Annotated in this window: 198 protein-coding genes, 12 pseudogenes and 2 other annotated features (2 of these 212 only partly in view); of the genes and pseudogenes, 135 read left to right on the forward strand and 75 right to left on the reverse strand. The window is 61.8% G+C overall.

The features are described from left to right. Both istA (EI171_RS12165) and EI171_RS12170 read right to left on the reverse strand, forming a co-directional pair. A pseudogene (gene istA / locus EI171_RS12165) lies at positions 1-1235 on the reverse strand (IS21 family transposase); its annotated part reaches 256 nt to the left of the window's first position; the annotation flags it as partial. Positions 1236-1357: 122 nt separating this feature from the next. Next, positions 1358-2566, reverse strand: a complete 1209-nt coding sequence (locus EI171_RS12170) for an MFS transporter (protein WP_161533443.1) — start codon at positions 2564-2566, stop codon at positions 1358-1360. A 372-nt stretch (positions 2567-2938) separates the two neighbouring features. Between EI171_RS12170 and EI171_RS12175 the strand changes: the two genes are divergently transcribed. Genes EI171_RS12175 through EI171_RS12185 form a run of 3 tightly spaced genes read left to right on the forward strand, consistent with a single transcriptional unit; the run spans position 2939 to position 6994 of the window. Next, positions 2939-4243 (forward strand): cytochrome c, encoded by a 1305-nt coding sequence (locus EI171_RS12175; RefSeq protein ID WP_161533444.1) that lies wholly within the window; start codon positions 2939-2941, stop codon positions 4241-4243. Between the two features lie 40 nt (positions 4244-4283). Next, positions 4284-4775, forward strand: a complete 492-nt coding sequence (locus EI171_RS12180) for a (2Fe-2S)-binding protein (protein ID WP_202633138.1) — start codon at positions 4284-4286, stop codon at positions 4773-4775. Then, entirely contained in the window at positions 4772-6994 is a 2223-nt protein-coding gene (locus tag EI171_RS12185) for a molybdopterin cofactor-binding domain-containing protein (protein ID WP_161533446.1), read from the forward strand. The genes EI171_RS12180 and EI171_RS12185 overlap by 4 nt, the downstream gene beginning before the upstream one ends. Before the next feature lie 181 nt (positions 6995-7175). Here the strand turns inward: EI171_RS12185 and EI171_RS12190 are convergent, their stop codons facing one another. After that, positions 7176-7880, reverse strand: a complete 705-nt coding sequence (locus tag EI171_RS12190; RefSeq protein WP_249163486.1) for a TetR/AcrR family transcriptional regulator — start codon at positions 7878-7880, stop codon at positions 7176-7178. Positions 7881-8098: 218 nt separating this feature from the next. On the opposite strand from EI171_RS12190, the gene EI171_RS12195 reads away from it, so the two are divergent. Continuing rightward, positions 8099-8524, forward strand: coding sequence for a hypothetical protein (locus EI171_RS12195; RefSeq protein ID WP_246740630.1), 426 nt, complete (start codon positions 8099-8101; stop codon positions 8522-8524). Here EI171_RS12195 and EI171_RS12200 read toward each other — a convergent pair. Beyond that, positions 8428-8709 carry a LexA family transcriptional regulator gene (locus tag EI171_RS12200; RefSeq protein ID WP_126262178.1) on the reverse strand — a complete coding sequence of 94 codons (282 nt, stop codon included), beginning with the start codon at positions 8707-8709 and terminating at the stop codon, positions 8428-8430. The genes EI171_RS12195 and EI171_RS12200 overlap by 97 nt on opposite strands. 38 nt (positions 8710-8747) lie before the next feature. On the opposite strand from EI171_RS12200, the gene EI171_RS12205 reads away from it, so the two are divergent. From EI171_RS12205 to EI171_RS12225, 5 genes are read left to right on the forward strand one after another with little or no spacing between them, the layout of a single operon-like run. Next, positions 8748-9869, forward strand: coding sequence for an IS630 family transposase (locus EI171_RS12205; protein ID WP_161532241.1), 1122 nt, complete (start codon positions 8748-8750; stop codon positions 9867-9869). Between the two features lie 19 nt (positions 9870-9888). Continuing rightward, positions 9889-10758, forward strand: a complete 870-nt coding sequence (locus tag EI171_RS12210; protein ID WP_246740520.1) for an FAD-dependent oxidoreductase — start codon at positions 9889-9891, stop codon at positions 10756-10758. Further along, positions 10755-11096, forward strand: a complete 342-nt coding sequence (locus tag EI171_RS12215) for a DUF485 domain-containing protein (protein WP_246740521.1) — start codon at positions 10755-10757, stop codon at positions 11094-11096. The genes EI171_RS12210 and EI171_RS12215 overlap by 4 nt, the downstream gene beginning before the upstream one ends. Continuing rightward, complete coding sequence (gene actP / locus EI171_RS12220; RefSeq protein WP_161533447.1) at positions 11093-12751, forward strand: cation/acetate symporter ActP; 1659 nt, start codon at positions 11093-11095, stop codon at positions 12749-12751. The genes EI171_RS12215 and actP overlap by 4 nt, the downstream gene beginning before the upstream one ends. Positions 12752-12782: 31 nt before the next feature. After that, the gene (locus tag EI171_RS12225) at positions 12783-13196 is read left to right on the forward strand and encodes a hypothetical protein (RefSeq protein ID WP_161533448.1); all 414 of its coding nucleotides are present in this window, start codon (positions 12783-12785) and stop codon (positions 13194-13196) included. An 854-nt stretch (positions 13197-14050) separates the two neighbouring features. Here EI171_RS12225 and EI171_RS12230 read toward each other — a convergent pair. Both EI171_RS12230 and EI171_RS46525 read right to left on the reverse strand, forming a co-directional pair. Beyond that, positions 14051-14668 carry an NAD(P)H-dependent oxidoreductase gene (locus EI171_RS12230; protein WP_161533449.1) on the reverse strand — a complete coding sequence of 206 codons (618 nt, stop codon included), beginning with the start codon at positions 14666-14668 and terminating at the stop codon, positions 14051-14053. 182 nt (positions 14669-14850) lie between these two features. Then, a pseudogene (locus EI171_RS46525) lies at positions 14851-15522 on the reverse strand (FAD-dependent monooxygenase); the annotation flags it as partial. Between the two features lie 426 nt (positions 15523-15948). Between EI171_RS46525 and EI171_RS12240 the strand changes: the two are divergent. Both EI171_RS12240 and EI171_RS12245 read left to right on the forward strand, forming a co-directional pair. Then, entirely contained in the window at positions 15949-16437 is a 489-nt protein-coding gene (locus EI171_RS12240) for a response regulator (RefSeq protein ID WP_371740509.1), read from the forward strand. Next, complete coding sequence (locus EI171_RS12245; RefSeq protein ID WP_202633245.1) at positions 16434-16787, forward strand: response regulator; 354 nt, start codon at positions 16434-16436, stop codon at positions 16785-16787. Before EI171_RS12240 ends, EI171_RS12245 begins: the two co-directional genes overlap by 4 nt. A 227-nt stretch (positions 16788-17014) precedes the next feature. On the opposite strand, the gene EI171_RS44715 is transcribed toward EI171_RS12245, so the two are convergent. Continuing rightward, positions 17015-17395: a hypothetical protein gene (locus EI171_RS44715; RefSeq protein WP_202633139.1), complete on the reverse strand. Its 381-nt coding sequence runs from the start codon at positions 17393-17395 to the stop codon at positions 17015-17017. A 23-nt stretch (positions 17396-17418) separates the two neighbouring features. Between EI171_RS44715 and EI171_RS44720 the strand changes: the two genes are divergently transcribed. The 4 genes from EI171_RS44720 to EI171_RS12255 all read left to right on the forward strand — a co-directional run bounded on the left by EI171_RS44720 (position 17419) and on the right by EI171_RS12255 (position 18723). Further along, entirely contained in the window at positions 17419-17580 is a 162-nt protein-coding gene (locus EI171_RS44720; RefSeq protein ID WP_202633140.1) for a hypothetical protein, read from the forward strand. Beyond that, complete coding sequence (locus tag EI171_RS44725; protein WP_202633141.1) at positions 17577-17801, forward strand: hypothetical protein; 225 nt, start codon at positions 17577-17579, stop codon at positions 17799-17801. The genes EI171_RS44720 and EI171_RS44725 overlap by 4 nt, the downstream gene beginning before the upstream one ends. A gap of 269 nt (positions 17802-18070) precedes the next feature. Then, entirely contained in the window at positions 18071-18292 is a 222-nt protein-coding gene (locus EI171_RS12250; protein ID WP_161533452.1) for a hypothetical protein, read from the forward strand. Between the two features lie 11 nt (positions 18293-18303). Next, positions 18304-18723 (forward strand): hypothetical protein, encoded by a 420-nt coding sequence (locus EI171_RS12255; protein ID WP_161533453.1) that lies wholly within the window; start codon positions 18304-18306, stop codon positions 18721-18723. A gap of 657 nt (positions 18724-19380) precedes the next feature. Here the strand turns inward: EI171_RS12255 and EI171_RS12260 are convergent. Then, positions 19381-20019 (reverse strand): NYN domain-containing protein, encoded by a 639-nt coding sequence (locus tag EI171_RS12260; RefSeq protein ID WP_161536983.1) that lies wholly within the window; start codon positions 20017-20019, stop codon positions 19381-19383. 630 nt (positions 20020-20649) lie between these two features. Beyond that, complete coding sequence (locus EI171_RS12265; RefSeq protein ID WP_161533454.1) at positions 20650-20841, reverse strand: CsbD family protein; 192 nt, start codon at positions 20839-20841, stop codon at positions 20650-20652. A gap of 412 nt (positions 20842-21253) precedes the next feature. Here EI171_RS12265 and EI171_RS12270 point away from each other — a divergent pair, with 412 nt between their 5' ends. After that, positions 21254-21490 (forward strand): hypothetical protein, encoded by a 237-nt coding sequence (locus tag EI171_RS12270; protein ID WP_161533455.1) that lies wholly within the window; start codon positions 21254-21256, stop codon positions 21488-21490. A 286-nt stretch (positions 21491-21776) separates the two neighbouring features. Here EI171_RS12270 and EI171_RS46715 read toward each other — a convergent pair whose 3' ends face one another. The 3 genes from EI171_RS46715 to EI171_RS12285 all read right to left on the reverse strand — a co-directional run bounded on the left by EI171_RS46715 (position 21777) and on the right by EI171_RS12285 (position 23688). Beyond that, positions 21777-22157, reverse strand: coding sequence for a hypothetical protein (locus EI171_RS46715; protein WP_135173112.1), 381 nt, complete (start codon positions 22155-22157; stop codon positions 21777-21779). A gap of 913 nt (positions 22158-23070) precedes the next feature. Continuing rightward, a complete protein-coding gene (locus EI171_RS12280; protein ID WP_161533456.1) occupies positions 23071-23313 on the reverse strand; it encodes a hypothetical protein in 243 nt (80 codons plus the stop codon). A gap of 111 nt (positions 23314-23424) precedes the next feature. Beyond that, positions 23425-23688 carry a hypothetical protein gene (locus EI171_RS12285; RefSeq protein ID WP_161533457.1) on the reverse strand — a complete coding sequence of 88 codons (264 nt, stop codon included), beginning with the start codon at positions 23686-23688 and terminating at the stop codon, positions 23425-23427. A 1234-nt stretch (positions 23689-24922) separates the two neighbouring features. Between EI171_RS12285 and EI171_RS12290 the strand changes: the two genes are divergently transcribed. Next, positions 24923-25408: a hypothetical protein gene (locus tag EI171_RS12290; protein WP_161533458.1), complete on the forward strand. Its 486-nt coding sequence runs from the start codon at positions 24923-24925 to the stop codon at positions 25406-25408. A 448-nt stretch (positions 25409-25856) separates the two neighbouring features. Here the strand turns inward: EI171_RS12290 and EI171_RS12295 are convergent, their stop codons facing one another. Both EI171_RS12295 and EI171_RS12300 read right to left on the reverse strand, forming a co-directional pair. Continuing rightward, positions 25857-26618, reverse strand: coding sequence for an IS5 family transposase (locus EI171_RS12295; protein ID WP_161533459.1), 762 nt, complete (start codon positions 26616-26618; stop codon positions 25857-25859). 235 nt (positions 26619-26853) lie between these two features. Further along, positions 26854-27750 carry a LysR family transcriptional regulator gene (locus EI171_RS12300; RefSeq protein WP_161533460.1) on the reverse strand — a complete coding sequence of 299 codons (897 nt, stop codon included), beginning with the start codon at positions 27748-27750 and terminating at the stop codon, positions 26854-26856. A gap of 277 nt (positions 27751-28027) precedes the next feature. On the opposite strand from EI171_RS12300, the pseudogene EI171_RS12305 reads away from it, so the two are divergent. The 5 genes and pseudogenes from EI171_RS12305 (at position 28028) to EI171_RS46420 (ending at position 30806) form a co-directional block, all read left to right on the forward strand. Next, positions 28028-28761, forward strand: a pseudogene (locus tag EI171_RS12305) (SDR family NAD(P)-dependent oxidoreductase). 30 nt (positions 28762-28791) lie between these two features. Further along, positions 28792-29202, forward strand: a complete 411-nt coding sequence (locus EI171_RS12310) for a nuclear transport factor 2 family protein (protein WP_161533461.1) — start codon at positions 28792-28794, stop codon at positions 29200-29202. Positions 29203-29282: 80 nt separating this feature from the next. After that, positions 29283-29876: a malonic semialdehyde reductase gene (locus EI171_RS12315; RefSeq protein ID WP_161536984.1), complete on the forward strand. Its 594-nt coding sequence runs from the start codon at positions 29283-29285 to the stop codon at positions 29874-29876. 136 nt (positions 29877-30012) lie between these two features. Continuing rightward, positions 30013-30645: a class I SAM-dependent methyltransferase gene (locus EI171_RS12320; RefSeq protein WP_161533462.1), complete on the forward strand. Its 633-nt coding sequence runs from the start codon at positions 30013-30015 to the stop codon at positions 30643-30645. A 35-nt stretch (positions 30646-30680) separates the two neighbouring features. Further along, complete coding sequence (locus EI171_RS46420) at positions 30681-30806, forward strand: hypothetical protein (RefSeq protein WP_256380421.1); 126 nt, start codon at positions 30681-30683, stop codon at positions 30804-30806. 197 nt (positions 30807-31003) lie between these two features. On the opposite strand, the gene EI171_RS12325 is transcribed toward EI171_RS46420, so the two are convergent. Then, positions 31004-31477: a phasin family protein gene (locus EI171_RS12325; RefSeq protein WP_161533463.1), complete on the reverse strand. Its 474-nt coding sequence runs from the start codon at positions 31475-31477 to the stop codon at positions 31004-31006. Between the two features lie 910 nt (positions 31478-32387). On the opposite strand from EI171_RS12325, the gene EI171_RS12330 reads away from it, so the two are divergent. Then, on the forward strand, positions 32388-32702 hold the full coding sequence (locus EI171_RS12330; RefSeq protein ID WP_161533464.1) for a hypothetical protein: 315 nt from the start codon (positions 32388-32390) through the stop codon (positions 32700-32702). A gap of 590 nt (positions 32703-33292) precedes the next feature. On the opposite strand, the pseudogene EI171_RS12335 reads toward EI171_RS12330, so the two are convergent. Then, positions 33293-33489, reverse strand: a pseudogene (locus tag EI171_RS12335) (GlsB/YeaQ/YmgE family stress response membrane protein); the annotation flags it as partial. A gap of 280 nt (positions 33490-33769) precedes the next feature. Then, positions 33770-34033: a hypothetical protein gene (locus EI171_RS12340; protein WP_161533465.1), complete on the reverse strand. Its 264-nt coding sequence runs from the start codon at positions 34031-34033 to the stop codon at positions 33770-33772. Between the two features lie 231 nt (positions 34034-34264). Between EI171_RS12340 and EI171_RS12345 the strand changes: the two genes are divergently transcribed. From EI171_RS12345 to EI171_RS12360, 4 genes are all read left to right on the forward strand, one after another. After that, positions 34265-34783 (forward strand): hypothetical protein, encoded by a 519-nt coding sequence (locus tag EI171_RS12345; protein ID WP_202633142.1) that lies wholly within the window; start codon positions 34265-34267, stop codon positions 34781-34783. A 1117-nt stretch (positions 34784-35900) separates the two neighbouring features. Beyond that, the gene (locus EI171_RS12350) at positions 35901-36266 is read left to right on the forward strand and encodes a CsbD family protein (RefSeq protein WP_161533466.1); all 366 of its coding nucleotides are present in this window, start codon (positions 35901-35903) and stop codon (positions 36264-36266) included. Positions 36267-36353: 87 nt separating this feature from the next. Then, positions 36354-36602: a hypothetical protein gene (locus tag EI171_RS12355; protein WP_161533467.1), complete on the forward strand. Its 249-nt coding sequence runs from the start codon at positions 36354-36356 to the stop codon at positions 36600-36602. 522 nt (positions 36603-37124) lie between these two features. Beyond that, entirely contained in the window at positions 37125-38906 is a 1782-nt protein-coding gene (locus tag EI171_RS12360) for a Spy/CpxP family protein refolding chaperone (protein ID WP_161533468.1), read from the forward strand. A gap of 213 nt (positions 38907-39119) precedes the next feature. Here EI171_RS12360 and EI171_RS12365 read toward each other — a convergent pair whose 3' ends face one another. Beyond that, positions 39120-41057, reverse strand: coding sequence for an ABC transporter ATP-binding protein/permease (locus tag EI171_RS12365; RefSeq protein ID WP_161533469.1), 1938 nt, complete (start codon positions 41055-41057; stop codon positions 39120-39122). Between the two features lie 115 nt (positions 41058-41172). On the opposite strand from EI171_RS12365, the pseudogene EI171_RS12370 reads away from it, so the two are divergent. Then, positions 41173-41631, forward strand: a pseudogene (locus EI171_RS12370) (helix-turn-helix domain-containing protein); the annotation flags it as partial. 155 nt (positions 41632-41786) lie between these two features. Here the strand turns inward: EI171_RS12370 and EI171_RS12375 are convergent. After that, positions 41787-42317 (reverse strand): PRC-barrel domain-containing protein, encoded by a 531-nt coding sequence (locus tag EI171_RS12375; RefSeq protein WP_161533470.1) that lies wholly within the window; start codon positions 42315-42317, stop codon positions 41787-41789. A gap of 300 nt (positions 42318-42617) precedes the next feature. Next, a protein-coding gene (locus EI171_RS12380; RefSeq protein ID WP_246740238.1) for an IS3 family transposase occupies positions 42618-43849 on the reverse strand; the annotation gives its coding sequence in 2 pieces (ribosomal slippage) (positions 42618-43558 and positions 43558-43849; 1233 coding nt in all). Next, positions 43449-43565: a sequence feature (AL1L pseudoknot), on the reverse strand. Its footprint overlaps the gene before it by 117 nt. Positions 43850-44073: 224 nt before the next feature. On the opposite strand from EI171_RS12380, the gene EI171_RS12385 reads away from it, so the two are divergent. From EI171_RS12385 to EI171_RS12410, 6 genes and pseudogenes are all read left to right on the forward strand, one after another. After that, positions 44074-44424, forward strand: a complete 351-nt coding sequence (locus EI171_RS12385) for a phasin family protein (protein ID WP_038954963.1) — start codon at positions 44074-44076, stop codon at positions 44422-44424. A gap of 125 nt (positions 44425-44549) precedes the next feature. Then, positions 44550-44795, forward strand: a complete 246-nt coding sequence (locus tag EI171_RS12390; RefSeq protein ID WP_041955327.1) for a hypothetical protein — start codon at positions 44550-44552, stop codon at positions 44793-44795. 280 nt (positions 44796-45075) lie between these two features. After that, positions 45076-45162: pseudogene (locus EI171_RS46720) on the forward strand (hypothetical protein); the annotation flags it as partial. Positions 45163-45253: 91 nt separating this feature from the next. Then, positions 45254-45481, forward strand: coding sequence for an exopolysaccharide biosynthesis protein (locus tag EI171_RS46725; RefSeq protein ID WP_161533471.1), 228 nt, complete (start codon positions 45254-45256; stop codon positions 45479-45481). A gap of 286 nt (positions 45482-45767) precedes the next feature. After that, the gene (locus EI171_RS12405; RefSeq protein ID WP_060912692.1) at positions 45768-45947 is read left to right on the forward strand and encodes a hypothetical protein; all 180 of its coding nucleotides are present in this window, start codon (positions 45768-45770) and stop codon (positions 45945-45947) included. A 553-nt stretch (positions 45948-46500) separates the two neighbouring features. Next, complete coding sequence (locus tag EI171_RS12410) at positions 46501-47259, forward strand: DUF1236 domain-containing protein (protein WP_246740523.1); 759 nt, start codon at positions 46501-46503, stop codon at positions 47257-47259. A gap of 665 nt (positions 47260-47924) precedes the next feature. On the opposite strand, the gene EI171_RS12415 is transcribed toward EI171_RS12410, so the two are convergent. Then, positions 47925-48167 carry a hypothetical protein gene (locus tag EI171_RS12415; protein ID WP_129557372.1) on the reverse strand — a complete coding sequence of 81 codons (243 nt, stop codon included), beginning with the start codon at positions 48165-48167 and terminating at the stop codon, positions 47925-47927. Between the two features lie 235 nt (positions 48168-48402). Here EI171_RS12415 and EI171_RS12420 point away from each other — a divergent pair, with 235 nt between their 5' ends. From EI171_RS12420 to EI171_RS12455, 8 genes are all read left to right on the forward strand, one after another. Then, on the forward strand, positions 48403-49557 hold the full coding sequence (locus EI171_RS12420) for an AI-2E family transporter (protein WP_060908804.1): 1155 nt from the start codon (positions 48403-48405) through the stop codon (positions 49555-49557). Positions 49558-49764: 207 nt separating this feature from the next. Further along, positions 49765-50343 carry a transglutaminase N-terminal domain-containing protein gene (locus tag EI171_RS45650; protein WP_246740524.1) on the forward strand — a complete coding sequence of 193 codons (579 nt, stop codon included), beginning with the start codon at positions 49765-49767 and terminating at the stop codon, positions 50341-50343. Next, a complete protein-coding gene (locus EI171_RS45655; protein WP_246740525.1) occupies positions 50294-50590 on the forward strand; it encodes a transglutaminase family protein in 297 nt (98 codons plus the stop codon). Before EI171_RS45650 ends, EI171_RS45655 begins: the two co-directional genes overlap by 50 nt. Positions 50591-51553: 963 nt before the next feature. Further along, a complete protein-coding gene (locus EI171_RS12435; RefSeq protein ID WP_246740526.1) occupies positions 51554-51943 on the forward strand; it encodes an EAL domain-containing protein in 390 nt (129 codons plus the stop codon). Positions 51944-52107: 164 nt separating this feature from the next. Beyond that, positions 52108-53490, forward strand: coding sequence for an HlyD family efflux transporter periplasmic adaptor subunit (locus EI171_RS12440; protein ID WP_161533472.1), 1383 nt, complete (start codon positions 52108-52110; stop codon positions 53488-53490). After that, on the forward strand, positions 53487-55430 hold the full coding sequence (locus EI171_RS12445) for a glycosyltransferase (protein ID WP_161533473.1): 1944 nt from the start codon (positions 53487-53489) through the stop codon (positions 55428-55430). The genes EI171_RS12440 and EI171_RS12445 overlap by 4 nt, the downstream gene beginning before the upstream one ends. Positions 55431-57320: 1890 nt before the next feature. After that, positions 57321-57728 carry a hypothetical protein gene (locus EI171_RS12450; protein WP_246740527.1) on the forward strand — a complete coding sequence of 136 codons (408 nt, stop codon included), beginning with the start codon at positions 57321-57323 and terminating at the stop codon, positions 57726-57728. A 123-nt stretch (positions 57729-57851) separates the two neighbouring features. Then, a complete protein-coding gene (locus EI171_RS12455; RefSeq protein ID WP_060908802.1) occupies positions 57852-58223 on the forward strand; it encodes a hypothetical protein in 372 nt (123 codons plus the stop codon). Positions 58224-59200: 977 nt separating this feature from the next. On the opposite strand, the gene EI171_RS12460 is transcribed toward EI171_RS12455, so the two are convergent. The 3 genes from EI171_RS12460 to EI171_RS12470 form a co-directional block, all read right to left on the reverse strand. Continuing rightward, positions 59201-59731, reverse strand: a complete 531-nt coding sequence (locus tag EI171_RS12460; RefSeq protein WP_060908801.1) for a DUF1003 domain-containing protein — start codon at positions 59729-59731, stop codon at positions 59201-59203. 296 nt (positions 59732-60027) lie between these two features. Further along, on the reverse strand, positions 60028-61392 hold the full coding sequence (locus EI171_RS12465; RefSeq protein WP_161533474.1) for a trehalose-6-phosphate synthase: 1365 nt from the start codon (positions 61390-61392) through the stop codon (positions 60028-60030). A gap of 307 nt (positions 61393-61699) precedes the next feature. Further along, a complete protein-coding gene (locus EI171_RS12470; protein WP_060908798.1) occupies positions 61700-61948 on the reverse strand; it encodes a hypothetical protein in 249 nt (82 codons plus the stop codon). Positions 61949-62148: 200 nt separating this feature from the next. Here EI171_RS12470 and EI171_RS12475 point away from each other — a divergent pair, with 200 nt between their 5' ends. Together EI171_RS12475 and EI171_RS12480 are read left to right on the forward strand one after the other, a co-directional pair. Further along, on the forward strand, positions 62149-62424 hold the full coding sequence (locus EI171_RS12475) for a hypothetical protein (protein ID WP_161533475.1): 276 nt from the start codon (positions 62149-62151) through the stop codon (positions 62422-62424). A 192-nt stretch (positions 62425-62616) separates the two neighbouring features. Continuing rightward, positions 62617-63306 (forward strand): annotated as a pseudogene (locus EI171_RS12480) (TCP-1/cpn60 chaperonin family protein); the annotation flags it as partial. A 610-nt stretch (positions 63307-63916) separates the two neighbouring features. Here the strand turns inward: EI171_RS12480 and EI171_RS12490 are convergent. Together EI171_RS12490 and EI171_RS12495 are read right to left on the reverse strand one after the other, a co-directional pair. Next, positions 63917-64081, reverse strand: a complete 165-nt coding sequence (locus tag EI171_RS12490; RefSeq protein WP_082755440.1) for a DUF3309 family protein — start codon at positions 64079-64081, stop codon at positions 63917-63919. 236 nt (positions 64082-64317) lie between these two features. After that, positions 64318-65598: an IS110 family transposase gene (locus tag EI171_RS12495; RefSeq protein WP_161533476.1), complete on the reverse strand. Its 1281-nt coding sequence runs from the start codon at positions 65596-65598 to the stop codon at positions 64318-64320. A 158-nt stretch (positions 65599-65756) separates the two neighbouring features. Between EI171_RS12495 and EI171_RS12500 the strand changes: the two genes are divergently transcribed. The 3 genes from EI171_RS12500 to EI171_RS44730 all read left to right on the forward strand — a co-directional run bounded on the left by EI171_RS12500 (position 65757) and on the right by EI171_RS44730 (position 71576). Continuing rightward, positions 65757-67196, forward strand: coding sequence for an IS1182 family transposase (locus EI171_RS12500; protein WP_161536988.1), 1440 nt, complete (start codon positions 65757-65759; stop codon positions 67194-67196). A 995-nt stretch (positions 67197-68191) separates the two neighbouring features. Beyond that, on the forward strand, positions 68192-69967 hold the full coding sequence (locus EI171_RS12505) for an adenylate/guanylate cyclase domain-containing protein (RefSeq protein ID WP_161533477.1): 1776 nt from the start codon (positions 68192-68194) through the stop codon (positions 69965-69967). Between the two features lie 262 nt (positions 69968-70229). After that, the gene (locus tag EI171_RS44730) at positions 70230-71576 is read left to right on the forward strand and encodes a hypothetical protein (RefSeq protein WP_202633143.1); all 1347 of its coding nucleotides are present in this window, start codon (positions 70230-70232) and stop codon (positions 71574-71576) included. A gap of 16 nt (positions 71577-71592) precedes the next feature. On the opposite strand, the gene EI171_RS12515 is transcribed toward EI171_RS44730, so the two are convergent. Further along, the gene (locus EI171_RS12515; protein ID WP_129557368.1) at positions 71593-74520 is read right to left on the reverse strand and encodes a hypothetical protein; all 2928 of its coding nucleotides are present in this window, start codon (positions 74518-74520) and stop codon (positions 71593-71595) included. A 399-nt stretch (positions 74521-74919) separates the two neighbouring features. Here EI171_RS12515 and EI171_RS12520 point away from each other — a divergent pair, with 399 nt between their 5' ends. Beyond that, positions 74920-75132, forward strand: coding sequence for a hypothetical protein (locus EI171_RS12520; protein ID WP_161533478.1), 213 nt, complete (start codon positions 74920-74922; stop codon positions 75130-75132). 245 nt (positions 75133-75377) lie between these two features. Beyond that, entirely contained in the window at positions 75378-76391 is a 1014-nt protein-coding gene (locus EI171_RS12525; RefSeq protein ID WP_060908789.1) for a methyltransferase, read from the forward strand. Positions 76392-76905: 514 nt separating this feature from the next. On the opposite strand, the pseudogene EI171_RS12530 reads toward EI171_RS12525, so the two are convergent. After that, positions 76906-77941: pseudogene (locus tag EI171_RS12530) on the reverse strand (IS110 family transposase). 138 nt (positions 77942-78079) lie between these two features. After that, entirely contained in the window at positions 78080-78997 is a 918-nt protein-coding gene (locus tag EI171_RS12535) for a LysR substrate-binding domain-containing protein (protein ID WP_161533479.1), read from the reverse strand. Between the two features lie 111 nt (positions 78998-79108). Between EI171_RS12535 and EI171_RS12540 the strand changes: the two genes are divergently transcribed. Further along, the gene (locus tag EI171_RS12540; protein WP_161533480.1) at positions 79109-80266 is read left to right on the forward strand and encodes an acyl-CoA dehydrogenase family protein; all 1158 of its coding nucleotides are present in this window, start codon (positions 79109-79111) and stop codon (positions 80264-80266) included. A gap of 242 nt (positions 80267-80508) precedes the next feature. Here the strand turns inward: EI171_RS12540 and EI171_RS12545 are convergent, their stop codons facing one another. Continuing rightward, positions 80509-80814: a hypothetical protein gene (locus EI171_RS12545; protein WP_161533481.1), complete on the reverse strand. Its 306-nt coding sequence runs from the start codon at positions 80812-80814 to the stop codon at positions 80509-80511. A 732-nt stretch (positions 80815-81546) separates the two neighbouring features. Here EI171_RS12545 and EI171_RS12550 point away from each other — a divergent pair. Both EI171_RS12550 and EI171_RS12555 read left to right on the forward strand, forming a co-directional pair. Further along, positions 81547-81747, forward strand: coding sequence for a hypothetical protein (locus EI171_RS12550; protein ID WP_135179499.1), 201 nt, complete (start codon positions 81547-81549; stop codon positions 81745-81747). 18 nt (positions 81748-81765) lie between these two features. After that, complete coding sequence (locus EI171_RS12555) at positions 81766-82182, forward strand: hypothetical protein (protein WP_161533482.1); 417 nt, start codon at positions 81766-81768, stop codon at positions 82180-82182. Between the two features lie 464 nt (positions 82183-82646). Here EI171_RS12555 and EI171_RS12560 read toward each other — a convergent pair whose 3' ends face one another. Beyond that, positions 82647-82808, reverse strand: a complete 162-nt coding sequence (locus EI171_RS12560; protein WP_161533483.1) for a hypothetical protein — start codon at positions 82806-82808, stop codon at positions 82647-82649. Positions 82809-83039: 231 nt separating this feature from the next. Here EI171_RS12560 and EI171_RS12565 point away from each other — a divergent pair, with 231 nt between their 5' ends. Next, positions 83040-83282: a helix-turn-helix domain-containing protein gene (locus tag EI171_RS12565; protein ID WP_161533484.1), complete on the forward strand. Its 243-nt coding sequence runs from the start codon at positions 83040-83042 to the stop codon at positions 83280-83282. 824 nt (positions 83283-84106) lie between these two features. Here the strand turns inward: EI171_RS12565 and EI171_RS12575 are convergent. The 6 genes from EI171_RS12575 to EI171_RS12600 all read right to left on the reverse strand — a co-directional run bounded on the left by EI171_RS12575 (position 84107) and on the right by EI171_RS12600 (position 94947). Next, complete coding sequence (locus tag EI171_RS12575; protein WP_161533486.1) at positions 84107-85693, reverse strand: TraM recognition domain-containing protein; 1587 nt, start codon at positions 85691-85693, stop codon at positions 84107-84109. Between the two features lie 528 nt (positions 85694-86221). Further along, positions 86222-88693 carry a hypothetical protein gene (locus EI171_RS12580; protein WP_161533487.1) on the reverse strand — a complete coding sequence of 824 codons (2472 nt, stop codon included), beginning with the start codon at positions 88691-88693 and terminating at the stop codon, positions 86222-86224. 665 nt (positions 88694-89358) lie between these two features. Continuing rightward, positions 89359-89931: a hypothetical protein gene (locus EI171_RS12585; protein ID WP_161533488.1), complete on the reverse strand. Its 573-nt coding sequence runs from the start codon at positions 89929-89931 to the stop codon at positions 89359-89361. A 757-nt stretch (positions 89932-90688) separates the two neighbouring features. Further along, complete coding sequence (locus EI171_RS12590; RefSeq protein ID WP_202633144.1) at positions 90689-92788, reverse strand: AAA family ATPase; 2100 nt, start codon at positions 92786-92788, stop codon at positions 90689-90691. A 322-nt stretch (positions 92789-93110) separates the two neighbouring features. Next, complete coding sequence (locus EI171_RS12595) at positions 93111-93701, reverse strand: hypothetical protein (protein ID WP_161533490.1); 591 nt, start codon at positions 93699-93701, stop codon at positions 93111-93113. A gap of 970 nt (positions 93702-94671) precedes the next feature. Next, positions 94672-94947, reverse strand: coding sequence for a helix-turn-helix domain-containing protein (locus EI171_RS12600; RefSeq protein WP_246740528.1), 276 nt, complete (start codon positions 94945-94947; stop codon positions 94672-94674). 307 nt (positions 94948-95254) lie between these two features. On the opposite strand from EI171_RS12600, the gene EI171_RS12605 reads away from it, so the two are divergent. After that, the gene (locus EI171_RS12605) at positions 95255-95545 is read left to right on the forward strand and encodes a hypothetical protein (RefSeq protein ID WP_246740529.1); all 291 of its coding nucleotides are present in this window, start codon (positions 95255-95257) and stop codon (positions 95543-95545) included. Between the two features lie 245 nt (positions 95546-95790). Here the strand turns inward: EI171_RS12605 and EI171_RS12610 are convergent, their stop codons facing one another. The 4 genes and pseudogenes from EI171_RS12610 to istA (EI171_RS12625) all read right to left on the reverse strand — a co-directional run bounded on the left by EI171_RS12610 (position 95791) and on the right by istA (EI171_RS12625) (position 101900). Beyond that, positions 95791-97491: a hypothetical protein gene (locus EI171_RS12610; protein WP_161533492.1), complete on the reverse strand. Its 1701-nt coding sequence runs from the start codon at positions 97489-97491 to the stop codon at positions 95791-95793. Positions 97492-98115: 624 nt separating this feature from the next. After that, complete coding sequence (locus EI171_RS12615; protein WP_246740530.1) at positions 98116-99192, reverse strand: recombinase family protein; 1077 nt, start codon at positions 99190-99192, stop codon at positions 98116-98118. Between the two features lie 182 nt (positions 99193-99374). Next, positions 99375-100141 (reverse strand): annotated as a pseudogene (istB, locus tag EI171_RS12620) (IS21-like element IS1631 family helper ATPase IstB). 4 nt (positions 100142-100145) lie between these two features. Beyond that, positions 100146-101900 (reverse strand): annotated as a pseudogene (gene istA, locus EI171_RS12625) (IS21 family transposase). A 976-nt stretch (positions 101901-102876) separates the two neighbouring features. On the opposite strand from istA (EI171_RS12625), the gene EI171_RS12630 reads away from it, so the two are divergent. Beyond that, on the forward strand, positions 102877-103986 hold the full coding sequence (locus EI171_RS12630) for an IS630 family transposase (RefSeq protein WP_161533493.1): 1110 nt from the start codon (positions 102877-102879) through the stop codon (positions 103984-103986). 331 nt (positions 103987-104317) lie between these two features. Here EI171_RS12630 and EI171_RS12635 read toward each other — a convergent pair whose 3' ends face one another. Continuing rightward, positions 104318-105061 (reverse strand): Crp/Fnr family transcriptional regulator, encoded by a 744-nt coding sequence (locus EI171_RS12635; protein ID WP_161533494.1) that lies wholly within the window; start codon positions 105059-105061, stop codon positions 104318-104320. Between the two features lie 647 nt (positions 105062-105708). Between EI171_RS12635 and EI171_RS12640 the strand changes: the two genes are divergently transcribed. Both EI171_RS12640 and EI171_RS12645 read left to right on the forward strand, forming a co-directional pair. Further along, positions 105709-106914, forward strand: coding sequence for a sensor histidine kinase (locus EI171_RS12640; protein WP_011089726.1), 1206 nt, complete (start codon positions 105709-105711; stop codon positions 106912-106914). Positions 106915-107228: 314 nt separating this feature from the next. Continuing rightward, positions 107229-107687: a cupin domain-containing protein gene (locus tag EI171_RS12645; RefSeq protein ID WP_011089725.1), complete on the forward strand. Its 459-nt coding sequence runs from the start codon at positions 107229-107231 to the stop codon at positions 107685-107687. Positions 107688-107972: 285 nt separating this feature from the next. Here EI171_RS12645 and EI171_RS12650 read toward each other — a convergent pair whose 3' ends face one another. Then, a complete protein-coding gene (locus tag EI171_RS12650) occupies positions 107973-109925 on the reverse strand; it encodes an adenylate/guanylate cyclase domain-containing protein (RefSeq protein WP_161533495.1) in 1953 nt (650 codons plus the stop codon). 545 nt (positions 109926-110470) lie between these two features. Here EI171_RS12650 and EI171_RS12655 point away from each other — a divergent pair. After that, positions 110471-110806 carry a hypothetical protein gene (locus tag EI171_RS12655; protein ID WP_161533496.1) on the forward strand — a complete coding sequence of 112 codons (336 nt, stop codon included), beginning with the start codon at positions 110471-110473 and terminating at the stop codon, positions 110804-110806. A gap of 120 nt (positions 110807-110926) precedes the next feature. Here EI171_RS12655 and EI171_RS12660 read toward each other — a convergent pair whose 3' ends face one another. The 3 genes from EI171_RS12660 to EI171_RS12670 all read right to left on the reverse strand — a co-directional run bounded on the left by EI171_RS12660 (position 110927) and on the right by EI171_RS12670 (position 115136). Beyond that, complete coding sequence (locus tag EI171_RS12660; RefSeq protein ID WP_028174157.1) at positions 110927-111385, reverse strand: hypothetical protein; 459 nt, start codon at positions 111383-111385, stop codon at positions 110927-110929. Positions 111386-112111: 726 nt separating this feature from the next. Continuing rightward, positions 112112-113794: an NAD(P)/FAD-dependent oxidoreductase gene (locus EI171_RS12665; protein ID WP_161536990.1), complete on the reverse strand. Its 1683-nt coding sequence runs from the start codon at positions 113792-113794 to the stop codon at positions 112112-112114. A gap of 142 nt (positions 113795-113936) precedes the next feature. Next, positions 113937-115136, reverse strand: coding sequence for a serine hydrolase (locus EI171_RS12670; RefSeq protein WP_011089721.1), 1200 nt, complete (start codon positions 115134-115136; stop codon positions 113937-113939). A gap of 862 nt (positions 115137-115998) precedes the next feature. Here EI171_RS12670 and EI171_RS12675 point away from each other — a divergent pair. The 8 genes from EI171_RS12675 (at position 115999) to EI171_RS12710 (ending at position 122671) form a co-directional block, all read left to right on the forward strand. Beyond that, complete coding sequence (locus tag EI171_RS12675; RefSeq protein WP_143279716.1) at positions 115999-116346, forward strand: hypothetical protein; 348 nt, start codon at positions 115999-116001, stop codon at positions 116344-116346. Positions 116347-116539: 193 nt separating this feature from the next. Beyond that, positions 116540-117712 (forward strand): efflux RND transporter periplasmic adaptor subunit, encoded by a 1173-nt coding sequence (locus EI171_RS12680; protein WP_049832513.1) that lies wholly within the window; start codon positions 116540-116542, stop codon positions 117710-117712. A gap of 26 nt (positions 117713-117738) precedes the next feature. After that, the gene (locus tag EI171_RS12685) at positions 117739-118434 is read left to right on the forward strand and encodes an ABC transporter ATP-binding protein (protein ID WP_011089719.1); all 696 of its coding nucleotides are present in this window, start codon (positions 117739-117741) and stop codon (positions 118432-118434) included. A 24-nt stretch (positions 118435-118458) separates the two neighbouring features. After that, complete coding sequence (locus EI171_RS12690) at positions 118459-119691, forward strand: ABC transporter permease (protein WP_161533497.1); 1233 nt, start codon at positions 118459-118461, stop codon at positions 119689-119691. Positions 119692-119906: 215 nt separating this feature from the next. Next, entirely contained in the window at positions 119907-120278 is a 372-nt protein-coding gene (locus EI171_RS12695; protein WP_039187448.1) for a transposase, read from the forward strand. Further along, positions 120275-120625, forward strand: a complete 351-nt coding sequence (tnpB, locus tag EI171_RS12700; RefSeq protein ID WP_075969263.1) for an IS66 family insertion sequence element accessory protein TnpB — start codon at positions 120275-120277, stop codon at positions 120623-120625. The genes EI171_RS12695 and tnpB overlap by 4 nt, the downstream gene beginning before the upstream one ends. Positions 120626-120684: 59 nt before the next feature. Further along, positions 120685-122295 (forward strand): IS66 family transposase, encoded by a 1611-nt coding sequence (locus EI171_RS12705; RefSeq protein ID WP_075969262.1) that lies wholly within the window; start codon positions 120685-120687, stop codon positions 122293-122295. A 4-nt stretch (positions 122296-122299) separates the two neighbouring features. Beyond that, positions 122300-122671 (forward strand): Imm1 family immunity protein, encoded by a 372-nt coding sequence (locus EI171_RS12710; protein ID WP_075969264.1) that lies wholly within the window; start codon positions 122300-122302, stop codon positions 122669-122671. Positions 122672-122837: 166 nt separating this feature from the next. Here EI171_RS12710 and EI171_RS12715 read toward each other — a convergent pair whose 3' ends face one another. From EI171_RS12715 to groES, 3 genes are all read right to left on the reverse strand, one after another. Beyond that, positions 122838-123143 carry a hypothetical protein gene (locus EI171_RS12715; RefSeq protein ID WP_133415035.1) on the reverse strand — a complete coding sequence of 102 codons (306 nt, stop codon included), beginning with the start codon at positions 123141-123143 and terminating at the stop codon, positions 122838-122840. A gap of 597 nt (positions 123144-123740) precedes the next feature. Further along, positions 123741-125393, reverse strand: coding sequence for a chaperonin GroEL (gene groL, locus EI171_RS12720; protein ID WP_161533498.1), 1653 nt, complete (start codon positions 125391-125393; stop codon positions 123741-123743). Positions 125394-125464: 71 nt separating this feature from the next. Continuing rightward, complete coding sequence (gene groES, locus EI171_RS12725; protein ID WP_028174163.1) at positions 125465-125779, reverse strand: co-chaperone GroES; 315 nt, start codon at positions 125777-125779, stop codon at positions 125465-125467. Positions 125780-126264: 485 nt separating this feature from the next. Between groES and EI171_RS12730 the strand changes: the two genes are divergently transcribed. Continuing rightward, positions 126265-127496 (forward strand): IS3 family transposase gene (locus tag EI171_RS12730; RefSeq protein ID WP_246740227.1). Its coding sequence is split into 2 segments (ribosomal slippage): positions 126265-126556 and positions 126556-127496, totalling 1233 coding nucleotides; the frame shifts between segments, so codons are not numbered across the junction. Next, positions 126549-126665 (forward strand) — a sequence feature (AL1L pseudoknot). It overlaps the preceding gene by 117 nt. 159 nt (positions 127497-127655) lie before the next feature. Here EI171_RS12730 and EI171_RS12735 read toward each other — a convergent pair. Further along, positions 127656-129062 carry a PLP-dependent aminotransferase family protein gene (locus EI171_RS12735; RefSeq protein ID WP_161533499.1) on the reverse strand — a complete coding sequence of 469 codons (1407 nt, stop codon included), beginning with the start codon at positions 129060-129062 and terminating at the stop codon, positions 127656-127658. Between the two features lie 90 nt (positions 129063-129152). Between EI171_RS12735 and EI171_RS12740 the strand changes: the two genes are divergently transcribed. The 5 genes from EI171_RS12740 (at position 129153) to EI171_RS12760 (ending at position 133308) form a co-directional block, all read left to right on the forward strand. Beyond that, positions 129153-129569: a cupin domain-containing protein gene (locus EI171_RS12740; RefSeq protein WP_161536991.1), complete on the forward strand. Its 417-nt coding sequence runs from the start codon at positions 129153-129155 to the stop codon at positions 129567-129569. Positions 129570-129592: 23 nt separating this feature from the next. Beyond that, complete coding sequence (locus tag EI171_RS12745) at positions 129593-130048, forward strand: carboxymuconolactone decarboxylase family protein (RefSeq protein ID WP_011089713.1); 456 nt, start codon at positions 129593-129595, stop codon at positions 130046-130048. 101 nt (positions 130049-130149) lie between these two features. Further along, positions 130150-131025 (forward strand): alpha/beta fold hydrolase, encoded by an 876-nt coding sequence (locus EI171_RS12750; RefSeq protein WP_161533500.1) that lies wholly within the window; start codon positions 130150-130152, stop codon positions 131023-131025. A gap of 1005 nt (positions 131026-132030) precedes the next feature. Next, positions 132031-132309: a hypothetical protein gene (locus EI171_RS12755; protein WP_231166644.1), complete on the forward strand. Its 279-nt coding sequence runs from the start codon at positions 132031-132033 to the stop codon at positions 132307-132309. Positions 132310-132522: 213 nt separating this feature from the next. Then, on the forward strand, positions 132523-133308 hold the full coding sequence (locus EI171_RS12760; protein ID WP_039183898.1) for a response regulator transcription factor: 786 nt from the start codon (positions 132523-132525) through the stop codon (positions 133306-133308). 145 nt (positions 133309-133453) lie between these two features. On the opposite strand, the gene EI171_RS12765 is transcribed toward EI171_RS12760, so the two are convergent. From EI171_RS12765 to EI171_RS12795, 7 genes are all read right to left on the reverse strand, one after another. Further along, positions 133454-134872: an HlyD family type I secretion periplasmic adaptor subunit gene (locus tag EI171_RS12765; RefSeq protein ID WP_246740531.1), complete on the reverse strand. Its 1419-nt coding sequence runs from the start codon at positions 134870-134872 to the stop codon at positions 133454-133456. Positions 134873-134922: 50 nt separating this feature from the next. After that, positions 134923-136659, reverse strand: a complete 1737-nt coding sequence (locus EI171_RS12770; protein WP_161536992.1) for a type I secretion system permease/ATPase — start codon at positions 136657-136659, stop codon at positions 134923-134925. Positions 136660-136805: 146 nt separating this feature from the next. After that, the gene (locus EI171_RS12775; protein WP_011089707.1) at positions 136806-137267 is read right to left on the reverse strand and encodes a hypothetical protein; all 462 of its coding nucleotides are present in this window, start codon (positions 137265-137267) and stop codon (positions 136806-136808) included. A 265-nt stretch (positions 137268-137532) separates the two neighbouring features. Next, positions 137533-138960 (reverse strand): hypothetical protein, encoded by a 1428-nt coding sequence (locus EI171_RS12780; protein WP_246740532.1) that lies wholly within the window; start codon positions 138958-138960, stop codon positions 137533-137535. A 619-nt stretch (positions 138961-139579) separates the two neighbouring features. Further along, positions 139580-141238, reverse strand: a complete 1659-nt coding sequence (locus EI171_RS12785) for an MFS transporter (protein ID WP_161533503.1) — start codon at positions 141236-141238, stop codon at positions 139580-139582. A 75-nt stretch (positions 141239-141313) separates the two neighbouring features. Further along, positions 141314-142330: an MBL fold metallo-hydrolase gene (locus tag EI171_RS12790; RefSeq protein ID WP_161533504.1), complete on the reverse strand. Its 1017-nt coding sequence runs from the start codon at positions 142328-142330 to the stop codon at positions 141314-141316. Between the two features lie 65 nt (positions 142331-142395). Beyond that, a complete protein-coding gene (locus tag EI171_RS12795) occupies positions 142396-143268 on the reverse strand; it encodes an alpha/beta fold hydrolase (protein ID WP_161536993.1) in 873 nt (290 codons plus the stop codon). 293 nt (positions 143269-143561) lie between these two features. Between EI171_RS12795 and EI171_RS12800 the strand changes: the two genes are divergently transcribed. Next, positions 143562-144485, forward strand: coding sequence for a ring-cleaving dioxygenase (locus EI171_RS12800; RefSeq protein ID WP_038965611.1), 924 nt, complete (start codon positions 143562-143564; stop codon positions 144483-144485). Here EI171_RS12800 and EI171_RS12805 read toward each other — a convergent pair. After that, positions 144419-145408, reverse strand: coding sequence for a LysR substrate-binding domain-containing protein (locus EI171_RS12805; protein WP_161533505.1), 990 nt, complete (start codon positions 145406-145408; stop codon positions 144419-144421). The genes EI171_RS12800 and EI171_RS12805 overlap by 67 nt on opposite strands. Positions 145409-145668: 260 nt before the next feature. On the opposite strand from EI171_RS12805, the gene EI171_RS12810 reads away from it, so the two are divergent. Then, entirely contained in the window at positions 145669-146595 is a 927-nt protein-coding gene (locus EI171_RS12810) for a helix-turn-helix domain-containing protein (RefSeq protein ID WP_161533506.1), read from the forward strand. A gap of 18 nt (positions 146596-146613) precedes the next feature. Here EI171_RS12810 and EI171_RS12815 read toward each other — a convergent pair whose 3' ends face one another. Both EI171_RS12815 and EI171_RS12820 read right to left on the reverse strand, forming a co-directional pair. Further along, positions 146614-147246: a hydrolase gene (locus EI171_RS12815; RefSeq protein ID WP_028174177.1), complete on the reverse strand. Its 633-nt coding sequence runs from the start codon at positions 147244-147246 to the stop codon at positions 146614-146616. Positions 147247-147259: 13 nt separating this feature from the next. Then, a complete protein-coding gene (locus EI171_RS12820) occupies positions 147260-148075 on the reverse strand; it encodes an alpha/beta fold hydrolase (RefSeq protein ID WP_161533507.1) in 816 nt (271 codons plus the stop codon). Between the two features lie 314 nt (positions 148076-148389). Between EI171_RS12820 and EI171_RS12825 the strand changes: the two genes are divergently transcribed. The 8 genes from EI171_RS12825 to EI171_RS12860 all read left to right on the forward strand — a co-directional run bounded on the left by EI171_RS12825 (position 148390) and on the right by EI171_RS12860 (position 156222). Further along, positions 148390-149040: a hydrolase gene (locus EI171_RS12825; protein WP_161533508.1), complete on the forward strand. Its 651-nt coding sequence runs from the start codon at positions 148390-148392 to the stop codon at positions 149038-149040. Positions 149041-149066: 26 nt separating this feature from the next. Then, the gene (locus tag EI171_RS12830) at positions 149067-149357 is read left to right on the forward strand and encodes a XapX domain-containing protein (protein WP_038965613.1); all 291 of its coding nucleotides are present in this window, start codon (positions 149067-149069) and stop codon (positions 149355-149357) included. Next, entirely contained in the window at positions 149354-151240 is a 1887-nt protein-coding gene (locus EI171_RS12835; RefSeq protein ID WP_161533509.1) for an amidohydrolase, read from the forward strand. Before EI171_RS12830 ends, EI171_RS12835 begins: the two co-directional genes overlap by 4 nt. Before the next feature lies 1 nt (position 151241). Then, a complete protein-coding gene (locus EI171_RS12840) occupies positions 151242-151706 on the forward strand; it encodes a DoxX family protein (protein WP_161533510.1) in 465 nt (154 codons plus the stop codon). After that, entirely contained in the window at positions 151706-152638 is a 933-nt protein-coding gene (locus EI171_RS12845) for a glyoxalase (RefSeq protein WP_161533511.1), read from the forward strand. Before EI171_RS12840 ends, EI171_RS12845 begins: the two co-directional genes overlap by 1 nt. Before the next feature lie 14 nt (positions 152639-152652). Continuing rightward, positions 152653-154068, forward strand: a complete 1416-nt coding sequence (locus tag EI171_RS12850) for an alginate export family protein (protein ID WP_161533512.1) — start codon at positions 152653-152655, stop codon at positions 154066-154068. Position 154069: 1 nt separating this feature from the next. Then, on the forward strand, positions 154070-154750 hold the full coding sequence (locus EI171_RS12855) for a YoaK family protein (protein WP_110117239.1): 681 nt from the start codon (positions 154070-154072) through the stop codon (positions 154748-154750). A gap of 203 nt (positions 154751-154953) precedes the next feature. Then, positions 154954-156222: an adenylate/guanylate cyclase domain-containing protein gene (locus EI171_RS12860; RefSeq protein ID WP_246740533.1), complete on the forward strand. Its 1269-nt coding sequence runs from the start codon at positions 154954-154956 to the stop codon at positions 156220-156222. 885 nt (positions 156223-157107) lie between these two features. Here the strand turns inward: EI171_RS12860 and EI171_RS12865 are convergent. Next, entirely contained in the window at positions 157108-157944 is an 837-nt protein-coding gene (locus tag EI171_RS12865; protein WP_161533513.1) for a xanthine dehydrogenase, read from the reverse strand. 316 nt (positions 157945-158260) lie between these two features. On the opposite strand from EI171_RS12865, the gene EI171_RS12870 reads away from it, so the two are divergent. Both EI171_RS12870 and EI171_RS12875 read left to right on the forward strand, forming a co-directional pair. Next, complete coding sequence (locus EI171_RS12870; protein WP_161533514.1) at positions 158261-159100, forward strand: SDR family NAD(P)-dependent oxidoreductase; 840 nt, start codon at positions 158261-158263, stop codon at positions 159098-159100. Next, complete coding sequence (locus tag EI171_RS12875; RefSeq protein WP_161533515.1) at positions 159093-159296, forward strand: hypothetical protein; 204 nt, start codon at positions 159093-159095, stop codon at positions 159294-159296. The genes EI171_RS12870 and EI171_RS12875 overlap by 8 nt, the downstream gene beginning before the upstream one ends. On the opposite strand, the pseudogene EI171_RS45665 reads toward EI171_RS12875, so the two are convergent. After that, positions 159274-159426: pseudogene (locus EI171_RS45665) on the reverse strand (molybdate ABC transporter substrate-binding protein); the annotation flags it as partial. The gene EI171_RS12875 and the pseudogene EI171_RS45665 sit on opposite strands and share 23 nt — an antisense overlap. Positions 159427-159661: 235 nt before the next feature. Between EI171_RS45665 and modD the strand changes: the two are divergent. From modD to EI171_RS12890, 3 genes are all read left to right on the forward strand, one after another. Continuing rightward, positions 159662-160591 (forward strand): ModD protein, encoded by a 930-nt coding sequence (gene modD / locus EI171_RS12880; RefSeq protein ID WP_161533516.1) that lies wholly within the window; start codon positions 159662-159664, stop codon positions 160589-160591. A gap of 286 nt (positions 160592-160877) precedes the next feature. Next, positions 160878-162023 (forward strand): HoxN/HupN/NixA family nickel/cobalt transporter, encoded by a 1146-nt coding sequence (locus EI171_RS12885; RefSeq protein WP_246740534.1) that lies wholly within the window; start codon positions 160878-160880, stop codon positions 162021-162023. Continuing rightward, positions 162004-164319, forward strand: a complete 2316-nt coding sequence (locus EI171_RS12890; RefSeq protein WP_161533518.1) for a TonB-dependent receptor — start codon at positions 162004-162006, stop codon at positions 164317-164319. Before EI171_RS12885 ends, EI171_RS12890 begins: the two co-directional genes overlap by 20 nt. On the opposite strand, the gene cybH (EI171_RS12895) is transcribed toward EI171_RS12890, so the two are convergent. Then, the gene (gene cybH / locus EI171_RS12895; RefSeq protein ID WP_161536994.1) at positions 164320-165045 is read right to left on the reverse strand and encodes a Ni/Fe-hydrogenase, b-type cytochrome subunit; all 726 of its coding nucleotides are present in this window, start codon (positions 165043-165045) and stop codon (positions 164320-164322) included. 428 nt (positions 165046-165473) lie between these two features. Between cybH (EI171_RS12895) and EI171_RS12900 the strand changes: the two genes are divergently transcribed. The 23 genes from EI171_RS12900 to EI171_RS13010 all read left to right on the forward strand — a co-directional run bounded on the left by EI171_RS12900 (position 165474) and on the right by EI171_RS13010 (position 190051). Then, positions 165474-167522, forward strand: coding sequence for a methyl-accepting chemotaxis protein (locus tag EI171_RS12900; protein ID WP_246740535.1), 2049 nt, complete (start codon positions 165474-165476; stop codon positions 167520-167522). 112 nt (positions 167523-167634) lie between these two features. Next, positions 167635-168957 (forward strand): DUF3422 domain-containing protein, encoded by a 1323-nt coding sequence (locus tag EI171_RS12905; protein ID WP_011089683.1) that lies wholly within the window; start codon positions 167635-167637, stop codon positions 168955-168957. A gap of 67 nt (positions 168958-169024) precedes the next feature. Further along, the gene (locus tag EI171_RS12910; RefSeq protein ID WP_011089682.1) at positions 169025-170041 is read left to right on the forward strand and encodes a HupU protein; all 1017 of its coding nucleotides are present in this window, start codon (positions 169025-169027) and stop codon (positions 170039-170041) included. Beyond that, entirely contained in the window at positions 170038-171477 is a 1440-nt protein-coding gene (locus tag EI171_RS12915) for a nickel-dependent hydrogenase large subunit (protein ID WP_161533519.1), read from the forward strand. The genes EI171_RS12910 and EI171_RS12915 overlap by 4 nt, the downstream gene beginning before the upstream one ends. Positions 171478-171674: 197 nt before the next feature. Beyond that, positions 171675-172766, forward strand: a complete 1092-nt coding sequence (locus EI171_RS12920; RefSeq protein ID WP_011089680.1) for a hydrogenase small subunit — start codon at positions 171675-171677, stop codon at positions 172764-172766. Positions 172767-172795: 29 nt separating this feature from the next. Then, positions 172796-174586: a nickel-dependent hydrogenase large subunit gene (locus EI171_RS12925; RefSeq protein WP_011089679.1), complete on the forward strand. Its 1791-nt coding sequence runs from the start codon at positions 172796-172798 to the stop codon at positions 174584-174586. 9 nt (positions 174587-174595) lie between these two features. Then, the gene (gene cybH, locus EI171_RS12930) at positions 174596-175339 is read left to right on the forward strand and encodes a Ni/Fe-hydrogenase, b-type cytochrome subunit (RefSeq protein ID WP_161533520.1); all 744 of its coding nucleotides are present in this window, start codon (positions 174596-174598) and stop codon (positions 175337-175339) included. Between the two features lie 16 nt (positions 175340-175355). Then, a complete protein-coding gene (locus EI171_RS12935) occupies positions 175356-175934 on the forward strand; it encodes a HyaD/HybD family hydrogenase maturation endopeptidase (protein WP_161533521.1) in 579 nt (192 codons plus the stop codon). 26 nt (positions 175935-175960) lie between these two features. Further along, positions 175961-176257: a HypC/HybG/HupF family hydrogenase formation chaperone gene (locus EI171_RS12940; RefSeq protein ID WP_011089676.1), complete on the forward strand. Its 297-nt coding sequence runs from the start codon at positions 175961-175963 to the stop codon at positions 176255-176257. A gap of 272 nt (positions 176258-176529) precedes the next feature. Beyond that, positions 176530-176976, forward strand: coding sequence for a hydrogenase expression/formation protein HupG (locus EI171_RS12945; RefSeq protein WP_011089675.1), 447 nt, complete (start codon positions 176530-176532; stop codon positions 176974-176976). Next, positions 176973-177836 (forward strand): hydrogenase expression/formation protein, encoded by an 864-nt coding sequence (locus EI171_RS12950; protein ID WP_011089674.1) that lies wholly within the window; start codon positions 176973-176975, stop codon positions 177834-177836. The genes EI171_RS12945 and EI171_RS12950 overlap by 4 nt, the downstream gene beginning before the upstream one ends. Continuing rightward, the gene (locus tag EI171_RS12955; RefSeq protein WP_011089673.1) at positions 177833-178042 is read left to right on the forward strand and encodes a rubredoxin; all 210 of its coding nucleotides are present in this window, start codon (positions 177833-177835) and stop codon (positions 178040-178042) included. Before EI171_RS12950 ends, EI171_RS12955 begins: the two co-directional genes overlap by 4 nt. After that, positions 178039-178548: a [NiFe]-hydrogenase assembly chaperone HybE gene (gene hybE / locus EI171_RS12960; RefSeq protein WP_011089672.1), complete on the forward strand. Its 510-nt coding sequence runs from the start codon at positions 178039-178041 to the stop codon at positions 178546-178548. The genes EI171_RS12955 and hybE overlap by 4 nt, the downstream gene beginning before the upstream one ends. Then, entirely contained in the window at positions 178545-179633 is a 1089-nt protein-coding gene (locus EI171_RS12965) for a nickel-dependent hydrogenase large subunit (protein WP_161533522.1), read from the forward strand. Before hybE ends, EI171_RS12965 begins: the two co-directional genes overlap by 4 nt. After that, positions 179626-179967, forward strand: coding sequence for a hydrogenase maturation nickel metallochaperone HypA (gene hypA, locus EI171_RS12970; protein WP_028174200.1), 342 nt, complete (start codon positions 179626-179628; stop codon positions 179965-179967). The genes EI171_RS12965 and hypA overlap by 8 nt, the downstream gene beginning before the upstream one ends. Then, a complete protein-coding gene (gene hypB / locus EI171_RS12975) occupies positions 179967-180875 on the forward strand; it encodes a hydrogenase nickel incorporation protein HypB (protein WP_161533523.1) in 909 nt (302 codons plus the stop codon). The genes hypA and hypB overlap by 1 nt, the downstream gene beginning before the upstream one ends. Beyond that, positions 180872-183133, forward strand: coding sequence for a carbamoyltransferase HypF (gene hypF / locus EI171_RS12980; protein ID WP_161533524.1), 2262 nt, complete (start codon positions 180872-180874; stop codon positions 183131-183133). The genes hypB and hypF overlap by 4 nt, the downstream gene beginning before the upstream one ends. Next, positions 183133-183369: a HypC/HybG/HupF family hydrogenase formation chaperone gene (locus EI171_RS12985; protein WP_161533525.1), complete on the forward strand. Its 237-nt coding sequence runs from the start codon at positions 183133-183135 to the stop codon at positions 183367-183369. The genes hypF and EI171_RS12985 overlap by 1 nt, the downstream gene beginning before the upstream one ends. Beyond that, the gene (gene hypD / locus EI171_RS12990) at positions 183366-184508 is read left to right on the forward strand and encodes a hydrogenase formation protein HypD (protein WP_161533526.1); all 1143 of its coding nucleotides are present in this window, start codon (positions 183366-183368) and stop codon (positions 184506-184508) included. Before EI171_RS12985 ends, hypD begins: the two co-directional genes overlap by 4 nt. Beyond that, positions 184505-185545 (forward strand): hydrogenase expression/formation protein HypE, encoded by a 1041-nt coding sequence (hypE, locus tag EI171_RS12995; protein WP_161533527.1) that lies wholly within the window; start codon positions 184505-184507, stop codon positions 185543-185545. Before hypD ends, hypE begins: the two co-directional genes overlap by 4 nt. Positions 185546-185554: 9 nt before the next feature. Next, positions 185555-187255 (forward strand): hydrogenase maturation protein, encoded by a 1701-nt coding sequence (locus EI171_RS13000; RefSeq protein ID WP_161533528.1) that lies wholly within the window; start codon positions 185555-185557, stop codon positions 187253-187255. Next, a complete protein-coding gene (locus EI171_RS13005) occupies positions 187252-188709 on the forward strand; it encodes a sigma-54 dependent transcriptional regulator (RefSeq protein WP_161533529.1) in 1458 nt (485 codons plus the stop codon). Before EI171_RS13000 ends, EI171_RS13005 begins: the two co-directional genes overlap by 4 nt. Beyond that, on the forward strand, positions 188684-190051 hold the full coding sequence (locus EI171_RS13010; RefSeq protein WP_011089662.1) for a sensor histidine kinase: 1368 nt from the start codon (positions 188684-188686) through the stop codon (positions 190049-190051). The genes EI171_RS13005 and EI171_RS13010 overlap by 26 nt, the downstream gene beginning before the upstream one ends. A gap of 116 nt (positions 190052-190167) precedes the next feature. Here EI171_RS13010 and EI171_RS46730 read toward each other — a convergent pair whose 3' ends face one another. The 4 genes from EI171_RS46730 to EI171_RS13025 all read right to left on the reverse strand — a co-directional run bounded on the left by EI171_RS46730 (position 190168) and on the right by EI171_RS13025 (position 197466). Continuing rightward, positions 190168-190386 carry a DUF6538 domain-containing protein gene (locus EI171_RS46730; RefSeq protein ID WP_371740510.1) on the reverse strand — a complete coding sequence of 73 codons (219 nt, stop codon included), beginning with the start codon at positions 190384-190386 and terminating at the stop codon, positions 190168-190170. 190 nt (positions 190387-190576) lie between these two features. Further along, positions 190577-192172: a hypothetical protein gene (locus EI171_RS13015; protein ID WP_161533530.1), complete on the reverse strand. Its 1596-nt coding sequence runs from the start codon at positions 192170-192172 to the stop codon at positions 190577-190579. Next, entirely contained in the window at positions 192163-195021 is a 2859-nt protein-coding gene (locus EI171_RS13020; protein ID WP_161533531.1) for an AAA family ATPase, read from the reverse strand. The genes EI171_RS13015 and EI171_RS13020 overlap by 10 nt, the downstream gene beginning before the upstream one ends. Positions 195022-196059: 1038 nt before the next feature. After that, positions 196060-197466, reverse strand: coding sequence for a DHA2 family efflux MFS transporter permease subunit (locus EI171_RS13025; RefSeq protein ID WP_161533532.1), 1407 nt, complete (start codon positions 197464-197466; stop codon positions 196060-196062). A 182-nt stretch (positions 197467-197648) separates the two neighbouring features. Between EI171_RS13025 and EI171_RS13030 the strand changes: the two genes are divergently transcribed. After that, entirely contained in the window at positions 197649-197957 is a 309-nt protein-coding gene (locus tag EI171_RS13030) for a hypothetical protein (protein ID WP_011089658.1), read from the forward strand. 20 nt (positions 197958-197977) lie between these two features. Beyond that, the gene (locus tag EI171_RS13035) at positions 197978-198868 is read left to right on the forward strand and encodes a sigma-70 family RNA polymerase sigma factor (protein ID WP_161533533.1); all 891 of its coding nucleotides are present in this window, start codon (positions 197978-197980) and stop codon (positions 198866-198868) included. Positions 198869-198988: 120 nt separating this feature from the next. On the opposite strand, the gene EI171_RS13040 is transcribed toward EI171_RS13035, so the two are convergent. Together EI171_RS13040 and EI171_RS13045 are read right to left on the reverse strand one after the other, a co-directional pair. Continuing rightward, positions 198989-200776, reverse strand: a complete 1788-nt coding sequence (locus EI171_RS13040; RefSeq protein ID WP_161533534.1) for a peptide ABC transporter substrate-binding protein — start codon at positions 200774-200776, stop codon at positions 198989-198991. Positions 200777-200964: 188 nt separating this feature from the next. Further along, positions 200965-201633, reverse strand: coding sequence for a TetR/AcrR family transcriptional regulator (locus EI171_RS13045; RefSeq protein WP_060908761.1), 669 nt, complete (start codon positions 201631-201633; stop codon positions 200965-200967). Between the two features lie 123 nt (positions 201634-201756). On the opposite strand from EI171_RS13045, the gene EI171_RS13050 reads away from it, so the two are divergent. From EI171_RS13050 to EI171_RS13090, 9 genes and pseudogenes are all read left to right on the forward strand, one after another. Beyond that, entirely contained in the window at positions 201757-202617 is an 861-nt protein-coding gene (locus EI171_RS13050) for a sugar phosphate isomerase/epimerase (RefSeq protein WP_011089654.1), read from the forward strand. Position 202618: 1 nt separating this feature from the next. Then, the gene (locus EI171_RS13055) at positions 202619-203719 is read left to right on the forward strand and encodes a Gfo/Idh/MocA family protein (RefSeq protein ID WP_011089653.1); all 1101 of its coding nucleotides are present in this window, start codon (positions 202619-202621) and stop codon (positions 203717-203719) included. A 102-nt stretch (positions 203720-203821) separates the two neighbouring features. Beyond that, positions 203822-204490, forward strand: coding sequence for an amino acid ABC transporter permease (locus tag EI171_RS13060; RefSeq protein ID WP_161533536.1), 669 nt, complete (start codon positions 203822-203824; stop codon positions 204488-204490). A gap of 6 nt (positions 204491-204496) precedes the next feature. After that, complete coding sequence (locus EI171_RS13065) at positions 204497-205138, forward strand: amino acid ABC transporter permease (protein WP_161533537.1); 642 nt, start codon at positions 204497-204499, stop codon at positions 205136-205138. Positions 205139-205182: 44 nt separating this feature from the next. After that, entirely contained in the window at positions 205183-206025 is an 843-nt protein-coding gene (locus tag EI171_RS13070) for a transporter substrate-binding domain-containing protein (RefSeq protein ID WP_161533538.1), read from the forward strand. A gap of 16 nt (positions 206026-206041) precedes the next feature. Continuing rightward, positions 206042-206810: pseudogene (locus EI171_RS13075) on the forward strand (amino acid ABC transporter ATP-binding protein). 188 nt (positions 206811-206998) lie between these two features. After that, positions 206999-208069: a HoxN/HupN/NixA family nickel/cobalt transporter gene (locus EI171_RS13080; protein ID WP_161533539.1), complete on the forward strand. Its 1071-nt coding sequence runs from the start codon at positions 206999-207001 to the stop codon at positions 208067-208069. Between the two features lie 172 nt (positions 208070-208241). Then, complete coding sequence (locus EI171_RS13085) at positions 208242-208604, forward strand: copper resistance CopC family protein (RefSeq protein ID WP_161533540.1); 363 nt, start codon at positions 208242-208244, stop codon at positions 208602-208604. Between the two features lie 10 nt (positions 208605-208614). Further along, complete coding sequence (locus EI171_RS13090) at positions 208615-210270, forward strand: copper resistance D family protein (protein WP_161533541.1); 1656 nt, start codon at positions 208615-208617, stop codon at positions 210268-210270. Positions 210271-210275: 5 nt separating this feature from the next. Here EI171_RS13090 and EI171_RS13095 read toward each other — a convergent pair whose 3' ends face one another. Further along, entirely contained in the window at positions 210276-211163 is an 888-nt protein-coding gene (locus tag EI171_RS13095) for a VOC family protein (RefSeq protein WP_161533542.1), read from the reverse strand. 162 nt (positions 211164-211325) lie between these two features. On the opposite strand from EI171_RS13095, the gene EI171_RS13100 reads away from it, so the two are divergent. Then, positions 211326-212513 (forward strand): CaiB/BaiF CoA-transferase family protein, encoded by a 1188-nt coding sequence (locus EI171_RS13100; RefSeq protein WP_161533543.1) that lies wholly within the window; start codon positions 211326-211328, stop codon positions 212511-212513. A gap of 48 nt (positions 212514-212561) precedes the next feature. On the opposite strand, the gene EI171_RS13105 is transcribed toward EI171_RS13100, so the two are convergent. Beyond that, entirely contained in the window at positions 212562-213140 is a 579-nt protein-coding gene (locus EI171_RS13105; protein WP_028174221.1) for a TetR family transcriptional regulator, read from the reverse strand. Between the two features lie 148 nt (positions 213141-213288). On the opposite strand from EI171_RS13105, the gene EI171_RS13110 reads away from it, so the two are divergent. The 9 genes from EI171_RS13110 (at position 213289) to EI171_RS13150 (ending at position 222943) form a co-directional block, all read left to right on the forward strand. Beyond that, positions 213289-214746 (forward strand): MATE family efflux transporter, encoded by a 1458-nt coding sequence (locus EI171_RS13110; RefSeq protein WP_161533544.1) that lies wholly within the window; start codon positions 213289-213291, stop codon positions 214744-214746. 228 nt (positions 214747-214974) lie between these two features. After that, positions 214975-215757 carry a MetQ/NlpA family ABC transporter substrate-binding protein gene (locus tag EI171_RS13115; protein ID WP_028174223.1) on the forward strand — a complete coding sequence of 261 codons (783 nt, stop codon included), beginning with the start codon at positions 214975-214977 and terminating at the stop codon, positions 215755-215757. A 126-nt stretch (positions 215758-215883) separates the two neighbouring features. Further along, a complete protein-coding gene (locus tag EI171_RS13120; RefSeq protein ID WP_161533545.1) occupies positions 215884-216921 on the forward strand; it encodes a putative FMN-dependent luciferase-like monooxygenase in 1038 nt (345 codons plus the stop codon). 114 nt (positions 216922-217035) lie between these two features. Further along, complete coding sequence (locus EI171_RS13125; RefSeq protein ID WP_038965667.1) at positions 217036-217662, forward strand: CMD domain protein; 627 nt, start codon at positions 217036-217038, stop codon at positions 217660-217662. A 13-nt stretch (positions 217663-217675) separates the two neighbouring features. Then, on the forward strand, positions 217676-218260 hold the full coding sequence (locus tag EI171_RS13130) for an alkylhydroperoxidase domain protein (protein ID WP_011089638.1): 585 nt from the start codon (positions 217676-217678) through the stop codon (positions 218258-218260). A gap of 59 nt (positions 218261-218319) precedes the next feature. Further along, the gene (locus EI171_RS13135; protein ID WP_028174227.1) at positions 218320-219477 is read left to right on the forward strand and encodes an ABC transporter substrate-binding protein; all 1158 of its coding nucleotides are present in this window, start codon (positions 218320-218322) and stop codon (positions 219475-219477) included. Between the two features lie 57 nt (positions 219478-219534). Continuing rightward, positions 219535-221358: an ABC transporter permease gene (locus EI171_RS13140; protein WP_060908748.1), complete on the forward strand. Its 1824-nt coding sequence runs from the start codon at positions 219535-219537 to the stop codon at positions 221356-221358. After that, a complete protein-coding gene (locus EI171_RS13145; RefSeq protein WP_161533546.1) occupies positions 221358-222206 on the forward strand; it encodes an ABC transporter ATP-binding protein in 849 nt (282 codons plus the stop codon). The genes EI171_RS13140 and EI171_RS13145 overlap by 1 nt, the downstream gene beginning before the upstream one ends. Beyond that, entirely contained in the window at positions 222203-222943 is a 741-nt protein-coding gene (locus EI171_RS13150) for an ABC transporter ATP-binding protein (protein WP_011089634.1), read from the forward strand. Before EI171_RS13145 ends, EI171_RS13150 begins: the two co-directional genes overlap by 4 nt. Positions 222944-222946: 3 nt before the next feature. On the opposite strand, the gene EI171_RS13155 is transcribed toward EI171_RS13150, so the two are convergent. Continuing rightward, positions 222947-224461 (reverse strand): ATP-binding protein, encoded by a 1515-nt coding sequence (locus EI171_RS13155; RefSeq protein WP_161533547.1) that lies wholly within the window; start codon positions 224459-224461, stop codon positions 222947-222949. A 104-nt stretch (positions 224462-224565) separates the two neighbouring features. Beyond that, positions 224566-225384 (reverse strand): YkgJ family cysteine cluster protein, encoded by an 819-nt coding sequence (locus tag EI171_RS13160; RefSeq protein WP_038965652.1) that lies wholly within the window; start codon positions 225382-225384, stop codon positions 224566-224568. A gap of 262 nt (positions 225385-225646) precedes the next feature. Between EI171_RS13160 and EI171_RS13165 the strand changes: the two genes are divergently transcribed. Then, complete coding sequence (locus tag EI171_RS13165; protein WP_246740536.1) at positions 225647-226249, forward strand: LysE family translocator; 603 nt, start codon at positions 225647-225649, stop codon at positions 226247-226249. A gap of 39 nt (positions 226250-226288) precedes the next feature. Here the strand turns inward: EI171_RS13165 and EI171_RS13170 are convergent, their stop codons facing one another. Then, positions 226289-227353: a ketopantoate reductase family protein gene (locus EI171_RS13170; RefSeq protein ID WP_161533548.1), complete on the reverse strand. Its 1065-nt coding sequence runs from the start codon at positions 227351-227353 to the stop codon at positions 226289-226291. A 243-nt stretch (positions 227354-227596) separates the two neighbouring features. On the opposite strand from EI171_RS13170, the gene EI171_RS13175 reads away from it, so the two are divergent. Together EI171_RS13175 and EI171_RS13180 are read left to right on the forward strand one after the other, a co-directional pair. Then, positions 227597-227920: a hypothetical protein gene (locus EI171_RS13175; RefSeq protein WP_210253964.1), complete on the forward strand. Its 324-nt coding sequence runs from the start codon at positions 227597-227599 to the stop codon at positions 227918-227920. 411 nt (positions 227921-228331) lie between these two features. Continuing rightward, the gene (locus tag EI171_RS13180; RefSeq protein ID WP_161533550.1) at positions 228332-229417 is read left to right on the forward strand and encodes a S9 family peptidase; all 1086 of its coding nucleotides are present in this window, start codon (positions 228332-228334) and stop codon (positions 229415-229417) included. Positions 229418-229552: 135 nt separating this feature from the next. On the opposite strand, the gene EI171_RS13185 is transcribed toward EI171_RS13180, so the two are convergent. Next, positions 229553-230032: a MarR family winged helix-turn-helix transcriptional regulator gene (locus tag EI171_RS13185; RefSeq protein ID WP_011089627.1), complete on the reverse strand. Its 480-nt coding sequence runs from the start codon at positions 230030-230032 to the stop codon at positions 229553-229555. Positions 230033-230540: 508 nt separating this feature from the next. Here EI171_RS13185 and EI171_RS13190 point away from each other — a divergent pair. Beyond that, on the forward strand, positions 230541-230686 hold the beginning of the coding sequence (locus EI171_RS13190) for a porin (protein ID WP_161533551.1). 1438 nt of this gene lie beyond the right edge of the window; 146 of the gene's 1584 nt are visible here — the first part of the coding sequence; it begins with the start codon at positions 230541-230543; its stop codon lies off the right edge, out of view.

Here is a 230686-nt window from a genome sequence, read left to right on the forward strand (position 1 = left end):
CGCCGGATCCGCTCGATCGCGGCTGGCAGCACCCAGTCTTTGAAGGGAGCACCGTTGCGCAAGGCGCCGGGTTTGCGGGCGAGCACCGGCACATAATGCCAGGGGTCGTAGACGGTATCGCCGCGGCCAAAGGATCGCGGGTGCTCGGCAACGATGCGTCCATCCTGACGGATCACGATGCGATCGGCATAGGCTTGAACCTCGACCGGTCGCCCGACTGCGCTGGCTGCGACCGAGTACTTGTTGTTGTCGAAGCGCACCAGGCAGGTCTTCGAGACCGATGCCGTCACCGCATGGAAGCCGTCGAAGCGGCCGGCATAGGGAACGAGTTTGGGGCGTTCGGCTTCGAACACTTCCCAGATCGTCTGATCGACCAGCTCCGGATGGCGATGAACCTTGGCGTAGGCGATGCATTTGTCGAGCAGCCAGGCGTTTAACTCGTCGAGGTTTTTGAACCGCAGCCGCGGCGTGAAGAAGCGTTCCCTGACCAGCCCGACCTGGTTCTCGACCTGCCCCTTCTCCCAGCCCGACGCTGGCGTGCAGGCGACCGGATCGACCAGATAGTGGCTGCACATCTGCAGGAAGCGGCGATTGTAGAGACGCCCTTTACCGACGAAGATCGTCTCTACGGCGGTCTTCATGTTGTCGTAGATGCCGCGGGTGCAGGTGCCTTTGAACAGGGCGAACGCCCGGTCGTGGGCGTCGAACACCATCTCCTGCGTCTCCCGCGGATAGGCCCGCACGAACAGCATGCGGCTGTGACAGAGCCGGACATGGGCGGCCTTCACCATCACCGTGGTGCCGCTCAGCAAGACCACCTCGTGGCTCCAGTCGAACTGGTAGGCTTCGCCTGGGGCAAAGCTTAGCGGGACATAAGCAGCCGCGGTCGATTGCCCGCGTTCCTTGCTCCACCGCCTGGCGTAACGCCGCACCGCATCGTAGCCGCCGTCATAGCCACGGCTGCGCAGCTCTTCGAAGATCCGGATTAACGTCAGCTGTTCACGAGCCGGTTTGGCCGCGTTCGCCGCCAGCAGTCCGTCGAGCTCTACTGCCCATCGTCCCAGCTTTGGCCGCGGCTGCACTTGCCGCTCGTACTCGAAGGAGGTCTCTCCTGACCTCAGCACCTTCCGGACCGTGTTCCGCGACACCTTCAGGTCACGGGCAATCTCCTTGATCGTCTTGCCCTTGATGAAGTGCTCGCGCCGAATCCGCGCAATCGTCTCCACGATCAGCATCCTCGACCACCTGCTTCATTCCAAAGCAGGCAGCGCAACAGACCAACCTATAGGGGGTCAATTTTGGACGCCGATCCCCCGGCTTAGGGGGTCAATATTGCAGGCCGAATGACACCGTGGCCCTAGTGGTTCGACGCCTGGCAGGCGCGGCTCGCAAGCGTCGGCAGTTGCAGGAGCAGACCCACTGCCGCAAGAGCGGCCCCATAGGCACAGACGCCGAGCCAGGACAGGTGCGTGTACGCCCAGCTCGCCCCGAGGGAACCGAGCGAGCCGCCGATGAACATTGCCGTCATGAACACGGTATTCAACCTGCTCCGGGCCTCCGGACGAAGCGCGAAGATCAGATGTTGGTTCGATACAAGCGCAGCGTTCACGCCGATATCGAGGAGCACCACTCCTACGACCAATCCCGCGATCGCGTTCCAGCCCGCGAAAACAGCCCATGAGGAAAGCGAGATGGCGGCTGCGATCGCGACCACCACGTGTGGGCCACGTCTGTCGGCGACGCGTCCTGCGAGAGGAGCGGCGAAGATGCCGGACGCGCCGATGACGCCGAACAGACCTGCGATCTCGGGTCCAAGCCCGAAGGCGGGTTCCTGGAGATGAAGCGAAAGTATGGTCCAGAAGGCAATGAAGGAGGCGAACAGCATAGCTTGCGTCGCGGCGGCGAGACGAAGCTGTGGCTCCTCGACGAGCAAGTGGACGAGGGAGCGCAGCGCGGCGAGATATCCGATGTCTTGCGTCGCATGGTGCTGAGGCAGGATCGAACGGACCAACGCGGCAGCGCCAAGCGCCAAAGGAACGCCCAGCCAGAACATCTCGCGCCATCCGAAGTGCGATCCGACGAAGCCGGCGATCGTACGGCTGAGGAGAATGCCTCCCAGAATTCCGCTGACCACGGTGCCTACGGCGCTGCCCCTAGTCCGGTCGTCGGCGAGCGTCGCGGCGAAGGGGACGATCTGTTGGGCCACGGTCGCTGCCACGCCCAGTGTTAGCGACGCCGAGATCAGAGCAAGCGTAGACGGAGCGATTGCGGCAAACGCGAGAGCAGCAGACAGAACGAGGAATTGCGCCGCGATTAGGCGCCTTCTCTCCACAATGTCGCCTAATGGCACCAGAAAGAGAAGGCCGACGGCGTAACCGAATTGCGTGGCGGTGGGAATGAGGCCGATTGCGGTCGAGTCCGGATAGCTCGCTTCGATCAGGCCGAGGAGGGGCTGGTTGTAGTAGATATTTGCGACTGCGATCCCGGCGCAAACCGCCATCGCGAAGATGCGAGCGCGGGTGAGGCTGGGTGCCTGGCGGTCCGTCGTGACCGTTGAAGTCGACATGGCGGCAAAATCCTCTTTGCGCCGGCAACTTCTTTTTTCCGCGCCGGCTCATGACCTCGAACAGGATTGACAGTTAATTATCAATTGATAAATAACAAGGCGTGGCGGCGACTCCAATCTGCATATGGTTTTGGGCACGTGAGCACTAAGATCCTACGGAGCGATGTCATCCGCAGCCTCGCATTCGTCCTGAAGCGAGGCCCTTACCCACGCCTCTTACTCCGTGAACGAGCGGTCGTATTGGATTCCGTGAGCGTGGTTTGGACTGGCTCGTCGAGCAGCGATCTGGAAATCGTGCAAGCCGCGCATGAAACTCAAAAGAAGTCGCGCGGCGTCCCCTGATATGTCCTGGGTCTCGATGAAGGAACGGTGATGAAGTTCAGGTTTGTCTTCTTCGCGCTACTTGCGATCAGTGCGTTGGGCGGAACGGCGGCGCTTCTATATGCGTGGGAATCGCCTATTGCTCCGATCGATCCTCGATCGCATGTAACGCCAGATCGCGCATTGGCTCGTCGTGGCGCAAGTCTCGCTCTTCTCGGAGACTGCGCCACATGCCATACCGCGGCGGGCGGACTCCCATACGCCGGAGGGCTCGCGATGCCGACGCCCTTTGGAACGATCTACTCCACGAACATCACGCCGGATCCGGAGACGGGCATAGGTAGCTGGTCGGAGCAGGCTTTCATTCGCGCTCTACGGTCTGGCGTTGATCGCGAAGGGCGCCATCTCTATCCGGCGTTTCCCTACGAGCACTTCGCGCGCGTGACCGACGATGATGCCAAGGCGTTGTACGCCTTCTTCATGTCGATCGATCCGGTTAAGTCGCCGGCGCCGTCCAACGAACTTCCATTTCCTCTCAACGTCCGTCTCACTCTGGCCGGCTGGAAGCTTCTCTTTCTGCATCCAGCGCGTCTCGTCGCCGACCCGTCGAAGGACGAGAAATGGAATAGGGGAAAATATCTGGTTGACGGACTGGGCCATTGCGGAGCCTGCCATTCCCCTCGAAATCTCCTCGGAGCCGAGATGACATCCTCCGGCTTTTCCGGAGGCGAGGCCGAAGGCTGGCGCGCCTATGCGCTTGGCGGAACTTCGCCGGCACCGGCCGCGTGGGATGAAGCCGCCCTTGTGGATTATCTCGCGCATGGTTTCCATCCGCAACATGGCACCGCCCAGGGCCCCATGGCGAACGTGGTCGACAATCTGTCCCAGGTAGATCCGTCGGACGTGGGAGCGATGGCCTATTATCTCGCCTCTCTCGGAAAGGGGAAGGGGCGGGACGACGTCAAGAAGGTTGCTTCCGGGCCGGGCCGCCTGCCGCAGGCGGCCGGCATGCAGGCGGCTACACCTGCCATCCCGCCCGAGGCTGGCGGCGCGATCTACATCACCGTCTGCGCTTCGTGTCACGAAGGCGACAGACCAGTGCCGTTGGGGGGCTTGAGACTCGATCTCTCCACCGCGCTCGCCGATGCGACGCCAGCCAACCTGGTTAACCTCGTGATACGGGGAATCCCGGCGGCCGCCGGCGCTTCCGCGCGCCCAATCATGCCCGGTTTCGGTGAAGTTCTCGACGACCGACAGATCTCGGATCTTGCGAATTATCTGCGCACCCGACTTGCGGGAAGGCAGCGGTGGGACGGGCTGGAAAAAGCGGTCGCGGAAGCAAGAGGCGGACAATGAGGGCTATCGGTCAAGGATTAAGGAGGCTCGGCGCAACATTATGACAACTCTGATAGTCAACGGTGAGAGCAGAACGATCAAAGCAAGCGCCGATACGCCGCTGCTCTACGTCCTCAGGGACGAACTCGGTCTTAACGCCGCAAAGTTCGGTTGCGGATTAGGCCAGTGCGGTGCCTGCACCGTCATCGTCGACGGCAAGGCGATATTCTCTTGCGTGACGCCGGTGATGGTTCTGGAGGGACGTAAGGTGACAACGCTTGAGGGGATCGGGAGCCAGGACGCACCTGGTCCGATGCAACGCGTTTTCATCGAGGAACAGGCCGCACAATGCGGCTACTGCATCCCGGGCATGATGATGCGAGCCCAAGCGCTACTCGATCGCGATCCGCATGCCTCCGACGAGTCGATCAAGGCGGAACTGCAGCCCCATCTCTGCCGATGCGGGACGCACATGCGCATTCTGCGAGCGGTGCGAAGAGCCGCGGATGAATTGCGATCGAAAACTACTGTCGAAGTAAGGACAAGGCGATGACGAGAACGGTTTCGCGTCGCAGTGTCCTGGCCGGCGCCCTCGTCGTCGCCTTCCAAATATCCCGGTCGCATGCACAGACCGAAACCGGTACGGGGGGAGGTCCCTCGAAGCTTGGTTTACCGGGAAGCCTGGACGATACTCCGAGAATCGACGCCTGGATCCGCATCGACGCTTCAGGCGCGGCCACGATTCTTACCGGAAAGGCCGAACTCGGCCAGGGTCTCAAGACGGCGCTCTTGCAGATCGCTGCCGAAGAACTCAAGCTCCCGTTGAGCAGGCTTTCTCTGATCACGGCCGACACGGGGCGAACGCCGAACGAAGGCTACACGGCCGCCAGCCACTCGATGCAGGATTCCGGCACCGCGATCCGGCATGCGGCAGCCCAGGCGCGCGAACTGCTCCGCGAAGAGGCGGCCCGAAGGCTCGATGTACCTGCCGCCTCGCTGCGGGTGCATGGCGGCGAGGTGTCGGGCGAGGACGGTAGGCGCCTCGGCTTCGGCGAATTGGTGCGCGATCAGCTGCTGGCTGTCGACGCCGGTCAGATATCGCATCTGACCCCTCCCTCAGACTTCACCGTCATGAACCGGCCGGTTCCGCGAATCGACCTTCCGGCCAAGGTGACGGGGGGAGCGGCCTACGTCCAGGATCTTCGCCCGGAGGGGATGCTGCACGGTCGCGTCGTTCGCCCGCCGAGCTATGGCGCAACGCTCCGGGACTGCGATGTGGCGCGTATCGAGCGGATGAGCGGGATCGTCAAGGTCGTGCGAGACGGAAACTTCCTTGGTGTCGTCGCGGAGAGCGAATGGACCGCGGTCCAGGCGATGCGAAACTTGGCGGCCTCCACGACGTGGATCGAGCAACAGGAACTGCCCGACGAGAAAGATCTGCCGACCGCGCTGATGAATCTCCCGTCGCGCGACACGACGATTCGTGACAGCGGAAATCCAGGTAAGCCGGGCATCACGGTCGATGGCACCTTCAGCAGGCCCTATCTCACCCACGGATCGATCGGACCTGCGTGCGCTCTTGCGACGTTCGAGGAGGGAAAGCTCACGGTTTGGACCCATACCCAAGGCGTGTTCTTCCTCCGCGATGCGATCGCCGGCATGTTGAAAATGCGGACCGAAGATGTGCGCTGCGTGCACGCCGAAGGCGCGGGGTGCTACGGCCAGAACGGCGCAGATGACGTCGCGGCCGACGCCGCTATGCTTGCTCTCACTGTCCCAGGCCGACCGGTCAGGATCCAACTGATGCGCGAGCAGGAGCACGCGTGGGATCCGTTCGGGCCCGGCATGGTGGTCAAGCTCAAGGCCACGGTCGGAGCCGACGGCGCGATCGCCGATTGGCACCACGAAGTTTGGAGCCAGTCGCACATGATGCGGCCAGGTCCGCCCGGGACATTGATCGCTGCGCGTCTGAAGGCAAACGCCTTCCCGCCGGCGCCTCCTGTCGCCCTCGCGCAGCCCGAGGGAGGCGGCGACCGGAACGCGATTCCGCTCTACGCGATCGAGAACTGCAAGGTGATCAGCCACTTTCTTCCCGACATGCCCTTGCGCGGCTCGTCGATGCGTTCATTGGGCGGCTATCTGAATGTGTTCTCGATCGAGAGCGTGCTCGACGAATTGGCAGTCCGTTCGGGGCAGGATCCCGTTGCGTTTCGACTCCGGCACATGGAAGATCCGCGCGCACGGTCCGTCATCGAAACGGCAGCTTCGCGCTTCGGGTGGAGCGGACGGAAAAAACTTTCCGGAAGCACCGGATTCGGGTTCGGCTTCGCCAGGTACAAGAATCTCGAAGCCTGGTGCGCGGTGGCGGTCGAGGTCGAACTCATCCGCTCGAGCGGCGCGGTTCGCGTTCGTCGGGTCGTGGCAGCCGTGGACACCGGGCAGATCGTGAATCCGGACGGCGTCCGCAATCAGATCGAAGGCGGCATCCTGCAGGCGACAAGCTGGACGCTCTTCGAGCAGGTCAGATTCGATCGCACCCGTATCACATCCGTGGATTGGTCGTCCTATCCGATCATGCGATTCGACAGCGTCCCAGAGAGCGTCGAAGTCCATCTGGTGGATCGCCCGGGCGACGGCTTCTACGGCGTCGCCGAGGCCGCGCAAGGTCCGACGGGGGCTGCGCTGACGAATGCCATCAGGGATGCTTCGGGCGTCAGGTTCTCTCAACTTCCGATCACGTCGGCGCGGATAAGAAAAGCGATTGGTGCGTGATTGGAACGCGAGGCCAGCTCGACACGACCGGAGGTGACCCGCTTGGCACCAGCCGCGCGGGCCGAATTAAGCGCGCCAGGTCGGGCCATGTCTAGGATCTATTCATCTTTCGCGTCGCGATCTCACGGCGGCGCTATGGAGATCTGGAACGCCCAGCGACTGCGAGTTTGCAGTGTCGAGTTCACAATTTCGCCGGCAGAACGGAGCGGATGCCGCCAAGGAACGTCGTCACCTTCGCGTCAATGATCGAATTGACGTCGGCTTCCAGCGGCATGGAATAGATGAACTGACGCACTCCAAGATAGAAGATCGCCGCATGAAGTCCCCATACCATCTCGATCTCGAGGACGGTGGTCGGCACCTCTCGGGTGGACGGACGTCCGTATTCGAACCGGATTTCCTCTATCACCCTTTCGAATGCGCGTTCGCGGAGCATCTTCAGGTAGCGGGCGTTCAATCCGAGATCCTTCAGTCCCGCGAACATGAACAGGCGGATCCATTCGTACGTGAGAATGACTTCGGCATACTCGCGGTAAAACCGGGTCAGCCTCATCTTGAGGGGAACGGAACGGTCGGCAATGACCTTTTCCCATGACGGCTTCCAGCGCCCGACAAAGACCTCCTGGTAGACTCGTTCGATGAGGGCTTCCTTGCTGGGGAAGTATCGGTAGAGCAGGGGCTGTGTGATCCGCAGTCGCTTGGCGAGCTCGCGGGTCTGCCCCTCGAACCCATGCTCGGCGAAGAAGGAGACCGCCTCGCGTGCGATGATCGCCTCGCGCTCGGACGGGTCTAGCCGCTGCTGCTCTCGGACGGGTGTTTTGGGACGAGCACCGATGGATTTCTTCACATTTGCTTCTTCGGCTGGAGTGCCATTTTCCATAGTCATACACCGTACTCCCAATTCGCCCGGGCCGCCAAAACCGATCACCTTATATTTATCAAACGATAAATAATCGTTGACTCCCGTCAATGCCGCCGCAATAATTGATCAAACGATAAATAACGATCTGACGACCGTCCGATTGCATTGAAGGGAGGCCGCCTATGACCAACGATCGCAGCACAAGCAAAGCGCAGCCGAGAGCGCTTGTGATCGGTGGCTCCATGGCTGGATTGTTCGCGGCGTTGCTCCTGCGACGGGAAGGCTGGAGTGTCGACATATACGAACGCATCGGTGCCGAACTCGCCGGCCGAGGCGCGGGGATCGTTACGCACCGCGAATTGTTCGACGTGTTGGGACGGACCGGCATAGACACCGAAGCGGCCGCCGTTGGAGTAGCCGTCCCGGGCCGGCGGGTGCTCGACCGCAGCGGACGCATCGAGGGCGAACTCGGGCTGCGTCAGGTACTTACGTCGTGGGGTCATCTCTACGGGCTTTTGAGGGCGGCCTTTCCGACTGAGAACTACCATCACGGCAGGAACCTAGTGGTTCATCACAGTGATTTTGACGTTTTGATACCGAGCCATTCGAGGATCGGCAAGCTTTCCGGTGGCACGAGGATTTCGATGCTTCTGGGGACGCCGGGTTGACGTCGGATGAAGCCGTTTCGTTCGAGGGTGACGATCATCTGATGGACCGAAGGCGGGCTGACGCGGAAGTGGCGCTGGATGTCGGCTTCGGCGGGGGGACGTCCGAACATATGGGCGTAGGTATGGATGAAGGCCAGGTAATAACCCTGCTTCTCGGTGAAGCGCGCGCCTGATTTTTGACTCATCGTTGGATTCGTCCCGGCCTCCGACAAGGAGGCAAAGCATGAATGTACGTTATCGGGTCGAATTGAGCCAAGCCGAGCGCGACGAACTGACGGCGATGCTCGGCGGCGGCAAGCACGCCGCCCGCAAGCTTAAGCGGGCGCAGATTTTGCTGGCGGCCGATGGAGGCTGCCGCGACGAGGAGATTGCCCGGACCGTGAGTGTCAGCCTCTCCACCGTCGGCCGGACCAGGCGCCGCTTCGTGGAAGGCAATATGGAGCGGGCCCTGAGCGAGGAGCCGCGTCCGGGCGCTGAGCGCAAGCTGACCGGCAAGGAGGAAGCCCTGCTGGTGGCGACCGCATGCGCCAAGCCGCCCGCTGGCTGCAAACGCTGGACGCTGACGCTGCTGGCCGACACGATGGTCAAGCTCACCGATCACAACAGCCTGTCGGGCGAGACCGTGCGTCGCCGGCTGGCCGAGAACGACCTCAAGCCGTGGCGCAGGGACATGTGGTGCATTCCCCATGTCGACGGCGAATACGTTGCCCGCATGGAGGACGTGCTCGACCTCTACGCCGAGACGCAGAATCCCGCCCGGCCGCTGGTCTGCTTCGACGAGACCCCCATCCAGCTGATCGGCGAGGTGCGCCAGCCGGTCCCGGCCCAACCGGGACAGCGCGAGCGCTACGATTACGAGTATCGCCGCAACGGCACCGCCAATCTCTTCGTCACCTTCGATCCACATCGGGGCTGGCGCAACGTCAAGGTCACCGACCGCCGCGCCGCCGTGGACTACGCCCACTGCATGCGTGATCTCGTCGACGTCCATTATCCCGACGCCGCCTGCATCCGTGTCGTGCAGGACAATTTGTCGATCCACAAGCCTGGGGCGCTGTATGAGGCCTTCGCGCCCGCCGAGGCCCGGCGCATCCTGCGCCGCCTCGAATTCCACTTCACCCCGAAGCACGCCAGTTGGCTCAATATGGTCGAGTGCGAGATCAGCGTGCTACAGCGTCAGTGTCTCGGCCGCCGCATCGACGATCCCAAAAGGCTCCGAAACGAGATCGCAGCATGGCAAAAGAGGCGGAATAAAACCCGAGCCCGCATCAAATGGATGTTCACAACAGAAAAAGCCCGCACCAAACTCGGCCGCGCCTATCCAGCCACCGCCAAAGAGTCATAATCACTGTGATGAACCACTAGTGGCAGTGACCGAAGTGGGGGATCGGGTAACGGCGCGCTTCTCCGACGGCTCCGAGGCTTCCGGGGATCTGTTGATCGGCGCCGACGGCATTTTTTCGTCCGTCAGGTCCCAGCTCGCTGCGGAAGTCCGCCCCGGATACGCAGGCTACATCGCCTGGCGAGGCCTGGTCGATGAACGGGAATTGTCCCCGAGGACCCGCGCGGAATTGTGCGACTGGTTCGGTTTCAGCCTCCCGCCGGGGGAGCAGATGCTCGGCTATCCCGTAGCCGGGGTGAACGAAGAGATGGGCGTCGGCGAGCGGCGCTACAACTTCGTTTGGTACCGCCCGGCCGATGCTGATCTCGGACTGGCCGATCTCCTGACAGACATCGACGGCGTTCGCCACGAACTATCCATTCCGCCGACCCGGATTCGTCCGGAGGTGATCGCCTCGATGCGGCGAGACGCCGAGCGATTGCTGGCGCCGCAATTCGCCGAGGTCGTTCGCCTCACGCGTCAGCCGTTCATACAGGCGATCCTGGACCTCGAGACGCCGCGAATGGCGCTCGGACCCCGAACGGTGATCCTGGGCGATGCCGCCTTCGTGGCCCGACCGCACGTCGGAATGGGGGTGACGAAAGCTGCGGGAGACGCAGCCGCCCTCGTCGACGCGCTGCGGGACCATCCAGGAAATCTCTCAGCCGCGCTGGCGAAATTCGAATCGGTGCGGCTCCCGTTCGGCTCGGCGGTCGTTCGTCGGGCGCGCGATCTCGGCGCCTACATGCAGGCCCAGATCGCGACCGCAGAAGAGCGGAGGATGGCGGAACGTCATCGCAGTCCCGAGGCGGTGATGGCTGAGACCGCCGTCACCACAGGAATCGCCGCGTGACAAAGTTCAAGAATTCAGAAAGGGAGGACGACCAACCAATGGATCTGCAAGCCATCCAGAACAATCCGGCGTTCCGACAGCTCGCCAGCGAGCGGGCACGCCTCGGCGTCGGTATGTCGGTCGTCATGGCGGCCACATACTTCGCCTACATCCTGACCATAGCGTTCCGGCCGGGCCTGTTAGGCCATCCGCTCTGGAACGGCACTGTCATCACCTGGGGGGTGCTGATCGGAGTCGGTCTGATCGCCTTGGGCTTCTTGCTCACGGCCCTCTACGTCCGACGGGCCAATTCCCGCTTTGATCGCCTCAATCAACTTCTGCGGGAGAATATCCGATGATTGTACGCCCTGTTTACGCGGCTTTCGTCGCTGTCGCATCCGTGGTCATTTCAAGTCCCGCCGCGGCCGATGCGCTGGCATCCACGACGGGCGCGCGTCAATCGCTGAATGCGACCGCGATCGCCATGTTTCTCGGCTTCGTCGCCGTCAGTCTAGGCATCACGTGGTGGGCCGCCAGACGAGGTACGAACACCGCAAGGGACTTCTACGCCGCCGGTGCCGGCCTGAAGGGGGTCCATAACGGACTCGCGATCGCAGGCGACTACACGTCTGCGGCGACCTTCCTGGGTGTTACGGCGCTCGTTTATACGTCGGGCTATGACGGCATGATCTACGCCATAGGCTTTCTCGTCGGCTTTCCCATGATCTTGTTCCTGATCGCGGAGCCGCTGCGTAACCTCGGCCGCTATACGTTCGCCGACGTCGCGGCGTATCGCCTTTCCGAGGTGCCGGTGAGGGCGGTCGCCGGCGTCAACACCCTTGTCATCGTGGTCTTCTACCTGATCGCTCAGTTGGTCGGAGCCGGGAAGCTCATCCAGCTACTGTTCGGGCTCCCTTACATCTACGCAGTCGGCATCGTGGGCGTACTGATGATGGTCTACGTGACCTTCGGAGGAATGCTCGCGACGACCTGGGTGCAGATCATCAAAGCTGTCCTGTTGATGTCGGGATCGGTATTGATGTCAATTCTGATTCTCAGTCACTTTGGTTTCAGCCTAGAGGCGCTCTTCCGGGAGGCCGTAGCACTGCACCCGAAGGCCAGCGGGATCATGGCTCCTGGCGGTCTCGTCAAGGATCCGGTGTCTGCAATTTCCCTCGGATTGGCCCTGATCTTCGGCACGGCCGGTCTACCGCATATCCTTATGCGCTTCTTCACGGTGAGCGACGCCCGTCAAGCTCGAACTTCGGTTCTAGTTGCGACCGGATTTATCTCCGTCTTCTACAGTCTGCTTTTCGTGCTCGGCTTCGGCGCCATCGCGATCGTTTCGACGGATCCGCAGTTCCGTGATCCGTCGGGTGGCTTGTTGGGTGGCGTCAACATGGTGGCCCTCCATCTGGCGGACGCCGTCGGCGGGTCGCTGCTGCTCGGGTTCATCTCCGCAGTGGCATTCGCGACCATCCTAGCGGTCGTGTCGGGATTGACGCTCGCGGGCGCTTCAGCCGTCAGCCATGATCTCTATGCACGCGTCATCCGCAGAGGGCGCGCGAAGGAGCGCGAGGAAGTGCTCGTCTCAAAGGCCGCCGCGGTCGCTATCAGCGTTCTTTCGATGGCACTGGGCGTCCTGTTCGAGAACCAGAACATTGCGTTCATGGTGGGGCTGGTCTTCGCGATCGCCGCGAGCGCCAACTTCCCGGTTATCCTTCTTTCGATCGTCTGGCCAAACCTCACGACACGGGGAGCGGTGACCGGTTCGCTCGCCGGTCTGTTGGCATCGGTCGGGCTGGTCGCTCTCAGCCCCGGCGTGTGGACCGCCACATTCAAGCTCGGTGCGGCACCGTTCCCCTATGACAACCCGGCGCTCGTTTCTGTTCCGCTGGCCTTCGTGGTGTCTTGGGTCGTGTCGATGCTGGACCGCAGCGCAGCTGCGGCATCGGTCCGCGCATCGTATGGAGCGCAGCACGTTCGGGCCCAGACGGGCCTGGCCGTCGAATGACGGTTCATCGCTAAACAACGGAGGTGCGATAATGGAAACCACTTTGGCCAAAACGGGCAGGGTCGCTTGGTCCGATGCGATTCAGAAGGAATTCGACACCAATCAGTTCAACGGGCGGGTAGGGACCCGCCTCCTATCGGAAACCGAGCGCGTGCGTGTCTGGGAAATACGACTTGCGCCGGGCGAACGCATCGGCTTTCACCGTCATGTGCTTGATTATTTCTGGACTGCAGTCACGCCGGGGCGGGCGCGGTCATATGCGGAGGACGGAACGATCGTCGAAGCAGTTTACTCGGCCGGTGAGACGCGTCACTTCGTCTACGGAAAGGGCGAGTACAAGATCCACGACCTCAAGAACGTCGGAGATGCGGACTTGTGGTTCACCACCGTCGAATTTCTTGACAGCGCGAACGTGCCGCTGGAAATCGGGACGAAGAATTCGTGAAATGACAGCGGACGGCAGCGAGAGGCGTTCGGTCCGTAAGCCCGCTACGGGTTGCCAAACTGTCGGCGCCGTTGGCCATGTGCGTCGACATAAACCGCGTCTAGAAAGACAGGCGAGCTTTAAGGTGTATCTTCTTCCCAGCCTTGGAGCCGTCCGGTGTCCGAGGCGTCGTTTCTGCCGACGACAGTGCGTACGGGCCTCACTAACGCGCCGAAAGCACATGCCCGCGGCGCATTCCGCTATGTGAGTACAGGAGTGGGTCCAGCACCAAGCCGTCGGTTTAGCATTGCGCGCTCAGTCGGCGGGGGATCGCTTTGGATCGACGGACACGTCCGCCAGTTCGGCCCGCGCAAGCCTAACGGCGCCAGGGAGCGAATCCGGAGACGCGTTACGGTGTTTATGTAGGTGCCAACAAGGCGACCGTCGTGATCGAGGTCGTCGACCACCTTGTTGCTGTCGGTCAACGACAGAGTGATGCTTCCATCCCTTGCCGCAAACGGTGCGAGCCCGTGCGAATAGCTCCTGAATCTCCTCATACCTGATCCGATGCCGCACGCCGGTGATACAGGTTGGATCTAGATGCCATGAAGCGCGCGTGGTCGACGGCCTCCAGACGGAGCTGGTCGCTCCCGGAGCAGGTCGACGGCAGGCGCTGGAGCGCTGGACGACGGTGTCGTTAGTCTAGCGACTGGTCGCCACGGAGCGTGGCCTGCAAGTTCCCGATCGGAATCATCGCGCATGGGTGGGCGGGCGAATTTGCCTCTGGGAAACTAACCGACCTAGACGCCAAGCTTATGGCCCAAGAACGCCCCAGATCAAGGACTCTACCATGAGCCGGATGGGTCAGTGCTGTATCAAGACAGGCGTCGCATCCGGCTCTCGATCTTAGCCAGCCATTTCTGTCTTTGCTCACGCGAGCGCGATTTGACACTTGTCAGATTGATCCACTTCCTGTTGCGCACGCCGATTTTCCAAAAAGTGCCGGTTAGCAATGCGTGCTTCACTGCGTTGCCGAACAATAGTCGGTAGATCAGCGATGGAGTGTTCATCGTCGTGACAACTGTCACACCACGGAGGGCCTCGAGCCGGCTGACCATCCCCCCGTTCTTTCCATCGGTTTGATTGTAAGCGATACCCGGGAAGATCACCTTGTCGAGAAACCCTTTCATCATGGCAGGCATAAGCTCCCACCAGATCGGAAAAATAAACACAATGTGCTCCGCCTGCTCGATGCGCTCTTTGTAGTCGCCGACCTGCGGATCAAGCAGCTTTGCAGCGTCGTCGGGTCTCGTCCGGGCCATTCCAAAGGCTTTGAGGTCCTTGGGCCGCATAACCGGATCAAATTTGTCCTGATCGAGGTTGATGACATCGCAGCCGTGACCGCCAGCGAGGAGGCCCCTCTGAACGGCGTCCAGGATAGCGACGCAGAAACTGCCCTCATAAGGATGATTGAATATTATGATTACTCTCACAGCTTTCTTTCGTATGCTCGGACGTTCTTCGACATCCGAGGCGACGGCAGTGCTAGAGCCGGCTTGCCCCCATTTTGGGAATACAGCTTCCCCGGATTTGTAGTGCTCGAGCCTGGGACAGACGAACCGCACGCACGTCATGCGCTAATGTTACCCCGATGATCGACGGCCGTAGCGGCCGGCTAGCGGTTCGCGGTAATGCCGATGTTTGTCAGATAAGTTTCCAGCGCCCCGGCATCGCGGGAGGCTACCACGGCGCCGATGTAGCCATCGGGACGCACCAGCAACCAATCACCTGCCGCCAGTGCGTAAGTCTCGCGGAAATGGCCACCCTGGTCGCGAAGATCTCCACGCGGGCCGATCGTGTGAATATGCAAGCCCTGCCGAGATGGTATGGCTGGATCATCGACTTCATAACCCAGCAACGTAAAATGCGTGCCCTTGAAAAGATCGAACAGACGTGTGGGCCGGCCGGCGGCACCGGTGATCGGCGCGTCCGGCGCGCGGTCACCAGCGATCACGATTGCATCTGTCCTAGCCGCATCCAGCGACATCGGCGAATCCCGATAGCTGAGCTCGAGTTGATGTACCTCGCGCCCGCGGCGCATGTCGCCCTGCTTGGCCCTTTCCAGCAGATTGGTGGCAAGACCCAGCATCCCAGCGGCGATCGGTCGGCGTTCTGCCTCGTAGCTTTCGAGCAGCGAGTCAGGTGCGCCGGACAAGACGCCATCCAGCTTCCATCCGAGATTATGGGCGTCCTGTACGCTGGTGTTCAGCCCCTGTCCGCCGGTCGGTGGATGAATGTGGGCAGCGTCGCCGACGAGGAGGACGCGGCCGACGCGGTAGCGGTCTGCGCCGGGCGTCCGCCCGATCGACGTCGTCATGCATGCTCGGGTATAGCGTCCACGCGGTATCGACTGCCCGCCTCTCCGACATCGACAAATCTCCAGCACGGCCGGATTCTCCGGAGGCAACTCTTCCTCGTCGCCGATGTCTCCATGTTTTCCTGGTGGCCGCCGCGTTGGGAACGTCCCGCCCTCGTACAGGATTGGCTTGCGCTGGAGCACGAACATGAACAGCCCCGATCATGATGCCCTGTTTCGCGCGATCGTCGACGCGCGACGAATTCGATGACCGGCCCGGCCCACCGGATCCCGGAGAGACCTTGCGCCGGCTCCGGGCTGTCCTTGACGGCGACGAATTAGTGCATGCGCTCGACCGCCTGAATCGTCAGCCGGTGTCGCGGCTCGGACGCTAGAGGCGGCGCCGGTCGATGACGGATGTCCTCCGGCTATATCTTCTGTTTTGCGGAACAAAGTTCCTCTGTCCAGATTTGTACCGAGTTCAGGATCCCGGGCATCCGTGCTGACGCGCAAGGGGGAAGTTTGGACCAGCCGTCCATCTTGGTCGTCGAGGACGACTATCAGTTGCAGGGGATCGCCTCGGCGAGGGGGATTCCTCGTCAACACCGTGGCGACGCGGAGGAGGCCTTGACGCTGTTCACCGGCAATCCCGGCGCGCACCGCGCCCTGGTCGCCGACATCAATCTTCGCGGCCGGCTGAGCGGATGGGATGCGGCGCGGCGGCTCAGGGAGATCGTCCCCTACCTCCCAGTTCCCTACATGACCGGAGCGGCCGGCGAGCAATGGCCCTCGCAGCGTGTACCAGGCTCGATTCTGGCGAAACCGTTCGCGCCGGCGCAACAGGTCGCCGCGGTATCGCAATTGCTGATCGTACGCGATACCCACCACGCGGGAGGGCCGAGGTGACGTCCGCATCGGTCCTGCTCGTCGACGATGAGGCCCTCATCCGGATGATGGTCGCCGACATGGTTGAGGAGCTCGGCCACCGTGTGGCGGCCGAAGCAGGGACGCTGGAGGCGGCCATTGCAGCGGCCCGCGACAGCACGTTCGACGTCGCGCTGCTCGACGTCAATTTGGAAGGGCTCGCCGTGACGCCCGTTGCACGGATCGTCCACGAACGCGGGCTGCCTTTCATCTTCGCGAGCGGGTATGGAGTCGCCGGCATCCCGGAAGAATTCCGGGAGCGGCCGGTGCTTCAGAAGCCTTTCGCCACCGATGCGCTGAAGCGGCAACTGGATGCCATCCTCGATCGATGAGCGAGGCGCGCCGAGTGTCGGCTCGATGTTTCCGGACGGACATTCCTCTTCAGAAGGCTCCGAGATGCGGCGAGAGGCGAGAGCAGCAAACCCAGGCCGCGGAAGAGCGATGGTCCTGAACCCGTCGCCGCCGCGTCGTTGCCTCTGCGTCCATGTTTTCGATCCCTTCGGTAGATGTGGAAGCGGGCATTGTGGCGGACGGCGCGGTATGATGTGCGAACTGGCTCTCACGTCTTGCGCGGACTAGTAGATCCGCGGGACCGCGACGATTGCGGACGCTGGGGGACGCCTCGCAGCGTCTCCCGCTGGCGGCAGAGTTCGTCGAGCTTCGCCCGCATGCGCTGCAGCAACCGGATTTCGCGCTCCTGCGCGCGGATCTGCCCGCGCAGGCGGGTGATCTCGTTTCGGATCAGGTCGAGTTCCATAGCGAGCTGAGATCGTCCGGCACCGCGCGTCAAGATCATGCGGCACAGGTCCTTCCGCCAAGCATTCTGATCGTTGAAATCGCCGACTACACCATCCGATGTGGCGCAGATTGCGCCGCACGGATCGTTCAACTCTGCAAAAAGGAAGCCGCCAGGAATCGAGCCTATAAGGCGGAACAACACTGTGGCCTCGAAATTAAGCCCCCATGGGAGCTGTAAAGGACATCCGCAAGCAGGCTGAGGTGGCCGAAAAGGCAGCCGCACGCGCTGCTGATGCCTTTGTGGCAAATCAGATGAAGACCTTGGCCGAAGCATTCCGGGCCCAGGCCGAGACCATGAAAAAGAACAAAAAGAAGAAGAAGAAATGAGTTTCACCGTCAAAGCCATGTGCAGGCACGGCGAGCTGGCGCACCGGAGGAAGACCGTCGAAGCGGCCCTTACGAAAGCCAAGGAGCTTGCCAAGATAGGCTGTTACGACGTCCATATCATCACCCCAGAAGGCCGGGACTACGCCTCGTCCGAGTTCGGAGACCTTCCACGATCGGCCGTCGCATGGCTACCTATTCAGAAAACCAACACCCACCCGTGAGCTGGGCCTCGACAGAAGCAACGACATGTGTCGATGGATTTTTCCTGAACGTCCGCCGGCTACTTGATGCACTGCCACTTGTCGAAAGGCTGGGCGAGGGTATCCTGGCGACGGCGCCGCTTAGGCTTGGGGATCATTGATTGCGCTGACGCCGTGGGGGCAGAGGCTCGCTCGCGGTAGGCCGCCGTTGAAGAAGTCTTGCAAGTTCGTGACTTCGGCCAGATACTTGGTTGAGATCCTTGGCCACCAGCAATCCGAGGAGGACGATCATGGTAATCCAGATCGTGATGGATCGCAGCGGCGACAGCCGACATCATTTCAATGCCGACGACGCACAAGATCTGGCAAGAGCGGAGCAGCGGTTCTACGAGCTCACCAATGCCGGCTTTGCCGCGTCGGTCCGTTCGGGTCCAGGTCAGGTCTCGCAGATCCGATCGTTCGACCCAACTGTGAAGGAAACCGTCTTCTTCCCCAGATTGGACGGTGGATAACCGAGACGGTCATGTTCGGATTTCGACCTTCGCGGGGCGGCCGCTCCCGAATGAAGGCGGCGAGAGCGCTCTTCATCCGGCACGGCGCCGAGGGCACGCCGGAGGGCCGGTCGCTGCAACTCTTGCGGGAATGGATGTCGCCAGCCCAGCGTGAACAGTTCGCCAGGAAGGGCTACTTTGAGGTGATCGGGAGCGACAGCGGCATTCGATACAGGATCCACGCCGGGGCCTCGGTCAACGTGTGCGAGATCGACGAGAGAGGTCGCATACAGGTGGGGTTGTGTTTCATGCCGATCGGCGCTCTGCCGATCGGAGACGTCATACTCGCCCAAAAGATCGCGCTGGAAACATGCGAGGGTGAGGTTCGCGCTGTGGCCCGGAAGTTCGCACCTAACGGTTTCCATTTCAGGCAAGCACGGCCTCTCGGGTAAGCCTAACCTCGCCTAGACCGCAACGGAGCCGTTCTAGCTAGGCTCCTTTCTGCGGCGCCTTGGCCGCTAGCTTCTTGCCGCCGCTTGGCCGTGACGAGGGTCGCTATGCGGCCTAAATTCAGCCGACGCGGTGGATTCATTTTGATCCGGCCCGAATTCAGAGCCGCCGATAGAAGCACGATTTAATTCTGGCCGGCATGCGGTGGCAAGGGCGGATGGGGTCGAGCCAAACCTATCGTGCCCGGCGGCGCTTCCGTGCTGGCGCTGCGAGGGTCGACATTGTGCAAGATCGTCAAAAACGCTGTGACAACTGCAATAACGAAAGCTGCAGCAAAGATAGCTAATACTGTACGGTGAGTATTCATCGCTGACCCTTCTGCACCCCTAACTGATGAGCTGCCGCGGCAACTGAATTGTTCTCGCCCCTTTATGCTTAAGGCGATATTCGCTGTGTAGGGCGAACGCGCCTTCGGTGTGCTCATCCTTGAACAGGGCGTCCGCCATATCATCAAAGCCGATGCAGCAAGCAGACGGTCGAACGTGCTTGCGCCGACAATAAGCACCATGCCTGCGAGGTGCATGTGAGCAGACATTTCGCTGGTCAATTGGGTGGCGGCTAAGGGCCACCGCCTGCCGCTGCTCACTGGCACTTCGAGATCATTCCTCAAGAACGCTATCATTTCCCTTGGGTGGCACAGCCGTCACGCGCTGCAAAGATTGCGGCGCGGATTGACGCACCTCACGCTCGCGCGGGGCAGCTCGTTCAGAGGCGGGCCGCTCGATCTTGGATCGCAGCTCGACGAGGTCGGTGAACAAGTCGGCCTGGCGGCGCAACTCATCGGCGATCATCGGCGGCTGGCTCGCAATTGTTGATACAACGGTGACCCGCACACCACGCCGCTGCACGGCTTCAACCAGAGAGCGGAAATCGCCATCACCGGAGAACAGCACCATCTGGTCGATGTGCTCGGCGAGCTCCATGGCGTCCACCGCGAGCTCGATGTCCATGTTGCCCTTGACCTTGCGGCGGCCGCTGCCGTCGATGAATTCCTTCGTGGCCTTGGTGACCACGGTGTACCCGTTGTAGTCGAGCCAGTCGATCAGGGGACGGATCGAAGAGTATTCCTGGTCCTCGATGATAGCGGTGTAGTAGAACGCGCGGAGAACCGACCCGCGGCTATGAAATTCAGTCAGCAGGCGCCTGTAATCGATGTCGAAACCCAGCGTTTTCGCCGTGGCATAGAGATTGGCTCCATCGATGAAGAGCACAATCTTGCTGGTGGATGACATTTTGATCTCTGAAGCTTGAAGTGCCAAGCTGCGGGATGTGCACGTCAACCCGCCAATGAGGCGGCACTTCCAAAGTCCTCATCAGAGCCCTAAGCCCCGATGCTATACTCGGGTCCTTCAACCTTCAAACAGTTTTGCTGTAGCCATAATTAATTCGTAACACCCGAAGGCTCCGAAAGCTCCCAGCGGTATTTAGGGGATTTTCTGTCGCTGTGGACGGGGTCAGCGCTGTCGATTATTCTTGGCCTATCCACAATCTTTTGCAGTGCAATGACTGGCCAGTTCAAGCTCTTTGATATCGCTCTCGCGCCGCGGGGCCGAAGATGGAGCTGGTGCGTATGCACCAGCGACGGAACGACCATAGTCTCAGGTCGGGAGGGCAGCCGCGCCGCCGCCAGATACAAAGCGGCCAGGGCGCTTTTTCTGCTGCTGCTTTCGGCATCCTATCAGTCCACCGGATTGAAGCACTCCAACAAGAGGTCCTGCTCATAGGGCGCGACGCCCGATGCAACGACGCATCCTCTTAGAGCGGCGGTATCAGGTCGCCTTCCGCCACGATCCGGCGAGCTATCAGACCGCCCAGTAGAAAAAGAAAAGACCGCCCGGAGGTGGCTGGTTTTTTGGTCCTCTCTTTGCTTATTTCTTGAGGGCGTCAGCGGCGTCCCGCGCTGCATCCTTCACATCTCCCACGGCGTTGTGGGCGGATCCCTTGGCCTTATCGATCTTGCCTTCGGTTTCGATGTGCTTGTCGCCACTGAGCTTGCCGGCACCTTCTTTGATGGCGCCTTTTACCTTGTCGGCGGCGTCCTTCACATGTTCGCGGTCCATTATCGTCTTCCTTTGTCCGGAAGACCAGCACAACGAAAGCCTTTCGAAGTAGTTCCTCGGAGAACTAGCAGTCTTGCACACGAAGGCTTCTGAATTTGGCCGTTCTCAGACCTCGGCAATGTCAGCTTGTGCGCCATTTTAAGGGATAAGCCGACAGCCGGGGATTTGGATCGCCACTCGGAAGGCATTTGATGCGCGGTTGAAAGGACACAATGCATGGACGAAAAGGCGAACGCGCAAGCGTTTTACAAGTCCCATCGGTGAGTGGGCGCTGCAAGTTTTCCCGGGCGAGCGGCAGACCCGCTTTATTGGCCCAGTGTACGATAAGACGGCATGGCTGACTTTTTCGCATTTTAGGAACGAGGCAAGAACGCGGCGTGTTGATTGAGAGGTGGGCGCGCGGAGCCTCGCAATGGCCAGTATGTCAAGGAAAGACCTGGAGTTAATTGCCCTGCAGGAGATCCGGAGCTTTCCGGGCGGCGAATTGGTTATCGCGGTTGAAGTTGAATGCGATGAGGACGACCCGAACACTATGAATTGGCATTTGAACGTTACTGCGGCCGATGGCGCCGACATTGACCGCATCAATTATGCTGCTCGGACGACAACCGAAAGATTAAAACGTCGATACGCTCTCCAGCGACACTGAATATCAACCGCGAGAGCGTCTGGAGCCAAGGTTTGCACCAGTGGGTAGGAACAACCGACGCCCAACTTAGGTCAGGAGGACATTCGTATTCGTGCCTGCGAGGTTTGGCGTGCTGCGGGCAAGCCAAGCGGAGACGTGGATCGCTTCTGATATGCAGCCGAGAAGCAGCTTCTGACGGGGCGGTCGCAGCCAGATGATCTGCCGCCCGGCATCACAGACAATTTGCCGGTCTAGGACCGATCAAGACGCGTGGCGACTATGCCACGCGCCTTCGAGCAACGAACCGTCAACGTTTAGCGGGCGGGCCGCTCTTGTTTCCCGGCAGACCTTTGATATTCGATGAGTCCTGTTGCTGGGTCGACGTGTTCTGACCGACAGTACCTTTTGGAGAGGGGCCGCTTTTGCCACCCGGTGCTCCGGCAATTCCTGTTCCGGAATTTTGAGCGCTAGGTGTTGTCGTCGTGGAATCGGCGCGACCCGAGCTACTGCCAGGCATTTGCGCTGCGGAACCTGGTCTGTCCTGTTCACCGACGTAACCCGACGCACCGGAGTTTTGAGTCTTGATGCCTTTATCGGCTTCGTTTTGCATGTTTGGCGAGGTCTGTTGAGCCACCACTGGCGTCAGGCCAGCGGCAAGAACGATTGCTGCAAGTGCGATTCGACGCATGCTTTCCTCCTCAGGTGGTTTGCTCAACAACGTGAGAAGGACCCGCTGTTTCCTAGTTTCTGTAATTCTTTGAAGATCGATCGCACCCAAGTTTCACGAGGGTGAGGGCGCACTTGGCGGCCTCTGTGCGGAGCTTTTCCAACTGAGCCTTCATTGCAGCTATTCCGTTCCCTGAGGGGAACCGTACTGTCAAAGTGTGAAGGCGAACAGAGCTGAATGCCGAATTTTCCTAGGCTTGGGTCGCTGGACCGACGCAGTTCAGCACCTCGAGCGGCCCCCGCCTTCACACCTCAAAAGCCCCCCGCGGCCGGGGCCGTCTTTCGAGTGGCTATCAATTAGTCCAAGCCACCTTGGGCCTCGGAACGCGCGCGAGCTACTGCGGATCGAGAGGTGTGGAAAAGCCGTTGACCCGCCGCAAGATCCTGACAGGGGCGGGGAGAGCCCTACTCAAGAAACAGCTGCAGAGATAGTGGGCCGCAGCTGGGACATGAAGCCCCGTCACGATCCCGCATCGACTCAAGCGCGCTCTTCCACAGCGCAATTCTGCGCTGTCTGGAGACGAGCATGGGAGCGACGCTTTGCGGCTTTCGCTTTGGCTAATTTCCAATCAGCTACCGATCTAGATCGACCAAATATATTGGCAGACCAGCATCTGCAGATCGCGCTGAAGTCTGCTCTCGGTAGCGGTTCTTTTCTCCGGGATTGGCAAGTCGAACGCGCAATGTAGCCAATTCGTCGCAGAGAGGCTTTCCGCCCGACCGCGCCGCGTTGAGTTTGGTGCGTATTCTTTGGTCGGCACAGATCGCCTCAGCATCCGAATATTTTCGAGCAGCGAAGGCAACAACCGGCCTTCGATCGACCTCGATTGTGAACACCGATAGCGAAAGCCTATCATCGCGCATGACTTTCCTTTCTAGATCGCGCCGATTTTCACGCAGATTACATGAATGATCACAAATATTGGGAGCGCGCCCAAAAACCATGCGACCGCATCGCCCTCGCGATCCGACGCAAACTCGCGGTTTGCATCGGTCTCGGTGCCGTGACGGACGATGACCGAATAGGCTCTGCTTGGGCGGTGGCGCTTGACCGCTTGCCTCAAGAGATGCTTCACGGCGGTTTCTTGCTCGCTTAGGAGACCGGAACGAGTGTCCATTATCGTTGATCCTCTATCCAGGCCTGCAGGAGCAGCTTCGAGAGCAGTTTGCCTACAGGCACTTCCCAAATCCCCTAACGGGCGCTGCAAACACTTCCGAGGACCGGCGGTTCACGCTGGCGGGCCTTTCAGTTTTGGCGCAACTGCCGCACGAGCGGCCCTTTTCAGCGCCGCATCGATGGTCTTGAAACGCGTGCCGCGAGGAGATAGTCCGCTCTGCCGCTTGGGCGATAATTTGGAAACTCTGGTAGCTAGCCGCAGATTGCCGCCGCAGCTGGTGCATTCATAGAGCTTCAGCTCGTAACCTTTGCCGGGAAAAAGGACCTTGAGCACTCGAGGTTGGTTACAAACCATGCATCCGGCTTCGCCGTTCACGATAGATCCCCCGGAAAAGCAATTTGGTCGAAATGAACGGAACGAGATCTGAGTCTGGATCCAGAGGCAATAGGTCTGCCATGCCGCGATGAAAGTGGCCCGGTGAGCATTCTGCAAATTGTCGATCGATGATGGCCCGGACGTCGCGCGCTATTGCCTCCCGTAGACGCCGCCATTCCTCCGCGCGCGAGAGTGCCAATGTAAACAAGCCCCTGCCGGTGCACGCGACAGGGGCCGTGCAGATGGATGCCGCGAGGCTCTTGCGAGGTGTCGTGCCAAGGACCCGCTTTGATAGAACGTTGGATTGAAGCTTTCGGAGGGCGGGAATGTTGGGCATCTCGCGCAAATAAGAGGCACCGTTCCCGCGGGCTCAGTGGGACAGTTCGAACTTCCGGATCTCCTGCACCCGCGTCAGGCAATAGTCTCGATACAATTCTTCAATGAATGCCCACATGATCGAATCCCCGTTGGCCAATGTACGCGAGCTTGATCAGGCTTTGTTTCGGGAGTGCTTCGCGGAGCTGGCAAAATGGTTTCAGGATCCCGCCGTGGCATATTCGGGGGGGCGGCCTTGCCCCTTTTTTGGCCCCCGGCCTGGCAAACCAAAAGCCCGGCACGAAGGCCGGGCTTCATCGGGAATATGCTCTGGTACGCCGCAATGGGCCTACTTTACAAAAGCTCACGCTGCCGTCTGTCTGTTCTCGAACATTAGCATTCTGGAATTTGGCGCATTAGGGGTACTCCTCTTGTCGTTGAAACGGCGGCAAGCGCCGCATTTGAGCGGCGCCTGCGGCCTGCGCTGCTACCGTTGCGCACGATCGGTGCAGCGATCTCCGTTCCGTCGCAAGACGAGCGCCTACGGCTTGCATTCCAGCCCCGATGCTTTCAGTGCGACTTCCACAAGCCATGGAAACGCTTCGTCCAGTCATAACCACCCTTGGTGACCCGCCGCACGCAGTCGCCATCCCGCTAAAGCCGCAGGCGATATCCATCGTGTTTTATTTCATGAAACCACTCGGCGCCGGCGGGAACCGCCTCGCCGAGCGTCGGTAGGCAAAACTCGAAACGCATAGGCCGAACATAGGCATCCACCTTCGAATTGCGACCGGCGGGGACATTTCCCCTTGTCTCGCCGGTCAGGAACCAGCCAGGCGAAACGCGATGCCGATCCCTGCTTCTCTGCGGGGAGCGTGCTAAGAGATGGGGCAATGAGCAGCATACGAGCCGACGAGATATGATTTTAAGCACTCACGCAGTTGTCGGCGGCGCCATCGCTAGCCTGTTCCCGTCGCACCCAGTCCTCGTTACGGTCACGGCCTTTGCAAGCCACTTTGCGATCGATGCGATCCCGCACTGGGACTATCCACTTCGAGCGATCAAATTAAAGCGTGATGCCAACAATCGCGGCCTGCTAGTGGATCCAAGGCTTTTTTACGATTTGGCGCTTATCGGCTTCGATGCTTGCGTGGGTCTATTGATGACAATTTGGCTTTTCGCGACCCCCGCGACGACTGGGGTGATCGTGCTCGGCGCCATTGCAGGAATGTCGCCCGATCCCTTACGGGTCGCGCATAGAATGTTTCCGAAACAGCCCCTGACGACCTTGCAACGTTTCCATAGATGGGCCCACACGAAGCGGACGCTTAGCTGGCCGCTCGGCATCAGCTCGCAAGCATTCTTTGCCGCATCCGTATCCTGGATAGTTTTGACAGTCGGCTGAGGACGCTCGCAAGGCGATTGCTGAGTACAGCGCACGACATGAATGAGTTGGTGCACATCGCCTGTCTCGCCTGTGTCTTCACGCTGGCGGGCTTTTCATGCGTTTGTGAACTGCTTCACAAACGTGCGAGCGTTGGCGATTTTCTATTTCCCTCGGCCTGCGCGGTCGCGATCGAACATAAGAGGAGATATTAATGAAGCTTATTCTTTCAATCTTCATGATTTTTCCGGCGAGCGCTTTCGCCAACGATTGTCCGGGATTTCTAAACTACGTGAAGGCCAATTCGCAGCTAAAACAGCACAATAACAGTCAGATTCAATGCTTTATGACTAGGCCGCCCAAGCAGCACACTAAAGTATTCACTTTTTCATACCGTCTCGGGATCTTATCCCGACCGACAACTGTCCTGCTCTGGCGGTGGCCAAAGCTTCGGGAAGGCGCTCAAAAACTAGGGCGTGGACTCGTTAGCACGCAACCAAATTCGGATTGATGCGAGCTTGACGAACGCCAGATAGTTGGCCGCTAGTTTGTCATATCGGGTTGCGACACGCCGACATTGCTTGATTTTGTTGAAGAACCGTTCGATCAAGTTCCGCGCGCGATACAGATAAGGGCTGAAGCAGATCGGGTCTTTGCGATTTCGTTTCGGCGGAATGTTCGCCCATGCTCCTTGCTGGCGGGCAAGCTCCCTGATCCAGTCCGCGTCGTATCCACGATCCGCGAGTAACATCGTTTGTGGGAGCAAGGCGCTGAGGAGAACCGAACACAGCCGATTGTCATGCGCTTCACCGGGCGTGAGCGCGAGGTGGACCGGCAGACCATTGGTGTCGACCACCGCGTGAATCTTGCTCGTGAGGCCGCCTCGCGAGCGACCCATAGCTTGGTGATTGTTGTCCGAGATACACGCGCCGTGCTGGTGCACGCGCACAGCGGAGGTATCGATCATCTGCACTGCCGCATCATGACCGGCGGCCAGCGCATCCATGATCCGGTCCCAGACGCCAGCCCGTCGCCACCGCACGAAGCGATTGTAACAAGTGGTGCGGGGACCATAGGTCTCTGGCAGGTCGCGCCACGGAGCACCTGAGCGGAGGACCCAGAAAATGCCACTGAGCACGCGACGGTCGTTTACGCGCCGAACCCCACGCGGTTTGTTCGGCAGCATCGGTTTGATTGCGGTCCATTCGTAGTCGCTGAGTTCGTAGCGCATGATTCGAGGCTCCGGTTTCGGAGCTTGAATTACGCTTAGAGCAGCGCCACCAACCCCCGGTGGCCGGTCGCGGTCCTGCTAATGCTTTGATTTCTGCCGCTTCATGCAGGCATAAGGGACATTGCCGGCTTTCTGGTGGTCCGGCCCCGTCGCGAATGCCCGCATGTCGGACGTTGGGGATGTCCGCTTGCAGGCACTTGTCCACCGCGAAGCGTCGCCGGCGACCTGCCGGGCGTCAGTCGCGCAATATGGACTGCCCCGCGAGAAGCGGAGCGTACGCGGCGAGCCTGCGGGATACGAATTCAGTGAAGAGCCGCACGCGCTTCGTCTTGCGTGTCTCCCCCTGCGTGAGAAGCCAGAGCGTTCCATGCATGTGCAGGCCGGTGCCCGGCACCCTCTCCAGCAGAGGGTCGGCACCTCCAACGAAGCACGGCAGTATCGTCATCCCGAGCCCTTGTCGTACTGCAACGATCTGCGCCTCGCCGTCCGTGGTCCTGAACGGAACCCCTGTGGTGCGAACTTCACTCTCGCGGGCCCAGTCCGGGATGCCATGGCTGCTTATGACGATCCAACGGATGGGATCCGGCGCACCCGCTTGCCACGCGGCTAGTCGGTCGCGGGAGATGTAGACGCCGCCGAACAGATCCGGTCCCTTCAAGCCGTGAAGATTGTGCGGCAGGGTTTTGCGGTCGTAGACGACGCGGATCGCGACGTCGGCCTCTCGGTTAGTAAGATTTGCCAGCTCGCCGGACGACAAGATTTCCATCTCGATGTCCGGATGCAGACGCGCGAAATCCGCGAAATCAGGCATGAGCAGGTGTGTCGCGAGCGGCGGCGCCAGCGTCACCCGCAGACGCCCACGCACACTCTGGTCGCGCCCGAAGACGCGCGTCTCCAACTGGTGCGACGACGCTTCCATCTGGTCCGCGAACTCGAGGACTTCCTCGCCCGCAGCCGTCAGGCGGTAGCCCGCGGGCAGCTTTTCGAACATGAGCGCCCCGAGGCGTTCCTCAAGCTGGGCGATGCGTCGCAGTACGGTCGCGTGGTTCACACCAAGGCTCTTGGCGGCAGCCCGCACCGAGCCTCCGCGCGAGACGGCAAGAAAGTAGCGAATGTCATCCCAGTCGATCATGGTGCAATCCAGCACCACGCGGTGCGCCTTCCCAAAAGCCCGTATCTAACGGATCGTATGCCAGTATTGGCTGAAATCATAGCTTGCGGTGACGAGTCCGGCCTAATTCACCGGCAACCACCGATCATCGCGGCCGACATCAATCGTCGACCCGGATCGTTTTCGCACCACCGATGTGCGCTTTTCCGCACTCAACGCCTGACCCCGGCGGACCTATGTCGAGGTTCTCGGGGGCGTCCCCAAACGATCAGAGGCGGAAGCCTCGAAGGAAGCAGTCATGGGAAAGCTTGAAGGTAAGGTTGCAGTCATCACGGGTGGATCGAGCGGCATGGCGCTGGCGAGCGCCCAGCGGTTCGTTGAAGAAGGCGCCTATGTTTTCATCACGGGCCGGAAACAGGAGGCGCTGGACCAGGCCGTAAAGCTGATCGGCCGGAACGTGACCGGCGTGCGCGGCGACGCGGCCAATCTCGACGACCTCGACCGTCTGTTCGACACGGTCAAGCGGGAAAAGGGCAGGATCGACATCCTGTACGCGAGCGCTGGCACGGGCGAAGCCGTCCCACTGGGCGAGATTACCGAGCAGCATTTCGACGCGACCTTCGGCCTGAATACGCGCGGCACGCTGTTTACGGTCCAGAAAGCGTTGCCGCTGTTCAACGACGGCGGATCGATCTTCATGACCGGGTCAGTTGCTTCGATCAAAGGTTTTCCTGGCTACAGCGTGTATGCGGCGAGCAAGGCGGCGCTGCACGCATTCGCACGCGGGTGGCTCAACGAACTCAAGGGCAGGAATATCCGGGTGAACGTGCTGCACCCAGGGCGATCGCCACACCGATGCAGGACCAGGTTCTCACCGAGGAAGCGAAGCGGATGTTCGAATCCCTGATCCCGCGGGGAAAGATGGGGCGTCCCGAGGAAATTGCGGCAGCCGCGCTGTTTCTTGCTTCAGACGATTCGAGCTTCGTGAACGGGGTGGAGTTGTCCGTCGACGGCGGCTTCTCGGCCATCTGAATTCGCGCCGAGCGAAAACGGAGAGATACGATGAGCACCGAAGAGAATGTCCAGCTTGTGAAGAATTTCTTTGCAGCCATGGGCAGCAGCAACGCGTACGATCTGCTGGCGTTGGCTGCCGAAGATATCGAGTGGATCATTCCGGGCGAAGGCTGGCCGCTGGCAGGGACGCACCGCGGGCACGCGGAGTTGGCGGCTGTGCTCAAGAAGGCGTCCGAAGAGGTGGAAACGCAGTACCCCAAGCCCCCCGAATTCGTGGCGCAGGTAGACCGGGTTATGGTCGTCGGCGTCGCAACGGGAAAAATCAAAGCCACGAATAGGCCGTTCAAGGACGAGTGGGTCTTCGACATTACCGTTCGAGACGGCAAAGTCGCCCGCATCCAGGAGTACATCGACACGCAAGCACTGGCGCGGGCCTCGCAGATCGACGCAAGGACCTAGTCAAGTTCGACGTGTGAGTCGTGATGGCATGACACGATGTTGTGCCGACCAACATCCATTTCCTGAAAGGGCTCCCATCTATGACTTCCACTTTAAACGATCAGTCGCTTGATCAGATCTTCCGCTCCGCTCGCACCCCCAACGGATGGGCAGATCGTCCTGTAGGGAACGATCTGGTACGCGAAATCTATGACCTCCTGAAATGGGGCCCGACATCTGCGAACAGTAGCCCCGCGCGGTTTGTCTGGGTGCGTAGCCCCGATGGAAAGGCGACGCTCGCCGGGCTTGCTGCGGAAACGAACAAGCCGAAGATTCTGAAGGCTCCTGTCACGGTCATTATCGGCCACGATTTGGATTTCGCCGGCGAGCTGCCAAAGCTTTTGCCTCACGCTGCCGAGGTCATGCAGAAATACTTTGCGGCACCAGACGTGGCCGAAGTGACGGCAATGCGAAACGGAACGCTGCAGGGCGCTTACCTCATCGTCGCTGCGCGGGCGTTGGGACTGGACTGCGGGCCCATGTCCGGCTTCGACAACGCCGGCGTGGATAAGGCGTTCTTCTCAGGCACGCGGGTTCGGTCGAACTTCATCTGCAGCATTGGGCACGGCGATCCAGCTACCGTGTTCCCGCGCAATCCTCGCCTTGGCTTTGAGGAGGCCGGCCGCTGGGCCTAAGTCCATGGCTTCGGAGCGAACAGCGAAACCGCTGGCCGTCTGCGGCCACCGGTTCGGGGTCGACGGTGAATGAGCCGTAGATCGCCGCCTCGCAGGCCGCGCGCTCGTCGAATGCCCAACCGTAATGGAGATCCCGATGTACGACCAATCCAAGCTATCCGAGTTGATCCGGTTCGCTCGCGTAAATGCGGGTTCCACTGTCATCGACGTTTACCCAGGCGACGGCGACTGGACCCGTCTCTTCTCCGACATCGTGGGACCCGAAGGACGGGTCTACAGCTTCGTGCCGGCCGAAGTCGCCCACTTCAAGAACGATCCGGTCGGCCGCATGCGGACGCTTGGGAAGGAGCCGGGCCGAGAGAACGTCGAAGCCGTCTCGACGGACTTGGTCGCGATGCCGGAGGCCACGCAACCAGCCGATGTCCTGTGGCTGCACCTGTTCTACCACGATCTCCACACTGAACTGATCCAGGCCAGGGGCGCGACGGCGGCCCAGTTCAATCGAGCTGTCTACGAGCGGCTGAAGCCCGGTGGGTCCTACGTCATCGTCGACCACGCCGCCGCCGTCGGAGTGGGCACGAGCGACGCCCAGTCGCTGCATCGGATCGACCCTGCATCCGTTCGCGCGGAGGTGGAGGCGGCCGGCTTCGTACTGGACGCGGAAAGCACCATGCTCGCGAACAAAGACGATCCGCACTCGGTCAAGGTTTTCGATCCCTCGATCAAGGGCGAGACCGATCGCTTCGCCTATCGGTTCGTGAAACCCTGACAGGTCCCGGCGCCGACTTCATGTCGACCTCCCCAATGGGTGCAAACGAGCCCATCGAAGACATCGAGGCAACCCTGCTTGCCGCCAAGAAGTCGGCTTTGGATGAGCTCGTCCGGTGGCCCCACGCGACGATGGCAGCGAAGGCCGCTGAAGCGCTGTGAGGCGCGTATCGAAAGAATTGAGCGCAAGATGACGGGGCGGCGCAGACATGGCTTGATTTCTGGTAGTGGCCCATCGCATCATTACGCTGCGATGCGGAAGTTGATCGCTACCGGGGCATAGCGAACCCTCGCGAGTTGTCGGCTCGGCCGATTTATGGGTTCACGGCCTAGCTAGGTGGTCTTGGTCTTAGGCTGTTTCACCGCTTGGTACCTAATTCGGCCATTTCTATCGAATACTTCTGAAACATGGCGATCCGCTTGCTTGTGAATTCTGCAATGACGCTGAGAATTTCAACGGGCGACCTGATCGTCGCAAGCCTCTGGGCGAATTCAAAAGCCAATTGCATGTTGGCTTGTGCCATTTCCAGCAGCTTTGTTTGATAAGCCCGCAAGTTTGACGTGGCTGAAGAAGAATCAGTTCCTTTCTTTGAATCGTTATCCGTCATCGTCTGTTTGCGGTGATCTTGTAAGGTTGTCGCCGGTGTCTCAACAAGGAGGGGCTCTTGTTTTGAGTCGTTTTGACGTTCATGGGACGATTCAGTCGAGCCTGCCGCAACCGAGCGCAGGGGGCTTATTTTCGGGCTTCTAGTAATAGCATGATTGGCCCTTTGGGCAGCTATTTTCGTGCTGTGGGCGTGCTTTGACGCCGTTGCCGGCTTACGTTTGCTCATCTGACACTCCAAGGGATGATTGGGCGACCACAACGGTCATCCGCGCCGAGGCAACATGCTGTGTAGTTTAACGTTCCAAACGCGGAATTTAACTTTCGCAATGTGAGCGGTATTGACCAGTATACCGGCTGCCGGACATGCCAGATTGTCGCTATCACCGCCTGGGCATCGGCTTCTATCGGTGACGAGAACGCCCGATTGCGCTCCCTCCTTCCTCTATGGAACGGAGCATCCCTATGCAGCAGCGACGCCGCTATGCACCACCTGAAACCACCCTGGAGCAACGCCTTGCCGACGAGGCCTGCCGCCTGTGCGAGCAAGCCAGATTGCTCCCGCCCGGCGCGGTTCGGGATGCCACAATGCGCAAGGCCCGACAAGCCGAAACCGGGTCGCGCCTGAGCGAGTGGCTGCGATCTCCCGGCCTGAAGGCTCCGAGCTAAATGCACAGGTTCAGCGATAGCTACACCTTTGGGCAAGTTCAACCCTCCCTCATACGCGAACTGGCTATACGCGAACTGGCTCGCTGAACTTCGCACCCTATTTCCTGTCCCGGATGAATTCCTTCTAGCGGATGCGATCTTCAGTTTCCCAAACGCATTCAAGGAAGGGAATTCACATTAAGCCGAGCTTGGAATGTTAAGCTCGATCGCATGTCCACTTCAGACGAGGAATCGTTGTGGTCGCCAATCATCGCGTGACAGCGGTGAACCGTCGCTCATAGCGGCCATCCTTGAGCCGTCACTGGTTCAAGCGCAGATGGCAAAGCGCGCAATATGCCATGACATAATGACTCTCAATCTCTGCTCCCCGGTTTGCATCCTGCATTTGAGAATATTCACTGCTGGGCTCCCGGAACCATTCTGCCGCGAGCCGATTGGCTCACTGACACAATCACTTTTGGGGAAATGCTATGAAGGCTCTCGCAATCACTCTGGCAGCCGCGGCAAGTACGCTTCTTGTGACCGCTGCTTCAGCTGCCCCGCTTTCCGCCAATGTATCAGTTGCACCGGAGAGCAACATTCAAAACGTTCGCATGGTCTGCAATGAAGACGGTCGCTGCTGGCGCGAACGGGGTGAACGCCATGTTATCATCCGCGACGGGCGCGATGCTTACGGATATGCTCCTCGCGAGCGTTACATCGAGCGGCGCGGCTATGAAGATCGTGGCGGTATCGGCTTCAGCGCTCCTGGCGTGAGCGTCGGAATCGGGACCGACCGCTACTGAGAAACGACGAAATATCCTATGAAATCGGCCGCGGAGCAGTCCGCGGCCTTTTCTTTGGGGTGCATCCTAGAATGGAATACATCGATGCTTCAGTCGGCGTCTGATGTGATCTATCCCGACTTTCCCAAGCGAGGGGCGTTCGTCCCTCGCAACCGTTCCGCAAGCCAAAACGCCCCGATCGCGACAAACGCGAGAAGGAAAATTCCTCCACACGACAGGAAGGTAAGCGTAAAATTTGTGTTCATGACATTCTCCCAAGAGAGATGATCGGGTGCAGTCTCGGTTCGACTCCGCCGCTATCCTGGTGTCAGCTCAGCCGCGATTTTTCAGGTGGTCAGATCAAAGGGCCGACGTTTCGCCATTCGTCGAGCAGTTTCGCTGATAAGGCGAAGCTTGCAGGAGCAGGATCGGTTCAAAAATTTGCGGCGAATCCTGAGAGCCGGCGCATTGGCGATTATGCAGCGTGCTGCATCACTCAGAGCGGGTCCACAGTCGCGTGGTGGGCGGCAATTGGGGTCGGCGATAGTAACGCATTCCCGCAGAGTGACTCGCGACCGTCCGCTGTGATCTGGCTTACCTCCCCATCCGCTGCCACCTCGAAGCAGCCGCACGATGAGCAGCAGCAATATCGCTCCGATGGTGGCGTTGACGATCGCGCTGATCATCCCGGTACCGAGATGGATGCCTAGCTGAGGTAACAACCAGCTTCCGATAAGGCGCCCAAAATCCCGACAATGAGGTCACCGATGATTCCAAAACCGGTCCCCTGGACGATTTGACCAGCCAACTAGCCCGCAACGAGGCCGACAAACAGTATGACCAGCAGGCCTTCGCTCGACATATTCATTGTGACACCTCGGCATCCTGGTTTGGACGCAGTATTGCAAGCTGATCCGCCTGGTGTCTGTGCAAATTTGATCAGCTTGTTGGAATATTGGCTTTGGCGCTAGGTATAGCCTCACGCCATCGACCTCGTGGCAATTGGTTGAGCTCGCCTGTCGGGGTAACAGGCAGTCCATCGCCCCTTTGGTCGCTGGTAGAGGCACGCACACGGTCGATTTGAAGTCTCACTTCGACCCGCTTTCTGACCCGCGACCTGCACTGACAAGGCGCGCCTCGAGTTTCGCGCCATTCCCGTGCAGGCACGAGCCGCTGAAGTCAGGCCAAGTCTGCTTTGCGCAGCCCGTGTCGGCAACATGAATATCACGCCGGTTGCTCTTCTGGAGGGCGGCCGACTGCCCAACTTCGACCTCCGGGGCATATCCAGACAATACGAACAAGGCGGCAGCAATGAAGGCGTAAATTGCGACGGCTGAGAGCGTTTTGATCATTTGATCCCAAATTCAAAGGGACAATGGCACCTGCCGTTAATGGTTCCAGTCTTGGCAGTGCTATTTCCACCGGCACGCCAGCACCGCTTTGCGTGAATGGAAGCGGCGCATACGTTGAATCTCCGCGCAATAGGGAGAGCCGAACTGAGGTTCCATTGTGGTCTTGCAATTCGCCGCTTTAACTTGTGAACTTAATGATGGGTTCGTGCTTTGGTTCGTTGGAGGACCAGCTTGGGCCGCATATTCAAACCCTTTGTGTTTCTGATCGCCGCCATCTACTTCTTGGTGGACGCCATCTTTTTCACTCTCTTCAAACCTGTCCTTCGCCGGCTGGCGAACTGCTGGGTTTTCGAAAGCTTGCGAGCGTGGATTGTGTCGCTTCGCCCATATCCTACTCTGGCGCTGTTCATCGTGCCGGTCATTTTGCTTGAACCTGTTAAGCCTGTTGCGGCTTACCTGACGGCGACAGGCCACATCGTTGTCGGGCTTATGGTCCTCATCGTCGGCGAGCTTCTCAAACTCCTGCTTATTGAACGTCTCTTCTGCGTTAGCCGCGATAAGCTTATGTCAATTCCTGTTTTCGCTTCGTGCTACGACAGGTTTTGTCAAGGCCAGGACTGGGTCGTAGCTCTGCAGGCGTGGCAACTCATGCGCCGTTGGAGCTTCATTGCGCAGCACGCTGTTCAAAGATATGTCCTCGAATTTAAGGCTGCGCAGAAGCGAAAGAGGCTTTCTTGGCGATCGCGCTGAGCGTCGAGTTCGCAAGCCAACTAGCCGTCATCGGTTTAAATGTTACCATTCGGTCGTGGATGCAAGTGGTCCAACTTGACGCGAGAGCGCGTCCCAGGGCCACACACCGCACGGCTGAGAAAATGGCGCCACCAGATGTTTGTCGAGAACCTATTCTCTGCTGACAGGCTGTGTCGTCGCCCAGATCCCCATCCCGGGATCTAAACCGGCGCTCGCAGCCCGGAAGAAATCCACTTCATCGAATGGGCTTCGCAGACGACTTTATCGACGTGATCGCAATTGACGCCCCGAAACGTGCGCATCTCGAATCCGATCCGAGAGGGCTTAATGTGCGTCAGGATCATTGGACCCAAGCATTGGGGGCAGGTATGGGGCTGAATTGCTATGCGGCTTGCGTCGAACAAGACTGCTAAGGAAGGCATGATGCTCACCTAAACTCAGGCGGGAGCGCTACAGAACTCTCAGCCACCGAAGATGCCGTGATGGGACGGTGATGGAGTGACCATGGGATCATCGCTATCCCCCGCGCCGTTCTATTTTGCTCACTTTCGAAAAGTTAACGATTTAGGACACCTGGGAAAGCACAACGCCACCAAGCCCAATAAATGCTTGGTGGCGTTGGATTAGGTCCCGGACAGTGCAATCCCCCGGTGATTACCAAAACAGCAGATATGCACTGCGATCGTCTGTTCAAAATTGCTCACTTTCAAACTTGAGCATTGCTATTTTTAGAATTAGGCCACTGTTGTCGGAAGCAGGCCAGCCCACCGTTCGGTCCGTCGTAGTCTAATCAGGACCACTCGCAATTTGAAATTTTGACAGTGAGCAAAAGTGAGCAACGCGCCGCTGCTGGATTTGGTCGGCTGCAAACGGAAGCCGCAGCCATTCTGTGATTTCTCTCAAGATCCAAGACGGCGCCGAGCCGTGCGAGGATCGGTAACCCGCACATCGCAATAGTTTTCTGATACCTGATCATCTCGTCAGTGCAGTCGAGCAGCGAGTGTGGAAGGGTAAGAACCTAAGACCTACATTTGCGAGCGGGCTTTCTGTGCGCGCAGGAACATAGATTGACCTTGTCGGTTAGCTCGCCGGGACTTCATCTTAGGGAGTGTGCGCCGTGGAGAACGATCGAATTGCCGGCTCGGCGAAGGATTTCGCCGGTAAGGTCGAGGGCACCGTCGGCGATATCGCCGGCGACGCAAAGACCCAGGCAGCAGGCCGCATCCGGGAGGCGACAGGCACCGCGCAGAACCTGTACGGCCAGGCCAAGGATGCAACGCGCGAAGCTACGGATGCCGCCGTCAACTACGCCAAGAACGCTTATGAGAACAGCGGCGATACTTTCCATGACGGCTCGCAAGCGATCGCGAAGAGAGTGCAGGACAATCCGCTCGGTTCGATGTTGATCGCGGGCGCAATCGGCTTTGTGTTGGCGCTATTGATGACGCGCCCGCCGCGCCATCCGCGGAAGCGTGGGCGATAACGGCTACGACCGCCATATCGGAACAATTCACGCTTTTTGATTGATTGGCTGTTTGTCGACTTGGAGATTAGATTTGGAGATTAGATTGTGAGTGATGACATCCCGCTGGCCCCTTTCGCCCATGAAAGTTTGGATTCCGTTCCAGAACCGAAATCCACCATCGCGGAAGTCTCCGAAGCTGTGAAAGGGACAGTCCATCGGGTTGCCGGCGCGATAGAAGCAGGTCGAAGGCCAGGGATGCCGCTGAGTATCTTGAGCAACATCGCGCGCGAAGCGCCTCTTGCTTCGCTGTTAGTCGCTTTCCTGTTGGGAGTTGCCATCGCCCGTCGCCGATGATGGTTTGGGGGCGCGCTAGCCGTCCTATACAGATCTGCTGACCGCTCGGAGGCTGCTTAGAGCAGGTGCCCGATACCCGCCCGCAATGGCCGAGAAGGGTCCTGTGCCATGGTCACCTCCTTGGTGAGGGCGGTAGGCTAAATGCGCTTAGAGCACGCCGCCGGTCAAAATTGACCACACTGTCCGGCTTTAGTTTTCAGACCCCCTGGATTTAGACTGGGGGCGGGGGGCAGCATCCGCACCCGATAATCACCTCCGAAAGAAGTTGGCACTCTTCCTGATTGCCGGTCGTGTTCGATAACATCAGAATTGGGTCCAATCGCTACCTTAATGCGGATCAATCTGCGCGACCTTATATCGCGCGGTAGGGCGGGAACTTTTGCTGGCTGACCCTATTTGTCCCGATGTCGGACGCACAACGATTGGTGAATATCAACGCGCCGCGTGGCAAAAACCCCCGCACAATGCGAGTGCCAGTTTGTTTGCGCTGCGATCAGCATAGTCGTAGCGGAGAATTCTTTCATGAAAAGCGGTTTGAAGCTGACTGCAATGCTCGGGCTCGCAGTGTTGATGATCCCGTTGAGCGCAAATGCTCAGGAGCAGAAGCACGAAAACAACAAAGGCGCGCCGGCGGCGCGTTCAGCCCCAGCCGTCGCGCCGCCGCCACAGCGGCAGGCCGCACCGCAAAATCAGGCCGCGCCGCAACGCGAGGCCGTGCCGCAACGCCAGGCCGCTCCGCAACGTGAAGTCGCACCGCAACGCCAGGCAGCTCCGCAACGCGAGGCCGCGCCGCAACGGCAGGCCGTACCGCAACGTGAAGCCGCGCCGCAACGCCAGGCCGTACCGCGACGCGAGGCCGCTCCACAAGGCCAGGCGCCGCAAAGGGCCGCAGCTCCAACCCGTCAAGCAACGCCACGCATTATCAACAGTCCGCGGGACAATGCACCCACCCGAACAGCAACTCCGCCGACCGCCCGCAACGCCGCGTCCAAGGCCGCCGTATCCGCTGCGCCAACGCGCGAGCAGCCGCGCAGCCAGCTACGCGAGGAGCGCACGCTGCGCCAACAGGAGACCCGTGAACTGCGAAAGCTCCCGGCTACGCATCGCGCGCAGAAGCAGCAGGAAATCAATCAGCAGCGTGAGCAGCGCGCGCAGCAGCGGCTACAACCTAACGGCCATGCTCAGCCGAATGCATTGGTTCAACCCAATGAGCAAGCGCAGCGCGGCGAGCGTCGTAACGGTGTCGCGCGTGTTACACCGCAGGCAGCACAGCAAGGCCGCTTCGCCGCGCGCTTCGAGGCACGGGCGCAAGGTGCCAATTTCCGCGCGGACACGGCTGCGCTCGCCCCACGCCGGGCCTGGAGCCTCGGCCTGCGCGCGGCCTTCGTGCCGTGGCACGGGCCCGTGTTCTGGCCCTATGCCTATTCGGACGTATTCGATTACGCATTCTGGCCCTCTGGCTATGATGACGGTTACTTTGCCTATGCCTATGATGATTTCTTCGACGGCGTGTTCTGGGGCCAAGCCGGTATGCCGCCTGAGTACAGCTATGCCTATGCACCGCCAAACGCACGCCAAGCCCGATCGACTTCTTCCACCGTGGAAGAGCCGTGCACGGAGCCCGGCACCGGCATCACTGCTTGGCCGCTCGCAGAAATCAATAGCAAGGTCGGCTTGAATACCGAGCAGAAGCGGCTTCTCGACCAGGTGCGAAGCTCGGGCCAGAGAGCCGCCAGCGTGTTCACAGCCTCATGCCCCGCGAAAAACGCCTTCGCGATGACGCCACCCGGTCGCCTACAGGCGATGACGTTGCGGCTTGCAGCCACGCTCGAAGCAGTGCAGACGGTCCGGCCGGCGATGGAGACGTTCTATAACTCGTTGAGCGATGAGCAGAAGGAGCGCCTAAACGAAATTGGGCCGAAGCAGCCCAAGAACAACGCCGAGGCCAACCAGACATCGGCGCGGGATGGCAAGAGCTGCAGCGAACCGAAAGCCGGGCTTGCTAATCTGCCGATTGAGCGGATCGAGGACGCGGTCAAGCCGACCAATGCGCAGGAAGGTGGTTTGAAGCACCTTGAGAAAGCCACCGCAAACGCTGTCTCGATCATGCAAGCCGCCTGCCCCGAGGACACGCCAATCACTCCGCCCGGCCGGTTGGAGGCTATGGAGAAGCGCCTGCAGGCCATGATCGATGCAGCTAATACGGTGAAGCCTGCGCTCAACGACTTTTATGGGGTACTGAGCAGTGAGCAAAAGGCGCGCTTCAACCGCATCGGCGGCGAACTCGCGCAATCCGGCAATTAGTTGGACCTTACGTTGAGTGGAAAATAGATAGGCGGCCCGTGTGGCCGTCTCTTTGTTTGCCGGTGGTGCCGAGCGGATTTAGAAACTCCGGACATTGGTCCCAGGCGCATATCCGAGATGGTCGTGACTGACCTGACACAATCCTCGTCCAGAGTCCGTTTAGCCTTCGACACCATTGCAAAAGTCGAAAATCGAATGCGCTTCGAGCCGCTTTCACCTTTGCAGCGGCGGCTTGCGATGACGGAGGAAGCGACCGAGCAGCCGGCGCCTGCCCTTGCGCGGGATGAGATCGACGTCGCTGACGAGTTTCGCGCCACCCTTGCGCCGTTCCAGCACTATCTTGCGGCTGTGGAAGGCTTCAAGCTCGGTGCGATGAGCGACGCTGACCACGGTGGCCATGGGCAGCTCCTTGGTCATCAGCTCCATCATCTTGTCCTGGCTCTTTTCATCGAGTGCAGAGGTCGCTTCGTCCAGCACGATGATATCTGGCTTGTGCAGAAACAGCCGCGCGAAGGCAAGCCGCTGCTTTTCACCTCCTGATAGCGTCTGGTCCCACGGCGCCTCTTCCTCGATCTTGTCCTTGAGATGACTGAGGCCGACCTTGTCGAGCGCTTCGCCGATCTGGTCCACCGTCCAGTCCTCGGCGGCGGCTGGGTAGGCAGCGGCGCGCCGCAGCGTGCCCAACGGCACGTAGGGTTTTTGCGGCAGCATGAACAGGCGGCGATCTGGATGGAAATTGACGCTGCCGCCGCCCCACGGCCACAGCCCCGCGATCGCACGCACCAATGTGCTTTTGCCGGTGCCGGTCTCACCGGCCACCAGCAGGCGTTCGCCGGCTTCGATCACGACTTCCGCCTCGCCGACCACAGCGGTGCCGTCATCGAGGGTCACCGAAAGATCGTTGAGACTGAGAATAGCGTCGCCTTCGGTCTCGCCGCGCTTGATGCGGCCGATGCCGTCGCCACGTTCGGCGCGTTCAAGGCCGTCCAGGGACATCATCAGCGAGGCGATACGCCGCGCGCAGGCGTTCCAGTCCGAAAGCCGCGGATAATTGTCGACCAGCCAACCAAACGCGCTCTGCACGATGGTGAAGGCGGAGGCCGCCTGCATCACCTGTCCCAGCGTCATGCTGCCGTCGAGAAATTTCGGCGCGCACAGTAGCAGCGGCACCACCGGTGCGATCAGGCTCGATCCCTGCGACACCAGCGTGGTGCGCATGTGCTGGCCGGCGAGCCGCGCCCATTGCCTCAGCACCTTGATAAAGGTCTTGTCAATGCCGTCGCGCTCTTCCTCCTCACCGCCGAGCAGCGCTATGCTCTCGCCGTTCTCGCGCACGCGGGTCAGCGTGTAGCGATACTCGGCCTCGGCCTGATTCTTGTCTTCGGAGACTTGCACGAAGCCGCGCCCGATCGTCATGATCGAACCTGAGGCAATCGCCGCGTACAACACCGCCGCAATCACGAGGAAGCCAGGAATGGTGATGGTCGATCCCGCGATCGTGACCGTCAGCGCGCCGCCGATGGTCCAGAGCACCACGATGAAGGTGGTCGCCGACAGGAATGCCGAGGTGACGCCGGCGGCGAAATCCACCGGCGCATCAGTGGCCACGCGCAGATCCTCGCCGATGCGGTATTCTGGATTCTGATGGTCGCCGCTGACGAGATTGAGCTGATAATAGCGGCCATTGGTCAGCCAGCGCGACACCACGGAATTGGCTAACCAGGCCCGCCAGCGGCGCTGGATGCCCATACGCGTGAATACTTGCGCAACGCCGAGCAGGACGCTGCCGATCGCGAGCGGAAAGAACACCGCGGTCAAATAAAACACAGCGGTGGAATCGCGCTTCTCGATCGCGTCGAAGATCGCCCGATTCCAGACATTGATGCCGTATTGGAAGCCGACATTGGTGACAATCAGGATCACCAGGACGATGGAAAATATCCACGCCACCCGGTCACCGTTTTTCCCCCAAAATCCCTTGGCGCTGATCCAGAAGCGCGTGAGCAGATAATCCCGGCGGATTTGCTCCGCATCTTCGGCAGACAAATCCGGATCGGTTTCAACGACTTCGGGCGGGGGTGGCTCGACGTAGGCACCGGTTTCAGCAACAACCTTGACGATGGGTGAATCACTGATGGCGGGCCTGCGCATATCCCAATAACGCAAGGAAAAACAGATGGTTCCGCTAGGCTTTGGAAGACCTAGAGCGGTTCATGGCTTGATTGAATCGGGAGGGATTCCCGATTTCGGACGAATATGATTCAAGATGCTGGCTGGGCTGGAAGCCAGCATCCGATGGTCCGCGATATCCAATGATCTGCGTAAGCGGGCGGTTGCGGCGATTGCAAAGGGCGAGAGCTGCCGTTCGGTGGCATCGCGGTTTGGCGTTGCGGTGTCGTCAGTTGTGAAGTGGTCGCAACGTTATCGAGCGACCGGCTCAGTGGCCCCTGGCAAGATGGGCGGCCATCGCAAGCCCGTTCTTGAACCGCATCGCGCCTTCATCAAGGAGAGGATCAGTCAGACGCCGCATTTGACGCTGCACGCCCTCAAGCACGAACTCGCCGCGCGCGGGGTCAAGGTCTGCCACAATGCGGTTTGGACGTTCCTGCGCCGCGAAGGGCTGCGGTTCAAAAAAACGCTGCTCGCGCTCGAGCGGGCTCGCTCCGACATCGCACGTAGACGCCAGCGCTGGCGCTCATGGCAGGCCAATCTCGGCCCTCGACGGTGGCCGTAAGGAGCGTGCCAGATGACCGCATTCTGATTCAGACGCCAGCGAAGTGAGCTTTGACCGCCAAGACGCGAACCCACCTAGAACGCCGGCCGCCCCCCTTGCCAGGGTCGAAGTGTCGCTTCCGGTCAAAAAACGCCGCATGTCGAGAGTTAGTACTTAAACTCCGGCATGGCCTTCAATTCGTCCTTGGTGGCGTTATACACCGCGTGATCGGGATACCAACGCGTACTGGCGCTGGTTGTGGTGGTTGTCGTGGTGGTTGTTGCGGCACCGGTGGTGGTTCGCGTGGTGCTATCTGGAGCGGGAGTGGTTGCAGGCGCATTTGCCGGTGCGGACGTTGTTGACGAAGTTGTCGAGGTCACCGGCTGGTCAACCCACCTCAGCTTATCGAAGGCGACCGCCACGTAGTGTTCGCCCAGGCCGAGAACGCCGCCCACACCCAGAATGACATTGGCCACCTTGCCTGACCTATCCAAAATCACGTCGTGGATGTCGCCGATCTTCTCGTTTGCTTCATTGTACACATCGACGCCGGCGAGCTTGGACGCGCGCCATTCACCCTCCTTGTGCGTGGTAGCACTGGTTGTCGAAGCCGCTTGGTTTGTGGCTGTTTGCGCCGCCGCCGCGCCGGTCATCGACGCGATAGCCAGGAATGCTATTGCAAGACATTTGGAAATCATGATGTTCCTCCATTGTTTTGGTGAACAATAACGCGGTGTGACTTTGGTTCCAGCGACGGAACAGTAAATCATCTCCCCGCGGCAAGGTCTCAGAGAGGCGGTGGACACCCGCGCTCAAACATTGCGCTACTCATTCGATCATCTCGTCGGCGCGAGAGTAGCGTGAGTTGCGGCCCTTCTCGACACCCGCGCGGCAGATAATCAGCCGGTTTGCCCAAATCACATTCTGCACCTTAAGGTGCGTTTCGCTCGTTGGCATTGTGAACCGCCCCGGGTTTGCCGGAGGCCATTTGGTTTAAGTTATGCCGCCATGGCGGGTTGTTCCAGCATGGCGTAGTAGCGTTGCTCTGCTTCGGCCGGCGGTATGTTGCCGATGGGCTCAAGGAGCCTTCGGTTGTTGAACCAATCGACCCATTCCAGGGTAGCGAACTCGACGGCCTCGAAGCTGCGCCATGGCCCACGCCGATGTATCACCTCGGCCTTGTAGAGACCGTTGATGGTTTCGGCGAGAGCATTGTCATAGGAATCTCCAACGCTGCCGACGGAGGGCTCCACGCCTGCTTCAGCCAGGCGCTCGGTATATTTGATCGAGACGTATTGGCTACCCCTGTCGCTATGGTGCACGAGGCCGCCGCGATGGACCGGCCGTCGATCGTGCAGTGCCTGCTCCAGAGCATCGAGCACGAAGCCTGCATGCGCCGTGCGCGAGGCTCGCCAGCCCACGATCCTGCGGGCATAGGCGTCGATCACAAAGGCGACGTAGACAAAGCCGGTCCAGGTCGCGACATAGGTGAAGTCGGAGAGCCAGAGAACGTTCGGCCTTGTCGCCTTGAACTGGCGGTTGACGTGATCCAGCGGGCATGGCGCAGCCTTGTCGCTGATCGTAGTCTTGACGGATTTGCCGCGGATCACCCCTTGCAAACCCATGTCCCGCATCAATCGCGAGACTGTGCAACGGGCAACATCGAAGCCTTCGCGCTTGAGCTGACGCCACACCTTGCGCGCGCCATAGACGGAGAAGTTCTCCTCGAACACACGCCGAACCTCGATCTTCAGCCTGGCATCCTGCTTGGCGCGTACCGACAACTTGGCCGGATCGCGCCGCTTGGCCACATGGGCGTGGTAGGTCGAGGGGGCGATCGGCAACACCTTGCAGATCGGCTCGACCCCATGCGCCCCACGATGATCGTCGATGAAGGCGATCATGGCTTGGACCGGCGGTCGAGCTCCGCCATCGCAAAATAGGCGCTTGCCTTGCGCAGGATCTCGTTGGCCTGCCGAAGCTCGCGGTTCTCCCGTTCGAGCGCCTTCAGCTTCTCGGCCATCTCGGTTGGAACGCCGGCCCGCTGCCCGCTATCGACCTCGGCCTTCTTGACCCAGTCATGCAGCGTCTGCGGCGTGCAGCCGATCTTGGCCGCGATCGACGTCACTGCCGCCCAGCGCGACGGGTGCTCGCCGGCGTGATCCAGAACCATCCGAACCGCTCGGGTCCGGACCTCGGCTGAAAACTTGTTCGTTGTCTTGCTCGTCATGGCTCCATCCTCTCAGGAGTTGGAGCCTCCGGCAAACCCGGGGCGGTTCATTGCGGCGGAGTCGACTACGATCGCTCGGCGCTACCCGGCAAACTGCGCCTGGTGATCATCGTACGAACATACAAGCACCGCCTAATTAAAAGCGAGAACTGAGATTCCGAAGCAACCATTGGTGGCGCGCGGCATTGGTCCACTGTTAAACAAACAAGGGAAAGTTCAAAAAAATGTCGAACGCAAATCAGATTCATTCGAATCAAAATTTCGAGCACCAGCAGAATAGTAACGAACAAATCGATACAGGGACTGCGTCATCTAACGCCTTCCTGGCGATTGCCACTGCTTACGGTGACTACACGAAAAAGTCGTTTGAAGACACGAAACTGTTCGTTGAGAAGCTCTCTGGCGTGAAATCGCTCGACAAGGCGATTGAAGTTCAAACCGAATTCGCCAAGACGGCCTACGAGACGTTCGTTACGGAGTCACAGAAGATTGGCGGACTGTACAGCGATCTTGCCAAGCAGTCCTACAAGCCATTCGGTGATCTTGTTGCAAAGATGACCTCGACAAATCGATAAATCGTTCCCCGCGGTGTGTCAGAGCACAAATACCCTGCTCATCGCGAGGTTTTTTCCGATCATCACTTAATCCGTCTAATCCTGGCAGCTGAGAGCTTGCGCTCGCGTTTGCTACGAGGAGCATTATGTCCAATCCTAATCCGCTTTTCCAAGAGTTGTCCTTTGATCCAGAGCAGGTAACCGCCGTGAATCAGGCCTACGACCTGGCATGTCGAACACTTCAGAATATCGGTCAGTTGGAGGTAGATCGCGAAATTATTGCCAGGGGTATTTTGCAGGCTGCAGGCAGCGGCGAGCGGGACGCCAACAAACTATGTGAACGTGCTATCCTTGGATTGACCCCGGTGGACTATCGGCAGCATGGCACTTAAAACAACCAACGGAGCGACCGGTTTCGGCTTCGAGACGGAGACATCGGCCTGCCAATCAAGAGGCCAGGAGACGCTATTCTGATGTCGAGACCGCCAGCTGACCCGATAGGGCTTGTTACTACCTCCGTCGTGCTGCAGCGGACCATTTCACCTTGGGCTGGCTGATGCACGGCCTTCGCAAGCGATCCTTCGGGATCATCATGATCCTGCTCGCGCTGGTCGCGCTCGCACCGGGCTCTCGATCGTAGCTGGCCTGCTACTCACGATTCCCGCGTTCCAGATGATCGCGGGCAAACCCGCTCCGGTCTCTCCACGCCGCATCGCCACTCGTTCCTTGCCGACGAAACACCTCGCTGCTGTGGTGCAGCGATCCTTACCGGTGCTCAGATATCTTGAGAAGGTGGTTCATCCACGGTGGCGCACCCGTTGGAGGCAACCAAGCGCCTGGTCGGCTCGTCGTGGTACTGAGCGCTACTCTGGTCTTCATTCCAATACCCCTGAGCAACGTCGTCCCCGCTTTGGTGATTGCCTTGATCTCCCTTGCCTATCTCGAGGAGGATGGGGTCCTGTCTCTCGATCGCCTTGCTGGCCGCCGCCATTTGTGCGGTCGCGACGGCGGTAGTTTGGCAGACGGTCGTCGGCGCAAAATGGATCATCGATCTCTGGTAGCGACCTGTCGCTGGTAACGAACCGTGCGATGCCGCTTGTTGGCCGCGCCAACAATACTCGCGTCGCTTCTGTCCGGAGGACCGTTTGAAGCCGCAAACAAAGGCATCAGCGCTGCTTCGCTCGACCACACGACCAGCGGAGCTACGGAACCGAAGCGGGAAAGAATAACCTTGCTGGCGGGAGAAACCTTTCCTTCGGATCGATGTTGTCATTCCAGCAACAGAACCGGGCGACTGGCAGTTGCTCGAAAAGCCGCTCGGCGTAATGCCCGGGCGGCTTTTTCCTTTAACGTGGGAGGGTGCAATGCCAAATGATAAGCCCCTCAAGCCCGACGACTTTCCGGTTGAGGTTGAGGGCGACGAATTAATGACTGCGGACGGCAAGCCAATCGCCAAGGCGAAAACGCCAGACATCGCAGAGGATATCGCGGACCGTCTCAACGAAGACGATTGCCGTAAAGAGCAGGACAGATGGTCGCCTTGATTTTGCTTGTGGTCGCGTCGAAGCATGCCGCTTCATCGCCAGTTCGAAAACCGTTGTGTCTCCCCCTCCCGCAGATCGCCGGGTTTGTTACCCTACAGAATTCTGTTGAAATGACACGCAGCCACCGCCAGGTGCGTGCAGGTTCGCTCCGTATCGGATTCTCCTTGTCGCTTCACGCAGGCTTGCACCGACGGCAAGATCAGCCTTTCGTTTTAACCTGAACGTTCCTGATATGGCGTTGCTTATGCGGGTCTATATTTGGCCAGATCGCTCTTTGCTAGTACGCCCATTCCTTTCCGGCCTTTCCGGGTGGGTCCGAGCGAGAGCAGAGAGGTTTCCTCGTTGCTTGGCGACTGGTCGAGCCCAAGAAATGACTTAGCGCACACAGGGGTTGAAGGTTCTGGCGACAGCCCAGTGATCGACGCGATCACTCGCATTACTTCCCAATACATCTCCCAACCCAAGATAGAAGCGGAACTATAGTCTGTTGGGGCCGTTCCACTCTATGGCCGACCTTCGTCGGCATGGATTCAATTTGAATTGGAAAAATCAGATGAGAAAGTCATTAATGGTGTCTGTGGCCGTTGCGGCCTTATTGGCCACGACCGGGCTTGCGACAGCTCAAGGCGCCAATCAAGGAGCAGCGAAGGAATCTCCGGCTGCCGCTTCGCCTAAGGGTGATACTGCGGCGCCGATGAATGCACCGGCGGCAAAGGGAGCCGAGACAGCAAGCCCCGGCGCCGGGCCAAAAGACGTGGCGCCTCAACATGCGCAGGGCAAGCCGGATGCAAAAACGACTGGCGACATGAAAGCTGATGGCAAGTCGAAGGCGTCAGAGTCGATCACTCCGACCACCACTTCGAAGGACGTGAAGAATCCGACCGCCGAAACGAAGTCGCCTTCTGACGGCAAGGCGGCGAGCGAGATGAAAGCCGACAGCAAGACGAAATCGTCTGAGTCGACCGCCACATCAAAGGTGTTGAAAACTCCGACTGCCGAGACCAGGCCTTCGACCCCCGACAGTAGGACGACAGGCAATGCTGCAACCTCGGCGACAGCAGCGCCTCCCGCTGAGAAGCGCACCCAGATAACCTCGGCCATCAAGCAAGAGAAGGTCGAGGAAGCTACAAATGTGAACTTTAATCTCTCAGTCGGAACGGCTGTCCCGGCCGGTGTGCGCTATTACCCGATGCCATCACGTATCGTGGAAATCTATCCGGAATGGCGTGGATACGATTTCATCCTGGTGCACGGCAAGTACATCATCCTTCGCCCGCGCACCCACGAGATCGTTTACATCATCGAAGGTTAAGCGAACTCGCCGAGCGCACGACAGGCAGTTACGAGAAACCAGAGGGCGGCTTAAGAGCCGCCCTTATTTTCTGAGCCAACCGCCGCTGGAGGTCCTATTTTGTTCTCTTCGAGCCTTTCTTTCGAAAGCGAGCAATGTTGACCAGCGTGGATGGAGCCAAAACACTATATTAATTAGATCACCGCCCCATCATAGGCAACAATCGGTGACTGAGAGTGTCGCGCTCCCGCCTGAGTCTTAAGGGGAGTATCATGCTGTCGAGTCAATCCAATCCAAGTTTTGGTGTTTCAGACTTCAGAATTCGTCGCTGCTCAACATGCCGCACACCGATGAGGTTGGTCTGCATCGAGCCGGACAAACCTGGTTTTGATCTGCGCACCTTTGACTGCGCAAGGTGCAGCGCCGACGAAACCGTCCTCGTCGCCATTTAACTGGGTTCATGTCCCGCTTGATTGCGCCGCCTACAGAGCGGAGCAAGGATCTATCGCTAGAATTCAGGATTGTGATGCCGCAACCGCGGAAGCGATTGCGACTGATCGCATGTTGCCGCGGGGAGTTCGGTCCGAAGTGAATACAACCCGTTTCGCCGGCTTGATCATCGCAAGGGCGAACCGCATCCAATGCAGCCGGCACGATCTTGTGGAGAGTTCAAATTGAAGCTGTCCCTATTTCACTGGGGAAGGCGAAGGACGATCAGTGAGCCGCTTTGCTCCTTCCCATGTATGGGCGTTCAGCCATTCCTTGTTCTTGAACAGGGCTCGAAGGGATAAGGCAATCTGTCGCCGCTGATTGCGCTCGGCCCCCGGCGGGAATGAGCGGGCATAGCGCAACATATCGCGCCTTATCTGGATGAACTCCTCAATGCTGTGACGCTGCTCGAAGGTTGGCAACCGGTGGACAGAAGACATGATGCTCCCCTGACGTCATAGGCGAGAGCGCTACCGGACTCTCAGTCACCGAAAGCTGCCACTGACAGGGCGGTGATGAGGTAGTTTGTACCCCGGCGGCGGTGACTACTGGTCAATATTGCTCAGTTCTCGAATTTGTTCCTTTGTAGGCTTACCTCACGCACCTTCCGGACGAAGTCGGGTCGCTGAAAGGCTATGATCGGCACCGGAAGCGATCACATTCAGAGGGAAAGCCATGGTTGCCGGCATACCGCCATCACAGCGTCCTTCCTTCCCGCTGGATGTTGATCTGTCGGAGCCACATGCAGCGGCGACGGAGGCCGCCGACGAGACGGAGATGCCGCTGCCGTCCGATCCGCGGACGTTCTTTCTCGGTGGTTTGTTCGCGTTGGGTGTCTTGGCGGCACTCTATGTGGCAAGCTCGATCATCCTTCCCGTCGTGCTCGCCCTCGTGCTAAATCTCCTGCTTCAACCCGCTGTCCGCGTCTTGGGGCGTTTGCATCTACCCCGCGCTGTCGGAGCGCTCCTGACCGTCTTCCTGGTTATTGGAGCGCTTGTAGGTATGGTGGCGGCGTTATCGGTACCGGCCACGACCTGGGCTGAGCGGCTGCCCGAGGGCATACCGCGCCTAGAAGCACACCTGCGGGTCATAAGCGGGCCGATCCAAGCGTTGCAAAAGGTAATCCAACAGGCCGAGCAGGCTGCTGATGCCCCCCCTGGCCGGGGTTCGATTGTTTCGGTTCGCCGCGATCTGGGCATAACGGGCGTACTTTTCGCAGGCACTCGCTCCGTACTCGATGGCTTGTTTACGACGGTCTTGGTGCTCTATTTTCTTTTGGTAGCGGGCAACATATTCCTTCGACGCATCGTTGAAATCCTGCCGACGTTTGGCAACAAGCGACAAGCTGTCGACATATCTCAGCAGATCCAGGAGGACATATCGGCCTATCTGCTAACAATCACGGCTATGAATGCCGCGGTGGGTGTCGCGACGGCGGCCGCGATGTATCTTTGCGGCCTGGGAGACCCTTTGTTGTGGGGCACCGCAGCCTTCCTGCTCAACTACATCCCGATTTTGGGTCCGCTCTTCGGAGTCTGCATCTTCGTGCTGGTCGGAATGCTGAGCTTCGAAAGCTTATGGTGGGCATTGCTGCCGCCGGCTCTCTACCTTGGCATTCACCTCGTTGAGGGCGAAACACTGACGCCGATGCTGCTGGCGCGGCGCTTCACGCTGAATCCGGTATTGATCATCCTGTCGCTGGTGTTCTGGTTCTGGATGTGGGGCGTGCTTGGCGCGATCCTGGCCGTCCCGATGCTGGCGATTCTGAAGATCATCTGTGACAGGTTGCGCCCGCTCAAGGCCCTGGGGCACTTCCTCGAAGGGGAATAGCGGCATTACCGCTGGTTTGCATGACCCGTAGCAACGGCAGCGTGTGTGACGAATCGGCCGACGGTGTCACCTCACCTGATCTCGACCTCGCGACTAAAGCCGCGGCGCGCGAGGTCCTGGCGTCGCATGCACCACGATCTCCGAGGTTTCGCACCCCCCATTTTTTAGCTTGCTCAGATGCTATTCCCGTCGGAATGCGATTGTTCCGTGATCGTGACCCTTAACCCTTCGTCGACGAGCACCTGTAACGACATCATGGCGATCTTCATCGTCCGGCATATTACAACATATCAGTACAGGCGTAGGATAAGGCTCGGCCGGCATCAATTGATGGCGCGCCCGCGGGACAGTTTCGATCAACGACTGATCAATTTTTCGCTCGATGTAACGCCCAAGCCCTCGGAGGTGAGATGGCTTCATGATGTCTTCGGAAATTGCGTTGCGCACGTCGATTTTGATTGTGCGAGCGATTACTTGCGATTCGAGTGTGTCATCAAGGTCGATCACACTCCGGAGAACGCCCCGGACTTCAGAATTGAAGATAACGCGAAAGACCATCCATTTGCGTATCATGAAGAAGAGGCGCCTGACCTGGCACCGTATGTTCAGAGATGGTTCTCCGACCCGGAAGACGATGTCGGCCGATGGCTGGACACGTTTCTCACGCGCGGACCGAGACACCCGACGGGCCGGGTCTTGATGACTCTCAATGAAGCAATCTCGGATGGATTCGCGTATGACCGCCCGCACGGCGCCAGGAACTCAAACTCTCTCCACAACACTTGAACTGAGGATAGGCACCTGTCGGGACTTTGCCGTTTTGATGATTGAAGCTGCGCGCAGTTTGGGCTTCGCCGCGCGCTTTATCACCGGCTATCCAAGGAGGGGGCAATTCCTCATGACGCCGAGGGGGCAGTTTTCCATGGCGCGCGACAACCCCCGTGCGCGGTCGCCGCTCCGGCATCTATTTCGAAAAGTTGGCTCTGCGATGCGTTTGCATGTCAACCTGTCAACCGTGTCAACCCAAGAATAGCGCGAACGGGCTGGCGGAATTTCGGGGCGCGTTTGTGCCGTAGGGGCGGGGTCCCCGGAGGGACCCGCTCCCGTCTTAGATTGTTCCTGCTTGAATCATGTGGGAGATGGTCCGCCCGGCATCAGTTGCACCCCAAGACAGGCGGCCATCGATACCGGGGTTTCACAGTGTAACGGGCAAGTTGGTGACGAACGATATCTCTCAGTTCTTCGTCTTCGATTTCGCTAGCGCTCATGTAACAATCAAACATCACAAGTGAGTTCAGGACGCTGCGCTTTTTCTTGGTCATCACCTTTGCAAAGTCGATTTGAGTTCTGGTCGGCTCAGCCACTTTAGTTCCTCATAAAGGAATGGCTTCGCTGCCGCGGTGCCCGTGCGACACCACACGCGTTCCATCACGCCGGAGTCCACTTCGATTGTTGGGCGGTGTGGAGATCATACCCGATTTTCGTCGCCGAGCGCTCGCCGTGTCCCTCGTCGTAGCGCACCGGAGCAATCTGTCGCGCCGAGTCCGCGCATTCATGAAATGGATCGAAGATGTGCTGACGCCGTATCTGGAATAGCGAGACGAACATCTTTGTCCGGCCCTCGAATCAACATTCTGCAGTTATGTCTTGGGGCGTGCGGTGGGATTTCGATTTCGGCTGCATCGATGCGATTTGCCCGGAAAGAATGATCTGCAACGGACTCGTTTCCCTGAGCGGGTTGGGCAGATATTGGGCGGTGGCGCGGCCGAAACGATTCGAACCTCCGCCCCTCAGAATCGTAGACGGCGTCGACGCCTCCAATCGACCCTGTCGACGTCCGCGCGCCGAAGGTCCGCCATAGTCGAAAGTCGGATGGAACCCGGGAACAGGTGATGCGTTGCGACAACGACCGCGGAGGAGAAGGCTGCGTGCGAGCCCCAGCTTTCGCCGCCGAGGATCATCGAGAGTAGCTCCGCACCAGTCTGCCGAAACGATCATGGTGCAGCTCCTGACGCTCAAGGCGATGGGCGTGGCCATCGTGATGGACGATTTCGGGGCCGGCTATTCGAGCTTCAGCTATCTGTGGCGCTTTCCGTTCGATAAGATCAAGATCGATCGAACCTTCATGCAGGGCCTCGACGGTTCCCATCGCCGGGTCGGGCTGATGGTCAAAGCGATCATCGCGCTCGGACGCGAGTTGCACATGCGAGTGAGGGTCGAAGGCTGGCTCTTTCGACACGGCCGACGGTGCCCAGGTCCAGGGGGTCTTCTTCGGCCGGCCGGTCCCCGCCTCGGAGCTCGGTGCCAGCATTTTGGCGGGCTTCGCGGAGACAATGCCGCCGGCTTCGCCCGTGACCAAGCTGCACCTCGTCAACGCAACAGCTGAACGGTGACACGGACCTGCGCCTCTATGGGGCCGATGCGGCTCTTGGCGGTCCGCTATTGCGGACAATTCTCATGTTTCAGTTAGCGTGTGTCACACCAACATCGCATTTTTTTCCGCGGGGCTGCATCTCTCGCCGAGGTTGCGCATTGGTGATCAGGCCTATCATGCAAAATCAACCGCGTTTCAACTCGACACCCGAAGGCGGCGGCCCAGAGTCCGCCAAACCTCTCACGGAATCGATTGACGGAGCAAACGGCGCGCACGGTCCGCAGCGCGAGTTGGATGCGCATCTTAGTCCCGGCAAGACCGATGCCTCCGGAACTGACGCTCCGGCCGCGAATGTGGCGCAATCCAAGTCGAGCCGGACACCTCTGCGATTTGTGAAGGCCGCCGCGGGCATCGCCATCGTCGCAGTATTCGGGTGGCTGCCCCTGAGAGCGCTTTTCCAGACGTCTAGCGTCGAAGCCGTCGTCAACTCGAGACTGGTGACATTGAGGTCGCCGATCGACGGCAAGATTTCATCCGGATCCGGTCTGTCGGGCGATCCAGGCATCGTCGCCGGGGGCACGTTCATCCTTCGTGTCGTCAACCCGCGCGGCGACCGCGTGCGGCTCGACGATCTGCGCAGTCAAATATCTCGCCTGGAAAACGAAAGGCCAAGCCTCGTTTCGAAGATAGCTTCCGCCCGCGCGGCGCAGAAGGATCTGGCGCGTCAGGCGGCCCTGTTCACGGAGGGGCGGATTCGTCAGCTCGAAGCACGCATCGCCGAAATCAAAACCTCAATCGAAGCGGCCGCGGCGCGTCGCGAAGAAGCGGCGGCCGCCGTGGAAAGAGCTTCGTCGCTTATCAAATCAGGCAGCGTTTCCTCCGTCGAGCTCGGGCGCTTGACACGGGATCAAACCATCGCGCTGCAGACCGAGATCGGCGCGCGACGCCGCCTGGACGCGACCCAGGTTGAGCTCACCGCCGCGCGCGACGGCACGTTCCTCGGCGACAGCTACAACGATCGCCCGAGCTCGGTGCAACGTGAGGAGGAAATGCGGCAGCGGGCCGAAGGGCTCACCGCGGACGTAGCACACGCTGATGCGCAAATCTCGTGGCTCAACGGCGAGATTGAATCCGAGCGATCCCGTTACATCAGCCGCTCGGAGGCGGAGATCAAGTTCCCCGTTGCCGGCCGAATCTGGGAGATCCTGACGGCGCCAGGAGAGGATGTCCGGGCCGGCCAACCGCTCATTCGTTTACTCGATTGTTCCGGCGCCGTGGTGACAGCGAACGTCACGGAGAGAGTGTATAACAGCCTGCAACTGGGCTCGGTCGCGCATTTCCGACCGAGCGACGACGGGCCCGAATTGGCCGGCACCGTCGTCAATCTCACCGGCTCTGCAGGAGCCGCAGCGAACCTCGCTATCAACCCCGATGTGCTGAGTAAGGAACCGTATCGTGCCACGATTTCGGTCCCCGGCCTCAACGATGGCTCCAACGATTGTCCGGTCGGGCGAACCGGACGCGTCATCTTCTCGGCAGATAATGCGAGAAAGCCATGATCCCCGCACTGACACCGGGCCTTATTGCGCTCGGGTTCTGCGTTGCCATCCTGCCCTGGCTCCGGCATGAGAACTCTGCGGCGCGTTCGCTGATGATCGCAATCGTGTTGCTGCTCATGATCCGCTATTTTGGATGGCGCATTAGGTCCACGGTCCCGCCCGTCGGCTGGACCGCCGATTTCGTCGTGGGAGCCCTGTTCCTCATCGCCGAGGCTGCATCGCTCGCGGCGAGTGCACTGTCGCTGCTGTTTCTCAGCCGTACGACCGATCGAACGCCCCAAGTCGAAGCCAACAGGCGGTGGCTTGCCGGACGGGACGTTCCACTGATCGACGTGTTCATTTGCACGTACAACGAGGAAGTTTCTATCCTGGAGCGCACGATCATTGGCGCCACTGGAATGAACTATCCGAACTATCGTGTCTGGGTGCTAGACGACGGGCGGCGCCACTGGCTCGAAAAGCTTGCAGGCCAGCTCGGTTGCCGCTATCTGGCGCGGCCCGACAACAAGGACGCCAAGGCCGGCAACATCAACCACGCTCTGCGGCACGTGGTCGGGCTCGCCGATCCCCCTGATTTCATTTCGATCCTCGACGCCGATTTCGTTCCGTTGCCCGAATTCCTCGCCCGCGCGATGTGCCTGTTCCGCGATCAGGGCGTAGGCGTGGTACAAACGCCTCAGCATTTCATCAATGCGGACCCGATCCAAACCAACCTGGCTGCGACTAAGGTCTGGCCGGACGAGCAGCGCTTCTTCTTCGATATTCTGATGCCGTCCAAGGACGCTTGGGGCGTGGCATTTTGTTGCGGCACATCGTCGGTCATCAGATTTTCATCCCTCGTGAAGATTGGCGGCTTTCCGACCGATTCCGTGACGGAAGATTACTTATTGACGCTGCGGCTGAAGGAAATTGGCGCACGCACGGTGTACCTGAACGAGCGTCTGACCTTGGGGCTCGCCCCGGAAGGACTCAAGGAATACATCACTCAGCGCGGCCGATGGTGTCTTGGCTTCATGCAAATCTTGCGGGGGCGCAGTGGTCCCCTTTCCCGAAGATCGCAGCTGGATGTTATCGATAGGCTGTCTCTCATCGAAGCATTCATGAGTTGGACCTCGACCTATGTCGTCAAGGTATTCGGTCTCGTTGTCCCGAGCCTCTATCTTCTGTTCGGCATCAAAGCCGTCCAGGCGGATCTTTCCGAACTCCTCGGATATTTCCTGCCGCTTTATCTCTGGTATTCACTCACCATGGCCTGGATTTCCCGCGGACGGTCCATGGCGGGGATGTCGGATGTCGCCCAATATATTGCTCTGCCGGCAGTTCTTAAAGCCGTTGCGACAGGGCTGCTCAAGCCGCACGGGCACAAATTCAAGGTCACCGCAAAGGGCGGGGATCGCGATCAACGCTTCATCGAATGGCCGCTGCTCAGGGTATACGGCACGGCACTGGCGATTACGCTCGCGGGAATCGCCTATGCCTTCGTGCTTCATGCGCAAGGCGACATTATCGCCTATGGTGGCCTGGCGCTGGCCTGGAGTTTATACAATGCGATCATTTTGACGATCGTCTGCTTGGTGTCCATCGAGCAGCCGCGGCGGCGGAAGGCCGAGCGGTTCGAGCGAGATGAGCCGGTTCTTTTCAATATCGGTGGGCGGCCGGGCGTCTACCGTTTGGCAGACATGTCGATCACGGGTGCCCGCTTCGTGAGCGACAATCCCCCACCTGTCGGGATTGCCGTTCATTGCACTCTTCGAGAGAGAAATGTCGCCGCTCTTGTCGTGCGGCGCACCGCGGACGGATTTGCGATCCGGTTCGATGAGACCCTCAACACGCGCGTCGATCTCATTCGAGCTTTCTATTCCGGTGACTACGTCACCGCATTCACCGGCATACGCGCCGCCCCCCTTGGCAAAGCAATCATGATGCGGATTTTCGGGTGACTGCGTATGCTGGCGACGTCGTTGGCCCAAGGCTTCGCGGCCACTCGGGTGGCAGCATGGAAAGGGTTGGACAACATGGCTGTCCTAGCATGATGTCAGCGCTCATCGGCGGCAAGGAGCGTGATGCCCGAGAGCCGCAACGGAGAGCGTCGCGGCAGATCAGGGCCTTTTGATATCCAACGCGCTCGCCGCCGAAACTGAGCAACATTGACCAGCGAATCAGCGCCTGTAAGAGCATGTAGCCTGGGGGATGTCATGCTAAGGAGCGCGAGAGGGCACGTAGGGCTGTTGGGAGGAAGGAATGATCGCCGAGCGAAAGCCGCCAACCTTTTGGCCCCAGAATCTGGACGACGAGATGCGAATGAGGCTCGCCCTTCGCTCTCTCGAAAAAGAGAATACAGCTCTGAAAGAGCTGGTCGTGCGCCTTTCGGAAACCATTCTTTCGATATGTCGAAGGGGGCGCTGAGTTCGTAGAAACCGATCTGAACTGAGCAGGTCACGGCCGTTTGCCAACCCGGGCGTCGCACTCGGCTCTTCGCGCCCGCAATGCTCATGTCGATACTTTCGGCGCTTGATCGCTTCCGGTTGCGCGCGTGCTACGTTGGCGCTCGCAGTTCGCCCTGAAAAAAAGCCTAAGTATTTGCTGATTTCATCGTTGCGACCGCCTCGTCGCGGAGCTGGTGGATGAGATCGCAAGCGGGACATTCGAAGGTACGAATGCAAAAGCCGGCGGGGCCGGGCGTAATGCGCGCCAGCATCATTCTTGTCTGGCATTTGGGACACGTCGGTCGCTGAATGGTCATGGGGCTGGCCTCGATCAGGCGGGAGCGCGATACTCCCAGTCACCGCACCTGGCGCACTCAAATGTGCGGACGTCGAAGCCGGCTGGCCCAGCGCAACACACTCCAAACGCATCCTTGGGACAATGTGGTTGCTCGCTGGCGAGGAGTGATTCATGGGACGAGGGATGGGTCCTTGCCATCAACCGTCTGCCCGTGCGCGTCTACCCAACCGAGAGATCGGCGCGGGAAGGCAATCTGCGATTCCGAGTTGAGGACGCGTCCTATTGTCTTGGATCGCCGTCAGCCGGTCACTTTCGGTGCGCCCTTTTGGCTTTTCGGTAGCAACCATTTCCTCATGTCAGCGGCATAGCCAATTTGTGCGGCCTTTTCTGACGGCTTCGGATCGTATCGATCCGGGCGGCAACGTTTTTGCCTGGGCCAGAGCCTCAGCCGCCCGGGCGGCCCAATCGTGATTATCGAGATCGTTGCGTGGCAGTTCTGTCATGTCATCGTCCTCACTGTAGCCTTCGCAGCTGGCTGTGTTCCTGCGGTGCATCGGGGGCGGCCTTATTTATGAGGCGCAGGTCACCGCCGACCCGATGAAGTCAGATGCTGTCGGTAGGGAACGGGCAAGTGCTCGAACCCAGCGCGGGGCGCCGCAATGTTTCGCACCTCCGTACGCGACTGACAATTGGGACAACGAGGCTCGCGCCGCCGCGCGAGGTGATAGGGTCCTTGTTTGTGAATCGTGCAAACCTGCCCCCTGTGGGATAGGGTGGGGGCACTATCGAACTCTCTCTCACCGATGGGTGCCAACGGCCGGGCGGTAATCGCAGCAGCATGCCGTCTCGGCAGCGCGGCCCACTGGTCAATATTGCTCACTATCGAGAAATTGACGGGATCATTGCAATCAGCTGTAGGGGCAAGCCTCTTTGAGAGACGCGACTGTTAGCAGCCAAACAATGCCAAATAGCGCGGTCCTTTCGTGCCAGTTTATTTGTACCCTGGGCTCGTTATTCGAAACCTTTGATCCCCATATCTCTTTATGTCTGATCATGCCATCGAGGTGGTCGGAATGGGCCGAGACTTTCAACGAAAGGGGCCCGGCATGTTTAAATCTCAGCAATATCCTGCAAAAGCAGCCGAGTACGGCGAACTGATTAAGCGTTCGATCGGTCCGGTTGAGATCCGTAAATTTCAAGAACCGCAGGACCGACTTGCCTCGCTCGCGGAGAATGAGCAGGGACTGGCGGACGACTATGACAATGCAGTGCATGTTGCGGAGCAGGACGGATCGAGCGGCGCAGCCCTTGCGGCCGAAGAAGAGCTCGTCTTGCGGTGTCTAGGCGCGGCCATCATCATGCAATGGAACGCCCTGCCGACGACGCTGCGGCGGGAGATCTTCGACACCGCCGGGTCGGTCGGCAAGTTATTGGAGACGGCGGCGCTCCGCGGACAAATCGCCCGATTTCTGCACAAGCACAAGGATGATGCCGGCCGCGGCAAACTGCCCTGAACAGAAGACACGCCTAGCGATGCGAGATCGGTCACTCTGGCTCTGTCACGATGGGATAACGAGGGAGGTGCAGTCCGCGACGGTCTGCCGATGTAAATAAACGCCGATAACAGGAGGACTCCCATGTCACTTACACAGTTTCGGGTCGATGACGGACCACACACCATTGACGGGCTGCGGCTTTTTGCTCAGGATGAAAATGAACGGGTCGAGGCGTTCATGGGCCGGAAGGTGATGGACGTTTGGGCGGAGTCTGTCGAGCACTGTGGAGGACGACAAAGTCTGTTCCGCGATCAATACAACGCGCTCGGCAAGCTGAACCTTGCCGCACTTCAGCGGATCGTGAGCACGAAATACCAGCGAGGCGCCGCGCTCAACCGCCAACATCCCTTTGTCGAGGTTCTATTCTCGGACATTACGGAAAGCGGAGAGGCTTTAGATCTAAGTGAACTCGTGCGAGAGGCGTTGCCGCCAGCATTTCATAGGCTGGCCTGAGATATGGACCACGGGAGTGCCGTGACTGGAGCGTCAGCGTTCAGTAGCCCTACACTCGGCGTCAAGTAGACCCGCAAAAAAATCCGCATGACATTGACGCGGGCGCACATAGCTCGATCTTGGCGCCAAGATGTTGGACGATCACTACACCTACGTTTTTGACTCCCAATACGTTCGCCTCCTCGGTGGCAGGTATGGACTGATTGTCGAGCCGCCGAAGAGGGCGGCTCCGGCCACCGGCGGAGACGCGGCGCCCGAGAATGCGGGTGGCGCTCCAACGGAGGTTAAATTTTCCCTGTGGCATCTCCACATGTTGTCTATGACAACATGGACAAAAACCTTCACGCGTGAACCGCAAAGACTAAAATCCAGCTGCGCGAGATGCTGGCCGAGGCAGTCCGCAATACTCGACCCGAGACAAAAGCGCCCACCGAAAGCGATCGCGGCTAAAGGCGACGTAGCTCATTCGGGAGTACAAGAACCCTCGGCTGGAAAACCCTCCGCCGTTTGAGCGTCGCCTTGAACGATATTGGTTCCTTCCGAGGGAACAATGCGCGTGCCGACGCATTATCAATCATCGCGACAAACGCGATTTGAGGAATAACACATCATGAAACGCATTCTATTGATCGGAGTTGCAGCTTGCGCGTTTGCGCTCGTTCCAATTCTGTCTGCGTCGGCAATGCCGAGCGCAAATCCGAATGCACTCGTCGGCACCGACACTTCAATCGTCCAGGTACACGGTTGGGGCCATCACGGGGGCCGAGGTCATCACTACGGATGGGGTCGAGGCCATCATTATGGGTGGGGCCATCATCACCGTTGGTGAAACGTGACTGCCTAGTGGCGTTTGTTCTAGAAGAAGCCGCCAGTCTGGCGGCTTTTTCTTTGTGACAATTCGCATTAGAGGCAGCGATTCGCCGGATAGTAGGCAACTAGCAGAGTTCAGTTGACGGTTCAGCGACTAGCAAGGTCACCTAGGTCTTGCCCGGCACCGCTTCGGCCTCGATAGCCGCGACAAGCTCGGGCGCAAGGTGTGCGGACAAACGCTGAATGATGTTGAGTAGCTGCAAGATTTCTTGCTCACGCAAGGCGTCAATCTTGTTGTGCAGCAATTCGATCTCGAGTTCAGCCTTAACGTTTATTCGGTAGTCGTGTTCTGCGTGCCTGCGGTCAATCTCGGATTGGCGGTTCTGGCTCATCATAATGATGGGCGCTGCGTAGGCTGCTTGGAAAGAAAGAACCAAGTTCAGCAAGATGAAGGGATAAGGGTCCCAATGGTTGATGAATGCTATCATGTTTAGAACGATCCAAATGCCGAGTAGGACGCTTTGGATGACGATGAAGCGCCAAGAACCAACTGTTTCAGCTACCCGGTCGGCAAGCATCGCGCCCGGCGTCAGTGCGAGCTTGGGTAAGTTGCGCGCAGGCTTTTGCGCCCGAAGTTCTCGCAACCGCTCCTGATCTTCGGGACTTAGGTGCACTTTGTGGCTTTGCTCGTTGGTCATTCGTTGCATCCACAGTTAAGGGGGTATGACGATCCGGTACAGGCCGCTTTGGGATGGGACGCAGAAGAAGTGTACTACGTTGACGCGAAAACGGAGAACGCTGCGGGCGACTTGCCTTTGTCTATCTGGTCCAGCGCGACGATGAAGCGGACGCAAGTAGTCCCGTCACTCGTGGATCATTTCCGCCCGGGAGATGATTTCGAAGTAACACCTTATCGGCGGACTGGGGCGGCCTCGTTGACGAACGAGATTATCGCGACCTGCTGCACCGATGCCACGTCCCGAATGATCCGAAGCTAGCGGCTGAGTGCCCCGAGGAAATTCTCGCGCCACGCCGTAATGCTATTGCGGCGCAGCACCGCGATCATGGCCCCCCAACGCTCGCATCGCTCCTCAAGTGGCATCCCCAGCGCTGTCCGCAATGCTTCGGCGACGGCGTCGGGGTCATACGGGTTGGCGATCACGGCAGCGTCGAGTTCATAGGCCGCGCCCGCAAAGGGCGAGAGAATGAGCACGCCGGGGTCATCGGGGTTCTGTGCAGCGACATACTCCTTGGCAACCAGGTTCATTCCGTCGCGCAACGGAGTGACAAGAGCGACGCGACTGAGCCGAAAGAAGCCAGCGAGCGATCGCTGGGAAAAGCTCCTGTTCAAATACTGGATCGGCGCCCAATCGAGTTCCGCGAAGCGACCGGCCACGTCGCCCGCCAGCGCACCGAGCCTCTGCCGCAGCGCACGGTATTCAGGAACGTCGCTGCGCGTCGCGGTGGCGATCTGCAGCAAGCGGACATGGTTGCGGTATGCGGGATAGCCCTCGAGAAAGCCGGCGAACGCTTTGAACCGGTGCTCGAGACCCTTACTGTAATCCAGCCGGTCCACCCCAATGATGAGCTGGCGCCCCCGGAGACTCTCCTGCAGCCGGCGTGCCGTTCGAGACGTCACAGCGCGACTGGCCATTTGGGCAATGGCTTCAGTATCGATTCCGATCGGGAAGGTGCCGGCGCGCAGAACCCGATCGAAAGCGTGAACGTGGCCATCGGACGAAATCTTGCCGCCTGCGCGGCGAACGACGGCGTCATGGAAGGCGGTCAGATCCTCCACCGTTTGGAAGCCGACGAGATCGTAAGCGCACAGTGATTTCAGCAGGTCGCCGTAGCGGGGAAGGGTCGCCAGCACCCCCAAAGACGGAAACGGCGTATGCAAGAAGAACCCGATCCGTTGTGTGGCCCCGGCGCGGCGAAGTTCCTCGGCCATGGGGATCAGGTGGTAGTCATGCACCCAGACGAGATCGCCCGGCCTGAGCAGGGGCGCGAGGGCGTCGGCGAGTAGGGCGTTCACCCGTCGATACGCGGCCAAGTGCCGGCGGGTGAAGTTCATGAGATCGAGACGATAGTGAAATAAGGGCCACAGTGCCGCGTTGGAGAAGCCGCTGTAGTAACCGTCATGGTCCGCGCGGGTAAGATCGACGGTAGCGTACGTCACTCCCTCGGTTTCGAAAACGTTCGGCTCTGGTGCTGTTTCTCCAAGCTTGCCACTCCACCCAAACCATAGGCCTCCAGCCTGATGCAGAGCGTCGACGAGGCCGGTCACAAGCCCGCCGCTGCGCTGCGCAGCTTCTCCCGGCAAGGCGACACGGTTTGAGACGATGACCAGGCGGCTCAAGCGGGTCCCCTCCGCGCTGTCAGGGTTGCGTCAAGCCGAGCTGCCAAAAGATCTCGGCGAACACGGCAACGCAAATGATCGAGCGGTGACATCCGCCGGAGCCCACATTCGCCTCGGTCCTCCCGCGAAGATCCACAAGTCCTTCCACCGGAACCGATGGTTCCGTCATCAGGCAATCTGGCGCTTGAGGTCAGGCGCGACGCATGGATATTAAGCGGCAAGATCAAGGCGTTACCTGTAAAACATATAGATCTTCTCGCAGTAAATACAGGATACTCTGCCGACCAGCTGGGTTGTTGGGCGCCGTCTAAAACTGATCTTCGCCGGGATTTCGACGGCAGACGCCCCGGGTGTGCCTCTCGATCTCAGCCAGTGCGGCGTCGAGCGAGGCGTGCGGCCCTTGCTGTATGCCGGCCACAGTTTCCGATGCGCGGCCCTCCGGATGGATCATGAACTGACGGGGAGCGCTTGCCGTGATGCGCCCCATCGAGCGGCCGAGCAGGTCCGCCAGCCGCCAAACCGTGCCTCCCTCTGCCGGAGTAACGATCACATCCATGGTAAACCTTGGGCCTGTACGCCGCGCGTTGTAATAACCGACGGGCGAACTACCGAGTTCCGCGGACGCGGCATTCTCGGTACTGGAAGGATTGCCGCGTCGGATCGACCCGCGATCGAGCTAATGGCGCTTAATGCCGATATGTGCGACCATATAGAATGGTCAAAAAGAAAGGTCGAAGGCCAACGTCGGGAGAAGCAATGGCAACCGCTCTCGACCGTTGGGACGAGGAAGGCGGAGCGCAGGAGCTGGCGTGGCCTTTACCCTATGAGGCCAGCGATTTGCGGGACGTGGAGCGCAGAGTCCTGGAATGTCTGGGTGCCGCCCTTGTCAGCGAATGGAATGATTTACCTACTGACGTCCAGCGCAGGCTCTTCGAGCAGGCGGCCTCGGGCAAATCGCACGACGCCACCCTGTTGAAGACGCGGATCGCCCGTTTCCTGCACGATCATAAGGACGCTTCGTGTGTGCGCTAACACTACTTTGGCTAGATTTGTTCACGCCGTTGCTTTTCGCTGACGCGCCTTGACGGTTGCAGCCAACCGCCGCCGCGTCCAACGACTTTCGCTCCACAGGGCCTTGACCGGATCCTTAGCCGCCGCGGCCTTGGCAGTTATTTCGTGATGCTTCGAGCAGAATGTCGTTTCGGGACGGTCTTGTACGCCCCCGGTCGCGCCAAGAAGGTGATGATCGACAAGGAGAGCACCACCATCGTCAGCGGCGCCGGCAAGAAGGCCGACATAGAGGCGCGGGTGACGCAGATCAAGGCGCAGATCGAGGAGACCTCCTCGGACTATGACCGTGAAAAGCTGCAGGAGCGTCTCGCCAAGCTCGCTGGCGGCGTCGCGGTGATCCGCGTCGGCGGCGCGACCGAGGTCGAGGTGAAGGAGCGCAAGGATCGCGTTGATGACGCGATGCATGCGACCCGCGCTGCCGTCGAGAAAGGCATCCTGCCGGGCGGCGGCGTCGCCTTGCTGCGTGCCTCCGAGCATCTCAAGGGGCTGCGCACCAAGAACGATGACCAGAAGACCGGCGTCGAGATCGTGCGCAAGGCGCTGTCCTATCCGGCGCGCCAGATCGCGATCAACGCCGGTGAAGACGGCTCGGTGATCGTCGGCAATATCCTGGAGAAGGATCAGTATGGCTACGGCTTTGACTCCCAGTCCGGCGAGTACGGCAACCTGGTCACCAAGGGCATCATCGACCCGACCAAGGTCGTTCGTGTGGCGATTCAGAACGCGGCTTCTGTTGCGGCGCTCCTGATCACTACCGAAGCCATGGTGGCCGAATTGCCAAAGAAGAATGCCGGCGGTGGCGGCATGCCTCAAGGTGGCGGCATGGATGGTATGGATTTTTAAGTCCTACTCGTTCAGAGCTCAACAATAGCCAAGGCCCGGCAGAGATGGGCCCTTTTTGCAGGAACCAGCAAAAAGCCGTCGCCGAGAAGCGTGATGAATTCTCGCCGTTTCACGGATTTCCGTGAGGACGCCTTGTGCAATATCTCAAAATCAGCACTCTACTTTGCAGCCGGGTGGCGGGTGAGAACTGTTGCCAAACCAGTCAGGACGCACCTCACCGTTACTGGATTTTGGGAAGTGCATAGCTCCGCCCTGGTTGGTCGCCCCTGTGATGACCAGAGACCGAAGACCGCGATCACCTGGGACGCGGGGATCATGAGTAGCAGGCCGGCTACGATCGAGACACCCGGTGCAATAGCGACCACAGCGAGCAGCAGCATGATAAGGCCGGAGGAGCGCTTGTGTAGGCGACCCATCAGCCAGCCCAGGGGTAAAGTGATCTTGCCGGTGCCTCGTCGTGCAGCCGCTGCAGCAGGACCGAGGCAGGCACAAACACCCCTTCATCGGCGGGCATTGTCGGCTTCAGCTGGTCGGGGCTCGTTGGGACCCGGTACGCCGGGGACAGGATATTTTGGGAGGCGCCCGGTCGACACAGCCGACCCTGCGAGGGTCAGAGCCGACCCAGAAGTAGCAATACGACGAGGACGACCAGGATGGTACCGATGACCCCCATCCCACCGTGGCCATAGCCGTAGCCGTAGCCGCCGAAGCGGCCGCTGAAGCCACCAAGCAGGAAGATGATGAGGAGGATGATGAGGATAAGTCCGATCGACATTGTCCGACTCCTTTGGTGGGACCTTGTGGATATTGGGTCTCAAGTTTTGTCTGTCTTGCGATTCGTCGACCTCCTGCAAGAGCCCGCAGGCGACCCCGGATGGGAGGGGCCGATGCAGTTGACCGGATCACAAGGGCGCAGCCGCGCCATCGCGATCCAGTGCGCGCTCGAGCGCGTGTTGAGTGGGAATGGTCTGTGACAGAGGTTGCCACGCCCAAACAGCGTCGCTCGTGCCCTCAATACGGGGCGTAGTATTGGCGGCGATAGGGATACGGGCCGCCGTAGTAATCTGGCGCGTAGCCTGGCCCGTAGGCTCCGTAGGCGGCGGCTCCAGCCGCGGCACCCAGGATGCCAAGACCAATTGCGGCCCCCGGAGCGCCGTAGTAGCCGCGACCGCGGTAGTGGCGTCGGTAGTAGACTTCTGTCACTGCGGACGATGAAGCCGCTTGTGTCGGAAGAGTCGTGCTCGGCGAGATCGGAGCTGCCCCCGAAGGCAGCACCGAGGCGAGCGTCGCCGCACCGAAGAGTGCGACCGCAATCGCGTATTTCATTGTCTGCTGGTTCATGGTCGTATCCTCTCGAATTTGGAGCATCTCAAGCGGCAAGTCGAGTTGCGTGCCCCACGCTTTAAGTGCTGACCATGTTGCTACGCGTGTGAGCAGCACATTGGCCGCCTCGTAGAGGTAACTTCGCAGCATCTTATCGCCGCATTTCGAGATTCGGCCTGTCCAGTCAATCTCGCCGGATGCGTATCGGCGGGTCGTTAGCCCTGTATAGGCTCCGACGCTTCGCGATCTCTTGAAGCGAGCGGGGTCATCGATCGTCGCGAGGAAGCAAAGGGCCGTGACCGGGCCGATGCCAGGAGCCGTCATGAACCGTCGCACCTGGGCATTGTTGCGAGCCAGCCGCAGCACCTTGCGGTCAAGGTCCACAATCTGTTGCTCGACGGCCTCGCGTGCCTTCAGCAATGGATCTACCGCGGCAAAAAGCTCTGACCGATCCTCGGCTAACTGCGCGGCGCGCACAGCAAACATATTCATCTTTGCTCGTCCGATGACACGCCCGAGGTTCTTGAGGAGCCCCCGGATTTGATTTTCGATATCCCGCTTGATCTTGACGAGCAGGGCTCGACTGACAAGAAGGGCTTTGGTCGCATGACTATCGAGATCCTTGACACAAACCTCCTTATACCAGCCACATTGCATGATACGTGCTATACCAGCAGCGTCATTTCGGTCGCTCTTGTTGATCTGCATCTTCAGAACCGCCTTCGCATGCCTGGCGTCAATGCAGATAACGGGTAACCCGAGCTTATTCAGCTCGGTCCACAACCATGTCGACGTTGCTCCGGTCTCGAGTCCGATCCGAACGACCTGTGGCGCGTGCAATTTGATAAACGTCGCAATCGCCTCCGGGTCAGATGTAACCACCCCTTCGCGCTCGACCTTCCCTGTCCGATCGACGATGCAGATCGAAGTCAGTTTCAGTGACACGTCTAATCCCACATAGCGCTCCATTGCGTCTCTCCTTTATTGCAAGGCCCTGAGGTAGGCCTCGTCGAGTCCTAGAGAGCTGATTCCCAGAGCCTGAGTATGGCTCCGAGCCCGGAATTACCCCATGTGTGAAAACGCTGCTGCTTTGCTATGATTCTCTGGTGATTCTGCGGGGGAAGCTGATGAGGCGCTTCGTTGAGCAGGCCGATCGTGGGCAATGGACATTATTGCCCGAATGCCTCGATGATTTCATTGACGAGAGCAGCCCTGTTCGAGTGATCGACGTGTTTGTCGATGCGCTTGATTTGGCTGAGATGGGCTTTGAGGGAGCGGAGCCGGCCGCAACGGGACGGCCGTCGTATCACCCCTCGGTTCCCCTGAAGCTCTACATTTATGGCTATCTGAACCGGGTGCAATCGAGCCGACGGCTCGAACGAGAAGCCGGTCGCAATGTTGAGGTGATGTGGCTGCTGGGTCGGCTCGCTCCCGATCACAAGACGATTGCCGACTTCCGCAAGGACAGCGGCCTGGCACTCCGCAAGGTATGTGCGCGCTTCGTTGAACTCTGCCGAGAGATGGGTTTACTGGCGACGGCGAGCGTTGCGATCGATGGCAGCAAGTTCAAAGCCGTGAACAACCGGGACAAGAACTTCACACGGGCCAAAGTCGAACGGCGTCGTGCTCAGCTGGAGGAGAGCGTCGCGCGGTATCTGAGCCAGCTTGACACGGCTGACCGACACGAGCCGACCGAAGCGCTGGCCGCGAAGGTGACGAGGCTTAATGAGAAGCTCACAAAACTGAAGGACGAAATGGCCAAGCTTGCTACTTACGAGAAGCAGATGCTGGCTTCGCCCGACCAGCAAATCTCTCTGACTGATCCCGATAGCCGCTCGATGGCAACCAGCGGCCGCGGGTCCGGCGTTGTCGGATACAACGTGCAAGTCGCCGTGGATACCGAGCACCATCTGATTGTCACGCATGAGGTAACGAACAGCGGCTCGGATCGGGCTCAGCTTGCCAATATGGCCAGGCAGGCGAAGGCTGTTCGAAAGACCGAGACGCTCGAGGCCGTTGCCGATCGCGGCTACTTCAGCAGCTCCGAAATCCTCGCTTGCCACGAGGCCGACATCACGGTGACGCTGCCCAAGCCGATGACTTCTAGCGCCAAGTCGGAAGGGCGCTTCGGCAAGCAGGACTTTGTCTATTTACCGGAGAGAGACGCCTATCGCTGTCCGGCTGGGGAGCAACTGCCATATCGCTTTACTGGCGAGGAAGATGGCAAGCGGGTAAGGCGCTACTGGACCACAGCCTGTCAAAATTGTTCGCTCAAATCTCAGTGCACGACAGGGCCGGAGCGGCGGATTCCCCGATGGGAGCATGAGCATCTGCTCGATGCTGTGCAGCAGCGCCTTGATGCGAACCCGATGGCTATGCGTCAACGTCGCAAGACCGTCGAGCATCCGTTCGGCACAATGAAGGCCCGCATGGGCGCGACACACTTCCTGACCAAAACGCTTCCGAAAGTAGCCGCCGAGATGGCTCTTTCGGTTCTGGCGTACAATCTAACAAGGGTCATGAACATCGTCGGGATCAAGCCGCTGATCGCTGCGATCGCGTCCTGAGAACTGCGTGTCTCCTGCCTTCCGGGCCAGATACCCTTAGGCACCGTCTTTACACGACCAAGACCCAAAGCAGACGTCACTCCGGTCGTCCTCCCATCGCACGCAGGTGGCCATCGCACCATCTGGCGATGCCAATACTTCGCTGCCCCGGCAGCGCTGGCGCACGGTGATATTGGCTCGGCCCTCGACCCGCCGTCGCAGGGCGCGCTCGATCGCGGGGCGTAACGCCGCGTAGCCCGACCAGCAGAGGTCGCGTGGCGAGAACGGATCGTAACCCGGGCGTTCCCTGCGAACATCGAGGCCTGCCTGAGCGGGACGGCTCCGGAGCGCGTCGCTCAGCGCCCGCCGGCCGCTGAGCAGCAGTCCATGGACGTGTCGCGCCTGCGGCGTGCCCGCCCAGTGGGTGAGTTGCGCGGGAAAGCTGTCGCGCTCGAGGACAATGACGTGCTCGAGACGCAAGGGCACTGGCAGCCTTCAGTCCAGCCATCCGGCGGAGTCACGGGCGCTTGACCGCCGATCCGAGTTGACGCCATCGCCATCTCGTAGACTTCGTGCTCCGCAGGCCCGAGCGTGGCGCCGATTTCACCGGCCACCAATCGGAATCCAGGCGCTCAGGATGAGGGCGGCCACGCAGGCGATACCTGCCGGTGCTGCATACAAATCGGGCGCATCCATGCGTCACCTCGCCGATCAGTCGTTTGAGGCAAGAAAGTGCGGCCAGCTGGAGCAGAGTGTGAGCCGGTTAACAAGTCCGGTGCCCAAACTGCGTCAGCATGGTGATCATTATCGCAAGTCCTGGAAGGCCAGGGGCCGCTCGTGGTCCGTCGCCGACTACCGGGTCTCGCTCGGAAAGCCGCTCAAGTCGGGCGCAAGTTTGGCATGCGGTTTGTCCTTGAGGGATCTGTGCGCTAGTTTGCCGCGAGGGCTCATTCTCTGTGCCACAACCTGAAATTTTGATATGTTGCCCCTTTCATTCCCGCGATTGAGTGGGTCCGATGAATCAGGTACCGGCGGTCACCCCGTCCACGATCAATAGACGGCTCGCTGCAGTCGCTTTTGCTGATGTCGCGGGGTTTTCCCGTCTGATGGCTGTTGATGATGTCGAAACGGTACGCCGCTGGAGAGCTGTACGGACGGACGTTCTGCAGCCGCACATGCTTCGGCACGGCGGACGGGTTGCCGAGATCGCCGGAGACGCGGTGTTGGTGGAGTTCGCGAGTGTCGTGAACGCTGTGCGGTGGGCGACCGATGTCCAGCGCACTCAGCACAGTGCGCAAGGCAAGAATCCGCTGCATCTGCGCATTGGAATCAATGTCGAAGACGTCATCGACGAAGACGGAATACTGCAAGGTGACGGCGTCAACATCGCGTCCCGCATTCATCAGGCAGCGGATCCTGGCCAGATCGTTGTGACCGCAGCAGTACGCGATTATGTGATGAATAGGCTGCCGGTGGTGTTCCATGATTTGGGGACGCCTCCGATGAAGAATATCAATCGAGCCGTTCGCGTGTTTGCGGTCGAGTGGGTCGAAGGCGGAAAAAGCGACCTGTTAGCGCAGCCCTATCTGCAATGGTCGTCACGGCCGACGATTGCAGTGCTTCCGTTCCGAACCGTCGGAGGAACTGAACACGAGGATTACTTCGCAGACGGCATCACCAACGAAATCATCACGGGTTTGTCGCGCAGCCGGGGATTGTACATCATTGCGCGTAGTTCAACGCTTCGGTATCGCGACAGGGGCAAGGACTTGCGTCAAATCGCCAGCGAACTCGATGTTCGCTATATCCTGGATGGCAGCGTTCAGAGGCAGAAGAAGCGTCTGCGGATCAGTAGTGAGCTGATTGACGTAGGCAGCAACCGTCCGATCTGGGCAGAGCGGTTCGAGGGATCGACCGACGAATTGTTCGAGTTTCAGGACCGTATCACCGCAAGCATCCTCGGCAAGCTGGAGCCGCGCGTGCGAGCAGTTGAAGCGGCTCGCGTCCGTGACCATCCCACGGAGAGTCTCGATGCATACCACTGTGTGCTGAAGGCGATGGCTCTGCTCTATCTATTCACCGAGGAGAGCTACCAGTCGGCGGGTGAACTGCTTGAGCGCGCGATTGCGCTCGATCCTTCATATCCACAGGCATACGCCTATCTCGCGTGGTGGCTCAATTTCCGCATCGGCGAAGGGTGGTCCCCAAACCCTGATGCCGATATAGCGCGCGCGCTCGCCGTTTCGCAGCGCGCGATCGAGCTCGACAGCGAGGACCCGTTTGCACTCGCCGTTGGCGGCCATATTCTTTCCTTTCTCGGGAAAAAACCCCTTGAGGCGATTGATCTCTTCGATCAGGCCCTGGCGCTCAACGAAAACTCGGCGTTCGCTTGGGGTTTGAGTGCCTTAACGCTGGCATATCTCGGTCGGCCCGACGAAGCGGTGGGGCACCTTCAGAACGTCTGGCGCTTGAATCCGTTCGATCCCTTGAGCTTCTATTTTTGGATCATCGCCGGGATCGCCGAGTTCGTTGCCGGACGATACGAAGAATCAATTGCATGGCTGCGAAAGTGCAGGCGCGCAAATCCGCGGTTTATTGCCTGTTTGCGAATGCTGGCTGCGTCGCTCGCTCTGTCAGGACGGGAGCATGACGCGCAGGAAGTCGCGAGAGAATTGCTGACGATCGAACCATCGTTTCGCGTGTCAACCTTTATCTTATGGTATCCGTTACAACGGAAAAGCGATCTGGCTCGCCTTGAGGCTGGACTGCGATTGGCCGGCCTGCCGGACTAAACGACCGATGAGCGGTGAAGTTTAGGGAGGACTGAACATGGCCTCGTTTGGAGCAGGTGGTGCAACGGGAGCTGGCGCCGGTGCGGGCGCTGGTGCAGGCGCCGGTGCCGGTGCGGGAGCCGGTGCTGGTGCAGGAGCCGGTGCGGGCGCAGGAGCCGGTGCTGGTGCCGGTGCGGGCGCTGGTGCCGGTGCGGGCGCAGGAGCGGGCGCGGGCGCTGGTGCCGGAGCAGGGGCGGGCGCCGGGGCAGGGGCGGGAGGACGCGTGTCTACCGGTGCTGAAGCAGGCCCGGGCACGGGCCGCAGCTACTTCGCCACACCATGGGACCTACGCTTCAGGCCTTGGGCGCTCGACTTTACACCGGACGATGCCGGCAACCCACCATATCCGTTTTCCGAAATCGTAAATCCATATAACACCGATGACTTCCTCGAGTGGACAGCCGACGACTGGGACCCGGCTTTACGTTTCTGGACGCTGCCGTACGATCCGCAGCTGAACGAGTGGCTTAAATCAGTCGATGAGACTCGCACATACATCATGGCGGGCCGGGAATTTGGCGGTCAGCCCGAGCTTTGGCAGTTCGGGCGTAGAGAACTGCTTGCCAAGGGCTGGTTGGAGCCGCGAGATCTCGCGTGGCAGCCCGATCCGGAATTGAGAGCGGCCGGCGGTAACGACTGGACTGCCGCGAAGAACAGCGGCTGGAGCACGATTCAAGCCGAGATCGCGGAACTGCAACAACTGATGCAGGACGATCGCGATCGATACCTTGCAGAAATCGACCTGCAAGCGGACAACGGACCGGACTACATCGTCGCCTTCCTTGGTGCGCACACCGGACGGTATCCCTGGACCATCGAGCTCATCAACTGCGGGCTTTCGATCGGCAATATCGCATATTCGTTTTACAAGGCGGCGTTCAAGCGCGTTCGTCCCTCTTTTCTGTGTCCAGGGCTGGCTCCTCCATTCGGTCCGCCCGGTCATCCCTCTTTCACGAGCGGTCACTCGTTTCTGGCCCATCTCATGGGATTGCTGCTTCTCGAGATTCCCGGAATACAGTCACGCTATGGCTTTTTCCCAACTCCAAATACCGGCGCACCCGGAGGGGCAGTTCCTTTTGTGGCCGGCCCTATCGCAGTAGCTATTTCGCGGGCTAACCCGGCTGTCGTGAGTTGGCCTGGAAACACGCTACGAGCCGACGACCCCGTTTGTTTTGATTTGCCGCAACAACTGAGCTCGGCGATTAACCCAGGCCAGATCTACTACGTGTTGGCGTCGGGTCTTGTGCCCAATACATCCTTTCGATTTTCAACGAGGATCGCCGGACCGCCCGTCGACACGAGCGCAGACGCCACGCAAACCTATGTCATTCCTCAAAATCCTCTGCCCGCCAGCGGCGCGTTCAATTCCCCGCTGATGTGGCTCAGTCAGCGGATCGCCAAAAACCGCGAGCGCCTCGGCGTCCACTATTCATCGGACACGACCGGGAGCCGGCATCTTGCAGCCGCAATCTGTTATTCGCTTTTTCATGAGGCGGATCCCCAGAAACGAATCGTCTGCCCTATGCTCGAGACGGTGAAAAAGCGAGCCGAGGCCGAATGGCCGGCATAAGTTGGCTTGGGTTGCGTTACGGTCCCCGGACACGTAGTCCAAGGTTATTGTCGTTGGCGACGAGATCTACCAGCGGCGTAGGACGATAGCTGCAGGGGAGTGGGGGCAGAGATATGGTCGACGCGGTATCCGTGTTGCCCAGGTCGTCGGCGCAATTCGCTTCGGCCAGCACGATGTGGCGGCCCGCGGGCGCGTTTGTATAGGTGTACGGACCGAAACGGACTTTGCCGCCCGGCGGCACGGTTTGAACTTGACCAGTGCTGCCCAGCTCCTCCCAGTAACCGTCATTCCAAAGTGGTGGTGGCGACGGTGGGGGTGGAGAGGCTGGGTTTGGCCAATCGTGCCACCACACTCTTACCGTCACCCCCGCAGCGTCGTAGGTACCGCGATTTTGGACCCACACGTAGATTTCGCCGGTTGGAGATACTTCGATTGCGTCGTGCCCGGTGCTGCTTGGGTCTCGCCAGGCTTGCCAGGCAGGCGGAGGGTCGCTCTCTGTTTGATGCAAGTCCCACTCGAGAGAAACAGGGACGTAACTGCCTTTGCCAAAGTCCAGCGTACCGCTCACAGGGTCCGTCGTTGGTCGCTGGCTCTCGATGAAAATGTCCACAGGCGGCGGATAGCCCGGTGTGTTGGTAAAACTTCTGTAGAGTCCCTGCGCCTCGAAGGCCCAGCGGATGACCTTGTGCACGCAGCCGCCGATCCTTTCGTACGTCTCAGGAGATTCAATCCCCATCGCGCGAAAAACGACGTGCCATGAAGGCGTGTTCGACGCAGTGTTGATGTCCGCGTCAATCATCGCGGAGACGAATTGATCGGGCTCATTCGTGGGCGATACCAACGAACTGCCGAGAATTTGAATCCCTCGCATGATGAGGTAGACGCAGTAGTGTGATGCCGAGCGGCGGACATAGGTGTCAACAGGGTGCGGCGGCGGTCCCGTCTGCACGACCGTGGTATCACCTCCGATACAGCGGTATAACCGGAACAATGACGAGGATAGAATTTGCTCGCTCCAATAGCTTTTGCGGCGAGGCCCAGCAAAATCCTGCACCTGGGATAAACCGTAGTGTAACCCTCCGCTCCAGCTCCACCCATCCGTCACGCATCGATCGTGGCGGCGCGGCAGAAAGACCCAGGGGAAGGTCGAGCCGCGCCGATTCGGGTCTGTCGCAAGGCTCGATTCCGGGTCCGAGACGATAGCAGCAAGGGCATCGCCGGGGCTGTGAGCGAATCTGAACTCTAGTTCGCCGACCGAGGCCGTCAGAAGCACGTGCCCAATCTCGTGCCAGATCCAGCGCGCATCGGCGGCGATGCCAAGCGGTTCAGCGGGCGAACGGTCCTTGCCATTCCAAGGCTTACGCGCGCGCGTTGACAGATTGGCCAACGCCAGATGCATCTCGATGAGAGGCGGCGGATTGCCGCCCGGAATCGTGCCTATGAAGTTATCGGGGAAGCCCTTTACGCGAACGCGCGCATTGACGGTCTGGCCGTCTTTGCCCTGTCCGGGGCCTACACCGGAGCGATAATGGACTTCGAGCGGCAGGCCCGCGATCCGGAAATAGGCGCTTGGACTCATTCCGTAGGCGCGAAGCCGGTTGAAGAATTGCTTGACGTTCCAGTACGCCATGACGGCGGAGGCATCATTTGATCTAACCGGCGGCCCACTACCCGGCAAGGGAACGTCTTTCGGAGTCCCCGGCAGGTGAGCATGATCCTCGAGGACAAACCCCGGACAAACGACCACCACCTCATCGTCGTAGCCATCGGGAGCATAGACCAACGGGTGCGGTATGTTGTGCACCGTCCTGCGATAGTAGTAGTCGAGAACGGCCTCGGGTCGCGTCGGCCGTCGATCGCGAACAGCTGCCGCGCCCGCCTGCGATGGTGGGTCGATGGGAAAAATCCTCCCTTGGTGCGCATCGGCAACGAGTGCAACCTTGCTGACGAGCCCGAGCGGACTGTTCTCAAGGAACGGACCATCCTCAAATTCTTCTTCGCTCAGCGTAAGGACGGTGGCGAAGACGAAAGAATAGTATGGCTCCAGGTCGACATGCCCGGCCACGGCGGAATTGCTCTTTTTGGCTTGGCCGGTCGCGTAGAATTCAACGTGGAGTGGGAATTCCGGGAATTCCTTCGCCGGCAACCGTATGCCCTGAATTGCAACGGTACTCATATTCAAACCGAGTGTTGATGCGATCAAGCTCCTGAATCGCGCCGAGAACAGAAATTCAGCCAATGCGGTTGCCGTCGGGAGTGCAGTTGCCTGGGCGCGGGCCGTGGCCGCGCGGCTCGATCGTTGTGGGCGCTCCGTCGGTCGAAACTGCCCGAACGGGAGCGAAGCCGACATTCCCGAGATGCGAACCTCGAACTGCGATTCAGACGTTCGCACGTGCGCAACCACACGGATGCCAAACCCCGTCCCGATAGGTTGGGATGCCAGTAGCTGGGAGGCCATCATCACTACGATTGGATCGGAAGAATTGTCCGATGCATTTGTTCGGAGAGCTACAAACGAGGCCAGCGGACTTGGCTGCGTGCTCGGCGCTGAAAAGGCCAACCATCCGAACAAAGGGCTCGACTGGCCCGGCGCCAGCGCGTTAATCCACTCGTCGGGAATTTCGAGCGGAGGGTCAATCAGCGGATTGCGGTTGGCCGCCAAGAGGTAGTCGTGAGCGACCTTTTTCATGTCACTTTCGAACTGGCTGATATCTCCAGTTCCCACGAAAGGTCTTGTGGGATGACGCAACAAGACGGTGGTTGGATAGGTTTGATCGTCGTTGTTCAGGTTGCCCCAGCGTTGGCTCCATACCGAGTATCTGCTGTATGGCCAACCTGATTGATCGTCCGCGCTGCCTGCAACGCGCTTGGCTCGTGGCCTTGCCGCCTTTTTTTTGGCAGCTCTCTTCTTTCGGATTTTGGAGCCGGCGCTGCGTTTTGCCATTGAAGTCTCCTCCAGGTGGCGTCCGCTACCATATCACAATCCAAACAACCCGGGGGCGTTCTAACCGTCCCCTTCGCTCCGCTTGAATTAATCATCTGTACCGGGACCAGGCAAGCATCAAACCGCGGATTTCACGGCTCCCGCGGTACGCAGCGAAAATGTGGCGGCAATATCTCGGCTGCGCGAGCGTCATCATCGTGCACGGCCGGGCGAAGAACCTTCCCATTCCTGTTCGGCGACCGGCCGAGCGCGGCGTCATCCATCGCGCAGAGGGACGTCTGTGAACTGCCTCACACGAGGGCAAACTTATTTCTACGTTCTACCGGAGATTGCGGCGATGCTCAGCGTGGATTACTTTCAGCTGTGGCTTGAGGGCATTTAGCAATGGAGGAGTTTCAAATGAGTCCAGCTACGAGCAGGCAGGCGGCGCCAACTAAAGAGCAGGTGGAATTGATACGATCCGCGATTGAGACCTCCATAGGAGGCATGCTCGAAATCATGTTCAAAAAGCAGACTTATCTGAAAATAGAACTTTTCCCGAAGGGCATAGACCTGATTGATGTGGAAGCAAAGGTTGGTCTGCCAAATGCGCCACTCGTTGAGCTCACGTAAAGATTGCTGGTCCCGGATCGCACGCCGCGGCCCCTGAGGGACAATAGCAATCGGTCTTCGCGATCGGTCGGGCGGGCCGTCCACGCGGTTTTAGTAGTGGGCTACACGTTCAACGTGGTGGCCTTGACTCCTCGTGCCAGCTTTACAGCGTGCGCACCGCAATTTCTGAGATATCATCCGTTTGCGGGAAGTCTCGTACTCGATGCATCTTTACTGTGTGCGGGGCAGCAGCAGGAGGTGAGACCATGGCGACCAATGCCTTCTCGGACCTTACGCGGCTGATCAACGGTTATCAGATTTCGCAAGCCATTCACGTCGCGGCCCGGCTTGGCATCGCCGACCACCTCAGTCGCGGGCCGCTCAGCAGCGACGAACTTGCTCGGCTCAGCGGATCGCATCCGAGGACGCTCTATCGGCTGTTGCGGGCACTGGCTTCAGCCGGTGTTTTCCATGAGGCGGAGAACAGAACGTTCTCGCTCACCCCAATGGGCGAGTGTCTTCGTTCCGACTCGCCCACTCCACTCGACGGCTGGGCCGCCTATGTCGGCCGCCCCTATGCCTGGCAGGCCTGGGGCCATCTTGAACACAGCGTTCGCACCGGCGAGAGTGCCTTTCGGCATCTCAATGGTCAGAGCGTATGGGAGTATCGCAGCACCCGTCCAGATGAGAACGCGATCTTCAACCGAGCCATGACGGCCAATTCTCGCGGAGCGATCGAAGCTATTATCGCCGCCTACGATTTCAGCAGCTTTCGTCACGTCGCGGATATCGGGGGTGGTGAAGGCCAGCTGCTGGCGGGAATTCTCGCCGCAAACAAGGGCCTGCGCGGAACGCTGTTCGATCAGCCGCACGTGGTTGCCAAGGCGGCCGAAGTTCTGAACCAACATCGTGTCGCCGACAGATGCGAAATCGTCAGAGGCAGTTTCTTTGAAACCATCCCGGAGGGGGCTGACGCCTATGTGATGCGGGCGATTATCCACGATTGGGACGATAAGGAAGCGATTTCTATCCTGAAGACCTGCCGCCGCGCTATGACGGCTGATGCCAGATTACTCCTCATAGAACGTGTGGTGGAGCCCCCGAACGAGGGGCCGATCTCGAAATTCAGTGACCTAAATATGCTCGTCATGCTCGGGGCGCTTGAACGGAGCTACGAGGAGTATTCCGCGCTATGTCGAACGGCCGGATTTGAGATGCGCGGCACAGCTCGCGCAGGCTCGCACTACCAGGTCATCGAGGCAGTTCCCCACTCAGACTGAACCAGTGCGGGTCCTTTCTTCACGGCCGCAGGGTCTGCATCAGATGCGCTTTCACAACCTGAGGTCTGGTTATGACCCCAATGTATGGTCCGGCCGTGCGTAGCAAGAGATTCGTCGATCAGGTGGTGAGTGGTCTTGCATCAATGTATCCGGCCTTTGATTGGAGCATTTGCTCCGGGCCATCATGGATATCAGCGCGCGTGCGTTCTCATTAGCGGACAGGCCTCGATTGGGCCATTTGGGTCACCAGTGTTCGCATGCGCCGGGAAGACCGAACCTCCATCTCGTCTCATCCTCTCGCAGACCTCGGCTGGAACCTGTTGATGGGGTTACGTCATCGCTTGCTCCTCCTACCTCGCAGTTCCTGTGTTCGAGCCAGGGGCCGTTCCTTCGTCCCGGCCCGCAGGACGTGCGTCGCGTCGCGCGCACGGGCGGTCAAGGCCGGCCGTTGCGCCTTGCGGCTGGCTCCGGCGTTGCCAGGCCGCGCCTTGACCGCGCCGAGCACGGCGCGAGATCAAGCGGGTCGGACGCCTGCATCGTTGGTCCTTGTCAGCTCGAAGGCGCGTCCTTTAGCCAGCACCGCCCAGGCGATGCGGGCAAGCTTGTTGGCGAGTGCGATCGCCAGCACGTTGTGGTGCAATCGCTTCTTGGCGGCTTCGATCCAGGATCTGAGTCCGTAACGTTCCCAGTTCTTGATCCTGACCAGCACACCCATGCCGCCTGACGAACAGAACGCGAGGTAGCGATTGCCGCGCCTGAGATTTTGCCGAGGATCGTGCGGTCTCCCGTCGAGATCTGCTTGGGCACCAGGAGCCAGGCGCCGAAGTCACGGCCTTTGGAGAAGACGTCTCCAGTGCCGATCGCGGCCACCATGGCGCTCGAAATGATCGGCCCGATGCCAGGCACCGTCATCAGGCGCGAACATGCCTGATCTTGACGGGCCAGTGCTTCGATCTCGCCGGAGAGCTATCGATGCGCTGATCCAGCCGACGCCAGTCGCCTGCCAACTCCTCGATGACACCAACATGCGTGGCGACAGGGCATCGTGCGCGTCGCAAGGATGGTGGGCTTCTGTGCGCAGGAAGCCGATACCCTGGCGCACCGCGATCCCGCGTTCAGCATGAAGGCGCGAATCTGGTTGATGATGCCGGTGCGTTGCGACACCAGCCGCTCGCGCACCCGATGCAGCGCCTGCAGATCCAGTTGCTCGTCTTGGTCGCCACGAACTTCATCGTGGGCGTGCACGGCTTCGGCAATCGCTTCGGCTCATTGAAGTCGTTCTTCGGTCCTTGCTATAGGGCGGACATATTTGGCCGGCATCCCTGGCATCGTGACCAACGATGCGAGTTTGCGGCTCAAATGATGTGCGCCGACGCAGGCTTCCATGCCGATCAGGCAAGGCGGATATTGGCGAGCCGCGCCTCACCTGGCCACGCGACCACTTTTGCCGCAGCACGAGGGCCGCGCGTATCGTGGCCCACGACGTGGAACGAGTTTTTGCCGATATCGATGCCGATCACGGCGATCGCAGTACTGGGTGTCTGGGACATGGCGTGCTCCTTGTCTTGGCGCCCCTGGCCAGCTTATCGCTGGCAGGGCAGGAGCACGGCCGGACCATCCCATTAGCAGAAGTTCCCGGAAAGGCTTGTTTCCATAGGGAACAACCTCGGCGGACGGCGCGAGCGTTGCTATCGAGCACCATTCTGCATTGAGTGCACCCACGCGATGAATGCGCCTATCGCCGCGAGCTTTGGGTGCCCAGACTGATGCACGAGATAGAACCCGTAGCCTGGCAGTGTGAGCTTCGAGACTTGTACGAGCGCGCCACTTGCGAGCTCAGGCGCTACAAGAACATCGCTGCAGATCGCTATTCCCTGACCCGAGACTGCGGCTTCAATCGCATGCAACTCTTCCCGAAATGCTAGGCTTTGCAGTTTCGCGAGGTCAGGCACGCGCTTGAAGCGGCGGCGGGCGATCGTCTGCCAGCGTTTCCAATTCGGTGCATCCAAATCGGTGGGCGGCCACTCGGCCTCAAGGAGAGGAAAATTCGCCAGTTCGGCCGGACTGAACGACTTGCCCTCGTCACCAACGAGCTTTGGACTCGCAACGACACGGAAGTTGTCGCGCATCAACTCGATGCAATTATCACCCTGTGGTGGCCTGCGCGCATAGCGAATCGCAATGTCGGCCTCGCCGGCCGCAAGGTCGAGAATTAAATCTGTACCGAGGATATCGACCTTTAGGCGCGGATGGGCGGCGCGCCAGTTCGGCAGCCGAGGAACGAGCCATCGTGCCGCAAATGCGTTGGTCGCCGTAATGCGCAATCGACCGCCAGTCATGCCTGGCCGCACATTTGCCAGAACATCCGCGAAGGTCTGGAAGCCGTCGCGGATCACCGGGAAAAGCTGTTCACCCGCCGGGGTCAGCTTGAGCGGACGCGGCCTACGGCGGAATAGAGTCCTGCCGCAGTAGCGTTCGAGCAGCTTGATCTGATGGCTGATGGCTGTTGGCGTCACATTCAGCTCGAAGGCTGCCATCTTGAAGCTCAGATGACGGGCTGCGGCCTCGAAGGCCCGCAGTTCGGTGAGGGGTGGCAAGTTGTGCATGGAGCAAACGTAGATGAATTGAGCTCATCCTGCACCTGAATTATCAGAACTTGCTTGGGCAGTGCGTCGCGGTCGATAGTGGCGCGGGCGCCTTAAAGGCATGGCAGCAAAATGCTGACGCAAACTACCGGCCGGGTCTCTGACTATCTCAATGCGATCGAGCGGCTAGCGCCCGTGATCGCTGAGCACCGCGCGTCTTTCGACAGCGAGCGCCGATTGCCGGATCCCGTGTTCAATGCGCTGGCCGACGCTGGTCTCTTCCGCCTGTGGCTGCCTGCAGCACTCGGCGGTCCAGAACTGTCGCCGGGCGATTTTATGACGGTCGTAGAGGCCGCGGCCGCGCTCGACGGTTCGGTCGGGTGGCTTGTCGGCAATGGCGGCGGCATGAGCCGCATCGGCGGCTACCTCCCAGGGCCGGTTGCGCGGCAATTTTTCTCCGACTCCCGAGCTTTCGTCACGAGTGCAACTGGTGCTATCGGCGCGGCGGAGAGGGTGGAAGGTGGTTATCGCATCACCGGCCGCTGGCCGTTCGGCAGTGGTGCCCATCACGCATCACACTTCATGGGTCTCGCGAGCTCAAAAAGCGCCGACGGCAAGGACGAGCCGCCGCTGTGTTGTTATTTTGAGCGACGCGATGTGGCCGTCAAAGATACTTGGCTTGTGTCGGGGCTGCGTGCCACGGGAAGCTGCGACTTTGAAGTCCGAAATCTTTTTATCCCAGAGTCGCACACACACATCTTCATGGCATCGCATCCCACGCAAGATGGGATTGTGTACCGCTTGCCTCCGTTGTCGGCGTTCGCATGGACTGTCGCCGTCGTTCCGCTTGGAATCGCGCGCGGCGCGATGAATGCCTTTGTCGAGCTTGCGAGCCGGAAGACCCGGTTAGGTGTCGGTATACTGTTGCGCGACCGTGAGATCGTGCAAAGCAACTACGGCCGGGCAGACGCGTTGTATCGTGCGGCGCGCGCTTTCCTGATCGATGCGATGTCGGAATTGATGGCGGCCTCGGCAGAAGACGGGCCGCGCCTCATCAATGCCCGCGCGCTGTTCAGGACGGCCTGCACCTATGCCGCCGAGAGCGCGGTGCGCATCGCTGACATGCTCGCCGCCGAACTAGGTGCGGCCGCAATTTTCGAGACGTCGCCGATTGAGCGATTCGTTCGCGACATTCATGCGGCGGTGAAGCACATTGCGATGACTCCAAATAACTACGTTGTATCAGGACGATTGGGGCTTGGGCTCGATCCCGGCACCCCGCGGTTCTGACAGGCAACCGAAAGAGCTGGGCGACGATAGTTGTCACTCTGTTATTTGCGATCCCTTTATCGCACCATGTCCGAGTCTGGCCCTTCGCGTCCGTACTGGGCCGTCTGTACTTGGTCTGCCTCTAGGGGCTAATCTAAGCAGACTAGTCATCTCGGATGCGGCCGAACGCGGCTGCCGTCGTCGTGAACGGTGTAGTCGTTCGGAACGATAAGGCGCAGGATCAGCAAGTGGTCGACGAAGGTTCAGTGCTGTGTTTGATCGAGCGCTTTGAGCAACGCGTGCAGAAATGCGCTGGCATGGTCGTAGCTCGAACTGCCGTCAGCCGCCGCGTGAGCGCGCAGGCAGAGTTGTTCGCCTATAGTTTCAGGACCAGTTACCTCGGCGCGCTCTGACCATAGATCGAGAAGATCATCAGGAATATATCGGCTGGACATGAACAGGTGGAGCAGCCGAGACGCACCGTTGTGGTTTTCGTTGTGTTGCGCCGCGAATGCAAAGAGCGCGAACAAGCCTTTAAAATCATCACGGGATACTACTCGCCTAGCCATGGAAATACTCCGACTGGAAACAGCGATCAGCAGATCAATTGAATAATACTAGCTGGCTTTCACTGAGTCCCAACAACGCAAGTAATCCTGTCGCATCGGACCGGGAGCAACCTAAATGCGAAAAGACCCGGTGGCCTTCAACCCTACAGGACTGCCGGGTCGCGCCGCGTGGCAACCGCCAGCTATGAAACACGTTAGGTTGAGACGGCCCCGTTGAGGCAGTCTGTCCAAGAGCGAACTTGCGGCGACGCGGTTGGGAAAAGATGGCGGATCGGGGCCGGTCGCACCGGTTCCCTGAGCTGAGAAGCTGCCTTCAAGGCCGCGTGCTGCGGACGTTGCACTGGTACTTCGCTGCCTGCCGAGTTTTCTCCATTCCGCTCAAGACCACAGCGCTGGTCTGATCTTGTATCGACGAATTCTCAGCGAGGATCAGCCCGGCTCTTTGGACCCTGTGCAGACTTTGCGCCGCCTTCAGGCCGTACTCGACAGCGGCGAGCTGGTGCACGCTCTCGACCGCTCGAACCTCCAACCGGTGTCTCGGCTAGAGCGCTAAAGTGATCTGTGCCATGGCACGAAAGGTCGAGGACCATCCTGAGGCCGTTCTCGGCCAGTCGCATTTTCTCGCTATTGCCAAGTCCAAGCGAGGATGTAGAATCCGTGAGATTTTATAACACTCTTGAATTCGTCGCCGCAGCGACTGCGTTACGATAGTTTTTTCTTCTGGGGTCTCCCATGCTCGATCCTGCTACCACCGCGCTATTGCGCGCGGTCCTGGATGAGGTCTGCGAAAGCGTTTCCCGGACCGAGACCGGCGCCCGTACCCACGTGGCTTCGAAAATCCTGGAAGCCGCGTCCAGAGGCGAGACGTCTGCGGACCACCTCAAGCAGGTCGGCCGCCAAGCCCTCTCCCAAGCGCCGACCATGTGGCGCTGACCGGCCGCGGAGGCACGGGTGAATTTCCAGGTCACAGTGCTGAAAATCCTGGTGAGCTACCCGGACGGATTTGCCGTGATGGCCGACCTCAAGCGCGACATGGCGATCCTGGCGACGAGCGGACGTGACTGGGCCGAACGCACCAAGCGGCTGGCGGCGCGCGTGCCCGACCTCGACATCTTTTTGCAAGGTCTCGTCGAGAGGCTCAACGGCGGCTGGCGCATCACCGACAAGGGGCGCTCGGTTCTCGAGATCATGGAGGAGCGGTCGGCTGCCGTGCCGGCTACCGAGCCGCCTCCCATCCGGGCGACCAGTGACTCGACGCCTGCGGCGACACCGGCGGCATCTCCGGTCGAGACGGGCCGACGCAAGCGGGACCGGAAGCGGCGTCGACGCGATCTGGTCGCAGCGCGGGCAAGGGCCAAGGCCTCGTAACGGAGCCGTGCTCCTGGCCGTCCGGTGCTCGGCGGGCGGCAGCATTGCAGTAGCCCAACGGTGGGTCGGGACGACTCGGAGGAACGAGCCCGGGTAGGATCAGGTTGATCCTTCGGGTCCGCGCGCAATTCGCGGCCTGCGCGGCTCCGCCCTCAAGAAACCCAAGGCGGGGCTGCGCCCACGCAACGCGCGCGACGATCTCATGATGGGAGGGCTGAGCCACGGCCCGTCGAGAGGGGTTTTCAAGAAATCCGCTCCGTGAGCGCTTTGCCTCGACCCCGCCACGAAGCCCGACGGAAGCGATCGGTCCCGGCAGCGAAGAGCACGCCGAGGCTGATCCGCTGATACATATCCGGGGCTAGTTTCGTTCCGCGGCACTTTTCGGCCGATCAAGGCGGAACGGTCGTGATCTTCGACCGCGGTTCCGAAATCTTCGCGGCGGTGATCGCCGTTGGCGTGGGCCCCTACCTCAGCACGCAGGCAGCTACGGCATCGACTATCTCGCGCCGAACGTTCTGTTCGCAATCACGGCCGCAGGCACCGCGGCCGTCGCCGAATTCCAGGCCGCCGCCGCGCTGGAGGCCACGGCGCGCCGGCTGCACGTGATGGCGGAGGTCTACGATCATCTCTCCCTCAAGCAGGATTCGCGCCTCGTCAACATGCGGTACTTTGCTGGAGAGCCATCCGCAGCCGAAGCACGAGCCTTCAGTCAGCAACATAAGGGATCGCCGACTGCCGGGTCGGTGTCCGCGAGCGTAGTCGGCGGAAGCTCTTTCCTGTGACCAGGACACGCTTTAAGGTGTTTAATACGTTAAAGCGTGTTTTGTTGGCGTCGGCGCAATGCATCATCCTGCCGGATGAGGCGGCGTAATTCGGCACATACTAGGCGGTTTCTTGCGCGCAACATTCGACGACTTCGTCTGGAGCGATCGTGGTCCCAGTACGATCTTGCCGACGAGACGCGTTTGCGACAGGCGCTGATCAGCAGCCTTGAGCTCGGGACCGCAAACCCAACCTTGGAATCGCTGGACAAGATCGCGTTCGCGCTCGGCGTGGATGTCGCCGTGCTGTTCGCCGCACCACCGGCGAAGTCGCGCTAGCGAATGCGCCTCCCCCTCCCGGTTAATCTGTTGTTGATGTGAGTGGTCTTCGCCTTGCGAGGTCCGCATCCGCCCTTGTTGTGACGGATCGTTCTTGTTCCAAACCTTGGCCTATTGACGCCTCGCAGTTCTCGCCTCCTCGACCCTGCGATCTCCCAGCCATTCGCGTCTGGGTAGAAAGGCGCGTTTTGCGCCGAGCGAGGCCCCTCTTCGGGCCGACTATCGAATCCTTGTGCGCAAAATTCTTGCGAGGGCGGAGGTCATCGTTGCATCGGCGTCCCGCCGCGCCCGCGAGCGGCGCGCCGGCCGCGACGCCGGCACCCCCCTGATCGGCTTGCGAATCCTTGTTTTTTGGCGGCTCTCGCCCAATTTGGGATTGGCCGCGCGCGATGGTGAAGACGGCCAAGGATTCGCGCAGGATACGGCGTGCGCGCGGACGCGCTTGGTTGGCGGCGATGCGCGGCCGCGATTTGACTATTTGCCCGCCCGAACGCCTTGCCTATGTGAACCGCTGTGATGTGCGCAAGAACCGCATTGAAGGGAGAGCCCTGTGCGAAAATGCGCCAACCTGCTTGCCCTTAATCGCGCAGGACGGGGATCGGAACCGCCAGTTCCATTTCCTTGCATCGCGGTAGGAATCCATCACAAGTGCGTGTGTCGGTCCGCAAAGGAACGGCGCATGTCCTTCCGAGGTCGTGCTGCCCGCGAAGGCGCGGACAGCAACCCCGGCGAGGAGGGCGACCATCGCCGCGGGCCACACGCCGTTGTGCGCAGCGTTGGCGGCGTCTCTGAGAGCGAAAATACTGGTCGCAGCCGCGTTATGTTCAATCTTCCAGCAGATCGGCAAGGAAGGCTTGGGTCATGCCGACGACGTTTCCTTGTTCCATCGCTTTCTCGTACGCGTCCGGCTCGGCTGGCCGCTTTGGCTTTTGACCTTCTCCCCGCTCCACCCATTGCGCGGCGCGGGCCGAGGCGACGTCGGCCCGCTCCAGGTCCGCCGCGGTGACGGGCGCCGCCGGCCCGGTTTCCGGTGCAATCGCCTCCGCGGTGCCGTTGGCGGCGTCGTCGAGGGCGACATCGACCGCTTCCTCGCCGGGTTCGCCGTCGAAGTCGAGGGCCGCCAGGAAGTGCAGGGTGGTCTCATTGCTCTGCATCTTCTTGGCCATCTCGTGGGCGACGTTGTCGACGGTGACGCCGTGCTCGACCTCCTTCATGCGCGACGGCGCCGGCGAGGCGGCGGCCTCGCGGCGGGCTTCCGGCGAGCCGAGGGAGTCCAACGCCGCGGCAAGGCTCGCAGTCTGGTTCTGCTCGTAATCGTCATCCGGCTCGGGCGGGGCGTCGTCGAACGCCTCCTCCATGAAGGCATCGCGGGGCGGGGTTGCCGGCGCCCTTGCGCGCAGCGCCTCCAGCGACGGCGGTAGCGCGGTGAGAGCGACCTCGGCCCGGCGGGCGGCGTCGGTGACCGGGGAGCCTTGTGCGGGGCGCAGAGGCCGCACGGGGGCCACAGGGGCCAGCGAGGTCGGGTCGACCAGGCCCGGCATCTGCGAGGGCGCGCGGACCCGGCCCGAACGGGCCAGATTGTCCGGCAGGCCTTCCATGGCGCGGACGTCGCGAGCGAACTTATCGCCCTGCTTCTGCATGGCCTGCATGATGGCGGCGATCGAGGCGGCGCCGGCGGTGATCAGGTCGGTCGGTGTTGCTTTCTTGCCGCCGCCATAGGCCGCGCGCAGGAACGCCACGGAGCCGGCTGAGATCTCGTTGCGCAGGCGCGTCGGATCGGTCTTCTCGTTGGCGAGCTTGACGATGGCGGCGCGTTCGTCCTTGGCACGCTGCTCGACGATCTTGGCAAAATGCGAGTCCGCAAGACGCTCGGCGACCTCGACCAGCACGCCGGTCTTCTTGACGTCCTCCTTGGTCGGCTTGGCGAAGGCGAGGAAATGGTTGACCTGCAGCTCGAGCTCGTCGAGCGTGGAGCCGTATTCGCCTTCCGGATTGGCGAAGAACGTCTTGATCTTCACCACGGTGTCGCGGAAGGTGACGTAGGCATCGCCGGGCTCCAGCGCCCGCAGCGCCCGCACCGAGATGCGGTTCTGCTTCTCGAACCGCGCCTCCATGTTGTCCAGATATGGCGTGGAGAACTCGCCGCTCTTGGCGGCGTAGCCGGCAGCCTGGGCGAACGTCGCCTCGCCGCCCTGCTTGACCGCGAGCCCGCCGGTCTCCTCGGTCTCGGCGACGCGCATCCACAGGAACGTGGTGGCGTTGGCGATCATCGATTTGGCTTCCTTCTCGACGATGCGCATCAAGGACGGAATATCCTGGGTGCCGATGGTGATGCTGAATCCGAGGCTGCGCGCCTGGGCCATCATGACCGCCATGCCTTCGACGGTATAATAGCCGGCCTCGTCGAGCATGCTTTCGAGCCGGCGTTGCCGATGTTCATCGCACTTTCGAAATGTGCCACTCGAACGAGGAATAGAAATCTCCCAAGCGGATCAGCGCGCGCCGGCAGCTGTTACGGTGAGGGATCGAACACTGGCGGGGTCGAATTTTATGAGCTGGATCGTGCCCATCGCTGGTGTCTCAAGGATGAAGCTCGATCAAACGCTGCTTGATACGCGCGCTGTCCTGATCGAATCTCGAGCCGGAGCTCCCATGTGGGACCGCTAGGCGCAGCGACTGACGAAACGGAGATGGCAATCTTTTTACAATTTACAATCAACCGCGCGCCTAGACTGAGGGGCTAGTCCACCTGCTACGACATGAGGGCGCGCAGGAATTCTCCAATCACATCGTCTTTCAACGATGAGGCCGTGAATCACACTGCGGCCAATGGCTTCCGCTGCGCTGCACCGGATGTGACCGCTATCGTCCCCATCCGGTGTCCAATTATTCGTGCCGGTGCGGCGCCGCCCGCAACACGTAAGCGCGCCAAAGCGTCGCTAGACGGCCGACGCGTTCTCGACGGTCCTATCCGCTGATTGGAGCTCCGGCGCCACCGAGGGGTCCGGAACAATGGGCGGAGATAGCCTGAACGGCCGCCATCGCGTGCGTTCCTGGTCAAACAGGCCGCGGATAATCTTGGCTCTCTTTTCCGGGACCACGAATAGCTTCATATAATGTTTTTCCGTGATCTTTTGGCTGTCATGAATGGCAATCGCAGCGGCGAGCAAGCTTTCGGTTCGGTAGAAAACGGCGCTTGCCACGATGTGACGCATCGCTTGTGAGCCAAACGATTTGACGCCTTTCAAGCCGGTCTTTCGGCCCGGGTTCTCGGCAATGTAGTCCCGCGTCATGGCCCGCCATTGTCCTGCAAATGTTCCCGGCGTCACCTGGCGTTCGTTCTCTCGCGTCACATAGAAGGCCTCGCTTTTTGCGCCGGCCAAGATGATATCGCGCGCATGATCGAGGTAGACGCGCAGATCAGTGTAGAAATCCCATTCGTCCTGGAGGGAGGCGATGTAGAACCCGTCGCTGACAAAGTCATTGAACGCCGCGCTTCTCTCGTTCTTGAACAGCTCCGCCGGTATCCTAGCCCACCATTTGCCCCTTTCCTGGAAGATCATCCCATTGTTGTCGGGACGATAGGTCAGCCCGCAGAAGGTCTGCCGACGCAGTGGTAGCTGTGCATGAAATTTGAGTGCGACTGCGGCGCGAACGGCAGTGCACCAATGGTACGATTCTGGCCTCAGTCCTTCCGCTTTCGCGCGGAGCTTCAATGCGCCCTCTTCGATGGGGTCCATAGGGTTCTCGAAGCGAAAAATGGGAAGGACCCGGGCGACGCTGTCCGCCGTAGAGGTCTTCATTTTCGCGATCGGCTCTCGCAGCTTTCGATACCGACGCGTTGTCGCGTCCAACAGGTGAACCCACTCGCGCTCCGCACGTGAAATGTCCGCGGTGGAAAGTACCGGCCGAATGTCCTTCCTTTGTCCAGCTTTCTGTCGCTTCGTATCCCGAGTTCGCGGTGCGTCGATCGGCGCGAGCTTGTTCAGCAGCGCTTGCTGACCTCGCAGCCAACCGGCAGCCTCGCCTTCGAAATCATCAAAGTCATCATCGAGCTCGATCGCGCCGCCAAGGGGCCTTCGCGTCAGACTTGCGGCGAAGACGTACCACTCCGCCGTGGCCAAGGCCCACTTTCGTTTCATCCCCACACTTTCCTTCCGGTCCAACAAGAACAACTCGTACTCATGGAGTATCTGGCTGAAGGCGAGATACGCGATCGACAGGTTTTCCAGGGGAACTCGCATATGGTGATGCAGCCACCCGAAAAACAAACAAAACCTGCGATAATAGATGTTCTGGGTATCTGCGTCCCATCCCCTCAATTCCGCCAGCACCTCGTCCCGAACCTCAACTCTAGCCCGGACCGCAACGAGATCGTCGAACTCCCGCTTCAAGTGGTCAGGCAGGTCCTTGAGGCCATATTGCATGTCACCGAAGCGCAGTTTGGCGCGCTTATGATGGACCGTGTCCCTTTGCATATGAAAAATCACGAGTGTTTCGGCCATCAGCTTCTCGCGCTCTTCCTCGCTGAGGGTAGCGAGGTCAAGCTCGGGATCAAGCAGTCGCCGAAATGCGGCTTGCTTGTCGACCGACATGCCGAGAACTTCCTTGGGCAGGAAGCGCCTCTTGATGCTCGATGGTCCGCTGCGGTTTGAGAGGTAAACCTCGGAGAGATATCCCGCCCCGAGCCCAAGGGCGCACTCAAGCTTCGGAATCTCGCTGACGAAGCTAGCAGTGGGCGCTTTGATGCCGGCGCCCCAGTTAATGACGGTCTGGCAGTCGACCTTGGTGAATTTGGATAGCGCAGAAAGAGAAAAGCCGACGAGGGCCGATTCCAATTTGAGCCGGCCATGGAATGTGTGCAGTCTCAATTCACCCCGGGTCGCGCGATCCAAGATGTCCTTGATCACGACAAGTAACGCTGCGTCCGCGCTGGAATAGGTCTGCTGTTGCAAGGCATGAGAAACCGCCGCGATACTATTGGCGAGCTTGCCTTTCGGATGGCGCCGCGCGAGCTTTTTCAAGAGGATCGCGACCGCTGTGCATTTGGCTTTATGGTCCACCCGAGCGGATTCGCATTCTGCCTGTATGGTCGCTACGGCGATGCCGATAGCTTCTTCAATGGTATACTCCGAGCGTATTCTGGGCTTGACACGAACCTTTATCGGAACGTTCAAAGTCGCGTCTTTGATCAGTTTGCGGCATTGAGACTTCCTCCGGTTGATCACCCAAAGCGCAACGTTCGCCTCTTTGGCTACCAAGGGGTATGAAATTGCGAAAGGTTTGGAAGGCCTCGCGGGAAGGCCGCTGCCGTCGCTTCGGATGGTGGCGAGATAGGCTTGTATCTTCGCGATGTTCTCCTGATGTGCTTCGGCCGTATCTCCGCGCAGATGTGAACCTGGTTTGAACATTTCAAGCTCCTACACGTGTTGACGCGATTGCTTTTTGTTAGGTTCGTGGTCTCCGGCGCCGGCGACACTCTCCTTCGTCTTTCATCCTGCGCCTCGCGGTGATGAGTCAACGCGGTTCTCTCGCACCGCGTCATCTCCAGAATCTGTCAGCGCGTCATCTCATTCTCCGACGCCGGGCCGCACCGCGCACCGCGACGATCCTGAGACTATGTGCGGTAATCGGCTCTCCGGCTTCAGTGCAGCCGGCGGCTTCCGCTCGCGTCAGCAGCGCGTTCAAACTTCCATCGCGACGGATGCGGCCCGCGCTTAATCCTTGCAGGCAGCGGATCGCTCTTTATCGCTCCCTCCTCGTCTTCTGCGAACGGAAATCCTTTCCATGCGGCATCTCGATAGGAACGGGATGAGTCCTTTGGCCCTTAGCCGCAGAGCAAGGATTTAGTTTTGGAGTGGCGCGGACGCGCCCGTCACGAGTCAACGACGTTCTGCGATCAATGGGGAAGGCCTGCTTCCAACACACAACCTCGTCCTCAGGTTGTACGGTCGAAAGTGCCGGTTTCACGAATCCATCAGCCAACCGGCGGCTGGAGCAGCCGGCCTGCGCCGGCTCTCCCCTTGCCACGCCGGACCGTGCCATGCCAGGCCGGGCCACACCCCACCACGAACGGTCAGTCGAGACACTCGACGCGGAATCTTCCGAACTTCGGACGCCAATCGCCTAGTCCACGCGCAAAGCCGCTTGCCGCGAATATGTCCGCGATCAACGGAGGGCTCAAAAGGCTTGGCAGATACGAGGCCCTGAAATCGACGTTCCACGTATCGAATCGCGGTCGCGTTCGCATCGTGCGCGCCGTGCCAACGCGCACCGGCGCCCGTAGGCGGAATCGCTCCTGCTTCCACAATTCATCAATGTCCTGCGGGCCGTCGTAGAATAACCTGGCCGGACCGTCGACCTCGATTCCGGCCGCTGCCTGCTTGCCTCGCCGCTGCATCTTCGCACCCGCGATGAACGCGGCTTCGATCGCTTCGGCGGGAATGCACGGCACGCCGTCGGTGAGCCAAAGGCCGCCGAACCATTCGATGCGCGCGATCTCGCGATGATCAGAGGCGGTTTTTAACCGCTTTCCCGTAATCCTCGCGAGCTCGCGCGAGATCGGATCCAACGGGTCGCACAAGCGGCCGGCATGCATCAAAAGCGGACGGATGCCGATCAAACGCAAGGAAACGAAGTCGCTCACCATGGGCCTCTCCATGAAACGGATCCGGGACTTTGGGTTGATTGACAAGCAGACGCGGGACGTCGGCGCGCTTGGGAGTACGCGATGCGTACCGCCGTCCGCGCAAAATTAGCGTGAAGTCGAAATGACACTCGGCGCAGAGCGTCGTTAAATCCTCCGTAAGCTCGCGTTCGAAACGCTCGTAGGTGCGGTGGTGCACCTGCAATTCGGTCTCGTCCGCGCTCGCATTGCAGATGCGGCAACGCATGCCAGAGGCCCTCAGCTCGGCGAGTCGCGCCGGATTGTTGCGCCAGGCGGCGCTTGAAATGTATCTCAGATAGCGATCACGGCGTTCATGCTCCATGATTTCGCGGCGCGCCGAATCCTGATCTGTCATTTCGATCCCCGCAAAGAAGGCCCGCCGCAATGGCGGCACGTGCCTCCGTCCTCGGATGCCAACCGGAAAAATTGCATCGAGCGACGCAATCAATTTCGACCTGTCCCGCGGTCGGGGCCGCCGCCAGATGCTTGATGATCTCCTCAACGTGCTGTCGCCGTCACAAGCGATGCTGACCTCACCGATTAGTCGTTGGCGAACGCGATGATGGATCAAGGCATCCTATTCATCGATGCTTTCGATCAGCTCGTCCAAGCAGTCGTGCTCTTCATCGAAAAGCAGGTGCACCGGGTTGCCCGCGCGGGCCTGCTACGAAGCGTACGTGCCGATGCGTCCGTCCGGCGATAGCGCGGCGCGGACCGTCGTGAACTGACGCTGGTCCGGTTACGTCGAGCTTTCAAGCTCTCTTTGGTCTCGGCCCGCGATAGCGCGCACGGGATGCGTCTTGAGGAGGTCGTCGATCGCGGCGCAATCGAGATATCCCGTCTCATCCAATCGCTGCGCCACCGCTTCCACGGCTGTCCGGTTCTCTGTGATCAATTCACGGGCGCGGGCCAGGCATCGGTCCAGGCGCTGCTTGATCAGCCCCACCACCGACGCATCGTGGAGCAGCATCTCGGTCGCGCGGTCCGGAAAGTGGGCCACGCCGAGCGCGCCGAAGCCGAACCGCAGTTCGAGGTCGGTTGCGGCTTCGGTGGCCCGCGCGAAATCGCTGTTCTCGCCGATCCCCGATCCCGCCGTCGTCCGGGAAGCACCAAGGATGATCTCCTCGGCGGAACGGCCACTCAACAGCGTCGTGATGTAGTTTTCGATCCCGGTCAGGGTCTGCGAGTTGGCCCTGGAAAGCTCGACGCGGGTCGCGCCACCGTGATCCAGGATGGTCAGCGCGCGCGGTTCGAATACCCCCAGGGCAATCCCCGCGACGACATGCCCCGCCTCATGAACCGCACATGTTCGACGCAACGACTTGGGCATTGCTTCGCGGCCGCACCGGACCTCTTGGAGCAGATCGTCGAGCGCAAGATGCCGCTCGGCGCGGCGGGCCCTCGATTTCGCGCGCCGTACCCATGCCTCGACGTCGGCGCCGGTCCTGCCGGCGGCAGCAAGAGCCACCGGCAACAGATCCACGCCCAGCAGCACGTCGTGTCCGACATGAAAGCGGAAGATGGCTGCGAGCGTCTCGGAATCGGGCAAGTCGATCTCGATCGTGCGATCAAGCCGCCCGGCGCGCTTCACTGCCGCATCGATATGCTCTGGGTGATTGGATGCGCCAATCACCACGACACCCGGCCGATCTTCGATACCGGCGAGCAGTTCCAAAAGGAGATTGACGATCTGCGTCCAATATTCCTTGTAGTCGCTCGTCAGCGTCGCGCGGTCGGATATTCCGTCCAGTTCGTCGATGAACAAGATGCAGGGCGCGAGCTGGCGTGCCCGCGAGAACGACTCCTTGATCGCGGCCAACGTGCCAGACAGATAAGGTGAGGCGTTCCAGTCGGCGACGGAGGTCGATACGAGCGGTACATTTGCCGACTTCGCCACGGCGCGGGCGAATTGCGTCTTCCCCACACCGGGTGGGCCGACCAGAAGCAACCCCTTCTCGATGCATTCCCACGCCAGGCGTCCGGCGCGGTATTCGCGTAGGTCGTTCACAAGGTTGAGCCCCCATTCCCGGGCGGCGCCGTAGCCGGAAAGCTCATCCAGCGCGGGTCCGCGGTGATCGAAGAAAGATTTTGTTGCAACGATCCGTTGCAGCCGTTCGACGCACTCGTCGGCTGTGCGGTCGGAGCGAACCGAAAGCACAAGGTCGGAGATATCGACGGCCCGGACGAGCTGGTCGTCAAGCGCGGTGCTTGGGGATCGCCCGGTCACCGCCTCGATCACCAGCGCGACGCCGGAGCCGTCGAGCTGGCTCAGCGCGAGATGGTGCTCGGCTGTGCGAAGCAAGTCGCGCGGCAGGTGGCGGCGCGGGTCAGGCGCCAGGCCAAACACCGGGGCGCGAGCGTGCAGGGCCTGCGCAACCGTGTCGTTTCCACGCTCCGACTTGTGCTCGTTGGAGGTGCCGTCCCTCGCTAGCAGCAATGCCGGACGGTTCGGTCTATGATCGAAGGTTCGCTCGTCCAGCACCTTCGCCTCGGCGCCGAACGCGCAGGTTTCCAGGACTTGCCGCGCCAGGGAAACCACTTCGGCGCCGTGAGTGGCGAGCGACACCACCGGGCAACCTCGCCGCAGGTCGCGGGTCAGTCCATCGACCGGCGCGATCGCGCGCGCCACGAGCACCGCGGCGGCTGCGAGGTCGGCTCGAATGGAGGTTCGGCCGACGGATTCAGGAGCGGTGGCTAAGTCGCTAATCAGCCGCTCGATCGGGTCATCGGCGTTTCCGCTGCGCAGCAGCGGTTCGCTGGTCGTGCCGGCTTCGGCGGCCAGCATGTCGAGGTAAGCCCGCGCGAGAAGGTCGCGCTGACCCGGCATGTACTGGTTCATGCTTTCGCTCCGTCCAGAGTGCATTTGAACATCCCAGGCTCGGCCTGGACCGCCGCCCGGATCCGGGCGCAGGCGCGCTCGATCAGCTCGTGCCAGCCGTCGCCGACCTCGGGCCAACCTTGGGCGCCCGGCGGGTCGCCGACTGGTGGAAGATAACAGGGCAAGCTTCAACCAGCTCGGCCCGCCAATTGTTGGAGTGGACCATTGAAGTGTCTCGTGACGAAAAGAGTCGTGTCTGTAGACGAGCCGGCGAAGGCATCGATCCGGTGATCGCTACCGGACTGCGGACCCGGCTCTTTTGTGCAGTCGTCGAAGCATGTCTCTAAGGCCCACGCACCACGCTGCGCGGACCTAATGGGGCGTCGCGGACGTCGATTTCCAGCAACCCCTCGCACGCCAATGCACACACGGCGGCGATGATGTCGCAGCACGGACGGGCACGCTCCTCGATTTCAAGTATCGTTTGCGGACCGTCTTCGGCGAGCGCGGCGCCAATCTTCAGTCGGTCCCTGAGGGATACGTGGAAGCGCGCGTTGGACCAGACCTCTCGCACATTGGAGTAGATCGGCTCGCGCCTGATATCGTCAGCATCGCGTTCCAGAAGGCGCAGCCCTTCCGACGCCAGCATCTCGGCGAGTCGTTGGTACTCCGCTGCGGATCTCTGCGGCCGCCTTTCGCAGACGGCGAGCAGAAAATCTCCGTCGATCCTTTGCAGCACGACGCTCATCAGCGTGGGCGGCGTACCATAAAGGTTCGGAGCCTTCCGATACTGAAGCGCGCGTACCTGCGCATCAAGGCTCGCCTCCCGGAGCGCGTCACGGAGGAGGAGGCTTTCAATGGGAATGGCGACTTTGCATTTCGGGCCGGAGAAGGTGGTCGATGCTGCCTTGCGAAGGGGGTGGTTGCCATGCATGACACGATGTCCTGAACACGTTGCGGGAGCAGACGGCGACGTTCCGGACGGTGATGATCGATGAACATGAGCGCGTTCCTCCATAGGTGAATTCGGAGAGGCGATCTCGGCGGACCTGCGCTGGACAAGTGAACCCGAGCACTCGGCGAGGTCTGGTAGCCCAGGACGAGCGCTTCCGACGTGCTGAATGCGAGGCGAGACCTGTGAGTGCTTCATTTCAATAGCAGTGTCGGCGTTCTGCCGTTTCGCACGCTGCAGGTCGCAAATGTCAACGAGGCCAATTCGGAAGCTTGGCGCTTGCTGAGAGACACGTTAAAACGTGTCACAAGATTGCGCCAAAGATATGGCAATCGGCTGCCACAGCGGGCAATAGTGCGAGCTGCTATGTTAGGCGACGCCGACGGATCAAAGCTGTCCGCTCTCAAGTGCGGCGTGGCAGGCGGATGGAGCCTTCGGTCGCAGCCGAGCATCTTGCAATGCGCAACAAAGTCGTCGTAGGTCTCGCTCCGGTCGCGTTGCAGGCTGCAAAGATCATCGTCCTCGATCTCTATGGGAGGTGCAATCGCGACTGATTCGCTCGTCTGTTCGCCGATATGCTGTGGCTCTCTGCGATTCTCCAGCTCTTTCAATCGGCCAATTGGGCTACTGGTCTCAGCGATCCCGGCAGCGGCGAGAGCCACGCATGAGGTCGCCCGGTCGAGCGCAGGCCCGCATGATTCCAAGGTAGATGGAGATGATGCAGCCTCTGTTTCGAGCAACGCAATCCGCATCGAATTCGAGCCGGTCGATCACGCGTCCGTTTTGCTAACAGCAAACTCGATTACAGCTTCGCCTGGTTGCATCTGGAGCGCGACCAGGTCGGTACGCTTCCTGATCTTCCTCTTGTTTCCATCGGCACATATGGCGACACGCTATAAAGTGTCAATAGCGGAACGATCGACTAGCCAAATTTCCCCGCCAGAGTGGGTGCTCAGGACCGCCTGGAACCAACCCGGGGATCGCCGCCGTTCGCCGCGAACAAGCCGGCAAGATCAATGTCCAGCGCGATTGCAATTCTGAGAAGGGAGTCCAGGGTCACGTTGGCCTCGCCGAGCTCGATCTGGCTCACCAGCGCCTGCCGGATTCCGGCTCGTTCGGCCAGATCCCGTTGGCTCATCTTCGATGAATGGCGCCGCTTCCTGACCGTGCGGGCCAGTGTAGCTCGCAGCTGCGATTGAGCCTCAAGGAAGGATTCGGATATCGCCAAACGTCCAACTCCCAGAATCCTTGACATGGCGGGGACCGCAGTTTTGCCATCTCAGGTGAGATGGCGCCACGTTTCCGAACAAGCATTTCGCCCTTCCCGACTTCTATAGCAGAGTAAACGGACGGCCACGGGCCTCCGAGACATCAGCCGCGCTTCGATCCGAACGAGCAACCAGTCGCTTATGGCTAGGTCAAATAATGACAGGCGAATCTTTGGCAATATGGCCCCGTCCCTCAAATGGTTAGATTGACCTGCCGAGGTCGGACGAATCCTTGCGGCGGGCCGGTTGGCCAGGTTTGAAACCGACATGGAAAAGCTGCCGGAGTTCGATGCTGCTGTGCTTGCGCGCAGCGGTAGACTCACTCTAACCAAGGAACCAGTCACCAAATCCGTACGTGAGCCGAAGATGTCGAAGTCGAGCCGAAAGCTGCCCACCAGCGGTTATGCAATCATGATCGACGGCCTTGTGAAGACCGAGTTCGCGACGAGAGATGGGGTGCAGATAGCGGCGCGGGATCTGAAGCGGCGATTCCCCATGCTGCAAGTCAAGATCTACGATGCGGCCGCTGGGGCAAATCTTGACGTGAGTGCGTCTTGACCGGCCGTCACGGTTTGTACGTGTCCTAGTCCTTTTCCGTTCCGCGGTGAACAAATGCAGTCGCTGCGGGTCGGTAAGACATGCCGACGAGCCCGACGCCGGCGTCGCTTACGAGCGCACTGCCCGCACCGAAGCGTCGCCTGGCATCGCAAACGTCAATGCCCTCGGCGAATGGCCGAGTGCTCCGCTCGGGCCGGGACGGCCGCCCCGTGCTTCCGACAGCGGCGGCCCGGCACGCGCCAAGCTCACGCGCTGCGAAGCCGCCTCTGGCGTTGCTGCCGTTTGCCGCGGTTTGCCGCCGGTCGCGAACCGCGCTCGCGCCGGGGCTGCGGACCGCTCGGATGATGCTGCGGTCCCGCGACCTGCGGCAGCTTCGGCAGCGGCCAGCCCAGCTTCTCCGCGCGGTTCTGGTCGAGTTCGTGTGGCATCGGCAACGTCCCTCCGGCTTTGACGTAAGCCAGCAGCACCGCGTCGCTCCACAATTTCATCGCCTCGGTCTTCAACGGCATCTCTTGGCTCGTGAGGTAAAACTCCCGGGTGACCTCCGACATCTCGTCGTCCGGATCATTTCGGCCATGCGGCAAAACGTGGCCGAGCACGGCCGAGATCGCCGCCCCGGACACCTTGTCGGGATGCTCCTTCAGGAAATCCGTTCCGATAGTCCGAACGAGGTGCGGCCAAAAGCGCGGTAGATCTCGCAAATAGTCTTCCGTGTACTCTCCTTTGCTGTTCTTCTTCCTGCCGCCCATGGCGCGCAAATGCGCATTCAGGCTGCTCGGATAGAGCCCGGGATCCGGGTTTTGGGGGTGATTGCGCCGGCTCCTTCTTCGGGAGGAGGCGAACATCCAATCGCTCCTGCTGCGCAGGCCGCGCTTTTTGCCAATGAGCGCTTCAAAATCTCGCTCGCAACAGCGCACGATGTGGAGCAGGAATGGCGGGATCGGGAGCATGAAGCGCCGCTTGTTCTTGACGCCCTCCGCCGGCCATTCCGCCGTGCCCCAGGGTTGGGCCGTCGTGGAATACGGGTTCAGTGGATCGACATATTGCAGCTTGCTCCGCCTGAGCTGGGTGCAGGTGTATTTCCGGTTGAGCGTGAACACCAGCCACCACAGGCTGGCCCGGACCGCAGGCGAGACTTTCCGGTTTCCGCTGCGACCGGCGCAATAGCGTTCGTGGATGACGAGCAGCTGACCCAGCGCCTCGACCTTGAACGCCGCCCTTGCGGCGTTGAATTCGCGATCACGTTCCTCCATGTCCTCGATTTCATCGGCCGTGGGCTGCGGCGGCTTGATCTCCTCCCACCAGGGCACGACGCCGACGAGTCCGCTCTCGATCGTTCGTTCGGAACGGGCCCAGGTCAACGCGGCCCGAACCCAGGCGAGTGTCTTGCAGCAGGCGCCGTGCCCTCGCTCTCGGTGGACGGCATCAAGCAGTTCGATCAGGTCAACGTCGGTCAGATCGGTCAGCCTCTTGGCCTGCCAGGCGGCGAACTGGGGCTTGTCGAAGCAACCCGCGATGTCGCTCAAGGTGCCTGGCGCCGGCGGTTTGACGCGCTTGCCCTTCTTGCGCTTGACGCGTCGCGAGGCCTGAAATTCGCGGTCGAGGTCGGCCCAGCTCCACCCCTTTGTGTGCGGGCGTCGGCCCGACCGCATCGCATAGTAGCGCGCGCCGGCGATGTCGCGCGCCTTTTTCACGGTGAGATAACTGTCGTCGCCGGGCTCGCGTTTGGCGTTGCCGATCCGCTTCATCTGGCCGTTGGCCCGGACGAACCAGCCGACGCGGGGCCCGCGTTGGCGCAAGACCAGGTAGCGTTGCTCCGTGTCGCAGTAGTCGTAGAACTCATTCGAGTCCTTGGCGCGCGCCGCACGGGCCAGCGCGTCGGCGACGATCTCCTCGCTGATCAGAACCCGTGTCGACTTCTCAACCCGTCTTCCTGCGCGTGACATGGCCACCTCCGTGACCCCTGCCGTAGCAATATCGTAGCACGGAGCGGCGGGGAGGGAGAGGGAAATCGCCCTTGCAAGTGCCTGATGGGGTGGGGTTTTCGGGGGATTCCGGGCGAAATCGGCGCCAAATGCCCGCTGCAAGGACTCGTCAAGGACTCATACCGTTAGAACACGGGAATCATAATCCTGGGGTCGGGGGTTCGAGTCCCTCCCCCGCTACCATCTTTCCCCACACCCCTTTGACTTGGTTTGGGAAAGCTGTTTCCCCCAACAGGGCGTTTAACCGGCCTGATATCTCCACCGTTACGCCTCCGAGAGGTGATGGATCTCGGAAGACGGTGATCGTGTCGATCAGGTCTCTGATGGCTTCGGCGGCCTCTCCGTCGCCCGAACTGATACCCTTCGTTAGCGCCTCCTCGAGCCGACCTAGCTGTTCTTCATATCGCTTTGAGAATAGCTGGATGCAGGGCGACCTCTTTTGCGGCCGGCGGTTCACTCCGCAACTCTTCAGATATTCGCTCGCGTTCGGCACCGAGGGCGGTCGATCGCGGACCGAGAATGGATGGATCGCCGTGCCCTTTTGCGATCGCATCCACCAGTCGTTCGATTTCTCGATTCAACTGTCTAAGCTGTTGTTCGAGGCGCTGCCTTTTTTCCATTCGATGTGATTGCGAGGCGCTTTCGCTCTTCGAGATAAGTACGCACGTACTCCGCAATAACTTTCGGCGCGCGCAACTCGGCCTGCAGCCCTGTGAGAACAGCGCTCTCAACCGTGTCAAGATAGAAGGTCTTTGCGTCCGGGCACGTGCCGTTCTCCGTCGCTGCTGAGCAGCGAATGCGAACACGCCCCGATTTGTCTCGCCCATTGGTTGACATGCCCGCACCGCAAGAACCGCAACGGAGCAGACCAGACAGCATCCGTCGCGGCCGGCGTTGATGGCTAGGGTGGGTATGACCGCGCTCTTCTTTGCGCTTTTGAGCCGCCGCGAACAATTCGGGTTTGATAATTGCAAGATGCGGAACGTCAGCAACCTGCCGCTCACTCCGCGGGTTGGGGCGTGACAGTCGTTTTCCCGTGTCGGGATCTTTCACCATCCTGACCTTGTTCCAAACGAGACGTCCTACATAAAGCTCGTTCTGCAGGATGCCGGCTCCCCTCTCAAGGTTGCCGTTGATCGTTGAGGCATTCCATGCTCGACCTCGCGGAGGTGATACTCCGTCCTTGTTGAGATCGTGCGCGATTTCGCGAGGGGTTCGACCCTCGATGTATTCCTGGAAGATGCGCTGAATAATTTGTGCCTCGGCCTCGACGATAACGCGCTCACCCGTTCTTCCGGCGATCGCGGCATATCCGTATGTCAGGCCGCCTCCAGCCAAACCTTGTTTGATCCGCCCGGCCAGACCGCGACGCACCTTATGTGCGTTATCTTCGCGATAGAGTTGTCCGACCAAGCCGCGAAGGCCGACCAGCACAGTGTTGACGACGCCTTCATGGACTGCCCGGATCTCGATCCCGAGAAAGGATAGCCGCTTATGGATGCCCGCAAGGTCTTCCATGTCGCGGGAGAGACGATCAAGGGCCTCAACGATGACAATATCAAAGGATTTCTCCCTGGCATCGTCCAACAGCTGCAGCAGGCCGTTGCGTCCCATCAATGAGCCACCGGAGCGAGCCCGATCATCATACGTGCGGACGGACATCGGTCATGATGACCTCCTCAGTTGATGAGGATGGTCATTCTCAGGCGGGAATCCTCCTAAACCTACACGTCGGCTTCCGGACAATTGGAGGCGAACTTAGCGCCGTTCCCCGCGGGTCACTTCAAATTCCTCCGGGTGTGGTCAGTCAAATTCCTCCACCCGCGAGGCAGGACAAGGGACTGTTAGTTTGAGTTTGTTTCCCGGGCAAGAGCTTCAGCGGCTTCTTTGAGCCGATAGCTGCGTCCGTCGAACTCAAGCAGATGGCAATGATGCATAAGGCGATCGAGGATCGTCGTGCTCATAGTGTTGTCCCCAAGGTATGCCCCCAATCCTGCACGACGCGATTGGAGGTGACGATGACGCTGCGGCGCAGTTTGTAGCGCTGATGGATCAGGGTCTGCAGCAAAGTGCCGGCGTCGTCGGGGATGGCGCGTGCGAGGAATAGATCGTCCAGCACGAGGAGATCGCAGTCGATGATGGTTCGCAGCCGGACCTCGCGTTGTGCCGGAGAGTTCAGGGCGTAGCGGTGGAAGAAGTCGTCGGTCTCAAGATACTGGACCTTGTGGCTTTGCAGGATCGCCTGATAGGCAATCGCCTTGGCGATGTGCGACTTCCCGGTGCCAGGTTTGCCGACAAGCAGAGCGTTCTCGCCAGCGGCAATGAACGCCAGGGTGTGGAGCTGGAAGCAGGTCTGACGTGGCAGTTTGGGATTGAAGGACCAGTCGAACTCGGCGAGCGTCAGCTTTTCGTCGAGCCCGGATTGCTGGTATCGCCGCTCGATAAGACGGGACTGACGACGGTCCAGTTCATCCTGCAGGATAAGGGAGAAGGTCTCGAGGAAGGGCTGGTTGGCGCCCTGCGCCTGGAGCACGCGCGTCTGCAGCGTGTCGCGGACACCCGACAGGCGCAGCTGTCGTAGGCAACGCTCAATTTCCGGCATGGTCATCATGTGGCTAGGTCTCCAGTTTAAGGTGAGAAGGTGCAGCGGGAGCGCTCGTGGCGCCGGAGCTGGCCGGGGTTGCGCAGGCGACACGAGCGCGGATTGCCGTGGCGTGATCGTCGTGAGCCTCGGCCTGCCGACCATTATCGTCGGCGTCGCGCCGCACAGCGCGGCTGAAGAGGTCGCCGTATTCCGCGGGGGTACGGATCAGCGGATGATCCTGGGTGAGCGGCGATGCCGGCTGTGGCGTCACTCCAACCTGCTCAATCGCCTGTTCGAACAACCGCTCGACGGTCGCACGCACGTGCTTGTAGCGGTAGATGCGGTTGTCGATGGCGTGCGCGCAGGCCTGCTCGACCAGCCGCGCCGGATACTTCCGGCCCAGCCCGACAATGCCCACATCGCGCGCTGTCCGGGGCGCCCCTCGGTGTCGAACACTTGCTGGCATAGCGCCCTGGTCTGCGGCCCGATGCGCTCGGCGCTCGCCAGCAGCACGGCGGTTTGCCGCGACGGATTGAACGGCCGTTCGCTGGTCGGCAGGACAACAGAACCGGGGTGCGTCATCCGGGAATGAACACGCAGCAGCGCACGGGTGTGGCGATCACGGATCTCGATCGTGGAGGCGTAGATCCGCACCACGACCTGACTGCCGATCGGCGCGGGCCGCGCGGCGTAATAGCTGTTGTCGACGCGTACGGTGGTGTCGTCGCAGACAGTCCGGACGACTTCGGTGAAGATGCGGAAGGGAGCGACAGGCAGCGGCCGCAGGTGCGGCTTCTCTTCCTGGAACATCGCCTCGACCTGACGGCGCGTGCTGCCGTGGATGCGCTTGGAGGCCCAATTCTCCTCCCAGTGCCTCAGGAACTCGTTCTGGGCTTCCAGTGTCTCGAAGCGCCGTCCGGCCAGCGCGGTGCCCTGGGTATGTTGAATCGCACTCTCGACGCAGCCTTTCCGATTGGGATCGGCCACCCGCGCGGGATCGGCGACCACGGCGTAATGAGCCAGCATCGCGCTGTAAATCGGGTTGAGCTCGGGCTCGTACAAATCCGGCTTGAGGACGCCTTCCTTCAGATTGTCGAGCACGACATAGCTGGGGACCCCGCCAAAATACCGGAACGCCTCTTCGTGGAGCTGCGCCCAGACGTGTTGGCTGGACTTCCAGACCACCCGCCGGAAGCTGCGCCGCGAGTAGCGCAGCGTCATCACAAACAGGCGGGGACGGCGGTACCGGCCGCTCCTGGGATCAATCGTCAGAGCGCCCTCGCCATAGTCGACCTGGGCCTCCTCGCCAGGCAGGAACTCAAGTCGATCAAACTGCTCGGGATCGCTGTGTCGCAACGTGCGCACAAACCGCTTGACGCTCTGATAGCTGGACGGAAAGCCAAATCGATCGACCAGGTCCTGGTAAATCGCCTGCGCATTCCGCTTCAGGCGGACCTGTTCTTCGATCCATGCCCGATGCGGTTCGCAGGCCGAGCGGGCCAGGCTGCAGGCGGCTGTCGCTTCCGACACCCCAAAAGCCGGTGGTCGGGGTGGGGGAATTTGGTCGTCCGCGCTCACCGTGCCGGTGGTCACTTCCCCGGGGGAATTTGCCTCCGCACCAGCCCGCAGCGCCCGGTAACGCCGGATCGTCTTGCGATCGACCCCGTCAGCCTGTGGATCTCGCGCTGGCTGGCGTTGCGATCAAGTAATGTAAATACCGTGCTTTGCAGATGTCGCTTCAAGACGTTCAACTCCCCGGCCCTTGCTGGCTAAAGGGGTCGAACATAAACGTCCTGCCTGACCGGCTACTGCTGTTCAGCGGCGCTGACGGCGATCATCAGGTGGGGGAGTTTCAAGTGACCATACCCGGGGGATTTTGACCGACCCACGGGGCGCCGTTTCGATCGATGGGACGGGCGCGAGCCTGCACCGCTTGCCGATGATACCCATCCACCTCGTTCAGCAATCGATCAGAGATGTTGCATGACTGGCGGTTATTGTCCGCGTAGTTGAGCGTCGCCTCCGTGGCCACAGAAACTTGGGCCAAGGCTCCGCAGCGCTGCGATGCCGGTGCACTCATCGCATGCTTCCAAGCCTCACTAGCAGCGTTACGCAATCGCAACACTTCGGCGCACGGCCCCTGCGCTTTGGCCTGAACTCCAAGCCCGAGCAGCACGATTATCGTGACGGCCGGCACTCCTCTCAACGTCATCGGACTTCCTCCAAGCGTTCGCCCCAAGAGTTTCACTAACTCGGCGGGTTGCAGGCATCAGCGCTGACGATGGCGATCGGTCACAGTGTCTTCGTTCCATTAAATGGAACCATCGGCATTCTTCGAAGGTGCACGAAACATTTTCGCATCCCTGAAACTTAAGTTAATCGTGGGGCCTAATCGAAAGGTCGCGATATGGAACCGACCAATCGAATATCGGACCACATCGATCATAAGACTGCCCGCTCGATCTGTGACGAGGTGGGTGACAGATTGCAACAGAACTTATCTCGCGAAGCCTCGCCTCTGCCGCCCTACCTTGAACGTCTAGTCGATGAATTGCGCAAACAGGAGCGTCATCCAATTGATGGCGTCGCAGCGCCCGCTAACCGTTTCCTTCATGCGACGCGGCGGGTAGTCGCGGCCGTCTGAGCGCGTAAAGAAGAAGCCGTCGCCGCTCTCAACCCGGCGGCGGCTTTTCCGCTAGTCATCTGGAACGCAAGTTCGTCACATTAGTTGATAGCTCGAATCTCTACAGAGGAGAGAGCTCGTGGCTAATGCAGGTGAGCGAGGCCGGCCGATCGCGCCGTTGGTGCTTAGTCCGCAGGAGCGGGCGTACTTGGAGAGGCAAGTTCGTCGTCATCGCGTTGCCCGATCGCTATCTGAGCGATGCCGCGCGATCCTGCGATGCGCGGATGGATTGCCAAGCAAGTCTGTGGCTGCCGAACTCGGCCTGCACGAACACACCATTGGCAAGTGGCGTCGCCGATTTTTGAAGGACCGCTGTGATGGCCTGCTTGACGAGGCACGCCCTGGCCGCCCTCGAACCATCAACGACGATCAGGTTGCTGAGGTGATCGAGCGGACGTTGCGGACGACGCCAGCCGATGCCACGCATTGGTCGATCCGCTCGATGGCTGCGGAAACCGGCTTTTCCCACACCACGATCCGCCGAATGTGGGCGGCGTTCGGCTTGCAGCCGCACCGTAGCCAGACATTCAAGCTATCGAGCGATCCGCTGTTCGTCGACAAGGTACGCGACATCGTCGGCCTTTACCTGTCCCCACCGAACCGAGCCCTTGTCCTCAGTGTCGATGAGAAAAGCCAGATCCAGGCCCTGGATCGCGAGCAGCCGGTCCTTCCGATGATGCCGGGCGTACCGGAACGGCGCACGCACAGCTATGTGCGGCATGGTACGACCTCGCTGTTTGCCGCGCTCGATGTCGCCTCGGGATTCGTCATCGGCAAATGTTACAAACGCCACCGGGCAATCGAGTTCTTGAAGTTCCTCAAAGAGATCGACGCTCAAGTCCCTGAAGGGATCGATGTCCATATCGTCATGGACAACTACGCCACTCACAAAACACCCAAGATCAAAGCGTGGCTCGCCCGCCGGCCGCACTATCATGTCCATTTCACGCCGACTTCCGCGTCATGGATCAACCAGGTCGAGCGCTGGTTCGCTGAGCTCACCAGAAAGCAGATCCAGCGAGGTGTTCACACCTCCGTCAGGCAACTCGAGGCCGACATCCGTACCTTCATCGATTTGCACAACAGACACCCGAAGCCCTTCAAATGGACCAAGTCCGCAGACCAGATTTTGGCGTCCGTCAAACGCTTCTGCCACAAAGCCCAGCAGACATTATGTGGCGAACTTTAGATTCAGGTGACTAGTCTTGTCGCTGAGGCATTCCAGGCTTGGCCGCCGCCGGACGCCATGAGGACGTGCTTGTTCAGTGAACGGTCAAGCCGCGCTGTTTCCCCTGTTGGCCCGTCTCGACAAATGTAGGAGGTCTTGCTGAGGTCCCCTATCGAAGGCAGAGCCGACTTGATTTGCTCACCGCACGGCTCGTGACCCGCAACGGACATTAGGTGGGAGGTCCCGGTCAAGGCATGGGGCGGCGGCCTGATGGGCCCGAAGAATCCGCTATCCAGCCCCGTCTTCGCCGACTTCACCGGCCGCGCCGAAGCGGCTACATCGCCCGTTTCAATTACTGCGTCGGCAGAACCAAAACGCGAGATTGGGTTGCATTCATAGAGAAGATCCCCTCGATTTCGAGACGCATGGTGTCGCGGCATTCGCACGCCACCGCTGCGAGCCGCGAAGGGTCGATCTCGATTTCGCCTCGCCGTTCAGATATGATCGCTCCGGAAACGCGCAGATTCCGCATCAGGAGCGTCACCGTCGTTCGTCGCACACCTAGTATTTGCGAAAGCGCCTCCTGGGTGAGCGGGAGGACGTCGTGGTCGACGCGGTCGCGAAGATGGAGCAGCCAGCGCGCCATGCGGGCTTGGACCGAATGCAGCGCATTGCAGGCCCCGCCGATTTGTAGCTGTATCAGCATCGCCTTGAAGTGAATCTGGACTGCGTGACGGATCGCGGGGCTCCGGCTGAAAGCGGCGTGGAATCGCGATGCGGGGATCCGCGAGGCGGTGCCCGCGGCACGAACGATGGCGGTAACGGCCGCAGGAGACGGCCCGAGCACGGAAAGAGTGCCTACTGCTCCCTCGCGCCCTATTGCGGCGCTGGCGACCGTCTGCCCGTTCGCCATGTCGATCATCACAGAAATGGCGCCACTATGGGGGAAGAGGACGTGCTCGGTCTGGTCACCCGCCCGCGAGACGACCGAGTCCCGATCGAGCGCGACCATCTCTAGGTCGGGTGCCAGCAGATCGAGATCCGCCGCCGGTAGTCCTGCCAAAAGTCGGTTACCGATCCCGCTGGAAAGCGTCACTGTAGCCCGCCGCGAACCATCCGCCGCATCGCATTTCGAGCGGCATAGGGCGGCAACCTCGAACTTTGTTTGAATCCGCCTATGCTTCGCCCCCCGAAATCCAATTCAGCTGCGGAAGCTCTCAATGTCAAAAATTGAACTCCAAACACACGCGATCGCGAGGCGAATTTTTGTCTCGCCGGATCATTGAGGACTTAGATTCCAGCGCTACGCGGCACAATTGCAAAATGCGTATGGGTAACATCATAGGGAGTTCCAATTTCCGGGGCGCGGCAAACGCCGCGGCGATGTCGGAAGAGTGTGCGCGAACTATGCCCCGGACCGCGATCGTCGCGTTCTGCACGATGATGCGCACAAGCTACTGGAAGCTGGCGTCTTGGAATTCCGCCAGCACGCCCCGCCGAGACAGACGATGCGCGGCATTCCCCCGCGCATGCCGACGAGGCGGTCGTTTGGTCCGAAAGTGGCACCGAATGCGAAGTGCCGAGCGCATCGAGCAACGTCTGAGTTTAGAGGCGAAGCGGAAAACATCTGCTCGCGTAGAGTATTTCGCATCTTGACCCACTGCGGACATTGGTCGCATTCAAACGCCAGTAACGTGCTAGTCTTCCCATGGCGGGGTTAACGGGCTCGAAGGGTAGATTTCGATGACTTCCGACGTCGGGCGGGAACAATTGCTTTCCGCAACACCGCCAAGTCGAGACGAACTTTCATATCGATTGGAGCAACAATCCTTACTTGGGGATTTCGGCCGCATAGCGATGCTGACCCGCGACTTCACGCTAATACTGCAACGCGCAACGGAATTATGCGCACAGGGTCTGAGAGTTCGCTTCGCTAAGGTCTTAGAATTTCTTCCAGATGAAAAACGCCTTATGGTTCGCGCCGGCGTCGGTTGGGCGCCCGGGACCATCAATATCGTTTCGCTTAGCACGGATACCGGGTCGCCAGCAGGGTATGCATACCAGACTGGAAAGAGCGTCATATCAAACCATCTAGAAGCGGAGACGCGTTTCCGTACGCCTCAGCTCCTAGCGGATCATGGTATCAGGCGGGCAATCAACGTGCTGATAGAACGGGGGGCAGAGGGCAATCAGTCCTTCGGCGTGCTGGAAGTCGATAGTACCGACCCTGGCGAGTTCGACGAGGCGGACGCACACTTCCTTGCGGGCTTCGCCAGCCTGCTTGGCATCGCCATCGAACGCCAGCAGGCCGACGCCAAGCTTCAGAAGGCCCTCGAGCATCAGGAATTGCTGACACGGGAAATGAGCCATCGTGTCAAGAACAGCCTGACTTCGGTTGTCGGCCTCCTTCGCGTGCAAGCACGGAGTGCACAATCCGAAGAAGTCAGGAATGCGTTAGACGATGCGAGTGCGCGCGTGGAAACCATCGCCCAAGTGCATGATCACCTATGGCGTGGTTCGCAAATCGGCTTTGTCGACCTGGAAGATTTTATGACCGAGCTTTGCAAAAAATTGAAGGGGGCAACCGAGGGGCTTTCCTTGCACTGCCATGCAGATTCAATGTTGCTTTCTGCGGATCACGCAATTCCGCTAGGATTGTTGGTCAACGAGCTCGTTACCAACGCGGTGAAGTATGCTTACCCGGAAGGCAAAGGCGCGATCGAAATCTCTGCCCGCGAGATAGAGGGACAACTTCGCCTCGAAGTTTCCGACCAAGGCATCGGCCTGCCGGATGGCTTTGACATCGATCAACCGCGCACCAGTTTGGGGTTTAAGGTCGTCAAAGGCCTGGTTGGCCAGCTTCAGGGACATATAGCCGTTGTTACTGGCGCGACGAAAGGAGCGCGGTTTTTGGTAAACTTACCTATTCTTCGTAAGAAGGTGATCTGAAGGGGGCCATAACGATTCCGCCGACCTTGCTCGCTCGTGCCGACGAGGTGATCGAATAACGCCAGTCATTGCTGCCGTGCGTGAGTCTCCTGTTGGCCCGAATGCGAAGTCTAAGCAGCGTCCCCGGCCGTCGGCTCATGGGGGTAAACCGGAAGCAACAGGCCGCCCCTCCGAAGGGCGCTTATGACCCGAAGGCGACATCCGATGATAGTGGCCGGCCGTCCGCAACAACAGGTCAGAAAATCTGTTCCTGCAGAGTAGCCTGATTTGATATGCTCTCATTCCCCCATTGTCCATTTGCAGGGAGTAGCAGCATGAAAAAGCAGCTCTTTGCCGCCGCCGCTTTGATCGCGTTTGCAAGCTCTGGGATAGCGCAAGACAAGCACATCCAGGTTACGCCTGACGCACTGATCTGGAAGGATAACCCAGCATTTCCGAAGGGCGTTCAACTCGCCGCTCTGGTAGGCGACCAGACAAAGGCCGGAGACACCGTCGTCTTACGCATCAAGTTTCCCGCCAACTTCCAAATGCCCCCGCACACTCATCCTTATTCCGAGGTCGTAACGATAATCAGTGGTACTATCGGAACGAGCCAAGGTGAAAAGTTCGAGAAGAAAGGCGAACTGTTGAAACCGGGCGCATTGTGGGTGTATCCGGCAAAACACGCGCATTACGCATGGACCGGCAACGAAGAGGCGGTTCTCCAAGTTCAGTTCACCGGCCCGGGAGGTATTGACTACGTCAACCCGGCTGACGATCCGCGCAAGAAATAGCTGTCGGCGCCCAGCCTAAAGCTGGCAGATTTGTTATAGCCCGACGAGGTGATCGCTACGAGTTGGTGCCGCGCACGAGGCCGTTGCTGGCCCATGAGCGAAGTGGCGACACGTTTCATTGAGGTCCGCTTGGTGGGGTAGAGCGGACTGACTTTGCTCACTCTGAGTTCTTCGCATTTTGACCCATCTCGGACTCGTGCTGTGACGAGAGCGGACGGAGCTGATATCCGACACACGGCGAGCGCGAGAATCAACGCGGCTCTTTGCTAGGCTCTCTCCAACCTCTCACTCCGGCAGACCCGCTTTGCGCAAACCATCGGCAATGCGCTGAAACTCGGCAAGGAAGACGGCGTTGTCGGACCATCCCTTGCCATCCTGCAACCACTCGGTGACGGTGTAGCTCGGCCTGATCCGACGAAGCTCGGCAACTGCAGCGTAAGCTTCACGCTCATGTCCCGTTAGTGCGTGGGCGGCGGCGAGATCTGCGTAGGCAATCCAAAGAGGCTGCACCGCGATGGAGCGGCCGCACCAATCAATCGCCCCCTCATACTGCCCGAGATGGGAGTGTGCATGGCCGATGTAGAAGTACCACGTGCTTAGCAGCGGATCACGGGGGCTGAGCTGGATGGCCATTTGGAGCGGCGCAAATGCCTCCGCGGAACGGCCGACGCGGATCTTGGCGGCGCCGAGCGCGCCATGGGCCGGGGCCAGGCTGGGGTTGATCGCGATTGCCGCTTCGTACTCGCCGACCGCGGCCTCAACATTCCTACCGCTGGCCCGCTGGATCTCTCCCCTCACAAAATGTGCCATCGCATCACTGGGAAACTTTGACAAGACCTGGCCTACGGCGCTCTCAGCACGCCGTAGCTGATCTGCCGGCGCATCTGTCCAACGATAGTTGACCTCCATTGCCAGAGTCTCAGCCAGGCCCACCAACGCCTTCGGGAAGCCTGGATCGATTTGGAGCGCACGTTCGAAAAGGGCTCGCGACTGCGACAACTGCTCGCGCGAATAGGGTTGGTTGAGCACAGCCCACCCCCGCATCGTGAGATCGACCGCGTCAGGGTTGTTTGGCCGCATAACCTCCGCGTCGCGGCTTTCCTGGTTTGTCAGTTCAAGATCAAGCCGCCGCGCCAGTCGACCGGTGATGATATCCTGAAGCTGCATCGATTTGGACCAGTCACCGTCGACGCGCTCCGACCAGATCTCGGCGCCAGTCCGGGCATCAATCAGCCTGGCATTGATCCGGACCAGTGAGTCCGTTCTGCGCAGGCTGCCGTCAAGGATGTAGCGTACGCCGAGTTCGCGGCCAACGCGCTTCGGGTCAACATTCTTGTAGGCGCGGGCTGTGCTGGGCGCGATCACAAAGCTATCCTCGATCCGTGAAAGATCGGCACTCAGGTCGTCAGTAATACCTTCAGCAAAGTATTCCTGCTCGGATGCATTGCTTAGATTCGTGAATGGCAGCACGACAATCGACAGGCGATGGTTCAACGGCTGCGGCTCGCCTTGATGCATATACCAATAAGCTACGCCGCCGCTCAGAAGAAACAGCAAGGCAATCACTAGAGCCATCCGAGCGCGCCGCGCACGAAGCGCCGGCCACAGGCGGATCGGAAAGCCACCAAACATGTTTGGAAACCAACCAATCTGCGGCGTGTCACGGTGCAGCAACGAGGCCTGTGGGCGTGTTGCTGCATTGCATGGCCGCATTCGATAGACCCGGACCGGACGGGCAATGTTTTTGAGGTTCTGCTCGCCCAGATCGCCGAACTCAACCCCGACCTTGCCTTGGACTTGATCGTAGGCAGAAGACGAGATGCAGATGCCGCCGGGCTCTGCGACGCCCTCAAGCCGCGCCGCAATATTGACGCCGTCCCCAAAAATGTCATGAGGTTCAACAATTACGTCGCCGATATTGATGCCCACACGGAAAGCAATGCGCCTGTCTTCCACATCACCGATTGTAAGTTCATGAATGCTGGTCTGGAACTGCATCGCGGCTCGAACCGCCTCGACCGCGCTCGGAAACTCGGCCAAGAACCCGTCCCCGGTGTTCTTCACGATGTGGCCACCGTGTTCAGCGATTGCCGGCTGGACAGCTTCCGTTAGCAGCGCGCTTAGCTTGGCGTGGGTAGCCTCTTCGTCATTGTGCATGAGCCGCGAATAGCCAGCCACGTCGGCGGCCAAAATCGCCGATAACCTGCGCTCGACCCGGACTGGTCGCTCTTGCACCATGGCCCGCAATCCAACCCGGCACATTTGTACGACGGATCACACGGCTGTGCCAAACGCGGGATGCCTACCTAGAAGTGGATATCGGTCATCGCCATCTAGTCGACACGTCAGCCGCGTTGACCGATGTCCGCTCCGGCTTATCCGAACATTCTCGAAGACGCGACGCTATGTCGTCGAATGGCCCGAACGCGAAGCCCGGGCTGGCTTTGAAATCGTCCGGTTGTCGCGCCAGACCGGACGTGACCGGCGGCGGTCAGGACGGCGCCTGTTGACCCTGAATTGGACTTCCTCTGTTCATGGAAAATTGAGTATTTGCTGCGGCATGGGTTGACGCAATAATACGGCACTACCAAAACGTGTGATGTTGACGTCGCCGGTCAGAAACCGAATTTAGCATGATCCCTCGCTGCAAAGCCTTCTTAGCTCTACTTGCTGCTACCAGCTTATCTGTCGTGGCTTGTTCTCCCAAGGAGACCGAGTGTGGCCGCCGTTGATAAAGTCCATCGCGTCGTTCTTTTCTTCGCGGGTGCTGGGATCTTTTTTTCGTGAACAGGCAGTCGTTGTTCCTGCTATTGTCGTGGGGCCTGAACTTAGCTTCGGCGGCATACCTGTCATCGATTTTTATCTACGGCTGCCTATTTTTCCTTTGTGATTGGATGAGTTCGCGAGAGAGGCTTAGGAAGCCGGTCTATTTCTTCCTTCGCGGTGCAAGCCTCGCTGCTCTGTACTTGGCTCCCTACCTGGTTCCTGCCGTGGCTCCAATTGGCTCTTCCACGTATATTTCGCTGCTCATTGTCGTGAGCGCGATCATCATTTTCGCCGGTCAGTTGCTAATGCGCATCATGTTCTCCGTGACCGAAGAGCGAAGCTTCTACGGCTAGCTGTCCTAGCATCCCCCACGTTGTCTGCTTAAGGGGGCAAACATGAAACGGCCGGCCCAACTGCCAAACGATGCTCGTGACCCTATTCGGAAGTCATGTGGTCGATGCGCGCAACTCCCATTATTTTTCTGGCGCAAAATTCTGGTTGGTCAGTGGAGACGCGATTGGACGCTGAATGCGTATAAACGGCTTGCTGGCTCCCGCGTGGCAGCTATTGCAGCCGCTGGTAAGCTCGTCGAAGGCGGCCGTAAATTTGGTGCTGCTCTTTGCTCTAATGGCCTTTTCAAGCTCCTCTATCCGTGGATCGATGATGGTCTTGATCATCTCAGCGACAGGGATGCCTTCATATGTTGGAAAAAGCCTTGCGGCGTCCTCTAAGCCTTCCTTGATCTCGTCGATCTCATAAGCAGCGAGGTCCCAGTTATTTTGTTCGCCAGCAAACCATAGCTTGGCGTGGCGAAGCTGCGTAGCTGTCATGAATTCGCCAAGGCCCGGTTGGTAGGGCTCTTTTGCTGGCTGCGCGGCTGCGAACACTACCGAAGCAGTAAGCGCAATGGTGGCAGTGACTATCCACTTCATTCGTGGTCTCCCGAGAGATGGCAATTGGCCAATTTCCCAGGCATAGCTCAGGCTATCCAATTCGGGAAGAAAGCACATTCATCTTTGGCTGCCTGACACTGCGAGCCCTCACTTTGATTGATGTGCGATGATGACCGCTTCTGGCCCGAATGCGAAGTTTAGGCAGCGTCCCGGGTGGTCGGCTCATGGAGGTAGACCGGAAACAACCGGCCGCCCCTTCGAACGGCGCTCATGACCCAAACGCGACATTCCGGGCTTCAAAGGCATTTGATCGGCAATAATCCGTAATTCCTGTCTCGACAGGAACGTCGGAACGTCACCAGGATGGCCGAAATTTTCCTGCCCGCCGATCTATCAGTCGCGCGAGTTTCCTGCCTCAGGCGGCTTAGCGAGCTGCGGCTCCAACCTCGCGGACATATATCGAAAGTCGGGAGTCTATGTTGGCCGCTCCGAATGGCGCGAGGCCGGCGGATATACCGGTGCTGCGACATACGGCGTTCGAACTCGTATTCAACCTGAACACAGCAAGGGTGCTTGGTCTTACGGTGCCATACCTTTGCGGCCGCCGATGAAGTGATCGAACGGCATAGTCGACGGTAACGGCGCGCGAAGCCGTAAGCTTCTTCGCACGGTACCTGAGATGCGTCCCAGAAATCGGGCGCTTCAACGACCGCAATGCCGGGAGTGACGACACTGGACGCCACTCCCGATCAAGAGCTGTCAGGCTTATTCGGCCGCGATCGGGTGCGCGGTCCAACCCTGACCGTGGCTCGAGAACGCGAAGCCCTCGTAGTCCTTTTCGGCGACCTCGGCGCACTTCCTGCGATAGCCGCCGACGCCTTCCGGGCCGAGATACGGCAAGAAGCGGTGCGCCTTGCCGTCAATGTTGGCCCCCATGTACCAGGAATTGGCGCTAGTCATCAGAGTTGCGTTCACGACCTCTGCGACGTGAGCACCCCACGCGTCCTGCGCCTCCGGCGTCGCTTCGATCGTCGTAAGCTTGTTCCTACGCATGTGGGCGATGCATTCCGTAATCCACTCGACGTGCTGCTCAATTGACACCGGCATATTCGACAGCACCGAGGGGCTTTGCGGGCCGGTGATCGTGAACAGGTTCGGATAGCCCGCTATGGCCACGCCAAGATAAGTCTGCGGGCCAGCCTCCCATTCCTGCGCCAGCATCCTGCCGCCGCGGCCCTTGATGCCAAGTGCCTTCAGCGGGCCGGTCAACGCGTCGAAGCCGGTGGCGATGACGATGATATCGAGCGGATACTCCTTGCCGCCCGCGCGAACGCCATTCGGCGTGATTTCCTCGATCGAGCCATCGGTGGCCGCATCCACCAGCAGCACGTTCTTCTTGTTAAAGGTTTCGAAGTAATTGGTGTCCAGGGGCTGCCGTTTGGTGCCGTAGGGATAGGTCTTGGGCGTCAGCTTTTCAGCAGCCACCGGATCATTGACGATCGAGCGGATCTTGCGCTTGAGGTAGTCGGCGATGATATCGTTCGCTTCCTTGGAGAAGAACATATCCTGGTAGTTGGCCAGCCAGAATGCGAAGCCGCCGGCGTCCCACATCCTGTCGAACTCCTGCTCACGCTCCTCGGGAGTGGTATCGAGGACCCCCTTTGGCAGGAAGTTGAGTTCGAACCCAAAGAACGAACCTTTGATGCGCTGGCGGATCCCATCGTAATCGGCCTTGCGCGCCCTGGTGACCTCGGGGTCGACGCGGCCGTTGCGCGCTGGCACGCAGAAGGCGGGCGTACGTTGGAACACCGTGAGGTGCTTGGCCTGCTGCGCAATCTCCGGGATTGCCTGCACCGCGGTCGCGCCGGTGCCAATGACTCCGACCCGCTTGGCGGTGAAGTCGACGCCGTCATACGGCCATTGGCTGGTGTGGTAGCATTTGCCCTTGAACGACCCCAAACCTTTGAACGGCGGCATATTGGCGGTCGACAAAGCGCCGACTGCGGTGATGACAAAGCGGGTTGTGACTGAGTCGCCCTTGTCGGTGCGCACTGTCCAAAGCTCGCTGTTGTCGTCAAAGATGACCTCGACAACGCGTTTGCCGAATTGGATGTCAGGCTTCAAGTCAAAGCGCTCGGCGCAATGCTCGAGATAGCGCAGAATTTCATCCTGCTCCGGATAGCGCTCGGACCAGTTCCACTCCTGCAGCAGGTTCTTGTCGAACGTGTAGCAATAGATGTAGCTGTCGGAATCGCAGCGCGCGCCGGGATAGCGATTCCAGTACCAGGTGCCGCCAACCCCGTCGCCGGCCTCAAACACGGTGACGTTGAGGTCGAGCTTGTCGCGCAGCGAATGCAGCATGTACATGCCGGAGAAGCCTGCACCAATGATGACGGCATCGAAGTGGGTCTTCGCGCTTGCTCCTGGCGAACTACCTTGCGCAGTCATGATGTTCCTCCCGTTGTGAGCGCTCGTTGTCGGCACAGAGCAGCCTCTCTGTGCGCCGTCGTTTCGGTTGGGTCGTTGCGACGCCGGTCCGGCAAAAGGTCAGACTGGCATCGTCCGTGATCGAAGGCTAGGTCGGCCGCCCTTACGCGGCCACGCGCACCTCGCCGCTCTGATAGGCCGCCGTCTCGAAGTTCATGTAGCCGACAAACGAAGTCGGATCTCCGAAGGGAAGGATCTGCGTCGCCCAATAGCCACCGAACCCGTTCTTGCGGTCGATCCAGTAGAAGGTGTTAGCGAGGCCGGCCCAACCGAGCGACCCGGCCGGCCTTCCTGTCGGCGCGTCCTCGTCGTTGAGCATGAAGGTGTAGCACCAGGACTTCTTCAGACCCGGGAAGAACTCGGCATTGTTCGACAGTGTCGCAATCACGCCAGGCAGCATGACCACGGTCTGGCCCTCCCTGAGGCCGTTGCGGACGGCGGCGGCGACCGTCTCCTGCTTGAGCACGCGGCCATTTGGCCCCGCCCCATCGTTCAGCCACATGCGGATGAACTTCATGTACTCGCCGATCGAGGCGTAGAGCCCGTGGCCACCCATGTGGACTTCCGGGTCAGGCGGCAGCTGCATATCGGGAAGCGGGGTCAGCGACCCGTCGGCTCCGCGCTGGTGGATGACGGCAAGGCGCGACCGCATCGAAGGGGTCAGCGAGAAGACGATGTCCTCCATCCCAAGCGGCGCAAAAATCCGCTCCTTCATGACTTCGCCGAGGCGCTTGCCGCGGATGCTCTCGACGATCTGGCCACACCAGTCAAGGTTGCTGCCGTATTCCCATTTGTCACCGGGATCGAACAGCAGTGGTGTCATCAGCGACGCCTTCGAGCAGGTGACGACGCTCGGCTGGCCCTGCTCCTGGGCCAGGCGGAAATAGCTGGCGTTAAAGAAGTCGTAGCCGAGGCCAGCCGTATGCAGCATCAGCATTCGGGTGGTGATGTCGCGTTTCGGCGTCCGCAGCTTCGGCTTTCCGCCGGCATCGAATCCTTCGAGCACTTCGAGCTTACCGATCTCGGGAACATAGCTCTTCGCCGGGGCATCCAGGTCGAGCTTGCCTTCCTCGACGCATTGCAAGATGGCTGTGCCTGTGATGGCTTTCGTGGTCGAGAAGATGGCAAAGACGGTATCGGCCGTCATTGGCTGACCGCTGCCAAGCATACGCTCGCCGGCGACGCCCTCGTAGATGTTGGCCGACCGATCGGTGATCATCGCGACCACGCCGGGAACACGGTCTTTGCCCGTGACGACGCTTTGCAAAACTCCGTCACATGCGCTTTTCAAGTTGCTACCCATCGCGGCTCCTCCGTTGAAGTTTGCCAAATTGATCCTGTTTCTCCTCGACAGGCTGCGGGTGGTCCCAGCGGACAATCTCGACTGTTGTACGTGTGGAAGTCGCGCTCCAGTCTGATTGCCCCAACACCGCCTGCGCGGACCAAAGTCGCGCCGTAGCCGTAGCAGCAATAGTGATGAGCGTGTCGGTCATGATCTGGCTCGAGGTCAGGGATTTCGACCGAGCGTTGGCAAGATTAGAGCGAATTCTTGCACGCGGCTACGCATTTCCGTTTGGCATAGAAAGCGCAGACCTTTTTTACCGAGCATGTCAACGATGCTGACTCTTGACACTTTCATCCCGGCACATCAGGCCAACATGAGATTTTAATCGAGCTGCGCGGCGACGTTACGCTCGTGGCCCATCAGCGAAGTAGCGGCGCACCTCGTTAAGGTCCGCTCAGTGAGGCACGGCGGACTAGATTTTCTTAGGTTGAGTTCTTCGCATTCTGACCCATCTCAGACAACTCTCAAAAGGATCAGTCGCGTTGGTGCGGTGCCGCCTGAGCCTCGCTGATTCAACGTCAGGTGAGAACGGTATGCCGCGCTCTATGGTAGGCGACTTGAAGGCAAGACTGCAAAGACCGGCATGGCGAGCAACCGCACTGTCACTGCAATTGCCGTGTCTTACTTAAGGGGGTGCAGTCCGGCACTGTCACCGCAATTTCGAAGGATCGTCCACTCATCTCGACGATTCTGACGTCCTTGTCAGAAACTAACTCATTCGTCATCGGACATTGAGCGCTATTCCGCGAGATATAGGAACCGCAGGAGATCCACTGCATTCAAACTTGGCTAACAGCGCAGGTGACGAGCTCGCCGCGCGTTGGCGCAGCTCACCTCAGAAGAGGAGTTGATGATGAGGAAACTCACGATCCTAGCAGCAGGCGTATCCCTGCTTGCAGGCGCCTGCCCAAGCTATGCAGCAGACCACCTGTTCACCGCCGTGGCTGCGGGCGGACTGTCGACTACGACGAGCCAACCATTCCTGAACGGAATCAACAATCCAGGTCGGCCGGGTGACGAAGTCCCAGGTCAAGGCAGCGTATTTCAGGGCGAGGACCATACCGTCCCGGCAACGGATACGACGACCGGGGTGAAGATTCTTAAGACACCTCCGCCCGCACTGACCGGGACGAAGACTGTGCCCACCGGCAGCCCTTCGGTGCCCTAATCCAGCCGACTGCGATCGTTTCGGATCGCGCCAAAAGCGGCGCGTTCACCATCAGGTCTTCTGGTCTGAACGCGCCGCGCCTGCGGCGTTGCCAAGAAGGGGGGCCACGTTCAGCATGGAGCACCGCAAGAGCTAATGCGGCGAGGCTATCATTCGCACGGATAATCAACTGAGTTTACATCGAAAACTTCTGATGCGCGCAACACTGGGAGGCGTTGCGATTGCTGTTGCGTATCCGTTGTGGGCACCGGATAGCCCGGTCTCCGCAATTGGGGATAATCATGACAATCTGCGCTACGTCAGCATCACGCGCGATAACGTTGTTCAGAACGTCACTGCTGCCGGAACGCTCGAAGCCGTCGACACCGTCGAGGTCAGCTCACAGCTGTCGGGTCAGGTCGCCAAACTCATGGCTGACCACAATTCCCGCGTACGCGCCGGCGAGCCGCTTGCGGCGCTTGACAGCGCGACCTTTGAAGTCTTGCTCAAGGAAACGGAGGCTGCGCTCGCGGTCGCGTTGGCACAACAGGAAGAGGCCAAGGCAGCCATCGAGGGCGCACAGGCACGCCACGATGACGCTTTGCGGGAGCTTCAGATCAAGGCTGCGCTCAGCAAGAACGGCAGTGTTTCCCAGCGCGACGCCGAGCGAGCACAGATGACGGCTCGGGCGTTCGCCGCGGAATTGTCCGCGGCCAAGGCGCGCGAGCAGATACGCGCGGCCGGGGTAATGGCTGCGCGCGCTTCTCTGGAACGGGCTCGACTTGACCTCGAAAGAAGCACCATCAAGTCACCGATCGACGGGGTCGTGATTCGGCGCAGCGTCGAGCTTGGCCAGACGCTGGCTGCGAGCCTGCAGGCGCCGACGATCTTCACCATCGCGCGTGATCTTTCGGACATGCGCGTAAATGCATTCGTCAGCGAGGCTGATATCGGCGCGGTGCGAACCGGGCAGCGCGTTTTCTTCGGCGTGGATTCGTATCCGGGCCGCGTATTCGAGGGGCGCGTGCGCGAGATTCGGAAGGCTGCGCGGATGGTGCAAAACGTCGTGACCTACACCGTGATGATTTCGGCGCCCAATCCAGACGCTTTTCTGCTTCCGGGAATGACGGCCGACGTCCGCATCCTGGTTCAGGAGCATCAAGACGCGATGGTGGTTCCCAACGCCGCGCTGAGTTTTCGTCCGACCCGAGACGGCGGAAACAACCCTGCACCCGGTCAGGGCGTGATCTGGGTCCGCACGAAATCGGGTCATTTGGCTGCCGCCACCGTGTCACTGGGCGCTACCGGAGATTCGCTCACTGAGATCCGGTCGCCAGATCTCAAAATGGGCGAACAGGTTGCCGTCGGTTATCGGAGCAAACGTTAGATTGGAGCCGCTTGGCCGGTTAGCGCATGCGATCGCTCGTCACCCTCGACCATATCCACAAGCAACACCGGTTCGGTGACCAAAAGGTTCGCGCATTGTCCGACGTAAGCCTGAAAATTGATCGCGGAGAGTTCGTTGCGGTCATGGGCCCATCGGGATCTGGAAAATCGACGTTGCTTTCGATCCTCGGCTGCCTTGATCATCCCTCACGCGGCCGCTATTTTTTTGATGGCGAAGATATATTCGTGCAGTCGAAGGGACGCTTGAGCGAACTGCGAAACCGGCGCATCGGGTTCATCTTTCAAAACTTCAACTTGCTACCCCGGCTGACCGCGCTCGAGAATGTCGGCTTGCCGCTATTCTATCGGCGCGAGCCGCTGCGGAATCCGATCGCGAGGGCACGCGCTGCGCTCGAGCAGGTGGGGCTGGGCGGGCGAATGCACCATGTGCCTGCCCAGCTTTCTGGAGGTGAGCAGCAACGTGTTGCCGTCGCGCGGGCGATCGTCAACGGTCCCGACCTTCTCCTGGCCGACGAACCGACTGGCGCACTGGACACCAGCACGCGCTCGTCCATTCTAGCGCTTCTTGGCGAATTGCAGCGCGCCGGCCTCACGGTCGTGCTTGTAACCCATGATCCTGAGGTCGCGGCGTATGCGTGGCGAAGGATCAAGCTACGGGACGGCGCAATTGTCGGCGACCAGGGATGTGATGCTACCTCATGAGCGTTTGACCGGCGTGAGAGTTCAATGCGATCATTCAGTTATATCTATCTCGCGTTTCGGTCTGTGCGTGTGCACATACTGCGCTCCATTCTCGCAGTGACCGGCATTGTCATCGGCATTGCGGCCGTCCTGATCGTGGTCGCGGTGGCGGAGGGAGCCCGTGCCGAGGTTTCGAGACAGATCACCTCGCTTGGATCGAATCTGCTGCTCGTGCAACCTGGCGCGCAAGTCGCGCAGGGCGTACGACAGCAGGCGGGCACCATCCTTTCGCTCACGACGGGCGATGCAATCGCTGTCGCCCGCGAAGTGCCCGATGTTGTTATCGCGGCACCGTTCGTCGGCGAGCAGAAGACGACGATATCAGGAGACCTGAACTGGTCGACACTTGTTGCCGGTGTGACGCCCGTTTTTTTTGAAGCGCGCGGGTGGAGGCTTGCGGAAGGTCAGCTTTTCAACGATGACCAAGTCGCATCGGCCGCAAAAATAGCCGTCATTGGTCGTACCGTGGCGCGTGAGCTGTTCCGGGACAGTGATCCACTTGGCCGTTTTGTCCGTATTGAACGCTCGTCCTATCTCGTGATCGGAACGCTTGCCGAGAAGGGGCAGGATTTCACGGGGCGAGATCAGGATGACGTCATGTTCATTCCGCTGTCGTCGGCGAGAATCTTCGCCATTGGACGCAGTCAGGCCAATCCCGATGCCGTGCATTCGATTTTGGTGAAAACCGAATCCGCTCAGTCAATGCCCGCGGCAGAAACCGCGATTGCGCGCGTCCTGCGGCAACGTCACAAGATCGTCGGGCGCAAGGCCGACGATTTTCGAATTCAGAACCTCATTCAGGTCGCCCAGATGCGTGACCGAGCCTATCGCCAGTTCACGTTGCTGGTGTCCACGCTTGCAGGAATCTCATTGCTAGTCGGCGGCATTGGGGTGATGAACATCATGCTCGTGTCGGTGACCGAACGGATTAATGAAATAGGCATTCGACTGGCATTCGGCGCCCGACCGCAGGACATCCGTCGACAGTTTCTGTTCGAAGCGGTGCTCCTATGCACGATCGGCGGCCTGTTGGGACTGGCCGTTGGCTACGCATGCGCGCGCGTTGTTCCCGCCGCGCTAGGTTGGCCAACTGAATTCAACGAACGGATGGCGCTGATCGCGATCGCCTGCTCCAGTCTCATCGGCATTATCTTCGGTCTGCTACCCGCTCAGCGGGCGGCGCGTTTGGATCCGGCGGCGCTACTAAGGTCCGTGTAAGCGGTAACGCTCGACGCAGCTAAACGTCCGTGGCGCACCACTCTCGGCTCGCGCACAATACATGGCGATGATCAGGTCTGCGCCATGCCAATGACGTCTGGAGTGGCTCTTCGCGTCCGTACTGGGCCGTCTGTACCGTAAGCCCCCGGTGACGGCCACCTTGCGTCGGCAGTGAGGCTTCGCGAAGCCATAGGACTAGTCCTGGAGCTAGTCCTATGGCCAAAGCGGAAGTGGAAGTGATCACGTCGGAGCGGCGACGGCGGCATTGGTCGCGGGCTGACAAGGAGCGCATCGTCGCTGCAGCGTTGCAGCCGGGTGCGACGATCCTGGGCGTGGCGCGCGCGTTTGGTGTGCATTCCAGCCAGGTGTTCCGCTGGCGCCAGCAGCTGTGCGGCGAGGAGACTGCCGTGCCCGGCTTCGCCGCTGTGACGATTGCAGCCGATCCCGATCTTCACGCAGCGGCAGCTCCGCCTCAGGGGCTGATCGAAGTCGAGATCGGGACTGAGACCAAGATCCGGATCAGCGGCGCGGCGGATGCCGCGACGGTGACGGCGGTGATCACGGCGCTCCGGGCGGGTTCGCGATGACGATCCCGATCCCCTCCGGCACACAGGTCTGGCTGGCGAGCGGCCATACCGACATGCGCAAGGGCTTCGACGGCCTGGCGCTGCTGGTCCAGGAGACCTTGAAGCGCGATCCGCATGGCGGCCATCTGTTCGTGTTCCGCGGCCGCAGCGGCGGGCTGATCAAGGTGCTGTGGCACGACGGCCAGGGCATGTGCCTGTTCGCCAAGCGGCTGGAGCGCGGCCGCTTCATCTGGCCACAGGCTGTGGACGGAGCCGTGACGATCACGCCGGCCCAGCTCGGCTATCTGCTCGAAGGCATCGACTGGCGGCATCCGCAGCGGACGTGGCGCCCGGAAGCTGTTGGTTGAGCGCTCGAACGTAACGGCACTGATGCGTACCGGGCGGAGCTGTGATTCCATCTTCTGCGATGATCACAGCCGATTCGCTCCCTGATGATGTCGCGACGCTGAAGGCGCTGGTGCTCGCCGGCCAGGCGGCCCAGCTTGCGGCGGAAGCCAAGGCACGCAATCTCGAAGCCGAGGTCCGCGCCCGCACGCTGCTGATCGAGCAGATGAAGTTCACGATCGCCAAGCTCAAGCACGAACAGCACGGCCAATCCTCCGAACGAGCCTCGGTGCTCGATCAGCTCGAGCTAGAACTCGCCGACCTCGAGGAGGATGCATCGGAGGCCGAAGCCGATGCGCAGCTGGCAGCCGAACGGGCCAAGGCCGCGAAGATAGACGTGCAGCCATTCGAGCGGCGGCGTCCGGCGCGGCGGCCGCTGCCCGAGGACCTGCCGCGGGAGCGCGTCGTTCATCCCGCGCCGGCCCATTGCCCGTGTTGCGGCGGCGACAGGTTGCGCAAGATCGGCGAGGACGTGACCGAGACGCTGGAGCTCGTGCCGCGGCAGTGGAAGGTGATCCAGCACGTCCGTGAGAAGTTCTCCTGCCGCGCCTGCGAGGCGATCAGCCAGCCGCCGGCGCCGTTCCATCCGATCTCGCGCGGGCGCGCTGGACCGCGTCTGCTCGCGCACATCCTATTCGCCAAATACGGATTGCACCTGCCCCTCAACCGGCAGAGCACGACGTATGCGCATGAAGGTGTGATCCTGGACGTCTCCACGCTGGCCGACTGGGTCGGCGCGGCGGCGGCGACATTGATGCCGCTGGTCGATGCGATCAAGGCGCATGTCCTCGCTGCCGAGCGCATCCATGCCGACGACACCACGGTGCCGGTTCTGGCCAAGGGCAAGACGCGCACGGGGCGCGTCTGGACCTATGTGCGCGACGATCGGCCCTTCGCCGGGCACGCGCCGCCGGCCGCCGTGTTCTTCTACTCGCCCGACCGCTCCGGCACCCATCCAGAGGCGCATCTTGCGACCTATGCCGGACCGATGCAGGCGGACGCCTATGCCGGCTTCAACAGGCTCTACGATCCATCGCGGAAGCCGGGCCCGATCATCGAGGTCGGCTGCTGGGCGCATGCACGGCGCAAGTTCTTCGAGATCGCACGGCTGAAGAAGGCGCCGATCGCGATCGAAGCGATCGCGAAGATCGACGCCCTGTTTGCGATCGAGCGCGACATCAACGGTCTGCCGGCCCACGAGCGCAAAGCCGCGCGCCATGCGCGCAGCCGCCCGCTGGTCGATGAGCTTCATACCTTCCTGCACGAGCGCCGCGCCAAGCTCTCCGGCAAGAGCGAGACCGCCAAGGCGATCGACTACAGCCTCAAGCGCTGGGAGGTGTTCACGCGCTTCATCGACGATGGCCGGCTGTGCATGACCAACAACGCGGCCGAACGCGAGCTACGCGCCGTGGCCGTCGGCCGCAAGAACTGGACCTTCGCCGGCTCCGACGATGGCGGCCGCCGTGCCGCCGCCATCTACACCCTGATCCAGACCGCCAAGCTCAACGATCTCGATCCGCCGGCCTGGTTGACGGACGTGCTGCTGCGGATCAATGATCATCCGGCGTCGAGGCTCGACGAGCTGCTGCCGTGGAATTGGTCAAAACCCAGAACCCTTGTCGCCGCTGCCTGATCAGATGAAGATCACGTTTAACGGAACTGACTTGTCGATTGCCACTGTCGAGCATCTGAGCCTTGCTCTGGATCGCATCGACAAGCAACCGCAGTTCGAACTCTGGATATCGGTACCGAACGGTCAGTCCTTAGCCATGCTGCGCAATGGTAGCCACGCTTGGCTTATGTATCTGCGGTTCAATGGTGATAGCGGCGTCGTGACAAAGGGTAACCCAGACCATCAGGGAACCTGCGCTTACACACTCTCCAACGGGCAGGTCGACGAGCATCCCCTATCCTGGTGCATAGATCTAGAAGAATGCTACAAAGCGATTGCGTACTTCTTCGTCAATGACGGAGCACGATACGATCACGTCGCGTGGCAAATCGCGTAACAGATCTGCCGCGGTCTTGGCCGGATGGATACTCTGTACCTGGTCTGCTTCTAGGGGCTAAGCAGACTGATCATCTCGGATGCGGCCGAACGCGGCTGCCGTCGTCGTGAACGGTGTAGTCGTTCGGAGCGATAAGGCGCAGGGTCAGCAAGTGGTCGACGAAGGCTCAGTGCTGTGTTTGATCGAGCGCTTTGAGCAACGCGTGCAGAAATGCGCTGGCATGGTCGTAGCTCGAACTGCCGTCAGCCACCGCGTGAGCGCGCAGGCAGAGTTGTTCGCCTATAGTTTCAGGACCAGTTGCCTCGGCGCACTCTGACCATAGATCGAGAAGGTCATCAGGAATATATCGGCTGGACATGAACAGGTGGAGCAGCCGAGACGCACCGTGGTGGTTTTCGTTGTGTTGCGCCGCGAATGCAAAGAGCGCGAACAAGCCTTTAAAATCATCACGGGATACTGCTCGCCTAGCCATGGAAATACTCCGACTGGAAACGGCATTCAGCAAATCAATTGAAGAATACTAGCTGGCTTTGTGTGTCCCAACAACGCAAGGAATCCTGTCGCATCGGACCGGGAAAATATCGCAACCTAAATGCGAAAATACCCCGTGGCCTTCAACCCTAAAGGGCTGCCGGGGCGCGCCGCTTGGCAATCGCCAGATATGAAACATCGTTAGTTTGAGACGGACCCGTTGAGGCAGTCTGTCCAAGAGCGAACTTACGGCGACGTGGTTGGGAAAAGATAGCGGATCGGGGCCGGTCGCACCGGTTCACAGAGCTGAGAAGCTGCCCGTGCACGATCGCCGCGATTGGACTCTTCGCGAGGCGCATCGTCCTGGTATGATTGGCAATCTCTTTATTTTGGGCGGCGAGCGTCGGTCGCTGTTTTCGGGAATGGAGGCTCCTCAGGATGATTCCGGGCGGTTTCCCCCTCGAACTCGTCGGCGGCGCAGGCTTCGACGCGCTCGCGCAATACGGTGCGCAAGTGTTGGACCGCGGCTGACCGCTAGGAAATCAGCAAAGGCTCGGCGTCGCTGCCGAGCCTTATTGTTGAGCTCTGAATGTCGGATTTAGAAGTCCATACCCCCCATGCCACCCATGCCGCCGCCGCCCGGAGGCATGCCGCCCGCACCGGTGTTCTTCTTCGGCACTTCCGCCACCATAGCTTCGGTGGTGATCAGGAGCGCTGCGACGGACGCCGCGTTCTGGATCGCCACTCGAACCACCTTAGTCGGATCGATGATACCCTTGGAGACCAGGTTGCCGTATTCGCCGGTCTGCGAGTCGTAGCCGTACGAGTACTGATCCTTTTCGAGGATCTTGCCGACGATGACCGAGCCGTCCTCGCCCGCGTTGATTGCGATCTGGCGGGCCGGGTAGGACAACGCCTTGCGCACGATCTCGATCCCGGTCTTCTGGTCGTCATTTTTGGTGCGAATGCCCTTGAGGTGCTCGGAGGCACGCAGTAGCGCAACGCCGCCGCCTGGCAGGATGCCTTCTTCAACCGCCGCGCGGGTCGCATGCATCGCATCGTCCACGCGATCCTTGCGCTCCTTCACCTCGACCTCAGTCGCGCCGCCGACGCGGATCACCGCGACGCCGCCCGCGAGCTTGGCAAGACGCTCCTGCAGCTTCTCACGGTCGTAGTCCGAGGTGGTCTCCTCGATCTGCGCCTTGATTTGCGCCACGCGCGCTTCGATGTCGGCCTTCTTGCCGGCGCCGCTGACGATCGTGGTGTTCTCCTTGTCGATCATCACCTTCTTGGCGCGACCGAGCATATTGAGCGTGACGTTCTCGAGCTTGATGCCGAGGTCTTCCGAGATCGCCTGGCCGCCGGTTAGGATCGCGATGTCCTGGAGCATGGCCTTGCGGCGATCGCCGAAGCCCGGAGCCTTGACGGCCGCGACCTTCAGGCCGCCGCGGAGACGGTTGACGACGAGGGTGGCGAGCGCTTCGCCTTCGACGTCTTCGGCGATAATCACAAGCGGCTTGCCGCTCTGCACCACGGCTTCCAACAAGGGAAGTAGTTCATTCAACTGAGATAGCTTTTTCTCATTAATCAGGACGTAGGCATCATCCATTTCAACGCGCATCTTATCGGCGTTGGTGACGAAGTAGGGCGAGATATAGCCGCGGTCGAACTGCATGCCCTCGACAACTTCGAGTTCGGTCTCGAGCGACTTGGCTTCCTCAACGGTGATGACACCCTCGTTGCCGACCTTTTTCATGGCGTCGGAGATGAACTTGCCGATCTCCGCATCGCCATTGGCTGAAATCGTGCCGACCTGGGCGATTTCCTCGTTCGAGGTGACCTTCTTGGAGTTTTTGACGAGGTCGGCGACCACGGCTTCCACAGCCATGTCGATACCGCGCTTCAGATCCATCGGGTTCATGCCGGCGGCAACCGACTTGGCGCCTTCACGGACGATCGCAGCGGCGAGCACGGTCGCGGTGGTGGTGCCGTCGCCAGCCGCGTCTGCGGACTTGGAGGCGACTTCGCGCACCATCTGGGCGCCCATGTTCTCGAACTTGTCCTCGAGCTCGATCTCCTTGGCGACGGTGACGCCATCCTTGGTAATACGGGGAGCGCCGAACGACTTGTCGAGGACGACGTTGCGGCCCTTCGGTCCGAGCGTCACTTTTACCGCATTGTGGAGGATGTCGACACCGCGCAGCATGCGGTCGCGGGCATCGACTCCGAATTTGACTTCTTTTGCTGACATAGTGGGTTTCCCTGAGTTTTTGACTTGGTTTCACCCTTGATGAGGCGCTCGACAGGCGCTTGAGCGGTGGACTAGGCGGCCTTCTTCTTGGAAGACACGTCGGTGAGAACGCCCATGATGTCGCTCTCCTTCATGATCAACAGCTCCTGGGTGTCGATCTTGACTTCGGTGCCGGACCACTTGCCGAACAATACGCGGTCACCGACCCGGACGTCGATCGGGATCAGCTTGCCGCTTTCGTCACGACCGCCGGGGCCAACGGCGATGACTTCACCTTGGGAGGGTTTCTCCTTGACCGTGTCGGGAATGATGATGCCGCCAGCGGTCTTCTCTTCCGCGTCGATGCGCTTGACCACGACCCGGTCGTGAAGCGGACGGAATTTCATGCTCTCCTCCTATCTTCTAGTCGCTTTTTGAAATAGCAGTCGAAGCTAGCGAGTGCTGACCGCTCCGAAAATAAGCCGGCTTGGTCGGCAAACAAGACAAAGCCGCGAAGGATTTCGAAAATCCGTCGTCCTCACCGGTCCGCGGAGGGCCCATTCAGAGCCACCTAAAGGAGCCCCTGGAATCAAGTCTGGGCTGGTCGGAGGAAGCCGCTGAGGAAACTTTAGGCGGGCTTGTACCGTCTGCCCAGGTTGTTGTTTGGCTTTGCCATCCAAATGGCTAGCCGGGTAGGGTTGCGCGCGTCTGGATTAGCCTGTTCGGGTACAATGATGCCGCGTCCAACGGCAGTCTAGACCCGCGGCGGTACGCGGAGAGGCCGGCAAATCTTGTCCCTCTCGCCTACCCAGAGCACCTGGGATGCAGCGGAAGAGGAACTTTGAACCGCCCCGGGTTTGCCGGAGGCTCCAACTCCTGAGAGGATGGAGCCATGACGAGCAAGACGACGAACAAGTTTTCACCCGAGGTCCGGACCCGAGCGGTTCGGATGGTTCTGGATCACGCCGGCGAGCACCCGTCGCGCTGGGCGGCAGTTACGTCAATCGCGGCCAAGATCGGCTGCACGCCGCAGACGCTGCATGACTGGGTCAAGAAGGCCGAGGTCGGTAGCGGGCAGCGGGCCGGCGTTCCGACCGACACGGCCGAGAAGCTGAAGGCGCTCGAACGGGAGAACCGCGAGCTTCGGCAGGCCAACGAGATCCTGCGCAAGGCAAGCGCCTATTTTGCGATGGCGGAGCTCGACCGCCGGTTCAAGCCATGATCGCCTTCATCGACGATCATCGTGGGGCGCATGGGGTCGAGCCGATCTGCAAGGTCTTGCCGATCGCCCCCTCGACCTACCACGCCCATGTGACCAAGCGGCGCGATCCCGCCAAGCTGTCGGTGCGCGCCAGGCAGGACGCCGCGCTGAAGATCGAGGTGCGGCGCGTCTTCGATCAAAACTTCTCCGTCTACGGCGTGCGCAAGGTCTGGCGCCAGCTCAAGCGCGAAGGCTTCGATGTTGCCCGTTGCACGGTGTCGCGACTGATGCGTGACATGGGTTTGCAAGGGGTCATCCGCGGCAAATCCGTCAAGACTACGATCAGCGACAAGGCCGCGCCATGCCCGCTGGATCACGTCAACCGCCAGTTCAAGGCGCCAAGGCCGAACGTTCTCTGGCTCTCCGACTTCACCTATGTCGCGACCTGGACCGGCTTTGTCTACGTCGCCTTTGTGATCGACGCCTATGCCCGCAGGATCGTGGGCTGGCGAGCCTCGCGCACGGCGCATGCAGGCTTCGTGCTCGATGCGCTGGAGCAGGCACTGCATGATCGACGGCCGGTCCATCGTGGCGGGCTCGTGCACCACAGCGACAGGGGCAGCCAATATGTATCCATTAAGTACACCGAGCGCCTGGCTGAAGCTGGTGTCGAGCCTTCTGTCGGCAGCGTCGGAGATTCCTATGACAACGCTCTCGCCGAAACCATCAACGGTCTCTACAAGGCTGAGGTGATCCATCGGCGCGGGCCATGGCGCAGCTTCGAGGCCGTCGAGTTCGCGACCCTAGAATGGGTGGATTGGTTCAACAACCGACGGCTCCTGGAGCCCATCTGCAACATCCCGCCGGCCGAAGCCGAACAACGCTACTACGCCATGCTGGAACAACCCGCCATGGTGGCATAACTTAAACCAAATGGCCTCCGGCAAACCCGGGGCGGTTCACTTTCTTTCTAGATTCTCTCCCTTCGCCAGTCCTGCAGCCAAACCCTGCTTGACTCTTCCAGCAAGGCCACGACGTACCTTATGAGCGTTGTCCTCGCGAGCGCCCTGCCTCTGCGTTCGTCACATAAGACGATCGATGATCCCAAGGAGGCGGTCGCAAGACGCCGCGAGACGCTTGTTAGGAGCTGCCGCGATGCCTAGCAGCAAACCGGATCGTGCGGAAGCTGCCTCTGCATACCAGGGCGATAGCGGAGCAGGCGCCAATCCGAACGACAGCATTTCCCTGGCGATGGAGAGGTCTGGTGTCCCGTCCGGCAATTGCATTAGCACCGCCAATCCAGCGATCGTTATGTCCTTGGCGCGTGGGCGAAGGGTCTTTAGCAACGCGTCGCCTCGCGCTGCATAGACACGCTTCGTACGTCGAAGATGCCGCATATAGTGGCCGTCACGCATGAATTTCGCAGTCGCGAGTTGCACAGACGGCCCAGGCGCCGGCGCGAGACACGCCGCGACCTCGGCGAACTGAGACGTCAGCGACGGAGGAGCTACCAGAAAGCCCAGCCGCAGGGTGGGGGTCAGAGTCTTGCTGAAAGATCCGATGTGAATGACGCGCCCGGCGCGATCGAGCGAGGCAAGTGCCGGTGTGGCCCGACCCTTCAGTTGAAGCTCGCTCAGATAGTCATCCTCGATCACCCACGCCCCTTTCTGAGCGGCCCAGTCGAGAAGGCGCAAGCGCCTCTCCAGCGACAACGTGCACCCGAGCGGCGCCTGCTGCCCTGGAGTTACAACAACCAGCGCCGCATCGGGCTCATGGTTCAGGCCAGAACTGACATCAATGCCGTCCGCATCAACCGGGATTGGGGCGAGCGACAATCCTGCGAGCTCCAGGCCATGCCGGGTGATTGGGAAGCCTGGATCCTCCATCCAGACTCTTCTCCGTTCGAGGCCGAGCACACGGAGCGCCAGTCCCAAGCCGCTGCAGTAGCCGCCGGTGATGATGATCTGGGAAGCTGTACACTCGATACCACGCGCGATAGCAAGATACGCCGCGATCTCCCGCCGTAGTTCCAGCTCACCACGAGCGTCCGGATATATCGCCGGCCCACTCATTTCCACGCGAATAGCGGACGAACGAATCCGGGCGACGAGCTTGGCGGGGAAAGTTTCATGCGCGGGCACGCCCATCTGGAAAATCGCCGGCCCCGCAGTGAGCTCCCGATACATCTCCATGAACGAGCCGGGATCGGCTGTTTCTTCCTGTCGAGCAGCAATGGAAGGACGATCCGCGACATGCGTTCCGGCCGCGCGGGAAGCGACGATGAGTTGAGCAGCGGACAGCTTTTCGTACGCCGATCGCACCGTGCCTCGAGCGACACCGAGTTGGGCTGCCAGGTCCTGCCAGGAGGGCAGACGCGCTCCCGGAGCGAGCACGCCGTTCTCGATGGCGGCCCTGATGCCTTTGCGGATCTGCTCGGCCAGGGGCGTCTTCGCAGATCGATCAAGCTCCAACCGCAGCGGCTTGGTCATGCCCCCTTGGTACACGATTTTTGTGCGTTCTTGGTGCTTTTTTCCGGACCAGAGCAGCCGCACCTATGCGGGACAAAGGAGAACGCCACCATGAAAATACGATTCATCTTTGGCGCGGCTTTCGCTGCCGTTGCCATCGCCACTGCAACGCCTGCCGTCGCCCATGGCGGCGGCGAAGCGGTCACGCCGCGCTTTCAACAGATGATCCCCAACATTCCCGGCAAGTCACTGAAGGCCCTGATCGTCGACTATACGCCGGGCCGGGCGTCAGCTCCGCACATCCACGCCAAGTCGGCTTTCATCTTCGGCTACGTTCTGTCGGGAGAAATCGAGTCCCAGGTGAATGACGGACCCAGGCGGGTCTACCGCGCCGGCGAAAGTTTTTACGAGACGCCAGGCTCGCGCCATTCCATCAGCCGCAATGCCAGCAAGACCAGGCCAGCAAGGCTGCTCGCCGTGTTCGTCATTGATACCGACGACAAGGAACTGACTACCCCGATCAAATAACACTTGTCATCAAGGAGCAAAAAATGAGCAAGCGTCTCGACTACAATCAGATTGCACCGACAGGCGTGAAAGCGCTCGGCGGCGTCTACGGTTACATAATGCAGAGCAACCTTCCACCCGCGCTGGTCGACCTGGTCTACCTGCGAATTTCACAGATCAACAACTGCGCGTATTGTCTCGACTCGCACACGCGCGACCTGCTCAAGAAGGGAGTGAAGATCGAAAAGCTGGCGCTGGTACAGGCGTGGAGGGAAGCCGGTAACCTCTTCGACGAGCGCGAGCGCGCCGCCCTTGCGTGGGCCGAAACGGTGACGCGCGTCGCAGAGACCAATGTGCCGGATGAAGCCTATCAGGCTGCCCGCGCTGTGTTCGGCGAGCGAGAACTTGTGGATCTGACGATCGCAGTTGGCTTGATGAACGCCTACAATCGTATTGCAATCAGCTTTCGGAACACGCCGCAGGCCGTACTCGGACAGTAAGCCTTGGAGGTGCCGGAACTCTTCTCCGCCGAGCTTCGTTCAGCCTCCAGATCACTTCTGCCTGCACGCTGATCAGGTAACAGGACGAAAGGACACACATCATGTCACACCGGATCAACGACAGCGCGATCGACTTTTTCCAGATCAACGAAGATATCGCGCTCAGAAGGATGGTTTTGCGTAACCCGGGGCGGAAGGGGATTGTTCTCTTCCTGCACGGGTTTCCGGAGACCCTGTACGCCTGGAAGGATATTGCCGCGGCTCTCGCCGATGACTACGACGTCCACGCTTTCGACTGGCCGGGCTACGGTCTTTCATCGAGGCCAGCGGTCGACAGGTTCTCCTATTCGCCGAAGGACTACGCGCATATTCTGGATCAGTACATCGTGAAAACAGGCATCGACACCTCGAGGCTCACGATCTACGCGACCGACATCGGAGCGCTACCGGCACTCCTGCTGGCGGTGGAAAAACCTGATATCGCAAGGACAATTATCGTTGGCGACTTCGCCCCGTTTGACAGGCCCCAGTTCATGTATGAGAGCCTGCAAGGCCTGAAGGCGGGGCCTGCAATGGATCAGATCCGCGCCAACATGAACAGGAATCGCGACGAGATCCTCGCAAACACCTTCACAAGAGGCTTGCCCAAGGAAGCGCAATTCGAAGTTACGGAGGAATTCAGGGACGACATGTCCCGCGGATGGAGCCAGGGCGCCATGACGACGGTAGACGCTTTCTCCCACTATTACTCGTACTTTACGCGGGACCAGGACCGTTTCGAATCGCAACTCGCCCGGCTTAAAACGCCGGTGAAGGTAGTTTGGGGCGAGAAAGACCTCTTCATCAAGAAGGAGATGGGCGCAGAATTCGCCGAAAGAGTCCACGCCGAACTCGCGATTCTTCCCGGTATTGGGCACTTTCCTCACCTCCAGGATCCGAAGCAAACCGTCGATGAGGTTCGTGCCTCATTTCGATGACTGCGCAGGGGTCTATCTCCGCGCCCTGCGCCGATGAGCTTCGATCACCAAATGTAGAGACCGCTTCCGTCGGCCGTAAAGGCAGGGTTCGTGAATGCATGTCGCATCACTCATCAGCAATCGAGCTTGCCTGACATGCTCACGAGCTGCGCGCGAACGAAAAGTGGATGTATCTGGTGCGGTTTCTGGTACGGCGGTGTCACTGCAGGCACCGAGAACGAGGTAAGCTATTGATCGCGGTGGTGGGCCCGGCAGGACTCGAACCTGCAACCAGATCGTTATGAGCGGCCGAAGATTGGTCAGATCCGTTGATCTCCTGCGGTTTTGTTCGGGTCCAAGTGCTTTCGTTGCGTTTCGTTTACGCCGGTTCTGGTACGAAGCTGGTGCGTGCTCCGAAACTTGCCTGAAGGCCCTAAGTCGGCGATTGGCAGCGTTTGGTGGTGCAAACCTTCGGACGAACTCGCAAGTTGCAGAATGGTCCGAGAGCGGACCAAATCGGCCATGATTGCTTTCACGATTGGCCTTTTGCGATCATCGCGGCACGGGTCTGGAGTCCGATGTAATCCGTCCATCCAGGCATGGGCCGGACAACGGCGCGCGCTTAATGGGCGCTTAATGCTTTTGCGCAACAGATAGATCACCAGCGCGGAATTAGTCCTAGTTACGAGTGCGAGCCGAGCTCCCGAGGAGGGGAATCGGATGGGACTGCTATTTGTCGGAGTGCTGGCAGGAGTCCTGATCGGCTTTGGCTGGTTCGCGCCGTCCCGAGGGTATTTCCTCGGGTGCGCGTCACGACCCTGTTTCGACAGGGGCGCTGTCGCCCAACCCGCGCAGCCAATGCCGACTGCGTTGGCGCCAGAGCCTGCGGTTGTCAGATCGAATTCCGCAACGCAGGCAAGGCCCGGCAAGACATCAACTCCGAAGAAACGCGGATCGACCGATCTTGCCAAAGCGGCGTCCCCGCGGACGAGGATCAGCGTCCCGGCACCCGAACGGACCGCGGAAATGTCGGATCGTGCTCTGGACAAGGCGAAGGTTGCGATCGCGACGCAGATGGGGGATCCGGAGACGGTCGAACTCAGCGACGTGAAGCGCGCAATGCGAAAGAACATGCTTGGACGCCGCGTGGATACGATTTGCGGGCGCGTGAAAGGAAGAAGCGCGTCAGGCGGCGAGACTGGAGAGAGGCCGTTTCTGTATCTCGTGAAGGAGGATGAAGCATACGTCGTCGACGGTAGGTCAGGGTCGGCGGCCTCAACGGCGTATCGAAATATCTGCAATTAGGGATGCGTCGACTGCGCCACCGCGCGGTACACGCCAAAATGATTTGAGCGGAAAGAATTTCCACCCAGGTGTCAAGTGATCCCGCAGTGGATGCGGCACTAACGGCGGCACTGCGCCGCTCTCGTGATGATGCATTCAGGATGAACGCAGCAGCACGGGAGACGCAATACGGAATGGGAATATAGCGGAAATTCGTTTCATCTCGAGGGCATCATGCACGACATAATCAACACGTCAAAGCGGCTCAATGAATCGCTTCACTTGCCGGTTCTGGTGATCATCGAGCCGCTCGTGTTGCCTCGTACATGCATTCTGCACGTCCTCAGGAGGGAGTTGGACGAACTTGAGATCCTTGACATGGCAACGGTCCAAGGCCTGGACTGCACGTCAGCCCGCGATGTTCGTCTGGTGATGCTGAGTATCGCGGACAAGCCCATCGGCGATCCCTCGGTTGAGGACGATCTCGCCTTCGTTGCGGAGTGTTGTCCCAACGCCGCCACTGTTGTCCTCTCAAACCATGACGACGAACCGACCGTGCAGGCCGCGATGCAGCGGGGCGTGCGCGGCTTTCTTTCCACCTCGCTACCGATCGAGATCGCCATAGCAGGCCTGCGCCTTGTTCTTGTCGGCGGCGCCTACAGGCCGTTGCCCGTGGCCGGGATGAACAGGATAACGGATTTCGAGCCACCGGATGCGCGCGGGCTTGTGCCCGCATATCTGATTAACGAGGGAGCCAGAGTGGCTATCGACAGGAGGAGCGTGACCGATCTCACGCCTCGTGAGCAACAGGTTCTGGCGGAACTGGAGCTCGGCCTGCCCAACAAGCTGATCGCCGCCAAATTGGGCCTCTCGGAAAGCACAGTCAAAATGCACATTCAGCATATCATGAGGAAATGTGCTGCGCACAATCGCACGGAAGCCGTCCTCCGCTGGCGCGGCCGGTTGCCCGCGCAGAGTCGCGATCACGACCCCGGTGCGGCTCTAATGCCGGAGACCTAAAGCATGATCCGGACCCGGAGGGCCGCGTTAACGCAAGGTGCGCAGCGGTTCTCCCTCGCGACAAACGCGGAACGCGTTTGCGTGGAGATCATGCTCCAACAACAACCGAAAGCGCGATGACGATTCATCCCAATCTCATCGCGCTTTAGTCCTCTCTGAATGCACCACGGAAGCTGTCGAGCAGGGGCCTGAGCGCGTAGAGAGCCACGGTGCCTCGCCCGGTCGTGATGAACACTTGAACCGGCATGCCGGGGACGATCTGGATGTCGTTTGCCGCGATCTGCCCATCGTCGATCCGGATCTTTGTCGCGTAGTATGGCTGGTCGGTACGCTTGTCGAGGAGCCGGTCTGCGGATATGTGCACGACGGTTCCCTTCAGGCGAGGCACGCGACGCTGATTGTACGGTACGAGGTGAACCTCGGCACTGAGGCCGGGATGAACCACATCGATGTCCTCGGGCCTCAGGCGCGCGGTTACGATGAGACGGTCTTGCCGGGGCACTAGGTCCATGAGCGGAGCACCTGCTCCGATGACACCGCCGGCTGTATGAACCCGCAGATCGGTTATCACGCCGTCCTCGGGCGCCTTGACCTCCGTTCGCGATAGCTGATCCCTGGCCGCAAGCAACCGCTCGCGGAGCTGGAATATCTGGTTCTGTGCTTCACGAAGCGACTGTGCGATCTCGTTCTGCCTCTCGCTCTCGAGCTTGAACAATGTGGCCTGCTGTTCGCTGATGACCTGCCCGGCGCGGGCAATCTGCGCGGCGATCTCGCCGCGGCGGCCCTCGACGTCGGCCAGCTCCCGCTGCAGGTTCAGAAGCCGCGGCCGCCGTTCGAGCCCCTTGTTGACGAGGGTCGCGACCATATCCAGTTCCTCCCGAACGATTTCGACCCGCTGCCCGGTGGCGGTTTCCTGAGCCTTGAGACCTTCGATCTCCTTCTCGACTTGATGCCTTCGTTCGCGAATGACCGCAAGCTGCGACTCGTGAACTTGCATGCGTGCCTGAAAAATGAACTGCTGCGCCGACACCGCAGCGGCGGCCACTCCGTTCTGCCTGCTGTCCTGTTCCAGCGCGTCCGGGATTGCGATCCTCTCGAATCTCTGCTGCTCGGCTTGAAGCCGTGCGGCACGAGCAGCTGCATCCCAAAATTGACCTTGGAGGCTTTGCATCTCCGAGCCGGCCCGGGTGTCGTCCAGCGCGATCAGCGTTTGGCCGCTGCGCACGATATCGCCATCCGAAACCAGGATCTTCCTGATGATACCGCCTTCCAGATGCTGGATCGTCTTGCGGCTCGATTCCGATTCCAGGACGCCAGACGCGATCGCGGCGCTTTCGAGAGGCGCGAGGCTCGCCCATGTACCAAGCCCCAGCATGAAGCAGAGCACCAGCAGATTGCCCGCGACGGTGATGCCGCGAAGCCTTCCGCGCGGAGAGGTCGGCGTGGGCGCCGAGCACCATGGAAATTCCAGAGGCTCGAAATCGTCGATTGCGGTCACCACGACGCCAAATCGCCGAGCGGGTGGGTGGGGCGCCGGCGCTCGCACGAGCTGGTCCCAGATCATGGGAAGTCTCGAGACGGCGGGAAGTTTCCAGATGGTGAGAGAGTTCCAAATCATGGCGCTATCTGTGAAGTAACCTGGGGTCGGCTCAGGTGCCGTTCAAAGATGTCCTCGCTGTCGCCGAACGCGGCGACCGCACCGTCCTCCATGATGGCAATCTTGTCCGTGGCGGCGAGAAGACCCATCCGGTGAGTGATGACGACAAGGATGACGCCTGCGAGCTTCATGCGCTCGATGGCATCCAGGAGCATTCGCTCGCCCCCGTAGTCGAGGCTGGCGTTGGGTTCGTCGAGAACGATGAGGCGTGGACTGCCGAAAAAGGCGCGGGCAAGACCGAGGCGCTGCCGATACCCGCGCGAGAAGGTTGCTTCACTCTGAACCACCGTGTCGTAACCCAGCGGCAAGCGCATGATCGCCCCATGGATACCGACGAGCTTGGCCGCTTCGATGACCTTCCGCCGATCGGCATCGTCAAGGCGTGCGATGATGTCGTTGATCGTGTCGCCGAGGAGGTTGATGTCCTGGGGGAGATATCCGAGGCGGTCGCCTTTTAGGCCCTCGCGAAACAGCGAGACGTCGGTATTGTCGAGGACGACACGGCCATGCGTTGGCATCGACAGCCCGGCGATCACCTGGCCGAGCAAGGACTTGCCTGACCCGGACGGACCGATGATGCCAAGGCATTCTCCGGGCATGAGGCTGAACGAGACGCCGTTCAGGAGCAGATGGTTGGTCCCCGCAAGCCTCACGTCAACATTGTCGACGACGAGGCCGCTTCGCGCCTGCAGCGGAGAAACCTCTGGGCTCTGCTGCCGGGCGACGGGAAATGCGGCGAGAAGTGCGCCGAGCCGCTGACAAGCGCTCACGGCCGTCACGAGTGATTTCCAGCCTGCGACCGCACTTTCGACCGGCGCGAGCGCCCGGCTGAACATCAGCGTGGAAGCAAAGATGATTGCCGGACTCTTCCCGTGATCGAGGACGAGCCATGCGGCAGCCCCCATGATCAGGACCTGCGACACCGCGCGAACCGGCTTGGCGGCCAGTGAGACGATCTCGCCTCGCCGGAGTGCCACATCGTGCTCTCTGCGGGCGTGCTGCGCGTCACGGTGGATCATGCGCGCAGCGCTATCGAGCATTCCCATGGCGCGGATCATGTGGATGTTGCTCGCTGCAGTCTGGAGGCGGCCGCAGCTTCTGGATAGCGCGGCGCCGGATCTGAGCAGAACGTCTTCCGTGACCAGCTCTCCGGCAACCGTGAGCGCGAACAGGAAGGCGACGCAGCAGGCGCCCACCACGCCGAGCAGGGGATGGATCAGAACGAGGACAAGGAGGAACAAGGGCGCCCAGAGCGCGTCGAACAGCATCGGACATGCGCCGGATTCGACGAACTGGCGCAGCACGGTGAGATCCCGATATGCGCCCGATGCTTGCGTCCAATCGCTGCGAAGCGCCGATTCGAGGCCGGCCGAAATCACGCAGGGACGAAGGCGATCGTCGAGCCAGGCGCCGAGGCGTCCCAGGACGGCGCGCCGCAATGCATCAAAGACGCCGCCGACGACCACCGTGATCGCGACAATGAGCGTGAGCAGGAGCAACGTCTCGCCGCTCCGGCTCGACAACACCCGGTCGTAGATCTGAAGAAGATAGATGGAGGGCGCAAACAGAAGCAGGTTGTAGCTGCAACTATATGCGAATACGAGACCTAGTGGTCCCACACAGGACCGGAGGGCTGCGTGCAGTGGCGTCCGGACCTGCGGCAGGATGGGCAACCGAATGGGCGGCATCAGCATGATCGTCACCGCCTGAAATCGAGGTCCGGTGCACTTGACCGATGGCCAACGTCGTCTGCCAACGATATCGTATCGGCGGGGTATTGGCTCGAACTTCAGACCGGTGGCGGCGGCCACCGGTCCCTGCCAGTCGGACGAGCCGGTGGTCAGAAAGAAGTATCGAGATGGAAGCTCACTTCTCCGCCGAGCGCGGCGTTACCGTCTCCGCCATTGCCGCCGATGCCGGCCACGACCTCTTGGTGCTGGTCCACCGCGAGCTTGTTGATCTGGGTCGCATCCGTATTGGCGTATACCTTGGAGGTATCGTAACCGCTGTAGGATTTCTGGCTTCCGTTCGACTGGGCGTCTCCGCCATGGGCCTTCGAAAACAACGAGGCCTGCGCGTTGGCGCCGCCGGCATCCCAGTCTGCCGTCTGATTGACGTGATCGCCGGTGCTCACGTGCACGTCGGCACCTTCCGCCTTGTTGGTTGGATCGAAGTTGAGCGTCGGCTTGCTGATGATGGCTCCCTTGAAGGTGCCGTCGCCGCCATTTCCGACGTTCTGACCACCGGTGCTGATCGATTTGAATCCGATCGAGTCCGAGATGTTGATCGCTTTGGGCAACATTTGAGCCTCCTGCTTTCTGTTGGCTTTCGTGCATCATCCATCCCGATCAGGCGGACGCGCGCGGCAAGTCTGATCCGCCCAAGCGCGATGGCGATAGATGTCAAATCGGACACCATCCGGTCTGGTCGACCTACGTACGAAAGTATGACATTCGTCGCACAACATCGGAGCTCGAAACATCCGGGAGGGTCCGCAGGGCGAGCTTGCATGCGCAGAGTATCGACGCAACTCGCGATCGGGCTTGTGCGAGCGGCGCGATGTTTCGCTATCCCATCAGGTGAAGATCCGACAGAAGATGGGCGGAAAGATCGCCACCCAGCGCGAGATTGCCGTTGCCGCCGTCCCCGCCAAGCCCGGCGATCTGGACCGCACTCTGGTCGATGTGCACGTTGTTGACCTGATCGGCTAGGGCTGTCGAATGGGGACCCGCGATTGCGATATTGATGGGTGCATAGATCGCGACGCTGACATCGATCAGGCTGCCGACAAAATAGCCGTTGCCGCCATTGCCTGCGCCGTTCGAACCGGTCGCGATCGTGTCGGAGCCGCCCCACAAGCCATGGGAAAGAAGGCTTGCATGGCCGCCCGCCGCGGCGTTGCCGTTGCCGCCGTGTCCGCCAATGCCGGCGATCTGAACTATGGATTGATCCACGTAGGCGTCATTTGTCTGGACCGAATGAACGTTGGAGCCATAGCCCGCGACTGCGATGTTGATCGGGTCGTACAGTACGAAGGAAGTATGGACGAGCCCGCCGTAGAACGCGCCGTCGCCGCCATTGCCGGCCTGGCTTCCGCCCGTTTGAACGTCCCAGATGCTCCCTCCGTTGCTTGATCCCCAACTGGGGTCTAGCGTGATAACGCTGCCGCCGGCGGCCACATTGGCATTTCCGCCACTTCCGCCGACGCCCGCGATCTGAGTGGCCGATTGATCGATGTCGACCGTGTTCGATTGACTTGCATGCGCAGTGCCGCCCGAACCCGCCATCGCAATATTGATCGGATGATAGATCACCACGGGAGCGTCCACTATCGCACCCGAAAAATAACCGCTGCCCCCATTTCCGGCGCCGTTGTCGCCGCTCGCGATCACGCCGGCGCCCAACGACGTACTGACGCTCCCACCCGCTGCAATGTTGTCGTTGCCGCCATGGCCGCCGACGCCGGCCATCTGAAAAGCGGATTGATCGACATTCAAATTGTTGGATTGGTTGGCTAGAGCGACCGAGCCGTATCCCAGGCTCACGGAGATGTTGATCGGTTCATAGACCAACAGGGACGCGTGAATGATCCCTCCGTAAAAGTGGCCATCCCCGCCGTTCCCGGCCGTGTTCGCCCCACTCTCGACCGAAGCAATGCTCATCCCGGGATAGGATGCGCCGGCAGCAGGCTTCGTGGACGGAGCATCCAGACCCGCCGCAGCGTGGTCGCCGGCGTGGCCGCCCGTGTCGATCCCCGATGTGGGATGTTTGGATTGAACCGGGTCGGAGTCATTATGCTGGGTATTCGCGCTCGCGGGGTGCGCTCCAGGACCTGCAAACGGGCCGGGACGATGGACTAGGGCGCCACCGCCGACCGCGTCTGCCACGAACGGGGCACTCGGCGCAGGGCTCTGTTCGTCCTCGCCATCGTACCCATCGTGGTGAAGAGAGGCGTGATGCAGCCGGATTCCATCCGACATCCGCGAAAAATCCATCGTAGCCTCCCTCATCGCAATCGCTCCGCGCGATCAGACGGGTTCTGCACTCCGGACAGAATGTCATCCTGGGAAGGTCGAATGCCCAGTCGTCAGTTCGGATATGGCGCTTCGTCTGGCACCCGTAACATCGGCTACATCCGTTCGGGTGCGGTTACAGCCTTTGCTGGCGCGGAATTCGTAACTGCGCCAGGGAGGTGGAGAAAAACTAAAGAAGTGTTCTCCCATGCTCCAGATCAGGATCTATGACGCGCAGAAGAATGCGCGCGAGGAAATCTACCGGGGTTCCGGGTACTCGACCAAGCTATGCACGAGGTGGGGCGGCAAATTGAGACGAGCGGACCGATCTAACCTTAGGAAAAGTCCTAACTGTCGGGGGTAGTCGGTGTCGTGTGCACTGGGAGATCAAGACAAATCAACGCAGAGTCAGTTTTGGGATGGTCGCGCTCGGCCGTTACGGCGTGCTCTTCAAGTTGGCGACTTGCCCGAGCTTGGGACGCAAGGATAGGCGGACGATAGCGGTCACCCGCTACCAAGGCTCAGATTTTGCGCTCCAAACTACGATTTTGTACGATTTCTAACGCTAGGTGGTAGCGCCCCAACGTCGGCAGATCAGCATCTACAGCAACGACTGTTTGCTGGGCGTGCCTAAGCCGGTTTGCCGAAAATTGGCGGCGATGAGATGGGTGACCTTGGGCTCGGCCGCGGCGCCGAATTTGCGGATGGCGTCCTGAACGGCCCTGTCGGTATTGGTCACGCGCTGGTGTTGCCGCAAGTGCTCAAGCCAAGACGCGACCATAAACGTCTCCAGAAAGCGTCCGCTCTCGGCGGCGTCTTCGAAGACGTCCCAGGAATATGCGCCATCACGCCTTCGTTGTTGCTCCAAGTCTCTGATGGAGACGAGGAAGGCTTCGCGGCGCTCCGCGGAGATGCGGTACTCGACCGTAATCAGGACTGGCCCGCGGTCAGCGTCTGCCTCGATTGCCAAGACAGGTGAGGGCCAGTGCATCGAGGGCGCAAGATCGATGCCTGCACCGGTTTGAAGCTTCCAGCGCCAGGTCAACGCGATTCCTGCGACGGCGCCCGCAGCGGCTAGGAAGTGCGCCGTAGGCAAGCCGAGTCCAGAGGCAATTTGACCCCAGAGCGCGCTGCCAGCGGTCATCGCGCCGAAGAACACGGTGACGAAGATCGCCAACCCCCGGCCGCGCACCCAGTCCGGCAGTGAGACCTGAACTGAGACATTGACCGTCGCAAGGACGCCGATCCATGAGATACCGGCGATCAGGCACGCCGCAAGTCCGATCTCCGCGTGACGCGCGATGCCCAGGAGGATCAGACTAAGCGCCGTGCCGGCGGTGCCGGCCGCAACGAGCCCGTTGGGCCCGAAGGTTGTCTTCATCCAGGGCAGTATGAACGCACCGATGACGGCACCCACGCCGATCGCTCCGAGCAAGATGCCGTAGAGTGCTGGACCGCCCGCGATCTGATTGCGCGCCACGAGGGGGAGCAGTGCCCAATAGGCGCTCGCGAAGAAGAAGAACGCCGCCGCCCTGACGAGTGTCGCACGAAGCTTCGGATTGAATCGCGCATGGCGGAAGCCGATCACCATGGCGCCAGCGAGACGTTCCGGTGGAAGCGCGCTGCCTTGCGAAGACGCCGGGCGCCACCACAGGAGCGCTCCGATCACGGCGAAATTGCTCAGAGCATTGATCCAGAAGGGGGCCGCGATGCCGAACCCGCCGATGACGGCGCCACCCAGCGCCGGCCCGATGGCTCTGCTGATGTTGACGCCTACGCCGTTGCCGGCCACGGCCGCGGCCAGGTCTTGCCTCGGGACAAGCTGAGGGACAACCGACTGCCATGCGGGCGCGGTGAACGCAGCGCCGGCGCCGAGCAGAAACGTGAACAGCACAAGGATGGGCGGAGTGACGAGGTTAAGCCCGACGAGCACCGCACTTGCTGCCGCGATGATTGTAAGGACGATTTCACAACCAATCAGAAAACGGCGTTTGTCGACAGTATCCGCCAGCGCGCCAGCCGGCAGCGCGAACAGGAACATCGGAAGGCTGCTCGCGACCTGAACCAAGGAGACGGTGAGGGGATTGGCATCGAGGCTGGTCATCAGCCATCCGGACGCAGCGTTGTACATCCAGGTGCCGACGTTGGCGACGACGGTTGCGATCCAGACAACCGTGAACGTGGTGTGCCGAAACGCGATCCACGGGGAAGTGTCGGGCACCGTCGACGATGGATCCGGCTTTTCGTTGGATAGGGGCATTGATTCACTCAAACCATCGAACCCGCGCAAGGCTGGCGGTGTCGGATCAAAATGCTCGAGAATCCGAGCGTCGCGTCAGTCGTTCGTCGGTTTCAACACGGTGGTGTAGTTCGCCGGTAGCCACTCGAACCGGCCATCGACCGAGCGGATATGTCCGATTCCAGGAAAGGCGATGTGAGCCGCCGCGATCCACGTCGACGTCCGCGCGGCCCGAGCGAAGGCTGCCGTGCGTTCCAGTTCCGCCGACAGCGGATTGCTGTCGTAAGTCACGGTCACGGCGGGATCGGGAAACTGGATCGGCGCAACATGGACTAGATCGCCCCAGACAAGCAATGTTTGCCCTCCGCTCGAGACCTCGTACGAGGTGTGTCCTGGGGTGTGCCCGGGAGTAGGAATTGCACGAATCCCCGGCGAAAGCTCCTGACCTTCCGAGAAGGGCTTCAGCCGGCCGGATTCCCTGTAGGGCTTCAACGAGGCGCGATCGCCTTCGAACATCGGCTTGAGGAATTTGGGAGCTTCACTCTCGTTCTTGGCGTCGAGCCAGTAGTCGAGGTCCTTCTGGTTGACCCTTATGGTTGCATTGGCAAACGCAGGCTTTCCTTCTGGAGCGATGCCGCCGACGTGATCGGCATGCAAGTGCGTGAGATAGATCTCGTCGATCTGCTCCGGTCTGTATCCGGACGCGCGCAGATTTTCGAGAAGGTGCCCGCAACATGCGCCATAGAGGCTGCCGGCGCCGCTGTCGATCAGAATGAGCCTGTCTCCCGTGTTGACCAAGAAGGCATTGATCGAGCCTTCCACGGGAGCTGCGAGATCGGAGGCGGCGAGCACGGCATCCCCTCTACCGGGATGGCTTTCCGCGAGCTTCACGGCTTTCCGGTCTCCGCCCGGCATCGTCTCGTTCCTGGTCATCACGTCGTGGACTGGAAACGGATGGGTCCCGTCGAGCAAGGCCGTTATCTCCATGCGCCCGAGCATGATGCGATAGAAGCCCGGCGCCTGGGTGCGTACCTGGGGAGCGCCGGCATGCACCTGGCCGTGAGACAGCAGGGATACGAATGTCAACATCGCGACGGTGCGGATCGGCTTCATCCTTGTCTCCTCATCGCCAGGTGTCCCGGTTCAGTCGACGGCATGACATGGTGCGGTTGAGGATTTCATCCGTTCCAGCCCTTCAGAAAATCGAGAAGAAGCTTGTTGACCGCTTCCGGTTGTTCTTCCTGCGGAAGATGGCCGCAACGTTCGATCGGGGCGACCGAGAGGGTTTCCGCCATCTCGCTCCAGACCGCCTTCATGTCGAAGAGACGGCCGACGGCGCCGAAGTCTTCACCCCAAAGGGACAGCACGGGACACCGGATCTTCTGCTCGGCGTCCTCGAGATCCTGCGCGATGTCTTCTGCGCTGGCGCGATAGTCGGACATCGCGCCCCGTACGGCGCCAGGCGCGCTGTAGGACTTCACGTAGGTCTCGAACGCCTCGCCGGAGATCGTCATCGGGTCGTGGCACCAGTCGGAAAAGAAGTGACGAAGCCAGATGTCCTCGCGTCCCGCGATCAGTGCCTCCGGCAGGTCGGGGATCTGGTGGAATATGAAGAACCAGTATTCGCGGGCGACTTTCGCAGTCATCTCGCGCGCGACGATGCGGGTTGGAACGTTATCCATGACGACGAGGCGATCGACCAGATCCGGGTGGTCCTTGACCAGGCGGGTCGCGACCCGCGCGCCGCGATCGTGTCCGATCAGTGCCACGCGCCCCACGCCGAGTGTCTTCAAGAGCTCGACGATGTCGTTGGCCATCGTCCTCTTGTCGTAGCCGTTCGGCGGTTTGTCGGTCTCGCCGTATCCGCGCAGGTCCGGCGCGATTACCCGGTAGTGGGGGGCAAGCGCCGGTATCTGGAAACGCCAGGCGAAGCTGGTCTCCGGGAAGCCGTGCAACAGCACGATCGGAGGACCGGCCCCAGCCTCCAGATAGAACTGGCGGATGCCGTTTGCTCGGCAGGTTGCGCGACGAATGGTGGTCACCGATGTCATGCCCGGAGTAAGAGGTTTCCGGGCACGATCCTTGGTCAAGTCGGAGGGGACTGATTGCAGGTTGTCACGGCGTTTTGCACGATTGCGTCGCTGTAGTTGCGGAAACGGTCGGTTGGGGCACCGAATTTTACCCTGGCGGCGGTTCCAAGATCGGGAAAAAGTCCAAGACGCGCGGCGATGTTCGGGATTGCATGTTCGTAACGACCAGCAACGCAAGGGAGAACGAGGATCCGCGAGGTGGACATGGTACCCCGAACGGACGGCTTCGGGATCGAGGATCAGGCAGCAACTGCGTGAACGCACGGGGACTTCATCACGTCACAGCAATCATCGGCGACGTGCGGCGCGCCGGCGGCTTCTACGCGGGTGTGCTGTCGCTCAATCGGGTCAAGAAGACCGTCTGCTATGACGACCCCGGCAGTTACCACGTCTACTACGGCGACGACGTCGGAAATCCGGGCACCGTAATGAGCACGCTGGCCTGGAATTGCGTGACGCCGGGGCTGACCGGCGCCGGCGAGGTGGTGCAGACCGCCTTCCGCGTCGCAGGGGATTCACTCGACGGGTGGGCCGATCGGCTCGCTTCTGCGGGTGTGCCCTATCGATCGGAGGTGTCGCCCTTCGGCGAGCGTACGCTCTGTTTCTCGGATCCCGATGGTACGGCCCTCTCGCTGATCGAGACATGGGAGGGACGATCGGGGCAGGCGGACCCAAACTCCAAGGCCGATCTCGCGCTGCGCGGCCTTCATGGCGTCACGCTGAATGTCCGCGAGGAGGATGAGACCATCGACATCCTCCAGAAGGTTTTCGATTTCCAGCTGGTCTCTCAGAGAAACGGCGCCATGCGCTTCGTGGCTCATGACGGTCCGGGCGGGACGATCACCTTGCGCATGATCGGAAAGTCATCGCGGGGGCGCCTCGGCGGCGGCACCATCCGGCACGTCGCCTTCCGCGCGAGCAATCTCGACGATCGATCGGAGATGGTCGAGAAACTCCAGTCGGTGTACGGCATCGTGGTGAGCGATCCCATCGAGCGGACCTACCTGAACGCGGTCGGCTTCCGCGCCCCCTGCGGCGTGCTTTTCGAGATCGCGACCGACGGCCCGGGTTTTGCGGTCGACGAGGCGCCGGAGCAGCTCGGCCAGCAACTTCAGCTTCCCGCCTTTCTCGAAGAGCGTCGCGCCGAACTGGCGGCGATCCTGCCTCCGCTCGCTTGAACTGCCTGTCGACCATCGCGAGCCCGACCTTCCATGAAATCGGTCAGTCGCGGGCACATGAAGTCAAGGAATGCTCTCACGCGAAAGGGCAGCCGCGGTCCACCGTGATAAAGCGCATGAATTTGTTCCTCGTCACCTGCCGTGCCCTTGAGAACCTCGACCAGGCGGCCAGCCGATATGTCGTCGCGGACGTGATAGTCGGCGAGCCTTGCAAGGCCGATGCCCACGATTGCCATTCGCCGCAGGCTTTGAGCGTTGTTTGCGAGCAGCGAGCCGCTGATTACCCGGTCGGCAATTCGCCCGCTCTCCTTCAGAGGCCAGACCGGGGCAGAGCGCCGGAAATTGAATCCCAGGCAGTTGTGACGTGAAAGGTCCTGAACCCTTTTTGGCTCACCTAGCCGATTTATGTAGTCTGGAGATGCGACGATCCTTCTTTTGACGACCCCGATGCGTCGGGCAACCATCGCGGAGGCTTGCAACGGCCCGACCCGGAAGGCGACATCGGTCCGGTCGAGGTACATGTCGACGATTTCGTCGGAGAGCGAGATGTCGACCACGATCTCAGGGTGTGCTTGCCAAAAGGCGGGGAGCAGAGGCTCGAGGCCGAGAATGCCGAAGGACACCGTGGTGTTGACCCGGATCGTCCCGCCGGCCGCCGCTGCACCCCGAGAAATGCCGCGTTCGATGCCATCGAGTTCGGCCAGCAGTGCAACACTCTTGTCGTGGTACATCCGACCCTCTGACGTCAGCGACAGCCGCCGCGTCGAACGCTCGAACAGTCTGACGCCGAGCCGCGCCTCGATCCTTCCGATGAGCTTGCTGACGGTTGACGGTGTCATCAACAGTCGACGGGCTGCCTCGGAATAGCTCTGGGCTTCCACCACACGGAGGAAGACCTGCATTTCCCCGATGCGATTATCCATCGTGTATCCATCTATGAAACCGTTTCACAGATAAAGTGGAATTGGAGCGGATTATCAAGTCCGCCAAATGTCACCTATGCTGGGTCATCGTTTCGTTTTGCGATCGATTTTCCTGCTGACACGCCACTGTCGGATCGGTGACTTGAACGAGGACGACTATCGCTCTAAGAGGAAAATCGGTGCGGCGGACGTGATCTGCAGGTGGTCCTTCGGACTCATGATGGCGGCATATCCAATGATGGATAGCTTTGAATACCCCGATGATGGAAGAGTCTGATAGTACGACCGGCGGCTTCTACGGTCGTCGCCTCAGCCAGCACCTGGGAATGGAGGGTGACTGCCTGCTGCGCATCAAGCGCGAAGGGCAGTTGGCACTGGCGATGACCCGGCTGACCTGCTCTCAATTCGTTCGGGAGCGGACCGCGGTCGTTCCTTCCGAACCGGCCTTCAGCATCCTGCAACAGCTCGGTGACCTCGATCGGCATTCCTGTTGGCTCGCTGGACGACCGAGATATTCGGGAGCTTTCGGTGCGGGGACCGTGAGCGTCATCAATCTGATGGACAACCCTCAATGTGAGTTCAAAGGCCCGTTCGATGCCGTTCAATACTACGTGCCCCAGACGGCCCTCGACGAGTTTGCCCGTGAGCACGGGGCCAAACCGATCTCGACGCTCAAATGGAGCAGGGATCAGCGTGACCCCTTCCTGTCGACCCTGTCCAGCGTTCTGCTCAGTGCGGTGGAGCAGGATCCGACGAGCAATCAGCTCTTCGTCGATCAGATCGGGTTGAGTGTTCTGGCCCATTTCGCCCAAACCTATGGCGGAATGCGCCCACAAGGAAAAGCTGCGGGTGGAGGCCTTGCCCCCTGGCAGGAGCGTCGCGCCAAGGAAATCATGCGAGCGCGTCTCGCCAGCAATCTGACGATTGCCGACGTCGCCGCCGAATGCAAGTTGACGCCAAGCCACTTCGCCAGATCGTTCCGGCGCAGCACGGGCGTTGCCCCGCACGAATTCCTGTCCCAGCTTCGCATCGACGAGGCGAAGCGCCTCATGCTGAGCACCAAGCTTCCGCTCGCCGACATTGCACTGATCTGCGGCTTTGGCGACCAGAGCTACTTCACCCGGGTGTTTTCCCGCAACGTGGGGGCCAGCCCCGGAGCATGGCGAAGGGCCCGCTCCGAGGGCTGACGCAAGCAGGATCCTGTCTCAAGCGGGTCGGATCATGTCGCGGGCGTAGGCCAGGCCGATCCCGTATCCTCCGGCATGAGATTCGACGATGGCGCGTGCGCCATCGTAGGTTTCATGCCTCGTCCAATCGCGCTGCATCTCGAGCAGAACCTGGATCCAGGATGTGAGGCGGGCGCCTGCGGCCTGCATCCGGCCGAGAGCCAGTTCGTGACTCGCAGTCGTCAATCCTCCGCAGGCGTCGCCGACGACGTAGACTTCCAAGCCGGCTGACAGTGCAGAAAGCACCGCGAACGTCACGCATGCCTCGGTCAGCAGACCCGAAACGATCAGGCGGCTTCGACCGGTGGCCAGAACGGCCGCGCGCGCCTTGTCGTCTTCCCACATGTTCATGCTGCGCCGGTCGATCGGCTCGACGCCTGGAAGCGCCGCCTTGACCGCCGGCATCAGCGGCCCGCTGTACACTTTCGTCGCCGAGGTGGAGGCGACGACCGGCAGGCCGAACACGGTCGCGGTCTTCGCGAGCGCGACCACGCTGTTCATGAGAACCTGCCGGTCGATCGACCCCACTCCGAAAGCCAGGCCGGCCTGTTGGTCGATCAAAAGCAGGGCGCAGTCCCTGGGCTCGAGCAGATGAAGCGGATTCGGGGCCATCGACTTTCTCCGGTTAGGCCTTCAGGAACGCGAGGAGGTCTGCGTTGACCTGGTCGGCATGCGTCGTCGCCGTTGCGTGCGGAGCGCCCGGATAAATCTTCAGCTTGGCGCCCTTGATCATCTCGGCGGCCAGCTTGCCCGTGTAGGGGAACGGCACGACCTGATCGTCCTCGCCGTGAATCACCAGGGTGGGCACGTCGATTTTGGCCATGTCGGGCCGGAAGTCGGTTTCCGAGAACGCGGTCACGCAATCGATGGTCGCCTTGACCGACGCCTGAAGCGCGATCTGAAGGGTCTGCTTGAAGACGCCTTGCGACACCTTCGTGCCGTGGTTGGTGCCGTAGAAGAGGGGGCTGAAGTCGTCGAGGAGTTGCGCACGGTCCTTCACCAGGCCGGCCTTGATGCCGTCGAACACCGACTTGTCGACACCGTCATGGTCCGCGGTCTTGACGAAGAGGGGCGTCACGGCGCTGAGCAGGACGAATTTGGCGACCCGCGACGTGCCGTGCCGCGCCACGTAGCGCGCGATGTCTCCGCCGCCCATGGAGAATCCGACCAGCGTCACATCCTTCAGGTTGAGATGATTAACGATGTCAGCGATGTCGTCGGCGAAGGTGTCGTAGTCGTAGCCCGTCCAGGGCTGGCTCGACCGGCCGAAGCCCCTGCGGTCGAACGCCACCGTTCGATAACCGCGCTCGGCGAAGAAAAGCATCTGCGCGTCCCACATGTCCGCGCTGAGCGGCCAGCCATGGCTGAACAGGATCGGCTTTCCGCTTCCCCAGTCCTTGTAATAAAGCTCGGTGCCGTCCCGCAATTCAAGCAAGGCCATCGTTCGCTCCTGTGACGAATTGATGAAAACCGAACGGCATTCTGCAAGGCGGTTCGGTCCTCCTGCCCGCAAGTTTGCGGATAGGGCGCGGATTGGCTTGCACGATCTGCGCGTCGTTTGGACATGCTGGCGATCTCCGACCGGCGCTGCGGACATGCGCCCGGCAATTCGCCGCACGTGAATGATCATCGCGCCGAAATCCAAGCCGCGACGAAATCGTCCAAGCGTTGGCCGGCGTTCAGGGTTCACGATACAGCCGCCCATCCATCCCCTTTCGCTCGATCGCTCATGCCGATCGCAAGGAGAACTTCTCGATGTCGAAACTCGATATGCTCACCCCCGACAACAGCGCGATCGCTCTGATCGACTACCAGCCGGCCATGTTCCAGGGCGTTCAATCGCATGACCGCCTCGTCACGGTTAACAACGTCCAGATCCTGGCAAAGGCCGCCAAGCTCTTCAAAATTCCGACCGTGCTGACCACGGTGGCGCGGGATTCCTTCTCCGGCCCCTTCATGCCGGAAGTCGCCTCGCTGTTTCCGGAGCACGACATCATCGACCGCACGTCGATGAATTCCTGGCTCGACGCGAACTTCCGCAAGGCGGTGGCTGCCGCCGGTCGCAAGAAATTCGTGCTGGCCGGTCTCTGGACCGAGGCCTGCGTGATCTTTCCGACCCTGGACATGCTCAAGGAAGGTTACGAGATCTACATTGCCGCCGACGCTTGCGGCGATCTCTCGCTCGAAGCCCACAACCGCGCCATGGAGCGCGCCATCCAGGCAGGAGCGGTTCCCATCACCTCGTCGCAATACGCCTACGAGCTTCAGCAGGACTGGGCGCGCAGCGAGACCTACGAAGGAATGATGGACATCCAGCGCGCGCATTCGCCCTACGGAATCCAGATCCGCTTCTCGAAATGGGCACTCGGCGAACATGCCTCCGAAGGGGGCGCGAAAGCCGGCTGAACCTCCTCCAATTGCGGATCGCCGTGATGAAGATCTATCTGTTGTCCCTTGGCGCCGGCCTGTTGGTCGGCGTCATCTACAGCCTTCTCAACGTGCGCTCGCCCGCGCCGCCGCTGGTCGCGCTGGTCGGGCTTCTTGGCATCCTCGCCGGTGAGCAGATCGTTCCCGTGGCCCGGCAGCTGTTGTCCGGGCACGGGCTGGCGTCGGCGTGGCAGCAAGCCAAGTGCGCCCCGCACATGTTCGGCATGCTGCCCGGTCGTCAAAACGACCAATCGAAAAATGCCGCCTCGGTGGACGGCCAGGAGAAACATTCATGAGCTCCGCACCCGATATCATCCTGCATCGTGGTCTGTTCACGACGCTCGATCGCTCGAACCCGGCGGCTTCGGCGGTCGCGATCGCCGATGGCCGCTTCGTCGCGGTCGGGCACGATCATGACGTGATGAAGCTGGCGGGGCCGTCCACGAAGATCGTCGATCTCAGGGGACGGCGCGTGTTGCCGGGCCTGATCGACAACCACCTTCACATCATCCGCGGCGGTCTGAACTTCAACATGGAGCTGCGCTGGGACGGGGTACGCTCGCTCGCCACTGCGATGGATATGCTGAAGCGGCAGGTCGCCGTCACGCCACCGCCGCAGTGGGTCAGAGTGGTCGGCGGATTCACCGAACACCAATTCGCGGAGAAGCGGCTTCCGACAATCGACGAGCTCAACGCCGTCGCGCCCGACACGCCGGTCTTCCTGCTGCATCTCTACGATCGGGCCATCCTGAACGGCGCGGCGCTGCGGGCCGTCGGTTATGCGAAGGACACGCCCGAACCGCCGGGCGGCGAGATCATGCGCGATACCAAGGGCAATCCGACGGGTTTGCTGCTGGCCAAGCCCAACGCCAACATCCTCTACGCGACCCTTGCCAAGGGCCCGAAACTTCCGTTCGATTATCAGGTCAATTCGACGCGTCATTTCATGCGCGAACTGAACCGGCTCGGCGTCACCGGTGCGATCGACGCCGGCGGAGGATTCCAGAACTATCCCGACGACTACGCCGTCATCCAGAAGCTGAGCGACGAAGGCCTCCTGACGATACGACTCGCCTACAACCTTTTCACCCAGAAGCCCAAGGGCGAGAAGGCAGACTTCCTGAACTGGACGAAAACCTCGAAGTACAAGCAGGGTGACGACTATTTCCGGCACAACGGTGCCGGCGAGATGCTGGTGTTCTCGGCGGCCGACTTCGAGGATTTTCGGGTCGCGCGTCCGGACATGCCTGCGGAGATGGAAGGCGAGCTCGAGGAGGTCGTTCGGGTCCTCGTTCAGAACAAATGGCCGTGGCGTCTCCATGCCACCTACGACGAGACGATCTCACGGGCGCTGGACGTGTTCGAGCGGGTCAATCAGGACATGCCCCTGGAAGGGCTGCACTGGTTCTTCGATCACGCCGAGACGATCTCGGACCATTCGATCGATCGCATCGCGGCGCTCGGCGGCGGCATCGCCGTGCAGCACCGGATGGCCTATCAGGGCGAATACTTCGTGGAACGGTACGGAGCGGGAGCCGCCGAGGCGACGCCGCCGGTCAAGAAGATCATCGACAAGGGCGTCAAGGTGTCGGCCGGTACGGACGCGACCCGCGTTGCGTCCTACAACCCGTGGGTCTCTCTGTCCTGGCTCGTCACCGGCCGGACCGTCGGCGGGTTGCGCATCACGCCCCAGCGCAATTGTCTGGATCGCGAGACGGCGCTGCGGATGTGGACCGAAAACGTGACGTGGTTCTCGAACGAAGAGGGTAACAAGGGTCGGATCCAGGTCGGCCAGCTCGCCGACCTCGTCGTCCCGGACCGCGACTACTTCTCGTGCAGCGAGGCCGAGATCGCCGATACGACTTCGCTGCTGACCATGGTCGGAGGCAGGATCGTCTATGGCGCGGGAGACTTCTCCAAGCTGGAGAGCGTCACACCGCCGCCCGCCATGCCGGACTGGTCGCCGGTCCGCCGCTTTGGCGGGTACGCGGCCTGGGCCGACGACACGGCAAAGACGAAGGATACCAGCCTCGCGATGAAGGCCATGCAGATGTGCGGCTGCGCCAATTCCTGCGGCGTCCACGGACACGACCATGCGGCGGCCTGGTCGAGCCGGTTGCCGGTCTCCGACCTCCGAAGCTTCTGGGGCGCGCTGGGGTGCGCCTGCTGGGCGGTCTGACATGCCTGCCGCAGCCACACCGAACCGGATCTCCGTGATCCTGCGCTGGCCGCTTCTGTGGCATGCGGCCAGGCTGGCCCTGGTATCGGCCTATCTGCTCGGCGGCTTCACCAAACTGCTCGATTTCGCGGGCGCGGTGGCCGAGCAGGAACATTTCGGCCTGTATCCGGGCTGGCTGTGGGCGACCGCCGCTATCGTGGTCGAACTCGGCGGGTCTCTGCTTGTCGTCGTGAATCGTTTCGTGTGGCTGGGGGCCGGCGGGCTCGGCATCCTGACGTTCGTCGCGATGCTCACCGCAAACGCGTTCTGGACCATGGGCGGCCATGAGAGATTCATGGCCACGAATGCCTTCTTCGAGCATCTCGGCTTGATTGCGGGCCTTGTCATCGTATCGATTCTGTCCAATGAGACTTCGCATCACCCGGACCGGGCGCCGCGATCTCAATCCGTCCAAGGAGTTTCCTGATGAAATCAACACGGATGTTCGCTGTCGTGGCGTTGGCGGCGGCTGTCGCGGTGAACTCGCCGGTCGTCGCCAGGGAAGCAACGAAGTCGAAGGAGCAGGCTGTTGCCGTTGCCCCGCAATACGACACAACGCACGTCTACGTCGCGCCTGAGGACGTGGACAAGTTCGTATCCAGTTTTCTGGCCACGTTTGGCGGCAAGAGCACCAAGCAGGTGGTGGCAACCGTAACGCCCACGCCGAGCAGCACCACGTCGCAACTGTTGCAGACGCCTGTCGGCACCGTCTCGCTGTTCGGCTTCAAGACGCCCATCCCTTATCCTTTCGGGGCCGAACGTAACGGCTACCTCGTCGGCGACATGGACGAGGCGATCAAGGCGGCCCGCGCTGCGGGGGCTGACGTGATCGTCTCCACCTTCCCGGATCCCATCGGGCGCGATGCCGTGGTCCAGTGGCCCGGCGGCGTCAACCTCCAGCTCTACTGGCATACGACGAAACCCGACTACGCTCCCTTCGAGCGGATTCCGGAGAATCGCGTATACGTCTCGCCCGACAGGGCCGCCGCCTTCACCCGGAGTTTTCTTGCCTTCTCCCGCGGCAAGGTCGTCTCGGACGACGCGAAGGCGCCCGGCGTCGAGATCGGAAGACCCGATTTGACCTACCGGCGCATCCGGATCGAGTCCCCATTCGGGAAGATGGTCGTGTTGGTCACCGACGGTCATCTGCCCTATCCCTACGGTCGGGAGACGACGGGTTATGAAGTCGCTGATCTCGCAGCCACCCTCGGCAAGGCGAAGGACGCCGGCGCCACGGTGCTGGTCGAATCCTACACGTCGAGCAGCCGGTCTGCTGCGTTCGTCATGTTCCCCGGCGGGTACGTCGCCGAGATCCACTCCCTTGGCCCGAAGAGTGCATCGCGGGCGGACGCCAAATGAGGTGACGTCCGCCGATGCTGGCACGGGGCGATATGCGCAACTTCTGGATCGTTCTGACGCTTGCGACCCTTGGCGCCGGCGTCGGGTTCGCGCGGGCCGAGGACGCTGCGGTCTCCAAGCGGCCGGCGATCCAGGCGAACCGCTGGGCAGAGGACTGGTCGGTCCTTGCCGATCCCAGGTTGCGTACCGAACCGTTTGACGGGCTCAAATACATCCCGCTTTGGGCCACCGATCCGAAAAGCTACGTCTCGCTGGGGGCGACGCTGCGCGAACGCTTCGAGACCAATAGCGCAGCGGCGTTCGGCACCGGCAACACGTCCTCGGACAGCTATCTCATACAGCGTTTGCAGGTCCACGCCGACATTCATTTCAACGAGAACTGGCGCGCCTTCGTGCAGCTCGAGGACGATCGGGCCTTCGACAAGCTCAGCATCTCCCCTGTCGACCAGGACCGTGCCGACCTTCGCCTTGCCTTCCTCGAATACGTCAACATTTTCGCGGGCGGGACCCTGAAGGCGCGCATCGGACGACAGGACTTCGCCTTCGACCTGCAGCGCTTCGTATCGTCGCGGGATGGTCCCAACGTCAGACAATCATTCGATGCGATTTGGGCCGACTGGGAAACCGGCGTCTGGCGCTTCATCGGCTTTGTCAGCCGCCCCGTCCAATATTTCGACGTTCGCCCTTTCGACGACACCTCGAACGACAACTTCCGCTTCAGCACGCTCCGGGTCGAGCGGAAGGTCATGGGTGACAACGAGCTGTCGGGCTACTACTCGCTGTACGAGCGGAAGAGCGCCAGATATCTCGATGCATTGGGCGACGAAAGCCGTCACGTTCTGGATGCGAGATTCGCGGCGAAGTCCCAACAGTTCGACTGGGATCTCGAGGCCATGGGGCAGGCGGGCCAGGTGGGAGCGAAGGATATCCGTGCCTGGGCCGTCGGCACGCGGATCGGATATACATTGACCGGTGTTCCCTGGCTGCCCCGCATCGGCCTCCAGTTCGACGCTGCATCGGGCGACCATCGCTCCGGAGACGGAACGCTGGGAACGTTCAATCCGCTGTTCCCGAATGGCTATTATTTCACGCTGGCCGGATATGCGGGATATGCGAACATCCTTCACCTCAAACCCTCTATAACCATCAGTCCCGCGGACCGGCTGAAGGTGATGGGAGCGATCGGCTTGCAGTGGCGCGAAACGACGGCCGACGCGATCTACGTCCAGCCCAGCGTGCCGATAGCGGGCACCGCCGGGATCGGCAGCAATTGGACGGGAGCCTACGGTCAGCTTCGCATCGACTACGCGTTCAACGATCATCTTACGGGCGCCATCGAGGCCGTGCATTTCGATGTCGGCGACACGATCATCCGCGCCGGCGGACACACCAGCAATTATCTGGGTGTCCAGCTTCAATATGGTTGGTGACATGCCACGCAATATACTTTTGCTTCCGCTCCTCATGAGCCTGAATGCCGGCTTCGTCGATACCGCCGGCTTTCTTGCGCTCCAGGGATTGTTCACTGCGCACGTCACCGGCAACTTCGTCACCTTCGGCGCGGCCATGGTATTGGGGACGTCCGGTGGCCTGGCGAAGCTGCTCGCTCTCCCGGTCTTCTGCTTCGTCGTGGTTGTCAGCAGAATCCTGAGCTTCTATCTCCCCGCAATGGGACTGCCGATCTTTCGCTCGATGCTGGCCATCAAGACGATACTTCTGGCGGCAGGCGGCGCGTGTGCCGTCTACTTCGGGCCATTTGTCCAAGGCGACAGCTGGCAGGCGATCTGCACCGGTATGATATTGGTTGCCGCCATGGCCATCCAGAACGCCGCGCACCGCATCCATATGGGCACCGAACCTCCCAGCACCTTGATGACGGGCACGACCACCCAGATCATGATCGACGTCGCAGACGTTTTGCGCGGCGCGCCGGCTTCGGTGCTGACCGTCGCCAGACCGCGGCTTGGCAAGATGACGGCGAGCGTGGCTGCCTTCGCACTCGGATGCGCAGCCGGCGCTTGTCTCTATGCGAAGTTCGGGACCTGGTGCTTCGTCCTGCCTCCGCTGATTGCTGTGCCGGCGGTGTTCCTGGCCACCGCCGAGCCGAAGTGACGCGGCGCGTGAGCGATCGGAATTGAAGGGCCGGAGCTGATGGCCTGGTGGGAGCACGCGATGGTCGACCTTGACCGTCGCCGTCGACGGCTGGCAGCGGGCGCATCCGCATTGTCGGCAGGAACGATGGGATCCTGCCGTCTGGACGGGATCAAGACCGGTCTGCCGTCGAGATGCGGCAGGCGATACGCGAGGGAACTGAAATGGCTTCTGAGACGTCCGATCCATCGCCTCGATCCTATCCCCGATCGGTCTCGCTCGTGCGAAGAGCCGGCCCGATCATTGTCGCCGCCGGCATCGCGGACAGTTTCACCCAGATCGAAAACTGGCTCCTGGAAGAGGCCTCCGTCGAGCGGCAGATGATTGACCTTCTCGTCAAGCTGATCCGTCGGATGAAGGCGGCAGACTCTTCGGTCGATCGACTTACCCTGCATATCGGCACGCTCCATCCCCAGTTGGTCGGATTCGCATGGGTCTGGAACGCCGACGATGGCTTCTGCGACGAGGTGCGGGTTGCTGACGCCGCGGTCGATTCCGACGCCTACAGGCTTAATCCGTTGCAGCGTATCGTCGAGACCGGCGACACGATCCGGCGACGGCCGAATGAGCAGACGGCGCAGGCGGAATTTCCCATCATGATCGAGCTCGCGGCCGCCGGCATGACCGACTACGTGGCGATCCCGTTGTCTGGTCTTGATACACGTAACGTGGTCACCATCGCGACGAAAGCGGCCCGCGGTTTCGCCGAGGTCGAGATAGAGTCCTTGACCCGCCTCTTCAAACTATTCGCCTTGCATGTGCAACGCCACAGCGAGTTGAAGATCTCCGAAAACGCGTTGGGAGCCTACCTTGGTTACGGCGCTGCCACCAGGGTGCTCGAAGGTGCAATCAAGCGCGGCGCCGGAGACTCGATCCGCGCCGTGATTTGGGTCTCGGATCTCAGAAATTTCACGAAGATGTCGGACGCCCTGGCCCCGGCCGACACGCTGCTGCTGCTCAACGCCTACTTCGAGACGATGGTGAGCGCCGTCGCCGTTCACGGCGGCGAAATCCTCAAGTTCATCGGCGACGGTATGCTCGCGGTCTTCCCGGTAACGGTCGGCGTCGCCGAAGCGTCGCGCGCGGCCGTCTCGGCGGCCAGAGAGGCGATCGCGCGGCTCGAGGGTTCCAATCGGACTATCCGTGTCGCGTCCGACGCCGAGGGTCGCCACTTGCTGCGGGCCGGCATCGTCCTTCACGAAGGTGAGGTCTTTTTCGGCAACATCGGTGCTCCGGATCGCTTGGACTTCACGGTTATCGGCGCCGCCGTCAACGAGGCCTGCCGTGTGGAAGCGCTCACCAAGACGATAGGCCGGGATCTCCTTATGACGGAAGCCGTCGCTCGACATCTCTCTCATGATGTCGAGCATCTCGGTGAGCACCAGTTACGAGGCGTTTCCGCCAGGATGTCCGTGTATGGACTGGCCGGATGAGGACTTGATCGGTCGGGCCGCTGCTCGTCAGCAGAAATGGCCCCCGGGACGATGGTAACCTCCCGAAGCGCCCTTTATCGCTTTCGAACCGCCCGTCGTCTTACAGGCACCCTTTATTGACGACGGCGGCCGCGTTGGCCTGCCGGTTCATCCCGGCGATTGCCGTCGACCTCTGCGGCTGTGCCAGTACTAAGTTCGCGCAGCGGCTTCTCTGCTGCCAGTCTCGGGCGTCGGATAGGCGGACGATCGGAGGACATATCGCAGATTTGCTTCGTGTGGGGAGAGGCGGTAGCGGGCTTCCGCTACCAATATTCCCGATGAATCCTTGAAAATCCCCGTCTTGCCGGTTCGCTGCGACGCGCGAGATGTCACGGGCGAAGCCGGAACCGCCATGATAGTCGATGACGGCGCTCGCTACCCGATCGACATCGAGTCCGGGCTTCTTAAGATGTGAGGCCAGCACGAGACGGGTCGCGCGCAAGTCCCTCTCAAGCGGCTTTCGAGTGTTTCAAGCCGTCTCTCCGTTTCCCCGTTTTGCGTCGCAGGCGCCGGCCCAGCCGCTTTCCCCGTCGATGACGATCAGGTCGAGCTTCGCCATCCTGACAACCGGCGAATCGGACTTCAGTTGGATCTTCGCCAAAGCGGCGGTGGAGTGCTGGGACGTCCGAAGCTACGATCGCGGCGTATTTTCCGAGATGTTCGAGTGTTGCATTTCCCGCGGAAAATGCTCCTCAAGGATCTGTCGCACGGAATGCGAGCAAAGCCCGCATCGTACGCTGCATCCGAGGCAACCGTAGATTTGCGCGGTTGAGCAAAGCTCTTCGTTCGTGGATACAACGACGCCCCTGATGTCGTGATCGCTGATGATGTTGCAGGAACAGACGATCATGCCGGATTCCGTTGCGTGGTGCGACGTGCCGCATGGAGTCTGACGGCGGCGGCTGTCGCGTTGGCGATGGCGCGGCCGCGATCGTCCGTTCCGGTCCATTGGGCATCACGCCCGCGCGGATCTATCTCCAGCAGCTTGACGCCGGCCGGAACCTCGCTGCCGTCGCGGGCGATGCCGCGTAAAATGCCGTCGCGCGGCGCGACCACGGGAACGCCGGAGAGATGACCGAGCACGAGATCCTTGTAGACGCGGGTACCGATCTCGACCGGCGTGTGCCAGCGTCCGGCGAACTGCGAGTAGACGAAGCGTTCCGCGCCGACAGCGCCCAGCGAACTCGCGACACCGTCGGCGGCGTCGGTCCAGCGCGTGTCGGTCACGAGCCCGATCCTGCCGGGCCGGGTCTCCACCGCGACATCGCAATTGAAGTCCGACGAGAAGCCGGGGCCCAGGCCGATGGCCAGCCCGGCGAGTCGTCTGAGGTCGGGCGTGATCCGGCGCTTCTGGAGGCGCGCATCGATCAGGAGGTCGATGTGACGGACCGGAAGCAGGTCGAGCAGGCCGAGCCAGGTCACCATGATCTGCGGCGCCCGGCCCAGGGCCTGATGGACCTGCACGCCGTCGTCGACGCGTTCGGCGACGACGTCCTCGAGCTGCACGGTGTCGGTGAAGAGGGCATCGTGAAAGGCCATCTTGCGCCGGATCACCGGTGGATCCGGATCGTGCGACAGCACCACGTAATGTCCGGCGCGCACGAGCTGGATGCCGATCGCGGATGCGATCTCGTTGGTACCGAGGATGACGGCAAAGAGTCGGTGGTCGTTCGGCTGAGGCATCTGAAACCACGGTTGCAGGGAAGGTGCAGCAAGGCGCGACCAAGCTTGCAACGTGAAGAGCAAGAGCCGGGCCATTTGGAACGATTGAAAAACAGCGCGCAACTGCCGGCCAACATTCAGAAAGCGGAAACGCGTGGTGACGTCGCCGCTTAGTGCGAAAGCGCACGCGCGCGTGTTGCAAACCTTCCAGCGTGTCGCGAAGCCGACATCGAGCCGCGAAAACCGCAGCGATTGGGCGACAGGGCGTGGCCCGATTCCTGCAAAGTTGCTTGCGGTTGAATCCGATGGCGCCTGTTGGACGCAGTGAGGAGTTGAGGTGACGCTCGATCTGCTGGATCGCGACGGTGCGCCGGGTGGCGCGCCGGCGCCCGATGTCGCCCTGTGTCCGTTTCACGGCGACAAGTCGCGTGCGGAAGCCGGTGAACGGAAGACGCTGGTGCTGACCGGCGCGTCCCGGGGCATCGGGCATGCGACGGGAAAGCTGTTCTCCGAAGCCGGCTGGCGGATCGTCACATGTTCCCGGCAACCGTTCGACGGTGGCCGTTGTCCCTGGGATGCGGGGGCCGACGATCATGTGCAGGTGGAATTGAGCGACCATCGCGCGCTGCCGCGCGTCGTCGCCGAGATCAAGGAGCGGCTCAACGGTGGTCCGTTGCATGCACTGATCAACAACGCCGGCATTTCGCCCAAGGGCGCCGACGGCGCGCGGTTGAATTCGCTGACGACGCCGGTCGAAACGTGGATGAGCGTGTTCCACGTCAACCTGCTCGCGCCGGTCCTGTTTGCGCAAGGCCTCGCCGATGAGCTGAAGCGGGGGGGCGGCTCGATCGTCAACGTCACATCGATCGTGGGCTCCCGGGTGCATCCGTTTGCCGGCACCGCCTATGCGACGTCGAAGGCCGCGCTCGCGTGCCTGACCCGCGAAATGGCGCACGACTACGCGCCGTTCGGAATTCGCGTCAACGCCATTGCCCCCGGCGAGATCAAGACGGACATTCTGTCGCCGGAGACCGAGGCCAAATTGGCGCCGATCATCCCCCTGCATCGCGTGGGCACGCCGGACGAGGTTGCGAAGGTGATCTTCTTCCTGTGCTCGGATGCGGCCAGCTACGTTACGGGTGCCGAAGTACCGATCAACGGAGGGCAGCATGTATGATCAGACGGCAGCAGCTGGTCCCGGAAAAATTCTCGCGGATTTGCGCTGGATCAATGCGATGAACCCGATCTCGAGCGTGTCGCGCATTTCGATGGTGAATTCCGCGAAGTGGATGACAAAGCGTGCAGGCGCCATGGAATCTTTTTGCAGCAGTGCCGACAAGTTGGGCGCGACTCGTGTCCCGTCTTTTGCTTGAAGATGGCTGCGATCTCCTTCGCGGCTTCGGTGAAGTTGGCAGCCACGGCGACGTTAGTCTGCGCGGCTTGCGCCGGCGCGGATGCGAGCAGCAGGCCCGCAACGAAGGCGATCGAGCGAAACAGTCCCATGATGAACTCCAACGGACGGCAACCGCTTCCGCAAAGCCCGATTGCTGCGAGGTGCCGGCCATTGCAGGCTCAGCAATCGGCGTGCCGGATGCGCGGACGAAGCTTGGTGTGCGCCTTGCAGGAACGGGCGTTGAAAGAGCGGGGTTTCCGCCCAGTGCCGCGGCGGGACTGACTATCTGTGTCGGATTTCCGACAATGTGGTCGGCAAGCTGACACGATCGAAGGGAAGCACAATATGGCTACCGTTGCATCGCGCGCCGAGCTCGAATGTTTGCTGGAAGACGACGTTCCATACGGTGATCTTACCACCGAAGCACTGGGGATCGGCGCGGTTGACGGCGTCATGCGTTTTTCCGCGCGAGCGCCGATGGTGCTCGCGCTCGCCGAGGATGCCGCCAAAATCATCGAGCTGTCCGGCTGCAGCGTCGACCTGTGTGCCGCATCCGGCTCGGCGCTGCAGCAGGGCGCGCCGATCCTTGAAGCGTGCGGTCCGGCCGCGGCGCTGCTCAAGAGCTGGAAGGTGGCGCAGACCTTGATCGAGATCTGGTCAGGCGTGGCCAGCGAGACCCGCGCCATCGTCGACGCGGCAAGGGCGGTCGCACCAAATATTCCGGTTGCCTGCACGCGCAAGAACGTGCCGGGTACCAAGCGCTTTGCTGTGGCGGCCGCGAAGGCCGGCGGGGCCGTGATGCACCGGCTCGGCCTCTCGGAGACGGTGCTGGTCTTTCCCGAGCACCGGGCCTTTCTTGGCCAACAGCCGCTGTTTCAGACGGTTGAGCGGTTGCGCCGGGCGGCGCCAGAGAAGAAGCTCGTGATCGAGGTGAAGACCGCTGATGCCGCACTTGCCGCAGCGGTCGCCGGCTTCGACGTGATCCAGGCCGAGAAGTTTTCGCCGGCCGAGGTCGCTGCGTTAGTCAAGCGCGTAGCCGTGATGGCGTATACGCGCGAACGTCCCATCATCGCCGCCGCCGGCGGAGTCAATGCGGCTAATGCCGCGGCCTACGCAGAGGCTGGGGCCGATATCCTGGTGACTTCATCGCCCTATCTTGCGAAACCGAAGGATGTGCAGGTGCGGATCTCGACTACCGATGACAAGGTGTCCTCCCTTAATCCGCACCGTCAGGTAAATTCACCGCCTGGTGACACAAACCGCCTGCGAGCGTGAGCATACTCTCCTCGTTCAATGGTTCTTCAGGCTGGAAGGCCTCGATCTCCTTCCTCTGACGCACTCTCGTTGCGCGATGCTGCATGGGCAAGGACCGCCTTAGCGGGTGCTCGCAATCGTTCGCTATGAGTGTCAAACTATGTTTGCGCTATTGGCTACTTGGTTTCCGGGGCGCGCATTGCAGTCTTAAAACCTCAAGAATACGGCTGAGACCGTTTCTTCTTTGAAGACATTAGCTTGCGTCCAATTGCGAAGCGCGTCCGCGGAGGACCGCGGTCTGGCCCGAATGTTGCCCTTCAGTATGACGGGTTTAGAAAAAGATCATACGAGGGGAGTGCTGATCTTGGCCAATGCGCATCGACGGAGCGAACGGTCTCGGACTGCTTCCTGTGCCGGTCCCGCTGTTCTCTTCGGTGGGCTTATCACCGCCAACATCGTCGCATGGGCCTGGGCTTTCGCGCTGTTCGCCGACCGGCCTGTGGTGATGGCGACCGCGCTGCTCGCCTGGGTGTTCGGCCTGCGCCACGCTGTGGATGCCGATCACATCGCGGCCATCGACAACGTCGTGCGCAGCCTGATGCAGGCGGGCGGTACGCCGCGATCGGCCGGCCTCTATTTCGCGCTCGGCCATTCCAGCGTGGTCGTGGTCGCGACCATGCTCCTCGCGCTCGGCGTGGTGAGCCTTGGCGGTGACGGCCTGCTCAAAGAGATCGGCAGCTTCATAGGCACCTCGGTGTCGGCGCTGTTCCTGCTGGTGATTGCGGCCATTAACCTCGCCATCTTCGCCAGCCTGTGGCGGACCTTTCGCAAGGCGCGCGAGCAGGGCATTCGTGACGCCGCCGGGCTCGACGCATTGCTCGCTCATCGCGGTATCCTGGTGCGCTTGCTCGGCCCCATGTTCCGCCTGGTGACAAAACCCTGGCACATGTATCCGCTCGGCTTCCTGTTCGGGCTCGGTTTCGACACTGCAACTGAGATCGGCCTGCTCAGCATCTCCGCCTCTGAGGCCGCGCGCGGCGCTTCGCTCGCCGACGTCATGGTCTTTCCCGCGCTGTTCGCCGCCGGCATGGCACTGGTCGACACCGCGGACTCGACGCTGATGGTCAGCGCTTATCGCTGGGCCTTCGTCGATCCCATGCGAAAGCTCTGGTACAACCTCACCATTACGGGCGCTTCCGTCGCGGTCGCGCTGTTCATCGGCGGCATTGAGGCACTGGGCTTGATCGGCAACCGGCTCGATCTCTCCGGCGGTGTGTGGACGCTGATCGACGCCCTCAACGAGTCGCTCGCCAATGTCGGCCTCGCCGTGATCGCGTTGTTCGCGATCGCCTGGCTGCTCTCGATCGTGCTCTACCGCCGCCTAATTGCGGGCAGCTCGGGCCTTGCCGACACGGAAGTCCTGGAATGCGCTGATGCGACCGAGGCGGTCTGAGTCTTGCCGACGCTGCGGTCCGCTGACGGTACTCTCAGCCCTCTGGCTCCTCGTGGTTGACGGCAACGCCTTCGCACAGAGCGATGGCGGCCTGCGCGAACTGCCGCCGGTCCAGATTGTTGCCGGCCAGACACCGCGTCACAAGAGGCCGCCCGCGTCGCGGCACGCCGGCACATCGACACGGGCCGGTCATCGGATCTTTGTGTATCCGGCAGCAGCGCCAGCGTCGGGCACCCGCAGTGTCGCCTCCGGCCCAGAGGGGCCGCCGGGCATGGCCAGCGCGCTCACCGTCTCCGGCGAAGAGCTCAATGCGCGCCCCTTCACGCGGCCGGGCGAGGTGCTCGAAGCCGTGCCGGGGCTGATCGTGACCCAGCATTCCGGCGAGGGCAAAGCCAACCAGTATTTTGTGCGCGGCTATAATCTCGACCACGGCACCGATCTCGCAATCTATGTCGACGACGTCCCCGTCAACATGCGCACCCACGCGCACGGCCAGGGCTATGCCGATCTCAACTGGCTGATCCCGGAGACCATCAGCGCGATGGACGTGCGCAAGGGCCCGTACTTCGCCGACGAGAGCGATTTCGCCTCCGTCGGCAGCGTGCGCATCGGCCTGATCGACCGCACCGAGAAGGGCCTCGCACAGGTGACTGCCGGCAGCTTTGGCTATCGGCGTCTGCTCGGCATGGACTCCGCGAAGCTCGGTGAGGGCGCGCTGCTCGTCGCCGGCGAGATCGGCACCTACAACGGCCCCTGGGACAATCCGGACAATGTGCGCAAGCTCAACGGTCTCGTGCGTTTTAGCCAGGGCACTGCGACGGATGGCCTGACCGTCACCGGCATGGCCTATGCGAACAAATGGAATTCCACCGACCAGGTGCCGCAGCGCGCGATAACGAGCAGCTTTCTCGACCGGTTCGGCTCGGAAGACCCGACCGACGGCGGAAACACCAACCGCTTCGCGCTCTCAGGCCGCGTCGCGCAGAGCGACGATCTCGGCTCCTGGAAGGCCAATGCCTATGTCGTGAAGAGCCAGCTCGATCTTTTCAACAATTTCACCTATTTCCTCAGCGATCCCGTGCTCGGCGACCAGTTCCACCAGCACGACGACCGCCTGATGGCCGGCGCCAATATCTCGCGCACGCTGAACGGCTCGTTTGCGGGCCTGCCGATGCAGACCACGCTCGGCCTGCAATCGCGCTATGACGCGATTGATCTGGCGCTCACCAACACGGTCCAGCGCAGCTACCTCTCCAGCGTCCGCAGCGACCAGGTCGGCGAGGGCAGTGTCGGTGTCTACGCCGAAAACACCGTGCGTTGGACCGACTGGCTCCGAACCACAATGGGCTGGCGCGGTGACTATTATGCCGCCAATGTCACCTCGCTGTTCAATTCCAACAACTCCGGCCACGCTGATGCCTCGCTCGGCAGCCCGAAATTCCGGATGGTGCTCGGTCCCTTCAACCAGACCGAATTCTTCCTCGGCGCCGGCTACGGCATGCACTCGAACGACGCCCGGGGCGCTACCACGACGGAAGACCCCAGCGATCCCGCCACAAAACTCTCGCCGTCGCCGCTGCTGGTGCGCACCAGAGGCGGAGAGATCGGCGTTCGCAGCCGGATCATTCCCGGCCTCGATTCCTCGTTCAGCGTCTTCATTCTCGACCAGGATTCCGAGATCCTGTTCTCCGGCGATGCCGGCGACACCGAGGCGACCCGCGCCAGCCGCCGCTATGGCTTCGAGTGGACTAACCATTACCGGCCGCGATCCTGGATCGATATCGACGCCGATCTGGCGATGACCCGTGCGCGCTTCCGCGGCTATGACAGCGACCAGGCGGAGGTCTACGCCGCGCTCGCCGGCTATCCGGAGGCGCAGATCGGCAACGCGCCCGGCAATTACATTCCGAACGCGCCGCCGATGGTGGCGTCCGCCGGCATCACGCTCGGCGAAAAGACCGGCTGGTTCGGATCATTGCGCTGGCGCTATCTGGCGGCGAGCCCGCTGACGGAAGACAATGCGTTCCGCTCGTCAGCGACCGGCATCTTCAATGGCCGCCTCGGCTACCGCGCTGACAATGGCTGGCGCATCCAGCTCGACGTGCTCAATCTGTTCGACGCAAGAGCGAACCAGATTACCTATGCCTACGGTTCGTTGCTCAAGACCGACGCGCTGTACAATCTCTGCACCGGCGGCGTTGCGCCCGCCGCGGTCTGCCGGAACGGAGTGATGGATTACGTGCTGCATCCGGTCGAGCCGCTGTCGTTCCGCTTGACGGTCGCGGGGACGTTCTAGCTAGTCAGGTCGGGAGTCGCGAAAGGTGCGCTCGCCGGTGATGATGGCGGACAGCATGCTCTGGCGCGACATGATTTCTTCGCGCAGCGCGGCGTAGATGTGCAGGATGACGAACACCACGATGAACCACATGCCGAGATGATGGATGGTGTGGACGTCCTGGCTGTTCGGAAAGATCTTGAACACCCAGCCGAAGAAACGATACCACAGGCCGTCGATGCCAGCGCCCTCGGCATAAAGGGCAAATCCGGTCATGATCATCCCGACCATCGCGAGGATGAACAGGAACATCGCGGTATTGGCGAGTGGGTTATGGCCGACATATTTCTTCGGGTAGCGCACCAGGAAGAGATACCAGCGCAGCTCGTATAGAAAACCCCAGCGCCAGATCCGGTTGTAGAACGGCAGCGCGAAGAGTTGCCGTGCATAAGCGTTGCCGACGATCGCCCAGTAGATGCGATAGAGGAAGGCAACGGCAAGCGCCTGTCCCGACGCGAAATGGATGAAGCGGATATAGCCCATTGTGTACCAGTTGGAAGCCTCTCCCGGCATCGACGGCAGCGGCGAGGCGATCAGATAGCCGGTGATCACGAGCATGGTGATGAGCGCGGCATTAAGCCAATGCCAGATCCGCACCGGCGCTTCGTACACATAGATCGATTGGCGGCTCGTCCCCGCGGCGCCGATCGCATCGAGCGTGCCGGGAATCTCGGAAATCTCAGTCATCGATTGCTCCTGCCCAAAAGCGATCCGACGCAGGAACAAACGAATCAGCTCACTCTTTCCGACAATATCGCGCGCGCTCTCTTGCAAAATCCCCGCCGCGAAAAAAATTCGTACAGCGCTTGATGCGCCGCATGATGCGTCGAAATGGAAACACATTTTATCTCGTGCTGGAAATTCGCCTTTCAGGCCTTGCTTGAAACTGCTCGCGGTTTTTTCATCGCAAGCGGCGCGGTCGTTCAATTTGCACGCGGCGCAACGCTGAGCGTCGCCGCGTTGGAGGCTTCGTTCGCTGCGGAGCAACAGTTTTTGATTTACCGATGATTAGGGGAGTGGCCGCATCGTCGCATCATTGCGAGCTTTCCGAGAACGGGTATTGCGAAATGAATCTGAGCTTCGTTGCACGCGTTTTTGCCCGGGATGGGCAGTCGATGTCAGGCCTGTTTCACGGCCATGGGCGAATGAACGCCGCCGCCATGAGTCTTCCCAAGAGCGAGCCGGTCTTCGCCAACGTGTCGATCCGGGCAAAGATCATGATCGGCTTTGCGGTCGTGCTGCTGCTGTCGGCCGTCACCATGGCCGGCGCCTGGTTCGGCTATGAGAAGATCCTCGACGGCTTCGGTGTCTACCGGGTTAGCATGTCAGAGTCCGACTACGCGCGCGAGATCGACAGTTCCCTGTCCGCCTATCAGAGCAACGCGCGCTATTTCGCCATGGCTGGCACCAAGGAGGCGGAATCTGCGGCCGAGGAGGCGAGGCGAAGGCTGGAAGGAGCCATTACCGCGGCCAAGACCGAGACCTCCACCTTGAGCTGGCAGCAGTCCATCAAGGAGCTGTTCGAGGCCTATCGCGCCTATACCGACGCCTTCAACAAGGTGCTGGCCTTGCGGTCGGAGATCAGCCGGTCGGGTACCGTGATGGAAGATCAGTCGCGTGCGATCAAATCCATCCTTGCGGATGCGAAGGCATCGCCCGGCGATGCTGATGAAATCGGAGGCGCGCTCAACCGCTTTGAGGTCGTTGATCTGCTCGCAACCGCCGAGCTGAAGCGCCATGATGACGCGCTGGCGCAGGCCGCCGCGCAACGCCTCGAGACGATCAAGCGCTTGGTCGATCGCGGCGCGTTGCGCTCGATGGACGCCATCGGCGAGAAGGCGCTTGCCGATCGTCTCGCCTTCTATGGCGAAAGCGTCGCACGCGTCGTGGCGTCCGCGCAGGAAATCGACCGCCTCGTGGAAAGCATGTGGAAGCTGCGCCATGGCCTCTCGGGGGCGGCGAGCTCGCTCAAGCGCGTGGCACTGGCCGAGCAGGCCGAGGCTGAAAAGAAGACGTCGGAGCAGATCGCCAGCGGCCAGTCGGTCGTAGTGGCGCTGGCGCTGGCATCGATCGCCATCGGCCTCGTGCTGTCCTTCGCTGTCGGACGCGGCATTGCGCGTCCCGTGATCGCCATGTGCGCTGCCATGACGGAGCTCGCCCGCGGCAGGCACGAGATCGTGCTGCCGGGCCTCGGCCGCCGCGACGAGGTCGGCAAAATGGCCGGCGCCGTCGAGATGTTCAAGCGCCAGGCGATCGAGCGCACCGAGCGGGAGGCGGCCGAGATCGAGGAGCGCAACAGGTCGGCAGCGGAGCTTCGCCGTTCGGAGCTGACGCGATTTGCCGGCACGTTCGAGACCGCGGTCGGCGACATCGTCAACGACATATCGAGCTCGGCCCGGCAACTGGAAGCCGCCGCCTCGACGCTGTCGCGCAATGCGGAAGCGACCGGCGACTTGACGACAGCGGTGGCTGGCGCTTCCCGGGAAGCGGTCGGCAGCATCCGTTCGGTCGCCGCCGCCGCCGAGGAACTGTCGCTTTCGATCAACGAGATTCGCTCACAGGTGCGCAACTCCAACGACATCTCGGAAAGTGCGGTGCAACAGGCGCGGGACACGGACGTGCGCATTGCCGCATTGTCCGAGGCCTCGCACCGGATCGGCGACGTCGTAAAACTGATCACGGCGGTCGCGGAGCAGACCAATCTGCTGGCGCTCAACGCCACGATCGAAGCGGCGCGTGCAGGCGATGCCGGCCGCGGTTTTGCGGTGGTGGCCTCTGAGGTGAAATCGCTCGCCAGTCAGACGGCGCGCGCCACGGAGGAGATCGGCGCGCACATCCAGGGCATGCAGCAGGCGACGGGTGAGTCGATCGCGGCGATCAAGACGATCGCCGGCACGATCGGGGAGATCTCGTCGATATCAGGCTCGATCGCGACCGCCGTCGATCAGCAGACGGCGACGACGCAGGAGATCGCGCGCAGCGCCCAGCATGCGGCCTCCGGTACCGGTCAGGTCTCGACCAATCTCGAACAGGTCAATCGCGAGGCAACCGAGACCGGCGCGGCCGCCTCCGCCGTGCTGCAATCGGCCCGCGGCCTGACCGAGGCCAGCCAGCGCCTGCGCGTCGAGCTCGACGGTTTCATGGCCAATGTTGCCGCAGCCTGAGGTCGGCCTATCCTGCCAACAGGTGATTGCAAGAGCATGGGTGTGTTGTGGTAGTGAATGGCGAGGTTCGCGGTACACCGCGGCCTGAGAGCGCCTACCCAAGGGACCACCGATGAACCGTGACCTCGATCTCGCCGGTTTTGAGCTGCACCCGCAGCGTGGTGCGGTGCTGGGCGAGGTGCATGCCCGCCCGTTCACCCGGCTGACGGCGCCGCTCACCGTGCTGCGCTTTGCCTTTCTCAGCCAGGGCGAGGTTGCCGCCGCCAATCGGCAGAAGTTTGTCGCGTTCTGCACGTCGCACGGGCAGGAGCCGCCGGATGAAGGAACGAAACATCATCAGGTCGCCATCGGCGCGATCCAGCTGCGCTGGGAGCAGCACTCGGAGTTCACCACCTTTACCTGGATCCTCGGCAACGCGGATACGTCCGCTCGGAGTTTCGGCGAGATCGGCGATGGGCCCGCCGCATTGATACGCTCCCTGTCGCAGTCCGGCCAATTGCTGGTCGCGGTCAAGCTCGGGGTCGAGCAAACCTCGGCGGCGCTGGAGCGTGCCCAGGAGGTTTTCGAACGAGGCAGCCTCGCGATGGCGGCGGTCCGCAGCGGATCTGCCGTGGTCGCCTCCGACTTTCGCGCGGACGACCATGGTTTTGTTCGCATCCTCATCTGCAACGACGGCCTGTCGCCGGGCCGCTTGGGCGCTCTGGTGCAGCGCGTGCTGGAGATCGAGACCTATCGCACGCTGGCGCTGCTCGGCTTGCCGGCTGCGCTCGAACTCGCACCATCGGTCGATCACATCGGGCGCCGACTGGTCGAGGTGCTCGAGGAGATGCAGGGTGCGGAGGGCCTCAAGCTCAACAATCACCTTCTGACCGAGCTGACTGCGCTCGCCGCCTCGCTCGAGCGCGGCGCCGCCGGCAGCCTGTTCAGGTTCGGGGCCAGCCGGGCCTATTACGACATCGTGCAGGCTCGACTTGGGGTGATCGAAGGCGGCGAGATCGCAGGCTATCCGACCTGGTCGTCGTTTCTCGCCCGCCGGATGGCGCCGGCGATGCGGACCTGCGCCGCCCTGGAGGAGCGTCAGGCCAATTTGTCGATCAAGCTTGCGCGCGCCGCCGACCTCCTGCGCACCCGCGTCGACGTCGAATTGGAGGAGCAAAATCGTGACCTCTTGCGTTCGATGAACGAGCGCACCAAGCTGCAATTGCGCCTGCAAAGTACGGTCGAGGGCCTGTCGGTGGCAGCGATCGGCTATTACGTCGTCAGCCTGTTCGGGTATCTTGCCAAGGGCGCGCATGACGGCGGCGTACATGTCGAGCCGTCGCTGGCGACCGCGCTGTTCGTGCCGGTCGCTATCGGCGTCACCTGGATTGTCACGCACCGGATTCGCCAGCGGCACTTGAAGCATGACGGCGCGACGTCGGGTGGGCATGATTGAGTTCCCTCAAGCCAGAGCCTTGCTCTTGTGCTACGAGCGACGGATGCTTGCGGGCTAAGGAGGAGCCATGAGCCGATCGGATGGGACGACCAACGTGCTTTGGCTGCAGGGAGCCAGTTGCGGCGGCTGCACCATGTCGATCCTCGAAAGCGGCGCCTCCGGCTGGTTCGACGAATTGAGGCAGTTCGGCATCAACCTGCTGTGGCATCCGTCAGTGAGCGAAGAGACGGGCGAGGAAGCGGTCGAGGTGCTCCAGTCCGTTCTGGACGGCAAGGTGCAGCTGGATCTGCTCTTGCTGGAAGGCTCCGTCGCCCGCGGCCCGAACGACAGCGGCCGCTTCAACATGCTCGCGGGCACCAACCGCTCGGTCTATCGCTGGATGCTCGATCTCGCGCCGCTCGCCGACTACGTGATCGCGGTCGGAAGCTGCGCCGCATATGGCGGCGTGCCGGCCGCGGGATCGAACCCGACCGATGCCGTGGGGTTGCAGTTCGAAGGTTCCGACAGCGGCGGCGCGCTGGGCGCGGGCTTCCGTTCGCGACTCGGTCTGCCCGTCATCAATGTCGCGGGTTGCGCGCCGCATCCTGGCTGGATGATGGAAACCATCCTGGCACTGACCAGCAAGGATCTTGCCGCGACCGATCTCGACGGTTACGGACGGCCGAAATTCATCGCCAATCATCTCGCCCATCACGGCTGTTCGCGCAACGAGTTCTACGAGTTCAAGGCGAGCGCCGAGACGATGTCGGAGCGCGGCTGCCTGATGGAGCATCTCGGCTGCAAGGCGACGCAGGCGGTCGGCGACTGCAATCAGCGCTCCTGGAACGGCGGCGGCTCCTGCACCAAGGGCGGCTATGCCTGTATCGCCTGCACCTCGCCGGGATTCGAAGGGGCGCAGAACTTCCTGGAGACCGCCAAGCTCGCCGGCATTCCGGTTGGTTTGCCGACTGACATGCCAAAGGCCTGGTTCGTCGCGCTCGCGGCATTGTCGAAGTCCGCAACGCCCCGGCGCGTGCGGCTGAATGCGACCGCCGACCACGTCGTCGTGCCGCCGGGCCGTTCGACGGCCAAGGGCAAGCCATGACGCGGATCACGATCGGCCCGTTCAACCGTGTTGAGGGCGATCTCGAAGTCCGCCTCGACGTCGAGAGCGGCCGCGTCATGCGCGCCGAGGTGACGGCGCCGCTCTACCGGGGCTTCGAACAGATCCTGGAAGGCCGGCCACCGCTCGATGCGCTGGCGCTGGCGCCGCGGATCTGCGGCATCTGCTCGGTCTCGCAATCGGTTGCGGCCGCTGCCGCCCTGCGCGACGGCATGGCCATAGAGGCTGCGCCCAATGGCTTGCTTGCCACGAACATTGCGCATGCGGCGGAGAACGCAGCCGACCATCTGACCCACTTCTATATCTTTTTCATGCCCGACTTTGCCCGCGAGGCCTATGCGGCGCACTCCTGGCATGCGGAGACGCGCGAGCGCTTTGCCGCGACCCGCGGCAGTGCAGCACGCGATGCCCTGCCGGCGCGGGCGCGGCTGCTCGAGACCATGGGCATCATCGCCGGGAAATGGCCGCATAGCCTCGCGTTCCAGCCAGGCGGCACGACGCGCGCCATCGACCTTGGCGAGCGCGTCCGGCTGCTGTCGATCACGACGGCCTTTCGAAGCTTTCTCGAGCGTGTCGTCTTCGCGGACTCGCTCGAGAATGTGCTGGCGATTGCCTCCGCGGACGAGCTGGATAGCTGGCGCGACGGCCGCGGCGGCGATTTCGCCCATTTCCTGCGGCTTGCGGACAGTCTTGCGTTGACCGGGCTCGGCCGGGGCACGGGCTTGATGATGAGCTACGGCGCCTATCGTGGCGTCGACGGCGAGTTGTTTCCGCGCGGCCTGTTCGGCCCGCGCGCGGCGGTCGAACCGCTGCCCCTGACGCAGATCACCGAGGACGTCTCGCACGCCTGGATGCGGGATTCCTCCGCGGATCCCGCCCATAGCAGCACGGTTCCGGATCCCGACAAGCCGGCGGCCTATAGCTGGTGCAAGGCGCCGCGGCTGTCGGGCCAGCCGATCGAGGTCGGCGCGATCGCGCGCCAGACGGTGGCCGGTCAGGCGCTGATCACGGATCTGGTCGCGCGCGATGGCACCAACGTGCGCAGCCGCGTGATCGCCCGGCTGATCGAGACCGCGCGCATCGCGCTGGCCATGGAGCAGTGGACGCGCGCGCTGCGATTGTCGGAGCCATTCTGCAACAATGCGCGCGAGATCCCCGACGGAAGCTATGTCGGGCTCGTCGAAGCCGCCCGCGGCAGTCTCGGGCACTGGATGGCGGTGAGCCAGGGTAGGATCGAGCGCTACCAGATCATCGCGCCGACCACTTGGAATTTCTCGCCGCGCGATTCCTTCGACGTCGGCGGCCCGCTGGAGCAGGCGCTGGTCGGCACCGATGTCGGCGACGCGGGCCCACGTGCGGTCGCGATCCAGCACATCGTGCGCTCGTTCGATCCCTGCATGGTGTGCACCGCGCACTGACCGGAAACTTCGTTGCCGGCTGCAAATCGAATTGTTTCCGCTTCTCGTATCTCCAGCATCCTCGTGTACCGCTCCTGCGAGCAATTCAAACACCCAACGTTCTGGAATCTCTCCACTTTTGAATCGCTCCAGGCTGTTGGCCTGCTTCTTGCTGTCCTTGGCGTCATCGAAAAGTCAAAGCGAAGGCGGGAGGATACATGGGCGCGGCGACGGAAACGTTTTACAGCGTGATCAGGCGGCAAGGCATCACGCGTCGGAGCTTTCACAAATTTTGCAGCCTGACGGCGACGAGCCTCGGGCTCGGGCCGCTGGCGGCGAGCCGCATCGCGAACGCGCTCGAGACCAAGCCGCGCGTGCCCGTGATCTGGATGCACGGCCTCGAATGCACCTGCTGCTCCGAGAGCTTCATCCGGTCCGCGCACCCGCTGGTCAAGGATGCCGTGCTGTCGATGATCTCGCTCGACTATGACGACACCATCATGGCGGCCGCGGGTCACCAGGCGGAGGCCATCCTCGAGGAGACCCGCGCCAAGCACAAAGGCCAGTACATCCTCGCGGTGGAAGGCAATCCGCCGCTGAACGAAGGCGGCATGTTCTGCATCGACGGCGGCAAGCCGTTCGTCGAGAAGCTCAAGATGATGGCCGAGGACGCGATGGCGATCATCGCCTGGGGCGCCTGCGCGTCCTGGGGCTGCGTGCAGGCGGCAAAGCCCAATCCGACCCAGGCGACGCCGATCGACAAGGTCATCACCAACAAGCCCATCATCAAGGTGCCGGGATGCCCCCCGATCGCCGAAGTGATGACCGGCGTCGTCACCTTCATCACCACCTTCGGCAAATTGCCCGAGCTCGACCGCCAGGGCCGGCCGAAGATGTTCTACTCGCAGCGCATTCACGACAAATGCTACCGCCGTCCGCATTTCGACGCCGGCCAGTTCGTCGAGGAGTGGGACGACGAGGCCGCCCGCAAGGGCTACTGCCTCTACAAGATGGGCTGCAAGGGCCCGACCACTTACAACGCCTGTTCGACCGTGCGCTGGAACGGCGGCGTGTCCTTCCCAATCCAGTCGGGCCACGGCTGCATCGGCTGCTCCGAGGACGGCTTCTGGGACAAGGGCTCGTTCTACGACCGTCTCACCAACATCAAGCAGTTCGGCATCGAGAAGAACGCCGATCAGATCGGCATGGTGGCGGCGGGCGCCGTCGGCGCCGCGGTGGCCGCGCATGCGGCCGTGACCGCAGTGAAGCGGCTCGCGACCAAGCGCGAAGACGCCGACCACAACAGCTGAGCGAAGAGAAACACTAGGGTAGGAACACAATGGGTATCCAGACTCCCAACGGCTTCAATCTCGACAATTCCGGCAAGCGCATCGTCGTCGATCCGGTGACCCGTATCGAAGGTCACATGCGGGTCGAGGTCAATGTCGACGCCGACAACGTGATCCGCAATGCGGTCTCGACCGGCACGATGTGGCGTGGGATCGAAGTGATCCTGAAGAACCGCGATCCCCGCGACGCCTGGGCGTTCACCGAGCGGATCTGCGGCGTCTGCACCGGCACCCACGCACTGACGTCGGTGCGCGCGGTCGAGAACGCGCTCGGGATCACCATTCCGGAGAACGCCAATTCGATCCGCAACCTGATGCAGCTTGCATTGCAGGTGCACGACCACGTCGTGCATTTCTATCACCTTCACGCGCTGGACTGGGTCGACGTCGTCTCCGCGCTCTCGGCCGATCCGCGGGCGACCTCGACGTTGGCGCAGTCGATCTCGAACTGGCCGCTGTCGTCGCCCGGCTATTTCAAGGATCTGCAGACAAGGCTGAAGAAGTTCGTCGAGTCCGGGCAGCTCGGTCCGTTCAAGAACGGTTATTGGGGCAGCAAGGCCTACAAGCTGCCGCCCGAGGCCAATCTGATGGCCGTGGCGCATTATCTGGAGGCGCTCGACTTCCAGAAGGAGATCGTCAAGATCCACACCATCTTCGGCGGAAAGAACCCGCATCCGAACTGGCTGGTCGGCGGCGTGCCCTGTCCGATCAACGTCGACGGCACGGGTGCCGTCGGCGCCATCAACATGGAGCGGTTGAACCTGATCTCCTCGATCATCGACCGGCTGATCGAGTTCAACGAAATGGTCTATCTGCCCGACGTGGCGGCGATCGGGTCGTTCTACAAGGACTGGCTCTATGGCGGCGGCCTCTCGGGCCAGAGCGTGCTCGCCTATGGCGACGTGCCCGAACATGCCAACGACTATTCCGCCAAGAGCCTGAAGCTGCCGCGGGGCGCCATCATCAACGGCAATCTGTCCGAGGTGTTTCCGGTCGATCACGCCAACCCCGACGAGATCCAGGAGTTCGTGGTCCACTCCTGGTACAAATACCCTGACGAGACCAAGGGCCTGCATCCCTGGGACGGCGTCACCGAGCCGAACTACGTGCTGGGGCCCAATGCGAAGGGCACCAAGACCGCGATCGAGCAGCTCGACGAGGGCGGCAAGTATTCGTGGATCAAGGCACCTCGCTGGAAGGGCCACGCCATGGAGGTCGGCCCGCTGGCGCGCTGGGTGGTCGGCTACGCGCAGAACAAATCCGAGTTCAAGGATCCCGTCGACAAGTTCCTGAGGGATTTGAACCTGCCGACGTCGGCGCTGTTCTCGACGCTCGGTCGCACCGCCGCGCGCGCGCTCGAATCCGTCTGGGCCGGACGGCAGATGCGCTACTTCCAGGACAAGCTCGTCGCCAACATCAAGGCCGGCGACAGCTCGACCGCCAATGTCGACAAGTGGAAGCCGGAGAGCTGGCCGAAGGAGGCCAAGGGCGTCGGCTTCACCGAGGCGCCGCGCGGCGCGCTCGCGCACTGGATCAAGATCAAGGACACCAAGATCGACAACTACCAGTGCGTCGTGCCGACCACCTGGAACGGCTCGCCGCGCGATCCCAAGGGCAACATCGGCGCCTTCGAGGCGTCGCTGATGAACACGCCGATGGTCAATCCCGAGCAGCCGCTCGAGATTCTGCGCACGATCCATTCCTTCGATCCGTGCCTGGCCTGTTCGACGCACGTCATGAGCCCGGATGGCCAGGAGCTCGCCAAGGTCAAGGTCAGGTAGGAGGGCGCCATGATGGATGCAGTTGCTCCCGCCTCCGACGCGAGGCCCGACCTCACGGCGATCGCCGCCGACGCTTCCGGAGAACGTGCGGTGGGGCGGCCCACCGTCTATGTCTACGAAGCGCCGGTGCGGATCTGCCACTGGGTGAACGCGTTCTCGATCATTGTGCTGATGGTGACCGGCTATCTGATCGGAACGCCGCTGCCGACGGTCGCGGGCGAGGCGTCCGACAACTTCGTGATGGGCTACATTCGCTTCGCCCATTTCGCTGCGGGACAGGTGCTCGCCGTGTTCTTCCTCACGCGTATCCTGTGGGCCTTCGTCGGCAACCATCACTCCCGGCAGATCTTCTACATCCCGGTTCACCGCAAGCAGTTCTGGAAGGAAGTGCTGCACGAGATCCGCTGGTACGCGTTCCTGGAACGCGAGCCGAAGATGTATGTCGGGCACAACCCGCTGGCGCAAACCGCGATGTTCACGGGCTTCACCCTGTTCGTGGCCTTCATGATCGTCACCGGCTTTGCGCTCTATTCGGAAGGTCAGGGCATCGACAGCTGGCAGCACAAGCTGTTCGGCTGGGTGTTTGCGATCTGGCCGAACAGCCAGGACGTCCATACCTGGCACCATCTCGGCATGTGGGCGCTGGTCGTGTTCGTGATGGTGCACATCTACGCCGCGGTCCGTGAAGACATCATGTCGCGCCAGAGCATCATCTCCTCGATGATCTCGGGCGAGCGGCAATTCCGCGACTGAAACGGGAAGACTGACGATGCCGATATCCTCGCAATACAATCGCATCCTGGTGCTCGGCATCGGCAACATCCTGTGGGCCGACGAAGGCTTTGGCGTGCGGGCGGTGGAAGAGTTCCACCGCCGCTACGCCGTCCCTGACAACGTCACCATCCTCGATGGCGGCACGCAGGGGCTGTACCTCGTGAACTATCTGGAGGAGGCCGATCGCCTCATCGTGTTCGACGCCATCGATTATGGGCTCGAGCCCGGCCGGTTGAAGCTCGTGCGCGACGACGAGGTGCCTCGCTTCACCGGCGCCAAGAAGATGAGCCTGCACCAGACCGGCTTTCAGGAGGTGATCAGCGCCGCCGACCTGCTCGGCCGGTGCCCGAAGCATCTCGTGCTGATCGGCTGCCAGCCGCTCGATCTCGAAGACTGGGGCGGGCCGCTGACGCCGCCGGTGCGCGACCAGATCGCGCCCGCGATCGATCTCGCCTGCCAGGTCTTGGCCGAGTGGGGCGTCACGATCAGCCGCCGCAGCGCGCCATTGGCGGAGTCCGAGCGGCTGCTCGCCAATGACATCGATCACGCCAATTACGAGATGCGGCCGGCCTGAGAGGCGCGATCTCCGGAGAAAGCACGATGTGCCTCGGCTTGCCGATGACGATTGTCGAGACGGATGGCGTCTCGGCGCTGTGCGCATTTCGCGGCGAACAGCGCCGCGTCTCCATGCTGCTGCTCTCCAACCCGCCGGTCGGCACCCACGTGCTGGTCTATATCGACACCGCGATCCGGCTTCTCGATGAGGAAGAGGCGCGCCTGATTGGCGCCGCGATCGACGGTCTTGGTGCTGCGCTCGACGGTGAGGATTGCGACCGCTTCTTCGCCGACCTGATCGACCGCGAGCCGCAACTGCCAGCGCACCTGCGGTCCGAATAAGCCAACGTCCAGGAATCAAGTGGGATCACCGCCTCCGCGGCCGGATCGGCGTGCGGGCGCCACAAGCTACCTGGAATGCGTCTTTCTATCTGCAAAGATAGCTTTCACTGAATGTGGAAAGTATCTTATCATCAGGGGCCTGCGTCATCGGCGCGCAATAAAATATCTGATGTAGGTCAATAAGATAAACCCGGAAAGTCGCTAACATATCCTGGCACATGCCTTGCTAACCCCTATCCCGAGCAATTCATAAGCTTGTCAGGGGAGGTCCAATGGAATTCCAGGTGGGGAAGCATGATCTGACGCGGCACGGCCTGAATGAGGTCGATGCAGCGACGGTTGATCATTTTCTTGGCGCAGCAGACGAGGCTGGTGCGATCGCCGTGCTGCTGTCGGCGGGCGATCCCAACCGCTTTCCGGAGGCGACCGACGTCGCTGTGGTGTTGCCAGAGCTGATCGCCGCATTCGGCGGCCGGCTGCGCGGTGCGGTCATCGCGCGCGGCGACGAGAGCGCGCTCGGCCAGCGTTTTGGCGTCCGCGTGCAGCCGACGCTGATCTTCGTCGCCAAGGGCGAGACACTGGGGCTGATCGCCAAGATCCAGGACTGGTCAGTCTATGTCGACCGCATCACCAAGCTGATCGACCGGCCGCGCGGGCAAAGCGCCGCGGTGGCCGTCACCATCGTGCCCCAGCACCGCACACAAGGTGTCGAGTTATGAAAGTCGGATTCTGGGATGCGCCCGAAGGCGCCGAGCAACCGGTCAGCGTGTTTCCGATCGGCGAAGAGAGTCTCAATGCATCGAAAGGAAGCCTCACGGCGGCCGGTGCGCTCGCCAAGCTTGCAACGCTCGACAGCGCGGAGCTTGCCAGGAGCTGCCCAAACGCGGTCGCGCTGCTCTCGCGGATCGCAGATGCGATCGCGGGCCAGAAAGCCGACGCGCCGTCGCAATTGTTCCGGCTCGCCAATCTCAACGATCTCGAGAGCAAGCTCATTGCCGATGTGCTCGGCGAAGGCGAGGTCGCCGGCGTCGTCGCGCTGCCGGATGGATCGCTGGCGCAGATCCAGGAATCGGTACTGGCAGGGATCTGGCGCGTGCGGCTCGAGACCGACGCCAACCACGAATACCTCGAGATCGGCGCCGTCCCGGAGATCGTCAAGCGCGCGGCCGCCGACCTGACATCCGCCGATTTCGAGATCGGACAGGTGCCTGAGGGTGCCATGAACGTATTGCCGGTGCTCGCCGAGATCCGCGAGCGAGCGCTCGCGTGGCGGCCCGGCATCCGCTCGCAGATCATCAATTTCACGCTGTTGCCGATGAGTCCGGTCGACATGAGCTTTTTGCAGGACACGATCCGGAACGGACCGATTCAACTCGTGTCGCGCGGTTACGGCACCTGCCGGGTGCTGTCCACGGGCATCCGCAATGTCTGGTCCGTGCAGTTCTTCAACGCCATGGACACCATCATTCTCGATACGCTCGAAGTCGGCGGCGTGCCGACTGTTGCGCTGGCCGCGGACGAGGATTTCGAGGATTCCGCCGAGCGGCTCAAGGAAATCATCGAGGCCTATTTCAAATGAGCGCCTTCGAGAATTTTGGCGTGCGCCAGGACGTCACCGACGTCACGCGGCTGGAATGCGGCATCTGCTGGACCGTCTATGATCCGGCTGACGGTGACGATGTGGCGCAGATCGCGCCCGGCACGCCGTTCGCGGCGTTGCCGGAGGAGTGGCACTGTCCGAATTGCGACGCCCCGAAGTCCAAGTTCATGGCGATCGAATCATGACCGGGAGCGCGCCAAATCCGGACGCCGACGCCGTGGCATGGGGCGATCTCCTGGCCGGAAGCTATCGGGAGATCGGCGAGCGCGCCATGCGCGATCTCCCGATCTACAACGATGCGCTCGGTGTCGAGGCGGTCGGCTTCCGCGCCTTCAACGGCACGATCGTCGGCATCATGGTCACGCCCTGGTTCATGAACGTGGTGCTGCCGGCGAGCGCGGTGGCACAGGCCACCTCGGGCGCGACTGCGCGTATTCGTTTTCCCGCGGGCGATATCGAGTTCACCATCAGCGAGGTCGGGCAAATCGGCCGGATCGCGAGCTGCTCGCTGTTCTCGCCGATGTTCCAGTTCGCCGACATGGACGCCGCGCGGGCGACGGCTGAAGCCGCGCTTGCCGAACTGATGCTGCCGGCCGACAGCGAGGAGGCGGTTCGCCGCCGCGAGCCCGCGACAACCCCGATCGATCGGCGTAATTTCCTGCGGGGTACCCTGACGGAGCGGCGCGGATGAGCCTCTCGTTCCGCAACGAGATCGACATTACGGTGTGGCTCTCGGGCGCCACGATCGCCGACGTCGCGATCCAGCCGCGCAGCCGGCCACCGCTGACGCGCCTGTTTGCGGGAAAGCCGGCGGCCTCGCTGCTCCCGGTGCTGCCGCGGCTGTTCTCGCTCTGCTCGGTTGCCCATCAGGTCGCATTCCTGTCGGCAGTGGAAGCTGCGCAAGGGCAGGAGGCGGCGCCCGCGACGGTGCGGCATCGCCTCACCGTGGTCGTCGCCGAACGGCTGACCGAATTGCTGCGCGGCCTCTTCGTCGGACGGCGCGCGCTCGACGGCACAAGCGCTGCGGCGGTGCGCGCAGTGATGCAGGCGAGTGCGCTCCTCGGCGGTCCGAGTGAGGCCGTGCCGCAGGCCCTGCGTCGCGATGCGGTCGCGCAGATCAGGACCGCGGTCGGCACGCTGGGGATCTCCGAAGACCATGCGCTTGCGTCGGGCAGCGCGCTCGCAGCTTCCGTCGAGGGATGCGATGGCAAGCTGGTGTCGCAGCCGGTGGCCGAGCCATCGTTCCTGACGGCGGCGGACGATCTCGATATCGTCGCGCGTCTGCTGGCGGACGGGGCGGCCTATTCCGATGCGCCGGACCTCTGCGGCCAGATTCCGGAAACCGGCGTCTGGGCACGCAGGGCGCACCGCGAAGAGATTTCAGCGACGGCCGCAGGCCCCGCCGCGCGCCTGAGGGCGCGCATTGCCGAGGTCGCGCAGCTCTGCACCTGGCTCGATCACGGCGACGCGGATCTCGAACACGGCATCGTGGCGAGCTATCGGCTCGGCGCCGGCAAGGGCGCGGCCGCGGTCGAATGCGCGCGCGGCCGGCTCTATCACGCCGTCGGACTCGACGACGAGGATCGCATCGTCAACTTCGAATTCCTGGCGCCGACCGAGTGGAACTTTCACGCCCGCGGTCCACTGGTCCAAAGCCTCAAGGGCGCGACGCTCGCCGCCGGCCGACCGGGCCAGGATGCGGTTCGCGCGCTGGTCGGCTCCTTCGATCCCTGCGTCGGCTTCAGCCTGGATTTTCGCGAGGCCGGCCATGCATGAGATGGCGCTATGCGAAGGCATCATCGGCATCGTCGAGGAGGAAGCGCGCAAGCGCGTCTTTGCAAAGGTGAACGTTGTCTGTCTCGAGATCGGTGCGCTCAGCCATGTCGCGCCGGAGGCCCTGAAATTCTGCTTCGAGGCCGTCGCCGCGCGGACCATCGCGCAAGGCGCCAAACTCGAGATCGTCGAGACGCCGGGCACGGCGTGGTGCATGGCCTGTTCCAAGAGCGTCGAGATCAAGCAGCGATACGAGCCGTGCCCGTCCTGCGGCGGCTATCAATTGCAGGTGACGGGCGGCGAAGAGATGCGCGTGAGGGAATTGGAGGTCGACTGATGTGTACGGTCTGCGGCTGCAGCGACGGCAAGGCGTCCATCGAACATGCCCATGATCATCATCATGATCACGGCCATGACCACGATCATGGTCACGACGGGCATCATCACCACCACCACGGTCATGACCATGACCACCATCATCACCACGATCACTCCCACGGCGATGCCGGGCTGCTCGACTGCGGCGCCAATCCGGCCGGCCAGAAGATCGCCGGCATGAGCAGCGACCGCATCATCCAGGTCGAGCGCGACATCCTCGGCAAGAACGACAGGCTCGCCGCCGACAATCGCGCCCGCTTCCGCGCCGACGAGGTGCTTGCCTTCAACCTTGTCTCGAGCCCCGGCGCCGGCAAGACCTCGCTCTTGGTCCGTGCCGTCTCCGAGCTGAAGGACAGTTTTGCGATCGGCGTGATCGAAGGCGACCAGCAGACCTCCAACGATGCCGAGCGCATTCGCGCGACCGGCGTGCCGGCGATCCAGGTCAACACCGGCAAGGGCTGCCATCTCGATGCCGCCATGGTCGGCGAGGCCTATGACCGGCTGCCCTGGCTGAACGGCGGGCTGCTTTTCATCGAGAATGTCGGCAACCTCGTTTGCCCGGCAGCGTTCGATCTTGGCGAAGCCTGCAAGATCGTGGTGTTCTCGACCACCGAGGGCGAGGACAAGCCGTTGAAATATCCTGACATGTTCGCCGCCTCGTCCCTGATGCTGATCAACAAGATCGATCTCGCGCCCGTCCTTGATTTCGATCTGGCGAAGACGATCGAATATGCACAGCGGGTCAACCCGAAGATCGAGGTGCTGACGGTGTCGGCGCGCACCGGCGAAGGCTTTTCGGCGTTCTATGCCTGGATCCGCAAGCGGATGGCGGCGACGACGCCGGCCGCGATGACGGCGGCGGAATGACGATGGGCGGCGAGGCGACAGCACTGGACGGACGGCGGCTGCGCCTGCATGTGCGTGGCGCGGTGCAGGGTGTCGGCTTTCGTCCCTATGTCTACGGCCTCGCCACGCGCTATCGCCTCGGCGGTTTCGTCGCCAACGATCCCCACGGCGTCATCATCGAGGTGGAAGGAGAGCGCGCGTCGGACTTCGTCGCGGCGCTGCCGCTCGAAAAGCCGCCGCTCGCCCGCATCGACGAGATCTCGGTGCACCCGGTCGGCGCCATGGCGAGCCAGGAGTTTTGCATCCGCGCCAGCAAGCAGGGCAGGGTATCGACGCGCATCGTCGCCGATGCCGCGACCTGTCCGGAATGCCTGCGTGAGCTGTTCGATCCCGCCAGCCGGTTTCATCGCTACCCCTTCGTGAACTGCACCCATTGCGGTCCGCGCTACACCATCGCCGAGCGGCTGCCCTACGATCGCCCCACCACCGCGATGAAGCGCTTCGCGATGTGCAAGGCCTGTGCGGACGACTATGCCGACCCCAGGAGCCGCCGCTTCCATGCCGAGGCGATCGCCTGCCCGCAATGCGGCCCAGGGCTCAGCCACGGGATCGAGGAGATTGCCGCCGCGATTGCCGCAGGCAAAATCGTCGCAATCAAGGGGCTCGGCGGCTACCAACTCATCTGCGATGCTCGTGACCAGGCGGTCGTGCAGCGGCTGCGGCAGCGCAAGGAGCGCGATCAAAAGCCGTTTGCCGTCATGGTCGGCTCGGTGGACGCGGTCGCCGACTTCACTACTGCCGATGCTGCCGAGCTTGCCTTGCTCGAAACGTCGCCGCGGCCGATCGTGCTGATGACGTCCCGCCATAGCCTCGCGCCTGCGATTGCGCCGGGGCTGTCGCGGATCGGCATCATGCTGCCGGTCACCCCGCTTCATCACCTGATCTTCGAGGCGCTGAATTCGGTGCATGAGCGGGCCGGCGAAAGCTGGGCGACCGTCGCCACCAGCGCCAATCCCGGCGGCGAGCCGCTTCTGATCGACGATCGCGAGGCGGAGCTGCGCCTTGCCGGCATCGCCGATCTCATCGTCACCCATGACCGCGACATCGTCACGCGCGCCGACGATTCCGTGGCGGCGGTCGTCGCCGGGCGGACGCGGTTCATCCGCCGCGCCCGCGGTTACGTGCCCGAGCCGGTTCGTCTCGCGCAGACCGTGCCGCCGATCCTGGCCGTCGGCGGCGCGCTGAAGTCGACCGTGACGGTCACGCGCGGCAACGAGGCCTTCGTCTCCCAGCATATCGGCGATCTCGACACCGCGGAAGGCGTCCGCTTCTTCGAGGAAACCGTCGGCCATCTGCTGTCGACGCTGGACGTCGAGCCGGTAGTTATCGTCCATGATTTGCACCCGAACATGGCTTCGACCCGCTTCGCCGAAGCGAGCGGACGGCGGCTGATCGCGGTCCAGCACCATCATGCCCATGCCGCTTCCGTCATGGCGGAGCATGGCCTCACGGGACCTGCGTTGGCGCTGGTGCTCGACGGCTTCGGCCAGGGTAGCGACGGCGGCAATTGGGGCGGCGAGCTCCTGCTGTGCCAGAGCGCGCAGTTCCGGCGGCTCGGACATCTGGCGCCAATGAAGTTGCCGGGTGGCGATCGTGCCGCGCGCGAGCCGTGGCGCATGGCCGCAAGCGTGCTGCATGGCCTTCGCCGCAGCGATGCGATCGCAACCCGTTTCGCGGCGCAGCCGCAGGCCGCGCGTCTCTGCGCCATGCTCGAACAGCCCGGCGTGCCGGTGACGACCAGCGCCGGCCGGCTGTTCGACGCAGCGGCGGGATTGCTCGGTCTCTGCCCGGTGCAGAGCTATGAGGGCGAAGCCGCGATGAAGCTGGAGGCGCATGTTCGCACGCCGCGCTCCATGAAAGACGGCTGGACGATCGAGGATGGCGTGCTGTCGCTGTTTCCATTGCTCGCGCGCCTTGCGGCGGAGGGCATCGATCCGGTCGACGGGGCCGGGCTGTTCCATGGCACGCTTGCGGCCGCCTGCGTCGACTGGATCGGCCGCGCGGCGCGCGAGACCGGCATCACGACCGTCGCCTTGAGCGGCGGCTGCTTTCTCAACGCGATCCTCAGTTCCGAGATCGAGCGCGGCTGTATCGCGGCCGGTCTCTCGCCGCTGTTGCCGCGGCAAATGCCGCCCAATGACGGCGGTCTCAGCCTCGGGCAGGCCTGGACCGCCGCACTCAAACTCCTCGAACCGCAAGGCCAGGAAGGAACCGCCTGATGTGTCTCGCGATACCCGCTGAGGTCACAAAACTCCTGCCCGACGAGATGGCGATCGTCACCATCGACGGCGTCAGCAAGGAAATTTCGGTCGCCCTGATCGAGGACCTCGCCGTCGGCGACTACGTGATCATCCATGTCGGTTACGCTCTGACCAAGATCGATCCGGAGGAGGCGAGGCGGACGCTCGAATTGTTGCGCGAGCTCAGCACCGAGGGACAGGGAGCCGCGTCATGAAATATGCCGATGAGTTTCGCGACAAGGAGATCGCGCTCGGGCTCGCCAAAGCGATCCGCGCGGAAGCCGATCCGCGAAAGCCCTATCGCTTCATGGAATTCTGCGGCGGCCATACCCACGCGATCTCGCGTTACGGCCTCGAGGACATGCTGCCGAAGAACGTGCGGATGATCCACGGGCCCGGCTGTCCGGTCTGTGTGCTGCCGGCCGGACGCATCGACATGGCGATCCGGCTCGCCGAGCGGCCGGACATCATCCTGTGCGTCTATGGCGACCTGATGCGCGTCCCGGGCTCGCAGGGCGCATCGCTCCTGAAGGCGAAGGCCCGTGGTGCCGACATCCGCATGGTCTATTCCACGATCGACGCGATCCGGATCGCCGAGGACAATCCCGGGCGCGAGGTGGTGTTCTTCGCCATCGGCTTCGAGACCACGACGCCGCCGACCGCGGTCATGATCCGATTGGCCGGGAAGAAGCAACTCGAGAACTTCAGCGTGTTCTGCAACCACGTGCTGACGCCGCCGGCGATGCAGAACATCCTGGAGAGCCCCGACATCCGCAACATCGGCCGCGTCGAGATCGACGGTTTTGTCGGACCCGCCCACGTCTCGACCATCATCGGCACGGCGCCTTACGAGTTCTTCGCCGAGGAGTTCGGCAAGCCTGTGGTGATTGCGGGCTTCGAGCCGCTCGACATGATGCAGGCGATCCTGATGCTGGTGCGGCAGGTCAACGAGCACAGGCATGAGGTCGAGAACCAGTACAGCCGCGCCGTGAACCGCGACGGCAATCTGCGCGCCAAGGAAGAGGTGTCCGACATCTTCGAGCTGCGCGATCAGTTCGAGTGGCGCGGGCTCGGGCAGGTGCCTTATAGCGGGTTGAAGCTGAAGCGCGCTTACGCGAAATACGACGCGGAGGTCCGCTTCGACATGAACGAGCTGCGCGTCGACGACAATCCGGCCTGCGAATGCGGCGCGATCCTGCGCGGTGTGAAGAAGCCGGTGGATTGCAAGCTGTTCGGCACCGTCTGCACGCCGGAGACGCCGATGGGCTCCTGCATGGTGTCCTCCGAAGGCGCCTGCGCCGCGCACTGGACTTACGGCCGCTTCCGCGATCATCAGCAGAGGCGGGCGTCATGAAGGCCTATCAGCGCAAGCTCGACATCAGGAACGGCTGCGTCGACCTGTCCCACGGCTCGGGCGGCCGCGCCATGGCGCAGTTGATCTCCGGCCTGTTCCACGAAGCCTTCGGCAACGAATGGCTGGCGCGCGGCAACGACCAGTCGGCGTTCGACGTCGGCGCCGGGCGCATGGTGATGACGACCGACGGCTATGTGGTCTCACCGCTGTTCTTTCCCGGCGGCAATATCGGCTCGCTCGCGGTGCATGGCACCGTCAACGACATCGCCATGGCCGGCGCGAAGCCGCTCTATCTCTCGGCGAGCTTCATCATCGAGGAGGGCTTTCGCTTCGCCCACCTCAAGCTGATCGCTGAGTCCATGGGGGAGGCGGCGCGCGACGCCGGCGTGCACATCATCACCGGTGACACCAAGGTGGTCGAGCGCGGCAAGGCCGACGGCCTGTTCATCTCGACCGCGGGCGTCGGCGTCGTGCCTGACGGGCTCGATCTGTCGGCCGAGAAGGCCCGCGTCGGCGATCGCGTCCTGATCTCCGGCACGCTCGGCGACCACGGCGTCGCCATCATGTCCAAGCGGCAGAATCTCGCTTTCGAGACCGAGATCGTCTCGGACTCGGCGTCGCTGCACGATCTCGTCGCCAGGATGGTGCAGGCCGGCGGTCGTGGCATCCGCCTGATGCGCGATCCCACGCGCGGCGGGCTCGCCGCGACGCTGAACGAGATCGCCCAGCAGTCCAACCTCGGCTTCCATCTCCTCGAGGAGGCGATCCCGGTGAAGCCGGGCGTGGCTGCGGCTTGCGAGCTGCTTGGACTCGATCCGCTCCACGTCGCCAATGAGGGCAAGCTGGTCGCGATCGTCGCGCCGGAGGCCGCCGGAGCGGTGCTGGCCGCGATGCGGGCGCATCCGCTCGGCCGCGACGCCGCCGACATTGGCGAGGCCGTTGCCGACGATCATCATTTCGTGCAGATGGCGACGAGCTTCGGCGGCGGTCGAATCGTCGATTGGCTGTCGGGCGAGCAACTGCCGAGAATCTGTTGAGGCTTCGAGATGCGCATCCTGCTGCTATCGCACTCCTTCAACAGCCTGACGCAGCGGCTCCATGTCGAGTTGCGCGAGCGCGGCCACGAGGTTTCGGTCGAGCTGGACATCCACGCCGACGTCACGCGCGAGAGCGTGGCGCTGCATCGGCCGGACCTGGTGATCGCGCCGTTCCTGAAGCGCGCGATCCCCGACGACGTCTGGCGGAGCGTGCGCTGCCTGGTCGTCCATCCCGGGCCGCCCGGCGACCGCGGTCCGGCCGCGCTCGACTGGGCGGTTCTGGAAGGCGTCGCCGAGTGGGGCGTCACGGTGCTACAGGCGGATGGCGAGTTCGATGCCGGTCCAATCTGGTCGTTCCGCAGCTTCCCGATGCGGTGCGCGGCCAAGTCCAGCATCTACCGCAACGAGCTAACCTCCTGCGCGGTCGCAGCCGTGCTCGAAGCGGTCGCTGCGATCGAAGCCGGACAGGCTGCCCCGCAGCCGATGCAGGCGGGCGACCCGCGCATTCGCGTGCGCGGACCTTGCCGTCAGGCGGACCGGACGATCGACTGGCAGCACGACAGCACCATGACCGTGCTGCGCAAGATCAACAGCGCCGATGGCATGCCGGGCCTCGTCGATAGCCTGTTCTTCCAGGAGGTCAGGCTGTTCGATGCGCACGAAGCGCACGATATCTCCGGCGTGCCCGGCACAGTCATCGCGCAATGCGAAGGCGCGCTGGCGCGTGCCACGGTCGATGGCGCGGTCTGGATCGGCCATGTCAAGCGACTCGCGCCGAAGAGCCTGAAGCTGCCCGCGGCGAAAGTCTTCGCCGCGGAGGCGGCGTATTTGCCGCACCGGCCTGGCTGCGGCTACGCCCCGATCCGATATCGCGAGCATGGCGAGGTCGGCGAGCTCGCGTTCTCCTTCTACAGCGGCGCCATGGCGACCGGCGACTGCGAAGCCTTGCTCGGCGCCTATCGCGCTGCGCTGGAACGCCCGACCAGGGTGCTGCTGTTGACCGGCGGCCCCGACTATTGGTCGAACGGCATCCATCTTGCCGAGATCGAAGCGGCCGAAAGCGCCGCGGACGAGTCCTGGCGCAACATCAATGCGATCGACGATCTCGCCCGCGCGATCATCGAGACCACCGATCGCCTGGTCGTCTCGGTCATTCGCGGCAATGCGGGTGCGGGCGGCGTGTTCCTGAGTCTTGCCGCCGACGAGGTCTGGGCGAGCGACCAGATCATCCTCAATCCGCATTACAAGGACATGGGCAATCTCTACGGCTCGGAATACTGGACCTATCTGCTGCCGCGGCGTGCGGGGGCCGCGAACGCAACCCGGATCACGCAATGCCGGCTCCCGATGGGCGTGGCGGAAGCCCGGCGCCTCGCCATCGTCGATCGCGTGCTGTCGGGCGAGGCGCTCGCCGACGCAAGCCTCGTGCAGAGCGGCGCGGCCATGGCGTCGGATGCCGGCTTTGCCGCGCGCCTTGCCGCCAAGCAGCAGCGGCGAGCCGCCGATGAGGCCGAAAAGCCTCTGCAATCCTACCGCGACGAGGAGCTGCGGCGGATGAAGCTGAATTTCTACGGCTTCGATCCGAGCTATCATGTCGCGCGCTACAATTTCATCCATAAGGTACCGAAGTCGCGCACGCCGCTGACCATCGCTGGTCACCGTATCCGGCGTGCGCCAGGTCGGCCTGTCGGCATGGCGGTGTCATCGTGAGCATTCAGGGAACCATTCTCGTCGTCGACGACGAGGTCCGCTCGCAGGAAGCGTTGCGGCGTGTGCTCAGGGAGGATTTCGAGGTGCTCTGCGTCGGCAACGCGACCGATGCGGAGAAGCTGCTGGAGGGCGAGATCGTCCACGCGATCCTCTGCGACCAGCGGATGCCGCACGAATCCGGCGTGAGCTTCCTGAAGCGCGTCCGCGAGCTCTGGCCGGATCCGGTGCGGATGATCATTTCCGGCTATTCGGAGTCCGAGGACATCATCGCGGGACTGAACGAGGCCGGCATCTATCAATACATCACCAAGCCCTGGCAGCCGGACCAGCTGGTCGAAACCGTCAAGGAGGCGGTTCAGCTCTATCGGCTGCAGAAGGAGACCGAGACCGCCGGCGTCGACGTCAAGGCGACGTCGGGGCACATCAAGAAGGTCGTCTCGGTCAAGCGCGGCGTGGCCAAGCAGCTCTACGATTTCGACCGCATCGTGCATTCGACGGAAAGCCCGATGCACGCCGTGATCGAGCTCGGCAGGCGCGCCGCCGACTACGATATCTCGGTTCTGATCACCGGAGAATCCGGCACCGGCAAGGAGCTTCTGGCTCGCGCCATCCATTACGGCTCGGCGCGGGCCAACAGGGCGTTCGTGGTCGAGAACTGCGGCGCGCTGCCGGACGAGCTCCTGGAAAGCGAGCTGTTCGGTTGCAAGAAGGGCGCCTTCACCGGCGCCTACCAGGATCGCATCGGCCTGTTCGAGGTCGCCGATGGCGGCACGATCTTCCTTGATGAGATCGGCGAGACCTCGCCGGCGTTCCAGGTCAAGCTGCTGCGCGTGCTGCAGGAGAGCGAGATCCGGCCGCTCGGCGCGCAGCGCGTGCGCAAGGTCGACGTGCGCGTGGTGGCGGCGACCAATCGCGACCTGGAGGCGGAGGTCGAGGCCGGTCGCTTCCGGCGCGATCTGTACTACCGCCTCGCCGCATTCCCGGTGCACATGCCGGCGCTGCGCGAGCGCCCGATGGACATCCCGCTGATTGCGGAGGGCGTGCTGTCGGCGGTCAAGAGCTCCTTCAACCGGCCGAATCTGCGCTTCGCGCGTTCGGCGCTGGAGGAATTCGGCAAATATCACTGGCCGGGCAACGTCCGCGAGCTCCAGAACGAGATCCAGCGCATGGTCGTGCTCGCCGACCGGGACGAGCTGGCCGCACCGCCGCTGCTCGGCCGCCGCAATGGGAAGCGATCCGCGCCGATGCCGGCCCACGGCAGGCTGAACGGATCGGCCTCGCTGAAAGACAAGGTGGAGGATCTCGAGAAGTCGGTTATCATGAACTGCCTGGAGAGGAACGACGGAAACATCAGTCGTGTCGCCAGCGAGCTGGGTCTCTCACGGGTAGGGCTCAGGAACAAGCTGTCCAGGTATGATCTGAGAAAAAATGCCAAAGGCGACGCATTCTCCTGAAGCGAGCGAGGCGGATTCGCTGCTCAAGCTGGTCACCAGCGGCGGCGCGATCGAGTTCGACCGCGAGCGCGAGGGCGCCTGGATCGAAGTCATCCGCAAGATGGACGAGGTCTATTCGGACCTGTTGCGCTACGAGGTCGACCTCGAGCACAAGAACGCGGAGCTCGAGGAGGCGCAGGCCTTCGTCACCAACGTCATCGAATCCGTTTCGGACATCCTGATCGTCTGCGACGCCAGGGGGATGGTGCAGCAGGTCAATTCCGCGTTCCAGCATGCGCTCGGCCGCAGCGTCGGGGACGTGGTCGGCAGGAACATCGCCGACGTCATCGATGCCGCCGACGGTGCCAAGCTGGTGCCGCTATTGAAGCCGCGCGGCACGCCCGACGTCGTCGACGGTGAATTGAGGTTCGCGACGGACGGCGGCAGCACCGATCTGTTCGCGATCAACAGCTCGCCGCGCCACGATCATCGCGGCCGCTTCATCGGCGTGGTGCTGACGGGCCGGCCGATCGGCGAGTTGCGCCGCGCCTATGAGGCGCTACACAAGGCCCATCAGGAATTGCAGCGCGCCCAGCGGCAGCTGGTCGAGCAGGAGAAGATGGCGAGCCTCGGCCGTCTCGTCGCCGGTGTCGCCCACGAATTGAACAATCCGATCAGCTTCGTTTACGGCAACATTCACACCTTGATCCGCTACCGCGCGGCCATCGTCGCCTATCTCGACGCGATCCACGGCAAGGGCCGGGCGAGCGACCTCGCCGCACTGAAGAAGAGCCTGCGCATCGACGAGGTCATGGAGGATTTCGGCCCGCTGATCGAGGGCACCATGGAGGGGGCGGTCCGGATCAGCGAGATCGTGAAGAATCTGCGCCGGCTCTCCTTCAGCAAGCTCGGCGAGGTCGAGCGTGTCAATATCGAGCGTTTGATCAACACCGCTGTGCTGTGGGCCGTGCGCACCAAGCAGGTGCGCATCGACCTGCAGATGGAGCTCGAGCCGGAACTCTGGATCTCCGGCAACGAGGGACAGTTGCACCAGGTCATCGTCAATCTCGTCGAGAACGCGATCGACGCGATGCGCGACACCGAATTGCCGCGGCTGGTCGTCTCGGCGGCGCGCAAGGGCAACGAGATCCTGTTCCGGATTTCGGACAACGGTCCGGGAATCGACAAGGACCACATCAGCCACATCTTCGAGCCGTTCTTCACGACCAAGCGGGTCGGCGAGGGCACGGGACTCGGCCTCTGGATCAGTTACGGCATTGTGCGCGAGCACGGCGGCGAGCTTCTCGCCGCGAATGAGCCGGACGGCGGCGCGACGTTCTCTTTTGCCTTGCCGGCTGCGTAAACACCCCAGCTCTTTAACGAAGGCTATCGATACGTCCTCAGGACGTGAGTTTGCCTGTGTCGGCGCAGTGCTTTGCAGCAAGCAAGACTTTTCTCATCTGCCTGACCACCGGCGGCTCAATTGCTCCCTGGCGATTCAAGGCCGGGAGCTTGAACGATGTCCACTGCCCATCCGAGGTTAACCACCAGCCTTCTCCGCGCCTCCTGGAAATTCGCTGTCCTGAGGCTGACACGGAGCAAGGGGCGACCATAGATTTCCTGGGCGCGTTTCCCCAGTCTTATCTGAATGCAGTACCGGCCGTCCGGACGGCGGTGGAGATAGGCCGGGCGGGCCATGGGCGATACATCCCGGTGAGATGAATCGCCCCTGACTCGAACTACAAAACTCAGGCAAGATATTGTTTTTTTTGAAAGAATTACGGTTTCTGGGAATGTGGTGGCGTGTCCCTCTCCCGCTACCAAACAAAGTTAAAAGCTTGCTCCCTGAAGTTCATATGGCGGGCCAGCCCGTCCGGCATGCTTCTCCTTACGGCTGATGTATTGTTACCTCAGGTGCGATCGCAATCACGAGGTTGGCTAGTCTTTTGCTCGCTTCGTCAGCTCCGAGAGGGCTCGGACACAGAAGAGTGCAATCGCTCGCTCCTGGAAGCTGCTGAAGGTAGGCCCACGCTTCTGCAGGGGGAGGGTATAGTACGAAGCCGCCCAACGGATGACATCTAACGACTTGGTCCTCCGCAGCCCATCCGACGGTGCGCCTGTAGTTTTCTACGGTGTATGGCTTTGAATCGAGCCTGTTCGTGATGCCGTGATGCTTCGGGCTTGCGAGACAGGCATCGCCGACCATGAGCATCCGCCCAGCAGGCGTGGTGATCCTAATGAGGTAGTCGGGCGAACATCTCTCCTCCGAACCGAAGTAGGGACGATTCGGATCGAACTCTTGATTCAACGCAGCCCACTCCAGAGCTGGCATTCCGCGATCATGAGCCGGTGGGATTCGACTGTAGTCGATTAGCGCAGGCTCTGCCTCATAATCCAGCTCCATGACGATATCGCCTCGCTGTAACCGCCAAGAGCAGGAATGGAGCATGTCTACTGGGTTCACGAAGCACGAGCCGACAAAGCCCCACCGCCTGAACTCCTTCGCGAGCCAGACCGCTCCCCAGAGCTCCCATAGCGTGTTCAGGTAGATCGGGGGATAGTGCGATCTTGCGGATTCGATCGCCGAGAGCGCTTCGGAAAGGCGAGGTGCGAATGCACGTAGCAACTGCCGCAGACGATAGTCCCGCTGGAATATGGGACCCGGATATATGCCGGTTTGCAATTCCACGTCGTCGCAGAGGCGAGATAGCGTCCCCTGTAGTTCCGCAATCTTACGTGACAGCGCGCGTAGTCGGTGGATCTCACGATGCAAATCGGGCAGTCGACCTCCCGGATTGTGTCTCGCTACTTTGTGCGTGAGTATCTGCAGTTCCTTTGCGACCTTGTCGCCCGAATGCTGCAACTGATCATGCCTCCGCGTCGCCCAATGAGAGACAATCGCATTTTCGGGCAGCGGGACATTGCGTCTGGACCGAGGCCCCAGCTCGAAGAAAGGATCGCGGCGTATCGAGTATGCGAAGCGGAGTTCATCATCGACGAATTTGACGAGCTCGCTCGCCGCAACATGCCCGCCGCTGGTGCCAAGACGGCTCCAGGATCGATCCGTACGCTCCGTGATCACATCCCAAGTAGCGGATACGCCGAGTTCGGATTCTATATCCTCAATCATAGCGATTACGTCGCGGTAGCTGAGTAGCAGCGTCGGAACGACGTAGCAGCGCAACACCGTATCTTTGGGAATCTTTAAAGATAGCGTGACCTCGCCAAACCGGCGGTTGCGCCCTATTTCTTTTTCGAAACTCCAGCGCTGCCAGCTCCGTCCTTCCGGGGCCACGTCGGTCAGTTGTTCGAGTTTGGTGTGTTTATCGGTCGACTGTGCGTTAAATCCTCTGACAAGAATATCGAGATACGGGCAATCGTCACGTATGATGTACCACGTGGACGGCTTCCACTCGTACTGCGCGGGTATGCCGTCCTCGCCTTTGACGCGTACGGCTTCGATCTCGGAGTTCGCTAGTGCCATGGAGAAACAAACCCGAGGCGGGACTGTTGGCGCGCCAACTTCAGACGCCGACGCGTTCGCTGTAGTTCCTCCATTCCATCGACGGCCTTGTCCAGAGCGTCGAGAGCGGGCTGTATCTGGTCGAAAGCGCCCGACAGCTTCACTAAGATGCGACTCGCCAGAACACGATCGACCAGATCATCTCGGCTGAGAAGGTCCTTACCCTGAAGATCCAATCTGTGATGAAGCCCTAGCAGCGCCTTGATGTCAGAAAGCGCTCGTCGAGATGGAAGGAGGTCGTGACGAAGATCGTTATCGACGACCGCAACGTGCAAAGCCTTCAGGATGTTAGCGATGCGTTCGTCCGTACTCGCTCCATCGACCGATGCGACCGGAAGCCCAGGTAAAGGTTGAATTGAACTAAGGTCCGGCAGCCCGACAGGTTTGTCGATATCCCACGGGACTTGAGTGAGTTCAAGGAGGAAGCAGCGATCGATCACTTTCGGTGATGGCGGGCGCGAAAAGTCGTCGATGTTCATCGTCCCGAGCACCCGACACGGCGCGATCCTGATGCCTGGTTCGATCGTGCCTCCGCCGCTATCCAAAGCGTGGAACATCCGTGACAGATAGTATTCCGGACGAGTGAGGTTGAATTCATCGAACAAGACAACATGCGATCGGGCTTGATCTTCAATCAGATGGCGCAGCAGGCCTTTCTCGTCGAAGAGGAAGCTATCGTTGTCCCAATGCGCTTGTACCGCAACTTCGTGAAACGTCTTGCCGGGCTCCATGCCGAGAATGCGGGCTATCGCCCGCACGAGAGTAGACTTTCCACAGCCGGGCGGCCCTGCGAGAAGCACAATAGGTCGCACCGCGAGCGCAAGGAGCGTGACGACGATATCGTCGAACCAATAGTGCGGCGCGGGGACTTTCACGGCGTTTCTGAGCGATTCGAGAGCGTGCGAAAACTGCGAGTCCGAGATCCGTGCGCCCCAATTGAAGCTATCATCCCGCCTCGGATCGATCGAACCGATGGGCGCGGGGCTTGTGGGTTGCTCCGGCTCCTTCGACGCGCTGCCGCCTGCGAAGCTGCCTCCCAGCTCGCTTTGTGTATCAGCCAACCTTTCGCCGTCGACGGCGGCGCGTGAAGCAGATGTATCATAAGAGGCTTCGGCGTCGGACGAAGGTTCGACTAATCCAGAGACTAATCTCGGACCTTCGCCTACGTCGACCACGACGCGGCCTTCCTCGGACGACGACCCGAGGTCCGGTATCAGTTGCTCATCATCCAATCCTTCCCGCACCAAGCGTTCGAGTTCTTCCGCAGAAACCCAACCGCGATCAGCGGTCAAGGCGACGATCTTTGACATGCCGAGGTCGAGAACTACATCCTCCGCTTCATCGACCGCCAATGCACCCGGCTGCAAGTCACCGTCGAAGGGGTTTAAGGCCGCCTCTTCACGCTTGCGGAGAGTGTTCGCGTCAATCCATAGTGTAGATTTGGTGTCTAGCACCTGATCAGAAAGGACCGACGCTCGTTGTTTGATGGGATCCCAGTGGATACTCATCTTTCCTGGAGACTGCCAGACCTCCAATGCCTTAAACTTGCGCCCCTTGCGCGCCGCAACGCCTGCTGCACCGCCGGGGACTAGCCGCATCTTCGGATGTGATCCTCTCGCCAGTAACGGCAAGTCTTCGATAGGCCGTGTCCCGCCGTCATCAATGAACGGGTCGTTTGGATCCAGGACCGTTACCTGATGCTCAAGCTCGGCGGGCTGTTTGATGCCGAGGAGCAGAGGGTACGGGAGCGTCGATTCCAAGGCTGGCTTGAGGACGTCGCCGCCCAGACCGTCCGGCTCGCGGAGCCTGGGAGGGGCGTAGTTATGGAGAATGTGGGCTAGTCCGCCGGCCGCGGCGGCTATTGCGAACGAGGTGCCGACGCGAAGCACTTTTGGTCGATATCTTCCGGGAAAAAATGCAGAGAGCATTGCTTCTTCGAACCCCGGAAGGAGACTCGTCCCTCCGGCAAGAAGAATGCTGTCAATGAGCCGATAGGCCTCGGCTGAGCTGCTCACCTCACGTTCGCTCAAGCGGGCTTCGCTCTTCCTCCTCGCGTCTTCTGTTTTTGTCTGGTTGTCGAATAGCCGCTCGCACAACTTTTCGAACAACGGCCGAAGCGATTCCGCGAGAATCTTGGAGACAGACTGCAACGTTGTCTGGGTGATGATAATCGGCTTTCCTGCCGATGGTATTTCGACGGGCGTATCCATTCCCGTCTGGCTCGCGCTGACCTTCGCCTTCTCTATCGCTCTAAGAACGCGATCACGGTTCTCGCGATCCCTGTCCATTAGTGATTCCGAGACGCCCAACACTTGTGCGAGATGGGAGTCGACCCAACGCCCGGCATGAGCGACGCTGTCACCCCGCAGTGCGCGGATACGCTGGTCGCGTTGGGCACCTGTCGTATCGATCTCGACGATGGTTTGATCTCGGCGACTGAGCACCAACGTCATGTTCGCCGTCGAAGCGCCTACGTCGACTACGAGAATGACGTTGTTTGCGCCGGTCTCGAGCTTAAGAGTGCGCTTCAAGAGACGAAAATACTCCGCCACCATTTCAGGTTCCGGAATGATCGTGACGCCCGGTAACGCTGCCTCCACAGCATCTTTGTATCGGGTGCGCGTCTTCTCATCGCTGATCGAAGGCATCAACGCGTACTTCCGGCGCTGTCGATAGTCCGCAGGCAGCTTCTCAAGGATCTTCCGGAGATATTCGCGGAAGACCTCATCGCGGTCCAATTCCCTAAAAGGTGTGAGCGGATTGTTGGTGTCGTAGAACATCTGCCGCACCGCTCTGTTGCCGTGCAGCATCCAATCCTTGATGTCGTCTATCTGAAAGACCCACTCCGCATCCTTGGGACGCTCTAGTTCAAGGGTCCAGAGCTTGCGATCACTGACCTTTGGATCGGCGACGATGAAAATGTCGAAGGACGAAACGGCTGCGCGTCGTTCTGCAGCAGAAACTTGAACGCACTTTCCGTCATACTATGATTTTACCTTGTGGGTTACCCCGGCACGGAAATGCGAACTCGGGCGGGCAGTGTGATGGCCGTTTTCAATACTCTTACAACCATGGCGTGTTCGTGCAGTATAAGCAATTGAATTGGCCAAGGCAGAGGTGCGACATTAGTCGGAGGCCCTGCGGGATTTGTCACTACACCTAGCTGCCCCGTCGGGCAAAACACCCACCACCCCGTCAACCCCCTTCTCGTAAAAATATTCCACTTTACCGAAATTCGGAAATGCCGTATGTGTCGCCCATCCCGGCTCATCCTTGAGGGGCGATCTTGTGTCGTCACGTTTCGCGAGTCGGGCTTGCGGTGGACGCGGCAGCGTCGGGTGCGAGGCCAAGGGCAGGGCGGATTGCTCTCCGTGAGCCCAAGACTTCGTGCCAGATGAGCGGCGCTGTCAGGTTCGTCTCGCCTGTAAGTTTCCGGCTCCGTCGACAGGGCTGGAAAAACTGCGGCGAAATGGCGGGCCGTGCGTACGGCAAAACCGTGTGGTCCTGGCCGTCGTTGCTACGGTCAAGCTCTTACGGATGCGGCAGTCGCGTCAACCGGCGCGGTGCCGGCGACTTTCGCGAGAGCGAGGGAGGCCAGCAGGAACTCGGCTCCCGGGAGAGCACGGCATAAGCCGTCCAACCACTGCGCAGGGAAGGCCGAGTGATTGGCTACACCTGTATGCTGCTGTGCGGTTCTTCCTGCGTGTGCTTTTCGCGCAGCGGACCGCGGGTGCCGGCCGGCACCCGGCCTTCCCTGCGCCCTCTTGGCTAACGAGGGTCGAGCGACGAAGCAAAGCTCGGGCGACATGCGCCGCGAGGACGGGAAGGCGTGTCCGCTGTTTGACAGGTCACGCATCCTGCGGCGCGGCTGCGCCGGCGATGCGTCGCCGGGCCGGCAGGAAAAGCCCCGCAATCGCGCCGGCCAACGACAGCGTTGCGGCGAGGCTCATCGCCGCAGCAAATCCGCTCTCGAAATGCGCGGCCGAGTAGGCCCCGCCGTTGGCCGAGAAGGTCGCCACCAGCGCAGCGATGCCGAACATGCCGCCGAGGAAGCGGCCCATGTTGAAGACGCCGGACGCCTTGCCCATCTCGGCCACCGTGACCGAACTCAGGATGGCGTTCTGCGCCGCCGGCATCGCCATCGAGACGCCAACGCCGGCCAGCACCAGCGGCGCGACCAGGGCGGAGTAGGGAAGCGCGGGATTCACGATCTCGGCGATCCAGCCAAGGCCGATCGCCTGCATCAGCAATCCCGTCACCACCAGCGGCCGCTCGCCGAACCTGTTGACGACCGCGCCGGCGATCGGCGCGGTGACGAACAGCGTCGCTGTCCAGGGCAGCAGGCGAAGTCCGGCGCCGAAGGCATCGAAGCCCAGCGTGGTCTGCAGGAACTGCGGCAGCAGGAACACCACGCCATACATCGCGGCGTAGAACAGGACGCTTGCCGACATGCCGGAGGCGAGGGCACGCGATGCAAACAGCCGCATCGGCACCATCGGCGCGGCCGCGCGCAATTCCCACAGCACGAAGCCGGCCGCGAACACCAGGCCCGACATCAGCGCGCCCATGACCTCGGCGCTCGCCCACCCCACAGCGTTGCCGCGCAACAGGCTCCAGACCAGTGCCAGCGCCGCAAGCGCCACGAGCGCTAGTCCGGGGATGTCCAATGCGGCGGCCGGTCCGAAGCTTTCGCGCAACCGTGCCAGCACCAGGGCGATCGCGATCAGGCCGATCGGCAGGTTGATCCAGAACACCCAGCGCCAGCCGAGGTGCTCGGTGATGAAGCCGCCGATGGCGGGGCCGATGATCAGCGCGCATCCGGTGATGCTGCTGAAAATGCCGAGCGCGCGGGCGCGCTCCTGCCGGCCGAACGTGCCGCTCAGGATCGCCATTGCGAGCGGCATCACCAGCGCGGCGCCGGCGCCTTGCAACGCGCGGGCGGCGATCAGCGCGGTGGCGTTGCCCGCGAGTGCGCAGGCCGCCGATGCAACGACGAACAGCGCGATCCCGGCCGCGAACATGCGGCGGCGCCCGAAGCGGTCGCCGAGTGCGGCGCCGGTCAGGAGCAGCACGGCGAAGGTCAGGTTGAAGGCGTTGACGGTCCATTGCAGCGTCTCGACCGGGCTGCCGAATTCGGCGCGGATGGCTGCGAATGCCGTCGTGATGACCATGGCGTCCAGCGCCATCATGAAGGATGCCAGCGCGGTGACGCCAAGCACCCAGTTCCGCTCGGCGCGATTGGTCGGGGTCTGCATCGCCCTCTCTCCGTGTCTCGCGCCACCCTGTCGCGGCGCGTTCTGCGGGCTAGACGAGGCCGGAGGGGCAAAGGATGCGCCCGGAAATAATTTTTCTCGGGCCGCATCCTTCGGCTGCCGGCAAACGTCCTAGGGGTGAGGCGGCCGCGAGCCAGGTCGCGACATGAAAAAAGGAGCGCGCGATGAGAAGGACGTTGATCAGGTACAAGACCAAGCCGGAACTGGCCGACCGGAACGCCGAGCTGGTTGCGGCGGTGTTTGCGGAATTGAAGGCGGAGAGCCCAGACGGCGTGCGCTATCTGACGCTGCGGCTGGAGGACGACACCTTCATCCATTTTGTCGAGGCCGCGGCCGAGGATGGCTCGAGCCCGATCCCGAAGCTTAGGGCGTTTCAGGCGTTCCAGGACGGCATCCGCGACCGCTGCGCGGAGCCGCCGCTGGTTCGTGACGTGAGGATCGTCGGCAACTATCGTATGCTGGACGAGTCCTGAGCAGGCGAGGCGGAGGAACAATGGCGCCACACCCCCTGGCCACCATCGATATCGAGGCCGTGCTGGCGGGGATGCGGCCGAAGCTGCATCGCTACTGCGCGCGCATGGTCGGCTCGGTCATCGACGGTGAGGACGTGCTGCAGGACGCGCTGATCAAGGCGATGGAAGCGCTGCAATCGGTCACGCCCGCCGTCAATCCGGAGGGCTGGCTGTTTCGCATCGCGCACAACACCGCGCTGGATTTCCTGCGCCGCCGCAACCGGCAGGAGGCGCTGCATTCGGCTGAGGAGGTGGAGATGATTGCCGACCAGCTCGATGATTTGGAAAGCCGCCAGATCGCTGCCACCAGCCTGCGCACCTTCATGCGGTTGCCGGTGGCGCAGCGCTCCAGCGTGATCCTGATGGACGTGCTCGGCTGCTCGCTGGCCGAGGTCTGCGACATCATGGATCTCAGCCTGCCGGCGGTGAAGGCCGCGCTGCATCGCGGGCGCACGCAGCTGCGTGAGTTCGCCGGGCAGCCCGACGACGTGCCACAGGCGAACCTGTCGGAAGCCGACCGCACGCGGCTCAACGCCTATGTCGGCCATTTCAACGCTCGCGACTTCGACGCCATCCGCGAAATGATCGCCGATGACGTCAGGCTCGAGCTCGTCAACCGCACCAGGTTGAAAGGCAAGGCCGAGGTGTCGCGCTATTTCGGCAATTATTCGAAGGTCAGCGACTGGCACCTGGTGACGGGGCAGGTCGACGGACGTCCCGCGATCCTGGTGTTCGATCCCAATGAGCCGAACGGGCGGCCGAAATACTTCATGCTGCTGAACTGGTCCGCCGACAAGCTCGCCATCATCAGGGATTTTCGTCACGCGGCGTACGTCATCGATGCCGCCGAGTGCGTGGTGGATCGAGGGTGAGTGGATGAGCGTACGCAGCGACCCTTCGCCGTACTTGAACGGAAAGAAAGTCGCATTCACCCTCGTCCGGAGAGCAATGATGCGGTTGAGACAGCGCGCGCGTGAAGCCAGCTTCTCACCTCAACTCCGATACCAACTCCCCAGATTCCACGTCGTGACGTCCCAGCCCGAGATGTCGGTCATGAGGCTGTTGACGGCGCCGCCGACGATGTTGCGCGAGAGCAGCGGCACGAGCACGTTGGCTTCGCAGAAGATCTCGTTGACCTTGATCAGCTGCGCGGCGCGCTTGACCGGATCGAGCTCGCTTTGTGCGGCCTTGTAGGCCTTGTCGGCCTCGGGATCGGACCAGCGCGAGACGTTGCGGCCGAGCCATTTGTTCTCCTTGGACGAAATCTCCCAGGAGACGCACTGGTTCAGGAAGCGCTCGGGATCGGGCTGCGGCTGCGTCGTGTTGTACATCTCCATGTCGCAATAGAGCTTCGAATAGGTGTCGGGGTTGCCGACATCGGACGAGAAGAACACCGATGCCGTGACCGACTTGATCTCGATGTCGATCCCGGCCTTCTGGCAGGCCTGCTTGATGATGGCCTGCGTCTTCTGCCGCGGGGCGTTGATCGAGGTCTGGAAGACGTATTTGAGCTTCTTGCCGTCCTTCTCGCGAATGCCGTCAGCGCCCATCTTCCAGCCGGCCTCGTCGAGGATCTTGTTCGCCTTGTCGACGTTGAACTCGTATTTCAGCTTGCTCGACTTGAACTGGCTGGGCTGGTTGACGAAGCTCGCCGTCGCGACGGCGGCGCGGCCGTAGATGAATTTCTGGATTGCCTCGCGATCGACCAGCAGGTTGAACGCCCGGCGAACGGCCGGATCGGACAGCGTTGGGTGCCTGGTCTTGGCGTTCGAACGCTCGCCGTCGACCTCGGTCCACGGGTCCGTCGTGTTGAGGACGATGAACTCGACGCCGCCGGAGAGCGTGAACTCCACCTTGCCTTTGCCGCTGGCCTCCATGCGCTTGAGGACTTCGTCCTCCACCAGCAGGTTCCAGGCATAGTCGTATTCGCCGGTCTGCAGCACGGCGCGCGCGGCAGAGACCGCATCGCCGCCGCCCTTGACCTCGAGCGTGTCGAAATGCGGCTGGTTCCTGACGTGATAGTCGGGGTTGCGCTCGGCCAGGATCAAATCGCCCGGCTTGAACTCGACGAATTTGTACGGGCCGGTGCCGACCGGCTTCAGATTGCCCGGTGCGTCGCGCGACTTCGCGCCGGCATAGTCGCCGAAATGATGTTTCGGCAGGATCTGGCCGACCGCGCCGACGAAGGGGTCGGCCCAGAACGGGGTCGGAGCCTTGAAGATCACCTTGACGGTGTGGTCGTCGATCTTCTCGACCTTGATGTTCTGGTAGGAGCCCGTGGTGTACGCCGCGGTCGCGAGGTCCGCGGCATATTGCCAGGTGAAGACGACGTCGTCGGCGGTGAAGGGCTTGCCGTCATGCCACCTGACGCCCTGCTTCAGCTTCCAGGTCACGCTGGTGCCATCCGGCGAGAGGCCGCCGTTCGCCTTGGTCGGAACCTCCGCAGCGAGGCAGGGGATGAGGTTGCCCTCCCTGTCCCAGCCGGCGAGCGGCTCGAAGAAGATGCGCGAGGCGACCTGGTCCTTGGTGCCGAGCGCGAAATGCGGATTGAGCAAGGTGGGGGCCTGCCAGATCAGGATCTTCAGCGGACCGCCGCCGCCGGCCTTGGTCGGCTTGTATGGCAAGGTGGCATCCGCCATCGCCACGTCGTTCCAGAGCAGGATCTGGCTTGCAGCGGGCGCCGCGATCCCGACCGCGGCCATTGTCCGGATGAACGAGCGCCGCGACAGCGTGCCGTCCTTCACCTCCGCGATGGCCTTGCGGATTTCGTTCTCGTTCATCGGATGAGCTCCACCTTCGCGCAGAAAAGTCGTCACCGGCGACCCATCATGTTGCATCGCGGGCAAGGCGGCAATGCCGACAAGGCGGGGAACCCCTGCGGCGAAATGGCGAAGGTGTGTACGGCGCGGTCGTGCCGTCGCGACGATGCATCGAGCCCAGCCGGGCGGGGCATCGTCAATTCGCCTCTCTAGTCGCTCCGCACATAGCGCCAGAGCAGGTCGGCGACTTCGAGCCGGCGCTGTGCCTTCGCCTTCTGCGAGGACATGTCGGTTGCGAATTGCGCCTCGAACGTGTGCCGGTTCGCGACCGAGAAGAAGCAGAGCGCGTTCAGCGACATGTGCAGTTCGACCGGATCGATGCCGGGTCTGATCGCGCCGGCGCGAACGCCCCGGTCCAGCACCGCGGCGATCTGGCTGACGATCGGCCGCGTCATCTCCTTCAACTTCTTGCTGCCCCGGATGTGCCGGCCGCGATGGATGTTCTCGATCGTGACCAGCCGGACATATTCCGGGTTGGCCTGGTCGAAATCGAAGGTGAACTCGGCCAGCCTGCGAATCGCGGCCTCCGGCGCGAGCGCTTCGAGGTGAAGATCCTGCTCGGCGACGCGCATCTTGGCGTAGGCCATCTCGAGCACGGCCGTGAACAGCTCTTCCTTGGATTTGAAGTAGTAGAAAATCAGCCGCTTGGTGATGTTGGCGCGTGCGGCGATGGCATCGGTATTGCCGCCGGCGAGGCCGTTCTCGGCGAATTCCGCGAACGCGATCTCCAGGATCTCGCGCTTGGTGCGCTCCCGGTCGCGCCGCCGCACCGGCGGCTGCTTCGCGTCCTCCGCGACGGGCTTTTCCTTGGGTCTCATCCGGCGGTTCGGTCCTTTGCATCCGGCCAGGCCTGCTTGCCCCACCCTCCATAGCGCAATCGGCGGTCCTTGACATCAATTATCCCATAGGTTAATTCTAATTAACCTATGGATTAATTATCTATGACGGATCTCGGCCTTGCTCATCTGACGGCCCTGGACCTTGCGCCTGTCGCGCTTGTGGCCGAGGCCGCGCGTGCCGGCTTCAGCTTCATCGGCCTGCGCGCGATCCCTGCGACTGCCGGCGGACCTGCCTATCCGACGCGGATGGGAACGGACGCGCACCGCGAGCTCAAACGGTCTCTCGCCGGCGAGGGAGTGCGACTGAACGAGATCGAGTTCGTTCAGCTCACGCCTCGCATCGACATTCCGGCGCTCGCGGGCCTGTTCGAAGCCGCAGCCGATCTCGGCGCGGTGGCGGTCACGGCATCGGGGGATGACGACGATCCGGTCCGCCTCACCGCGCATTTCGCTGATCTCTGCGACCTCGCGCAGCAATTCGGCCTGCGTGTCGACCTGGAGTTCATGCGCTGGCGCGCGATTGGCTCGCTGCCGCAGGCCGCGGCGATCGTGCGTGGCGCGGGCAAGGCCAACGGCACCATTCTCGTCGATGCGCTGCATCTCCATCGTTGCGGCGGCAAGCCGGGCGACTTGATCTCGATTCCCGCGCACTATTTGCGCGCCGCGCAGATCTGCGACGTCGTCGCGGATATGCCTGCGAGCGATGCCGCCATCATCGCTGAAGCGCGCGAAGGCCGGTTGCCGCCGGGCGAAGGCGCCTTGCCGCTCGGCGAGCTCCTCGAAGCGCTTCCGGTGGACGCGAGCCTCAGCGTCGAGATGCCGTTGCCGGCCTTGGCGGTGCGGCCCCGGCTCGCCACCGCGTTCGACGCCACGAGGCGCCTGCTCGAGCATCGGCCACGGGGAGCGTGGCGGCCAGACCATCGCCGCGAAGCCGGCGGCCCAATCCAGATACGGACGACGTGAGATGAAGAACATCACCATAGGCGTCATCGGCGCGGGGCTGATCGGGCGCAAGCACCTCGCCAAGCTGGCCGGACGTGGGGACTATGACCTCGTCGGCATCGCGGACGTGAACTCCGATCGGATCGCAGCCGATTATCCCGGGACCCCTGTCTTCGCCGACTACCGGAAACTGCTCGACGAGGCGCGGCCGGAGGCCGTGATCATCGCCTCACCCAACCAGCTTCATGCCGAGCAGGGCATCGCATGCGCCAGGCGCGGGATTCACATCCTGATCGAGAAGCCGGTCACGGACACGGTGGAGACCGCGGCAAGCCTGATTGCCGAGGTGCGCAAGGCCGGCATCCAGTCGCTGGTCGGGCATCACCGCCGCCACCATCAGCAGGTCAGGACGCTGAAGGCGACTTTGGGAGACAAGCGCATCGGCGATGTCGTCGGGGTGTCGGCGATCTGGGCCACCCACAAGCCGGCGGCCTATTTCGAGATCGCGCCATGGCGCTCGCAGGCTGGCGGCGGACCGATCCTGATCAACCTCATCCACGAAATCGACTTCCTGCGCTTCACCGTGGGCGAGATCGTCGCCGTGGAAGCGATTGCGTCGAACCGCCAGCGCAGCTTTGCGGTCGAGGATACCGCCGCGGCGCTGATCGAATTCGACAGCGGCGCGCTCGGCACGTTTTTCATCAGCGACAGCGCCGTCTCGCCCTGGACCTCCGAGCAGGGGCTCGGCGAGGCCCCCGAATTCCCGTTCAGCGGCGAGAGCAGCTATCGCTTCCTCGGCCGAACCGGGTCGATCGAATTTCCGGCGCTCGTGCAATGGTCGCAGGCCGGCGGCGCGCAGGACTGGAACAAGCCGATCCAGGCCCAGCGCATCCATGCCTCCTCGGTTGACCCCTACGTCGCCCAGCTCGACCATTTCCGCGACATCATTCGCGGCAACGCGCGGTCATTGCAGCCGGTCGAGGACGGCGCGCGCAGCCTGATCGCGACCCTGGCGGTCGCCGAGGCCGCCGCCGGTGGACGACGCGTCGACCTGCGCCATCGCTACGAAACGCTCGCAAGTCCGGTCGTGCCGGCAACGTCAGACCAGCAAAGGGCTTCCTGAGCGCAAACACATTCACCGCCGCTCGGCGGACCAGGATGGGCAGAGCCGCGGCGCGATCTCAACGACGCCGGCAAAAGGGCCGGCCCGGAGGGAGGGAACGAGGTGAACTACACGTTCGACTTTAGCCCCGTGCTGGACGGACTTCCGGACCTGCTGTGGGGCTGTGCCGGCACGCTGGAGCTTGCGCTGTCCGGCATGGTGCTGGCGCTTGCAATCGGGATCGGCGGCGTCGTGCTGCGCGAATCCCGCGTCTTCGCGCTGCGCTGGCTCGTCATCGCCTTTGTCGAGGCGATCCGCAACACGCCGTTCCTCGGGCAGATCTATTTCATCTTCTTCGCGCTGCCGCTGGTCGGCGTTCGCCTCGATCCGACACTAACCGCGATCATCGCGCTCGGTGTCAACGGCGGGGCCTATGCGATCGAGATCATCCGCGGTGGCGTGCAGTCGATCAACAAGGGGCAGGTGGAAGCCGGTCTCGCGCTCAGCCTGAGCCGGGCGCAGGTGTTCCGCCTGATCGTGCTGAAGCCGGCGCTGCGCGCGATCTATCCGTCGCTGACCAGTCAGTTCATCATGCTGACGCTGACGACCAGCATCGCGTCTGCGATCTCGGCCTATGAACTGACCTCGGTCGGGCAGACGATCGAGACCAACACTTTCCGCAGTTTCGAGGTCTATGGCGTCGTCACGCTGCTCTATTTCGTCATGTCGTGGATGCTGATGCAGATGTTCGCGCTGATCAACGCGCGCTACTTCAGCTACCCCGTGAAGTGAGGGGCCATGGACCGGAATCAGTTCCTGTTCCTCCTTGGCGGCCTCAAATGGACGCTGGCGCTCTCCGCGATCGGCTTTGTGGTCGGCTCGGTCGCCGGCCTCGGCGTGGCGCTGGCGCGAACGTCGGGCAGACGGGCGCTGGAGCGCTGCGCCGCCGGCTACATCGCCTTGTTCCAGGGCACGCCGCTCCTGATGCAATTGTTCGTGGTCTATTACGGGCTGGCGCTGGCGGGCCTCAAGCTCGATGCCTGGGTTTCGGTCTCCATCGGCTTCACACTGCATTCCGGCGCGTTCCTCGGCGAGATCTGGCGCGGCGCGATCGAGGCGGTGCCGAAAGGCCAGGTCGAGGCCGCCAAGGCGCTGAGCCTCAACTACGTCTCGCGGATGCGGGATGTCGTCCTGCCGCAGGCGATCCGTATCTCGCTGCCGGCGACGATCGGATTTCTGGTCCAGCTGATCAAGGGAACGTCGCTCGCAGCGATCATCGGCTTCACCGAATTGATGCGGGCAGGGACCATCGTGTCCAACCAGAACTTCAAGCCGCTGCTCGTCCTCGGCTTGGTGTGCGTCCTCCATTTCGCCATCTGCTGGCCGCTGTCGCTCGTTGGCGCGCAGCTCGAACGCCGGATGGCCGTCGCCGCGCGATGACGAGGGCAACAACAGACAACAGGACGAGGACAGAGGAGGGAAGGATGACCAAAGCAAGGACCACAGCACTCAACCGGCGTCGTCTGCTGGCGCTCGGAGCGGCGACGATCGCCGCGCCATTCGTGCTGGCGCGCGCCGCCTATGCGGTGACGCCGTCGGAGATCAAGGCAAGGGGCAAGGTTCTGATCGGCATCCAGGGCGATAATCCGCCCTGGGGATTTGTCGATGCGACGGGAAAGCAGGATGGATACGATGCGGAGATTTCGGCGCTGTTCGCCAAGGAGCTCGGTGTGCCCGCCGAGTTCACGCAATTGGCGGTCGCCAATCGTATCCCGGCCCTGACCTCCGGTCGTGTCGATATCCTGTTCGCGACCATGGCCATGTTGCCGGAGCGGGCCAAGGCCGTGCAGTTCTCAAAACCCTATGGCGCGAACATCATCACCTTCATCGCGCCGAAGGAGTTCGAGATCAAATCTCCGGCCGACATGGGCAAATACGTCATCGGCGTTGCGCGCGGCAGCGTGCAGGACAGCGACGTGACCAAGGCCGCGCCGTCGGGCACGACCATTCGCCGCTTCGATGGCGACGCGCCGACCATGCAGGCCCTGCTGTCCGGTCAGGTCCAGGCGGTCGGTGGCAACATCTTCTACGTTCCGCGCCTCGATGAATCGAAACCCGGCTATTACGAGAACAAGCTCGAATTCACGAAACTCTACAACGGCGCCTGCACCCGGCTCGGAGAGAAGGAGATCAACGCCTTCGCCAAGGACTTCATTGAGAAGATCAGGGCCAATGGCGAGCTGGCGAAGATCTATCAGAAGTGGATGAATAATCCGCTGCCGGCTTTCCCCGACACCATTCCCGGTATTCCCTTCAACGTCAGCTAGGCACGGAGAGAGCGCCATGCCGGGTGTAGCCGCGATCGAAACTGCCCCAGAACCGATGATCGCCATGCGCGACGTCTGCAAATGGTACGGCACCTACCAGGACCTGACCGAGATCAGCCTGACGGTCCGCCCGGGCGAGAAAATCGTTCTGTGCGGGCCGTCCGGTTCGGGCAAGTCCACCCTCATCCGCTGCATCAATGCGCTGGAAGCGTACCAGCGCGGCGAAGTCGTCGTCGCCGGCACGCGGCTGAACGACGCTGCCGGCTCGGTCGATGCCGTGCGTCGTGAGGTCGGGATGGTGTTCCAGCAATTCAACCTGTTTCCGCACATGACCGTGCTGGAGAACTGCATGCTGGCGCCGATGCGCTCCCGGGGTGTGCCGCGGGCGAAAGCTGAAGAGACCGCGCGCCGTCTGCTCGATCGGGTCAGAATAGGGAACCAGGCCGAGAAATATCCGGCCCAGTTGTCGGGCGGCCAGCAACAGCGCGTCGCGATCGCGCGCGCTCTGCATGGAGCCGAAGGTGATGCTGTTCGACGAGCCGACCTCCGCGCTCGACCCCGAAATGGTCAAGGAGGTCCTCGACACCATGATCGGGCTCGCGACGGATGGTATGACCATGATCTGCGTCACCCATGAAATGGGGTTTGCGCGGCAGGTCGCCGATCGCGTGATCTTCATGGCCGATGGCAGGATCGTGGAGGAGGCCGAGCCGGAAAGCTTCTTCAGGAATCCGAAGCACGATCGCACCAGGAAGTTTCTGGGAGAGATCCTGGCGGCGCATTGAGTCGGGGATGGGTCCGATGGTCGCCTGCACGCCACCCAGGCGCTCGACGCGAACTGCCGTCGCTATGTCGCGATCGCCGATCGTGGAGACGCGCGTTCCCGGGTGACCGGCTGTGTCCCCCGAACATGGCCCCGCTCTTGCCGGCGAGTATGATGGATTGGTATGAACATCATACTCGGAGGGGTGACGTGATTCAGTCAGGTGGTGTCGCGAGGCTGGTGTTCGAGCCCGGCGTGCTGTTTGGCGGGCTGATCGCCGCCAACATCGCCGCATGGGCCTTCGCCTTCGCGATGTTCGGCGACCGGCCCGCGGTGATGGCGACCGCACTGCTCGCCTGGGTGTTCGGCCTGCGTCATGCCGTCGATGCCGACCACATCGCCGCGATCGACAATGTCGTGCGCAAGCTGATGCAGGCGGGCGATGCGCCGCGCAGCGTCGGCCTGTATTTCGCGCTCGGCCATTCCACGGTCGTCCTGGCCGCGACCACGCTGCTCGCGCTCGGCGTCGTGAGCCTCGGCGGCGACAGCCTGCTGAAGGAGATCGGCGCCCTGATCGGCACCTCGGTATCGGCGCTGTTCCTGCTGGTGATCGCGGCGATCAATCTCGCCATCTTCGTCGGCCTGTGGCGGATCCTGCGCGAGGTGCGCGAGCAAGGCATTCATGACGCCGCGCAGCTCGAGGCGCTGCTCGCGGCCCGCGGATTCCTGGCGCGCTTGCTCGGCCCGATGTTCCGCCTCGTCACCAAACCCTGGCACATGTATCCGCTTGGCCTGCTGTTCGGGCTCGGCTTCGACACCGCGACCGAGATCGGCCTGCTCGGCATCTCCGCCACCGAAGCCGCGCGCGGCGCCTCGCTCGCGCATGTGCTGGTGTTCCCCGCCCTGTTCGCCGCCGGCATGGCGCTGGTCGACACCGCCGATTCCGCGCTGATGGTGAGCGCCTATCGCTGGGCCTTCGTCGATCCCTATCGCAAGCTCTGGTACAACCTCACGATCACCGGCGCCTCGATTGCGGTCGCGCTGTTCATCGGCGGCATCGAGGCGCTGGGGCTCATCGGCGACCGGCTCGGCCTGTCCGGCGGGCTGTGGTCGCTGGTCGAGGCCGTCAACGACTCGCTCGCCAATTTCGGCTTCGCCGTGATCGCGCTGTTCGCGCTCGCCTGGCTCGTCTCGGTCGTGCTCTATCGCCGTATCGCTCCGGGCGCCCGGCGGCGCATGGTCGATCCTGACGAGCTGAGCAGGGGCGCCGCGCCGGGGTGATCGCACCTGAGTGTGTCGCAACGGCAACAATCGGCGATTTTCCGCGATCCGCGATCAGATCCAAATTCCTCGCGCTCTTGCGAACAACCAACTCGCTCCAACATAGCGTCCGGTAAAGTTCACACGCCAGGGGGCGGGTGAAAGAGACGGCTGTCGAGAGCGAGTGAGCATCATGCGCGGGTTCTTCCGAATCGCATTCGTTCTAACTGCCCTGTGGCTTCCTGCTCATCCGCACGCGTCCCAGGCCCACGCCATCATCGTCTCGTCCTCGCCGGCGACCGGCGCGACAATATCCGGTGACACCGTCGCGATCCGCCTGCACTTCAACAGCCGGATCGATCACGCGCGCTCGAAATTGACGCTGCTGGCACCGGACGGTGCGTCGCGCGCGCTGAGGCCGGCTTCCGATGCGCCCGCCGACGAGCTCAATGCCGATGCGACGCTACTACCGGCGGGGACATGGCACCTGCGCTGGCAGGTTTTGAGCGTCGACGGGCACATCACCCGCGGCGACATTCCGTTCACCGTCCGCTGAAACCACGGCCGTGTACCTGCTCCTCGACATCTTCGGCTATCTGTCGGTGGTCCTGCGGGGCCTGATCCTGATCGCCCAGTCGTTCACCCTCGGCGGTCTCGCGTTTCAGCTGTTGCTGTGGGGGCCGCTGCAGCCGCAGCTCTCCGTCTTTGGCCTCTCGATCGAGGAGCGATGCCGCACGTTCCTGCAGTTCAGCGCCGTCGCATGGGCGCTCCTCACCGTCGCCTCGCTGGCGCTCAACGCGGCCGCGCTGGTCGGGACGCTCCAGGTGCCCTGGAGCGAAGCGGTCACTGCTGATTTTGGCCGTGCTGACCTCGTGATCGCGGCTTGCGCAGTCGGCATCGCCGTCCTGACGAACGGTCCGGCGCACCGGGCGCGGTCGGCCGCGCTTCTCGCCCTGTCGGTGCTGGCGCTCGCGATGCAGACCCGGCTCACGCATGCGGCCAGCCGGCCGGATGTGCGCTGGCCGCTGCTGCTGTCCGACGCAGTTCACATGGCGGGGGCGGCCGCCTGGATCGGCGGTCTGCCCTATTTCCTGATCGCGCTGAACGGCTGCAAGGACGCCGGTGACTGGCGCCTCATTGCGCGCCGCTATTCGTTGATGTCGATGGCGGCGGTCGCGGCGATCGTCTGCGGTGGCCTGGTCATGGCGGCGAACTATATCGGCTCCGTCGCGGCGGTCTACGGCACCGCCTATGGCATCATGACACTGGCGAAGGTCGGGCTGCTCTTGATGCTGCTGATGCTTGGCGCGGGCAATTACTTCCTCGTCGAACGTCTGCGCCGCGACCCCACGACGCCGATCTTTCGCCTGAAGCGTTTCGCCGAGGTCGAGATCGGCATCGGCATCACCGTGATGCTCGCTGCGGCGTCCCTGACGTCATTGCCGCCGGGCGCGGATCTCCCCCATGATCGCCTGGACTGGCATGAGATCGTCGAGCGCGCCACGCCGCAATGGCCGCCGCGCCTGACCAGCCCGGATTACGACAGACTGACCGTCGCGCAGCTCCAGGCGAAGATCACCCTGGCGGACGCCGGGCGCGCGAGCGCGCAATCGGCCTACGTTCCCGGTGAGGGCACGATCCTGCCGCGCAATGCCGAGGATATCGCCTGGTCGGAGTACAACCATCACTGGGCCGGCGTCTTCGTGGTGCTGATCGGGCTCCTGGCGCTGGTCGAGCATTTCCGCTGGGGGCGCTGGGCGCGGCACTGGCCGCTGCTCTTCCTCGCGATGGCGGCCTTCCTGTTCTTCCGCGCCGACGAGCAGGCCTGGCCGCTCGGCCCGGCGGGCTTCTTCGAGTCGCTGCGTGATCCGGAGGTGGCGCAGCATCGCATCTTCGTGTTGCTCATCGCCGTGTTCGGCCTGTTCGAATGGCGTTTGCGGCTGCGCGGCACCAAGGCCGGTCCGTCGGCCTTGGTGTTTCCCCTGACCACGGCGCTCGGTGGCGCCCTGCTGCTCACGCATTCCCATGCGATCACCAACATCAAGGACCAGCTGCTCATCGAGATGAGCCACACCCCGCTTGCGCTCTGCGGCGTCGCCGCCGGCTGGGCTCGCTGGCTCGAACTGCGTCTCGACGGCCGGGTCAGCCGGGCGGCGGCCTTGATCTGGCCGGTCGCCTTCATCCTGGTCGGGCTGATCCTGCTGGATTACCGCGAAGCCTGAACGCGCTATCCGTCGTACTGATCCGGCCCCATCGCCCATGACGTCTGATCATGGCCGAACGCGTAGTTCCGGTTGGTGACGACAGGATTGCGATTGACCATCGGCCGCATGAACATCGGGTGGGTCGCGCTGCGCACCTCGTGCTCGACCGTGAACAGCTTCTTGCCGCTGTCGAGATCGACGATGTCACAGAACCGGTACTGATATTGATTGTCCTCGCGCGAGATCAGGTTGCGCGCGAGCAGCTTGCGATAGGGGCCGGAGAAGTCGGTGATGTACATCTGCACATGGTGCCCGTCATACTCGCCCTGCGGCCGATCGGTCTCGCGGAACAGCAGGTGCTGGTCGCGGCCCGTCTTCACCGCCGCAACCGTGCCGTCGCCATTCCGCATGCCTGAGGGCATGCCCATGATGTCAGGATAGAAGGCGCAAATCGCCGATGCCGTTCCGATCGGCACGTCGAACTCGACATAGGGAATGCCGAGCGAGATGCGGCCGAACCGCGCCGCGTCAGGTTCATAGACACGCATCCGGTTGCCCCATGGGCAGACGGCCTCGACATGGTCATTGTGCTCGGCGAACGTGAATGCCGTCCCCTCGAGCTTCTTCGCGACCGATGCCAATCGCGCCAGCAACGCCTCGCGGCCCTCGATGACGAGGCCGGTATGGCCGCGCAGCACCTGCGGCCTGCCGCTCGGCAGGTGAAACTGGCTCCGTCCGGCGTTGATCCACATGTTGGTGTCCGACACCATCAGATAGGGATCGCGGGTGAGCCCAAGTCCCGTGACGTAGAATAACGTCGCCAGGCGCTGATCCGGGACCTGGATGTTGACGTGCTCGAAATGGATCGCGTTGCCGAGGTCTTCAGCGGATCGATCGAACTGTTGCGGCATGGCTGCGGCTCTGGGTGTGGGACGGACGGGTCATATTAGAGCAGAACGTCGGCCAGTCGAACCGTCGGCCGATCACATCTGCTGATCGGGGCATGCCGTCGGCCACCTTGCCGCGGCAACCATTCCCTGTAATCTGGGCGGAAGACATCAAGGAAAGGGTCAATGGGGGGAGTTCTGGAAGGCGTGCGCGTCCTCGATTTCGGGCGCTATATCGCGGGTCCCTATTGCGCGACCTTGCTGGCCGAATTCGGCGCCGAGGTCATTCGCGTTGAGAAGCGCGACGGCAGCGAGGATCGCTTCGTGGCGCCGGTCGGCGCGGGCGGCGAGGGCGCGCTGTTCCTCCAGGTCAACCGCAACAAGAAGTGCATCACGCTCGATCCGATGAAGCCGGAGGGGCAGGAGGTGATGCGCCGCCTGGTTGCGACCGCGGACGTGGTCGTCGCCAACCTGCCGCCGCAGACCCTGTGCGCGATGAAGCTCGATTACGACTCGCTTCGCGCGATCAAGCCCGACATCATCCTGACGACGGCAACCGCATTCGGCGGGCCGGGGCCCTGGTCCGACCGCGTCGGCTTCGACGGTGTCGGCCAGGTCATGTCGGGCTCGGTGTACATGACCGGCGCCGGCGATCCGCCGTACCGCGCCGCGGTGAACTGGGTCGATTTCGGAACCGCGCTGCACTGCGCGTTCGGCACGCTCGCGGCGCTGATGGAGCGTGCGAAATCCGGGCGCGGGCAGATCGTCGAGGGCGCGCTGCTGGCCACCGCGTTGTCCTTCACCAATGCCACGCTGATCGAACAGGCCGTCATCAACGTCAACCGCGTTCCGACAGGCAATCTCGGCCAGACCGCAGCGCCCGCCGACATCTACCGCACCAAAGACGGCTGGGTGCTGTGCCAGGTCACCGGTCATCCGCTGTTCAAGCGCTGGGCCAGGCTGATGGGCGAGGAGGAGCAGTGGCTGAACGATCCGCGCTTTGCCGACGACATCAGCCGCGGCAACAACGGCCCCGTCATCAGCGAGCGGATGGCGCGCTGGTGCGCCGAGCGCACCACGCAGGAGGCCGTCGACACGCTGGGCAAGGCCATGATTCCGACAGGGCCGGTGCTCAGCCCGCAACAGGCGCTGGATCATCCGCACATTCGTGCCGCCGGCTTCATGCAGGACGTCGATTATCCGGGCTTGCCGAAGCCCGCGCCGGTGGCGCGGGCCGCCGTGCGGCTGTCGGAAACGCCGGGTGACATCGCGAGCCGCCCGCCGACGCTCGGCGAGCATACCGATCGTGTCCTCGCGGAGCTCGGCTATGACGCGGCCGCGATCGCCGCGCTCCGGCAAAGCGGCATCGTCTAGCTGGGTCGGAGAGCGGCCGCAGTTGGGTCGCCGAAGATTTCGAACGCGTCACCGCCCATTCGCAAGCGCCAACGCGGCCTTCACCGCGTTCTCCAGAATTTCCTCCGACAACTGCCTGTCGCTCACGGCCCGCGACAATTGCAGCGCGCCGACCATGGTCGCATAGACCGACATCGCGCGTCGCCGGCGCTCCGCAGCCGAGCCATCCGGCATCTGCGCCGCCATCAGCGCGATGATGTCGGACATCTTTGCGGTGAAGGCTTCACGCGTCGCGTTCGGATGCCGCGCGATCTCGGACGCCAGCGCCGCGGTCGGGCAGCCGGTCCCGGCGTGGTCGCGATGGCGCGGGGAGAGGTAGTCGCGGATCGTAGTCTCCAGCGCGATGCCGTTTTCGAGATTGTCCTTGTGCCGCTGCTCGCGCCGCTCAAGCGCATCCAGCAGCACCGCGCGCACCAGATCCTCCTTGGATTCGAAATGTGTGTAGAAGGCGCCGTTGGTCAGGCCGGCCTCGGACATGATGCCGGCGAGACCGACGGCGGCGATGCCGCTCTCGCGGAACTGCGCCGAGGCGACGTCGATGATGTGCCGCCGCGTCGCGTCCCGGTGTCCCTTGTCGTACCGCGCCAATCGCGCCTCCTTGGGAGCCGATGTCCACCCCGGCCAACGAAATCGTGAGGAGCGGGCTATTGAATTACGATCATAATATTACATTATGGCCGTAATGCAATGGGCGGCCGATTGGCGGCGGTCCGGCAGGCACGCAAGGACCATGGCCATGTCAGTCGAGGATGCCGCCGCCCCAGCCTTGCCCGCCGCGCAAGTCGCGGCCCATGCCGCGGCTCCGCTTCGCCAGGCGGCCGCGCCAGGCGCCGCCGTCACCCCAAGCGCGGCGGAGCAGCGGCGAGCGGCACTGCTGATCGCGCCGATCCTCCCCACGCTGCTCAAGCTGGCTGCGCCGACCGTGACCGTGCTGGTGGCGCAGACCGCGGTGAATATTGCCGAGGCCTATTATGTCGGGTTCCTCGGTACCGACGCGCTGGCGGGCGCCGCGCTGGTATTCCCGATCTTCATGCTGATGACCATGATGTCGAACGGCGGGTTCGGCAGCGGCGTTGCGTCCTCGGTCGCGCGCGCGGTCGGGGCGGGGCGCCGTGATGACGCCGAGGCGGCGCTGTTTCATGCCGTCGTGCTCGCTATCCTCGCCGGCGGTGTGTTCACGCTCGGCGTGACTCTCGGCGGCCCGTGGCTCTACCGGACCCTCGGCGGCCAGGGCGATGCGCTCGCTGCGGCCACCACCTATTCCAACTATCTGTTCGCCGGCGCCATTCCGGTGTGGATCGTCAACCTCCAGGCGGCGGCGCTGCGTGGCTCGGGCAACGTCAAGGTGCCCGCGCTGGTGACGCTGGTCGGCGCAATCGTGACCATCCCGGTCTCGCCGGCGCTGATCTTCGGCCTCGGGCCGATCCCGCGGCTCGGCATCGGCGGCGCCGGCGTCGCCTTCGGCCTCTATTATGGCGCGGCCATGCTGTTCCTGCTGCGCTACATGGCCTTGGGTGCGACAGGCCTGACGCTGCACATCGTGCCGCTGCGCCCAAAAATCTTCGGCGACATGCTGAAGGTCGGCATTCCAACCGCCTTCAATGCGGTGCTGACCAACCTCACCGTCATCCTCGTCACTGGCGCGGTCGGCCTGTTCGGCACCTCCGCGCTCGCCGGCTACGGCATCGCCTCGCGGCTCGATTACATCATGATCCCGCTGCTGTTCGGCATCAGCACGGCGACCCTGACCATGGTCGGCGTCAACATGGGCGCGGGCCAGACCGCGCGGGCGCGCCGGATCGGCTGGATCAGCGGCATCGTGGGCATGGTCATGACCGGGACGATCGGCCTGCTGGTCGCGATCTTCCCGACCGCCTGGCTCAATCTCTTCAGCCACGATGCCGAGGTGGTGAGCGAAGGCATGACCTATTTGCGCATCGTGGCGCCGGCCTATGCCGCGCTCGGTTTCGGCTTCGTCACGTCCTTCGCCGCCCAAGGCACCGGGCGCGCCATGGGGCCGCTCGCCTCCTCGATCGCGCGGATCCTGATCGCGGCCGGCGGCGGCTGGATCGCGGTGGCAAGCTTTGGCGCGGGCATGGCGGGGCTCGCCACCATGGTCGCGGTGGCGCTCGCAGCCTATGCCGCGATCTGCGCCCTGGTCATGCTGTCGCCGTCGACCTGGCGGTCCGAATAGGCGCGGCTCACCTGATGCTGGCAACGCCAACGGCCGGCACCGGCAGCAGTAGCGCGTTGGTCAGCAACTGTAGCGCCGTCGGGCGCCGTGAATTCGTTTTCTGTTTGGCGTCGAATGGAGAAGGTGTGGCCCGCCCAGGCCGCCAATATGGATTTCCATTTTATTGATTTCATCCTGCGGAGAAGCGAATACGGTTCCAATCATTGTCGCAGACCTACGGAGACCAAGATGTCGTTTCGCCTCCCTCTGATCCTCTCGACCGTGCTCGCCGCCTGGTCGGCCACAGCAACAGCCGAGACCATCAAGATCGGCGTGACGCCGGGGCCGCATGCGCAGATCCTCGAGGCGGTGAAGCCGATCGCCGCCAGGCAGGGGCTCGATATCCAGTTGCTCGAGTTCTCCGATTATGTGGTGCCGAACGCTGCGCTCGACGCCGGCGAGATCCAGGCCAATTCGTTCCAGAACCAGCCGTATCTGGACAACCAGAAAGCCGATCGCGGCTACAAGATCGAGGCCGTCGGCCTGACCGTGAACTTCCCGATCGGCGTCTATTCGAAGAAGCACAAGGCCTTCGCCGATATCCCGGAGGGCGGCAAGGTCTCGATCCCGAACGATCCGACCAATGGCGGCCGCGTGCTGCTGCTGCTGCGCGACAAGGGCGTGATCAAGCTGAAGGATGGCACGGGGTTCAAGCCCACGGTGCTCGACATCACCGAGAATCCCAAGAAGCTGAAGTTCATCGAGGTCGACGCCGCGCAGGCGCCGCGCGCGCTCGACGACGTCGACGCAGCCGCGATCAACACCAACTATGCAACCCAGGCGGGCCTCGATCCGGTCAAGGATCCGATCCTGCGCGAGGACCCGAAGGGACCCTATGTCAACCTGATCGCGGTTCGCACCGCCGACAAGGACAAGCCCTGGGTCAAGGTGCTCGTGGACAGCTACCACACGCCTGAGGTGAAGGAGTTCGTCCTGACCAAGTTCAAGGGGGCGGTGCTGCCCAGCTGGTAGGCAGCGGGCGTCGTATCTTCGGCAGGAACGGATGGCTCCGGAGTGGCAGCCCTGCGCGGCGGCTGCTTGCCTCGCGCTGCGGCAGCGGACATCATGCGGGTTGTTGCAACGTTGGGCGCGGTTGGCATGAAACGGTTCGCAAATCTGAAAAGACTGGGCTTCTTCACGCGGCTTCTCGACGAGGCGCCGCCGGCGGACCGCTATCGCTTTGCGGCCGAGCAGATCGTGCGCGCCGAGAAGGCCGGCCTCGATTCCGCGTGGATCGCGCAGCACCATTTTCACGAGCGCGAGGGCGGCCTGCCGTCGCCCTTCACCTTCCTGGGTTATGTCGCCGCGCAGACCTCGCGCATCCGCCTCGGCACCGGCATCGTCACCTTGCCGCTGGAGAATGCGGTGAGGGTGGCGGAGGACGCCGCGGTGCTCGACCTTCTCTGCGACGGCCGGTTCGAGCTCGGCGTCGGCACCGGCGGCAATCCGTCGGCCTTTGCCGCCTTCGGTCTCGACAGCGCCCAGCGCAACGAGATCTTCGCGCGCAATCTCGAGGTCGTCCGCACCGCGCTCGCCGGTAAGCCGCTCACCGGCGGCGACACGCTCTATCCGCAGCGGCCGCAACTGGACGGCCGGATCTGGCAGGCGACATTCTCGGTCGCCGGCGGCGCCCGCGCCGGCAAGGCGGGCGATGGCCTCCTGCTCTCGCGTACCCAGCCGCGGGCCAAGGAGGCGCCGCGCGCAACGCTGGCCGAGATCCAGAACCCGATCATCGACGCCTATCTCGAAGCGCTGCCGCCGGGACGCGAGCCGCGCATCATGGCCTCGCGCAGCGTCTTCGTCGCCGACGACCATCGTGAGGCGATGCGCCTTGCCGACATTGGATTGCGGCGCGCGCTGCCGCAATTCATGAAGGGCGGTCACCTTCCGCCGGGCGAGACGCTGGCGGAGATGATCACCGCGTTCGACACGCATGTCGGCGCCGCCGACGAGGTCATCGCCTCGCTGCGTGGCGACGCGACGCTGGAGCGGGTGACCGACCTGGTCTTCCAGGCGCATTCGGTCGATGCACCGCACCCCTATATCCTGCGCTCGATCGAGCTGGTCGCGGACAAGGTGGCGCCGGCGCTGGGCTGGACCCGGACGGCGGCGCAAGACGTGGCGCTGGCGGGCTAAAGCATGATCCGGAGCCGAAGGGCCGCGTTAGTGCAAAGTCCGCAGCGGTCTTCCGAAAAATCACGCTCAAACAATAGTCGGAATGAACATGATCGCGTTGCACGAGGCTGAATGATGGCGACGAAGGATATCATCGACACGCTCGCCGGGATCGAACCGGGGTCCGCCCTGGACGGCATCCGCGCGAAGCGCGTGCAGGCGCGCGAGAACGCGCAGAAGAGCTATCTGTCGCTGTTCGAGCCGATCGACGCCGGCGATTTTTCGCTTTCCGAGCGCGCCGCGGTCGCGTTCTTCGTGATCGGTCTTCACCGCGAGCCCGTTGTCGCCGCGTTCTACCGGGCAAAGCTCGCGGCGACCGCCGAAGGAGCGCGCCTGGTCGAAGCGATCGAGGTCGAAATCGCGCGCGGCGCGACCTCGGGCCCGTACGGCGCTTTCCCGGCTGGACCGCTGTCGGTCGAGAACACGGCCGGTTTGATCTATCGCGTCAGCGCAGAGCGCAAACCCGACCTCGGTCCTCGGCTCGTTGCGGCGCTTGAGCATGCGCATCTGCTGGTGTTCCGGCCGCGCGATGCCGCGTCCGCCGACATGAAGGCGCTGCTGGCCGCCGGCTGGTCGAATACCGGCATCGTCACCTTCTCCCAGCTCGTTGCGTTCCTGTCGTTCCAGGTGCGCGTCGTCACGGGCCTGCGCGTGCTCGGCGCCTCGCTTGGGCGCACTGCAAACGCCGCGGCTGGCGCGTAAGGAGACCGCAATCATGAGCGCTGCAAACACCGTCAATCCGCCCGTCGTCTTCACCCAGGACGAACTCGGCTGGGTGTCGTGGATCGACCCGCTGCCCGAGGCCGAGTTGACCGAGCGGCACTTCGCCGGTCTGGTCGATCGCGCCCGCGCCAAGTCGGAATATTTCCGCCTCTTGGTGCGCGATCCCGAGGTGCTGGAAGCCCGCACCAAGACCGACAAGGACATCTTCTACAACGTCGCCGATGGCCTGCCGCGCGCCGAGCGCGAGCTCGCAGCCGCCGCGACCTCGCGCTACAACGGCTGCATCTATTGCGCCTCCGTGCATGCGCGATTTGCCAGCACCTATTCCAAGCGCCGCGACGACGTGCAGCGGCTGCTCGACGAAGGCGTCGAGGCCGATCTCGGCGAGCGCTGGAATGCCGTGGTCAAGGCCTCGGTGGCGCTGGCCGCGACGCCGATCGCGTTCGGGCCCGACAATGTCGAGGAGCTGCGCCGCGCCGGTCTCGACGATGCCGAGATCGTCGACGTCATCAACGGCGCCTCGTTCTTCAACTGGGCGAACCGGCTGATGCTGTCGCTCGGTGAGCCCTCGAAATAGGCAATCTCACCGGCATGGAAATTGCTGCTTGTTTCAACATTGAGTGGATGGAGCCGTAGATGAGCAACATCGATCGCCGTACCCTGGTCAAGGGCTCGCTCGCCGCCATGATGGCGGGAGCGGCCTTCTCGCGCAGCGCGTTTGCGCAGTCGTCCGAGCCGATCCTGCTCGGCGTCAGCGGCCCCCTGACCGGGCCGAACGCGCAATATGGCACGCAGTGGAAGCAGGGCTTCGATCTCGCACTCGACGAGATCCAGGCCGCCGGCGGCATCAACGGCCGCAAGCTCGCCTACAGCTTCGAGGACAGCCAGAGCGACCCGCGCCAGTCGGTGGCGATCGCCCAGAAGTTCGTGTCCGATCCCCGGATCGTCATGGAGCTCGGCGATTTCTCCAGCCCGGCCTCGATGGCGGCATCCCCGATCTATCAGCGCGGCGGCCTCGTGCAGTTCGGTTTCACCAATTCGCACCCCGATTTCACCAAGGGTGGCGACTTCATGTGGAGCACGTCGGTGAGCCAGGCCGACGAGCAGCCGCTGCTGGCGGCCTATGCCGTCAAGCGCCTCGGTCTCAAGAAGCTCGCGATACTCCACCTCAACACCGATTGGGGCCGCACCAGCCGCGACTATTTCGTCAAGGCGGCGAAGGAATACGGCGCCGAGATCGCGGTGACCGAGGGCTACATCGCGGAGGAGCGCGACTTCCGCTCCACCCTGGTGCGCGTGCGCGACGCCAGTCCGGACGGGCTGATCCTGATCTCCTACTATTCCGACGGTGCGCTGATCGCGCGCCAGGCCCGCCAGGTCGGGCTGAAGCAGACCATCTGCGCGGCAAGCTCGGTATACTCGCCGAAATTTCTGGAGCTCGGCGGCGAGGCGGTCGAGGACGTCCATCTCGGCACGCGTTATTTCCCCGAGGATCCCAGGCCCGAGGTGAAGAAATTCATCACGGGCTTCAAGGCCAAGTACAACGGGCAGGAGCCCGACGCCTTCAACGCCTATGCCTACGACGCGATGAACATGGCGGCCGCGGTCGTGAGGATCGGCGGCACCGATCGCCGCGCCATCCGCGACGCCTTCGCCAAGGTGAAGGATGTGTCGAGCGTCATTTTCGGCTCGGCGACGTTCGACGTCGAGAGCCGCCGGGTCAAGGGCGCCATGAACGCAGAACTGGTCGTGCGCAAGGGCCAGTTCGCGCTCTGGGACGGCAAGCCGACCTGACCTGACGGCCGGAGCGCGCCGCTCCGGCTGCCTTCCTTCCTACGCGGGGACCAACGTTTGTCTTCCTGGCTCGACTACACGATCAACGGGCTGATCGTCGGCAATGTCTACGCCCTTGTTGCGGTCGGGCTCGCGCTGATCTTCGGCGTCAGCCGGCTGATCAACTTTGCGCAAGGCTCGATCTATCTGGTCGGTGCCTATATCGGCTGGGTCGCGGTGGTGCAGCTGCATACGCCGCTGCCGCTCACCATCATCGTGGTCGCGGTGGCCGCAGCGCTGGTCGGGCTGATCATCGAGCGGTTCGGCCTGCGGCCGCTCCAGAACTCGGTGCGCATCGCGCCGCTGCTCGCGACCATCGGCATCAGCTTCGTGCTCGACCAGCTGGTGATGCTGACGTTCTCGCCGAACCCGCGTGCGCTGCCGAGCCAGTTGCCGGACGTCCGCTTCCAGATCGGCGGCGGCACGATCGGCCCGCTCGATCTGCTCATCGCCGGCGTCGGCATCACCAGCGCGCTGCTGCTGTTCGTGTTCCTGCGCTACAGCAAGCTCGGCTGGGCGGTGCGCGCCACCGCGCAGGACCGCGATGCCGCGATGCAGATGGGCGTCGATGTCAACCGCGTCAATCAGGCGGTGTTCGGCATCGCCGCGGCGCTCGGCGGCGTCTCCGGCATGCTGGTCGGCATGTATTACAACCAGATCGACACCGCGATGAGCCTTCAGGCGACACTCAAGGGCGTCGTCGCCGAAGTCGTCGGCGGCGCCGGCAACGTGCCGGGCGCGGTGATCGGGAGCCTGTTGCTGGGACTGGTCGAAAGCTACGGCGTAGCCGTGTTCGGCACCAGCTACCGCAATCTGTTCGCGTTCCTGCTGCTGGTTGTCGTGCTGGTGTTGCGGCCGAACGGCCTGTTCGCCAGCGCGCGGCAGGCGCCGCCCGAGCCGCTCACCGGGACTTTCATCGCGCCGAGCCGGCCGGTGCGCATTCCGCGCTGGGCGCTGCTGGTGGCGGCCGCTGCCTTTGCGATCCTGCCGCTGTTCCCGGTGTCCTTCTACGTGCTCCAGACCCTGATCAACGCCTGGCTGCTCGGCATGCTCGCGCTCAGCCTCACGCTCGTTGCAGGCACGATCGGGCAGGTCTCGCTTGGACATGCGGCGCTGCTCGCGATCGGCGCCTACACGTCGGCGCTGCTGTCGCTGACCTTCGCCGTTCCCGTCGGCCTCGCCATCATCGGTGGCGGCCTGATGAGCGCTGCGCTCGGCACCGCTCTGATCTCGCCGTCGTTCCGCCTGCGCGGGCACTACGTCTCGATCGCGACGCTCGCCATCGGCGAGATCGTGTCGCTGGTGATCTTGAACTGGGAGAGCGTCACGCGCGGGCCGATCGGCATCTCCGGCATTCCGCCGCTGTCGCTGTTCGGCTACGACCTCGTCAGCCCGTCGTCGGTCTACTGGTTCAGCCTTGCGGTCATGGTCGTTCTGGCGCTGCTCCAGGCGCGCCTGCTCGGCTCGCATCTCGGCCGCAGCTTTCGCGCCATCCGCGACGACGACATCGCCGCGCGCGCCTACGGCCTCAGCCTGAACCGCTACAAATCGCTGGCCTTCATCTTCGGCGGATTTGCGGCGGGTGTCAGCGGCGGCATCGCCGCGCATCTCTATTCCTACATCAACCACGAGACCTTCAACACGCAGCAGTCCATCCTGGCGCTGACGGTCGTGATCCTCGGCGGCCTCGGCAATGTCGTCGGCGCCATCGTCGGATCGGTGGCGCTGGTCGGTCTGCCAGAATTGTTCCGGATCGCGGCGGAGTACCGCATCCTGATCTACGGCATCGTGCTGCTGCTACTGGTGCGGTTCAGGCCGCAGGGCCTGTTGGGAACGATGTGATGGCAGAGCAGCACACATCCATGCTGTCGCTGCGCGGGCTGACGCGGCGCTTCGGCGGCCTCACCGCGGTCGACGAGATCGATCTCGACCTCGCCAGGGGCGAGCTCGTCAGCATCATCGGCCCGAACGGCGCCGGCAAGACGACGCTGTTCAACCTCGTGACCGGGCTCGACCGGCCCGACGCAGGTCAAGTCCACTTCGAAGGCCAGGACATCACCGGCCTCTCGCCGGAACGGCTGGCGGCCGACGGCATCGCGCGCACCTTCCAGCTCGGCCGCGTCTTCGGCAATCTCAGCGTCATGGACAACGTCCTGATCGGCGCGCATACGCGGCTGCGTGCGGTCAATCCGGCGGTGCCGGTGATCGGCCCGCTGCTGGAATTGGGGCTGGCGCTGCTGCGTCCCGCCAGCGTCAGGGACGAGGAAGAACGGCTGCGCGAGGAGGTGAAAGCCATCCTCGCCCGCTTTGGCGAGCGGCTGCTGCCGCGGATCGACCAGCCGGCCTACAGCCTCTCCTACGCCAACCGCCGCCGCGTCGAGATCGCTCGTGCGCTCGCTCTTAAGCCGCGCCTGCTGCTGCTCGACGAGCCGACCGCCGGCATGAACCCGACCGAGACTGCCGAAATGCAGGGCCTCGTCGCCGAGTTGAAGGCGGAGGGGCTGACCATCCTGTTGATCGAGCACAAGCTCGAGATGGTGATGCGCCTCTCCGACCGCGTCATCGTCATGGACGAGGGCAAGAAGATCGCGGAGGGACCGGGCGAACAGGTGCGTGGCGATCCCAAGGTGATCGAGGCCTATCTCGGTCACGGCCTGTCGGGGGCGGCGGAGCAGGAGAGCGCGGCATGACGAATTCCTCTTCCGGGCCGCTGCTCGCGCTGTCTGATGTCAACACCTTCTACGGCCAGGCCCAGGTGCATTTCGACCTGTCGATCACGGTCGCGCGCGGCCACATCGTCTGCCTGCTCGGCGGCAATGCCAGCGGCAAGTCCACGACGATGAAGATCATCCTCGGCCTCGTCAAGCCGCGGTCCGGCGACGTGACGTTCGACGGCGCCTCGCTGATCGGCCTCTCCACGCCGCAGATCGTCCGCCGCGGCATCGCCTCGGTGCCGGAGGCGCGGCGGTTGTTCGCGGACATGACCGTCCGCGAGAACATCCTGATGGGCGCCTTCGTGCGCAACGACCGCGATGCGGTGGCGCAGGATCTCGACAAGATGCTGACGCTGTTTCCGAAGCTCGGCCAGCGGCTGTCGCAGCGCGCAGGCTCCCTGTCCGGCGGCGAGCAGCAGATGGTGGCGATGGCGCGCGCGCTGATGAGCCGTCCCAGGATGATCGTGATGGACGAGCCGACCATGGGCCTGTCGCCGCTCTATGTCGACCGCGTGCTGGAGCTGATCCGCACCATCAACCAGGAGGGCGTGTCCGTGTTCATGGTCGAGCAGAACGCCAGCCTCGCGCTCGAGATCGCGCACGAGGCCTATGTGCTCCAGACCGGCAAGATCGTGCTCTCCGGCCCCGCGCGGGCGCTGAAGGACGATCCTCGCGTCCGCGACGCCTATCTCGGCGGGGCCGAGGCCGCGTAACGATCAGGCCGAAGCTGCGCTCTGCGCCGGCTCCACCGGCAGATCGTCGCCATTGGGATCACCGGGCGCGGTCGCCCAGGCCAGCTCCACCAGCGTCACGATCCTGCGTCCGCCGCCGTCGAGCTGGCAGACGATGAGACCCTGCTCCTCCATGTAGCCGAGCAGGCGCTGCGCGCGGCGCAGCGAATGCGAGCCATAGGCGCGGGCGATCGCGGCATCGCCCGGGCAGGGCCAGCCTTCCTTCGCCGCGCGCGCGATCATCATGAAGACGCCCTGCATGTCGTCGGGCAGGATCGAGGCGCGCAGCGACACGTCCTGCCAGTCGTCGTCCTCGGCATGCTCGGCGCCAAGCCCGGCGCGCGCGCGCGTCAGCATGCGGCGGAATTCGTTGAGGTCAGGCACGGCCGCGCCGAGGCCCTCGATGCGGCAGCGGACCACGAACTCCTGATAGAGCACGCCGACGGCGCGGAAGCCGGCATCGGGCTCGGCGAGCACGGCACGCAGGGTCCGGTCGACGCGTTCGCGCCGCTCCGCGAGCTCCTCGGCGCTGACCTGAACCTCGACCACCTCAGGCCGGATCTCCGGCGTGGCGGCCGCTTTCGCGGCGCGCAGCTGTTCGAGCAGATCCGGCGCGGGCCGGCGCTGCGGCCGGCTGGCATCGGGCGGCGGTGCGGCCAGGATCACGGCGCGCATATCCTCGCGTGCGGAGTCCGGCATCGGCATCAGCCGCGGCGTGGAGTTGCGCGCGTGGGTATCGGTCGGGCCGATGTTCAGGCGCAGCGGACGCCGCGACAGCGCAGGTCCCAGGGCCATGAACTGGCCGCGCTCGAGATCGCGAAAGGCTTCCGCCTGGCGCCGCTCCATGCCGAGCAGGTCGGCGGCGCGCGCCATGTCGATGTCGAGGAAGGTCCGGCCCATCAGGAAGTTGGAGGCCTCGGCCGCGACGTTCTTGGCGAGCTTTGCCAGCCGCTGGGTCGCGATGATGCCGGCGAGCCCGCGCTTGCGGCCGCGGCACATCAGATTGGTCATGGCACCGAGCGACAGTTTTCGCGCCTCGTCCGACACCTCGCCGGCGACTGCCGGCGCGAACAGCTGCGCCTCGTCCACCACCACCAGCATCGGGTACCAATGGTCGCGATCGACGTCGAACAGGCCGCCGAGAAACGCGGCGGCACGGCGCATCTGGTTCTCGGCATCGAGGCCCTCGAGATTGAGCACGGTTGAGACGCGATGCAGCCGCGCGCGCTCGCCCGCGACCTGAAGGCCGCGCTCGGTGTGATCCTCGGCCTCGATCACGAGATGGCCGAAGCGCTCGGCCAGCGTGACGAAATCGCCCTCGGGGTCGATGATGGCCTGCTGCACCCAGGGTGCGCTCTGCTCCAGCAGCCGCCGCAACAGATGCGACTTGCCGGAGCCCGAATTGCCCTGCACCAGGAGGCGGGTCGCCAGCAGTTCCTCGAGGTCCATGGCCGCCGCGGCGCCCGCCGTGGTCTGCCCCATCTCGATCGCAACCGTCATGTCCCGACTCAAGTCCCCATCATTCGCGGACAGGGGCTTATCAACCCGGCCGGGGCGCGTCGAGCACCACAGCGCGAATCATGCTCTGTTGCCCACGACGGCGTTCAGGCGTGATTCGACAACCGTAGAAGCGCGGGGCGATAGGGCGGGACGGGATCGTCGTCCTCGTTTGGGGGAATCGCGCAGGAGCCGAATTCCTGCCTGATCCGCTCGATCTCGGCGATGCGCTCGTGCAGCCGCTGCAGATGTTCCGGTGATGTTGCCCGCCAGAACCGGAACGTGTCGGGGGTGAGCGGCAGGAACGCGGTGCCTGATGGCGTCGGATCGGGAACGACGGTGCGTCCGAGCAGCAGGAATCGGTTCTCGCTGGAGACCACGAGGGTCGCGTAGCCGCGGTTTCCGATTCGCCTGATGCCGTTCATCGACCATTCGGCGAGCTTGCTGAAATACGGCTCCTCGCGCCAGCGATCGGGGCAGTCGTCGTCGACCGTGACGTTGACGGCGTCCTGGCTGAAATGCACCACGATGCCCGATTTCGCTGGAAACCATGCATCGTCGAGATGGCCTTGCAGCCAGGCGCAGGCGAACGACCGGCACATCTGCGGGCGGCTCGCGTAGATGGTGCATCCGGTGCCCGCCTGCCAATGCCTGCAGAGCTGGTTCACCGGCTTGTCGACCGCAGCGACTTCGAGGATATCGCAGCAGGCGTTGCACGATCCGCATTGACGCGGGTTGGGCGCTGTTCTCGGCAGACCCGTTGCCCTGAAGCCTTGGCCGTCGCGCACCAGGAGCTTTTGTTTCTCCAGCGCAGCCAACGCACGTTCGATCTTGAGACGGGATAATCCGGTCGCGTCGATGACACCCTTCATGGTCGTCGCGCCTGCCTCGACCGCACGGACGACGCTCAGCATCGCCTGATCCATTGCTTCTTCTCGTGTTCTTGTCTGGATCCCAAACGCAGGCATCGCAAATCAATGCCGGGCAAGGTGACTTACAAAGCTATCTTGCTCACGCCTAAGCGCGAGGCAAGACGACGAGACGTGGGCAGCGACACGATCGCGTGATCAGGACGGCGCGATCGCTCTCATCGAGTTCGGGCAACACCGGGAACCGTTCCGTGCGAACGCGGCCAAAGTCGAGCATGGCGGTGCCGCCGCATGACGCAGATCAAGATTTGCCGGCGCGATGCTGTTAGCCTGGGCTATGAACTTCCTGACCTTCTTCACGGCGACCTGTTTTCTCCTCGCCATGCCGGGACCGACCAACACCTTGCTCGCGACATCGGGGGCAGGGATCGGGATATCGCGGTCGCTCCGTCTGCTCGCGGCGGAGCTGTTCGGCTATCTCGCGGCGATTGCGCTGCTGCGGCTGGCGCTCGGTCCCGTCGTGAGCGGCATTCCGCTCGCGGCCGTCGTGCTTCGCGTGGCGGTCAGTGTCTACATCCTGGGCCTTGCCGTCATGCTCTGGCGCGTCAACGCGCGCGAGCTGCGCGGCGGCGCCGTGGTGACGTTCCGTCAGGTGCTGATCACCACGCTGCTGAATCCGAAGGCGATGGTGTTCGCCTTCCTGCTCCTGCCGCTCCATGCCGGACTGTTCGAGCTCCTGCCGTGGCTCGGAATGATCGCGCTTCAGATCGTCACCGCGGGCGCCGCGTGGATTGCGTTGGGCGCAACGCTTGGCGGCGGCGCCCGTCGTCTCGGCTACCCTGAGATCATCACGCGCACCGGCGCGGTCACGCTCGTCGCCGTGACCGGCCTGATCTGGCTTCAATCATTCCTGAGCGCGTGAGCGCCTGCGTCGCGCGATAGCGACAGACGTGGCGCGCGGCTACTGCGCGCCCGATCCGCCCTGCACGATCTTCTCGTTCAGCTTCTGGTCCACGGTCTCGACCGTGCGGTCGATCTCGGGGTTGGGCACGCCGAGCTGATGCGAGATCAGCTTCACCAGCAGGTCGACGCGCTCGATGAAGGGCGCGCCGCTGGCCACCGCGCGCGCGGCCGACGACGGCTTGAGCAGGCTTTCGGCCGCCTTGGCGTATTTCGCGAACGGCACCTGGTCTTGCGGATCGGCGCCGAGGCGGCGGGCGATCGCGTCGACATGATCGTAGATCGTCTGCGAGCGCTTGAGATCGCCGTGCACGGCGTCGCGGATCGACTGCGGCTCGTGCGGCGTGATGCAGCGGTAATTGCCGGTCAGCAGCATCGACCACTTCGCCAGCGGCACGAACAGGGAATCGAACACTTTCAGCTTCACCGGCACGTCGTGGCCGTCGAGCGTCACCGCGTCGATGTCGGCTTCGAGCTCGCGCAGCACCTTGTTGTGCTTCTCGTCGGCGAAGACCGATGCCTTGAAGTTGGTGGGCAGGCCGACGAGAAGCACGTTCGCGGCTTCCTCCGGCGGACGGAAGGCCTGCGGGTCGGGCGAGCACAGCGTCACCAGGCCCGGCTCGAACCGCTCCCACACCTGCGCGTTGGTAAAGGCCTCCTCGAGATCCATGCCTGCGAGCGCCGGAATCCGCTTCAGATAGGGCAGCGGCGGCATGTTCATGATCGACAGGCACGGCAGCTTCGCCGCGGCGATCTTGACCATGAGCACGCGCACCGTGTGGTTGGTGTATTGCGGCTCCTGCATCGCAAGGCCGACCATGTCGTAACGGGAGACGTCGACATCGGCCGGCGTCACCGCATCGAGCTTGCCGGGCAGGTCGCGCGAGAAGATCGCCCGGTGCACCGCCTCGTCGCGCAACTTGATGCGGACCTCGGTACCGTCACGGTTGATCAGCTCCGCGGTCTTGGCGCGGCAGACCAGGGTGACGTTGTGTCCCGCCATCAGCAGCTTCGTGCCCAGCAGGGAGCCGTAGGAAGCCCCGAGAATCAATATGTTGCGCGCCATGTTTCGTCCCTTGGAAATGTCATGTGATTTTTGTGCCCCGGCTGCAATCCGAGGGCAGGTTGCCGGCATGTAAAGCGAAGTGGCCGGCGATGGCAACTGGGATAATGCATACAAGGCGCGGAAGGTTCGGCGGGCGGCCCGGCCGTGTTGCTCGACGCCGAAAGCGTGACGATCCGCACCCGGACACGAGGGCGTCAGCAGATACTTGAGTTGCTTAAATAAGTGGCTTATCTGAAGTTCGGAATGTCGGATGTCTCGACCATCCCGGTTCACCTGGAGGGCGATCATGCGTCGTCACGTTTCGCGCGCCGTGTGTGGATGCGCGACGTCGAGGATTCGTCTCGCAAGTTTTCCTGCGAGAACGACAGTCGGGAAGTCCCGCGGCGTAAGACATTCGGCATCGATGAAGCGGCAATCCGCCGCATCTTTTATCGCTATCGTGATGAGCTGCGCGCCGGATGGGTCATCAGGAATTCACGGTGGAAGCCGACACAGACCCTGCCTCTTCTGTCATCAAATGGCAGCCAATATTTAGCCGTCGATCGCAACAAAAAACTACAAACCTAGGACCGCAAAAATGGCAAAGTGGCGCGGGGCCATGACTGTACATCAGCAACGGAGCTGAGACGTGACGATTGAGTTGGAGCCGGCGTGCAACTTGTGTTGAGACCGGCTGATGGGGGCTACACACGGTTTGGCCAAGTGCCCTCGCCCGCGCGAAGCGAAGACGAAACGAACATCGGATGGGGTCTCGCTGCAACAACGCTCCGATCCTGCGCGGGGCACGATGTGCTGTCCCTGCGTGGAGTCGAGACGGCAGCGAGACAGATCGGCGAGGCGCACGGCATCAGCAGACGCAAGCGCGATGGACGCGACCAGGTACGCCTGGGATCGCATCGAGCAGGCGTGCACGGCTCTGCGCTGAATGCGCAGCCGGCAAGCCCGGCCAATCGCTGACGGCGCCGTTCGGAGAAAAAAATGGAAGGTGATCATTGGCCTCACGGCCGCTGTGACGGCGCCGGTGGAAGCCTCGTACGCTTGCGAAAGCGCGCGTCCGAATTTTTCGAAAGTTTGTCTGTCGCGGAGCTTGCGCGCGAGGCGCACAGGCATCTTTGGTTTTCAGACTGGTTGAGGGTTGCGGAAGACTACCGGAGCTCCGCCGAATCCGCGCGCGCGGACGGTGCCGGCCGGATCGTCGCGTGCGAAGCGTGGATATGCGCGCTGATGGCGTTCGAAGTCGCGCGAAGCCTGTCTTCTCCGGACGATCTCGCGAGTACCGACTTCGCCGATAGGGTCGGTCTCAGCCTGAGAAGCTTCGCGGACGATGCGGCTCACGCGATCGAGCACGTCGAGATCGACGGCTTCGAGCAGGGAGCGTTGACCGGCTTCTTCCTGCCGGCGCTCTGTCACGGGCCTTCCGCGCCCGCGGTCATCTGCATCGCCGACGAGGACGTCACCCTGGCCTCGATGATGAGCAGGCTCTTGCCCGCCTCGCTTCGCCGGAACATGTCACTTCTGCTCATCGATCCCGGCAGTTCGCCTGTTCGTCGTCCGCTCAAACAGGAGCATATCCTCCAATGCTGGCTGGACTATCTGGAGGCCCGCCCGGATGTCGACGCGCAGCGGATAGCGATCTACGGCGAAGGAGCGGGCGCCAGTCATGCCTCCCGCCTTGTCCTCTCGGATCGCAGGGTAGCCGCCGCCGTGTGCGACGGCGGTCTTTTGCGGTCGGTCGCGCACCGGGCATCGGTTCACTGGATGACAGGCGTCGAGCAGGTCGTCGAGGGCGGAGCCTCGATGCGTCCGTTGTCGTCGCCGCGCCGAATGGCCTGTCCGCTTCTCATGGTGGTCGGGAGCCGCTCGATGGTGCGCGAACAGGAGGCGCTCGAGCTGCAAGCCGGCTATCGCCAGGCCGGAGCCGACTGCTCGGTCGTCGTGCCGAACCGCATCCCGTATCCTCTGGGCGAGGTCGAGAATTTCATCACGGTGGACGACTTCATTTTTGAATGGCTCGACGCCAAGCTTGGAGCTGCCCGTCGCCTCGATCCCGTCACCTATCTTTAGCCCGTGATCCGCATGACTGAGCCGCGGTCTTCTCGCGACGAACGCGGCGCAGTCATCCGGAGACAACGACCCGAAGCGCGCCGAGGATTCTTTCCCATGCCGTCGCGCCTTGGCTGCGTCGTGAAGAACCGCGTATCACGACACGTCGATAGCCAGTAGCCGTGCAGCGAGCCGGGCATTCTTGGCAATGGTCGCGAGCGCGGCATTCAAATCGGCGAGGGTCTTCTCGTCGAGCTCGTTGAACATGGTCGAATTCAGGGCGAGCTTCCGCTTGGACAGTTTTTCGATTTCCGTCGTCGCCTTTTCCGTCAGCGACATCAGAACGAAGCGGGCGTCGTCGGCCGCTGGCCGTCGCGACAGGAACCCGTGCTTCTCGAGGCTCTTGGTCTGGTTGGTCACGAAGGCGGGGTGGACGCGCAGCTTGTTCGCGACGTCGATTCCGGCGACGCCTCGTCCCTCGTCCAGCTCGGTGATGGCCATCAGGATCAGCCATTGCGGCTCGGTGATGCCCAGCAGTCCGGCCCAGCTGCTGTGGATGTCCTCGAGCTGAGAGTGGATTTCAACGACGTTCCAGATGAAGTCTGTAATCGCCCGGTCGAGCTTCTTCTCGATCATATGGCTTCCCCCTTGGTCATTTTTCTTTTTGTCTTTGATCAGCCTTTTAGCGGGATATTGGGAAACCGTCTCGCATATCGTGCGCGGAACTCTTCATTGGGGAAATCGTGTCGGCACTTAATGCTTGCACAAAACAATTGATTAAGTTACGTCGTACTCACTCAGAATTTGCTGCTCTTGACCGCTGTCAACGACCAGCGATGTGAGACCTCCAAGAAAGCCCTCGGGATGCCCCCTGAGGGCTTTTTCTTTTATTTCAGCTACTTGTGCCGCGTCTTTCGCCTCCTGTTGCTCGCAGGCAACATCCCCTTTCCAACTTGCGATTCACTAAATCAATGAATTGAGACGATTGTTTTTATAAACTATACGTGAAGCACGACGGAGGGGGGCACCTCGCTGTCGTTTCAGTCCGGACCTTCAGTGCGGATCTGAATTGAACGGAAATTGATGTGGGTAACGCGGCCTCCAGCGAGGAGCCGAGCCCCCGAACCGACCTGGAGGTTTACTAATGAAGTTGACGAAGACGCTCTTTCTCGGCTCGGCTGCCGGCCTGATGGCTGTCTCCGGTGCGTTCGCAGCCGATCTTCCCGTGAAGGCCAAAGCGGTCGAATACGTGAAGGTCTGCTCGCTGTACGGCGCCGGATTCTACTACAT

It is taken from the genome of Bradyrhizobium sp. LCT2, assembly GCF_009931255.1.
GTDB classification, from domain to species: domain Bacteria; phylum Pseudomonadota; class Alphaproteobacteria; order Rhizobiales; family Xanthobacteraceae; genus Bradyrhizobium; species Bradyrhizobium diazoefficiens.

Excerpts from the sequence above, each read along its gene's own strand:
- EI171_RS12170 (WP_161533443.1), bottom strand. The coding sequence starts at position 2,566 with ATGTCGACTTCAACGGTCACGACGGACCGCCAGGCACCCAGCCTCACC.
- EI171_RS12175 (WP_161533444.1), top strand. The coding sequence starts at position 2,939 with ATGAAGTTCAGGTTTGTCTTCTTCGCGCTACTTGCGATCAGTGCGTTG.
- EI171_RS12180 (WP_202633138.1), top strand. The coding sequence starts at position 4,284 with ATGACAACTCTGATAGTCAACGGTGAGAGCAGAACGATCAAAGCAAGC.
- EI171_RS12185 (WP_161533446.1), top strand. The coding sequence starts at position 4,772 with ATGACGAGAACGGTTTCGCGTCGCAGTGTCCTGGCCGGCGCCCTCGTC.
- EI171_RS12190 (WP_249163486.1), bottom strand. The coding sequence starts at position 7,880 with ATGACTATGGAAAATGGCACTCCAGCCGAAGAAGCAAATGTGAAGAAA.
- EI171_RS12195 (WP_246740630.1), top strand. The coding sequence starts at position 8,099 with ATGGCTGGATTGTTCGCGGCGTTGCTCCTGCGACGGGAAGGCTGGAGT.
- EI171_RS12200 (WP_126262178.1), bottom strand. The coding sequence starts at position 8,709 with ATGAGTCAAAAATCAGGCGCGCGCTTCACCGAGAAGCAGGGTTATTAC.
- EI171_RS12205 (WP_161532241.1), top strand. The coding sequence starts at position 8,748 with ATGAATGTACGTTATCGGGTCGAATTGAGCCAAGCCGAGCGCGACGAA.
- actP (WP_161533447.1), top strand. The coding sequence starts at position 11,093 with ATGATTGTACGCCCTGTTTACGCGGCTTTCGTCGCTGTCGCATCCGTG.
- EI171_RS12225 (WP_161533448.1), top strand. The coding sequence starts at position 12,783 with ATGGAAACCACTTTGGCCAAAACGGGCAGGGTCGCTTGGTCCGATGCG.
- EI171_RS12240 (WP_371740509.1), top strand. The coding sequence starts at position 15,949 with ATGTCCTCCGGCTATATCTTCTGTTTTGCGGAACAAAGTTCCTCTGTC.
- EI171_RS44720 (WP_202633140.1), top strand. The coding sequence starts at position 17,419 with ATGGGAGCTGTAAAGGACATCCGCAAGCAGGCTGAGGTGGCCGAAAAG.
- EI171_RS44725 (WP_202633141.1), top strand. The coding sequence starts at position 17,577 with ATGAGTTTCACCGTCAAAGCCATGTGCAGGCACGGCGAGCTGGCGCAC.
- EI171_RS12250 (WP_161533452.1), top strand. The coding sequence starts at position 18,071 with ATGGTAATCCAGATCGTGATGGATCGCAGCGGCGACAGCCGACATCAT.
- EI171_RS12255 (WP_161533453.1), top strand. The coding sequence starts at position 18,304 with ATGTTCGGATTTCGACCTTCGCGGGGCGGCCGCTCCCGAATGAAGGCG.
- EI171_RS12265 (WP_161533454.1), bottom strand. The coding sequence starts at position 20,841 with ATGGACCGCGAACATGTGAAGGACGCCGCCGACAAGGTAAAAGGCGCC.
- EI171_RS12270 (WP_161533455.1), top strand. The coding sequence starts at position 21,254 with ATGGCCAGTATGTCAAGGAAAGACCTGGAGTTAATTGCCCTGCAGGAG.
- EI171_RS46715 (WP_135173112.1), bottom strand. The coding sequence starts at position 22,157 with ATGCGTCGAATCGCACTTGCAGCAATCGTTCTTGCCGCTGGCCTGACG.
- EI171_RS12280 (WP_161533456.1), bottom strand. The coding sequence starts at position 23,313 with ATGGACACTCGTTCCGGTCTCCTAAGCGAGCAAGAAACCGCCGTGAAG.
- EI171_RS12290 (WP_161533458.1), top strand. The coding sequence starts at position 24,923 with ATGATTTTAAGCACTCACGCAGTTGTCGGCGGCGCCATCGCTAGCCTG.
- EI171_RS12295 (WP_161533459.1), bottom strand. The coding sequence starts at position 26,618 with ATGCGCTACGAACTCAGCGACTACGAATGGACCGCAATCAAACCGATG.
- EI171_RS12300 (WP_161533460.1), bottom strand. The coding sequence starts at position 27,750 with ATGATCGACTGGGATGACATTCGCTACTTTCTTGCCGTCTCGCGCGGA.
- EI171_RS12310 (WP_161533461.1), top strand. The coding sequence starts at position 28,792 with ATGAGCACCGAAGAGAATGTCCAGCTTGTGAAGAATTTCTTTGCAGCC.
- EI171_RS12315 (WP_161536984.1), top strand. The coding sequence starts at position 29,283 with ATGACTTCCACTTTAAACGATCAGTCGCTTGATCAGATCTTCCGCTCC.
- EI171_RS12320 (WP_161533462.1), top strand. The coding sequence starts at position 30,013 with ATGTACGACCAATCCAAGCTATCCGAGTTGATCCGGTTCGCTCGCGTA.
- EI171_RS46420 (WP_256380421.1), top strand. The coding sequence starts at position 30,681 with ATGGGTGCAAACGAGCCCATCGAAGACATCGAGGCAACCCTGCTTGCC.
- EI171_RS12325 (WP_161533463.1), bottom strand. The coding sequence starts at position 31,477 with ATGAGCAAACGTAAGCCGGCAACGGCGTCAAAGCACGCCCACAGCACG.
- EI171_RS12330 (WP_161533464.1), top strand. The coding sequence starts at position 32,388 with ATGAAGGCTCTCGCAATCACTCTGGCAGCCGCGGCAAGTACGCTTCTT.
- EI171_RS12340 (WP_161533465.1), bottom strand. The coding sequence starts at position 34,033 with ATGATCAAAACGCTCTCAGCCGTCGCAATTTACGCCTTCATTGCTGCC.
- EI171_RS12360 (WP_161533468.1), top strand. The coding sequence starts at position 37,125 with ATGAAAAGCGGTTTGAAGCTGACTGCAATGCTCGGGCTCGCAGTGTTG.
- EI171_RS12365 (WP_161533469.1), bottom strand. The coding sequence starts at position 41,057 with ATGCGCAGGCCCGCCATCAGTGATTCACCCATCGTCAAGGTTGTTGCT.
- EI171_RS12375 (WP_161533470.1), bottom strand. The coding sequence starts at position 42,317 with ATGATTTCCAAATGTCTTGCAATAGCATTCCTGGCTATCGCGTCGATG.
- EI171_RS12385 (WP_038954963.1), top strand. The coding sequence starts at position 44,074 with ATGTCGAACGCAAATCAGATTCATTCGAATCAAAATTTCGAGCACCAG.
- EI171_RS12390 (WP_041955327.1), top strand. The coding sequence starts at position 44,550 with ATGTCCAATCCTAATCCGCTTTTCCAAGAGTTGTCCTTTGATCCAGAG.
- EI171_RS12405 (WP_060912692.1), top strand. The coding sequence starts at position 45,768 with ATGCCAAATGATAAGCCCCTCAAGCCCGACGACTTTCCGGTTGAGGTT.
- EI171_RS12410 (WP_246740523.1), top strand. The coding sequence starts at position 46,501 with ATGAGAAAGTCATTAATGGTGTCTGTGGCCGTTGCGGCCTTATTGGCC.
- EI171_RS12415 (WP_129557372.1), bottom strand. The coding sequence starts at position 48,167 with ATGTCTTCTGTCCACCGGTTGCCAACCTTCGAGCAGCGTCACAGCATT.
- EI171_RS12420 (WP_060908804.1), top strand. The coding sequence starts at position 48,403 with ATGGTTGCCGGCATACCGCCATCACAGCGTCCTTCCTTCCCGCTGGAT.
- EI171_RS45655 (WP_246740525.1), top strand. The coding sequence starts at position 50,294 with ATGACCGCCCGCACGGCGCCAGGAACTCAAACTCTCTCCACAACACTT.
- EI171_RS12435 (WP_246740526.1), top strand. The coding sequence starts at position 51,554 with ATGGTGCAGCTCCTGACGCTCAAGGCGATGGGCGTGGCCATCGTGATG.
- EI171_RS12440 (WP_161533472.1), top strand. The coding sequence starts at position 52,108 with ATGCAAAATCAACCGCGTTTCAACTCGACACCCGAAGGCGGCGGCCCA.
- EI171_RS12445 (WP_161533473.1), top strand. The coding sequence starts at position 53,487 with ATGATCCCCGCACTGACACCGGGCCTTATTGCGCTCGGGTTCTGCGTT.
- EI171_RS12450 (WP_246740527.1), top strand. The coding sequence starts at position 57,321 with ATGTTTAAATCTCAGCAATATCCTGCAAAAGCAGCCGAGTACGGCGAA.
- EI171_RS12455 (WP_060908802.1), top strand. The coding sequence starts at position 57,852 with ATGTCACTTACACAGTTTCGGGTCGATGACGGACCACACACCATTGAC.
- EI171_RS12460 (WP_060908801.1), bottom strand. The coding sequence starts at position 59,731 with ATGACCAACGAGCAAAGCCACAAAGTGCACCTAAGTCCCGAAGATCAG.
- EI171_RS12470 (WP_060908798.1), bottom strand. The coding sequence starts at position 61,948 with ATGGATGTGATCGTTACTCCGGCAGAGGGAGGCACGGTTTGGCGGCTG.
- EI171_RS12475 (WP_161533475.1), top strand. The coding sequence starts at position 62,149 with ATGGCAACCGCTCTCGACCGTTGGGACGAGGAAGGCGGAGCGCAGGAG.
- EI171_RS12490 (WP_082755440.1), bottom strand. The coding sequence starts at position 64,081 with ATGTCGATCGGACTTATCCTCATCATCCTCCTCATCATCTTCCTGCTT.
- EI171_RS12495 (WP_161533476.1), bottom strand. The coding sequence starts at position 65,598 with ATGGAGCGCTATGTGGGATTAGACGTGTCACTGAAACTGACTTCGATC.
- EI171_RS12500 (WP_161536988.1), top strand. The coding sequence starts at position 65,757 with ATGAGGCGCTTCGTTGAGCAGGCCGATCGTGGGCAATGGACATTATTG.
- EI171_RS12505 (WP_161533477.1), top strand. The coding sequence starts at position 68,192 with ATGAATCAGGTACCGGCGGTCACCCCGTCCACGATCAATAGACGGCTC.
- EI171_RS12515 (WP_129557368.1), bottom strand. The coding sequence starts at position 74,520 with ATGGCAAAACGCAGCGCCGGCTCCAAAATCCGAAAGAAGAGAGCTGCC.
- EI171_RS12520 (WP_161533478.1), top strand. The coding sequence starts at position 74,920 with ATGAGTCCAGCTACGAGCAGGCAGGCGGCGCCAACTAAAGAGCAGGTG.
- EI171_RS12525 (WP_060908789.1), top strand. The coding sequence starts at position 75,378 with ATGGCGACCAATGCCTTCTCGGACCTTACGCGGCTGATCAACGGTTAT.
- EI171_RS12535 (WP_161533479.1), bottom strand. The coding sequence starts at position 78,997 with ATGCACAACTTGCCACCCCTCACCGAACTGCGGGCCTTCGAGGCCGCA.
- EI171_RS12540 (WP_161533480.1), top strand. The coding sequence starts at position 79,109 with ATGCTGACGCAAACTACCGGCCGGGTCTCTGACTATCTCAATGCGATC.
- EI171_RS12545 (WP_161533481.1), bottom strand. The coding sequence starts at position 80,814 with ATGGCTAGGCGAGTAGTATCCCGTGATGATTTTAAAGGCTTGTTCGCG.
- EI171_RS12550 (WP_135179499.1), top strand. The coding sequence starts at position 81,547 with ATGCTCGATCCTGCTACCACCGCGCTATTGCGCGCGGTCCTGGATGAG.
- EI171_RS12560 (WP_161533483.1), bottom strand. The coding sequence starts at position 82,808 with ATGATCGTAGACCTCCGCCATCACGTGCAGCCGGCGCGCCGTGGCCTC.
- EI171_RS12565 (WP_161533484.1), top strand. The coding sequence starts at position 83,040 with ATGAGGCGGCGTAATTCGGCACATACTAGGCGGTTTCTTGCGCGCAAC.
- EI171_RS12575 (WP_161533486.1), bottom strand. The coding sequence starts at position 85,693 with ATGCTCGACGAGGCCGGCTATTATACCGTCGAAGGCATGGCGGTCATG.
- EI171_RS12580 (WP_161533487.1), bottom strand. The coding sequence starts at position 88,693 with ATGTTCAAACCAGGTTCACATCTGCGCGGAGATACGGCCGAAGCACAT.
- EI171_RS12585 (WP_161533488.1), bottom strand. The coding sequence starts at position 89,931 with ATGGTGAGCGACTTCGTTTCCTTGCGTTTGATCGGCATCCGTCCGCTT.
- EI171_RS12590 (WP_202633144.1), bottom strand. The coding sequence starts at position 92,788 with ATGAACCAGTACATGCCGGGTCAGCGCGACCTTCTCGCGCGGGCTTAC.
- EI171_RS12595 (WP_161533490.1), bottom strand. The coding sequence starts at position 93,701 with ATGCATGGCAACCACCCCCTTCGCAAGGCAGCATCGACCACCTTCTCC.
- EI171_RS12605 (WP_246740529.1), top strand. The coding sequence starts at position 95,255 with ATGGAAAAGCTGCCGGAGTTCGATGCTGCTGTGCTTGCGCGCAGCGGT.
- EI171_RS12610 (WP_161533492.1), bottom strand. The coding sequence starts at position 97,491 with ATGTCACGCGCAGGAAGACGGGTTGAGAAGTCGACACGGGTTCTGATC.
- EI171_RS12615 (WP_246740530.1), bottom strand. The coding sequence starts at position 99,192 with ATGTCCGTCCGCACGTATGATGATCGGGCTCGCTCCGGTGGCTCATTG.
- EI171_RS12640 (WP_011089726.1), top strand. The coding sequence starts at position 105,709 with ATGACTTCCGACGTCGGGCGGGAACAATTGCTTTCCGCAACACCGCCA.
- EI171_RS12645 (WP_011089725.1), top strand. The coding sequence starts at position 107,229 with ATGAAAAAGCAGCTCTTTGCCGCCGCCGCTTTGATCGCGTTTGCAAGC.
- EI171_RS12650 (WP_161533495.1), bottom strand. The coding sequence starts at position 109,925 with ATGGTGCAAGAGCGACCAGTCCGGGTCGAGCGCAGGTTATCGGCGATT.
- EI171_RS12660 (WP_028174157.1), bottom strand. The coding sequence starts at position 111,385 with ATGAAGTGGATAGTCACTGCCACCATTGCGCTTACTGCTTCGGTAGTG.
- EI171_RS12665 (WP_161536990.1), bottom strand. The coding sequence starts at position 113,794 with ATGACTGCGCAAGGTAGTTCGCCAGGAGCAAGCGCGAAGACCCACTTC.
- EI171_RS12670 (WP_011089721.1), bottom strand. The coding sequence starts at position 115,136 with ATGGGTAGCAACTTGAAAAGCGCATGTGACGGAGTTTTGCAAAGCGTC.
- EI171_RS12680 (WP_049832513.1), top strand. The coding sequence starts at position 116,540 with ATGCGCGCAACACTGGGAGGCGTTGCGATTGCTGTTGCGTATCCGTTG.
- EI171_RS12685 (WP_011089719.1), top strand. The coding sequence starts at position 117,739 with ATGCGATCGCTCGTCACCCTCGACCATATCCACAAGCAACACCGGTTC.
- EI171_RS12690 (WP_161533497.1), top strand. The coding sequence starts at position 118,459 with ATGCGATCATTCAGTTATATCTATCTCGCGTTTCGGTCTGTGCGTGTG.
- EI171_RS12695 (WP_039187448.1), top strand. The coding sequence starts at position 119,907 with ATGGCCAAAGCGGAAGTGGAAGTGATCACGTCGGAGCGGCGACGGCGG.
- tnpB (WP_075969263.1), top strand. The coding sequence starts at position 120,275 with ATGACGATCCCGATCCCCTCCGGCACACAGGTCTGGCTGGCGAGCGGC.
- EI171_RS12705 (WP_075969262.1), top strand. The coding sequence starts at position 120,685 with ATGATCACAGCCGATTCGCTCCCTGATGATGTCGCGACGCTGAAGGCG.
- EI171_RS12710 (WP_075969264.1), top strand. The coding sequence starts at position 122,300 with ATGAAGATCACGTTTAACGGAACTGACTTGTCGATTGCCACTGTCGAG.
- EI171_RS12715 (WP_133415035.1), bottom strand. The coding sequence starts at position 123,143 with ATGGCTAGGCGAGCAGTATCCCGTGATGATTTTAAAGGCTTGTTCGCG.
- groL (WP_161533498.1), bottom strand. The coding sequence starts at position 125,393 with ATGTCAGCAAAAGAAGTCAAATTCGGAGTCGATGCCCGCGACCGCATG.
- groES (WP_028174163.1), bottom strand. The coding sequence starts at position 125,779 with ATGAAATTCCGTCCGCTTCACGACCGGGTCGTGGTCAAGCGCATCGAC.
- EI171_RS12735 (WP_161533499.1), bottom strand. The coding sequence starts at position 129,062 with ATGACCAAGCCGCTGCGGTTGGAGCTTGATCGATCTGCGAAGACGCCC.
- EI171_RS12740 (WP_161536991.1), top strand. The coding sequence starts at position 129,153 with ATGAAAATACGATTCATCTTTGGCGCGGCTTTCGCTGCCGTTGCCATC.
- EI171_RS12745 (WP_011089713.1), top strand. The coding sequence starts at position 129,593 with ATGAGCAAGCGTCTCGACTACAATCAGATTGCACCGACAGGCGTGAAA.
- EI171_RS12750 (WP_161533500.1), top strand. The coding sequence starts at position 130,150 with ATGTCACACCGGATCAACGACAGCGCGATCGACTTTTTCCAGATCAAC.
- EI171_RS12755 (WP_231166644.1), top strand. The coding sequence starts at position 132,031 with ATGTCGGATCGTGCTCTGGACAAGGCGAAGGTTGCGATCGCGACGCAG.
- EI171_RS12760 (WP_039183898.1), top strand. The coding sequence starts at position 132,523 with ATGCACGACATAATCAACACGTCAAAGCGGCTCAATGAATCGCTTCAC.
- EI171_RS12765 (WP_246740531.1), bottom strand. The coding sequence starts at position 134,872 with ATGATCTGGGACCAGCTCGTGCGAGCGCCGGCGCCCCACCCACCCGCT.
- EI171_RS12770 (WP_161536992.1), bottom strand. The coding sequence starts at position 136,659 with ATGCTGATGCCGCCCATTCGGTTGCCCATCCTGCCGCAGGTCCGGACG.
- EI171_RS12775 (WP_011089707.1), bottom strand. The coding sequence starts at position 137,267 with ATGTTGCCCAAAGCGATCAACATCTCGGACTCGATCGGATTCAAATCG.
- EI171_RS12780 (WP_246740532.1), bottom strand. The coding sequence starts at position 138,960 with ATGGATTTTTCGCGGATGTCGGATGGAATCCGGCTGCATCACGCCTCT.
- EI171_RS12785 (WP_161533503.1), bottom strand. The coding sequence starts at position 141,238 with ATGCCCCTATCCAACGAAAAGCCGGATCCATCGTCGACGGTGCCCGAC.
- EI171_RS12790 (WP_161533504.1), bottom strand. The coding sequence starts at position 142,330 with ATGAAGCCGATCCGCACCGTCGCGATGTTGACATTCGTATCCCTGCTG.
- EI171_RS12795 (WP_161536993.1), bottom strand. The coding sequence starts at position 143,268 with ATGACATCGGTGACCACCATTCGTCGCGCAACCTGCCGAGCAAACGGC.
- EI171_RS12805 (WP_161533505.1), bottom strand. The coding sequence starts at position 145,408 with ATGGATAATCGCATCGGGGAAATGCAGGTCTTCCTCCGTGTGGTGGAA.
- EI171_RS12810 (WP_161533506.1), top strand. The coding sequence starts at position 145,669 with ATGATGGAAGAGTCTGATAGTACGACCGGCGGCTTCTACGGTCGTCGC.
- EI171_RS12815 (WP_028174177.1), bottom strand. The coding sequence starts at position 147,246 with ATGGCCCCGAATCCGCTTCATCTGCTCGAGCCCAGGGACTGCGCCCTG.
- EI171_RS12820 (WP_161533507.1), bottom strand. The coding sequence starts at position 148,075 with ATGGCCTTGCTTGAATTGCGGGACGGCACCGAGCTTTATTACAAGGAC.
- EI171_RS12825 (WP_161533508.1), top strand. The coding sequence starts at position 148,390 with ATGTCGAAACTCGATATGCTCACCCCCGACAACAGCGCGATCGCTCTG.
- EI171_RS12830 (WP_038965613.1), top strand. The coding sequence starts at position 149,067 with ATGAAGATCTATCTGTTGTCCCTTGGCGCCGGCCTGTTGGTCGGCGTC.
- EI171_RS12835 (WP_161533509.1), top strand. The coding sequence starts at position 149,354 with ATGAGCTCCGCACCCGATATCATCCTGCATCGTGGTCTGTTCACGACG.
- EI171_RS12840 (WP_161533510.1), top strand. The coding sequence starts at position 151,242 with ATGCCTGCCGCAGCCACACCGAACCGGATCTCCGTGATCCTGCGCTGG.
- EI171_RS12845 (WP_161533511.1), top strand. The coding sequence starts at position 151,706 with ATGAAATCAACACGGATGTTCGCTGTCGTGGCGTTGGCGGCGGCTGTC.
- EI171_RS12850 (WP_161533512.1), top strand. The coding sequence starts at position 152,653 with ATGCTGGCACGGGGCGATATGCGCAACTTCTGGATCGTTCTGACGCTT.
- EI171_RS12855 (WP_110117239.1), top strand. The coding sequence starts at position 154,070 with ATGCCACGCAATATACTTTTGCTTCCGCTCCTCATGAGCCTGAATGCC.
- EI171_RS12860 (WP_246740533.1), top strand. The coding sequence starts at position 154,954 with ATGGCTTCTGAGACGTCCGATCCATCGCCTCGATCCTATCCCCGATCG.
- EI171_RS12865 (WP_161533513.1), bottom strand. The coding sequence starts at position 157,944 with ATGCCTCAGCCGAACGACCACCGACTCTTTGCCGTCATCCTCGGTACC.
- EI171_RS12875 (WP_161533515.1), top strand. The coding sequence starts at position 159,093 with ATGTATGATCAGACGGCAGCAGCTGGTCCCGGAAAAATTCTCGCGGAT.
- modD (WP_161533516.1), top strand. The coding sequence starts at position 159,662 with ATGGCTACCGTTGCATCGCGCGCCGAGCTCGAATGTTTGCTGGAAGAC.
- EI171_RS12885 (WP_246740534.1), top strand. The coding sequence starts at position 160,878 with ATGTTGCCCTTCAGTATGACGGGTTTAGAAAAAGATCATACGAGGGGA.
- EI171_RS12890 (WP_161533518.1), top strand. The coding sequence starts at position 162,004 with ATGCGACCGAGGCGGTCTGAGTCTTGCCGACGCTGCGGTCCGCTGACG.
- cybH (WP_161536994.1), bottom strand. The coding sequence starts at position 165,045 with ATGACTGAGATTTCCGAGATTCCCGGCACGCTCGATGCGATCGGCGCC.
- EI171_RS12900 (WP_246740535.1), top strand. The coding sequence starts at position 165,474 with ATGTCAGGCCTGTTTCACGGCCATGGGCGAATGAACGCCGCCGCCATG.
- EI171_RS12905 (WP_011089683.1), top strand. The coding sequence starts at position 167,635 with ATGAACCGTGACCTCGATCTCGCCGGTTTTGAGCTGCACCCGCAGCGT.
- EI171_RS12910 (WP_011089682.1), top strand. The coding sequence starts at position 169,025 with ATGAGCCGATCGGATGGGACGACCAACGTGCTTTGGCTGCAGGGAGCC.
- EI171_RS12915 (WP_161533519.1), top strand. The coding sequence starts at position 170,038 with ATGACGCGGATCACGATCGGCCCGTTCAACCGTGTTGAGGGCGATCTC.
- EI171_RS12920 (WP_011089680.1), top strand. The coding sequence starts at position 171,675 with ATGGGCGCGGCGACGGAAACGTTTTACAGCGTGATCAGGCGGCAAGGC.
- EI171_RS12925 (WP_011089679.1), top strand. The coding sequence starts at position 172,796 with ATGGGTATCCAGACTCCCAACGGCTTCAATCTCGACAATTCCGGCAAG.
- cybH (WP_161533520.1), top strand. The coding sequence starts at position 174,596 with ATGATGGATGCAGTTGCTCCCGCCTCCGACGCGAGGCCCGACCTCACG.
- EI171_RS12935 (WP_161533521.1), top strand. The coding sequence starts at position 175,356 with ATGCCGATATCCTCGCAATACAATCGCATCCTGGTGCTCGGCATCGGC.
- EI171_RS12940 (WP_011089676.1), top strand. The coding sequence starts at position 175,961 with ATGTGCCTCGGCTTGCCGATGACGATTGTCGAGACGGATGGCGTCTCG.
- EI171_RS12945 (WP_011089675.1), top strand. The coding sequence starts at position 176,530 with ATGGAATTCCAGGTGGGGAAGCATGATCTGACGCGGCACGGCCTGAAT.
- EI171_RS12950 (WP_011089674.1), top strand. The coding sequence starts at position 176,973 with ATGAAAGTCGGATTCTGGGATGCGCCCGAAGGCGCCGAGCAACCGGTC.
- EI171_RS12955 (WP_011089673.1), top strand. The coding sequence starts at position 177,833 with ATGAGCGCCTTCGAGAATTTTGGCGTGCGCCAGGACGTCACCGACGTC.
- hybE (WP_011089672.1), top strand. The coding sequence starts at position 178,039 with ATGACCGGGAGCGCGCCAAATCCGGACGCCGACGCCGTGGCATGGGGC.
- EI171_RS12965 (WP_161533522.1), top strand. The coding sequence starts at position 178,545 with ATGAGCCTCTCGTTCCGCAACGAGATCGACATTACGGTGTGGCTCTCG.
- hypA (WP_028174200.1), top strand. The coding sequence starts at position 179,626 with ATGCATGAGATGGCGCTATGCGAAGGCATCATCGGCATCGTCGAGGAG.
- hypB (WP_161533523.1), top strand. The coding sequence starts at position 179,967 with ATGTGTACGGTCTGCGGCTGCAGCGACGGCAAGGCGTCCATCGAACAT.
- hypF (WP_161533524.1), top strand. The coding sequence starts at position 180,872 with ATGACGATGGGCGGCGAGGCGACAGCACTGGACGGACGGCGGCTGCGC.
- EI171_RS12985 (WP_161533525.1), top strand. The coding sequence starts at position 183,133 with ATGTGTCTCGCGATACCCGCTGAGGTCACAAAACTCCTGCCCGACGAG.
- hypD (WP_161533526.1), top strand. The coding sequence starts at position 183,366 with ATGAAATATGCCGATGAGTTTCGCGACAAGGAGATCGCGCTCGGGCTC.
- hypE (WP_161533527.1), top strand. The coding sequence starts at position 184,505 with ATGAAGGCCTATCAGCGCAAGCTCGACATCAGGAACGGCTGCGTCGAC.
- EI171_RS13000 (WP_161533528.1), top strand. The coding sequence starts at position 185,555 with ATGCGCATCCTGCTGCTATCGCACTCCTTCAACAGCCTGACGCAGCGG.
- EI171_RS13010 (WP_011089662.1), top strand. The coding sequence starts at position 188,684 with ATGCCAAAGGCGACGCATTCTCCTGAAGCGAGCGAGGCGGATTCGCTG.
- EI171_RS46730 (WP_371740510.1), bottom strand. The coding sequence starts at position 190,386 with ATGGCCCGCCCGGCCTATCTCCACCGCCGTCCGGACGGCCGGTACTGC.
- EI171_RS13015 (WP_161533530.1), bottom strand. The coding sequence starts at position 192,172 with ATGGCACTAGCGAACTCCGAGATCGAAGCCGTACGCGTCAAAGGCGAG.
- EI171_RS13020 (WP_161533531.1), bottom strand. The coding sequence starts at position 195,021 with ATGCTGCACGGCAACAGAGCGGTGCGGCAGATGTTCTACGACACCAAC.
- EI171_RS13025 (WP_161533532.1), bottom strand. The coding sequence starts at position 197,466 with ATGCAGACCCCGACCAATCGCGCCGAGCGGAACTGGGTGCTTGGCGTC.
- EI171_RS13030 (WP_011089658.1), top strand. The coding sequence starts at position 197,649 with ATGAGAAGGACGTTGATCAGGTACAAGACCAAGCCGGAACTGGCCGAC.
- EI171_RS13035 (WP_161533533.1), top strand. The coding sequence starts at position 197,978 with ATGGCGCCACACCCCCTGGCCACCATCGATATCGAGGCCGTGCTGGCG.
- EI171_RS13040 (WP_161533534.1), bottom strand. The coding sequence starts at position 200,776 with ATGAACGAGAACGAAATCCGCAAGGCCATCGCGGAGGTGAAGGACGGC.
- EI171_RS13045 (WP_060908761.1), bottom strand. The coding sequence starts at position 201,633 with ATGAGACCCAAGGAAAAGCCCGTCGCGGAGGACGCGAAGCAGCCGCCG.
- EI171_RS13050 (WP_011089654.1), top strand. The coding sequence starts at position 201,757 with ATGACGGATCTCGGCCTTGCTCATCTGACGGCCCTGGACCTTGCGCCT.
- EI171_RS13055 (WP_011089653.1), top strand. The coding sequence starts at position 202,619 with ATGAAGAACATCACCATAGGCGTCATCGGCGCGGGGCTGATCGGGCGC.
- EI171_RS13065 (WP_161533537.1), top strand. The coding sequence starts at position 204,497 with ATGGACCGGAATCAGTTCCTGTTCCTCCTTGGCGGCCTCAAATGGACG.
- EI171_RS13070 (WP_161533538.1), top strand. The coding sequence starts at position 205,183 with ATGACCAAAGCAAGGACCACAGCACTCAACCGGCGTCGTCTGCTGGCG.
- EI171_RS13085 (WP_161533540.1), top strand. The coding sequence starts at position 208,242 with ATGCGCGGGTTCTTCCGAATCGCATTCGTTCTAACTGCCCTGTGGCTT.
- EI171_RS13095 (WP_161533542.1), bottom strand. The coding sequence starts at position 211,163 with ATGCCGCAACAGTTCGATCGATCCGCTGAAGACCTCGGCAACGCGATC.
- EI171_RS13100 (WP_161533543.1), top strand. The coding sequence starts at position 211,326 with ATGGGGGGAGTTCTGGAAGGCGTGCGCGTCCTCGATTTCGGGCGCTAT.
- EI171_RS13110 (WP_161533544.1), top strand. The coding sequence starts at position 213,289 with ATGTCAGTCGAGGATGCCGCCGCCCCAGCCTTGCCCGCCGCGCAAGTC.
- EI171_RS13115 (WP_028174223.1), top strand. The coding sequence starts at position 214,975 with ATGTCGTTTCGCCTCCCTCTGATCCTCTCGACCGTGCTCGCCGCCTGG.
- EI171_RS13120 (WP_161533545.1), top strand. The coding sequence starts at position 215,884 with ATGAAACGGTTCGCAAATCTGAAAAGACTGGGCTTCTTCACGCGGCTT.
- EI171_RS13125 (WP_038965667.1), top strand. The coding sequence starts at position 217,036 with ATGGCGACGAAGGATATCATCGACACGCTCGCCGGGATCGAACCGGGG.
- EI171_RS13130 (WP_011089638.1), top strand. The coding sequence starts at position 217,676 with ATGAGCGCTGCAAACACCGTCAATCCGCCCGTCGTCTTCACCCAGGAC.
- EI171_RS13135 (WP_028174227.1), top strand. The coding sequence starts at position 218,320 with ATGAGCAACATCGATCGCCGTACCCTGGTCAAGGGCTCGCTCGCCGCC.
- EI171_RS13145 (WP_161533546.1), top strand. The coding sequence starts at position 221,358 with ATGGCAGAGCAGCACACATCCATGCTGTCGCTGCGCGGGCTGACGCGG.
- EI171_RS13150 (WP_011089634.1), top strand. The coding sequence starts at position 222,203 with ATGACGAATTCCTCTTCCGGGCCGCTGCTCGCGCTGTCTGATGTCAAC.
- EI171_RS13155 (WP_161533547.1), bottom strand. The coding sequence starts at position 224,461 with ATGACGGTTGCGATCGAGATGGGGCAGACCACGGCGGGCGCCGCGGCG.
- EI171_RS13160 (WP_038965652.1), bottom strand. The coding sequence starts at position 225,384 with ATGGATCAGGCGATGCTGAGCGTCGTCCGTGCGGTCGAGGCAGGCGCG.
- EI171_RS13165 (WP_246740536.1), top strand. The coding sequence starts at position 225,647 with ATGCTGTTAGCCTGGGCTATGAACTTCCTGACCTTCTTCACGGCGACC.
- EI171_RS13170 (WP_161533548.1), bottom strand. The coding sequence starts at position 227,353 with ATGGCGCGCAACATATTGATTCTCGGGGCTTCCTACGGCTCCCTGCTG.
- EI171_RS13175 (WP_210253964.1), top strand. The coding sequence starts at position 227,597 with ATGTCGGATGTCTCGACCATCCCGGTTCACCTGGAGGGCGATCATGCG.
- EI171_RS13180 (WP_161533550.1), top strand. The coding sequence starts at position 228,332 with ATGGAAGGTGATCATTGGCCTCACGGCCGCTGTGACGGCGCCGGTGGA.
- EI171_RS13185 (WP_011089627.1), bottom strand. The coding sequence starts at position 230,032 with ATGATCGAGAAGAAGCTCGACCGGGCGATTACAGACTTCATCTGGAAC.